The sequence below is a fragment of the Enterococcus sp. DIV0755b genome (assembly GCF_051713765.1).
Classification (GTDB): Bacteria; Bacillota; Bacilli; order Lactobacillales; family Enterococcaceae; genus Enterococcus_C; species Enterococcus_C canintestini.
The window spans coordinates 2,508,947-2,739,632 of sequence record NZ_JBIOQN010000001.1 but is presented as its reverse complement, the minus strand read 5'-3'; the positions used below and the strand labels follow the sequence as shown (position 1 = coordinate 2,739,632).

Here is a 230,686-nt window from a genome sequence, read left to right as displayed (position 1 = left end):
GATATTGAAAGTATCAATATGTATCATGAACGCCTCGCAAAAGGCTATGACCCTAAAGAAATTATTCAATCGATTAATGTCAAAGGTCGGGATAATGCTCGTACGCCGATGCAATGGGATGACAGTGAAAATGCTGGCTTTACCACCGGTACTCCTTGGCTTTTTGTCAATGAAAATTATCAAAAGATAAATGTAGCCCAAGCCTTAGCGGATAAAGATTCGCTATTTTATACGTATCAAAAGTTAATTCAATTGCGCAAAAATAATCCAATCGTTGTTTGGGGAGATTTTCAATTAATTGAAACGGCCCCTGAAGTTTTTGCTTATAAACGCCATTATGAAGGCAAGACTTGGTTAGTGGTAACAAATTTTTCTGGCAATGAAAATAAATTTGATTACGATGGATTGATAAAAGAGATCATTATTACTAATGGCATCTTACCGCAAGATTTGAAAAATCTTACTTTAGCTCCCTGGGATGCTTTTGTTGTGGAAGTTGAAAAATTATGACGAGTTGGTGGCAAAATGCAGTCGGTTATCAAATCTATCCCCGTAGCTTTTTTGATAGTAATGGCGATGGGATTGGGGATATTAAAGGAATTATTGAAAAATTACCTTATTTAAAAGAGTTGGGTGTCGATTTTATTTGGCTCAATCCAATGTATAAATCCCCTAACGTTGATAATGGTTATGATATTTCAGATTACCAAGATATTGCAGCTGAGTTTGGCAATATGGCCGATTTTAAGACGCTTTTACAGGCGACGCATCAAATCGGTTTAAAACTTATTTTGGATTTAGTGGTAAATCATACCAGTGATCAACACCCGTGGTTTGTTGAAGCTAAAAAAGGCAAAGATAATCCTTATCGCAATTATTATCACTGGCAAGAGGCAACAGAAACTAAATTACCAAATAATTGGCAAAGTTTTTTTGGAGGATCTACTTGGACCTTTGATGAAAAAAGTTCACAGGCTTATTTTCATGTTTTTGCCCCAGAACAACCAGATTTAAATTGGAAAAATGAAGCTGTTAGAAATGAAATTTATCAAATGATTCGTTTTTGGCTTGATATGGGAATTGACGGCTTTCGTTTAGATGCGATTAGTCATATTCAAAAAGAACCTTGGGATTTTCAAATCAAAATGAATCCGTGGGCACCATTTATGAATGTTGCAGGAATTGACGATTACATGAAAGATTTACAACAAATTTTTAATGAATATGATGTCATGACTGTTGGTGAAGCTAGCGGTGTTTCTAGTAAAAAAGCAGTGAATTGGACGGATAAAGACGGCTATTTGGATATGATTTTTGAACTTGAACATAATGTGCGGATGGGAAAACCTGGGAAAGAGCGGATTAACTTACTAGGCTTTAAAAAGGTTATCGCTCGTTGGCAAAAAGATTTAGGACCAAAAGGCTGGAATGCGCTTTATATTGAAAATCACGATAATCCTCGTTTTAATTCTATTTTAGGAAATGAAACGAGTAAGTCTGCTAAAGCACTAGCGTTAATGTATTTATTTTTACGGGGAACGCCCTTTATTTATCAGGGACAAGAGCTTGGCATGACCAATTATCCTTTTAAAGCTATTAGTGAGATTAATGCCAAAGATACGTTGTCTTATTATAAACGCTTATTAGCTGAAAAAAGTGAGGACGAAGCACTAAAACTTGCTACCGCTTGGACAAGAGATCATGCACGTACACCGATGCAGTGGGATACTAAAAAAAATAGTGGTTTTACCACGGGGCGCCCTTGGCTTAAAGTGAACCCTAATTATGAAAAGATAAATGTCGCTACTGAAGATAAAGATCCTGAATCGGTTTTAAATTTTTATCGACAGTTGATTGCACTACGCAAAAAAGAACAGACTTTTATAACGGGTACGTTTACTTTATTGGCGGCAAAAGATCCTGATATCTTTGCTTACCTGAGAACAGGGAAAAAACAATTTTTAATTGTCACCAATATTAGTCAAAAGGTGCGCAAATTCACATTGCCTAAAAAAGTTTGGCAAAAAAATTGGCAGCTTGTGATTGCAAATGATCAAAATGCACCGCAAACAGTTTCTCAAAATATGCAATTAAATCCCTATGATGCTTGGCTATTTGAACAAAACTAAGAGCAGATTAACTTGTTATCTTTAGATAATAAGAGTAGCGCAAAACAAACTTATGAATTGATATAGCATAATCATGTGCTTTATTTTGTCTAATATTTATAATTTTGCTAAACTGAAGTCTAATAAGTTGAAATAAAGAGATAGGAGCAAAATAATGGCGACAAAATGGCAAAAAAAAGATTTATGGGCTTTGTTCATCATACCGTTGGAACTTTTAATTGGAAATAATTTGATTCATATTTCTTTTTTTAAGGATAATCCGTTATATCTTTTAATTGGTAGTGTAGGCATTAATTTAGTGGCTTTTTCAATTCTAATTTTTTTCTACAAAAAAGATTTGAAAGAGCAGTGGACGCAGTATCGCCAACGTTTGTGGTTAAACTTATTGTTGGCAGTTGTTTTAGTGGTTGCAAGTCATCTCTTGATTCAATTTGTCAGAGGGGCTATACCGGAAAATTTATTAAAAATTTCAACTGACGCTTCTGATGCAGCAGTATCAGAAAGTAGTTTTAGTGGCAATGTCCAACTTGTGGCGCTGTTTTTAGCGGCGATTCCCTCTTTTATAGCGCCTTTTTCAGAAGAACTCATATTCCGCTATCTATTAGTTGGCAAAGCCCCTAACAATTTGGTGAGAATTGTGATGTTATTTGTTCAAGCTGTTTTATTTGGTTTGATTCATTATGCTAATTTTAACGGTAACATCTATGCAACGATTCCATATATGGCAGTAGGATTTTTCTTTGGTCTTATCTACATGGTTTATCGTAATATTTGGGGATCATTGATTGTCCATTGGATCTTCAATACCGTTAATCAGATGTTGCCAACGTTATTCATTATCATTTTGACGTTACTCGGAATTGCAAAGTAATCAAATGCGCGATTAAACGGATAAAAATTGCAAATTTAGTAGATATTTTATAAGTGGAAAGTTTAGGCAGTGTGACAAAAGTCTTGTCACACTGCCTTTTTTCCGAATAAGCGGTTGATAAAAGCAGCTTCTGTCATAACCTCTTTTTATATCTGGCGTGGTAGCAGCTGTTTTTATTACAATCTCTTTTTTTAATAAAATATTTAAAGATGTATTTTAAGCAATCATGAATTAAATAAGAAGGTAGGCTAATCATTTAACTCCAATAAATGTTTTCTTAAAAGCGGATCAGAAGCATACAGATACAGACCAAATTTTCCCCGTTTTAATAAAATATTAACTGAGTTCATGACGATAGCATCTTTTGCTTTAGCTAGCATAGGAATATCATTTCTATTTTTAAAAGCTTCGTGATCTTCGTAAAGACTACTGTCAACATAGATTTTGTCTTTTTTTTCATCGTATTTAATGCTCGGACCTAAAATAACACCAGCATAATTTAAATCAAATCCTTGTATGGTATAAATGGAGCCGACTTCCTGAATGGTTTCTGGGCGCTCTGCCCAAGGACGATCGGTAAAATTAATTTTATCCCAAGGCAACTTTAATTGCCCAGCTGTCACAAACCACGTCTTTCCATCTAAAACGGTAAAAGGAAAATCAGCGGTGGCTAACAGGCGGGATAGTCCGAAAGCCTTATTTTTTTCCTGTATTTTTTCATACATTGGTAAGCCATCGGCAAAAAATTCTAACTCAAAATTGGCAGTTTGGGGTCTTTTTAACAGTTGCCCTTTTGTAAAAGCATCAATCCAAGCGGTTATCGCTTTATTTTGGACACGATACTGTTTATCCAAGTGATAATATTCGGTGGGGTGACCAGTTAATAACGCTTTTAGCCAATCATTTTGCCAGTAACTTTTGAGTTTCACCACTTGCTGCGGATCAAAAACAAAAATCACCACTTTAGCTAACTGCATAATTTCAGCTAATTGATTTTGTTGTTTAAAATTATTAAAGGGATCCTCTTTAGTTAATAACAAATGACCCTCATCAATCATCACAATATCGGCTTGTTGGTGATTTTTTTTATAACGGTTAATAAAAGGAGTTGGTTTCATAAAATCTTTTTTATAAAGGTGGCTTGTTTTTGTCGCCAGTTCTTTATAAATTTTTAGCATCTCATTGTGATTAACTAATAATTTATTGTCAAAGCCAGAAAAAGGAGTATCTTTTTGACGGGCTAACGTTTGCAATTTTTCAAAAGCACTAGCTAAAACAATACTTTTACCCGCACCAGCGTCGCCACTTAAAACAAAGACGGCGGTCTTTTTGGCCGTCGTATTTTCGGCACTGAACTTTAAAATTGCGTCTATCACTTTTTGTTGTGAGGAATCTAATTGGGCCGTTTTAGGCAGAATAAAACTACTCGTAAATGTTTCCATTGTCTTCACTTCCTAAACATTATTGTAGAAAAAATCTTCTTATTTGTAGAATATTTTGATTTAAGGCGTTATCATTTTCCCTTGTGTCTGGGATTCTTTATAATAAAAGGAGAAATTTCATTTTGATGAAAAGAGGAGATAAAATGGCAGAAGAGAAAAATCATGGAATGATGGCTGTTATCGCCGCTTTAGTTGCCAATATTTTAGTCGCCATTAGTAAATTTATTGGCTATATGTTGAGTGGTAGTGCTGCTATGTTAAACGAAAGTATTCATAGTGTGGTGGATTGTAGTAATCAAGCACTCTTGTTAATCGGTGATAAGCGGTCGACAAGACCGATTAGTGAGTTGCATCAATTTGGTGAAGGTCGGGCCAAATACTTTTTTAGTACGATTGTAGCAACCATGCTCTTTTTTGGTGGTGGTGCGCTTGGTGTAATGGAAGCATTAGAAAAACTTTTTCATCCCGCCCATGAAGTTGGTAATCAGTGGCTTGTAATTGTAATTTTACTTTTTGGTATGGTAGTAGAAGGTAGCTCATTACGCATTGCTTTTAAAGAGATTAAAGAACTAAATACAGAGAAACTCCCACTGTTTCGTTTTTTACGAGAAAGTCGCCACAGTGAAATTTTAATTATTTTTACCGAAGATTTTTGTGCGGTGATTGGTTTATTACTTGCTTTAGCTGGAACGATTTTAACGATGGTGACAGGTAATGCGGTTTTTGATGCCTTGAGTGGATTATTAATTGGACTTTTACTAATGTTTGCGGCCATCTTTTTAGCCCGTGAGTTTTATAGCTTAATTATAGGGGAAAGTGTAACGGCTGGTGATTTAAAAAAAATTAAAGAAGCTTTTAATCGCAAAGAAGTAAAACGGTTGATTGATATTAAAACGGTCCACTTAGGGCCAACTGAAATTATGATTGCGGCTAAAATTGATATTGTCGATGAAGATGAAGCGCACAGTTATACGGTGGTAAACGATATTGAACGCGATATTCGCCATAGTTTACCTGATAAAAAAGCTTATATTTACATTGAAACAGATGAATATGATCCTAACTATGTTAGAAAATAAGGTTGGGTTGGATAAATTTTGGCTAAAACTAGCATAAACGCGTCTTGTTTGCTACAATGAAAAAGAATTTTATAACAAGAAAGAAGGATTTAAACAATGATTGCAGCAAGTGACTTACGGGCAGGAATGACATTTGTCCAAGACGGTAAATTGATTAAAGTTTTAGATGCCAGTCATCATAAACCAGGTAAAGGAAATACAGTAATGCGTATGAAACTTCGTGATGTGAGAAGTGGCGCGACTTATGATACTACTTTACGTCCAGATGAAAAATTTGAAAAAGCGCACATTGATACAAAACCGGTACAATATTTATATACAATGGATGATACAGCCTTTTTCATGGATCTAGAAACGTATGAACAATATGAAATTCCAGTCGAAACAATTGAAGAAGAAATGAAATATTTACTAGAAAATATGGAAGTGAAAATCCAATTCTTCGGTTCAGAAGTTATTGGTGTTCAACTACCAACAACAGTCGTTTTAGTTGTAACTGAAACACAACCTTCAATTAAAGGGGCGACTGTAACGGGCTCTGGTAAACCTGCGACAATGGAAACAGGTTTAGTTGTGAACGTTCCAGATTTCATTGAAGCTGGCGAAAGTTTAGAAATCAATACAGCTGAAGGTACTTACATTAAGCGTGCCAAATAATTAAATTTAAAAACCAAGAGTTGTACCTTTCACTCTTGGTTTTTTTGTGCTACTTTTTTGATAAGAAATTTTTACAGAAGGAGGCGTTGAAATGGACTATTTGATTGTAGCTTTTTTTGCCTTTTTTGGTGGTAATGCCCGCTATTTACTAGGCGTGAATTTACCAGTAGTAAATGGTTTTCCGTTGGGGACGTTAGCTGCTAATTTATTAGGGTGTTTTTTATTTAGTTGGCTGGTTAAACATATTATGGCAGATAAAGATGTAAATGGGCGGCTCATTCTCGGGGTTGGAACCGGTTTTTTTGGCGCTTTTACCACGTTTTCTTCTTTTGCATTAGAGACAGTGAAACTATTTGAAGCCAATATCTTTTTGGCATTTATTTATCTTATTTTATCGATTGGTGGCGGCCTTTTTGCAGCTTATCTAGGAGAAAAATTTTGGCGACCTAAAGCAAACAAGGAGGATTTTAAATGAATCTATTACTTGTTGGTTTTGGTGCAGCTTTAGGTGCAATGGCACGTTTTGCAATTAATCGTTTTTTTGAAAAGCGGCCTCATCCTTATCCTTGGGCTACTCAAATTATAAATTTAACCGGTGCTTTTCTTTTAGGCATATTTTCTGGTTTGAACTTAGGGAATGCTCTTTATTTATTTTTAGGAACTGGAATGATGGGAGGCTATACGACTTTTTCAACGTTTAACTTTGAAATGTTAACGTTATATCAAACAAAACGAAAACTTTTTTATTACTATTTTGCTCTTTCTTATGGTGGCGGCCTCTTGTTAAGTTTTCTTGGCGTAGCACTGGGGAGTTTTTTAGCAAAATAAAAAGAACCAAAGCATACGTCTTTTCGCTTTATGATTTTCAGCGAATTGGTATTCTTTGGTTCCTTTTTTTATTTCATTATTTGATAGACGTCTTTTGAAATTTTGGAGATGACTTCATAACCTGTTCCTTGGGTCATTACGCTAATAACATAAGGCTCTTTGGTGTAAACAATCCCACAGTCATGAGCATAACCGCCTAAATCACCAATTTTATGAGCGACGCGAACGGGTAGATATTTGGGTAAACGTTGTTGGTCATAGGTGGTATGGGATAAATAAGTTAAAACTTTGCCTCCTTCAAAATACATTGCTTTTAACAACTGACTATTTTCTTTAGCATTAATGATACTAAAACGGCTCCATTTTCGCCCAATAATACGACTAATTTCATTTTTCATCTTTTGATCGTATTTATTGGCACCATAATAACCTAAAAAGTTGGCGCCTTGATTATCGGAATACTTACAGGTCCAGTTCATAATCGTATCTATGGAGTAATAATTACCATAGCGTTTGGATTGCAATATTCCCGCGCCACCACGCATATAAGATAGTGACATTTTATTAATGGCATCTGTATATCGATATTTTTTATAAGGATTGATTTTTTTAGCATTGATCTGTTTTTGGGTATAGTATAAAACCGGTAGTTTTCCAGTGCTGGCGGCATGGAAATTTTTATTGCCGTTTATTTGTGCTGTGCTGCCATCAGTTAGACTCATCACATGGATCCCTACATTTTTATTTTTATATTTTTTATTGAGTAATTGTTGGACTTTTTTTAATTTTGCTGCTTTTGAAGTCGCTTGTTTAGTGGCACCGGCGTTAATATAACCTTGCCATTTACCCGCTTTATTATAAAGGGTGAGGTAACGAGAGCCGTTGGCATGTTGATAATAGCCACGAGCTATATACAAATTCCCCATTAAATTTTGGCTTGTATTTTTCTTTTTCCATTGGAAGTTTTGCCAAAGTGGCTGATTTTTATTGGTTAAAATAACGGTTTTACCCCATTTTTGATAAATACCTTGCGCTCCTGGTGCGACTTTTACAGCGGCACTATTTAAATAGCCTTGCCATTTTCCTTTTTGATCGTAAAGGGTGTAGTAAGTAGCACCATTTGCATGGCGATAAAGCCCTCTAGCTCGGTAAGTTTTACCATAAACATTTTTTGTTTTATTGCGATAGCGCCACGCAAAGTTTTGGTGAATTTGATAATTTTTATTTGTAATCGTAAGGTATTTACCAAAGGATTGATAAATACCTTGAGGACCTGGAGCAGCAGTGAAAGCTTTAATATTAGCAAAACCAATCCGAACGTGTTTGCCATTTTTTGTTTGATAAAGACTGTAATAGTCATTGCCGTCGACGTGATGATACAATTCTTTGACTAAAAAAGTTTGCTTATCATATTTTTTTGTCGTTAGTGTTGAATTAGCAGTGAGTGACTGAAATAAGGGGTAATTTGCCTTAGTTACGGTCACGTATTTTTGTTGTTTTTCTGCTAAACCGAAAATTGTTGTGGTAGTAGTATCAACTGACTTTATGTAACCGATAAATTTTCCTTGACCATTATAAAGATCAAGATAGTTTTCTCCGTTGACATGGCGATAGAGGTTGCGACTTTGCCAAGTGCGTTTTTTAAGTGTAGCGCTATTTTGCGCTACTTGTAAGTTACTATCTTGCCAATAAGTGTTACTGGTAGTCTTTACACTAACGTATTGCACCTGGCTAGTAGGAATACCTAAGGGGCTGTCACTTAAACGACCACTCAAAGTGTGAACATAAAAAATTGTTTGCCCTTTTAATTTATAGTATTCTGTTCCATCAGTGGTGAGAATTTTACTTAAAACTTGAAAAGTCTGATTGTAATAAGGCGTTGTTGTTGTAACAGCGGCACTGGCTAAATCTTCCCAAACTGGCTGCTCTTTTTTTGTAATAGTGAAATACGGATGACTAGCATTTGTTTCTTTAGTAACTTGCGAGGATGTAACAGTTTTTCTTTGTGATTGTGGTGCTGTCGTGGTGGTACTTGCTGGCAGTTCTTTGCTTGTTTGTGATGTGCTAGTAGTGGATGATGATATACTACTTTGACTTTGTCCACTATCACTTGTCGCAAAAACAGGTGGAGAAGCTACCAATAACCAACCCAGGCCAACCAAAGCCATTCCCAATTTTTTCATTTTATTCCTCCTTTTGTTTCCGCTTTCGATTTAATGGTATCACAAAAAAGATCTCTTTGGAAAAGAGACCTCATAGCGGCTTTAGCGGATTTGATTTTTTGCTTGTTGCTGTTTTAAATAGCGTTCTTTTTGGGGCCGGCTTAATTTTTTAAAGGCAGCTTCTGCTTTGGTGGCACTACTGCGATCCAAAAAAATTTCCGCATGAATCATTTTAAGTGGTCGTCTTTTTTTTAGGCGCGTATATTTAGCGCCGACACCGTCGTTGTGCTCTTTTAAACGGCGGGCTAAATCAGTTGTATAGCCACCATAAAAGGTATTATCATGACACAAAAGAACATAAAAATAATGTTTACTCGCCATAAAGCATCGCCTTTAAAGTAGGGGTATATTCGTTGTTTTTCGAATAGACTGTTAGTGGTGGTAAAATTTTTAAGCCAGCTTTTTTACCATCTTTTATTCCTTCTACTAGCACAATATTAGCGTCTTTACCTTCTTTAGGATAAACAAATTGCACGCGTTTAGGGGCGATGCGATAATGTTGCATCAACTCCAAAATTTCTAAAAAACGATCAGGGCGATGAACCAGAGCAAGGCGGCCGTTCATTTTTAACATTTGACTTGAAACAGAAATGACGTCTGCTAAAGTTGCATGAATTTCGTGACGGGCAATGGCCAGATGAGGATTGGGATTCTTTTCATTTGTCGGCAAATTTTTAAAGTAAGGCGGGTTACACAAGATTAAGTCTAGGGAATCTTTTTTTATAACCGATAGACTGTCTTTTAAATTGAGTTGGTGAACCTTCATTTGTGCTTCTAAATGATTTAAAGCAATACTTCGTTGTGCCATATCAGCTAACCGAGGCTGAATTTCAATTTGTTCGATCTTGGCTTGGGTTTTTTGACTAATAAAAAGGCCCACAGCACCATTGCCAGCACAAAGATCAAGGATTTTACCACGTTTTGGAATCTTAGGGAAATTAGCCAATAAGACAGCATCGATGGAAAATGAAAAAACGTCACTACTTTGAATTATTTGGATGCCTTCAGCGTATAAAGCATCAATGCGTTCATTTTTATTTAACACGTTTTACACCTACAATTATAAAAAATTGAAAATATCTATCCGTATTATACTCGACTGACCTGTGGGTGCAACTTTTTGTTGAAAATCTTGATTCGGTGGCAGAAAACTTTTTAGTAGGTTTAGCAGGTAGAAAATAAGAATAACTAATAGAAGGAAAATATTAAAATTAAAAGAAAGAATGAAGCTATAGATGATGATAAAATGACGTAGGGTAAAAAAAGCTTGTCAAATGGTCTTTTTTTTTGCATACTTAGACCGTATTGCAATAAAACGATATTATCCCGTTTTAAAAATATTTTTAAAGTAGCTTTTTTTTAAAAGTTAGGTACGGGACTAAGCGCATGATAGAAAGGGAGATCAGATGTTTTTTACCATTATGCGGGGAATTGTCCGCTTTCTTTTATTTGTGTTAAACGGAAATGCTGAATTTCAAAACAAGTCAGCCTTACCGCAAGATGAAAATTATATTTTAGTTGCACCCCACAGAACTTGGTGGGATCCTTTATATATGGCAGTAGGGGCGCGTCCGAAAAAATTTAGTTTTATGGCTAAAGAAGAGCTGTTTAAAAATCCAATTTTACGCTTTATTTTAGTTCATGCCAATGCTTTTCCAGTGGATCGACAAAAGCCAGGGCCTTCTGCAATTAAAACACCAGTGAAACTATTGAAAAATTCTGATTTAAGTTTGATTATGTTTCCAAGTGGGACCAGACATTCAACAGAATTAAAAGGTGGCATGGCACTAATAGCTAAAATGGCCAAAGTGAAAATTGTTCCATGTGTCTACCAGGGGCCTTTAACTTTTAAAGACTTATTAAAGCGAAAAAAAGTTACCATGCGGTTTGGGGAACCAATTGATATAAGTGACATAAAAAAAATTGATAAAGACGGGTTAGCGATTGTAGAATCTCGCATTCAAACTGCTTTTGATCAATTGGACCAAACGATTGATCCTAAATTTAAATATATTGCCCAATAAGTTTTTAACCAGCGTATTTTTACGCTGGTTTTTTTATATGTAAAAAAATTAGTGACTTTCATAACGAATAAGAGATTTGCGCTAGCTTTTTTGTTTTATTGAAGGGGAATTTACAACAATCAAAAGATGAAAATTAGTAAGTGTGAAAGTTGAAAAGAATATCTATCTTATACTTATAACTAAAAAATCCAACGCTTTTTGTAAAGAGGCTGAAAGTGTTATAATAGTCAGAAGATGCTTTTTTAGAAAGGTTGGAATGAAATTGCGCTTTTTACATACCGCAGATTGGCATATCGGCAAAAAATTGAATGGCTTTGATCTACTAACGGACCAACGAGCAGTTATTGATCAAATTTTAGCCTTAGCTGTGACAGAACAAGTAGATGCTGTGGTGGTGGCAGGAGATTTATATGATCGGGCAGTACCAGGTGTTGATGCAGTGAATTTATTTAATGAAAAAATTATTGCGTTTAATTTGGAAAATAAGTTGCCCCTACTGACAATTGCCGGTAATCACGACAGTTGTGAACGTCTAAATTTTGGGACACCTTGGTTTAGTAAAACAAATTTTTATTTACATACAGAATTGGCACAGGCCTTTCAACCAGTAGAAATAGCAGATACGCAGTTTTTTCTGTTGCCATACTTTGAACCTTTTAGTGCTCGCTTGTATTTTAAAGATGACAGTATTAAAACCTTAAACGATGCGATGAAAAAAATAGTAGCTGAGATGGAAAAAAAGTTTGATTCCGCAAAGCGCCAGATACTGGTAGCGCATTTTTTTGCCGCTGGTAGTAGTAAAAGTGAGTCGGAAACAAAAATCATGGTCGGCGGATTAGATAGTGTTGCTGTTGATTTATTAAGTTCCTTTGATTATGTCGCATTAGGACACTTACACAATCATCATGCCTTACATCATCCTAGTATCCAATACAGTGGCGCGCCACTAAAATATGCTATTTCAGAAGAAAACCAAACAAAAGGTGTCTATATTGTCGATACAAGTGATTTTTCCCGCACATTTTATCCTTTAACGCCTAAACATGATGTTAGGACAATAACCGCCAGTTACGAAGAGCTTTTATCACCAGCCTTTTATCAGGCGTTTGATTGCGAAGATTTTTTACAAATTCAATTAACTGATCGCGGTGTGATAGCAAATTTAATGAATCAATTAAGAGCAATTTATCCGCGTCTTTTAGGAATTTCTCGCTTGCATCAGATTCAGCAGGAAAGTCAGTTGCATAAACTGCAAAAAAGAAAAGATACCCCTGCTGAAATTGTTCACGACTTTTTCACGGAAATGACAAGTGAAACATTAACTTTAAGCCAAGAAAAGTGGCTAACAAAAGGTTTGCAAACAGCAGCAAAGTTTGATGAGAATAAGTGAAGGAAAGTCTTTATGCAATCTAACAGCTCGCTTTTGCAATTTTTGACAAGGAGGAAACAACAGTTATGCAGCCACGGACTTTACGCATGAAAAACTTTGGTCCTTATCTTGATGAAACCATCGAATTTGGCGCCTTTTCAGACCAAGGATTATTTTTAGTCAGTGGAAAAACAGGTGCAGGTAAAACAACTATTTTTGATGGTATGACCTATGCTTTATTTGGTCAAACCTCTGGTAAATTACGGAATGGTAAAGAGATGCGTTCACTTTTCTCAAAGCCAACAGAAGAAACTGAGGTGACTTTTTCTTTTAGTTATGGTGGTTTACTTTATGAAGTGATGCGCCGTCCTGAACAAGAAGTTCAAAAAAAACGTGGGACCGGCACCACAAAGCGGGCTGGGAAAACGACATTGACTGTTTATGATGAAGCGGGCAATGAGAAGAAACAATATACAAAAAATGTTGATTCTGAATTATATCAACTGCTTCACTTAACTGCAGAACAGTTTTTCAAAATTATTATGTTGCCGCAAGGGGAATTTCGTAATTTTTTAATTGCCTCAAGTACAGATAAAGAACAAGTTTTGCGTCGGCTATTTGATACTGAAATTTATCAAAATTTGCAAACTTGGTTAAAAGAACAAACAGCCGCTAAAAATGAAAGTATTCAAACAAAACAAATGCAAGCCGAAACGTTAGTTGAAAGTTTCAAATGGTTTGAAGAAGCTACTGTTTTTCCATCATTAACAGCCACAAAAAATGCCTGGCAAGAGGATTTAATGGCATTATCGGCTGCTATTAAATCCCAACAAAATGTAGTGGCACAAGATACAGACAAAAAGAAAAAAGCTGAAACAAACTATTACCGCGCACAAGAAGTTAAACAAAATTTTGATGAGCTTGAAAAAGTCCGCAATAAAGCTACTGTCTTAGCACAAAAACAAACAGCCATCTCAAAATTAACAGAGGAGAAAGATTTGCTTTTGTGGGTGCAAAAGCAAATTCCGGTGTTAAATTCGCTTAAATTGGCGTTGGCAAAAGTCAGTTTGCATGGGGATAAACGAGCCGAAGTTCAAAAGCAAGCAGACAAAAATGCAGTCGCACTCGCACAGTGGCAAAATCAAAGAGAAAATGTCAAGAAACTTGCAGTGAAGCTAGAAGACCAAAAAAAAGCACTTCATACTTTAGAATTAAAGTTACCACAGGCAGAACAATTGGAACAAAAGCAACAAATACTTACCGCTCAAAAAAAAGATACGCTTAAAATACACAAAGAAGTAACCAAGATTGAAGAAGCGATTGCAGTTTTGCAAAAAGATTACCAAGAGCAAGCGCAATTGGTAAAAAGAAATAATCAATGGCAAAAAATAATGACCGAGTTAGTCAAAGTGCAACAAAGCGTTAAAGATTATGAAAAATTGACGACGACTAAGACTGAGCTGACAGATAATCTTAAACAAAGGAATCAGTCTTTAAAAGCCATGGAAGTTGCGATATATACACTGCAAACAGAAATTAACGAAGCTGAAGAAAACTACCGCCTACAAAAAAGTAATCATGCCAAAGCGATGATTGCCAAATTAAGTTTAGATCTCATACCCGGTGAACCTTGTCCTGTTTGTGGCGCAACCGAACATCCTAATGTAGCTATTCATCAGCAAGATTCACCAGCGACAGTTAAAGAAAGTGAAGCAGCATTAGAATTAGCTGAAACAAATAAAACCAGATTAAGTGAACAACTGGCTAGAAGCCAAGCGCAAAAAGAGCAATTAGAAAAAGAACGCGTTCACTTAGAAAAACAGGTAAGTCAAATAAGTGATGAAATAATTACGCTAAAAGAAAAAATCGTGGCAGACTTTACGAACTTGCAGACAGAAAAAGTCACTGGAGATATTTTTAAGGAAATTACTACTTTTGCTAGCGTCCAAGCAGAATTAGGGCAACAAATTGAAACAGCCAGTGAAAAACAAGCTGAATTAACCCAAGTAATAGAAAAGCAAAAAGCAGAACTTGCACTTTGGACAAAACGTTATCAAGAACAGACCAATCTTTTGGCTGGCTTAAATGGTGAAATCGACAGTTTAAAAGAACGTGTAGGAGACAGCGACGCTACGCTTTTAAGGAGCCAAATAACAACAATTACTAAAGAAATTTCTGACTTAAGTGAGCAGTTGCAAAAAGATCAAATCACAGGAGAAAATTTGAAGTCTGCAACAAAGAGTTATGCGGTGCAATTAAAAGAGTTGACTGATTATGAAAACCAAGCACAACTAGAAGCTAACCAGTTAAATCAACAAGTAGAACAACTTTTAAAGCAAGCACCTAAAGAATTTTCAAAAGAGCAATTAATGGAAGCAAAAGTCTCTGAACAGCGGTTAAGTGAACTAACTGAAGAAATCGAAAATTATAAAAATGATGTACTTGTTATAAATCAACAAGAAGAAAAACTACAGCAACTTTTAAAAAATGAAACATTACCTGTGGTGGCGGAGCTTTTAACTATTCATGAAAATTCACAAGCCAAGTTAGCTGAAAGTCAGCAACAGCTTTCTTTATTAAAAGTACAGCAAAAAGATAATCAACAGTTACTAGATAAATTAGTAGAATTGTTAAAATCTCACGAACAAGCATTAAATGATTTGGCGGAAATGGAACAGTTGAGTCAAGTATTAAGTGGCAAAAATATGTACAAAACCAGTTTGGAACGCTATGTATTGCAAGCCTATTTAGCGGAAATTTTAGATTTGGCTAATGGTCGTTTACAGCAGTTAACCAATGGGCGTTATCAATTTAGCTTAGCAGAAAAATCCGGTGGTGGACGTGGTCAAAAGGGGCTAGACATCGATATTTATGATGATAATGCCGGTCAAACAAGACGGGTACAAACCCTTTCAGGCGGAGAAAGTTTTATTGCTGCTTTAGCCTTAGCACTCGCGTTAGCTGATGTGATTCAAAATCGTACCGGTGGTATTGCCTTAGATGCTTTATTTATTGATGAAGGTTTTGGTTCACTTGATGAAGAGGCATTGGAGATGGCATTAGAAGCATTAAGTACATTGGAAACAGAAGGACGTTTAATTGGTATTATCAGCCACGTACCTGCCTTAAAAGAAAAAATCGTGAGACAAATAAATGTGAAAACCAATGGGGCAGGACAAAGTAAAATTGCACTAAAATTAGATTAATAACAGCACTTGGCTGTTTGCAATCATAAGATAGGAGAGATTTGGGTGAAGTGGAGTATTCCTGAAAAAGTGATTGAACGAGGGCGAACATACCTCAATGAAGGAAGAGTACTATCGGTAACGCCGGATCCGGCCAATAAAGTTTGGCATGCTGTGGTATTAGGTAGCGAGGAATATTTAGTCGACTTAGATGCGACGGCAAAAGAAGAAGACTATTGTCAATGCCCGTATTGGGAAGAACATCATTACTGCAAACATACCGTGGCAGTTGAATTATTTTTACGTCAACAAGGAAAAACCCGTTTTATGAGCAGTATGGAACAACCTGTGAAAAGTAAATTTTCAACAGCAGAATTGTTTACCAACGGTTTTGCGAAATTAAAGCTACCGGCAGCAGAAGATAAAGCGATTGCGTTGCGTTTACAATTTAACATCGATGCCATTGAAACAAATCCCTATCATAAAGAACTAGCAGTTTTTGGCATCAGTTTAAAAGTTGGACAAAGAGGGACGACGCGCAATTATATTGTCAAAAATATTTACAAATTTTTACAAGCCTATTCCGAACAAAAGAAAATATTAATTAATAAACAACACAGCTTTTTAATTGAGCCAAAAGCATTTACTCCTGATGTAAATCAGGCTCTGACAGTTTTATGGGGAATGGCCCAAACCCAACAATTAATGGGACAAACTGGGATTTTAGTTAATGGTAAATTAGATAAAAAATATTTATTAGTACCAATTGGCTGGGGCAAACAGCTGTTGGAAATGTTAAGTAAACTAGGTGCGACCTTTGGTTATGATGACAAAAAATTGAATCCGATTCTTTTTTCTGATGTAGCATTACCTTTAGCTTTTTCAGTAAGAAAAGAAAATGAACAGTTTGTTTTAGCTGTTGAAAAAGATTATGACCAAGTGTTCAATTATTATCACTGGGGTGTGATTGATGAAAAAATTCATTCTTTAAGTAGTTGCCAACAAGAAATTTATTTAACGTTAGATCAGTTATTAAAACGAATTGAAAAAAAAGAAATACCTTATGCCAAAAAAGAATTATCGGTCTTGTTTAAACAAGTTCTACCGCTACTGCGTCAAATCGGGGAAGTGCATATTGCTAAAGAGGTATATCAATATATTAGCGATGAAGATTTAAGTATTAATTTTATTTTGCGTAAGAAAAAAGGGCAGGTTGCCGTAGAATTGCAGTTTATTTATGGTGAGGCAGTTTTTTCCACTAACAGTGCCCATAATGTCCAACAAGAAAATCAGCCAGAAGTATTGCGCGATTATCAAAAAGAAGATCGTGCCCGCCATTTGTTACAACAACAAGGTTATAAGGAAAATGAGACAGGCTTTTTTAAAGATCTACCTACTGGAAGTGATTTGTATTATTTCTTTACCCGGGAGTTGCCTACCTTACAACAACTAGGCACAGTAAAACTGGGCAAAAAATTACGCGAATTGTACTTAGATGCGCACAAAATTGAACCAGAAGTTAAAGTAGACAGTGACGGTTCGTGGTTGGATGTGCATTTTGATATTTCTGGCATTGGTGAAAAAGAAATTGATAATATTTTGCAAAGTTTATTAAATCAAGATGCCTTTTATACATTAGCAAATGGTCAAATTTTATCCCTTGAGACGCCTGAATTTCAAGAAACTAGTGCTGTCTTACAAAAATTGCGCCAAACAAAAAGCCAAGCTGGTGTGATTAAGATGCCGCTAAATCAGGGGCTTGTGTTACAAGATCAGTTAAAAGATGCCAATGTTTCTTTTAGTGAATATTTTACGCAGATGGTCAAAGATTTAACTCATCCTGAAAACTATCCAGCCTCATTACCAGCAGGTTTAAATGCCGACTTGCGTCCTTATCAAGTAACGGGATTTCGTTGGCTGAAAATGTTGTCTCACTATCAATTTGGCGGTATTTTGGCAGATGAAATGGGACTAGGAAAGACATTACAGACGATTGCTTATCTCCTGTCAGAAAAGCAAGCAGATGCCAATAAAACGTCTTTAATTGTCGCTCCTGCTAGTTTAACTTTTAACTGGTTAGCTGAATTGAAAAAATTTGCGCCAAGTTTAAAAGCTGCTGTAGTTGGAGGCAACAAACAAGAGCGTATCAATTGTTTAGCCCAGGAAGTGGATATCTATATCACCTCTTATGCTAGTCTAAGACAAGATATTGATTTATATCGCGAATTATCTTTAGATCAGTTGATTTTAGACGAAGCACAAATGGTGAAAAATGCAGCAACTAAGACTGCCAAAGCTTTACGTTCATTAGTAATACCACACCGTTTTGCCTTAAGCGGAACGCCAATTGAGAATAATTTAGAAGAATTGTGGTCTTTATTTGAAATGATTATGCCAGGATTTTTCCCAAGTCAACAGCGTTATCGCCAGTTATCAGCAGAGCAAATTGCGCAAATGATTAAGCCTTTTGTATTAAGACGAGATAAGAAGACCGTCTTAAAAGATTTACCAGAAAAACTAGAAACCAATTATTACAGTGCACTAACCGAAGATCAAAAGAAAATCTACTTGGCCTATTTACGTCAGATGCGAGAAGAAATTAGTCAAATGGATGCTGCTGCCTTTAAGAAAAATCGGATCAGCATTTTAGCAGGTTTAACCCGATTGCGGCAGATTTGTTGTGATCCTAAACTCTTTATTGACGATTATGAAGGAACTTCTGGAAAACTAGAACAAGTCAAAGACTTAATTCAAGCCGCTCAAGAAAATGGCCGTCGCGTTCTTTTATTCTCACAATTTACTGGGATGTTAACAATTATTGAAGAAGAATTAGCTAAATTAGGCTTTGAGAGTTTCTACTTACGTGGTAGCACCCCGCCAAAAGATCGCATTGCGATGGTGGATGCTTTTAACAACGGAGAAAAAGACGTCTTTTTGATTTCTTTAAAAGCCGGCGGAACTGGTTTAAACTTAACCGGTGCTGATACTGTCATCTTATATGATCTGTGGTGGAATCCAGCAGTAGAAGAACAAGCAGCTGGTCGGGCACATCGGATTGGTCAAGAAAAAGTTGTCGAAGTCTGGCGTATGATTGCAGAGGGAACAATTGAAGAACGCATGAACGCACTTCAGCAAGATAAGCGAGAATTGTTCCAAAAAGTTATTCAAGGCAATGAAACCCAATTACAGCAACTTACAGAAGCCGATATTCGGATGATTTTAAGCGCTGGAGAATAATCGCTAACAAAAAAAGCGCATTGTCTTTTCTAAAAGAGGCAATGTGCTTTTTTTATTACATTAAAAAATTGCTTTTATCGTTGGTGTTAGTTGATCAAAAGAAGTCAATTCAATATCTTGAATCGCTTTTTCACCAGCTGGAATTTTTCGGTTACGGTGGTTGAACCATAATGATTTCCAACCGGCACTTTTGGCGCCAACCACGTCATTTTCAAAACTATCGCCGACATATAAAGTATTTTCCGGAACGAGGTTAAATTCTTTTTGTGCCAATTCAAAAATTTGGCGGTCAGGTTTTTGAAAGCCAGTTGCTTGTGAGATAATCACATTATCTTCTTTGACCCAGTTCAAGAGTTTTAATTGCATAATTTTTTTATATTGGTGATCTGTGGGGCCATTTGTAATAATACTAATGGGGATTTTTTTGGCTTTTAAAAAGTTTAGTGTTTCAAAAACTGCTTCATGCATGACGATATTATCTAGCTCTTCTTCATAAACTTTTTGAAATTCCAAGGCTTCAGCTTCGGTAACTGCAGGGTAATCTAAGTCCTTTAACGATGCCATAATGCGGTAATTACGCATATAAGTTAAACTCCACTTTCCTTTGGCAACATTACAAAAAGTTTCATCACTATGAAAACGAAAACGAATATAAAGATCATGCATATCTGTATCCATTACTAAGGGAAGAACACGGTGTACAGCATTACGAAAAGGTTGTTGCTGATCATAAATTGTATCATCGACATCAAAAACAATTGCGTTAATCAAAAAAGGCCATTCCTTTCAAATTTTCTGCAAATTTCATAAGATCCTGATTCATTCTAACGAAAAGCAGTATAAAATTAAAGAGCAAAACGCTGATTTATAAAGGTTTTCTTTACCTAATTAAGAACAAAGCTTTTCAGGAAAGAAAAATTAGATTGCAGTTTTTTTTACTTAAAAAATAATGCTCTCTTTCACAATCTCGGTCATCGTTGTAGCATTCAGATAATTAAAACCGAGGACCCAATATTCAAAAATTAAGAAATATTAAAAGTAATATGACTAAAAAATAGCATCAATATTTAATTTTATTTTATTTCTGAATTTTCTGAACAAATTAACTATCGCCAGAATAATTAAAAAAATATTTTTTTCCAATGATATTTTCACAATCAATTTGCTAATTTTTTGTTAGTAATTTATTACAGATTTGTCTTGAGAAAGCAGAAGAAAATAACGTTAGTCTTATAAATAATTATCATATTTTTTATTATTTGCTAAAAATATTGATTAAAACCGTGATAAAAGCAGTTGGATTTGTCTATACAAATTTATTGTTGTGTATGCAACAAATTTTAAAAAACGAAATTCGATAAATTATATAACATATTTTATTATTGTGTTCTATTATTTTTTACAATTACACGCTGTGCTATATATAAGCAAATAAATGGCAATAAAATTTGATAATTCTAATCTTTCTAACGTGAAAACTAGTGAAAACGTAAGTAGTCTGGGAATGTATCATTAAGATAACTTTAATTTTTTAAAATTTTTTTTGAGAAAAGGGTAGTATTTTTTTTTTGAATTAGGTATAATGAACTCAGATGAAATTATAAGTAATGTCAAAAAGAGATTGCTTATAATAATTAAGAAGGAGTGATACACGTTGTTGACACTTTATACTTCCCCCAGCTGTACATCGTGCAGAAAAGCTCGCGCGTGGTTGCAAGAGCACGAAATTCCCTTTGTTGAACGTAATATTTTTTCAGAACCTTTGAATATTACCGAATTAAAGGCGATTTTACAAATGACTGAAGACGGGACAGAAGAAATCATTTCTACTCGCTCAAAAGTCTTCCAAAAATTGAATATTGACTTAGATGATTTACCATTAAAAGAATTACTAGATTTGGTGCAAAAGAACCCTGGTTTGTTACGTCGACCAATCATGATTGACGAAAAACGTCTGCAAGTAGGCTTCAACGAAGATGAAATTAGACGTTTCTTACCACGTGAAGTGCGTCAATTAGAATTACGACATGCACAGTTAATGGCTGGTTTATAAGATAGTTAAAAGCTCCGACAAGTACTTGTCGGAGCTTTTTTATTGGGTGAAATTCTATCTTTGTCATTTTTGAAAGAATAAGTTAGCTACTATTTGTATTCATAGTTTTTCAGTTTTTACCGGATTTTATCGCTGGATTTTTAAGATTTACTAAATCACGAGGTTTTCCTTTACATTTGATAAGGTTCCGTTACAATGTAGCTATAATGTTAGAAAAGCGAGGTGTAGCTAAGATGGAAATGGAACATATTAACGAAAATACGATTCGTGTTCTCATTAAAAGCGAAGATTTAGCTGCCCGAGGGATTACCTTCTTAGATCTACTAGGTAACCACAATGAAATTGAAAACTTCTTTTATAGTATTTTAGAAGAGGTAGATATCAATGAAGAATTTAAAGGCAGTGAAGCTGTTACTTTCCAAGTATTGCCAAAAGGTGATGGATTGGAACTTTTTATCAGTAAAAATATCCCCAATGAAGAATTTACCAACTTGGAACAAATTGCAGATGGTAGTGCCGAAGAGGTGAGTGATTTCTTGAAAAAACATATCGCAGAACAATTACAAGAAGTCCAAGAAGAAGAAGAGACGACAGAAATTAAACGAAATTATGTCTTTGAAATGATAGATTTTGAACAAATGATTCAATTAGCCCATGAATTTGAAGGTGGGGATGGGGTATTAACCAATCTTTATGAGTTAAATCATTTTTACTTCTTAGAAATTCAGTTTACTGATGAATACTTGTTGCAAAATCAAATTGATGATTACTTAGCTTGTCTAAGTGAGTTCGCTCGCCTAAGTCAAGTGACACCAGAAGTTTTAGCCGAACACGGTAAGCTTTTAATGGAACGCAATGCGCTAGCAACAACGCGCCACTACTTTTAAGCGATAAGACTTGGATTTTTCCAAGTCTTTTTTTGTTAAAAGCGTTATGTTAAATACTAGCAGGTTGCAAAAAGCCAAACAAATTCGTTTGGCTTTTTTATTTGCCGATAGTTTGCCGGCGAACTAGTTAATAGATAGCCTTTATATAGTTTTAATTTTAAAAAAGAGTTTGGCACCATAAGCAAGATTGTGCGTAGATGCTTGTGGGGGATGAAAATGTTAATCGCCAAAAATAAAAAAGGGGAGCTAGTATCGGCACTAAATGCTAAAAGGGAAGAAGAATTTGTTTGTCCAGCCTGTGAGAAAAAATTATGTTTAAAACATGGGCAAAAACAGCAACCGCACTTTGCTCATTGGAAAAAAGACGCCTGTCAAACTTTATCAGAAGGGGAGACTACGGAACATTTAATGGGAAAAGTCTGGCTCAGTCAAAGACTAACCAACAGTAGCTTAGAAGTTTACTTACCTCTTTTAAAGCAGCGACCGGACCTATTACTTGCTCAAACACCCATTGAGTTTCAATGTTCTTCATTGTCGCTGCAACGTTTCAAAGAGCGTACTTATAATTATTTGAACTATCAGTATGAACCTTGGTGGATCGTTGGCAAAAAATTTGTGCCCAGCCAACAGATGAGCCAGTTACAAAAAGGTTTTTGTTATTGGGCTAAGACGGCTTATTTATGACATTTGGATATCACAGCCCAACAGTTGCGTATTTATTATCTGACTAGCTGGGATTATAATCGTGGTTATCATTGGCAATGTCAAAATATAGCGCAAGATAGCTCATTGACACAAAAAAATTCAGCCAGTTTAAATTTAAAGCCAACTACAACTTATTGGCATACGGTCGCTTATAAACGTTTTTTACGCCAACGGCTTTTTCGGCGACAACCACGTTTTTTACGCCTTCAACATTTTTTTTATTTAAAAAGAGAAAATTTACTTGAATTACCGTTTTGGTGTTATGCCAGCAGTCGTTATCACTTTTTCTTTGAACATGAATTATTGGTGTTACGTTGGTTGTTTCTCCAAAGCAAAAATTGGCAGCACTGGTTATGGCAACTGGCTAAACTTGAATGGCAATGGGATTTTCCTCTAGTCTGTCAAAAAAGCATTTTAAGAGAAATTTATTTGGAGTGCCAGGTCTTATCTGGGCAGAAAAAGGGAAGTTTTTCACCACCAAAATAGCGCAATTATGATAGTATAGAAGATAATCGAAGAGAGATTCTTTTCGTTTAAGTACTTATCAGGAGGTTTTAGGATGGCGACAAAACAATTACCAACTAGAGAAAGCTTACCAGTAGAAATGACGTGGGATTTAACGCCAATTTTTGCTGATGACCAAGCTTTTGATACGGCATTTGCTGCTTTAAAAGAAGAATTAAAACAAGCTGATCACTATAAAGGTACCTTACAAGAAGGCGCAACTGCCTTTTTACAGGCATTGGAATTTTGCTTGGATATTTATCGAAAATTGGAAACGCTCTATGTTTATAGTCATTTAAAAAATGATCAAGATACGGGAAATACCGTTTACCAAGGTTTATATGCTCGTGCTAGTAGCCTATTCGCAGAAGCAAGTGCAGCAGTTTCTTGGTTTGAACCAGAAGTTTTAACATTGTCAGATGAACAAATTTGGTCTTATTTTGATCAAGAACCAAAATTAGCCATTTATCGTCACTATATTAAACAAATGGTAGACAATCGCGCCCATGTCCTACCAGCAGAACAAGAGGAATTACTAGCTGGTTCAAGTGAAATCTTTGGTGCCGCTGATGATATTTTTTCAGTTTTAAATAATGCAGATTTAGTTTTTCCTACAATTGAAGGTAGCGATGGTGAAAAAATTCAACTTTCCCATGGTGTATATGGTCAATTAATGGAATCAACGGATCCTGCTGTCCGTAAAGCGGCTTTTGAAGGCCTATATAGTGTTTATAAACAATTTCGTAATACATTTGCTCAAACATTGAGTTCTCATGTAAAAGGACATAATTTTAAAGCAAAAGTGCGAAAATACGCTTCAGCAAGAGAAGCTTCCCTTAGCAATAATCATATTCCAGAGAGCGTTTATGACACATTAGTAGAAGTAGTCAATCAACACTTGCCATTACTCCATCGTTATGTCGCATTGCGTAAAAAATTATTGGCAACTGACACACTGCATATGTATGATATGTATACACCAATTTTAGGTGAAGCACCGATTAAGTATACGTATGAACAAGCGGTAGAAAAAGCTAAAGAAGCATTAAAAATTATGGGACCTGAATATAATGACATTGTGGCAAAAGCTTTTAGTAGCCGCTGGATTGATGTAATTGAAAATAAAGGAAAACGTAGTGGCGCGTATTCTTCTGGGGCCTATGATACCGCACCATATATTTTAATGAATTGGCATGATACACTGGATCAACTATTTACTTTAGTTCATGAAATGGGACATAGTGTTCACAGCTATTTTACGCGTAGTAACCAGCCCTTTGTTTATGGGGATTACTCTATTTTCTTAGCAGAAATCGCCTCAACTACAAATGAAAATATTCTAACAGAATATTTGTTAGAAACAGAAAAAGATCCAAAAGTACGGGCATATATTTTAAATCATTATTTAGACGGTTTTAAAGGAACGATTTTCCGGCAAACACAATTTGCTGAATTTGAACATTTTATTCATACTGAAGATGCTAAAGGTATTCCTTTGACTAGCGAATATTTAAGTGATTATTATGGGGAATTAAATGCAAAATATTATGGTCCTGAAGTAGAAAAAGATGACGAAATAAAACTAGAGTGGTCGCGTATTCCACATTTTTACTATAATTATTATGTCTATCAATACGCGACTGGTTTTTCTGCAGCTTCTTCTTTAGCAAAGAAAATATTAGCCAAAGAAGATGGTGCATTAGATCATTACTTAAATTACTTAAAAGCAGGGAATAGCGACTATCCAATTGAAGTGATGAAAAAAGCTGGCGTTGATATGACAAAAGCGGACTATATTGAAGATGCAATGAAGATGTTTGAACAACGCTTGACTGAATTAGAAGCTTTAGTTGAAAAATTATAAAACATAAGCGTAAAAAAAAGACTTGGATAAAACCAAGTCTTTTTTACATTAATTTCAAATGTTTACTGTCGTGGGAGATACGTCGTTCATTTTTTCGTTGCAAGTAGCCATCGATATGGAAAATTTGGTAATTTTCTTTGTCAACCTGACAAAGGCGAGGAATATCAGCTAAAGCTTCTTCTCCTTCTAATAAAACACCATAATCTCTTTCGCAAGCATAATTGTAAACTACAGCTGAAGGATGGGTGGTAATGCCCATTTCCCGAGCGGTATTTTGATCTTCTTGAAATAATGTTTTGACCAAGTCGCTGCGACGATCTTCTTCAAACATTTCCAAATCACCACCAACTGCCTCAACTAAAGAAAGAACAAGTTCTTGTGTGTATTCTTTTTTCTTACACGCTACTTCTTCTTGCATCTGCATTAAAAATTTCCGTGCTTTTTTCTTGCCTTGTAGTTGGAGAGCTTTGGCATCTAAAGCAGCGGCGTAGGTATTTTCAAAAAGTTTATTGCGGGCTTCAATATCATGTTTTGGGATGTTGTAACGTTTCATCACGTCAGTTATCGTTTGCATATTAACCAAAGGCATCAGCCGAAATTGGATTTTTTGTTCTGATGTTTGTACGAAATTCAACAGGCGCTTTTCTGAGCTTAAACAGATGGCCCCTAAAGGATTGACAAACAAATAAATTTCAATCACCTAAATCTCCTCCAACAATTTGAGTCGTTTCTAGCTACTTCAACTTAGCAGAAACGTAGAAAAAATGAAAATAAACAGTTTTTAGCTTTGCATTTTTTTAAGACTCCGGCTAATTTTATTTTCAGCAGGTAGATAAGGAAGGTTCAATTCTTCTGATAATTGATCAAAAGCTGCCTTACCTGTTTTTATATCTTTTACTTCTAATTCCAATTCAAAATCATGACCACTTTTGCCATAAAAACTTTCATCTAGAGCTAGTAAACCAGCGTTAATTGGAAACTCAGCACGCTTTGTCGTGAGCTGACTAATGATATGTAATTGCGTAATCGCAACATCTAAAGTGGCTAATTTTTTTTCGACAGGTCCATTTTTAGGGACTTGTTGTAGTTTTACGTAATTTTGCGCCTCAGTTGGGGTTAATCTTTCAGTTGTTTCTAAGAGGCCTTCTTTTTGAGGTGTTTTTAATGTTACTTCAGCATATTCAGGCAAGAGGCGGATTCTTAAACCGGCATTTGCCTTTTTTAATTTTTTATCTGGTGTATCAAAATAGCAATTTGTTTGCTGCGTGATATGTTCAGCTGTAACGTGATAGTACGTCATAATACGTTTGAAATCACGAGCACTTACCATTGTTTTAAATTCAATCTCAGTTGATTGACTCATAATAATCCCTCACTAGTTTACGTGTTCAACTGCGAAACTGCAAGTTTAAGCCTGGGAAAAATGACAATCTTTTAATCAGAAAACGGGGAATTGCAAAAAATTGATAAAATTTAGCAAAACATGATAAAAAAGCGGTTTAATTCTAATTTTAAAAGAGGATTCCGAACTTTTAGACTTACAGGGGTTCAATTTGTTCACGTCTATAATTTATCGATTTCCTATTTTGCCATAAAATGACAATATACGCAATTTATACGCTAGAATAGTTGGAATATTTTTTCAATTTGAAGAGATAAAGATTTATGCCGGTTTATGGTAAAATGACAATGGTATGTATTAAAGAAAATTGAGGGATGATTATGGATCGAGATTGGGATAAATTTTTAGCACCTTATGAGCAAACCGTATCAGAGTTAAAAGTAAAATTGCGGGGAATTCGCAAACAATTTCGCGAACAAAATCAACATGTACCCATTGAATTTGTGACTGGACGGGTAAAACCGGTAGAAAGTATTATTACGAAAAGTCAGATACGTCATATTCCGATGGAACGATTGGAAGAAGAAATGTCTGATATTGCGGGATTAAGAATTATGTGTCAATTTGTGGAAGATATTCACCAAGTTGTGCAATTATTACGTAACCGCAAAGATATGAAAGTGATTATTGAAAGAGATTATATTACGAATAAAAAAGCTAGTGGTTATCGTTCTTACCACCTAGTGATTGAATATCCGGTTCAATTAGTAAATGGTGAAAAAATTATTTTAGCAGAAATTCAAATTCGAACGCTCGCAATGAATTTTTGGGCAACGATTGAACATTCTTTAAATTATAAATATCAAGGGGCTTTTCCCGAAGAAATGAAAATTCGCCTGCAGCGTGCAGCAGAAGCGGCGTATCAACTCGATGAAGAAATGTCAACGATCCGGGAAGAAATTCAAGAAGCGCAACGTTTGTTTTCTCATGGCCGGGGCAAATCAGATGACAGCTATTATCAAGCTTCGATTGATCGGGAGGAGACGTAATGCCATTAAAAGTCGCTATCGTTTCAAATCACGGTCTTCAGTCGGAAAAAACCGAGCGCCAGTTGCGCAAGTTGCTGGCTGAAAATGAGATTACAATTGATCAAGGACACCCTGAAATTGTCCTTTCTATTGGTGGCGATGGGACCTTACTTTCAGCGTTTCATCGCTATAATCATTTACTAGACCAAGTGAGTTTTTTAGGGGTTCACACTGGCCACTTGGGTTTTTATACTGATTGGCGTGATTATGAAATACCAGAACTTGTAGCCAGTCTAAAAGAAAATCGTGGTCAAAGTATTAGCTACCCATTACTAGATATTCGAATTGAATATCAAGATGATAAACCAGCAAAGCACTTTTTGGCATTAAATGAATCGACAATTAAACGGGGCAATCGCACGATGGTTGCGGATGTTTATTTAAAAGGAGAACTTTTTGAACGTTTCAGAGGCGATGGGCTATCCATTTCAACGCCAACTGGTTCAACAGCCTATAATAAAAGTGTCGGAGGAGCTGTTTTACATCCCAGCATTAACGCAATTCAATTAGCGGAAATTGCTTCTTTAAATAATCGTGTGTTTAGAACATTAGGTTCACCTTTAGTGATTTCTGCTGATGAATGGATGGAAATACGCCTACAAGATAGTAACGACTATATGATTACTGTCGATCAATTAGATATTCAAAAAGATCATATTAAATCAGTTTATTACAAGATTGCCAGTGAGCGAATTCACTTTGCTTCTTTTCGGCATATGGATTTTTGGCACCGAGTAAAAGATGCTTTTATTGGAGAAGATTAGACCTTTATGAAATTTACGTATCATTATCAAAAAGAGACCATCCAGCAGTTAAAATATTTTTTAAAAGAGCAGGGCATTTCAAAAGGATTGTTGGCAAAAATTAAGTTTCAAGGTGGCTTAATTTTAGTCAATGATAAACGGGAAAATGTCTTGTATTCTTTGCGGCCAAATGATAGGGTTACTATTGTCGTGCCAGATGAAAAAGAACATGAAACAATGCTTGTAGATAAAACACCCATTGCTATTGTTTATGAAGACGAGCATCTTTTAATCGTCAATAAACCAGCGGGAGTTGCTTCAATTCCAGCGCAATATCATCCCAATGGCACGATGGCAAATCGCGTGAAGTATTATTATAAGTCAAAAAATTATAAAGATCAGGTCATACATGTGGTTACTCGTTTAGATCGGGATACTACTGGGTTAATGTTGTTTGCTAAACACGGTTTTGCTCATGCCCAGTTAGATCGCCAGTTGCGCCAAAAGGAAGTCGAAAAAAGATACCAAGCACTCGTTTCCGGCAACATTGACCAGCTAGCAGATCACGGTATGATTACATTGCCGATTACGCGGGATTTAAGTTCTTTATTAAAACGTAAAGTTGCCAAAGATGGGCAAATGGCGCAAACGGAATATTGGTTGTTGAAACATAACGCGAATATAGCGTTAGTGGATATTAAACTTCATACTGGCCGAACCCATCAAATTCGCGTGCATTTTAGTGGTATCGGCTCTCCTTTATTAGGTGATGACTTATATGGCGGTCTAATGACTGCTGGCATTACGCGCCAGGCGTTACATTGTTATAAGTTATCATTTAATCATCCTTTTAGTGGTGAACGGTTAACTTTTACCTTAGCTTTACCTGAAGATATGACACAGGTAGTTCAAAATATTTAAGAATGCGTGGTGAGTGTGAGTGGATGAAAATTTAGAACTGGAAGAACGCTTTGCTGAATTAAAACAGGCTTTACTTAAAGATGACATGCAAAGGTTCAGAGAACCTTTCTTAGAAATGCACATATACGAACAGGGGCAGTTCTATCAGTCCCTCACCAGTGAAGAACGCCATCGTATGTATGGCTATTTGTCGCCAAAAGAGTTGGCGGATATGTTTGATGTAATTGAAGAAGATGACGAACATATGACTGATTATCTGTTTGAAATGCGTCCTGGGTATGCCGCTGCTATGTTAGCGGAAATGTATACCGATAACGCAGTTGACTTATTAAATACGCTTGATAAAAAAGCGGTCAATAAATATTTAAGTCTAATGGATAAAGAAGATGCCAGTGAAATTAAAGAACTACTTCATTATGAAGATGATACCGCTGGTTCGATTATGACGACCGAGTTTGTCTCGATTGTTGCCAATCAAACAGTACGTTCTGCTATGTATGTGTTAAAAAATGAAGCAGATGTAGCAGAAACGATTTATTATATTTATGTGGTCGATCAAGAAAATCATTTAGTGGGTGTTATTTCATTAAGAGATTTAATTGTTAATGAAGATGATACTATGATTCAAGATGTGATGAGTGAACGGGTGATTTCAGTCCACGTAGGCGATGACCAAGAAGACGTGGCCCAAACGTTTCGGGATTATGATTTTTTGGCATTACCTGTTACAGATTATGATGATCATTTATTAGGGATCGTTACTGTCGATGATATTATTGATGTCATTGATGATGAAGCAGCAAGTGATTATTCAGGTTTAGCTGGGGTCAATGTTGAAGAGGTTTCTGAAAACCCTGTGAAGGCTGCTAGTAGACGATTACCGTGGTTAATCACGTTATTATTCTTGGGGATGGCCACAGCCACATTAATTTCTCATTACGAAGAGCTGGTGAGTGAAGCGAGTATTTTAGCGGTTTTTATTTCACTTATTACAGGAACTGCCGGTAATGCTGGTACTCAATCTTTAGCCGTTGCAGTAAGACGCTTAGCGATAAATGATGATAAAGAAAATAGTTTTGTTAAAACCGTTGTCAGTGAAATTTTAACCGGTTTGGTGACCGGATTTATTACGGGGTTAACTATTTTTATCATTGTTGCCATCTGGAAACACAATCCAATTCTTGGTTTTGTCATTGGGATGGCCATGATGTGTGCCATTACGGTCGCTAATTTAGCTGGTAGTTTTATTCCAATGTTAATGGATAAACTAGGTTTTGATCCCGCTGTTGCAAGTGGACCATTTATTACGACTTTAAGTGATTTAACCAGTGTTTTGATTTATTTTAATATTGCTAGTCTTTTTATGCAGTATTTCATTGCTTAAAAAACCCAAACGAAAGTATCGCTTTTATTTTTCCAGTTTACAGTGGGAAAAGTAAAGGATATGATCGTTTGGGTATTTTTTATAGCTATAGTGATTTTGTCTTACAGAGCCAAATGGGCCGTATCGCTTTTTATTACTCTAAAAAGCGTTGTTTATAAGCTTCATATTCTTCTGGTGTAATCAGTCCTTCATCTAGTGCTTTTTTACGTTCCTTTAACTTTTCAAAATTTGTTTCGGTTGTTAATGGGACGCTTTTTGCAGCAGTAGACTCTTGTCGCATTTGACGGGCTCGTTTGGCGCTAGTAATCCCATCCATTACGCCATCTTGCATGTCGCTTTTACTATCTTCTAATAATTTGGCGATGGCAAAAACGGTTTTTTTAGTCCAAAAAATACTAAAAACTTCACGAAAGCTCTCAATTCGAACTGAACCCCAAAAAATGCGTGTATTAGGATTAATAGTATTAATATTGTTCAAAGGGATACTTTTGTAATCGTGGTTAAAAGGTACCCAGCGTGCAAAAATAAGACGACCGGCATCTGTAATCGCATAGGCATGAAATCCTTTGCAATCAAAGTAACGCACTTTTCCTGTTTGTTGGGCTCTAATTCGCTCTTCAAAATCCTGCTGATCTTCGCCAGTTAAGGGTTTAAAATTTTCAAGATCTTCGGGATGATGACGCCCGATAAAACTTGCAATCACTTCCTCATCTTTTCCTAAGGCGGCTTCGATTAGGCTAAAGTGTTTGCGTTGTAACCAACCACCCAAAAATGGCGTAATATTCTGACCTAATTTATGGTTACGGGCATAGGCGTACATGGCATCAGCTTTTTTCATAGACGCTCCTTTCTAGCTTTGAACGATGTTTTATTCTTTATAACGTAGTGTAAAAAATTGTCCTTTAACTAAGACGTACAATTTTTGTTCCGTGCGCTTCATTAACGCTTAAAGTTGTTACAACTTCATCTACATTATCTGCGGTAATACCAGCTCCTGGTAAAATGATAATACGATCATTGGCATACGCAATTAACTCTTGTAAGTAAGAAAGATTTTCTGAAATTGGTGTTCCACTCGGGCCGCCATGGGTTAAGATACGGTCAACACCATGAGCAATTAACCAATCAATTGCTTCAAATTGGCGTTCTTTTACCAGAGCGTCAAAAGCCATGTGAAAGGTAATTTGTAATCCTTCAGCAGTCTCAATCAATAATTCTAAAGCTTCTTCATCAAGCCAACCACTAGGAGTTAAGCAGCCAAATACGACGCCGTCTGTTCCCATTTTTTTTGCCTCGATTAAATCAGTATGCATAATTTTTAATTCAGTGTCATTGTAAATAAAATCGCCACCTCTTGGACGAATCATGGTCATCACCGGAATGTTTTTTTCGCCAGCATAACTAAGTGTTTCTTCGATTACACCAGTACTTGGTGTGGTGCCTCCTACGGCTAAATTGTCACATAATTCAATTCGTTTAGCTCCAGCATGAATAGCAGCAGGAATATTTGTAAAATTTTCGGCACAAAATTCTTTAATCATAATGGTCTCCTTTTATAAATTAATCTGAAACAAGAGCGAATTTGTTTTCATGTAGTATTTTATCACAGCCTTGTGTTAAAGTAGAGTAGCGAAAAACGACAGTAGCTATTAGCTAGAGGAAAGTAAGCGAGGAAATAGTATGTTGAAAAAAATTGACTGGGGTAAACAATTTGTGGCAAAAAATAGTCACTTATTTTTATGCCCCTTATGCCAAAGCCAAATGAGTGCCTCACCGGCAGGACTGGTCTGCCAAACGGGACATCGATTTGATGTTTCAAAAAAAGGTACGTTGTATTTTCTTAAAAAAAATATTCACAGTGGCTATGATCGTAAACTGTTTACCGCCAGACGGCAGTTAATAAAAGCCGGAATGTATGATGGTTTGTTACAAAAGATTAGGGAATATATTCCAACAAATACGACAGTTTTAGATGTGGGGTGTGGTGAAGGTAGTTTTTTTAATAATCTTGCAATGGAAAAAAATCTTACCGGTATTGGATTTGATATCGCGAAAGATGGGGTTTATCTGGCCACAGAGCAACCAGAACCTTTATTTTGGTGTGTTGCAGATTTAACGCGCTTACCTTTTGGACCGCAAGTTTTTGATTGTGTTTTGAATTTATTTACCCCTTCAAATTACAGTGAATTTAAACGTGTTTTAAAATCAGATGGTACCCTTATCAAAGTCGTTCCCCGCAGTGGTTATCTAAAAGAATTACGACAAGCTTTTTATCCCGATGACAAAAAGAAACAACATTATGAAAATAAGGAAGTCATTCAACATTTTAAAGAACAATTTAAGCTTTTAAAACACCATGAAATAACGTATAGCTTTGATGTTTCAGTAGAAAACCAACTTGCATTGTTAGAGATGTCTCCTTTAGAGTGGGGCGTTTCGGTAACGCAAAAAGAGCAAGTTGCCCAGAAACCATTAAATAAAATTACAATTGATTTAGACTTGCTAATTGGAAAAGAAAATTGAAACTTTTGTGACTTTTTTCGGATAAAACTGTTGCATTATTTATATAAGAGTGATATATTACAAACAAGTCATTTTTCATTGGTTTTTATCAGGTTCCTGTTCTGATAAAAGTTAGTGAAAAGAACTTCACTAACGTAGCGACTCGCAGTGATTAACACCGAGCCGATACGTTCTTTTTTTGCACTTTTTTTACAAATATATTTACTGAAAGTGCTATAGTAAGAGAGAATAATTGCCTTTTTATAAAGCATAAATAAATCGGAAACTAAAAGGAGTAATAAAGTTGAATCATATTGTTTTGTTTGAACCTCAAATCCCCGCCAATACTGGCAATATCGCGCGTACTTGCGCTGCCACCAACACACCACTACATTTAATTGAACCTTTAGGCTTTTCTACTGATGACAAGCACTTAAAACGAGCAGGGTTAGATTACTGGCACGATGTGAATATTACTTACCACAAAGATTTGGCATCATTTTTAGATTATTTAGGTGAGCGTCGTCTTTACTTAATCACAAAATTTGCCAATCAAGTTTACAGTGAAGTGGATTATACCGCCGATGAAGAAATTTTCTTAATGTTTGGTAAAGAAACAACCGGATTACCCGAAGAATTCATGCGGGAAAATGCGGAAAAATGTTTACGTATTCCAATGAACGATACCCACGTACGCTCGTTGAATCTGTCTAATACTGCTGCTTTGGTTATTTACGAAGCATTACGGCAGCAAGGATTTCCTGACATGGAATTAAGTCACCACTACGAAAATGATAAATTAGATTAAATTTTACCTACTCACAATTAAAGGAGCTTTTGTCATGGAGTTATATTTTACCCGTCATGGTAAAACTATGTGGAATAATGAACGACGTTTTCAAGGTGCAAAAGGAGATTCGCCATTACTTGCAGAGAGTTTAGCCGAGATAAAATTATTGGGGCAACAGTTAAAGGATATTCCATTTGAAAAAATATATGCCAGTACGGCCCCTAGAGCGATGAAAACTGCACAAGGGATTTTGGAGCAGTTACGCTATAAACCTGAAATTATTTATAATGATGGGTTAAAAGAACTTGGTCTAGGAGAGTTAGAAGGACAGCTGATTGATGAAATGTCTCAGCGTTATCCAGTGGAATTACACAATTTACGTCATCATTTGGATCGTTATGACCCGAGTGTTTTTGGCGGAGAAACAATTGAAGATGCTTTGGCACGCATTGAAACTGTTGTTTGTGATGCTGCGATGCAAAATAAGGGCCCACTTTTATTTGTCGGCCATGGTGCCTCTTTGACTGCCGCTATTCAGTGGTTAGCAGGTAAGCCCCTTGCTGAATTACGAGAAATGGGTGGTTTAGTCAATAATAGTTTAAGCATTTTAACGACGAAAGAACCGGAAAATTTAACACCATTTGAATTAATTAAATGGAATGATGCGAGCTTTTTAGGCGATCAAAGTAGTTTAGACGCTTTATTATAGAAAGGAGCCGGTTTGGCATGGAAGAACGAAATTTTGTCAGCGGAACTGTCGCGGCAATCTTTTTTGAAAATCCCGGCAATTTTTATAAGGTTATGTTAATCGATATCGCAGAAACCAATACTGAATATAAAGAACCTCAAATTGTGGTAACAGGTTCATTTGGTGATATTAGTGAAGATACTTTATATCAATTTTATGGTGACTTAGTGGAACATGCCCGCTATGGTCTGCAATTTCAAGTAGAGAGTTATTCTCAAAATCAACCGACTTCTGAAAATGGGTTGATTAATTATTTTGCCAGTGAAAAATTTCCCGGTGTAGGACCCAAAACGGCAGAAAAAATTGTGACTACATTAGGAGTAGATGCAATCAAAAAAATCGTCGCTGATGCTTCTGTTTTGGAAAGTATTGCCGGCTTAACTGAAAAGAAACAACAACAGATTGCTGAAATCGTTCGTGCCAACCAAGGAATGGATGAAATTGTCGTCGGATTATCTCAATATGGTTTTGGTAGCCAGCTTTCCTTTGCAATTTACCAGATGTATCATAGTCAGGCTTTGAGTATTATTGAAGAAAATCCGTATCAGTTGGTAGAAGACATTGATGGAATTGGCTTTAAAAAGGCGGATCAATTAGCGGAACAATTAGGTATTGCCGCTACGAGCGAAAAACGATTGCGGGCAGCTGTTTTACATCAAGTTTTTCAAAGTTCGCTCCAAAGCGGGGATACGTATATTGAAGCAAATCGGTTATTAGATGAAACGTTGCATCTTTTGGAAAAAAGTCGTCCGGTAGAAATTAATCCAGAACAACTAGCAGATGTGATTATTGCTTTGACCGAAGAAGATAAAATTCAACAAGAAGCAACACGCATTTATGAAAATAGTTTGTATTTTGCTGAAATTGGCATTGCAAGCTCGATTCAGCGCATGTTAAAACGCAAAAAAGAAATTAAGTATCCTGAAAAGACAATTGATAAAAAATTAGCCGCTTTAGAAAAAGACTTAGGCATCCAATATGGGACCTCTCAAACAGAAGCGATTAAGGCTGCTTTAGCTTCACCATTATTTATTTTAACAGGGGGCCCTGGGACAGGGAAAACGACGGTTATTAATGGCATCGTCCAATTATTTGCTGAATTAAATGATTTAAGCTTGGATCCGTTAGACTACACCCAAGAAGTCTTTCCTATTTTATTAGCAGCACCAACTGGACGGGCTGCAAAACGGATGAATGAAACAACCGGGCTTCCTAGTGGGACGATTCATCGTCTTTTAGGCTTAACAGGAAGAGAAAAAGCCGGTGAAATGGAAATCAATGAATTAGCTGGTGGCTTACTAATTGTCGATGAAATGTCAATGTTAGACACTTGGCTGGCCAATTCATTACTAAAAGCGATTCCTAACAATATGCAAGTTATTTTTGTTGGTGATAAAGATCAGCTTCCTTCTGTTGGTCCAGGTCAAGTCTTACATGATTTACTGGCGATTAAAGAAATCCCACAGCGGGAGCTGACGGATATTTATCGTCAAGGAGATGGCTCGACCATTATTTCTTTAGCCCATGAAATAAAAAATGGTCATCTTCCGGCTGATTTTACACAAAACAAAGCAGACCGTTCTTTTTTTCCTTGTCATGCCCAACAAATTGAACCTTTGATTGCTCAAATCGTAACCAAAGCCAAAGCAAAAGGATTTACCGCCCAGGATATTCAACTGTTAGCACCGATGTATCGGGGACCAGCTGGTATTGACGCATTAAATAAAATGATGCAAGAAATTTTTAATCCCAATGATGGCTCAAAAAAAGAAGTTTCGTTTCACGACCAAGTTTATCGCATTGGAGACAAAGTTTTGCAGTTAGTGAATTCGCCAGAAGATAACGTCTTTAACGGTGATATGGGACAAATTGTCGGCATTATTTTAGCCAAAGACAGTGAAGATAAGGTGGATGAACTAGTTATTCAATTTGATGCAAATGAAGTCACGTATAAGCGTAATGATTGGCAAAAAATTACATTATCTTATTGTTGTTCCATTCATAAATCACAAGGTAGTGAATTTGAAATGGTCATCTTACCAATGGTCTATCAATACCAACGCATGTTACAGCGCAATTTACTTTATACCGCTGTTACCCGCAGTAAAGACAAACTAATCTTATTAGGGGAAAGTCAAGCGTTTCAAACTTGTGTGGCAAATCAATCCGCGAATCGTTTAACGACTTTAACACAAAGGATAGAGGTCTTAACTACTTCTAAAGTAGCTGATTTAAGCACAACAGAACCAAGTGAACCAAGTGAAAAAACTAAGGCCGCTGTTTCAGCTGAAAATCAAAAACAACATCAGCCCTTAACTTATGAAACCGAAATTTCTTTAACCGCTGATGCTGTTAGTAAAACTTCAGCGAATAATTTAGTCGAAGAAAATGATTCAACTAAAGAAAATTTAGCAGCAGATTTGCCACTTCGTTTTATTTTAACTAAAAAAATGGTTCGGGAAAACGCCATTGATCCATTGATTGGAATGGAAGGGTTAAGCCCAATGGATTTTATGTAACCGCAAAAATTTTTGCTAGTAAATATAAATCGGTAAGACAGAATACGCAAACTATCTTTATGCCATTAAGGCTAAGGTAGTTTGCGTATTTTTATAGTTAAAATTTTATTCAGGATAATACCAAATCAGTTGAGGTTTAGTAGCAAAGGTAATATCAAAAGGACGAGAACCCATCACTTCGCCATCAGCTTGACCATATTCTGGCACTGTGGAAACGATGCGCAGTTTATGACCACTATAATGATGATAATGTTTTGAAGTCGTTAATTTATTGGTGATGAGGCGCACAATTAAGCCTAAAATTTTAATCATCGAAATTCTTTCCACTACCACCAAATCGAGATTATCTTTACGAGCGTTAGCCATTGGGGCAATTGCCACTCCGCCTCCAAAATATGGATGATTTGTGGTAGTACATAAAAAAGCTTTTTTAAATGTATGTTCTTCACCATTTACTTCTAATAAAATGGGAAATCCCTTTTGAGTAAACAAGACTTTTACAATTGAAGCAATATAGGCAAAAGAGCCAAGATTATATTTGTTTAAAGTCTTTTTGGTCAAAGAATCATTAGTAGCTGCGACAATGGCGGCATCTAAGCCAATCCCGACGTTATTAATGACTAAGCCTTTTTCATTTTGAATTTTTTCATCATAGGTCAAAGTATTAATAATTTGTGGTTCTTTAGCCCGTTGAATCGCCCAAAAAGCTTTTTGCGGATCTTTTGGCAGTTTAATGCCACGGGCAAAATCATTACCAGAGCCCCCAGGAATATAACTCACAGGAAACTCTTTATTCATGCGATAAAATTGATTTAGAACTTGATGTAAGGTCCCGTCGCCACCAATCACAACTAATAAAGGATAAAGTTTATCTTCATAAGCAGCTTTTATCTCATCGTTCCAACCGACTAAACGAGAAAGTGCCAGATCTTCTGCTATTTTGGCTTCGTGACCAGCATATTGGGTATAATGGCTTTCATAACTCATCTGTTGTTCCGCTAATAAATTTTGAATAATCTCACCGGTTTTTTTTCCATTGCCTTCACCAGAGACTTGATTAATCAAGAGTATGTAATGAAATTTCACAATTTTTTGCTCCTCTTTTACACTTAATGTTCCATATTTTAACAGAAAAAACTGAGGAGGGAAAAGAAAAAAGCGCACAAAAAAAGATCTAGTGAGTTTTTTTGTGAAGGTGTTGCTGTCTTTGTTGCTTTTTTGTCTACTTATTAAGGTTCTGATGTCCACTTAATAAATCTTAACTCACTAGACCCTATTCAATTAGTAAGGAGTAACTCAAATTCCCACATCCTTTAGCAATTTTTTAAGTCTCATAACAATTCTCTGTTGTGTAGAACCTACATCGTCTACGTTACTGGGAATTCCTATGACCCCTTACACCTATTTTATACCATATTTCAATAGAATTTGCAAGCGTTTTCTTTTAAGTGACTTCTGGATTGTGCTGTCATTTTTTCTTTTAATAAAAGCTAGTTTTATTGGTGAGTCTTTATTAAAAAAGACTGGTCAAATGTAAGTAATGCAGGTAAAATAGAACAAGTTGCAAATAATCTTAAAAAATTACTTGTAGCTATCGCGGTTCATCAACCATCCCGCGTCATCAAAACTCGGAGAAAGAAGGAAAAATTTGTGCAAATGAGTAAAAGTAACACCAATGTCAAAGTTTTGGCGGTAAATGCGGTTGTGGCGGCTTTATATGTGGCACTTTCTTTAGTTACCCCGTTTTCAGCCGGTCCGATTCAATTTCGGATTTCTGAAAGTTTAAATCACCTAGTCGTTTTTAACCGAAAATATTTATGGGGAATCTTTTTAGGTGTCATCATTTATAATGCATTATTTGGTTATGGCATGATGGATGTCCTTTTTGGTGGGGGACAAACTCTACTGGCATTGACATTAACGAGTCTTTTGCAAAATAAAGTAAAAGATAAAAAGATTTTGTTAGGCTGCAATATTGCCTTTTTCACTTTTAGTATGTTTTTAATTGCTATTATGTTGATGATTACGGCTGATTTGCCATTTTGGCCAACGTATTTGACAACGGCTATAAGTGAGTTAATTATTATGTCTATCTCTGCGCCGATTATGATGTGGTTAGACAATCGTCTGCACTTTACTAAACAACTATAAAAAATGACTTGGGAATCTTCCCAAGCCATTTTTTTATTCTGCGGCTGTTAAATCTTCTAATTCAACAACTTTGAAATTTTTACTTTCGAGATGACTAATAATTTTATCGCAAACAACTTTATCGGTTTTAGCAGGTAATGTGATGAGTGTTCGACGAATAAACTCATCTTTACCAATATCTAATGTGATACAGCTAGCAATGCTACTGTATTTTGCGATAATTTTACTAATTGCGGCTAAATCACCTTGTTTACCGGTTGAAGCAATTGTTAAAACGTAACTGCCTTGATCAACGCTCCAAGATTGCGATAACATATTCAATAGTGAGCTGTGGGTTAAAATACCATAAAATTCATTATTTTCGTTTAACACCGCAATATAAGGTAATTCTTTAATAGTGAAAAAGACTTTGAAAAAAGAAGAATTTACATAAATAAATTTTGTCGCATTTTTAAGTAAATGAGTGACAGGTAAATTCATATCGCCGCCGTTTGCTTTGTGACGATAAATATGCATTTTATAAATGTTTCCCCGGAAAATCTTTTCATTTTCATCTAGTATTGGCACACAACGGTAACCAGAATCTTCCAAAATTTCTAATGCCTCTGCTAATGTTGCTGTTTCTTTGACGGTGGTCAAATCTCTTTTTTTATACACCATGGTTTTTAGTAGCATAACAAACCCTCCATTATCTCCAATTTAACAAATTTATCATATCATATTCTTTCAAAAAAGACATAGCTGGTTAGCTTCATTGACAGTCAGAAAAAAACATGCTAAGTTAAAGTGTACTTTTGTAAACAAATCAGTCTATGAAATAAAAGCTGATATAAAAGTGTGATCAATTTGAAGGAGGCCATAAAGATGGGTGCGAAAAAAGCCGCTTTAGCCTGCTCCGTTTGCGGATCTCGTAACTACACAAAATCTGTGAGTGAAGGGAAAAAAGGCGAACGTTTGGAGATTAATAAATTCTGTAAATATTGCAATCAATATACATTGCATCGAGAAACCAAATAGGAGGCAGCAGGCATGAAATTTTTACGTAGTGTAGTAGATGAAATGAAAAATGTGACGTGGCCGACAAAGGCACAGTTACGCAAAGATACACTGGTTGTTATTGAAACATCTTTGATTTTTGCCGCGATGTTCTTTGTGATGGATACCGCAATCAAGAGTATCTTCGGCTGGATTTTAAAATAAATTAACTAGCTGAACAATGTAAAAAATGCTATAATAGCTAAGAAGAAAAAACTTCGGGCAACTGAGGTTTTTTTATTTTAGACAAAAGGAGCCAAACAAATGGAATCATTTGAAAGAAACTGGTATGTGCTACACACGTATTCGGGTTATGAAAACAAAGTCAAAGCAAATATTGAATCACGGGCACAAAGTATGGGTATGGGCGATTTTATTTTTCGTGTTGTTGTCCCAGAAGAAACTGAAAAAGAATTGAAGAACGGCAAAGAAAAAGAAGTTGTTCATAAAACTTTTCCAGGCTACGTCTTAGTGGAAATGGTTATGACTGATGAATCGTGGTATGTCGTGCGAAATACACCTGGTGTTACCGGTTTTGTCGGCTCCCATGGTGCCGGAAGTAAACCTGCACCTTTACTACAAGAAGAAATCAATCATATTTTGCGTTCAATTGGTATGAGTACACGAACAAGTGATTTGGAAGTTAATGTTGGGGATACTGTTAAGATTATTGAAGGTGCCTTTGCTGGCTTAGAAGGCCAAGTGGCTGAAATCGATGATGAAAAACAAAAATTAAAAGTAAATATCGATATGTTTGGACGAGAAACAAGTACCGAATTAGATTTTGAACAAGTGGATAGTCTATCTTAATATCTTTAAACTTTTGAGGCTGTGACATGGCTATGTCACAGTCTTTTTTTGTAAAAATCTTTTTTTGTGAGAGGATGACGATATAATTAATTCTGGTTTTACTTTTTATATGGTTATAACCAGTTAAAAGTTGAAAAAAATACCTGATAAATTATGAAATTTGTTTTTTATTTTAAAGAGAACAGCTTAAATTTACTTGTTTTATCAGATTTACCGCTGCTATTTTAAAGTTCAAATTTTTTCTTGACAGAAAATGTTAGCGCTTTTATAATTGGTTTGTGGTTACTACCAGATGAGTAACGTTTTAATTTGAAGGAGGCGATAAAATGATTGGTTGTTTATTAACTGGTCATGGTTCATTTGCACCGGGGCTTTATGGGGCTTTAAAGATGATTGCAGGTGAGCCGGATTTTTTTGAAGTCGTAGCTTTTACTGATGGTGAAAATATCGATGATTTTGAAATAAGGATTAAAAATGCAATCCAAACACTAAGCGATACTTGTGAAGGCGTTTTGGTTTTCAGTGATTTACTTGGTGGTTCACCATTTAAAACAGCGATGATTGCAGCGCAAGACTTTGAAAATGTTGAAGTTGTAGCTGGTGCCAATTTGCCGATGTTAATCGAAACAATTGGATTACGTTATGCCAGCACAGATTTAGCACAATTAGTAGAAGATGCTGTAACTGCAGGTCAGACTGGTGTGGTACATCCACAATTAGTTTTTCATGAAGAAGATGATGTAGAAGAAGAAGGGATTTAGCTTATGAATCTTTGGAACAGTATTCTAGGTGCTTCAATTGTGGTGTTAGTTTTTGTAATCGCTTTTGCTATTATTTATTATTTTATTGGTGCTCGCGGTATGAAATCACAAAAAGAGCACTTTAAAACATTGCACCAATCTCTAGCACCTGGTCAAGAAGTAAAATTTGCTAATGGTCTTTACGGTACCGTCAAAGTCATCAATCAAAAAAAAGAAACAGTTGATATTGAAGTGAAATCCGGCACAATCATTGAGGTTTCCCGGTATGCGATCTCAGAAATCGTGAAATAACGCTAAAAAACATACAAACGAAACTATTTTAGGAGGAATTATTATGTCAGAACCAAATATTTTATTAACACGCATCGATAACCGCTTAATTCATGGGCAAGTGGCAACACAATGGAACGGAACGTTAGGAGCTAATTTAATTTTAGTGGCCAATGATAAAGTTGCCGGAGACAAAGTACGCCAAGGTTTAATGGATATGGCAGCGCCAAGTGGTGTTCAAACACGGTATTTCTCGATCCAAAAAACGATCGATATCATCCATAAGGCTTCACCAAAGCAAAAGATTTTCATTATTGCTGAAAATCCAGAAGATGTTTTGAAATTAGTTGAAGGAGGCGTGCCAATTAAAAAATTAAATATTGGAAATATGCACATGGCAGAAGGAAAACGCCAAGTTGCTACCACTGTGGCCGTGGATGATGAAGATGTTGCAGCCTTTAAAAAATTGCAAGATTTAGGGGTGGAACTAGAAATACGTCGCGTACCAACAACAGCAGTAGAAGACAGTAGCAAACTATTCAACTAAGCGAGAGCTTAAGGAGGGAGTTTAAGAATGGATTATAATTTCATTCAGATCTTATTGGTCTTTTTGGTGACATTTATCGCCGCTATTGATCAATTCAGTTTCTTGGAATCATTATATCAACCAATTGTAACAGGTATGGTAATTGGTCTTATTTTAGGGGATTTACAAACAGGTTTAATCGTTGGTGGTACGTATCAGTTGATGACCATCGGGAATATGCCAGTTGGTGGAGCACAGCCACCTAATGCCGTTATCGGCGGAATTATGGCTGCCATTTTATCTATCACATTGAAATTAGAACCAACAGCGGCAGTTGCAACAGCAATTCCATTTTCATTATTAGGTCAATACGCTGTAACTTTGATTTTCTCTGCCATGTCACCTGTAATGTCAGTAGCAGATAATTATGCTCATGATGCCAATACTAAAGGAATTGACCGCATTAACTATTTAGCTATGGCAGCAATTGGTGCCATCTTTGGTTTAATCGTTGTCTTATTCTTTATCGGTGGTGCAACTTTTGGGGAACAAGTTGTTAGTGCAATTCCAGAATGGTTGATGAAAGGTTTATCAGCTGCTGGGGGCATGATGCGTTATGTCGGTTTTGCAATCTTATTAAAAGTAATGGTTTCTCGCGATATGTGGGGCTTTTACTTCATGGGCTTTGGTCTAGCAACAATCGTAATGGCAGCGCCAAGCTTGTCTGGTCCTGCTTTGATTATCTTGGCATTTATCGGTTTTGCGTTAGCTTTCTGGGATTACCAAATCCAATCTAAATTCAAAACTGCCACAGCCAATGCAAATGACTTCGGAGGTGACGAAGATGGCATATAATATTCCAGATACGTATCAAGATCAATCGGTGGGTGAAACACTTGATAAGAAAACATTGAATAAAATGGTTTGGCGTTCATTGTTCTTACAAGCATCTTTTAACTATGAACGGATGCAAGCTGGCGGTTGGTTGTACGGTATTTTACCAGGCTTGAAAAAAATCCATAAAAATAAAGATGACTTAGCCGCTTCTATGAGTCATAACTTGGAGTTCTTTAATACCCATCCATTTTTAGTAACGTTTGTAATGGGGATTGTTTTATCACTAGAACAAAATAAAGCAGATATTCCGACTATTCGGGCCGTTCGTGTGGCTGCAATGGGTCCTTTAGGTGGGATTGGGGATGCACTATTCTGGTTTACTTTGGTACCAATTACAGCTGGTATCACTTCCAATATGGCAATTAGCGGAAATGTAGCTGCACCATTCATTTTCTTGCTTGTTTTCAATATTGCTCAATTTGCATTGCGTTTCTTCTTAATGAATTGGTCATATAAACTTGGGACCGATGCAATTGGCATCTTAACAGAAAATGCCAAAGAGTTTACGCGGGCAGCAAGTATTTTAGGTATCTTCGTTGTTGGATCATTAACTTGTGTTTATGGTGCAACAAAAGTTGATGTTCAAATTCCAAATGGTGAAACAAATACTGTTCATTCGGTTACAACGGTTGTGCCGGCCGGAGAAGAACACAAGTATGATGAATATATTTATAAAAAAGATGAAAATGGTAAATTGACAGAAGATGTTCAAGATGCTGCTGAAGGCGAAAAAGCTTTAGGCGTTGTGAAATTACCTTCAGGCGATTTTGAAGTAACTTTTAATCGCAATGAAACGACTCCTGTAACCATTGATATTCAAAAAATCTTAGATGGTATTTTACCACAAATGATTCCACTAGCTATGACGTTACTTTTATACTTCTTATTATCAAAACGCGGCTGGACACCATTAAAATGTATCTTGTTGTTATTGGTAATCGGCTTAGTCGGATCTGGGTTTGGTATTTGGCCAAATATCTGGCCTTAAAAAACTTTGATAAATTATACCACTTATTCTCACATGATAAGTGGTATTTTTTTTACATGTGGTCTAGATGATTTGAAAAATATAAGCGCTTTATTTGTTGTTTTTATTGACTTGGACTTAAAAAGAAGATAAACTCATATTGTGGTAGTAACCAGTTGTGAGGAGGTATTCTATGACGCGTGCAAAAAAACAGCCTTTGTACGATCAACTTGTTGAATTATTAAAGGAAAAAATTGAAAACGAATACGAAGCCGATACAATGTTACCCTCTGAGCGAGAATTATCTGATCTTTATGGATTGAGTCGGACAACGGTTCGTTTAGCTTTACAAGAATTAGAAAAAATCGGCTATATTTATCGCCAGCACGGTAAGGGGACTTTTGTTTCTGATTTAAAAGACACTAGTGTCAATTTACAAGGAATGTATAGCTTTACCGAACAAATGAAAGCTTTAGGACGGACGCCTCATACCGCTGTCTTAGAATTTGAAAAAATTGAAGCCAATAAATTTTTGGCTAATCAGTTTAACGGCAAGCTAGGGATGAAGCTGATTAAAATGAAACGATTAAGAAGTGCAGATGGTGAACCGTTAATGTTAGAACGGACATATTTACCATTGAATAAATTTTTAAATTTGACCAAAGCAGATTTAGAGCATAAAGCACTTTATGATATTTTCAAAGAAGATTATCACGAGGTGGTCAAAGTGGCAGAAGAAGAACTTTTTGCTAACATTGCCCGACCAAAAGATGCGCCTTTTTTAGAAATTCGAGAAGGGGCTCCAGTATTGTCTTTAATGCGTAAAACATATAATCAAGCCAATGAAATCATTGAATTTACGTACAGTGTTGCCCGTGCAGATCAGTTTCGGTATAAAATTATTCATCAAAATACACAACAATAAAATTAAACGAGATATTCAAATGTTTAAAGGAGGATAAACATGTTTCAGTTTTCAACAGAAGAGCTAACAAAAATGGGAGCAGAAATCACTACTCGTGAAATTAAGCAACAGCCAGAATTATGGCAGGAAGCTTTTTCTTATTATAAAGAAAATATTGAACGGATAAATGCTTTTTTAACAGAAGTAAAAAAAGCGGCGGTGGGGAAAGTACGAATTGTCTTTACCGGTGCCGGAACTTCTCAATATGTTGGGGATACGATAAAACCTTATTTAAATAAAGTTGGAGATAGCCGTCATTTCATTTTTGAAAGTATTGGCACAACCGATATTGTCGCTTCTCCTGCGGAATACTTACACCCAGATGACTGGACGATTCTAGTTTCTTTTGCCCGTAGTGGAAACTCGCCTGAAAGTGTTGCGGCAGTGGATGTGGCTAATAAATATGTGAAAAACTTAAGACATATTACCATTACTTGTGCCCCCGAAGGACAATTAGCAAAAGCAGCCAGTGGCGATGAACATAATTTATTGTTAATGATGCCAGCTCACGCCAATGATCAAGGCTTTGCAATGACAGGCAGCTTTTCTTGCATGGCACTTACCGCGTTACTTTTATTTGATGAAAAAAATGATCTTGCGATAAAAGAAACGTATGTGAAGTCAATGGCAACACTAGGAAATGAGGCCATTGCTAGAGAAGATGAAGTACAAAAAATTGTTGATTTGGATTTTGATCGTATTGTTTATCTTGGTTCAGGCAGTTTGGCTGGTTTAACTAGAGAAGCTTCCTTAAAAGTCTTAGAACTTACGGCTGGTAAAATGGCGACCGTTTTTGATTCTTCAATGGGCTTTCGTCATGGTCCGAAATCTTTTATTAATGAAAAGACGATTGTGTTTGTGTTCGTTAATAACGATGACTATACGCGCCAATACGATGTCGATATTTTAGAAGAAGTTTATGCAGATAAAATTGCGCCTTCTGTTTTAGGGATTAGCCAAAAAAATAGCGAAAATAATTTTAGCGGTGCTAATTTTGTGTTTAACTCAAGTGAGGAGAAGTTACCTGATGGCTATGCTGCTTTGCCATTTTTAATGGTCGCACAAACAGTCTCACTTCTTTCTTCAATTAAAGTTGGCAATACGCCAGATACACCATCACCAACAGGAACAGTGAACCGTGTGGTAAAAGGTGTAACGATTCATCCTTTTGAAGCGTAAATCACTATGAATAAGTTTAAAAAGTTGTGACAAGGACCTTGTCACAGCTTTTTTATATACGTAAATTTAATGATTATTATAAGAGATAACACTAAGAGATTAAGGTAATTGGATAAGCTAGTACGCTAGGACATTAAGCTATAATCATATAAAATTCAAAGAGCGATTGATTGAAATTTTGATTTCTTGCCTGCAAGCTGAAGAACTGTAAACGTGCGGGGATGATAAAAATTCAATAAAAAAATAAGAATTTATTCTTTGTTTAAAAGACTGGCGTATAATGCAAGAAGAGGATGTGAGACGATGAAAAAATTGTTTATAATAGGGCTTTTTTTATTGGTTTTAGCTGGATGTGGGAATACTGCACAAACCTCTTCTAATTCTGCTCAAGCTAAGCCTGAAAAAAAGGAAGAGACAACCGTAGTAAAAAAAACAAAATCAGCTGTTCCCACTTTATTTATTCATGGCTACAGTGGCACTGAAAATTCTTTTGGCGGTATGTTAAAACGATTGGAAAAATCGGATATTGCTAAAAAAGAGGTGCTGATGAAAGTTTCACCAGCCGGAGAAGTTACGCTGATAGGACAGCTAAGTGGTAAAAAAGACAATCCCTTAATTCAGGTGTTGTTTGAAGATAACAAAAATAATGAATGGTCACAAACGGAGTGGTTGTATAATTGTTTAGCAACTTTAAAAAAAGCTGGCATTAATCAAGTGAATTTAGTTGGACATTCAATGGGTGGTGTTTCAGGGCTACGTTATTTGATGACTTATCCTAATGATGAAACGCAACCACAGATTTTAAAATTTGTGGCAATAGGCGCACCATTTAACGATTTTTTAGATGCCAGCGAGAGTCAATCTGTTGCAGACTTACTAAAAAATGGTCCCAATGAAGTTTCTAGCCGTTATCAAGATTATCAAAATTTAGTCGGCAATCTGGACCAAAAAATTCAAATATTGCTTTTGGCAGGACAACTGGATCAAAATAATTTTAGTGATGGTACCGTCCCCTTAACAAGCGCATTAAGTGTCAATGCCTTATTAAGTCAAACCAATAAAGTGACAAGTAAAATATTTTATGGTGCCAATGCCCAACATAGTCAGTTGCATGAAAATAAAGCGGTCGATCAGGCTGTGGCGAATTTTTTATGGCCGCAATAATAGAAGTTAAAAATAAGTTGTAATAGTAGTTGCTAGCTGCAACAATAAAAGAAATTTTACGAAAATTGTGGGTTAACTTTTTTAATCTCAGCTTACTAAGAAATGCTTTGAGCGAGTTGTTTATTTGAAAAAAATGAGGTATGACAAGATTTTTGTCATACCTCATTTTTGCTTTCATAAGTGGAAGGATAGCTTTTGTTTAGTAACATACCTTTTTAAATATATAAACTATCACAACTTGAAGTCAGTTCAAATTAATTTTCTTATTGTGGTGCCAAGCCTTTTAATAAGACTTCGCTCCATTCTTCAATATAAGGTAATGCGCGGCTGTAAATTGAAGCATCTGAAACGCCAGCGATGAGGGATTCGATATAGATAAAGAGAAATTCATCTGTATACTTAGGATCGACAGCACCTTCAACACGGCCCTTTTGAAACAAGTTTAGTAAAACCTGATTGCTTTCTTTGGCATAGTTTGCCATAAAGGTAGCGAGTTCTTGATCTTCTGTTTGGGTATAGCAAGCCATTAAGTCTAAATAAAATTGTTTGGTGACGCAGTTGAGATGATCGATTTTTAATTGTGTTAATGCCGCAAAAGTTTCAGCAAACGATTTGTTTTGTTTTACTACTGCTTTGGCGTCATTTGCCATTTGAGTCATAAAATTTTTAAATACTACTTTAATTAAATTGTCTTTGGATTGAAAGTATTTGAAAATGGTCGCTTTTGAAATTTTGGTTAATTGCGTAATTTTATCAATTGTTAACGCATTACTGCCTTCATCACTATTCATAATATCAAATGCAGTTTGTAATACTATTTGCTTTTTTTGTTCTGTTCGCTTTTCAAAGCCGTTCACTGCCACACCTCCTAACTAGAATCGCTATCTCTATTATAATTAAATGATTTTAAACTGCAAATGAAAAAATAGTTCAAAAACTGGTGGATTTTAATTGACATTTTTTAGTCGAAAACATAATATTGAACTCGTAATAAAGAATTAGTTCAAAAAATTCCGCTAGCAAATAATGGAAAAAGGAGTCTTAAAAATGATGCAGTTAATTGAAATTAATAACTTGCAAAAAAGTTTTGGCAAGTTCCAAGCCTTAAAAGATGTTAGTTTTACAGTTGCTCCAGGGGAAGTAGTTGGATTTATTGGCCCAAATGGTGCGGGAAAATCAACTACTATTCGAACTATTTTAGGAATTTTGCAAAAAGATGCGGGTAGTGTAAAAGTTTTTGGCAAAGATGCTTGGCAAGATAGTATTGAAATTCATAAGCGTCTATCGTATGTACCAGGGGATGTGGCTTTATGGGGCAATCTTACTGGTGGTGAAATTATTGATTTATTTATGAAATTACATGGTGGTGCTGACTTTAAAAAAAGAGATGACTTGATTAAAAAATTTGAGTTGGATCCACGTAAAAAAGCGAAAAGTTATTCAAAAGGAAATCGCCAAAAAGTTGGTCTCATTGCCGCTTTATCAGTGGATTCTGATCTTTATATTTTAGATGAGCCTACTTCTGGTTTAGATCCTTTAATGGAAGCTGTTTTTCAAGATGAAGTTGAGAAGATAAAAAATGCCGGCAAGTCAATTTTACTTTCTTCACATATTTTAAGTGAAGTAGAGCGTTTAGCTGATAAAGTCGTGATCATTCGTGAAGGAAAAATAGTTGAAACAGGTACACTACAAGAGCTCCGCCATTTAACGCGTTCGACCCTTACGCTTGTTGCCAAAGGAAATGTTGGTGAATTAGCTAAGTTAAACGGTGTCTATGATTTTCAGCAAAAAGGGCAAGAAGTTAGATTTGCGATTGATAACAAATCTTTGAACACTATTTTGGCAGCTGTAGCTAAATTAAACGTTGAAAAGTTTGAAGTTGTACCGCCGACACTAGAAGATTTATTTATTAGACACTACGAAGGGTGATGGCGAAAATGGCAGAAAAATTTTCACAATGGAACTTGTTATTCCTCCAATTTTTAAAACGTGATTGGAAAAAGATTTGTGTATGGCTTTTAGGGTTAGGGTTATTTAGCGGTGGCTTTGTTTCCGCTTTTGAAGAAATTTCAAAAGGGCAAGGGTTAGTCGGTATGTACCATACAATGCAAAATCCGGCGATGATTGCGATGATTGGGACAACACCGATTGCAAATGCTAATGATTATACGATTGGTGCGATGTATGCCAATGAAATGCTGCTGTTTTGTGGACTATTTTCTTTGATTTTAAGTGCGCTTCATGTGATTAATCATACCCGTAAGGAAGAAGAACAAGGATTAACAGAATTAATTCGTTCTTTTCGGGTAGGGCGACAAGCAAATTCTTTAGCCGTTTTAGTGGAAGTTTTATTGATTAATTTGGGTTTAGGTATGCTTATAGGCGGTTTAATGACTTCTTTTCAGACTGATAGTATTAATTTTAATGGCAGCATGTTGTTTGGTTTTTCCATCGCCTTAGCGGGTATTTTAGGTGCTGTTTTTGGGTTACTATTTGCTCAAATTATGCCCACTGCAAGTGGCGCAATTGGTACTAGTCTTGGTTTTATTGGATTGTTGTATCTTCTTAGAGCAGCAACAGATATTAATAATGCAGATCTATCAAAATTAAATCCATTAGGCTGGACTTATCTAACTTATCCTTTTACACAGAATAATTGGTTTTATTTAGCGATTGGCTTCATCTTTAGTCTGTTTGTCCTCTGGTTTAGTTTCTTTTTAGAAGGGAAACGTGATTATAATGCAGGCTTCTTGCCAGAAAAAGAAGGGCGGAAAAACGCGCGGAAATCACTACTTTCTGTACCGGGTTGGTATGTCCGAATTAATTTTACTGTTGTGATGAGTTGGTTAATTGGCTTTGCCGTAATTGGAGCAGCCTATGGTTCTGTCTATCAAGACATGCAAACCTTTATGGAAGGTAACGAATTAATTAAACAAATGTTTGTTCATAGTGGTGGGAGCTTAGCGGAATCTTTTACTGGGACGATTATGATGGTAATGATTGCCTTAGTTGCTATTTTACCAATTGCTGTAGTAAATAAGTTGTTTAATGAAGAAAGTCACGGCCGGATGAGTCAAATTTTTGCAACGAAAGTATCTCGCTTTAAACTCTATGCTACTGCGCTTTTCGTTGCTATCATTAGTGGTGTGTTAGGTGTATTTATTAGTTCTTATAGTTTAGGTGCTACGGCGGTAAGTGTTATGAAAAAAGCTGATAGCATGCCTTTACAAGAATTTTTTGAAGCAGGTTTCAATTTATTACCTGTCGTTTTATTCTTTATTGGTTTAACTGCGTTTTGTCTTGGCTTCGCGCCAAAACTTAGTAAAGTTGTCTATGCTTATCTATGCTACTCTTTTGCTTTAAGCTATTTTGGTGGTATTTTGGATTTGCCTGATTGGTTTAATAATACTTCTGCATTAAAATGGTTACCCCAACTACCAGTAGCTGATTTTGATTTGACACGCTTTTTATTGATTACAGCAATCAGTTGTGTTTTAATCGTCTTCGGGTTTATTGGTTATAATAGACGTGATTTACAAGAAACGGCTTAAGTAATAAAAAACGCATCCTTTCCTTTTACTAGGAGGATGCGTTTTTTTATTTTGTTCATTTTACTCTTGTTTGGCAAAAATTTCTTTTTGTAGTCGTTGGGCAGTAGGCGTTGTGGCTAAGCCACCTTCAGCTGTTTCTTTAAAAATAGATGGCATTTGACGTCCTACTTGATACATTGCTGCTACCACTTCATCAGGCGGAATAACACTTTCAATTCCGGCTAATGCCATATCCGCGGAAATAAAAGCTTGTGATGATCCCAATGCGTTACGTTTTACACAGGGAACTTCCACTAATCCTGCAACTGGATCACAAATTAAACCCATCATATTTTTTAAAGTAATGGCAACTGCTTGGGCAGCTTGATGAGCAGTACCACCGTTAGCGCAGACTAAAGCCGCAGCGGCCATGGCACTAGCAGAACCGACTTCTGCTTGACAACCACCCTCAGCACCAGAAATAGAAGCATTATTGGCAATAACTAAACCAAAAGCGCCCGCTGTAAATAAAAAGTTGACTTGCTCTTCGTGACTTAAGTTTAAGCGTTCTCGGACTGCTAATAAAGCACCTGCAACTACACCAGCACTACCTGCAGTAGGCGTGGCACAGATTAGGCCCATTTTGGCATTTACCTCATTCACCGCAATCCCATTGCGGACAGCGGTTAAAATCGTTTCGCCACTTAAAAAATTGCCATTATTTAAGTACTCATCCATTTTTTTAGCATCACCACCGGTAAGTCCGGTAACAGACTTTACTCCAGCTACGCCTTCTGCTACAGAATTTTCCATAACCGTTAAATTGCGTTCCATTAAAGCAATAATTTGTTCTTTTTTACGTCCTGTAACTTCCATTTCAGTTGCAATCATTAAATCCGCAACGGAATCATAAGCTTGTGCTTGTTCCACTAAATCCGCAATCGTATAAAACATGCGCGTTTACTCCTTAATCAAAATAATTAACCGTGTACATGTAATCTAACGCTTTTAGTTGTTCACAAATACCTGGTTGTGGTTCATCTACTTCAATAATCATAATGGCTTTTTCACCCTTTGACTCGCGGGTGACAGTCATTGTTCCGATATTTGCTCCGCGTTCAGAGAGAATATTTGTCACTTTGGCGATCATACCAGGGACATCTTGATGAACGGTAATAAAAGTTGGCGTACCCATTGAAAGGGAGATTTTAAAGCCGTTTAGTTCAGAAATCTGAATATTACCACCACCAATGGATTTACCCGTTACAGATAATGTGCGTCCATCTTTATGCAGAACCATTTTTACTGAATTAGGGTGTTCTGCTTTTTCACTTTTAGGAATAAAGTAAACTTCCATGCCGCGTTCATAGGCGATTTTTAAAGAGTCAGCGAGATGTTCATCATCTGGTTCCATCCCCAATAATCCACCTACTAGAGCAATATCAGTTCCATGGCCACGATACGTTTTTGCAAAAGATTCATATAAATAAATATCTACGCTGTCTGGTTGCTCACCAAAAATACTGCGAATGACCTTACCAATTCTAGCTGCACCAGCAGTATGAGAACTACTAGGTCCCACCATTACAGGTCCAATAATGTCAAAAACACTACGATATTTCAGCTGTTCCATTATGACACCTCGTTTTTATTTTCTGCATTTGTAGTCTAACATAAAAATAACGATTTTTAAGCCAGAAATTCTTATAAAAAAGATAAGTTTTTTAAAATTTAGAATGAGTTGAACTGGCGCAATAATAGCAAAAAAAATCAAAAACCACAATAAGTTAACACGAGGCAATCATTTTACGATATACTTATTAAGTAAAGCGTTTTCATTACAAGAAAGTGAGGAATAGCGATGAAATTGATTATTGAAAAAGACTATGAAGCTATGAGTCAAGTTGCAGCCAATATTTTATTAGGTCTCATGAATGAAGACCGTAGAGTAAATTTGGCAATTACAGCAGGCAATACCCCCAAACGGTTATATGAAATTATGGTACCGCAAGTAAAAGGACGTCCGCATTACGAAAATGTTCATTATTACAATTTTGATGAAATACCTATTGCCAATAGTAACGGTTACGGGGTTACTATGCGTAATTTAGATAATCTATTTTTTTCACCAGCAGAAATAAAAGAAGAGCAAATTCACCCTTTAGATGCTTCAAACTGGCAAACACAAGATGAACGAATCAAAAAGGCTGGTGGCTTAGATTTAATCCTCATGGGAATCGGAAGTGACGGCCATTTTTGCGGAAATTTACCTGGTTGGACAAAATTCGGAGCAAACACATATGCTGTTGATATTTCAAAAGACAAAGCGCTTCGTGAAGCTTTAGCAGCAGAAGTAGACGGGGATATAAATAAAGTGCCAAATGAGTTTTATACGATGGGGCCAAAAAGTGTGATGGCAGCCAAACATTTAGTTATGTTTGCCAATGGGAAGAAAAAAGCGGCAATTGTCAAAAAAGCTTTCTTTGGCGCAGTGACAGAAGCGGTTCCCTCTTCCATTTTACAGTTACATCCTAATTTGACGCTTTTATTAGATGAAGAAGCTGCAAGTGAATTGAAGGATTAGTAAATAAATACTTTCCTATTTCTCAGATGTTTTTTAAATGAAAATAGGAAAGTTTTTTTTAAAATGAAAATAGGAAAGTTTTTTTGTAAATAAAAATTAGGATTTGCTTTTAAACTATTCATTAAAATTAGCGTTTCTTTGTGAATTTTAGCAATAATTGAGTAAAATTTCGTTGCAATTTCTAAAATTCTTGCTATAATATTTCAGTGTGCGTAAACTTACGCTTATTTTGAGGCACGCATTTTTTATTGGTCTTTTATTTCGTATTTTTATTTGCTTGCGATTAAAAGAACCAAGTACGTGGGAGGGGAAATATGCATCTCCAATTAACCACATCACGGACTCAAGGAGGTATGTCTCGTGGCAAAGAAAGTAGAAAAAATCGTTAAATTGCAAATTCCTGCAGGTAAAGCAACACCAGCTCCACCAGTAGGTCCTGCGCTAGGTCAAGCGGGTATCAACATCATGGGCTTCACCAAAGAATTTAACGCCCGTACTGCTGATCAAGCAGGTTTAATCATTCCAGTTGTGATCTCTGTATATGAAGACCGTTCATTTACATTTATCACAAAAACACCACCAGCTGCAGTCTTATTGAAAAAAGCTGCCGGTGTTGAAAAAGGTTCAGGCGAACCAAACAAAACAAAAGTTGCAAAAGTTACGCGTGATCAAGTTAAAGAAATCGCTGAAACTAAAATGGCTGACCTAAACGCTGCTGACTTAGAAGCTGCTATGCGCATGGTCGAAGGTACTGCACGAAGCATGGGGATCACTGTAGAATAATTCTACACCCTGAGGAAGTAGCTTCTCAGTTCGCTCGCTATTGAAAAATACGAGACACGTGGGAGGTTCTACCGTTATAACCACATCAAGGAGGAAACAAAATGGCTAAAAAGAGCAAAAAAATGCAAGAAGCATTGAAAAAAGTTGATACAACTAAAGCTTATTCAGTTGAAGAAGCTGTTGCATTGGCAAAAGAAACAAATATCGCAAAATTCGACGCAACGGTTGAAGTTGCTTACAAATTAAATGTTGATCCTAAAAAAGCAGATCAACAAATCCGTGGTGCTGTTGTATTACCAAACGGTACTGGTAAAACACAAACTGTTTTAGTTTTCGCTAAAGGTGAAAAAGCAAAAGAAGCAGAAGCTGCTGGCGCTGACTTTGTAGGCGACGACGACATGGTTCAAAAAATCCAAGGTGGATGGTTTGACTTTGACGTTGTAGTTGCAACACCAGATATGATGGCGACTGTTGGTAAATTAGGTCGTGTCTTAGGTCCTAAAGGTTTAATGCCTAACCCTAAAACTGGTACTGTTACAATGGACGTTACAAAAGCTGTTAACGAAGTAAAAGCTGGTAAAGTTACTTACCGCGTTGATAAAGCTGGTAACGTACATGTGCCAATCGGTAAAGTTTCATTTGAAGATGACAAATTAGTTGAAAACTTCAAAACAATTAACGATGTGTTAGTGAAAGCTAAACCATCAGCTGCTAAAGGTCAATACATTAAAAACATTTCAGTGACAACAACATTTGGTCCTGGTGTTCACGTTGACCAAGCTTCATTTTAATTAATTGTAATTTAAACATTGACTTGACTATCTTATCTATGGTAAGGTAGTCAAGGTTAATAATTAACTGTACCGAAGACAGTAGGTGACGTACGTCTTAATTTCCTACCGAGGACATTTATTGGAAAACATTCAATAGTCCCTCTATGTCTACGGTGACAAGGAGAGGCTTTTTTCTTTGCCTTAAATCCTTGTTCATCAAAATCAGGAGGTGAAATACAAGTGAGTGAAGCAGCAATCGCTAAAAAAGCGCAAATCGTGGACGAAGTTGCTGAAAAATTCAGTGCAGCCGCATCTGTAGTAATCGCTGATTACCGTGGCTTAACAGTTGAAGAAGTAACAAACTTACGTAAACAATTGCGTGAAGCAGGCGTTGAAATGAAAGTTATCAAAAACTCTATCCTTTCTCGCGCTGCCAAACAAGCCGGCTTAGAAGGTTTGGACGAAGTTTTCACAGGTCCTACTGCCGTTGCATTTAGTAACGAAGATGTAGTTGCACCAGCGAAAATCATGGACGAATTTGCTAAAGACGCAAAAGCACTAGAACTAAAAGGCGGTATCATCGAAGGTAAAGTGGCTTCTCTAGAAGAAATCACAGCTTTGGCAAAATTACCAAACCGCGAAGGTCTATTATCTATGTTGCTATCTGTACTACAAGCGCCAGTCCGCAACGTGGCTTACGCTGTCAATGCAGTTGCAGAAAGCAAAGATGGAGATGCAGCCTAAGCGCCGCATAATCTAAATAAAAATTACAAAACCTAAATTGGAGGAAAATCAATCATGGCATTGAATATCGAAAACATTGTCGAAGAGCTAAAAGGCGCGACAATCTTAGAATTAAACGACTTAGTTAAAGCTATCGAAGAAGAATTTGGCGTATCTGCAGCAGCTCCTGTAGCTGTAGCAGCAGCTGGTGCAGCTGGTGGCGCTGCTGAAGAACAAACAGAATTTACTGTTGAATTAACTGCAGCTGGCGACCAAAAAGTTAAAGTTATCAAAGCAGTTCGTGAAGCAACTGGCTTAGGCTTGAAAGAAGCTAAAGCATTAGTTGATGGCGCTCCTGCACCAATCAAAGAAGCAGTTTCTAAAGAAGAAGCTGAAGAATTGAAAGGCAAACTTGAAGAAGTTGGCGCATCTGTAACAGTTAAATAATCTTTGATTATTTCAAAAACCGAGATCCTTATAGGGTCTCGGTTTTTTTGTGTTTTTTTGAAGTTCAACAATTCTTTTAAAAAAAGTCTACTTATTTACATAACTAATAAAAATAATCCAAAAGCTAGGTAAAAACTGATTTATTGGAAGAGGTGAAGAAATAGTATTTATTATAATAATAGAGCTATTTTTTGAATTATGATGATTTATCAAATTAATTCAAAATAATTGCGTTATTAGGAATTGTATTATTCTTAATTTTAGAAAAATAAGCATAACGTCTATTTTTTTATCAATATAGTCCAAGAGTATCTATATCAATTTAATCTGACAGATTGTAATTATTAAAATAACGTTTATTTTTAATGGAAAAATTTAAAACGGTTTATTTGTCAAAAAAAGTAAAAATAATGTTCTTTTTGGAATTTGTAGATAATAGATATCCTCCATACAATGGGAACATGCACTAAATGAAGGAGTAGAAATAATGAAGGAGAAAGTTTGGAGGAGTAAGGGAGCTGTTTTTTTTAGTATCCTTATCGTTCTATTACCGTTTGCTCAATTTTTCATTAATGGACTTACCGCTATTGCGTTAACGAATGATAGTGGGAGTAATGTCCGACAATTGTTTGACAATGAGTATGGAAAAGCAAGTCTTTCCTATCAGACAAATGAAAATGAAATTATATGGCAACTGAATATTGACAAAGAATCAGCTACAAAGGCAACTCAATTTTTATTTTCATTAAAAGACAAAAAAAACAAGAGTATTTTACCCACTCTTAGCGAAGAAAATCAAGCAACTGATCATTTAACGGTCATTTCAAAAGAAACAGAAAAAGATTACGCTACAGTATTTGAAAGAAAACCTTCAAATACAGAAAAAAATTATAAAATTGAATTTTCTACGCCAGTAGTAAGTGCATTAACTTTCAAAGTGGCGTTTAATGCAGCTTCTGATCAAATGGATGAGCAAACAACGCTTTTTACAAAAGAATATCCTATTAATATCAAAGAAAATGATGAAACTCAAACTTCAACTGAAGAGACCATGACTTCAGCTACGAAAGAATCAAATGATGGAAGTTCAACAGAGAGTTCTGCTACCGGTGAAGAAACTACTAGTGAAGTTAAAGATCTAGGTGACGCTGACGAAGCAACTGTGGATTCAGCTAAAAAAGATGCTGAAAAGAAATATGAAGAAACAGGAGTACCGCAAAAAATTACACGGAGTGCGGCTGTGACTCTAGGTGGAACTGTAACACCTGGTGGAGAGATTCCTAAAGCAAATGAATTGGTAATTAGCAACACTGTTGATAATCCACTTAATCAAGTAAAGATTGTGGTGGATGGTACAACAGATTATACACTGCAATCAAAAAATGGTGCAAAAGCAAACTACGGTAATCTAGATGACTACAAAACAAAAGTATTTACAGATTATGGTAATGTAAATGGTGCAAAATCAGTTGTTTTCAAAAGTACTACCGCAGCAAAAAACGCTACCATAACCATTACCTACCCGAACATTGGTACGTATAATAAAGAACCAGTGGGGGCGAAGTTAACAATAAAAAATATTATTCCAGCTGATAAAGTTAGCTGGACTGAATTAAAAAATCCAGTTATTGATGTCGCCACCTCATTGTATTCCGGTATGGTTTATGACTATATCAAAGGTATGGATATCTCTTTCCAATTTATAAAAGATTCAAATCCTATTGAGATTAATAAGGCGGATACATTTCTTACCTTTGCTTCCTTGAACTATAATGATGGACAAGGTCCAGAATTTGTCTTTCCAAATTATGATACGAAATCTTATTTAACTAAAGATACAGCATTGGCCTATGGGAAAGTTCCCAAGGGCACTAGGAGTAGTTATCCATATGATTCCCAAAAAGCATATTACGGTAGAGATTGGTTTGACGATAATCTAGCGGCCCCTGGTTACGTAAACGGAGCGGTAAGCTTTAATATAGACAATAATAAAGTTGGAAATGGAAGTACTTATACCATTGGTTCATTAGCAAGTCGTTCTTGGACTTCATTTATGAGTAGTGTACTAGTTCCCATTGATCCAGGTAAACCAAATAAAACTGTGACCGAGAATACAAACTGGAAAAATCGAACTAAGGATGAACTTGATAATCAAATTTTGAATGATATATTAACCACTTCTCCAAAGAAACATTCATACTTCATTAATCAACCATTGTATAGTTCAGATGAATCAATCGGGCGTCCAGATACTATTCAATTAATAGATGAACTACCTGAGTATGTAAAACCCGTAGGACTTTATGTTTTACAAGAAAATGGCGAAAAGCTTAATTTAACAAATTCACTACCCATAACTCGTAATGCCAATAATCGTTATGACCTTCGTATAAATATTACTGGTGAAGATTTAAAAAAAAATTGATTTTGATGGAGTAGGCTTAAGTTTTAGAGTAGACGTTGAAGTTGACGATGCTTTTACAGCAGCTGATACTCAAAATAAGCAAATTGATATGCCGAATACAGCAACAGTTAATTTTTTACTCAATGAAGAAATTTTATTTAAGCACTCAACCAACGAGGTAGTGACATATGTTAAACCAAAATCAATCGATATCCCAATTGAAAAACGTTGGACCAATGAAAATGGAAATACTAGTTTACGTAAAGATATTAAGTTACAACTACAAAAGAAAACAGATAGCGATGAAAATTGGCAAAATGTAGAAGATAAGAGCTATTTTATTAGCTCTACTGCGACTGATGAAAAATTGAAGTCAACATTTACTTCTTTACCTACTTATGAAGATAACAAAGCCATTGAGTATCGTGTGGTAGAAGTTTTTGATAGGGATGAAACTTCAGTGCCTGGCTATAAAGCGCCAGTTTGTAGTGATGAAAATGGTACTAAAATTGTAACTAATGAACTGTTAACGACAAATTTGAATTTCACTAAAGTCAATGAAAAGAAACAACCATTATCTAATGTTATCTTTAAACTTACAAAAAACGATCAAAATCCACAGACAGTAACGACTGGTGAAGACGGGAAAGTAAGTTTTGAATCCCTAACCTTAGGACATTATACATTAGAAGAAACTAAAACTGCTAATGGTTACGAATTGGGTCAAAATGGGAAAATATCTTGGGAGTTTGAAGTAAAACAAAATGGAGATACACTTTTTATTAGTTGGGAAAATGGATCGCCTCTTGACGAAAATGCTAATTTCATAAATAAACACAAGTTATATAATTTAAACTTTACCAAAATTGATGATCAGCAAAATCCTTTAAAAGGCGCAGAATTTGAGTTGAAAGATATAAACAATAATGTGATTCCACTAGAAAATTCAAATAATGACTCTAAATTTATAGCTAAAAATCTTCTTCCAGGGGAATACACGTTAACTGAGATAAGAGCTCCTCAGGGGTATTATAAACTGGAAAAATCAGTTTCATTTAAAATTGATGATAGTGGAGAGTTAAGCTCTGATAGCAAGATATTAACGAACATTGAAATTTCTGACAATACAATTTCTTTCAACGTTCCTAACAAACCTAAAGTACCACTTCCTGCTACAGGTGGTATTGGCGTTTGGTTAATTTATGGTGCGGGAATCACAGCACTTATTGTAGGTGTAGGATATTACTTCTTGCGCAATAAAAGTAAGGGGGAAGCGTAAATGAAAAAAATTTTACTAGCCCTTACAAGTATGCTTTTGTTTTTGCCGCTATTAATGGGGATGGCACCTGCACAGCAAGAACAGGCAACGCAAGTCCAATTTATTTTGCATAAAATTGTTTTTCCAGAAGGTCAACAACCGCAAGATACCCCGAATACTGGTCGCGTTGATGATCAACATGCCAATTTGTTAAAAGAATATCATGGTTTAAATGACGTGACATTTACAGTTTTTGATGTTTCGAAAGAGTTCTATGAACTGCGAGAACAGGGAGCAACAGTTGAACAAGCACAAGAAAAACTAGCCGAAATAGGAACAAATAATCAAAAAGTGGCAAGTGGAATTACTGCTACTGTTAATGGCGAAGATGGCATGCTCATTTTTTCATTACCAGGAAAATCTGATAATGTAGCTGGAAAAGATGCAGTCTATCTTTTCCACGAAGCAAAAACACCAGATTATATTAAAGAAAAAAGCAAAGATTTGGTTGTCGTCTTACCAGTCTATGACGGTAGTCAAATGTTAAATGAAATTCATCTTTACCCAAAAAATGAAAGAAAAACTGCGGATCATCCTACGTTTACAAAAACGATTGGAAATGAAAAAGCAGACTATAGTTATGGTGATACCATTCCTTTTTCTGTTGAAGCGACGATTCCTCATGATTTGACAGATTACACATTTTTTAAAGTATTGGATAAGGCTGATGAAGCACTCCAATTTAACCCAGAAAGTTTATCAGTCACAATTGATGGTGAGGATATATCTTCACTTTATGAAAAAAGCATAAATGATCATGGCTTTGAATTACTTTTTAATGACGTAAAAAAATTAGTTCCTTATGAAGGCAAAACAATTGCCATTACCTATAAAGATACTTTGATTAGTCAAAATAAAGTAGACAGTGAAATTTTGAACAGAGCTTTTCTTACCACAGACAGCGATAAAATTGTTAAAGATGTCTTTGTTAAAACTAGTGGCAAACGATTTGTAAAAGTCGATGCCTATGATAATACTAAAAAATTATCAGGCGCAGAATTTCTTATCACCAATAATAAAGGTGAATATTTAACCCAAGCTAAACATGGCTTTACTTGGGACAAAAATGCTACGAATAAAAATGTCATCAAACTAGTTTCGGATAAACATGGTGAATTTGAAATTCGAGGCTTGGCTTATGGTACTTATCAGTTAGAGGAAATAAAAGCTCCGAGTGGTTATGTGAAAAGTAATGAAAAAATTTCTTTTAAAGTAACTGCCTCCAGTTATAAACAAAAAGAAGGAATTTTGAAAGTTGTGAATACCGCGCAACGTAACGAAATTCCTAAGACTAAAAAACCGAATACAGGTCTTTTGCCAAAAACAAATGATATGGCAAATAGTAAATTAGTTTGGTTCGGCGCATTCATAATTTTGGTTGTTGTGATTGTGTTTGTTCGCAATAAAAAAGGAAAAGAATAAGAAGGGGTTAAAGAAGATGAAAATCAAGAAAAAATTATTTGGTGCACTAGCTACACTAGCACTATTATTGCCATTAGGACTAGGTATGGGACAAGTGGCGAAAGCGGCGGGAGGGACAACAGAAACACCAGCTGAAACACAAAACGTCACCATTCACAAAAGACAGTTTAGTGATGATCAATATCCACAAGATTCAAAAGATCTGAAAAAAAATACCGGTAAAGAAATGACAGATTTTGGTGGAACAGCTTTAGAAGGTGCGGGCTTTACAGCATATGATATGACGAGTACCTATTGGGCAGCTTATGAAGCTGCTAATGGAGACCATGAAGCTAAAGAAAAAGCAGCGATTGAGGCAACCATTAAAGCAGATTTACCAACAGAATCTACAAAAGCAACCGTTTTTGCTTTGACTGATAAAGATGGTGATTCAACACAGGCGTTACCTGTTGTCTCAAATGGCGAAAAGGCTATTTATCGTTTTGTTGAAACGACAAAACCTGCGGGAGTTGTAAGTGAAAAGAGTCAAGATTTCATTTTAGGACTACCAGTTTATGATGAAGCTACAGCTAAAAAATTAGATACTGTTCATGTTTATCCTAAAAATGAAGTGAAAACGTTGAACTTAGGATTCACGAAATATGGTGTTGATGAAAAAGGTGCAGCGACAACTTTACCAGGAGCAAAATTTAAGTTAAGAAATGACTCTGGATACTATTACAAAGATGGTGCCTTTACTGCAGGTGAAGAAGAGGCAGAAATTATTACATCAGATAAGGATGGCTTAGTTTCTGTACCTAGTTTAACTTTAAAACCTGGGAAATATATTTTCTCAGAAATTGATAGTGGTGTTTCGACTTCAGAAAAACAAAAAGATGAAGCAGCTGAAATTTACCATTACGGAAAAAAAGACGTTGTTACAGCTATAGTTGATGACAATATGAAAATTACGTATCACTATTTTAATGCTAATCAAGGGGAAGAAGAAGGTAATAAAGCCAAAGCCTACAACTACAAAGTTCCAGCACCAACTAAAAAAGCGAATGATAATGATTTAGATATTGGTCAAACAGTGACCTTCACTATTACCCAACTAATTCCTAATGATATTAGTGATTATACAGAATTTAAATTAGTGGATAACTATAATGCAAACCTAGAATTAATTTCAGATGAATTGGCTATTTTAAAATCTGTCAAAATTAACGATGCACCTGTTAATGATGTTAATCCAACATACAAAAGTGATACAGAAAATAATACTTTTACTGTAGGTTTTGATCCTAAAGAGTTAGTTAATTATGCTGGTCAAAAAATCACATTTACAGTTGATATGAAGTTAAAACCGAAAACTGAACTTGGTGAAGGTATTGATAATACGATTACTTTTAATAATAACTTTACTCCTAAAACGGATAAAGATACTGTTAAAACGTACGGCCATTCATTTGTTAAAAAAGATTTAGTTTCTGGTAAAACCTTACAAGGTGCTGAGTTTGTAGTTAAATCGGGCGATAAATTCATGTTAAATACAGACGGTGAAATCTCATGGGTAGATACCCAAGAGAAAGCAACTGTTTTAAGCTCTGATGACAAAGGCGAATTTAGAGTTGACGGTTTAGCTAAAACGGACAAAGGAGGTGATGAAATCAAATATGAATTAGTTGAAACAAAGTCGCCTGAAGGTTATGTTTTACCAACAAGTAGTTTTGGATTTGTTGCAGATAACGGTAAGACAGCGATGGAAGTTGATAATAAATCCAAAGGTACTCTCCCTTCAACCGGTAGTATTGGAATTTACTTCATTATTGCGGCTGGTGTAGTTGCGGCTGGTATCGCAGTCTTCTACTTTACTAAAGGGCGCAAACAAACTGAAGCGTAAATAATTTTTGTTTATGTTGCACTAAGACAATTAAGACAGGGCAGAGATTTTTCTCTGTCCTGATTTTTAAGTAAGGATGCGTGTCATGAAAAAAGCCAGAAAATGGAAATGGACTGTTTTGGATATTTTGATGGGTCTCTTATTGCTTTTTGGCATTGGGGCGCTTTGTTATCCTTTTGTTAGTGATACAGTGAATACATTTTTAGATCAGCAAATTATTGATTACTACCAAGCAAAAGCAAATCATGAAAATGAAGAAGCAATGCAAGCTGCACAAGCAAAAATGGAAAGTCAAAATAAAAAATTAGCTAAAGAAGGCAGTAATCCTGGTGCAGATCCTTGGTCTGAAAAGATCAAAGAGAAAAAAGTACCAGCAAAGCCAGCGAAAACATATTTTGAACAACACACCATTGGTATTGTAAACATTCCGAAAATCAAAATAAAACTACCAATTTTTGATACCACAAATGATTTATTTCTAGCCAAAGGTACTTCTTTATTAGAAGGAACCTCCTATCCGACTGGTGGCAAAAGCACCCATGCAGTCATTTCTGGCCACCGCGGCTTACCTTCGGCTAAATTATTTACCGATTTGCCGGATTTGAAAAAAGGTGACGTCTTCTTTATTGAAATTAATAAGCGCACGTTAACTTATGAAATCGATCAACTAAAAGTAGTGGAGCCAACAGAGACTGAAGACTTGTTAATTGAAAAGGATAAAGATTTAGTTACTTTATTGACATGTACGCCTTATATGATTAATAGTCACCGTTTATTAGTGCGAGGACATCGCATCCCTTATACACCGAAGATGGCAAAGAACTTACAACGTGCAGATGATTATCAATTATTACGAGTTATCTTAATTATTGTCGGCACGCTTTTGTTCCTTGGATTATTAGTGACCGCGATTATAAAACATGCCAAAACATTATCAATTGCTAAAAAGCGCTATTTGTTATTATTCACTGCTACAAAAGATGGTACCCCGCTTTCTGACTTAACCTTTACGGTCTATGATCGTAAAGGAAAACGCCAAATTACCCGTCAAGGTGAGCCTTTAAAAGCCGTTACTAATGAAGCAGGCGAACTCCAGATTGAAGCGATGAAAGGTGGCAAATATGTCTTAAAATCTAAGGCAGGTAATCTAAAGATTCGCATTCAAAAAGTGACAGATGAACGTTTTTCATTGTCAACTGCAAAGAGTAACTGGGAAAAGCAATCTGATTTTGTCATAGAAAATAAATCATAATTCCGTTAATTTGTTTAATTTTTTGATTGTTTTAAGCTGTTTTATTGGGCAGTTACTTATATTTTTGCTACACTTAATTTGTAGTAAAGAATAAGGGGGATACAATGATGGATAAAGATCAAGTTAAAGGTAAAGTAAATGAAACAGCAGGTAAAGCAACAGGTGATGATTCACAAGAATTAAAAGGTAAAGTGCAACAAGAAGCTGGCAAATTAAAAGAAAAAGCTGAAGATTTAAAAGACAACGTTGCCGGTGAAATTAACAAATTATTCGATAAAAAAGATAAAGACGATAAAAAATAATTAATTTGGAGGTAGGACAAGATTTTGTCCTACCTCCTTTTTTTAATAAACGATACGACAGAAGCGGCTTTTACCACAACCTTTTTTCGATAGTGAACTTTAGCGTAAGTACGCATGTATGCAATAAAACTTAAGCAGTGTAATTTTATGGGGAATAGGGGAAAAGTAATTTTCGTATTCGATTAAGAAATAGGTTTAATTTGTACGCATGTTGAAGGGATTTACTCGTAAAGATTTGAATTTAATATTAGATAAAAATAAAATTTAGAAATTTTTAAAAATAGATAGATTTGGTCTAGACAATTCTTGATTAAATGAAAAACTGGTGCTATAATTGGGCTATACCAAACAAGCGTAGAAAGAGGTTATCGAAATGGAAATTATCCGCGTAAAAGATGCCGCTGCTGGCGGAAAAAAAGCCTTTGAAATTATTCAACAAGCCATGAAAGATGGTATTCATACATTAGGTTTAGCAACAGGAAGTACGCCAATTACATTGTATCAAGAAATGACAAATAGTGACCTTGATTTTTCAAATATGACATCAATCAACTTAGATGAATATGTTGGTTTAGGTGGCGAAGATAAACAAAGTTATCGCTACTTTATGAACGAAAATTTATTTAATCAAAAACCATTTAAAGAAACTTTTGTACCAAATGGTAAAGCTGAAGATTTACAAGCAGAATGCCAACGTTATGATGATGTGATTGCCACACATCCAATTGATATCCAAATTTTAGGTATTGGGCGTAATGGTCATATTGGATTTAACGAGCCTGGTACACCACTAGACAGTAAAACTTCTGTTGTTAATTTAACAGAATCAACAATTGAAGCTAATAAACGTTTCTTTGATAAAGTAGAAGATGTTCCAACAAAAGCTGTTTCAATGGGGATTGGTTCAATTTTACAAGGTAAAAAAATGGTCTTAATGGCTTATGGTGCAGATAAAGCCGATGCGATTAAAGGTATGGTTGATGGACCAGTAACAACAGATTTACCTGCTTCAGCACTTCAAAATCATCCAGATGTTGTCGTAATTGTCGATGATGCCGCAGCAAGTAAATTATAAAAATTAAAATTGTAACAAAAAGACAGATTCCAAATGTACCGCTCCTAATAAGTTAGATTTTTTGGTCTAACTTTTAGGGGCGGTTTAAAATTGGGAGTCTGTCTTTTTTAAATAATCTGTAAAATAATAGCTAAAAGTAAAATGACATAACCACTCATTAAATTCACTACGTCGTTATCAATGAAGCGGTATCCAGAAATTAAGCGACAAGGTTTTTGATGATGATTTTCTTGTTCGGTGATTTTACCGCAGACTTGGCATTGATACTTACTTTGTAATGTCGCCCCTAATAAACTATCAATTAACATACCGCCAACACCTAAAAGTAATGGGATCAAAAGAAGGGCACCGGTGAATAATTGGGGCGTAAATAACCAAGTACCAAGAGCATAGGTAGCTGAAATAAGTAAGCTTCCACCTACTGCTGCTAAACTTCCTAAAAGCGAGACACCGCCTGATAAGCCGGGGGCAACTTTTTTGAAATTAACGAGATTGTAAGGTCTACTTTTTGAAAGCAGACCTATTTCAGATGCCCAGGTATCGGCTGTAGTAGCTGCGATAATTGTTGACATAAGTAGAGTCCAATTGAGATTTAAGACGTTAAAATAAGCTAATAAAGCGCAGCTAGCTAATGGTAAACTATTGGCTAAAAGTTGTTTGGCATCTCGTGTGGCGCCTTTTTTACCAATGGTATCTTCTTTTTTTGACAGGTATTTTTTTAAGGCGTGGATTAAAATAGCACTGCCAAAAAATAATCCCAGTAAAAACCAGATAACAGGTGGGGAGAATGCAGCTAGAAATGTCCCCAATAAAATGAAAGTAAAATATCCTGAACGGGTTAAATAGTTGGCAATATAAAGGAAGAAACCAATTACGGCTGTAAAAAGTAGACCGCCTGCGGCAAGATAAAAAGTAATCATGATAGACTCCTTAATTTTAAGAATAATTCTAGTGTTAGTGTAACACGAAAAAACACTGTTAGAGTGACTTGCCTTTATTCGTTTGGAGCCCAATCGAAATAAAGACAAGAATCTAACAGTGCTTTTTAAATTTTACAGACCAATTGTATAATCGTCGTCTTCCATCGCTTCAACTTGACCTAATAAATACCCATTACCCACTTGTGAGAAAAAGTCATGATTACTAGTACCAGTTGAGATACCGTTCATAACAATTGGATTCACATCGTCAGCGGTATCGGGAAATAGTGGATCTTGACCCAAGTTCATCAAAGCTTTGTTGGCATTGTATCGTAAGAAAGTTTTAACTTCTTCTGTCCAACCAATTTCATCATATAATTCTTCTGTATAACGTTCTTCATTTTCATATAATTCATACAATAAATCATACATCCAATTTTTTAACGCCTCTTGTTCTGCCTCTGGTAGTTCATTAAACCCAAGTTGGAATTTATAACCAATGTAAGTACCATGGACGGATTCGTCACGAATGATTAATTTAATGATTTCCGCTACATTGGCTAATTTATTGTTGCCTAAATAATAAAGGGGCGTATAAAAGCCAGAATAAAATAGGAATGTTTCCAAAAAGACACTGGCAATTTTCTTTTCTAGCGGTGTGCCGTTCTTATAAATTTCATTAATTCGTTCTGCTTTTTTTTGTAAATAAGGATTGGTATTGGTCCATTCAAAGATTTCGTCTATTTCTGATTTTGTGTTTAAGGTTGAAAAAATAGAGGAATAACTTTTTGCGTGAACAGATTCCATAAATTGAATATTATTTAGTACTGCTTCTTCATGGGGGGTACGGACATCGTTACGTAATTGTTCCATTCCGCTTTCAGATTGCACGGTATCTAATAAGGTTAAACCACCAAAAACGTGACCCACGGTTTGCTTTTCTAAATCAGATAAAGTCCGCCAGTCATCTAAATCATTTGATAGTGGAATACGTGTATCTAACCAAAATTGTTCTGTTAGTTTTTCCCACGTTGATTTATCGATAATATCTTCAATTTCATTCCAATTAATGGCTTCGTAATAAGTTGCCATGATTTGCCTCCTAATCTAAGTTGTTGTATCGTCTACAGCTAATCGCCGCAAGTAGAACTTTAATATCTCAAATTCTACTATTGCAACTAGTTGAAAAATACAACTTAAATGACACAGCTTTCACATTGATTGCTACCGATTTCTTCGGCATCGTCTGTAAAGGTACGAATATAATAAATCGATTTAATTCCTTTATGAAAGGCGTAATGACGTAAAATATTTAAGTCCCGTGTTGTTTGTTTGGTTGTTGCAGTTTTCCATTCATAAAGACCTTTTGGAATATCAGACCGCATAAACAAGGTTAAACTCATACCTTGGTCAATGTGTTGTTGGGCTGCCGCGTAAACATCAATGACTTTGCGCATATCCATATCATAAGCAGATGTGTAGTAAGGCAATGTATCATTTGATAAGTAAGGTGCTGGGTAGTAAATTTTCCCGATTTTCTTTTCTTGTCGCTCTTCAATCATCCGCGTGATCGGATGCAAGCTTGCACTGGTATCATTAATATAAGAAATCGAGCCGTTTGGTGCTACTGCCAAGCGGTTTTGATGATACAAGCCATCTTTTTGGACAGCTTCTTTTAGTTTTGCCCAATCTTCACCAGTTGGAATAAAAATTCCTTCAAATAATGCTTTAACTTTATCTGATTGTGGCAAGTGATTTTCAGCAATATATTTATCAAAATAGCTGCCATCGGCGTAAGCTGATTTTTCAAAGTTGTAAAAAGATTGCTGGCGTTCTTTAGCGATTTTGTTACTTTCCACTAGGGTCCAATAGTTTAATAACATAAAATAAATATCGGTAAATTCAACAGACTCTTTGGAACCATACACCAAATGATTTTTGGCAAAGAAAGTGTGTAAACCCATACCGCCAAGTCCAATCGTATGAGCCTGCTGGTTCCCATTGGCAATAGAGGGAACCACATCAATATGCGAGTTATCCGTTACAAAAGTCAATGCGCGAGTCATCGCTCTAACTGATTTACCAAAATCAGGACTATCCATTAAGTTGACAATATTTGTGGAACCTAAATTACATGAAATATCAGTTCCTAAAACTTCATATTCTTGACGACCATTTAAAACAGAAGGGGTTTGGACTTGTAAAACTTCTGAACATAAATTACTCATAATAATTTTGCCGTCAATCGGATTTTCACGGTTGGCGGTGTCGATATTGACAATATAAGGATAACCAGATTCTTGTTGCAATTTAGAAATTTCATTTTCTAATTCCCGCGCTTTGATTTTTTGTTTCCGGATATTAGGGTTTTTGACCAAATTATCATATTCTTTGGTGATGTCAACATAAGAAAAAGGTACACCGTATTCTTTTTCAACACTATAAGGACTAAACAAGTACATATCTTCATTCTTGCGAGTTAATTCATAAAATTTATCCGGCACTAAAACACCTAGAGATAATGTTTTAACCCGAATCTTTTCATCCGCATTTTCTTTTTTGGCAGATAAGAAAGCCATGATGTCAGGATGAAAGACGTTTAAATAAACCACGCCGGCACCTTGGCGTTGGCCGAGTTGATTGGAGTAACTAAAAGAATCTTCAAACAGCTTCATAACGGGCATAACACCACTAGCTGCACCTTCGTATCCTTTAATTGGTGCGCCAGCTTCCCGTAAGTTTGATAACGTAATACCAACACCGCCACCAATGCGGGAAAGTTGTAATGCAGAATTAATACCGCGCCCGATCGAGTTCATATCATCAGTAATTTGAATAAGGAAACAAGAAACTAATTCTCCCCGACGCTTACGACCAGCATTTAAAAATGAAGGGGTAGCCGGCTGGTAGCGTTGGTGAATCATTTCATCGGCTAAAGTCATTGCCAATTCTTCATCACCATCGGCAAAATACAAGGCGTTAATGGCAACACGATCTTCATAATTTTCTAGATAAAAAGCACCATCGTTAGTTTTTAAGGCGTATTGGGAATAAAATTTATAAGCTGCCATAAATGATTTAAAAGTGAAATTTTGGGCTAATAAAAAGTCATAAAGTTTCGTGATAAATGCTTGAGAATATTTCGTCAAAAATTCTGTTTCTAAATAATCCTCAGCGACTAAATAATCCAATTTGTCATTAAAAGTAGCAAATTGCTTTGTATTAGGAAGAACATTTTCGCTAAAAAATGCTGCCAATGCTTCTTGATCTTTATTTAAAGGGATTTGACCGTCAACAGGTCGGTTAATTTCGTTATTCAGCTTATAGTAGCTGACATCTTTAAGCTCTTTTAAACTCATGGAAGGACCAACTTTCTTTTTCAGACTCTTAAGATAAAAAAATGCGAAAAAAAGAAGGTGTCCCGCAGATTTTGAAATAATAAAAAAAGCAACTGGTAAAATATGCAACACGTGTTTAAAAAACACTAGTGTAACTGTCCAGTACTATCTTAACTGCGGTACAACCTTAATTAATTGTGTTTAAGAAGCAAGACTGCGTAATTGATCAGGTCTAAAGCCGATAATTGTAGTCTCGCCTGCAGTCGTTACCGGTACACTTTGGAAACCTTGTTCTTTTAGAAAGTTCAATGCGGTAGGTTCTTCATCTATATTAACTTCTTTAAAGTTGACGTGATTTTCAGTTAAAAAGCGTTTAGTCATTTTACATTGCATACAGTTGTTTTTAGAAAATAAAGTGATAGTCATAATAGTTGCCTCCTTAAAATTCTTTATATACTCAGTATAGAGAAGTGGTAGTAAATGTCAATCAAAAAACACTAGATATTGTGTTTTGTAATATTAAACATACTATACATTGTGGTTTTGTGTTGATTAAGTGTTTCCAATAGCACAAGGACAAGTTTTCTTTCTCGTTTTCATGAGACGAAAATGAAGTGGTCTAGCTCGAAACAAGAATAATTATTACTATGTGAAAAATATTACAATTTTGTCGATTTTATTGACTTTAAGCGTGACAAACCTTATTCTAAATGAGAATAATTATCAGTCGCAATTGGGTTTTTCTTTATAAAGGAGTAATAATGCAAAAGTTAGCAGAAGTCGCACCAAATCAAACGTTTATTGTGAAAAAAGTAGCAGCGCCTACTGAAGTTCAAAAACATTTGCAAAACTTAGGTTTGTTGCCTGGAAGTCAGGTAGTCTTATTAAAAAGTAAGGGACAAGATGGAATCGTATTAGTGCAAAATACTCGGTTGGCTCTAGATCAAAGCATACTAGCAGCTATTTGTGTGGAACCAGCGATTGAAAAAAGTGAAATCTTATCGTTGGATCAATTAGCGGTCGGCGATAAAGGAAAAGTAATTAAAATATTTGGTGAAGGGGCAGTTAAGCGCCGTCTGATGGATATGGGCTTAACTAAAAACGTGCTTTTAACAGTACGAAAATTAGCGCCTTTAGGTGATCCGATTGAAATTAATTTACGAGGTTACGAATTGTCGTTGCGTAAAAGTGAAGCAGAATATATTTTAGTAGCTTTAATTAAGGAGGGATAGGATGAATCAGCTGCAATTTGCTTTAGCAGGTAATCCCAACAGTGGTAAAACGAGTACGTTTAATCAATTAACAGGATCCATGCAGTCGGTGGGAAACTGGCCAGGGGTAACAGTTGAACGTAAATCAGGTAGTTTAAAAAAGCAAAAAAATATTACTATCCAAGATTTACCTGGAATTTATTCATTATCCCCTTATACCCCAGAAGAAATTGTCGCAAGAGATTACCTTTTAACCGGTATGCCCAATACGATTATTAATATCGTTGATGCGACGAATCTAGAGCGCAATCTCTACTTAACGACACAACTCATGGAAACTGGTATTCCAATCGTTTTAGGTTTGAATATGATGGATTTAGTCAAAAAAAGCGGTAAAACTATTAATATTGCTAAGTTAGCTTATGGTTTAGGTATTCCAGTTGTCAGTATGAGTGCGTTAAAAAAACAAGGCTTAGAAGAATTAATTCACCAGAGTACTTTAGTGGCTGAAAAATTTCCGCCAGAAACAACCTATCCAACTTATGATGATCGCCTAGAAGCGGCATTATCAGAAATTATTGATGTTTTAGGAAATACGGTGCCACAAAAACAAGCGCGTTTTTATGCAGCTAAATTATTTGAAAAAGATGAACTAGCTACCGCGGCTTTAAATTTAAGTAAAATCCAGCAAAAAGAAATTAATGAAATTATTGCGATCACCGAAAAAATTTTTGATGATACAAGTGATGCAATCTTAGTCAATGAGCGTTACGAGTTTATCGCTCGCTTAATGGTGTTATGTACTGTCAATGACGGTGAATTACGCTTTACCATCAGCGACAAAATTGATCAAATTGTTACCAATCGCTTTTTAGCCATTCCGATTTTTGCTTTTGTAATGTGGGGCATTTATTATTTGTCAATTCAAACAATTGGAGTCATGGGGACTGACTGGGTCAATGATGTATTGTTTGGTACGCTTGTGCCGGATTTTATCGCTAAAAATCTCCAGGTCTGGCAGGTTGCACCTTGGATGCAAGATTTAATCTTAAATGGCATTATCGCAGGTGTGGGAGCTGTTTTAGGTTTTGTACCACAATTGTTAGTTCTCTTTTTATGTTTATCGCTCTTAGAAGACTGTGGTTATATGGCTCGAATTGCTTTTGTGATGGACCGCTTATTTCGTAAATTTGGCTTATCTGGAAAATCATTTATTCCCATGTTGATTGCAACAGGTTGTGGTGTTCCAGGTGTTATGGCCAGCCGTACAATTGAAAATGAAAAAGATCGACGTATGACAGTAATGGTAACAACCTTCATGCCGTGTTCGGCTAAATTACCAATTATTGCCTTGGTTGCGGGGGCCTTTTTCCCACAAGCGAGCTGGGTAGCACCTTCTGCTTATTTTATCGGAGTAACTGCGATTGTTTTATCTGGGATTGCATTAAAGAAGACGCGCATATTTGCAGGCGATCCTGCACCATTCATCATGGAATTACCTGCATATCACTTGCCGCAAGTCAAAAATGTTATGCGCCAAACATTTGACCGAGGTTTTTCTTTTATAAAAAAAGCCGGCACAATCATCTTTGTTTCAAGTATTATTTTATGGTTTATGTCAAATTACAATTTTGCCTTTCAAGCAGTTGCAGGCGATAAAAGTATCTTGGCAAATTTAGGCCGAGTAGTGGCACCGTTATTTGCACCATTGGGTTGGGGAAATTGGCAAGGCGCGGTGGCGACTATAACTGGACTAATCGCCAAAGAAAATGTCATAAATACTTTTGGCATTTTATTTAGTCATTTAGATGAAGTTTCGGAAAATGGCGCTGAAATTTGGGGACCACTTCAAGCAGCCTTTACACCAGTAGCAGCCTACTCCTTTTTAGTGTTTAACTTATTATGTGCTCCTTGTTTTGCAGCAATGGGTGCGATTCATCGGGAGATGGGGAATGCCAAATGGACTTTTATTGTTGTTGGTTATCAATGTGGTCTGGCTTATGCTGTAAGTTTTGTTATATATCAATTTGGCCATGTCATCTTTGAAGGTGGCGCAGTTAATCTAGCAACGATTCTTGCTGTTGGTGTGCTAGCATATATTGTTTATGTTTTAATGCGCAAAACACCTGCACCAAAAGATGACGTTATCTCCTTTCAGCAATTAAAAGAGGAAGTGAAATAAATGGTAGCTACGATAATTTTAAGTATTTTAATATTTGGTGCAGCGGGCTTTGTTATCTATCGCCAAGTAAAAAAAGGTAGTAGTTGTGAAGATTGCAAAACCAGTTGCCCGGTGAAAAAACCAGATTAAAATAAACTGCTTTTAACTGAAAATAAAAAAAGAGAAGTGTTGCGGGTTGTTTTTCCGTCACACTTCTCTTTTTTGAAATGAAATTTAATTGTCGAAGCAAATTTTAGTCGCTATTTGTTAATACGTTTATATAAATAATATTTTGTTACGCCACGCATTGGGGTATCTGGTAATTGGCCAAAGATAATAAAGCCACTTTTTTGATAAAATTCTACCGCCTGATAACTTTTTGTCGTTAAAGTCAGATTGATAACTCCTTCTTCTTGAGCCCAATCTTCTAGTGCTTGTAAAAGTCTTGAACCAATACCTTGATTTTGAAATTCCGGTTTAACGGCTAGCAGACTGACGTGAAGATTTTCAAAATCTTCCTTAGCAATGAGGCCACCCACTAATTCTTCGTCTAAAATTGCCGCGATTGCAAGTTTTTCATGTTTTTTTGGCAGTTCTTCGTGAAATTGCTTTTGGTATTGAGCAGTAAAGACATCTCTTAATAAGGGTTCAATAGTCTCTGTTTGACTGGTTTCAATTCGTATCATGAAAATTCCTCCTGTCTATGCCCTTTTAGTATAGCAGTTTCGCTATTAAGAATGTAGTGTCATATTTTTGACTTAAGAAATAAACTATAAGGAAAAATGTCATTTATGTTTGAATTTGTTTGTTATTCTCCTTTTTAGCACGAATAACAAAAAAATATGTTAGAAAGGGTTTACAAGTGTTTGTTTTCGTGATAAGATACTTTTGAAGTTAATACTTAGTGGATTGTTACTATTCGATTAGGCAAAAACCGCGAATGAGAGGTCAATACCAGTGTCTTTACATGGTATGATAAACCTGTCATTTGCGGTTTTTTTATTGGTTTATAAGAGGAGGGAAGTTATGTACCGCATTATTCAAGTCTTAAATAATAATGTTGCCATTATTCGAATAGAAAACGATGAGCAGGCTATCGCAATGGGAAAAGGAATTGTCTTTCAAAAGAAAAAGGGTGATTTATTAAAGAAAGAGGAAATTAGTAAGCTTTTTATGTTGCGTAATAAGGAGTCTCAACAAAATTTCTCATCTTTACTAAAAGACTTGCCCTTAAATTTTATTACAACTGGCTATGAGGTGATTGATACAGCCGTTCGTAAATTCAATTATCCAGTTCAAGAATATATATATGTTACTTTAACGGATCATATTTATTGGAGTTATCAAAATCAACAAAAAGGTAATTATGAAATTAGTCGCTTGCCTGATATGAGTAAAGAGTATCCTACCGAGTATGCGATAGGTAAAATGGCTGTTGCAATCATTAATAACCGGTTGAATACCTATTTTCCAGATGATGAAATTAAAAGAATTGCGCTTCATTTTATTAATGCTAAACGTGAAGGCGAAGTAACAGAGGAAGTGGCTGATCCTCGGCAAGATATTGTTAAATTAGTAGAGAAGGTATTAAAGCAAAAAAATATTCATCGAACAGAAGAAAATAAAAATTTTTATGATCGTTTGATGATACATCTGAATTATTTTGCTGACAGACTTAATCAACCAGAAGAACAGGTCATCTTTTCTAAAAATCTTGAGACAAATATTAAAACGGATTATCCAAATGCCTACGAAATAGGTAATGAAATCTATCAATTAATCAGTGATTACGCTGGGCGAAAACTTAGTGATAGTGAACGAGTATATCTGGCAATTCATATCCAACGACTACTACGAAAGAAGGTTTAACAATGAAAGAAATGAGAACGTTACCAAAAGATTTTATTATGGGTGGTGCAACCGCCGCATACCAAGCAGAAGGGGCAACAAAATTAGATGGTAAAGGATTAGTCGCATGGGATACGTGGTTAGAAGAAAAAGGACGATACACGGCTGAACCTGCTAGTGACTTTTATCATCAATATCCAGTTGACTTAAAACTGTGTCGTGATTTTAAAATTGATAGTTTACGTATGTCCATCGCTTGGAGTCGAATTTTTCCTAATGGTTTCGGTGAGATTAATCAAGCCGGTGTAGATTATTATCATCGTGTTTTTTCTGAATGTAAAAAGCAAGGAGTAATTCCTTTTGTGACGATTCATCATTTTGATACACCTAAAACCTTATTTGATAATGGTGATTTTTTGAATCGAGAAAATGTTGAGCATTTTGTAAACTATGCAAAATTTTGTTTTGAGGAATTTAAAGAAGTACATTATTGGAGTACATTTAATGAAATTTATCCTGTTGCCACGAATCAATATTTAACAGGTATCTTTCCACCAGAAATAAAATTTGATTTAAAGAAAGTTGTAACTTGTTTGCATAATATGATGTGGGCGCATGCAAGAGCCGTAAATATTTTTAAAGATGGTAATTACAAAGGTGAAATTGGTGTTGTTCATTCTTTAGAACCAAAATATCCTTATTCTGAAGATGAAAAAGATGTTCATGCTGCGGCTAAAGATGATGCCTTGTCGATAGCATTTTTATTAGATGCCACCTATAAAGGGCGCTATTCAGAAAAAACAATGACACTAGTTAATGAAATATTAGCAGCGAATAATACGAGTATTGAATTTGAAGAATCAGATTTTGTTGCAATGGAAAAAGCAGCGACGCAAACTGATTTTCTAGGAATTAATAATTACCAAAGCCACTGGGTGCAAAATTATAATGGAGAAAGTGAGATTGGCTTCAACGGTACTGGTGAAAAAGGAACGAGCTATTATCGTATTAAGGGAATTGGAGAACGAGTTCAAAGAGAAGATATTCCCAAAAATGATTGGGATTGGGCAATTTATCCAGAAGGGTTATTTGACTTACTAGTTCGTATTAAAGAAGACTATCCTAATTATGGAAAAATTTATATCACTGAAAATGGCTTGGGCTTTAAAGATGATTTCAATGACGGTGTAATTATAGATGATGCACGGATTGAATATTTACGAGGTAATTTTAATTCAATCTCAAAAGCAGTGGATGCTGGCGTGATGGTTAAGGGATATTTCATTTGGTCTTTAATGGACGTGTTCTCTTGGGCGAATGGCTACAATAAGCGGTATGGCTTATTTTATGTAGATTTCAAGACGCAAAAACGTTACCCCAAAGAATCTGCCTATTGGTATAAGTTTGTTAGTGAAACGAAGGTAATTATTTAAGTAAATAATACAATAAGAAAAGTGAGTATAGCAGTATGAAAAATAAAGTCAGAATATTGAAAAAACGGGGCGTAAGAGATGAATAAAGAAGAGTTACAAATGCTAGGATTTGAAATTGTTGCTTATGCCGGAGATGCACGCAGCAGCTTGTTAACCATTATTAAACAAGCGCGGATTGGAAACTTTGAAAATATAGCAAAACTTATGGCTGAAGCAGAAGAAAATTTAAATTTAGCTCACAATGCTCAAACAAAATGTCTAGCTGCAGAAGCGCAAGGTGAGGACCTAGATATTGGTTTTATTTTTATTCATGGTCAAGATCACCTAATGACGACAATACTTTTAAAAGAGCTCACAGAAAATTTTGTCGATTTATATAAAGAAAAATACAATAAGTAAAAGTTAGGGAGGAAATAAAATGAATGCCATTATTAAACAAATCGAAAAGCACCAGGCAACTTTCCAAAAGATCTCAAGAAATATTTATTTGTCTGCTATTAAAGATGGTTTTTTGGCCGCGATGCCTGTCATCTTATTTTCAAGTATTTTTATTCTAATCGCTGCGATTCCGCCAATTTTTGGTGTTGCTTTACCAGCAAGTTTTGAGACATGGTTATGGAAAATTTACGATTTTACTATGGGATTAGTGGGGATGTTGGTAGCTGGTACGACAGCGCGTTGTTTAGCTGGATCGATGAATCGTAAAATGCCAGATGGAAAAGTAATTAACGAAACTTCTGTTATGCTAGCTTCTATTTGCGGGATGTTATTACTTGCAGTAAATAAAACGGACGGTGCTTTTGTTGCCGACTACATGGGAACTAAAGGATTATTATCCGCTTTTGTTGCTGCTTTTATTACAGTTAATATGTATAAGTTCTGTATTAAGCGTGATATTACAATTAAAATGCCACCGGAAGTGCCTGGAAGTATTTCACAAAATTTTCGGGATGTTTTTCCTTTTTCTTTTTCAGTAGTAGCGTGTGCAATTATCGATTTGATTTCTCGTTATTTCATTAATGCTCCTTTTGGGGAGATGTTTTCTAAATTATTATCTCCACTTTTTTCTGCTGCAGAATCTTATCCAGGAATGGCACTAATCTGGTTTTTAGTTCCAATGTTTTGGTTTGTTGGGGTTCACGGTCCATCTGTAGTTAAACCTGGATTATCATCTGCTCTGTATGGAAATACAGAAGAAAACTTACGATTGTTTCAAAATGGTGAGCATCCTTTTCATTCACTAACAGAGAATTTTGGGAATTTTATTGGTGAGTTAGGTGGTACAGGTGCAACATTTATAGTACCAATTATCTTTATTTTACTAATGCGGTCAAAACAGTTAAAAGCGGTAGGAAAGGCATCAATTATTCCGGTAATGTTTGCAGTGAACGAACCTTTACTATTTGCAGCACCGATTATTTTAAATCCATACTTTTTAGTACCGTTTTGTTTGGCCCCAGTCGCAAATGTGCTCATTGGTAAGTTATTTATCGATGTTTTTGGCATGAATGGATTCATGTATGTTTTGCCGTGGGCGACACCTGGACCAATTGGGACAGTGCTTTCAACCAATTTTCAACCTATTTCATTTGTGCTAGCAGCAACATTATTGATAGTAGATTTCTTTATCTACATGCCGTTTTGTAAAGCTTATGATAAGGTTTTAGTTGAGCAAGAAGCGCAACGAGCCGAAGAAATCGATGAAATAGAGACGATTGTACCAGAATTATCAGCAAACACTGCAGCGGCTGTTGTGGATGGAAACGAAACTGTTGTTGTAGAAAATAGCTCGGCTGTTAGTACAAATGCTAGCGGGAAAGGGATTGATGAAGATTTAAATGTTTTAGTTTTGTGTGCTGGTGCGGGAACGAGTGCAATGTTAGCAAATGCTTTGAAAAAAGGTGCCAACGAAACAGGAAAACATATAAATGCAGCAGCGGGATCTTATGGATCTCACTATGATATTATGAATAACTATGATGTTATAGTTTTAGCACCACAAGTAAATAGTTATTACGAGGATATCAAGACGGATACTGATAAACTAGGTATCAAACTAATTGCAACTAAAGGGGCACAGTATATTAATTTAACCCGTGATCCAAAAGGTGCAGTTGACTTTGTCTTGGGGGAATTAAATAAATAAATTTGCTAAGTTTTCTGCTTAGTTAAGGTAGAACAACATGTAGGTTCTACCTTTTTCTTATAGTGTCTATAACAGATTTTGGAAAAAGATAGCAAGTTAAGTTGATAAACGCTATTTTTGTGAACCAGTTTAAGTGAAAGAATTTTTAAGTGAGGTTCAGCAATGGAGGAAAATGCAAATGGAAAAATATCTAATTAAAGATTGGTGTTTTTATTTAGGTGATAATGATATTGCTTGGCAAAAAGACTTTAATGACAAAGATTGGCAGAAAATAACAGTTCCTCATGATTGGAGTATTACTCAAGATTTTACCAAAGATGCTTCTAGCGGTACAGGATATTTACCAGGAGGGATTGGATGGTATCGGGCTCATATCATGACAAAAGAAATCGGGAAACTTACTGATAAAATTACACAATTACGTTTTGAAGGTGTTTATAAAAACTGTCAAGTTTGGGTGAATGGGTATCATTTAGGCGGATGGGTCTCTGGCTACAGTTCATTTCAATTCAATTTGACTGAAATTTTAAGTTATAACACTAATGAAGAAATTGTAATTGCCGTTAGAGTAGATCATACAGATATTGCGGATTCTCGATGGTACAACGGTAGTGGTATTTTTCGTCCTGTCTCAATTGTGACTAATTATCCTGTTATGATAGATCGTTATGGAATCACTTTTAACACGGCGGCATTAAGAGGTGATGAAGCTGTCATTCAAACAAAAATAGCTGTCACAAATTTTAATGAAGAAAAAAAAGAAGCACATCTTAAGCAAAGTTTGACAGATTCCGCGGGCACAGTCATAACTATTGGAGAAAAAGAAGTCACATTATTTGCAGGGGAAATTAGTGAAATTCAATTTGAAATGAATTTGCCTGATCCAAAATTATGGCGACCAGAAACACCAAATTTATATACCTTGACAACGGTTCTTTCAAGTAATGGCAAAGTGAATACTTATCAAGAAAAAGTGGGAATTCGCACCTTTGTATTTACTGCTGACAATGGCTTTATTTTAAATGAAACAGATAAAATGAATTTAAAAGGTGTTTGTCTTCATGAAGATGCAGGTTGTTTTGGTACTGCGGTTCCCAAAGAAGTCTGGCTTCGACGTTTGTTAAAATTAAAAGAAGTGGGTTGTAACGCTATTCGAATGGCTCATAATCCCCATGCACAAACTTTGTATGATTTATGTGATGAATTAGGCTTCTTTGTTTTTGATGAAGCCTTTGATGAATGGGAAAATCCTAAAAATAAATGGTGGCAAGGGCACAATGTTTATCCGCCTAAATATGAAGGATACGCTAAAGATTTTCCTGTTTGGCACAAGCATGATCTAATTGATATGGTTCAACGAAATAAAAATCATCCGTCAATTATTGCTTGGAGTATCGGTAATGAGATTGACTACCCTAATGATCCGTATGCCAATGAATTGTTCAATGAAATGGAAGGAAATAATGATGCGAATAAACCAGTAGAAGAACGAATATATAATCCCAATCGCCCTGATACCCGTCGTTTAACAACAATTGCTAAGCAGTTAAGTCAGATTGTTCATAGAGAAGATAAAACTAGGCCAACAACTTTGGCTGCGGCATTTCCAGAATTATCTTATCAAACTGGCTTAGTGGATAGTGTAGATTTGATTGGTTATAACTACAAAGAACATTTATACGAAGAACATCATCGCTTGTTTCCCGATAAACCATTTATTGGTAGTGAAAATCGACACAGTTATCAAAACTGGTTAGCGGTTAGAGATAATGATTATATCGCGGGTCAATTTTTATGGACAGGAATTGATTATCTAGGAGAATCACGTGGTGTTTGGCCAAAACATGGAACTTATCGTGGATTACTTGATATGTGTGGCTATGAGACGATGATGTTTTATAAACGTAAAAGCTGGTGGTCTGAAGAACTAACAGCCCAACTTTTTACCCGCCCAGCTAAAGCAAAGTCTGCTGAACCATGGGAAGCAGTTTATCGTAAATGGAATTACATTGCTGGTGAACAAGTGGAAATCCGATTGTATACTAATGCGGATAAGTTTGAATTAGTGTTAAATAATGACATGATTTCATTAGTTTTCGACGAAGTAGAAGGATACTATTCGGGTATTATGCGCTATGTAGCAGGTGAATTAACAGTAAGGGCAGAAAAAAATGGAGAAAAAGTTACAGATACGCTTAAAGCTGTAGGGCAAGCCCAACGATTGCAAGCAAATGTATGGACCACGCCTAAAGACTATAAGGATTTTCTATCAGAAGATGAAATTATTAAACAAATTGAATTGTCACTAGTAGATAAAGATGGCAATTTAACATCGGAAAATCAGATTATCACTTTTACTGGCGAAAACTGTGAATTTTTAGGTTTTGAGAATGGAAACATGGCTGATACAACAAATTATAGTGAACGGTATCGTTATAGTTATAACGGTCGCGCTATTTGCTACGTGAAAGTACTACCGACCACTATTAATGCTAAAGCCGTGTTTTCGATTTCGGGGTACCATGATTTAGTAGTTGAATTATAAAGATTAATTACAGTAGTTTTTTCAGGTTTATTATTAATTTTTATTTAGAAGAAATGCGCTGGGGAAGAACTAATTTAAAAAAAATACCACCGCATACAATCTCTTCGAAACGTCTAAAAGACGCCGAGATCATACCGATGGCGTGGGTTTGGCACCCAATGGGCCGTGAGGGGCTCGAACCCGCGACCCGATGATTAAGAGTCATCTGCTCTACCAACTGAGCTAACGGCCCAAAATACTTTAAGAAAAGTACTTTTTTATGTTAGCACTCCAATTTTGAAATTGCAAGAAAAAACCAAGAAAAAAGTTTTTACTTCTTAATTTGTCGTAAGAAAAAATTTACAGAGGTACAAAATTTCATTCATACTTTTTTCACACTTTGTCGGTACTATACAAGAGTACCAACAATAACCTGTCTTTTTAAGACAAACCCTAACACTTTTTCATTTTTACTCCTGCCTGTCGGTTCCCCGCCGACAGGTCTTTTTTTATTCTTTATCCTGTTAGGTGTTGGCCTGTACCATAAAGCAATTCTAAAAATTTCCTTTAGCAAACTAGTTTTGCTAAGAAAAATATGTTATATTCTATCTAGTTTTTAAAACTACTTTATATAATTATCGTAAAATTTATGTGAGGTAATAGCAAATGAATGATACTTATCCAAATGAAACTTTAAAAAAATGGGGAGAAGCGTTGAGTGAATTCCATTTGCCACGATGGGATCAATTACCGGATTTAGAACTATATATGGATCAAGTGATCCAGTTAGTAGATCAATATCTATCTCCTGTCACTACTGGAGATAAGCATCCGCTTTTGACCAAATCGATGGTGAATAATTACGTGAAATTGGGCTTAGTTCCACCGCCGGTAAAAAAGCGCTATACAAGGACACATGTGGCTTTTTTACTAGCGATTACAACTTTAAAACAAGTATTAACGATTCCAGAAATTAAAGAGGCAATCGTTTTTCAAGGTCGTACTGACGGTATTCGTGAAGCGTATAACTTTTTTTGTCGGGAACAAGAAAGTGCCATCCATTTAATTGCGCGCCAAGCTAAAGGCGAAGGTGTTAGTTATCCGACAGAACCAATTCCATTTTCTTATTTAGCAGCACGTACAGCCACGATTGCATTTGCCAATAAAATTTTAGCCGAAAAAGTGATTCGTTGTGAAATTGATTATTTACGACAAGGAGAAAATAATGACTAAAGAAAAAATTGCATTACTAGTAGACTCAGGAACAGATGTGCCAGAAGAAATAAGTACTGCGCATCATATGTATACAATTCCTTTAAAAATCATTTACAAAAATCGAGAATATACTGATAAAGTGGATATTACTCCAGAAGAAATTTATAGTAAGTTACACCAAGAAATTCCTTCAACATCGCTACCAGATGGAGATACAATTAACAAAATTTTCGACCAAATTAAAGCAGATGGTTTTACTCATGTCTTAGCAATTACAATTTCAAGTGGTTTAAGTGGTACGAATAATGCTGTCCGTCTTTTAGGTGAGCACTATGAAGGTTTGACTACGTATGCTTTTGATACCAAAAATATCGGAATTGGCGCGGGACTACAGGCGATTCGGGCAGCTGAATTATTACAAAAAGGACTATCTTTTGAAGAATTAATTACGCAATTGGAAAAAGAAGTATTACAAAATAAAGTTTATTTTAACGTGGCAACATTAGAGTATTTGCAAAAAGGTGGCCGAATTGGCTTAGTGGCGTCCATTTTAGGCAATGCTTTAAAACTAAATCCAATTATTTCTTGTAATGACGAAGGTATTTATTACACCGTCGCCAAGGCCCGAGGACGCAAGAAAAGTTTAGAAAAATCAGTGAGTTTGATTCGCGAAGCTATTGGTAATCATCAGAATGTGTGCTTAGCAGTTGCCCATGGTGATGCGCTAGCAGAAGCAAAAATGATGAAAGAAGTGTTGGAAAGGGAATTTCCACAAGTTAAAGAATTTTTCTTTGGCCAAATTTCACCAGCACTGGTTGTGCATACTGGCCCGGGGCTACTCGGTTTTGGTATTCAAGCTTTAGATTAATGAAAAGTAAGGTTATAGCTTAATGAAAGAAAAGAATTAAACAACAAAAGTAGCATGTTTTTGTTGCCTAATTCTTGCTCTTTTGTTAAGCTTTTTGCTTTTAAAAGGTTGGTCGGACTGGAAATTTTCGATTTAATGAAATGCCTGCCAAAATGAGTTATAATAGTAGAGACAAATTTAAGAAGCATAAAGAGGTGTCTTCTAATGAAGAAAATATTAGTAGTTGACGATGAAAAACCAATTTCAGATATCGTCAAATTCAATTTAACCAAAGAAGGTTATGAAGTCTATACTGCTTTTGATGGCGAAGAAGCGATTGAAAAAGTAAAAGAGGTCGAACCGGATTTGATTTTATTGGATTTAATGTTGCCAAAAATTGACGGCCTAGAAGTAGCCCGTGAAGTACGAAAAAATTATGATATGCCGATTATCATGGTGACAGCCAAAGATTCTGAGATTGACAAAGTTTTAGGCTTGGAGTTAGGTGCAGATGATTATGTCACAAAACCTTTTTCAAATCGTGAGTTAGTGGCGCGAGTTAAGGCCAACTTACGCCGAGGATCCACTGCAGCAAAAGAAGCAGAAGAAGCACCAAATTCTGAACTTTCAATTGGCGATTTAATCATTCAGCCAGAAGCTTATATGGTGATGAAAAATGGTGAAGCAATTGAGTTGACCCACCGCGAATTTGAACTGTTACATTACCTAGCTAAACACTTAGGTCAAGTTATGACTAGAGAACACTTATTACAAACCGTTTGGGGTTATGATTATTTTGGTGATGTTCGGACTGTTGACGTGACAGTGCGGCGCTTGCGGGAAAAAATCGAAGACAACCCAAGCCATCCCAATTATTTAGTGACAAGAAGAGGCGTGGGGTATTACTTACGCAATCCGGAACAGGAGTAATGGAATGAATAAAAAAGTTCGCTTTTTTCAATCAGTGAACTTTAAAATCGCCCTGGCATTTATCTTGATCTTAATTATTTCGATCGAGATTATCGGGGCGTATTTTATTCGCGGATTGGAAAATAAAACGGTGGAAAGTTTTACCACCGGTATGAATCGACAAGCTGCTAGTTTAGCAGGTACTTTAGGTTCTGAATTAAGTAAAGACGATGGTAAAGATAGTGAGGAAGCAGATGCTTCAATTCAAAGAATTATCGATACCAACAAAAGTGGCGACATTATCGAAATTCGTGTGGTCGATGAAAAAGGGATTGTTCGTGCTACTACCAATGTTTCTGACCGAAGCGCAAGAGGAAAGAAAAATGATTATCGCGATATCGACGATTTAGCTGTTAAGTCTGAAATGGCCATTGATGATTCAACCGGAAATCGCGTGTATATCAATGTTCAACCGATTCAATCGCCCACCGGTGATACTATTATCGGAGCTGTTTATATTAAAAGTGACATTGAAAAACAATACTTAGAAATTCAAAATACAGCTTTAATTTTTGTCACAGCTTCGATTATTGCCGCTGCTATTTCAATCGTCGTTGCTGTTTTGGTTTCTCGCTCAATTACCCAACCGATTGGTGAGATGCGCGAACAAGCTAGGCGAATTGCCAGAGGAGACTACAGTCGCAAAGTAGCTGTTCATGGAAAAGATGAATTGGGCCAATTAGCAGAAACATTTAACCAATTAGGCGATCGTATCGAAGAAACACAAGAAGCGATGGAAGCGGAACGAAATCGGTTGGATAGTGTGCTTTCCCACATGACTGACGGTGTTGTGGCAACAGATCGACGAGGTAAAGTCATTACGATTAATGAAATGGCGATTAATCTTTTAAATGTTACTAGTGAAGAAGCAGTTGGCCATTCTATTTTAGAATTACTGGATATTGAAGAAGATTACACGCTGCGAAAATTACTGGAAAATCCTGATGAAATGTTAATATCACGGCAAGCTCAAGATGGCAGTGAACTGATTTTACGAACAGACTTTTCGATGATTCGGCGAGAATCAGGCTTTATTAGTGGCTTGGTTGCGGTTATGCACGATGTAACTGAGCAAGAAAAAACAGAGCAAGAACGCCGAGAATTTGTGTCCAATGTCTCTCATGAGCTGCGCACGCCTTTAACCAGTATGAGAAGTTACATTGAAGCGTTAAGTGAAGGAGCTTGGGAAGATCCTGAAATTGCGCCTAATTTTTTAAAAGTTACACTTGATGAGACAGACCGTATGATTCGTATGATTAATGACCTTTTGAATTTATCACGGATGGATAATGGCAAAAACAGCATGCAATTGGAATACATCAATTTTAATGAGCTTGTTAATTTTGTTTTAGATCGTTTTGATATGATGATGAATTCACAAGATCAAAAGAAAAAATATACGATTCGGCGTGAATTTACCAAACGGGAGTTATGGGTGGAAGTCGATACAGATAAAATGATGCAAGTAATTGATAACATCATGAATAATGCGATTAAATATTCTCCTGACGGTGGTACGATTACAGTGCGATTGATGGAAACACATAATAATATTGCCTTGAGTATTCAAGATCAAGGCCTTGGCATTCCTAAAAAAGATTTGCAAAAAGTTTTCGATCGTTTTTATCGGGTGGATAAAGCACGGGCTAGAAAACAAGGTGGTACAGGGTTAGGACTTGCTATTTCAAAAGAAGTTATTAAAGCACATGGCGGCAGTATCTGGGCTGAAAGTAAAGAAGGGCGCGGTTCAACGTTCTTTATTACATTGCCTTATGAACCATATGAGGGGGATTGGTGGGAATGAAAATATCAGAACGCATTATTAGAATTGGTTTAATTGCGTTGATTATATTGAGTTTTTATCTTTCTTACATGATTTGGTTAAGTCCGACTGCCCGCAGCAGTCTACAAACTGCTAAACATACAGACCGTGTCGTGAATACAACACAAAATATTCGTAAAGCGACAGATATTTTTTTGCCATTGCGTTTAGTATGGGTGAACGGCGAAGACGATATAAAGCAGACGTCCTCAGATACGCTCATTACTGAGGTGCAAGATTTGGTGAATAAGGCTAGTTTTGGCACGCCAGAGAAAAAAAACTACGATAATGATGAAAATTTTTTAGCTGATGTGGATATAAAACATGGCGTGGAACTTTCTTATTTTGGGCCTTTTTTGGTAAAAGAATACGCAGAGATGTTCAATTTGAATTTAGCGTTGGATAAATTACAAGATGTCTATTTTACAAAGGCGCAAATTAATTTTGATAATCATCAAATCCGCTTTATTAATATGCGGCGCCATCAAATTGTGGAAGTTCCAATCACAATCGATGAGATGAAAATATCCGAACTTATGACCGATTCGGCTGAAAAAAATTGGTTAGTCATGAATGAAGAAAACCGGATTGCAAGTATGAAATATAATACGCAAGAACCAGTTAAGTTAAAACGCTATAGTTATATCGCCTCCAATTTATCTTATACAACTTTTCGGGATGCTTTTTTTACCAATCCTCAAGATGTAAAAATGAATGAGGAAACCAGTAATTTGGTACTATATGATGGCACGGAAAATATGAGTATCCAAGAAGAAAAGCAGTTAATTGATTTTAAAGGTGAGATTGATTTAAGCGGTGGCGAAGGTGATATTTATTCGCAAAGTTTCAGCTACATTGCGCGCTTAGGAGCTAATTTAGGGAATTTACGTTATTTTGATCGTGACAAAGATGAAATTAGTTATCGGATATTTGTTGAAGGTTACCCAGTTTTTGGTGATGCTTACCAGGGGCAAGTAAATTTGAAAGTTAATAATGAAAATAAGACAGACACCGGAACCTTACCTGTTCAAATTTTAGCGAGTATGAATGCCATCCAAGTGCCGATTCCTTCTGATGAAACAGTGGAATTACCACCAAGTCATACAATTATTGAAAATTTAACTTATCTTGGTGTCAATCAAAGCCTCGTGCAATCGCTGGTTATTGCCTACGAACGACAAGATCTCGCTGCGACAAATGGTGTCGTTGATTTAGTTCCAATGTGGTACATTCGGTATGATGGTCAGTGGTATTCCTATGATGATCTAGTTGCAAAACTGCAACAGGGAATGGGGGCGGAATAGTTGGATTTTAAAAAAATCGAATGGATTTTCTTTTTGGCTTTTCTAGGATTAAATATCTTTTTATTCAGTATCTACCATGCTGCCAGAAATGAAGAAGGTAATGTCTCGAGTACAAATCAAAAAATTGATATTGAACAACGCTTGGAAGCAGATGAAATTAGTATAAAAGGGAAACTTTCCGCACAAATCAAAGAAGGTTATTATCTAGCAGCAGTACCAACTGATATGAACGAAGCCGTAAATACTGAAAAAAGTAAGAATAGTACTGCTTTTAGTAATGGGGCAACTTTTGCAGGTGACGGCCATAGTCAGATTATCTATACCCCAAGTACCAATTTTTACATTAAAGATGGAAAAGAAACCAAAGATAACGTCGATGCATTTTTAAAAGATTCAAAGGAAGTTTTATTTGGTGAAGAATATCAATACTTACCTCACGAGTCATTGACTGATAAAGAATATCCGGAAATTATTTGTGCCCAAAGTTTTGAAGGCATTCCTTTTTATGATAATACAAGTAAAATGGAAATTGTTTTAGAAGAAAATGACGGTCTACTACGGGTATCACGTTACATGCAAACGCATTTATCTGCGATTGAAAAATTGCGAGAAAAAATGGCGCTTTACAGTGAAAAGGATGCAGTCAATACACTATATATTAATAATAAGTTGCCTGCTAAATCAAAAATTTTATGGCGTCAGCTTTCTTATGTAATGATCTTACAAGTTAGAGGGAAAAACGTGTATGTACCTGCTTGGCTTGTTGCTGTAGAAACTGGGAACAATAATGTCCAAATTGAAACAGTTAATGCCTTTACCAATCGAATTATTACGAATAATACGTTACAAAAGGTGGAAAATACTAATTAAGGTATGTATAATAGAAACGTTTAGAAGGTGTTGGAAATATGTGATGCCTTAGTTTAAGTGAAGGGAAGTCTAGCAGATGGCAGAAGCTGCTTTAAAGATTAGTGTGTTAGCCAGTGGCAGTTCTGGCAATTCTTTATATATTGAAAGCGGGAAAAAAAAGCTGCTAGTGGATGCCGGTCTTTCTGGTAAAAAAATTACTTCATTGCTGGCAGAAGTTGGAAAAAATCCAGCTGATTTAGATGCCATTTTAGTAACCCACGAACACAGAGATCATATTCATGGAGTCGGTGTATTGGCTAGAAAGTATGGACTAGATGTCTATGCCAATGAAGGCACTTGGCAGGCAATGGAGGGCATGTTAGGGAAAATCGATGTCGCTCAAAAACATATTTTTGAAATGGGCAAAGTATTGACGTTTGGGGATATGGATGTTGAAAGCTTTGGTGTTTCCCATGATGCGGCTGCTCCGCAATTTTATCGTTTCCATAAAGACGGTAAATCATTTGTTATGTTGACGGATACAGGGTATTGCAGTGACCATGTCAGAGGAATTATTCGCGATGCGGATGCTTATTTAGTAGAAAGCAATCATGATTTGGAAATGTTACGCATGGGACCTTATCCATGGAGTTTGAAACAACGAATTTTAGGGGACCGTGGCCATTTATCTAATGAAGATGGTGCTTTGGTTATGACCGATATTATTGGAGACAATACCAAACGCATTTACTTAGGCCACTTAAGTAAAGAAAATAATATGAAAGAACTTGCCCATCTCACGATGAAAAATATTTTGAAAGAACATGATTTGGGTGTGGATTATGATTTTAAAATTTATGACACCGATCCGGATCAAGCCAGCGAGTTATTTGCAATTTGAGTAAATAAATTTATAAAAAAAGCCACTTAAAAGTTATTTTAAGTGGCTTTTTTCTTTGCGCAAAAATCTTCATTTATCTTGGATACAACAAAATAGGAGTGAATAGTTGATTTTTTAGTAAGGCGTTTTGTAAGTAAATTGCAAGTTGCGACAGGCTGTTTTTTTCTGAAATAAAGATAAGTAATTTTCAATTGCTGACAAAAAATGATACAAAATGAGGTTATTACTTGTAAAAATATTATGTTCATAAGAAAATAAAGAAAAGTGAGAAATTGACTTTTTTATGGGAGTAAAAGGAGTGAGGAAATATGAAGCGTTGGGTAAGTATTGTGATGCTAATGAGCTTACTTGGTAATTTTTGTACACCATTAGTAGCTGTAGCTGAAGAAATTGGTACAAAGGAAACTGCTATAACCACAGAAGAATCAACAACGACGAGTAAGAATTCAGAACAGGTACAAACAACAGAAGAAACAAACAAAAAAGAAACTATCCCCCTGATTGCTTTTGATCAGGAAAGTAAATTCAAGTCAAAAGATGAAACAAAAGGTAACTATGAACTGAATTTATTGGGAAGTATTACAAGTGAAGAACAAGGTGAAGTAACGGCTACATTTGAGACAACGAAATCATTTGTTTTAGAGAAAGAAGCTGAAAAAGGGAATATTTTAAATCAAAAAGCAGAAAAAATTGGGGAGTATAAAGTAGAAACAACTGCTCAGCGAATTAAATATATCTTGAATTTTAATAAACTTGTTAAGGGCGAAAATCGTTTTCGATTAATTTTGCTTGGTAGTATTAATCGAGGTCCGGACATGTCACTTGATTTTTATCAAGAGGATAAAAAAATCTTTCAATTAGATTTACCGCAAATAACAGAATCAAGTAGTGAAAATGATACTGATAAGACATCAGATTCTACTACAAATAGTACAACAACGCCTGCAACTGAAAGCAGTAAAGAGGAAACATCAACAACTGAAAGTTCAACTTCAAAAACAGAGGATACACAGGCAACAAAAAATGAAATAAAACCCCAAGTACAATCACAAAGAGAACCAGAATCATTAGATGATTTATTTAATCAATATGCACCTGGCGATAATTTTGTTAAAAATATCCAATTGAATTTTGATTCTAATCCACCAACAATTCAATCGGCTGTCGATTTTCGCTTAGATTTTACAATTCCGGATACTGTGCGGACACAAATGATTCCTGGAGACTATTATGAAATGGACTTTCCAGAAGGTTTAGCCATTAGTAATCCATCACCAACAGGAACCTTAAAAGATGATGATGGCGTTGTTTATGGTACATATATTTTTGATGCGAGTACGCAGAAATTGCGGATAACATTCACGCAAGCGGATGGTCAAGATTTTTCACCGGCAGATAGTGGGTATGTAACAGCAACTGTCCAATTGGATCAGCAAAAAATTACCACGCCGGGGAAAACGACGATTATTTATCCTAGTAAAACAAATATTCCACCTTTAACAATTACCGTTAAGCCAACTACAGGGACTTCCATAAGCAAAGAAGGACACACTGATACTCCGAATAATCCGAATAAAGTTATTTGGGAAGTAGATTTTAATAAAGACTACGCAGAATTAAATCAACCTTTAATTACCGAGAATTTCCCATCAGAAGTAACTTTTAATAAAGATGAGACGGGTGCTGTTTCAATTTATCCCCTGTATCTAGATTTGAATGGAAAAGTAACAGGAATGGGACAAACGCCAGTAGACTCTAGTTTGTATACAGTTGCAGCTGATGGCTCAGTTCAATTTAAAGATAAAATTGATAGTCCTTATCGTATTGTGTATGCCACTACTATTAAAGATTCTGCCAAGCCTGCGGATGGGGGAAAAGTAAGCATAACAAATAATGTTACTTTAACCGCTGATGACAAGACTTTAGATGCTTCTGCTTCAGTTGCTTTAAACTATAAAGAATCACTAAAAAAAGAGGAAACAGGATATAATGCGGCAAATCAAACTTACAATTGGATTATTCGCTACAATTATGGGCAAAAAGAACTTGCTGATGATACGGTAATTTCAGATACTTATTCTTCTAATATGGAGGTTTTACCAACAAGTTTTAAAGTCAATACGGTTCACTTTGACAGTAATGGCAATCCAGTTCAGGGATCACCATTAGATCCTAATGATTATACAATTAATACTGATACCAATCCATTTACGATTACCTTTAAAAATGATGTACAAGTCGGGACGGCCATTAATATTGAATATCAGACCAAAGTAAAAGAAATTGTCACGAATACAGCGGCAGAACCTGTAAAAGTAACTAATAATGCTACTACGAAAAATATACCTACAACCCCAACAATTTCCAAAACTCCTGCACAACAAATTGTAATAAAAAATAAACCTACAATTGACGTTGGGGCAAAATCGGCTTTTTATAGTATTGATATTAATAAAAATGGTTACGAAATGGATAATGCGAAATTTACCGATAGCATGTCTTATACAGAGCAGGGCTATACTAGTGTTCCTTTAAAAGTGAACGATCCGACTAGTGGTGAAGGCGGCGGGGTCGAAATTCAGGAGATTTCTGAAGGTGAAAATAATGGCAAAATTTTAACAGGTGCTTTTCATATTGTAAATTCTAATGGTGACGAGCTTATTCCGTGGATTGGGAATCCTGATACAGCTGATTACACCGTCACTGTCAATGCGACTGAAGATGGTAGAGGTTATAATGATTTTACTGTAGAATTCAAAAATGCTTATGCCAAAACCAGCAGTCAATTTAAAATGTCTTATTACATTATTTACAATCAATTTAGTGAGGGGAACCCAAGTCCTGGGGGAAGTATTGATTATAAGAATACTATTACTGCCAATTTTCAAAATAATGGGACAGATTATAGTTCTTCTAGTAGTACAGATTTTAAAACAAGTACGCGAGAAGTCAATCAAGGAATGAAATCTGGTAGTTACAATCCAGTGACCAAAGAAATCACGTGGACGATTGTGACAAATTACAATAATATGAAGATTTCAGGTTTTGATTTTAAAGATCCAATCACGGGTAATCAAGTGTATTTGCCTGATTCATTAGAAATTACACGGGGTACCATTACTGCAAATGGTAGTTTTAAAGCAACTACTGATTCCAATTACAGTGGCAATCAAAAAGGACAAGGATATGTGCAAGTAACCAATCCAACTCCAAGTGATCAATCACAAGGTACTTTGGCTATTCAACTGGGAACAAGCGGCACACGTATTCCAGGCTGGGATGTTGATAATGCGCCAATGGTTTATCGAATTCAATTTAAAACCTCTCTCAAGGGGCAAATTGTATACGATCAATCAACTTATCGCAATACTGCCACTACACTTATTGATGGTGAAGAAGAGGAGCTGTCTGCCTCAGTTTCAATCGCATTTGGGGGTAAATCTGCACTAAAAACTGCAAGCTATGATGAAAAGACAGGTCTGATTGACTGGAACCTAATTATTAATCCTAATCAATCCCTCCTTGCCAATGTAAAAGTGGAAGATAATCCAAGCTCCAATCAGATAATCAAAGAAGATTTCACGTTATATACAGGAAAGTATTCCGGTTCTGGAAGTTCCACTACAGTTCAACCAGATCAAGAGGTACCAAAAGATCAATATGAGGTGAAAGTCATAACGGATCCAGCTACAGGACAACAGCAATTTACTGTTGATATGTCCGGAATTAAAGAAATAGCTGATCCAAATAACAGTGGTGAATATTTAACGGGTGTAATTGAAAAACCGTATGTCTTGGTTTATCAAACAGAGCCTAGTTTAACCTCCAAAACAGAAACTGTGACCAATAGTGCCTCTATTTCCAGTGAGGGAAAAGAATTACCGGGTAAAGATACAGAAAAAGAAATTTCAGTAACCATTCAAGAGTCCAGTGGAGCGGCTTATGGTAAAAAAGGAAAAGTCGTTTTACAAAAAACAGATGGTAAAGGCGGCATTGTTGCAGGTGCGGTTTTACAATTAATACGAGAAAATACAAATACAAATGTAAAAGATGTTCTTTATCAAACTACAACTGATAACCAAGGGAAAGTAACCTTTGGCAATCTAATTGCCACAAGCTCGGTTTATAAATATTATGTAAAAGAAATTGAAGCCCCAGATGGCTATACAATTCCACAAGATCTTCTTACAGGCAAGGAAGTAGAGGTTAATACTAATAACGATCCTGCAGTGATTTCTATTAAGAATGAGCCAATTTACATTCACTTTGAAAAAACAGACGGAGCGGGAAAAGCATTGGCTGGTGGCGTCTTCAATTTATTTGAAATTACGGGGACACCGGAGGAGCCAAATTATCGATTAGTAAAAATACTACAGCCCACCCTTCAAGGAGAAGATTTATCTGGTTTAGGGGATGGCCATTATCGTATTCAAGAAATGATTGCCCCAGATGGCTATCAAATCAACCATACTCTCATTGATTTTGAAGTTAAGAAAAATGAAGATAATACGCGAAGTGTATTTATTGATAATCAGAAGATTTCAAGCGGTGAGCTTCAACTAAAAGATTTCCAAGGTTCGGCTGTTTTACAAAAAACCAATGAGGGTGGGGATAATTTAGCTGGTGCACAATTCCATGTACAACGAGCGGAATTGAATTCAGATGATTATAGTGATTACGGAGTACAAAATCGCTATGTGACAGATGCTAGTGGTCGACTACTTTTAGAAAATCTATCTCCTGGGAAATATAAAGTTAAGGAAAGTAAAGCACCAGATGGCTATTACTTGAATGGTCAAGAATTTGATTTTGCCATTAGTCCTATTACAACGGGAAATGAAGCCCCGGCTACGATTGAATTAAATGAAGGCAAGCCGCTAATTAACTATAAAGGGACTGCCCGTTTCTTAAAAGTAGATGGGCATGATTATGCGTTAGATCAAACTATTACACCATTAGCAGGTGCACAGTTCCAGTTATATGATGCATCTGGAACAACAAAAATTGGTTCGGTAGTGACCTCTGGAACCGATGGTTACTTTGAGTTTCCAAATTTAGAGCCAGGCACAACTTATGCTTTTAAAGAAGTGAAGGCTCCTGATGATTATATTCTAAACCAACAGATTGCTCGTTTTACGACACCTTTGACGAATAATCAAGACAGTAGTGCCATAACTATTGATACAGAAGAAGGAAAAAGAGTTGTTGATTTTGAAACACCTTATAAAAATTATAAAGAAGGCGTATATTTTCAAAAAGTCAACATCCATGATCAAGGTTTAGGAAATGCAAAATATCAATTGTTGAAACAAGAAAGCAATAATCAGTGGCAACAAGTAATAGATCCTAAAAATGGCGCAGAAAGCGATGGAATGTATGTTTCAAATCCACTCGATGGGGTGGTTGCAGCCTTCTTCTTAGCTCCAGGAAAATATAAATTTGTTGAACAATCTGCACCAGCTGGCTATCTATTAAATACTTTAGAAATACCATTTGAAGTAGCCGATGAAGTGGAAAGCAATCCTGGAATGGTAGAGATTCCAATTTCAAACCAGGCAAATGTAAACTACCAAGGCTCTGCCCAACTTTATAAAGAAGCACAAGGAGAGGATAGCTTTAATAAACTGGAAGGTGCGACTTTTGATGTCTTTACAGATGAGAATTCGCCTCAAAAGGTAACATCTACACCAATTTCATCAGATAAAGATGGTAATGTTACTGTTGAAGGTTTGGCACCAGGAAAATATTATTTCCAAGAAGTTTCCAATGGTGGAAATTATTTAGTTAATACGCAAAGAATTGCGTTTACTATTCCTGATAGAGCTCAAGGAAAGCCTACGGTTGTGACCACTAATGATCAAACTGCTTTAGGGGATAAAATGACTTTGCGAAATTATCTTGGTAGTGTGGAGTTAACTAAAGTTGATAAGGATAATAATCCTTTAGGTGATGCGGAGTTTACTGTTTACAATCAAGAAAATAAAGACGTAGGTAAAGGTGTCACGGATCACGTCAGTGGAATTGCCACCATTGGCAAGTTAGCGCCAGGGAAATATACCGTTAAAGAAACCAAGGCACCGACGGGGTATTTGCTAAACGATACTGCTTTCAATTTTGAAATTCCTGAATCTGCATCTGGTAAGCCAAACTCTGTCAAACTTGAACAAGCTATTGTGAACTATCAAGGTTCGGTTAAATTAATTAAAACTGATTTGAATAATCAACGGCTAAAAGGAGCTAAGTTCCAGTTATTAGATGATGAAGGTCATCCTGTGGGGACTTCAACCTCTAATGAAGCTGGTGAAGTGGTCTTTCGTAATTTAGCACCTGGTCAATACAATTTCAAAGAAGTTGAAGCACCAGAAGGTTATATTTTAAATACTGCAACGATTCCAGTAGAAGTACCAAAAAGTGCAGGAAATGAGCCAACGGAAATAACAGTAAAAGATTCTTTTATTAATTATCAAGGTGCTGCGCAGTTAATGAAAACAGATGGTGAAGGCAACCCGTTACAAGGAGCTACATTTAAGGTAACAGATGACCAAGGTAAAGATATTGCTGGTAAGGTAGCAACTTCTGATCAAAATGGTCTTGTAGAAGTTACTGGCTTAGCCCCAGGAGATTATCGTTTTGTTGAGACTTCTGCTCCGAATAAAGGAGATAAAGGCAAATATATTATGACCAACGAAGACTTAGCTTTCCAGGTGCCTGTCGAAAGTAAAGGCAAGCCTGACATCATTAAAATTACTGATAGTGTCAAAAATTATCGTGGGACTATTCGAATTCATAAAGTAGGAAATCCAATTGATGATGATACAAAAATTATTAGTCTTTCAGGTGCCGAGTTCACACTTTATACAAAATCTGATTTTAGTGACGATAATCCGTTACAAGTAACTTCTAATGAAAAAGGTTTAGTGGAATTTTCTGATTTGGCGCCAGGCACGTATTATGTGAAAGAAACCAAGGCACCAAATGGTTACTTGTTAAATACATTTCCTTTAACATTTGTTATTCCTGAACGCGTGCCAACTACAATGCCAATGACAGATTCACAAAACCATACCAATAAAATTGAAGATGGCACATATGTTATTGATAGCGGAGATTTTCATAATGCTCATAAGGAAATCCAGTTGAAAAAAGCAGATGGTGAAAGTTCAGGGAATTTAGATTTATCAGATGTACGTTTTGCATTGTATTTTGATGATGGCACTCCTAATGGAATCTTGATCAAAGAGGATTTGAAACCAGAATCTGATGGTATGGTGAATTTAAGTAATTTAGCGTTAGAGGAAGGTAGCTATAAATTAGTCGAAACTACGACTTCTTCTGATTACGTAATAAGTAGCCAACCTATATACTTTGTTGTAGACGGAACCCAAGTGAATGGAATGAAGCTTAATTTAGTTAACTATCAGGCCGCAATTACTGGTAAAAAAACAAGTGGAGATAAAAAATTAGCAGGTGCAGAGTATCAAATTTTCAGAGCTAATGATATGAGTACACCGTTGACTACAACTGATAAAGACGGTAATAGTCAGACGATTCTTAAGACGGATAATGAGGGAGAATTTTATGCAAAAGGTCTGAGTGCGGATGATTATATTCTGAAAGAAGTAAAAGCTCCAACAGGATACATCTTAGACGAAACAACGCATAAATTTACAATCCATCCTCAAAAAGACAAACCCGAAACTTTGAATTTGGGGAATTTTGAAAATTATCAAGGTACTGCAAAATTAATCAAAAAGGCCATGTCAGGCAAATTACTAGCACAGGCTACTTTTGATTTACAAGATGCGGCTGGAAATATTGTTCAAAAAGAACTCATAACAGATGAAAGTGGTGTATTAACTGCAAGTAATCTAGCCCCTGGTGACTATCAATTTGTCGAAACCAAAGCGCCAGCCGGTTACATTTTAAATACAACACCAGTGAAATTTAATATTGCAGATACGGCAACAGGTAGTCCTGAAACTGTAGTTGTTACTGATAATTTTATCAATTATCAAGGTGAATCCCAGTTGATAAAACATGACGTAACTGGTAAAGCACTTGCCGGAGCACTCTTTGAAGTTCAAGATACGACAGGAAAAATAATTCAAAGTGATTTAATATCCAATCGTGATGGTAAAGTTACTGCAAGTAATCTAGCCCCTGGTGATTATCAATTTGTGGAAACAAAAGCGCCAGCAGGTTACATTTTGAATACAACACCGGTGGAATTTAGTATTACAGATAAAAAAGCCGGTAAACCAGAAATGGTAGTCGCAACAGATAACTTCGTCAATTATCAAGGTGAAGCGCAGTTAATTAAAAAAGATGCAAACGGTAAAGCGTTAGCCGATGCGATCTTTGAATTACAAGACTTAGATGGTGAGACGATTCAAAAAGATTTGAAATCAGATGATGAAGGAAAAGTTACCGCAAGTAATCTAGCTCCTGGAGATTATCAATTTGTGGAAACCAAAGCGCCAGCCGGTTATATTTTAAATACAACACCGGTGAAATTTAGTGTTGCAGATAAAGAAGCTGGTAAACCTGAAACGGTAGTTGCGACAGATAACTTTGTCAATTACCAAGGAAAAGCACAACTGATTAAAAAAGATGCAAACGGCAAAGCGTTAGCCGATGCGATCTTTGAATTACAAAACTCAGATGGTAAGACGATTCAAAAAGATTTGAAATCAGATGATGAAGGAAAAATTACCGCAAGTAACCTAGCTCCTGGGAATTATCAGTTTGTGGAAACCAAAGCGCCAGAAAATTATTTGTTAAATACTAGAATTATAAGCTTTACGATTCAAAATTACGCCGCTGGTAAACCAGACACAGTAATTGCAACAGATAACTTCATCAATTATCAAGGTGAAGCGCAATTAATTAAAAAAGATGCAAACGGTAAAGTATTAGCCGATGCAATATTTGAATTACAAGACTCAGATGGTGAGACGATTCAAAAAGATCTGAAATCAGATGATGAAGGAAAAGTTACCGCAAGTAACCTAGCTCCTGGAGATTATCAATTTGTGGAAACTAAAGCCCCTGCTGGTTATGTTCTGAATACAACACCGGTGGAATTTAGTATTACCAATCAGGCAAATGACGAACCAATGGTAGTTAAAGCGACAGATAACTTCATCAATTACCAAGGTGAAGCGCAATTAATTAAAAAAGATGCAAACGGTAAAGCGTTAGCCGATGCGATCTTTGAATTACAAGACTCAGATGGTAAGACGATTCAAAAAGATCTGAAATCAGATGATGAAGGAAAAGTTATTGCAAGTAACCTAGCACCTGGTGATTATCAATTTGTGGAAACAAAAGCGCCAGCCGGTTACATTTTGAATACAACACCGGTGGAATTTAGTATTACAGATAAAGAAGCCGGCAAACCAGCAATGGTGGTCGCAACAGACAACTTCATCAACTACCAAGGTGAAGCGCAACTACTAAAAGTAGATGCAGCGGACACTAATAAAAAATTGGAAAATGCAGAGTTTGAATTACTCAGTGAAGATAAAAAAGTGTTGCAAAAATCACTGAAAACAAATAGCAAAGGGATTCTAATTGTCTCAAACCTTGCACCGGGCAAGTATTATTTCAAAGAAGTCAAAGCACCGACGAATTACCAATTAACAGATAAATTGACTGAATTTACTATTGAAAAAGATCATCAAGGTGCACCACAAAGAGTGCAATTAGTTGTAAAAAACCAAGCTGTATCTAAACCAACTCATCCTCATAAACCAAAAGAGGAGCATTATCCAAAAACTGGTGATCAGTTTAATACTGGTGGTATTTTATTAGGCCTAGCAGTAATAATTAGCGTAACAGGAATTTATCTTTTGGCGTATTTGCGTAAAAAAGATAACAAGTAAAAAATTCCCCATTAAGAAAGCCGTCTTAAAAATTAGTTTTAAAAACTAACTATTAAGATGGGCGTACTTAATGGGGTTTTTATTTGAAAATTTAGCCTAATTTTCCATAATTGCAAAATAAAAAATCCATCTAAGTTTCAGCTTAAATGGATTTAAACAATAAATTCTACTTAGGAAGATAAAAAATTCAAAGTTTAATAGACTTATATTTAGTAGTTTTCACTGTTGCCAGCGATACTGATGTGAATATTTTTTTGTGGATTTTCAATTAGATCCATCACGCCTTGTGCGTAATCCGCCATACTAACTTCACTTTTACCTGCTTCATCTTTCACTAAAACATCTTCATTGATTTGATATTTGCCAGTATAAGGTGCATCGTAAATAAAGTTGGCAGCAGGCGATACATAGGTCCAAGTGACATCGGGTACTTCTTTTAAGGCAGCAAGCGACTGCGCCATATTAGAAGCAGTTGGATGAATAGGAGAGGTTTCAGGAATAGTATCTAGTAAACGCTTTGTCTTTTCTTGATTTAAGTATAGTGAAGAGGCGCCACCAACTACAATTAACCAAACAGGCGTGCCACTTAAAATAGTAGCAAGGTGAATCAAACTACTTTTATGCATCTCTTCTTTGCCCCGGGGAGCATTAAAAGCATCAATTACTACATCAAAAGGTGATAAGTCAGCGGTGGTTAAATCAAAAAGATCTTTTTTTAGAACGGGAACAGCGACAGTTAGTTTTTCAGGGCTACGAACAATGGCGGTAACATCATGATTTTCTGCTAATGCAGCTTTTAAAAGATGACTACCAACGTGACCGGTCGCACCAATAATTCCAATTTTCATTAAATTGCCTCCTCTTAAGCTAAAAATTATTACCTTCTTTATTTTAACGGGAAGTTCTCTTTTTTACTAAAAAAACGCCTCTTGCAAAAAGAGACGTAAAGTTACGTTTTAAAGCGTAAAACTTGAATAATTAAGACTACAATGTTGGCACCACAATGGCTAATAATCGCAGTCTTAATTGAACTACTTTTCACGTACAACAAAGATAAGAAACAGCCTAAAATGAAATAAACTAAAATATCACTCTCGGTATGAACAAGGGCAAAGGCTAAAGAACTAAGTAAAATTGCCAGTGGTAAAGAAAAATATTCACTAAAAAAGCCAATACAGGCCCGTCTAAAGACGAGTTCTTCCATGATTGGGCCACAAATTGTTGCGATAAAGGCAAAAATTGGTCGTTGCCACATCACTTCCATCATATTTAAACTACGATTAAAGTTAGTTTGAACACTAAAAAAATTTTCAACATATCCTGCTATGCCAATCAGTAAAACCGTTAAAATAATACCCATAACGCCGATGAGAATAATTTTCTTTAGGGAAAGGAAATGAGTTTCAAAGGGTAGGGGTTGTCTTTTTTGATATAAAAAAACTAAAACAGCCGTGCCAATCAAATAAGATAAGCTAGCGGTTATTGTTTCACCGTTACTTATTCCAGGAATTAAAAAGACTAAAGCATAACACAAAATAGAGATAAAACTGTATTTAATTTGCGACATCACACGTCTCCTCTAAGTATCTAATAAAAGTATACCTGAATCATTTCTTTAGAACAATCGCTTCAGAAAATAGACAAAGTTTCTTCAATAAAAAAACAAGGGAAAAAACTTGCATTGTGCAGGTAAAATGAGTAATATAGTTCTTGTAGGTTAGCACTCTATCTATGAGAGTGCTAATACATGAAAATTGATGGAGGGATTTATCGTGTTAAAACCATTAGGTGATCGCGTGATCATTGAAGTCGCAAAAGAAGAAGAAAAATCTGTAGGCGGAATCGTTCTAGCTTCTGCAGCTCAAGAAAAACCACAAACTGGTACTGTCGTGGCTGTTGGTGAAGGCCACGTTTTAGAAAATGGTGAAAAAGCCGCAATCCCAGTTGCTGTGGGCGACCAAGTTATGTTTGAAAAATATGCTGGCTCTGAAGTGAAATATAACGGCCAAGAATATTTAATTGTTAATGGTAAAGATATCATCGCAATCGTAGAATAATCACGACTATATTTAAAAAAATTTGAATGAGGTGTTTAAGATGGCAAAAGATATTAAATTTGCAGAAGACGCTCGTGCCGCTATGGTACGTGGTGTAGATAAATTAGCTGATACAGTAAAAGTAACCTTAGGCCCTAAAGGTCGTAACGTTGTTTTAGAAAAATCTTATGGCTCACCATTAATTACAAATGATGGTGTTACGATTGCTAAAGAAATCGAGTTAGAAGATCATTTTGAAAATATGGGGGCAAAACTTGTTTCTGAAGTGGCTTCAAAAACAAATGATATTGCCGGTGACGGTACGACAACTGCTACAGTTTTAACTCAAGCAATTGTGCGCGAAGGAATTAAAAATGTGACAGCAGGTGCTAATCCTTTAGGTATTCGTCGCGGGATTGAATTAGCAACAAAAACAGCCGTGGCTGAATTACACAATATCTCTACAATTGTAGATTCAAAAGAAGCGATTGCCCAAGTTGGTGCGGTTTCTTCTGGTAGTGAACAAGTTGGGAACTACATCGCTGACGCTATGGAAAAAGTAGGTAACGACGGTGTAATCACAATTGAAGAATCAAAAGGGATTGAAACAGAACTAGACGTTGTTGAAGGTATGCAATTTGACCGTGGTTACTTATCACAATACATGGTCACAGACAACGATAAAATGGAAGCTGTTTTAGATAATCCATATATTTTAATTACCGATAAGAAAATCTCTAACATTCAAGATATCTTGCCATTGTTAGAACAAATTTTACAACAATCAAAACCATTATTAATTATCGCAGACGATGTGGACGGCGAAGCATTGCCAACACTTGTTTTGAATAAAATTCGCGGTACATTTAATGTGGTTGCAGTTAAAGCACCAGGTTTTGGTGACCGTCGTAAAGCGATGTTAGAAGATATTGCTGTTTTAACAGGTGGTACTGTCATCACTGACGATTTAGGTCTTGAATTAAAAGATGCAACAATTGAAAGCTTAGGTCAAGCAAGTAAAGTTGTAGTTGATAAAGACAATACTACAATCGTTGAAGGTGCAGGCGAAACTGACGCGATTGCAGCTCGGGTACAATTAATTAAAAATCAAATTGCTGAAACAACTTCTGATTTTGATCGTGAAAAATTACAAGAACGTCTTGCAAAATTAGCTGGCGGTGTAGCAGTAATTAAAGTTGGTGCGCCAACTGAAACAGAATTAAAAGAAATGAAATTGCGCATTGAAGATGCTTTAAATGCGACTCGTGCTGCGGTTGAAGAAGGTATGGTTTCTGGTGGTGGTACAGCACTAGTAAATGTTATTGCCAAAGTTACTGCGATTGAAGCAGAAGGCGACATTGCAACTGGTGTGAAAATCGTTGAACGTGCTTTAGAAGAACCAGTGCGTCAAATCGCTGAAAATGCTGGTTACGAAGGTTCAGTTATCATCGATAAATTAAAACATGCTGAAATTGGTATGGGCTTTAATGCAGCAAATGGTCAATGGGTAAACATGGTAGAAGCTGGTATCGTAGACCCTACTAAAGTAACCCGTTCTGCATTACAAAATGCGGCATCTGTCGCTGCTTTATTATTAACAACAGAAGCTGTTGTTGCAGATAAACCAGAACCTCAAGCAGCTCCAGCAGCTCCTGGTATGGATCCAGCAGCAATGGGCGGCATGATGTAATTTAATTAATTAAAAAGCAGTAGTACTAAAAGTGACTAGCTTTCTAAAATAAGAAGAACTTTTAAAAAATTGTTTTACGAATTTTTGCGAAATTTCGACTTATTTAAGTAGAAGTTGCTTTTGTAATACTGATGATTCAAAAACAGAGTGTGACAAAATTTTTGTCACACTCTGTTTTTTTATTTTTATCAAGTAGTGCCATCATTAAATTGTCTTCCAATATTTTTTACTCTTTTGTGTAGTGATAAATAATATCATGCAGAATATCTACTACATCCGCTTCTACCCGATCATTATAGTAGGCTGCAAAGCGTTCATCTGCTACGTACATATCCGCTAGACCACGATGATACTTTTGATTATAAAAAGGAGCAGCAACTTGTAACCAAGCTTTGTGAGCGTCAAAAACTTGGTGAGCTATCATACTATCTAAGTCAATTTGGTCAGATTGCGCCAAAATTTTTAAATTAGCAAATAAAGCGATTTCTGCTTCTTGTAATTGTTCATACTGACTAGGTGTTAAATGGGACCATTTATCATTGGCGGCACGAACGGCTTTTTCACCATATTTTTCGCGAATTTCTTTCCCAAATAGCGCTTCATTTTCAGCAATTTTATCCGCTTTAAAAGCAGCAAATTTTTCACTATCGTTCATTTTAGTTCCTCCTTGGTAATAGACTAATGTTTGAGAAAGTGTTTGAATTGTTTTAGTTAGTTGCGCTTGTTGTTGTAACAATAACTGATATTGTTCTTCTAAAAGCGTCAGTCGTTTTGATTGTGATAAGTTCATTGCCGTTTTGATTTTAGTCAAACTAAAACCAAAGCTTTTAAAAAACAAGATTTGTTGTAACGCATCGACGGCATCATTATCATAAAATCGATAGTCAGAGTCTGGTTTGCGCTTGGCTTTTAACAAGCCAATTTGGTCATAATAACGTAATGTTCGACTCGAAACATTGGCTAACTTTGCTAATTCATTAATCGTATACATACAAGAGGCCTCCTCGTATAGTCGTTTCGTTTTCTTTCTCACAGATAGCATAAGCTTTGACGTTACGTCAAAGTCAAGTATTAAAAAGAAAAAAATTTTCAGTTAGGTTGCATTTTTTATAGCACTTTTATTTGAAAGGATGTAAACAGAATCGATTGCAAAATTATTGGTTATTTAAACTAATTTAAAGCATAATTTTCTCGTTTTAGTCAAACTTTCTTTTTAAAAGTTAAAAACCGTTTATGTTATACTATTTTTGTGGCAACGTACAAAACCATAGGAATATGTAATAAAAATTATTTGAAAGGAACGATGTTATGAAAATAATTGAAACGCCAGTTAATAGAAATTTAAATTTAGAAAATTTTTATCCTAACATTACCAAATTTATTTTTGGTAAGACTGCTTTGAAATATTATAAACTTTACGCAGTGGATCGCACCCAAGTGATTTATGCGGATACGTATGACAAAATTCGCCTCATTTTAATTAATGATCGCAAAAAAATCCGAAAAGAAGAGGTGGATACTATTATTCACCGCCTTTTAAAAGTTGACCGTCGGGCTGTCCATGTTGATGTCAACATTAAACACAAAATGCAAGAAGCTGGCAGCACTTTTTCTAAACCGCACAAAGATATTATTTTAGTGGAATATACCCCCAAAAAAGATTAGTGCAAATTTCTTGTAATTTTGTTTTAACGTAAAAAATTGGTTAGGACACTAGGACAAAGAAAAGTTGCTGAAAGTTAACTCTTACGAAAACTCTATCATCTCTTTAATTATAAAAGTAAGTCAGCGAAGTTTGGCTTACTTTTTTTGTCGCATAAAGAAAAAGTGCGATTTTTCTATCTTTTACTATTTTTTTGATATAATGAAAGGCATAAAATATCTTGAGGAGTTTAAAAAATGCCAAATTTATATCCTGACGACAGCTTAACGCTGCATACAGATTTATATCAACTGAATATGATGAAAACATATTGGGAATTAGGGCGTGCGGATCGACATGCTGTTTTTGAATGTTATTTTCGGGAGATGCCTTTTAAGACAGGCTATGCAATTTTTGCAGGCTTGGAGCGTTTTGTTCGCTATTTAGAAAATTTACGTTTTACAGACAGCGATATTGCGTATTTACGTGACGTAACTGGCTACCCGGAAGAATTCTTAGATTATTTAGCCGAGTTAAAATTTAGTTGTACGGTGCGTTCTGCTTTAGAAGGCGATTTGGTTTTTAGTAATGAACCAATTGTTCAAATTGAGGGCCCACTAGCACAAGCACAATTAATTGAAACAGCTTTATTAAACATGGTTAATTTCCAGACTCTAATTGCAACTAAGGCTGCCCGAATTAAATCAGTTATTGGCGATGATCCGTTGTTGGAATTTGGTTCCAGACGTGCCCAAGAAGTCGATGCTGCCTTTTGGGGCACTAGAGCAGCTTTTATTGGGGGGGCGGATGCGACTAGTAATGTTCGAGCGGGTAAAATCTTTGGTATTCCGGCCAGTGGTACCCATGCTCATTCATTAGTCCAATCTTATGGGAATGATTATGATGCATTTATGGCCTATGCTAAAACCCATCGAGACTGTGTCTTTTTAGTTGATACTTATGATACGTTAAAATTAGGTGTTCCCGCAGCGATTAAGGTCGCCAAAGAAATGGGCGATAAAATTAATTTCTTGGGTGTTCGGATTGATTCAGGGGATATGGCTTATATCTCTAAAAAAGTTCGCGAACAATTAGATGAAGCCAGCTTTACCAATGCAAAAGTTTATGCTTCAAATGATTTGGATGAAAATACTATCTTAAGTCTAAAAATGCAAAAAGCTAAAATTGATGTTTGGGGTGTAGGAACCAAATTGATTACCGCCTATGATCAACCAGCATTAGGCGCTGTTTATAAATTAGTATCGATTGAAGATGATAATGGTGAAATGGTGGATACGATAAAACTTTCATCGAATGCCGAAAAAGTTACAACGCCAGGTAAAAAACAAGTGTGGCGCATTAATCGTAACAAAGATGGTAAGTCTGAAGGGGATTACATCACTTTGTGGGATGAGGACCCAAGAGAAGAAGAGGAAATCTTTATGTTTCATCCGGTTCACACCTTTATTAATAAAACTGTCCGTGATTTTAGTGCCCGTCCGGTTTTACAAGAAATTTTTCATGAAGGTAAGTTAGTATATGACTTACCAGATTTAGCACATATTAAAGCTTATGCTCATGAATGCCTAGATTCCTTATGGGATGAATACAAACGAGATTTAAATCCCCAACAATATCCGGTCGATCTTTCTACTGACTGCTGGAATCACAAAATGGCAATCATGGAAAAAGTGCGTAAATCAGTCGCAGCAGTAACCAAAGAGGAGGGACGTTTTTAATGTCTTTACAAACAGAAATTATTAACGAATTAGGAGTAAAACCAGTTATTGATCCGAAAGCAGAAATTAGAGTTAGTGTGGATTTTTTAAAAGCATATCTTAAACGAAATTCATTTTTGAAATCCCTCGTACTGGGAATTAGTGGGGGTCAAGATTCTAGTTTGGCTGGACGCTTGGCTCAACTAGCTATTTCTGAATTGCGAGCAGAAACAGGTGAGAATTACCAGTTTATTGCAGTGCGTTTACCATATGGCACCCAAGCAGATGAAGCAGATGCTCAAAAAGCATTAGCTTTTATCAAGCCAGATGTTTCTTTAGTAGTGAATATTAAGGAGGCTGTGGATGGACAAGTTGCTGCTTTAGAGGAAGCTAGTGTTGCCATTTCAGATTTCAATAAAGGAAATATCAAGGCGCGTCAACGCATGATAACCCAGTATGCTATTGCTGGGGCTAATAATGGAGCGGTCATTGGAACAGATCATGCCGCTGAGAATATTACGGGTTTTTTCACAAAATTTGGTGATGGTGGCGCAGATATTTTACCGCTATTTCGCTTAAATAAACGCCAAGGAAAACAGCTTTTAAAAGAACTAGGTGCACCTGAATCTTTGTATCTAAAAACACCAACGGCAGATTTAGAAGATGACAAGCCCCTAGTTGCAGATGAAGTGGCATTGGGAGTTAGCTATGATGAAATTGATGACTATTTAGAAGGAAAGGCTGTTTCTGAAAAAGCACAGCAAACAATTGAATCATGGTGGGCCAAAGGACAACATAAACGTCACTTACCAATTACCGTTTTTGATGACTTTTGGAAGTAAAATAAAATTATGATGGCGCAAATTAATTTTTAATTAAAATATTTCCGTCACTTTTGCTATATAACTTAGTTTATTTTATACTAAAAGTGGAGTTTTGGGGAAGACTCCGTCAACAACGGCTAGAGGATACCAGTATGGATCCTCTTTTTTTTGCCCTTTTTTAAATTTTTTGGAGATTCTTTACACTTACAAATCAAACCGCTACAATAAAAGCTATTGAGAAAATAATAACAAAAATAAGGAATAGAAGGTTTCTTCATGAAAAAATTAAAATATGTTTTTGCTGCGATAGCAGTTTTTTTACTGATTATAATGAGTAACTTATATTTGCAGTGGTGTCAAAATGATTTATCGCTTGATTTAGCATTGAAGTTTGCATTTTCCTGGCATACAGCTAAATTTTTCTTAGGTAGTTTGGTTTTATTGGCCGTTTATGGTGTTTTTGCAGCTATTGCCGGATCGCTTTTATTTGGGGGCTTATTTTATAGCGTGGCCATTGGTTTATTAGGTTTTGCTGACTATCAAAAAATGACTGCCCGCCAAGAACCTATCTATCCTGATGATTTGAAAATGCTAGGACAACTTGGTGTTTTAAAAGATATGGTAGGTTGGCCACTTTTCATTTTTGCCCTTTTTGTCCTTTTATTAGCGCTATTAGCATTGGGATATAGTATTTATCGCAGTCGTAAATTAGCGCCCAAAAAGCAAATCTTTCGAGGAATTATTTTTTTACTGAGTGTCTTCTTTTTACTTTATGCCAGCCATTTTAATTCTAATGATAACTTATTGCGTAAAGCGTATAACAAAACAGCGCTTTGGATTCCATACTCTCAGAAGATGAACTATTATAACGTTGGTTTTGTCGGTGGTTTTTTGTACAATTTAAGAGTTGAAGCGATGACAAAACCACAAGATTATTCGGCAGAAAAAGTTGCCTCAGTTGTCAAAAAATATCAAGGAGATGCTGAAACAGATAGTAAAGAAAAGCCTAACATCATTTATGTCATGTCAGAAAGTTTTTCTGATCCCGCTCATTTAAAAGGAATTCAGTATACTGGGCAACCGTTGGCAGATTATTATGCGGTCGCAAACAATACTTATAGTGGCAAAATGTTGTCGCAAAATTATGGGGGCGGGACAGCTAATATTGAATTTGAAGCGTTGACGAGTTTTAGTATGGAGCTATTAAACGCCCAGATGACAACGCCTTATACGCTTTTAGTTCCAAAATTAAAGAGCTTACCATCACTTGTTTCCCTAACAAAAGAACAAGGCTATGATACTACTGCCATTCATCCTTATGATACTTCGATGTATAAGCGAAAAGACGTTTATAATATTTTAGGATTTGATCGTTTTCTTGATCAAGATACAATGAAATATCGTGATAAAATTGAAAATAATCCTTATATCTCTGATGAGTCTGCTTATGATGAGATTTTAGATCTTTTAAAAGCCAATAAGAAACCGCAATTTGTACATTTAGTGACGATGCAAACACATATGCCTTATGGTGATAAGTACAATAATATTTCTTATAACGTAACTGCTGATGGCAATGCGAATACGAATGCGATTGCGAATTATTTGCAAGATGTAGCTTATAGTTCAGCTGCATTACAGCACTTTACCGAGGCAGTTAAGCAGTTACCTCGCCGGACATTGATTGTTTTTTGGGGCGATCATTTACCGGGGATTTATTCTGACACCATTCAAAAAGCCAATAGTGGCACAACCCTCCATGAAACACAGTTTTTAATGTTTGATTCAGCGGGAAAATTGGCGAATAGTCAGCAACATGACGCGATTACAAGTCCGTTTTATTTTGCGCCTAATCTATTCTCTCAAGCAGGACTTAAACTTAGCCCTTATTATGAGATGCTTCTACAGTTAGCGCATACTTTGCCAGCTTTTGAAAAAAATATGTATTTAAATCAAGGAACATGGCAAAAGAATTTGACATTAACAGGAGCAGCTAAAACGACTTATGAAGATTATCGTCTGATTCAATATGACATCTTAGCAGGCAAGCAGTATAGCTTAAAAACGGATTTTTTTAAATAATTATTTTTATGATAAGGAGTTACTATGAGCTTTAAGAAAAAAGACAACCAACTTTATTATAATCCCATTCGTCGGGCTATTTTAAATCATAATTTGATCGAACCAGGTGATAAAGTTGCGATTGGTTTAAGTGGGGGAAAAGATAGTAGTAGTTTACTTTATTTTTTAGATACCATTGCCAAGCAAGAACGGCTGGGCTTTTCTTTTGAAATAGTACCAATCAGTTTAGATATGGGCTTTGAAGGAGTTGATTTACAACCGCTCCACAATTTATGTCAAAATCTAGGTTACAAGTTGGAGGTTGTGCCTACAAATATTGCCGAAGTGGTATTTGATATTAGAAAAGAGCAGTCCCCATGTTCTTTATGTGCCAAGTTACGGCAGGGAATTTTGTACAATAAAGCGAGAGAACTTGGATGTAATAAAGTTGCTTTAGGACATCATTTAGATGACGCTATTGAAACTTATTTTATGAACTTTTTATTCCATGGTAAGTTAAATAGTTTTGAACCGAAAAGTTATTTGACAAAAACAGAAGTGACCTTGATTCGTCCGTTGCTATATATACCAGAACAAGAGATTATTCGCTTTGTGAAAAGAGAAGAACTTCCAATTGTTTTTAATCCTTGTCCTGCTGATAAGAAAACAAAACGAGAAGAAATCAAGGGTTTTGTTGAAAATATTGCCAAAAGCTATCCTGATGTGCGCCAGAAGTTTTTAATGGGGATGGAACAAGGAACTGCTGCGGATTTTTGGCCTTTAACAAAATAGCTAATTTTATCGAATACGAAGAAAAGAGTTAGTACCTTTTCTTCGTATTTTTTTATAGCTAGAGAAGGCTTGTTGCAGTCAAACCATTAAATTTTTGCTTTAATCGGTTCTTTTTTCTACAATTAAATAAAACGAGCAGTAAAAGTTTTAATTTGAGGAGGTGGCGAGGATGAAAGTTTGTGTGGCAATTGATTCATATAAAGGGAGTGCAACTTCAGAGGAATTAAACGGTGCAGTTTGCCAGGCGTTGAAAAAATTAGGAATTAGCAGTTGTAATGTCCCCATTGCTGATGGTGGTGAAGGGACTTTAGCGATTTTATCAAAAGCGTTTACTGGTCAAAAAAGAGAAGTGGATACGATTGATTTATTAGGTCGCCCAATAAAAGGACACTACTGGCTAACAGAAATTAATCAAGTCAAAACAGCAATTATTGAATCTGCGCAAATACTTGGTCTTACCCGCATCACTCCAAATGAAAAAACAATCCAAGCTGCTCATTCCTATGGATTAGGATTAGTGATTTTAGCGGCTATAAAAGAAGCAACCCAAGTATTTGTTTCTTTAGGCGGCAGTGGAGTAAATGATGGTGGACTGGGCCTACTTGCAGCACTTTGTGGGCAGGCTATTCCGCAAAAAAATCCATTGCTGTTAGGGGAAAAATATTTAGCTGAGCTTGTATTTCCTAAATTAGCCGGTAAAAAATTGATTGGACTAACAGATGTAATGAATCCTTATACTGGCGTGAATGGCTTTTCTTATGGCTTTGGCGCGCAAAAAGGTGGCACTGAAAAAATCTTGGCCCAGTTTGATGATGCTGCTGAAGCTGTGCGGAAAAAATTCCAATCACAAATTGATCTGAATAAATTTTCAGGTAGTGGCGCAGCAGGTGGAATTGGTGGCGGTATTTTATTAGCTGGTGGGCAATTACAACCGGGTTTTGCGACAATTGCGCAATTACTTGATTTAGATCATAAATTAGCGAGTTGTGATTTTGTGATAACTGGCGAAGGGCGCTTTGATGAGCAAACAGCCCAAGGCAAAGTTCCTTTAGGCGTCGCGCGCTTAGCTCGCAAACATCAACTTCCTGTCGTAGCTTTTTGTGGCGCACGTCCGGAAAATATCACTGGAATTGAATATCATTTTGATGGTGTTTTCTCAATTCAAACGCGACCAATAACGTTAAAAGATGCGATGGTGAAAAAAGTTGCGCTGGAAAATATTGCATTATTAACTGAAAATGTAGTGAAAGTCTATTTATCAGGACAGAGATAATAAAAGTTAGGCGGTGTGACAAGCGTATTGTCACACCGCCTTTTTGCAAATAAATATTGTGATAAAAGCAGCTTTTGCCACAATCACTAACTTTTTAAAATATTTTTTGTTCCTGTAAGTGAGGCACCAAGATTTCAATAAAAGCCGCAATTTCCCGTAAAACATCCTTAAATACGGCTTTATGCGTTAAAAGGTAAAAATGGCGTAGGTGATGCTCGTGAATTTCTTGATAAGGAATATCAGAGTTAATCGCTAATTTTGAAATGATAGAGCGACCAAAACCTTCTTTTAACAAGGCTAAAATTGCTTCATTATTGTCGACAAAAATAACGTTTGGCAACAAATTATTTTCGCGTAAATAAATTTCATTATAAAAGCGTAAGCCCGATTCGTTTTCTCTTAACAGCCAGTATTGCGATTTTTCATCACCAGCTAAGACTAATTCATCTTCATAAATAGGTGTTTGGTTAATTGCTTCGTTTCGTTCTGGTTTTTCGATAAAACCAATACTTACCTTATTTTGTGCCATTTGTTGACCTACTTCTTCGGAATTCATTAGTTTAATGGAAAAATCAACATTTGGAAATTGTTTGACCAAATGGGGAAGCAGTTTGGGCACAAAATAGACCGCACAAGTGTGTGAGCATCCGACAATACATTGTAAACGAAAATTTTCTTGGTTTTTGAGCCGCTGACTCGTATCTTCCCATTCTTCAATGATTTGCAAAGCGCGGGGATATAAAAAGACGGCTTCTTTTGTCGGAATGATTTCTTGTTTGCCGTTTCGAATGAACAATTCTACTTGTAAATGTTCTTCTAATTTTTTGATCTGAGCGGAAATCGTTGGTTGGGATAAAAATAAATCTTCTGCTGTATGGGTAAAATTTCTAGTCTCGTAGACAGAAACAAAGGTGTGTAGTAGATGTAACATCAGAGAACCTCCGTTTTAATAAAAAAAACTAATAATAAGTATTTATACTATTTATTTTTCTTTTAGTCAAAAAATCACTATACTAACTACGTACTCACTAGTGAGAAAGTAAACAAATTTTTAAAACGATAAGGAGGACAAAAGTGCGAGACTTTTTAAAAACAATCCCCATTCCCATTTGTGGTTTGATTTTAGGTCTAGCTACAATTGGAAATGTATTAAAAAACTATCAATTCATTCTACTTGGTAATAGCTTTGGGGTGATAGCTGGACTGTTATTTAGTGCTGTTTTGCTCAAAGTTTGTTTAACTTTTCACCATGTGCATGCAAGTTTGACCGATCCGATTATTGCATCGGTGGCCCCCACCTTTACGATGGGGACAATGGTTTTATGTACCTATTTACTTCAAATACAAATAATTGCACCAGTAATCAAATATTTATGGCTACTTGCCATTATCGTTCATTATTATTTGATGGCGTATTTTACGTATCATTTTTTAATTAAGCCCAGTGTTACAATTGAACATCTTTATCCTAGCTGGTTTATTGTGTATGTTGGAATCGGGGTCATCTCGGTTACAAGTGGGAATTTCTTCCCCCTAATTGGCCAAGTAAACTTTTGGGTAGGTCTATTTTTCTACTTACTTTTATTGCCGTTAATTATTAAACGGGTTTTCTTATTTAAAAAGATGGCAGAGGCGACCTTACCTTTAGTTACAATTATCGCAGCCCCGGGGTCGCTTGAGTTAACGGGATATTTAAAAGCATTTTCTGATCCGCAGTTGTTTTTAGTAATTAGCTTACTAATTTTATCACAAATATTATATTGGTTCATTATTTTCCAAGTAGTAAAAATGATTCGTTTGCCTTTTTATCCTAGTTACGCGGCCTTTACTTTCCCCTTAGCGATTTCTGCTTTTGCCGCTAAAAGTGCGAGTGATTTTTTTAAAGAAATAGGACAATCTTTTCTTTTGATGGATCTTTTAGCCGTAGTTGAAACGTCTTTAGCCGTTATTATGATAATTTATGTAGGTGGACATTACTTGCATTTTTTAATAAAGCAAGTTAAAAGATTAGCTGTTATACGCCAAAGCTAAATTAAGCCTGCTAAAATAAAAATGAACACAATCTTTTGAACCGTTCCCAGTTTACTTGTAGGAGAACGGTTCAAAAGATTGTGGTCTAGTGCTAACAAATTTAATTAATTCTAATTTTCTGAATAAAAAACTATGTTAGCGGCAGTTGAGTCAGCTTAGATTCAATCTTTTCTAAACGTTTTTGTAGTTCTTGTAATTTTAATTGTAATTCTTCTTCTTGTTTACGTTTATTGTAGAGATTAGGTTTACCACTGTTTAAATAGGCAGTAATTAAGTCAGCGACTTTGCTTTTTGAGACAGTAACTTGCGTAACATTGCGTACTTTACCTGTGTCATCAATTTTTTTAGTTGTTAAAAGCGCCATTTCCTCCCAGGCCATTGGACCGGGAATATAGCCTGCCGGACCTTTTTCAATTAGCCCAGTTTCTTTTAACCAACCATAAAATGTGTGTTGATTAAAACCATTTTCTTTTCGAATGTGATAAAGTTTCATAACAAAACTCCTTTCTTTTTCTACTAACAAGTACGCTAAAAGAAAGGAGTTTTACTTAAATATATTGTCAAAAGCTAATTATTCTATTCACGGTATTAATTAAAAGTATGATGGTGACAAAAATTTTTATAATGCCGCTAATAAAATTTGATAGATTCGCTCGACATCTTTTGGTGTGCCGCGTAGCTCATAGTCAGCTAAAAAAGGACAATTAAATTGAGCGGCATATTGTTTAGCCGTTAAACAGTATTGTCGATTAAAATTCTTATTCCCGCTTCCAACAATTCCTAAACAATTTTTCTGGTTATCTTCATAAGCAATATATTCTCTTAAGGCTTCAGTTAAAATTTCCTGATCGCCATTATCCACCCCATTGCCACCTTCTAAATAAGTGGGAACAAAAACAAAAAAAGGTGCTGTGATAGGCTCTGGTAATGTATTGTCATCTACTGCGTAAAGGGTGATAGGAGGATTTGCGTTATTTTTCTCATGTTGGCTTTGTGCATATTTTTGTAAATTTGTCACAAATGCGCGCGTGTTGCCAGAAATTGACATATAGTAAATGTTCATTTAAGTTACTCCTTTTTATTAGTACTTCGCTTTGAATTATAACATGCTTTTTTTAGAAATTTATAGTAGACCCACTTGGTAAAATACATGGGACATGGTAAGCTTACTGGTGGAGGTTGATAACATGATACGTTATGCAAAAAAGTCTGATGCAGCTGCTATTGCGCCACTTGTATTAGTCATTTTAGAAGATATGGAGTTACCTTTTGTTAAAAAATATGGCGCCAAAAAAACTTTGGCCTTGTTAGAAGAAAGTGTCGCTATTGGCGATTATCGTTATGGTTATAAACGTGCATTGGTTAAAGAAATTGATGGCAAAGTTGCCGGTGTGGCTTATGGCTATCCAGCTAGTGCAGAAAAAACGATTGATGAGCCTTTAATTCCATTACTAGAAAAATTTGATATCCCTAAAGATACTCGTCTTTTTACCGATCCTGAAACGATTGAACCCGAATGGTACTTAGATTCTATTTCTGTTTCAAAAGAATTTCGCGGGCAGGGGATTGGCGGCGAATTATTAGCGGCACTACCGCAAATTGCTAAACGAGATGGAGAAAGCGTCATCGGATTGAGTGTAGATGAACAAAATCCTGGTGCAAAGCGATTATATGAGCGCAATGGCTTTAATACTGTTGCCAAAACCATGATTGCTGGCCATCAATATGAACATATGCAAAAACCAATAGCTTAAAAAAAGACCGCTGTTTTTAGCGGTCTTTTTTTATATGCCGATACTTTCTTTAAGTGTGATAGAAATTGTTATCTGGAAAATAGCGTAGCAAATTTTTTCTTTAATTTCCTAAGGTAAAAATCTAAGTGACTAGAGAAAAAGTGCGATTTGGAAGTTCTTTAATAGCAAAAACAGGTAAAAAGCCAGCGCATAGAGGCTGGCAAATAAAATGCAATTAATGAATTTAGTAGTTATTTAGCAATTGGGAGTAAGGCGGTAATCCAATTTTTGTGATTTGCTGCGATTATAAAGCCAATAGTCCATAATGGCTGCAATACAAATACAAACCGGCGCATCATCGTCATTTGTCACATCTAAAACGTAGTAGTCGCCAGAAAATAAAGTGGCTTTATCCATTTTCATAATAAGATGATTGAAATGGCGAATACTATATTGATGTTGGTAAATATTACCTTGGACTGTCCAATGAAGTTGTTGAATATAATAAAAATCACCAGGCCAGCGAAAAATCTTTTGTAAAGTACCGACTTTTTCAAAATTTTTGTAAATTTCAAAACGTGTCCCAAAAGTAAAACTAATCTGCTTGATACTGGCTACCATTTCCCCGTTCATTTTATAAAGAGAGAGCGCATCACCTTTTGTTCCCCAACGTCCCACGAGTAAAAACAAAGATTTTCCTTTTTCGTCTTTGACAATGGTACGGGTGATGGAACTCAACTGTTTGTCTTGAATAAAAAATTCAGACATCCTAGCGCCTCCTTATTCATTCGCTAAAGCTTCTACTCGTCTTTTAGTTTACGCCAAATTTTCGTCAATTGCTCGCATAATGGCTTTACCAACACCTGAATCAATGTTAGTCGCGGTTAAATACTTGGCGTTTTCTTTCAATTCAATTTTAGCATTTCCCATCGCAAAACTCACCCCAGCTAGTTGAATCATACTTAAATCGTTCATATTGTCGCCAATTGTCATCACTTCAGACAATGCGATATTCCGTTCTTTGGCAACATGGGCGACTGCAATTCCTTTTTGGGCATCACGATGATTGATTTCAATATTATTTTGTCCAGAAGAAGTCACATGTAATGTTTCATTTTGATCTAATTGTTTTGCCACTGGTCCTAATACGGCTGGACCATCTTTATGAAAACAAATAATTTTTAAAACTTCAAAATGAGGTTTCGTTAAAAGTGTTTTAATATCGGCGACATAATTTACCGGTAAAAATTCTAATTGTGCCGAGGTCATCGCAATCGCCATTTTATGCGTTAAATGGGGCATTAATTCTGCCATGTGTTCCGAAAAATTTTCAATTCTTTTTGCTTGGCTTTCTGAATAAAGTCCTTCGTTTGTTGCTACTTCATAATAAATATCAGCAGCACGTAAAGTATCTAAAATTTCTGAAACCACATCTAGTTCAATTGGAACGGTAAATAATGAATTTCCGTCCTCGTCAAAAACTTGAGCACCATTTAAGTTAATCATGGCGCATTTAATGCCTGCTTGTTCTAAAGCAGGTAAGGCTTCTTCTCGGTTACGCCCAGTAGCCACCATAAATTCAATCCCATGTTCTTTTGCATATTTAATCGCGGCAATATTTTCGACAGAAATCTGCATGCGGGAATTTAATAACGTTCCATCCATGTCAGAGGCAATTAATTTAATCATAAATAGGTGACACCATCCTTAAAATCTAATGTAAAAAGCTGAGGGAGTTCATTTTACGAACTTTCATACGCTTTCAGTTTAACATAGATTTGGACAAATTTGTGGCGGTTTCAAAGACAATCCTAGACATTTAGGCTACAATAACTTGGGAAGATAAAACCGATTTAAGCTGGCAGTACGAAAAAAATTGTCCATTTTATCAATAGTTATTATAGGGGGTAGCCATGAAAACAATTATTCATAACAGTTGGCAAGAAATCTTAGCACCTGAATTTAATAAACCTTACTACTTAGAGTTGCGGGAGTTTTTAAAACAAGAATATCAGACCCAAAAAATTTATCCAGATATGTATCATATTTTTGAAGCGCTAGAACTAACGCCTTATGAAGCGGTCAAAGTCGTTATTTTAGGTCAAGATCCTTATCACGGAGCTAACCAAGCTCATGGGTTATCTTTTTCCGTTCAACCTGGTGTCAAAATTCCGCCTTCTTTGCAAAATATTTATAAAGAATTACAAAGTGATTTAGGGATAGCACCGGTTAATCATGGCTATTTAACGAGCTGGGCAAAACAAGGTGTTTTACTTTTAAATACAGTGTTAACAGTGCGAGAAGGACAAGCTTATTCGCATCGCGGTAAAGGCTGGGAGCAACTAACAGATAAAATTATAGAGAAGTTAAACGAAAGACAAAAGCCGATTGTTTTCATTTTATGGGGCAAAGGCGCGCAAGACAAAATCAAAATGATTGATCAAAAGCACCATGTCGTTATAGCTTCACCGCATCCAAGTCCATTATCGGCACATCGCGGTTTTTTTGGTTCACGTCCTTTTTCAAAAGCTAATGCTGCTTTAGTTTCTTTTGGTGAAAAGCCAATTAATTGGGAACTACCACACGATCCAACAACTGTATAACACAGTGTAATAATAAAGCGTTTACTGTTATATAATAAAAACGGAACTATGTGAAATTAAGAACAAAAAACCGGTGCTTTTTACTATAACAGCAAAAATAACTGTTCTTTTTTTTGTGAATAGTGTATGATGAGGGAGAGAAAAAATACAGGAGGTAATTCCGGTGGAATTATTTGATAGTTTAAAATTTAAAATTGTACGTCGAGGCATCAAAATTGCTTTTCCAGAAGCAACTGATTCACGTATTTTAGGTGCAGCTGCACGTTTGAAGGCAGAAGAATTAATTACACCAGTTTTGATTGGAAATAAAGACGAAGTTTCAAAAGCTGCTGCAGCTCGTGGTATTACCATTGATCAATTTGAAATTCTTGATCCTGATAACTACGCAGATTGGGATAAAATGGTTGAAGCATTTGTGGAACGCCGTAAAGGTAAAGCCACTAAAGAACAAGCAGAAGAAATTTTAAAAGATGTGAACTACTTTGGTACCATGTTAACTTACATGGGTGTAACAGATGGAATGGTTTCTGGTGCGATTCACTCAACCGGCGATACTGTTCGTCCTGCGCTTCAAATTATTAAAACAAAACCAGGTGTTAGCCGTACCAGTGGTGCATTCTTAATGGTTCGTGGCCGCGATCAAGAAAAATATTTATTCTCTGATTGTGCGATTAATGTCAACCCCTCTGCTCAAGAGTTAGCAGAAATTGCGGTAGCTTCAGCTGAAACTGCTGAATTATTTGATATCGATCCTAAAGTGGCATTATTAAGTTTTTCTACAAAAGGTTCTGCTAAAGCACCAGAAGTAGATAAAGTTGTTGAAGCGACAAAAATTGCAAAAGAAATGGCACCAGATATTATTTTAGATGGTGAATTACAATTTGATGCAGCTTACGTTTCAGCTGTTGGGCAACTAAAAGCGCCAGAGTCAGCTGTTGCTGGTAAAGCGACTGTCTTTGTTTTCCCTGAATTACAATCTGGTAACATCGGCTATAAAATTGCACAACGCTTCGGTAACTTTGAAGCGATTGGACCAATCTTACAAGGTTTAAACAAACCTGTTTCTGATTTATCTCGTGGTGCAAATGAAGAAGATGTTTACAAATTATCTATTATTACAGCAGCACAAACTTTAAACATTGCTAAATAAAGTAGTCAAGTAGAGGCGTGACAATATTTTTGTCACGCCTTTTTTAATAGTCTAAGTTGTTAAATTTGTAGTGTTTGTTTTTGCATTCTGCTATTGTCCCAGTTATACTTAGCAAAGCTTTTACTAAAAGTAGATATATTTATTGGTGAGGAGGAGCGAGCATGATCGCTTTAACAGATCTTTTGGCAACAGAAAAACTAGGCCAGATTATTGGTGAATGTGCCACTGCTGGTGATGTCATTATTTTGACAGGTGAACTGGGGGCAGGAAAGACGACAATTACAAAAGGCATCGCCCAAGGACTTGGTGTAAAAAGAATGGTAAAAAGTCCGACGTATACGATTATTCGCGAATATGAAGAAGGCCGCCTACCCCTTTATCACATGGATGTTTATCGGATTGGAGCCGATGCTGAGGAATTGGGATTAGAAGAATATTTTGAAGGTGAAGGATTATCTGTAGTAGAGTGGGGACAACTACTAGCTGATGGAATGCCAGTCGATTATTTAGAATTAACCTTAAGAAAAGTTGAGCACGACGATAATGCCCGTACGGCGGAATTTACAGCTTTTGGTAGCCAAAGTGCAGCCTTTTTGAAACGGATTTTAAATACTTGGGAGAATAAAGCATGACAGATGTAGCCGTAACCATTCGACCTACCCAACCAACTGACGCTCCGCAACTTTTACAAGTGATGAAAAAAATCGGCAGTGAAACGGATTTTCTAATTATGGATGAGCACGGCCTTTCATTGACTGAAGAACAATTAGCCATGCAATTAGGCGCTTTTTTGGAAAGTAAAAATAATTTATCATTAGTAGCTTTAGCAGGAGAAAAAATTATCGGCATGGCTTCTGTTTTAGCCGAAGATAACCCCCGCGTCGCGCATATTGGCGAAGTTGGTATCTCCATTTTAAAAGAGTACTGGGGCATGGGACTAGGCGCTGCCATGATGGAAGAAATTATCTGGTGGGCAGAAAACTCCGGTGTTATTCGTCGATTAGAGTTGACAGTTCAAGCGCGTAACAAAAGAGCAATTCATCTTTATCAAAAATTTGGTTTTATTAAAGAAGGTAAAATGCAAAGAAGCTTTTTAACTAGGCAAAATGAGTTTATTGACGCTTATTTAATGGCACTTTTGATTGATTGAGTTCCTTTTTAAAACAGTAAAGAGTCCCAAGAGTTTTTGTAAATAAAAAAATAGACGTAACGTCTGTTAGCTATTAAGCTATACAAACGTTACGTCTATTTGATTGTCACTAATTTTTTTAACGGATCAGTACCAAATTCTGCTTCTTGCCGTAATAAAATTTCAGCACAAGCACGGCTATCTTCTAAAGCATCGTGGTGATTATTTAATGTAATATCTAGCATATCACACATTGTATTTAAACGGTGATTAGGAAATTCAGGGTATAGTTTGCGGCTAGAACGCGCGGTGCAAAGGGATAGATAGGGTTGTTTTTCCAAGCCATAATACTCAAGGCAACCAGCTAAAACTCCGTTATCAAATGGCGCGTTATGGGCGACAATTAAACTGTTTTGATTATAATATTGCGAAATTTGTTCCCAAACAGCAGGAAATTTAGGCGCGTTTACAACATCTTCCGGATGAATACCGTGAATTTGAATATTACGCCAGAAAAAAGGAGTTTCCGGTTTAATTAAAGAGTAGTATTCACCGACAATTTTACTATTGCGTACCATCACTAAAGCCAGTGAACAAGCACTATGTTTTTCGTGATTAGCTGTTTCAAAATCCATTGCAATAAAATTCATTTTAATCGTCCTTTCTTCGTGTAATTTAGCACAAAAAAGACGATAGATGCAATTATTCCATCGTCTTTTTAACACAAATTAAAAATTTAAATCCAGTTCAACCGGACAATGATCGCTGCCAAAAATTTCTGTATGAATTTTTGCATCCACTAGTTTGTCTTTTAAGTCTTCTGAAACCACAAAGTAGTCAATTCGCCAACCCGCATTATTCTTTCGGGCGTTAAAGCGATAACTCCACCAAGAATAAACTCCTTCAAGTTCGGGATAAAAATAGCGGAAGCTATCAATAAAGCCAGCATTTAATAATGCAGTGAACTTACTTCTTTCTTCATCCGTGAAACCGGCATTTTTGCGATTGGTTTTCCAATTTTTTAAATCAATATTTTCATGGGCAACATTTAAATCACCACACAGAATAACTGGTTTTGTCTGGTTCAGTGTAACTAAATAATTACGAAAATCATCTTCCCAAGTCATACGGTAATCCAGCCGTTTTAGTTCATTTTGTGAGTTTGGGGTATAGCAGTCGACTAAGTAAAATTCCGGATATTCTAAAGTAATCACTCGGCCTTCTAAATCATGGTGATCAATACCAATTCCATAAGTCACATTAAGCGCTTCTTTTTTTGCGAAAATAGCTGTTCCAGAATAGCCTTTTTTCTCAGCATAATTCCAGTATTCATAGTAATTAGGTAAGTCCATTTCAATTTGACCGGCTTGTAATTTCGTTTCTTGTAAACAGAAAAAGTCAGCATCTAATTCGTTAAAGACCTCCATAAAATTCTTTTTCATCACTGCCCGTAAGCCGTTGACGTTCCAAGAGATTAATTTCAAAATTTTTCCTCCTTTATCCCTATTAACATTCTTATTTATTTTAGCGAAAAATGGTGTAAGATGAAAGAAAAGGCAACTAAAGGAAGTGTTTTAATGAAAATCGGTGTCCTAGGAATTGGCAATATTGCCCAAAAGGCTTATTTACCGACGTATTTAAAAAAACAAGATGAAGCCCACTTTTACTTTGCGACGCGTAATAAAGAAGTTCAAGACTTACTCAAAAAACGTTATGGCTTTTTACATGTATATGAAAATATCACCGAATTATTCGAGCAAAATATTACTGCTTGTTTCATTCATAGCGCAACTAAAAGTCATTATGAGCTGGTAAAAGCATGTTTAAAAAAAGGAATTCATGTTTTTGTCGATAAGCCGCTGACAGAAAGTTTATCGGAAACTAAAGAATTATATCAACTTGCGGCTGCCAAAAATTTAATTTTAATGTTAGGTTTTAATAGACGTTATGCACCTTATATGAAACATTTAAAAGATTTACCTGACAAAAGACAACTGCACCTGCAAAAAAATCGGATTGCGGGTCGGGGTACGCCTGAGTTTTTAGTTTATGATTTATTTTTACATTTAGTCGATACAGCAGTCTATTTAATGCCTGGTACGCCAAAACTAGCTTACGGTGATTTGCAAGTGACAGACAATAACTTGGAATATGCGACGATGTTACTTACCAGTGAAAAGATGAGTGCGACGATTACAATGGATTTAAGAAGTGGCGCCAATTATGAGCGTTACGAGGTGACAAGTCCCGCTAAAACGTTAATTCTTGAAAATCTAACAAATTTAACGGAATTAAATTCTAAAGGCAGTCTGCAATTAAGTGGTGACGATTGGCAGACAACTTTAGCAAAGCGTGGATTTGAAGACATGGTCACTCAATTTTTAGCTGCGGTGGAAAAAAATGAACAACCCTTACAAGAAAATGTTATCGTTAGCCATCAGTTATGTGCGGAACTGCTTGCCAAAAGTCAAGCCTAGGTGGCAAGATTTTCCTTGACGTGCTAAAATGAGTGGGATGTTTTTAAAAGAGAGGAAAATTTTTCATGAAAGATGCATTTAAACAAGCTTTTCCTGAGATTAGTATTTTATTAGATGAACCGTTAATGAATTATACATTTACCAAAACTGGTGGCCCAGCCGATGTTTTAGCTTTTCCTAAAAGTGAAACTGAAACGAAAGCTTTAGTGGATTACTGTCGGGAAAATGATATTCCATGGTTAGTTTTAGGCAATGCGAGTAATTTAATTGTTCGGGATGGTGGTATTCGCGGACTCGTTATTATGTTAAGTCAAATGACAAAAGTGAGTGTCAAAGATACGATTGTAGAAGCACAAGCGGGGGCAAAATTAATTGATACCACTTATGCTGCTTTAAAAGAAAATTTAGCTGGCTTTGAATTTGCTAGTGGTATCCCTGGAAGTATCGGCGGTGCTGTCTTTATGAATGCAGGTGCTTATGATGGCGAGATTAAAGATGTTTTTGCCAGTTGTGAGGTATTATTTGCTGATGGTACAATCAAGACATTAAATCATGATGAAATGAATTTTTCATATCGTCACAGCGCAGTTCAAGATTTGGGGGCGATTATTTTATCAGCTCGTTTCCAATTAAAAAAAGGAAATCACGAAATGATTAAAGCACGGATGGATGAACTAACTGCTTTACGTCAATTAAAGCAACCTTTAGAATATCCTTCTTGCGGGAGTGTCTTTAAACGCCCAGTCGGACATTTTACAGGCAAACTTATTCAAGATGCTGGTTTACAAGGAATGAAATGGGGCGGCGCCCAAATATCTGAAAAACATGCAGGCTTTATTGTGAACGTTGATAATGCGACAGCGACAGATTATGTCGAACTAATCGCCTACATTCAAAAAACGATTAAAGAAAAATTTGATGTGGCATTGGAAACAGAAGTCCGGATTATTGGTGAAGAATAAAAATAAGCGGTGTGACAAAAGTTTGTCACACCGCTTATTTTATTCTTTTTAATACATTTCTGTGCGATTCTTTTTAGTAAGTCGTAATAAAATGCTACAAACAGCAGCCGTTACAACCCCGGCTACAATGGCTTCTGGAATACCTTGCGTGAAAATAACCGTTAAAATAGCGCCATATAAGAAATCGTGACTTTGTCCACTTTGACTAACATAAGTGGCATAACTATTTTGAAAGAGAAAATAAATTAGATTCATTACTAATAGCGTATTGGTTAAACCACCACTAATTCCGGCGATAAATAAAGTGATGCTATTGGCTTTATTTTTTAGTAAACGCCGCCCATATTTATAGACAAAAAATGGAACTACACCAATCAAAATACGGGGGAGAATAGCGACAATTAATGCTTTCCAATCGCCATGATTTGTCCCAATAACGTTAATAAAAGGTGAGAAGACAAAAGATAGCGGATTGGGTCTGGTGGTGGAATTGTATACGCTCATAATCCCCATTGAAAAACCGAGAAAGGCACCTAAACGAGGACCTAAAATAATGGAACCGATAATTACAGGGACATGTAAAATTGTCGCATTTAACGGTCCAATTGGGATAAAACCTAAAAAAGGTACAAGACTCATTAAAATCATGATACCTAAAAAGAGTGCAGTTAACACAAGATCAAATGTTTTGCTGTTTTTCATCATAAACTCCTTTTACTTAGCGTCGCTTCTACTGCTTTAATGATAGTTTCATTCGTTGCTAGTGCGCCGCGACCAAAATCACCACAAGCAAGCAGCGCTTCACGTGGTTCTATTTCTTTATACCCGAAGTCTTTTAAAGTGGCAAGATTTTTTTCCATGACTGGGTTTTGATACATGTAGGTATTCATGGCAGGAGCAATTAATTTAGGTACTTTGGTTTCTAACGCCATTGCCACAGTCGTCACCATATCATCAGCAATACCATTTGCAAGTTTGCCGATAATATTTGCAGTAGCAGGAGCAATTAAAAGTAAATCTGCATGTTTGGCTAACTCAATGTGATTGACTAAATCAGCTCTTCGTTCAGTCATTACATCGGTATGGACTGGTCGTTTGGATAATGTTTGCAAGGTAAGTGGGGTAATGAATTGGGTGCTGTTTTTTGTCATTAAAACATCCACTGCATAGCCGCGTTTGGTTAATTCATTTGTTAAATCTGCTGCTTTATAAGCTGAAATACTAGCCGAGACACCTAGTAAAATATGTTGTTGGCGCATAATTTTTCTCCTTTATACAATTATTTTTTTGAAGCCGTCACAATTGCTGCTTTAATCAGTTCGGCAATTTCTTGTTTGGTAGTGCCAGTGGTGTAACTGCCATCTTGTGCAATTAAATAGCCCAGATGCTGTTTTTCACCGACTTTCGTTAAATCATTGGCTAAAATAAAGTCAGCCTGATTTTTTTTAATACTATTCATAGCTACGGTATAGAGTTCATTAAAGGAAACATCCACTAACAGTTTGAAGCCAACTAAAATCGTTTCTGGTTGTAATTGCTTAATTAACTGAATAATTTTTGGATTTTTCTTTAAAATTAGAAATAGATGATCCGTTTCAGATGAGATTTTTTTCTCTGTTACTGGTAATTTTTCCAATTCACGAATTTCATTTGTTAAATCGGTCATGTTTAAAGAATTACCTTGATAATTTTTCAACAAACGATTTAAAGCGGTCAATAATTGTTCTTCTGATAAACTTGTAGCCGGCGTAAAGTCACTGACAGCCATACTGTGAATAACGGCATCGTAGTGATTTTGTGATAATAGTGACTCTAGGGTAGTACTTAAATTTTTTGTATCACTAATCAAGTGTAAGTTAATATTAGTGTTACTGGGTTTTTGTGCACTGGTTGTTGTCACATAGTCGATTGTAGTCGTCTCCTCATAAAAGGCATTAGCGATGGCTACACCTAAACGACCACTAGAATGATTGGTAATAGAGCGGACATCGTCAATTTTTTCTGACGTCCCGCCAGCGGTGATTAAAATTCGCATACAAATCTTCCTTTACATTTTAATAACACTACGTCCTTCATGGGTACCATTAAGTAAAGCAGCTGTTACTTCTTTAACAGCATTTAAAGGCACTTCATCATACTTTAATTGATCAGTTACTTTCCAATCGGTTGCTAAAAGTCGCCACATTTCTTGGCGCGTAGTCATCGGCTGATTAACAGAATCAATGCCAAAAACTTTTATGCCACGTAAAATAAAGGGTAAAACAGTAGTGTTTAATTGGATACCACCAGCGTTACCACAAAGAGCGGCTACTCCTTCATAGTGAAGTTGGGGCAATAAAGCCGTTAAAAGTTCGCCTCCGACAGTATCGATGATGCCAGCAAATTGTTGTTTGGCTAATGGTCGAATTTTAGCTGGAATTAATATTTCAGGGGCAATAAACTCAGTTGCTCCTAAATTTTCTAGCCAAGATTTTACCGCAGTTTTTCGGCTTGTGGCAATAATCTTTTGATAGCCTAGTTGATGCAATAAGGCAATTGCGATACTTCCAACACCACCAGATGCCCCGGTCACTAAGACAGCTTCATCTTTTGCTATATTTTCGTTAATTTTTGCTACTGCTAAGGCAGCGGTAAATCCAGCTGTTCCGTAAATCATACTTTCTTTTAAACTTAAATTTTGTGGTAATTTTACTAACCAATCAGCGGGTACACTTTGATATTCACTTAAACCACCAGCATGAGTAACGCCTAGACCATAACCTGTTGCAAGCACTTCATCACCTGCTAGAAAGCGTGGATCTGAACTTTTTATAACCGTACCGGCTAAGTCAATTCCTAAAGTTAAAGGATAGTTACGCACAACACCTGTTTTTGCCTGAGTTGCTAATGCATCTTTAAAGTTTAAAGATGAATACGCAATTTTCACAATAACGCCATTAGAATCAAGGGAGCTGAAATCTTGTTCTAATAAAGTAGCACTTACGTTTTCATCTTGGTTGTTAACGACAAATGAATAAAATTGATCGGCCATGATACCCCTCCATAAAAAAACAATTTAATTTTCTTCATCATACCATAAGATAAAAAAATACTTAGGGAAGTTTTCTCGTGTCTAAGGGAAAAGTTTAGAAGTGAAAAAAATAGTCAAATTTTTTAAATATCCTTTTTTAAAGCGATAAAATAAAAGAATGGGTAATGTAAAAAATAGTTATTGTAATACAATTTAGTAAGTTTTTGCTATGATTGAATTAGGACTTGTTTTTTGTTCATTTATCAGTATTCTTAATGAGTATGACAAAAAATATTGAAATGAAAAAGGGGGAGAAAAAGTGGCTAAATCCATCATCTCATTTAAAAATGTGACCAAACGTTACGACGATGAAGATACGGTATTAAAAAATGTCAGTTTTGAGATCGAGGAGGGCAAGTTTTATACCCTTTTAGGACCTTCTGGTTGTGGGAAAACGACAATTTTACGGATTATTGCCGGCTTTTTAGATGCTACAGAAGGAGATATCTTCTTTGACGGGCAAAAAATAAATGATGTTCCAGCAAACCAACGCCAAGTCAATACAGTTTTTCAAGACTATGCGTTATTTCCGCATATGAATGTTTTTGATAATGTGGCTTTTGGCATGAAAATAAAAAAAGTTCCCAAAGATCAGATTGAAAAACGCGTAATGGAAGCTTTACGTTTAGTTCAATTAAAAGGTTATGAAAAACGTGAAATCAGTGAAATGTCAGGGGGGCAAAGACAACGAGTAGCGATTGCTAGAGCGATTGTCAACGAACCTAAAGTTTTACTATTAGATGAACCACTATCAGCCTTGGATTTAAAATTGCGAACCGACATGCAATATGAATTACGAGAACTACAACAACGATTAGGCATTACCTTTATTTTTGTTACCCATGACCAAGAAGAGGCTTTGGCAATGAGTGATGAAATTTTTGTTATGAACCACGGTAAAATTGTTCAAAGTGGGACACCAGTTGATATTTATGATGAGCCGATCAATCATTTTGTAGCAGATTTTGTCGGGGAAAGTAATATTGTGGCAGGTACTATGATTGAAGACAATCTGGTGGAATTTGTCGGTAAAAAATTTGAATGTGTCGATAGCGGGATGCGACCAAATGAACCGGTGGAAGTAGTTTTACGCCCAGAAGATTTGTCTTTAACTTCTGTTGAAAAAGGAAAATTAATTGTAAAAGTTGATACCCAACTCTTTCGCGGTGTGCATTATGAAATTATTTGCTACGATGAGCAGCAAAATGAATGGATGGTTCATTCAACGAAAAAAGCTGTTGAAGGTAGCCAAATTGGCTTGTATTTTGAACCAGAAGATATCCATGTTATGCGCTTTAACGAATCAGAAGCTGATTTTGATGCTCGTTTAGAAAGCTATGATGAATAGGGGGAGAGACTATGACTAAATTAAGACGTTTTTATTCCGTACCCTATTATATTTGGCTGCTTCTATTTGTGATTGCTCCGGTCTTACTAATTATTTATCAATCTTTTTTTGATATGAATGGTAATTTTTCTTTATCAAATTATGAAACTTATCTTGGTTCGGGTAAGTATTTAATGATGACCTTAAATTCGGTTTGGTACGCATTTTTGATTACACTGTTTACCTTAGTGATTAGCTATCCTACTGCGTACTTTTTAACTAAGTTACAGCATAAAGATTTATGGTTGTTGTTAATTATTTTACCGACGTGGATTAATTTGTTGCTAAAAGCTTATGCCTTTATTGGTATCTTTGGTGTTCATGGCGGGATTAATAACTTTTTAGGATTATTTGGTATCGCGCCAAAACAGATTTTATTTACCGACTTTAGTTTCTTAGTAGTAGCGACTTATATTGAATTACCGTTTATGATTTTACCCATTTTCAATGCTTTAGAGGAAATTAATCCTTCGTTAGTTTTTGCTAGTCGTGATTTAGGAGCTAATAGTTTAGAAACATTTCGGCGCGTGATTTTTCCTCTTTCTTTAAATGGGGTAAAAAGCGGTGTGCAAGCAGTCTTTATCCCGTCCCTTTCTTTATTCATGTTGACGCGTCTAATTGGCGGTAATCGGGTGATTACCTTAGGGACGGCCATCGAACAACATTTCCTCGTGACCCAAAACTGGGGGATGGGTTCTACGATTGGTGTGATTTTAATTATCGCGATGTTTATCGTGATGAGCTTAACTGGGGAAAAACGTAAAGGGGGCGTCAAAAAATGAAGAAATTTCGTTGGTCGAACCTTTACCTTGTATTTGTTTTTATCATTTTGTATATTCCGATTTTTTATTTAATTTTTTATTCTTTTAACGCTGGGGAAAATATGAATAGCTTTACAGGTTTTAGTTTGCAACACTACAAAGCTGTTTTTGAAGACACACGTTTGATTATTATCGTGTTAAATACCTTTATGTTGGCTTTTTTATCAGCATTATTAGCCACCATAATTGGTACGTTTGGTGCAATGGGAATCTATTATACGAAAAAAAGACGTTGGCGTAATGCGTTTTTAAGTGCGAATAATATTTTATTAGTATCACCAGATGTCATTATTGGCGCGAGCTTTTTGATCTTATTTACACTTTTAGGTAATATTTTCAAAAACTTCAGCTTAGGCTTTTTTAGTGTTTTATTATCACATATTGCGTTTTCAATCCCGATTGTCGTTTTAATGGTTTTACCAAGATTAAAAGAAATGAATGATTCCATGATTGATGCGGCTCGCGATTTAGGGGCAAACAATTTGCAAGTATTGCAAAATATCATTTTGCCTTATTTGGCACCAGGAGTTATTGCAGGTTATTTCATGGCCTTTACGTATTCCCTTGATGATTTTGCTGTAACTTTCTTTGTGACAGGTAATGGCTTTACGACGTTATCTGTTGAAATTTATTCCCGGGCAAGACAAGGAATTAGCCTAGAGATTAATGCGTTAAGTACATTAGTGTTTATCTTTTCAATGGTCCTTGTGATTGGGTATTATTTCATCAGTAAAGATAATCGCAGTAAAAAGCAAAAGAACCGCCGCAAGAAAGTGGAGGTGCCAGAATTACGATGAAAAAATTACAATCTCTTTTTATTGGTATTATCGCTGTGATTTTAGTTTTAGTTTTTGCCGTTAATCGCTTAGAACATACTAGTGGTATGGCTGGCGCAAAAGTATTAAATATATATAACTGGGGCGATTATATTGACCCAGATCTTTTAAAGAAATTTGAAAAGGAAACTGGCTATAAAGTCAATTATGAAACTTTTGATTCAAATGAAGCGATGTTTACTAAGATACAACAAGGTGGGACTGCTTATGATATCACCATTCCAAGTGAGTATATGATTCAAAAAATGATTCAAGAAAAACTAGTTTTACCTTTAGATCATAGTAAAATCAAAGGTTTAAATAACATTCATGAAGATTTTTTGAATCAAAGTTTTGATCCTGAAAATAAATACTCTGTTCCTTATTTCTGGGGAACTTTAGGAATTGTCTACAATGACAAATTTGCCAAAGCAGATGAGTTAAAATATTGGCGAGACTTATGGAATGAGAAGTTTCGTGACAATATCATGTTAATTGATGGTGCGCGTGAAGTGATTGGCTTGGGGTTAAACAGCCTTGGTTATTCATTAAATAGTAAAAATGATGCCCAGTTAAATGCTGCGGTGAATAAATTAAAAGGATTAACGCCTAATATTAAAGCCATTGTCGCTGATGAAATCAAAATCTATATGGCCAATGAAGAAAGCATGGTTGCTGTGACTTTTTCTGGTGAAGCTGCTGATATGATAGCTGAAAATCCACATCTACATTATGTTATCCCAGCGGAAGGCTCAAATTTATGGTTTGATAATATAGTCATCCCTAAAACTGCTCAAAATAAAGCTGGAGCATATGATTTTATCAATTTTATGTTGCGTCCTGAAAATGCCGCTCAAAACGCAGAATATATCGGTTACTCCACGCCTAATAAAGCAGCTATGAAACTTCTACCTAAAGAAATTATTGAAGATAAACAGTTTTATCCTACTGATGAAATGCTTAAACATTTAGAAGTTTATCAAGATTTAGGGAAAAAATACTTGGGGATATACAATGATTTATTCTTAGAGCTTAAGATGTATCGGAAATAGGGAGAATCTACAATGGAAACGGCGTATTATCAATAATTTTTGGACATCTCCATCTACCGTTTTCGCTATTGGTTTCTCAAATTTCTCTCAAAAATTAGCTTTTTCGATGTTATTTTATTTTTTCTCTCAAAAATTTCTCTCACGTAATGTACTAGTAAGTATTTATTGTATTTAAAAATTGAAAGAATTAAAGAAGTTTTTTTGATTGTAAGACGAACCATAAAATCAATTTAATCTAGTATAACCATGGTAATAAGTATATCGTTTTTACCCAACAATTAAAAATGTTTAAACAAACAGAGTATTTTATTTTGACTGAAAACATTTAATTACTAATTAAAAGACTTTTAGTGCAGAAATGCTAGAAGTCTTTTATTCTGTTTTAATAGAAAGGAGATGCTATATCAGTTAAAAAAATAAAGCTACTAATATCTACAGTGAGTTGTACTACTAGTATCCAAAAGTATTCGTAGAAAGTCCTTCATATCGCTTAATGTTTGAAAAAGCAAAAATTGCTTACTTACTTCTAAAGTCAAGAATGGATTTTGCGTTATCGAAAAATCAAATTGACAAAGAAGGATTCGTTTATTTTGAATTTACTGGACAGAAATTTGCTTATATGATGAATTGTAGTGAACGGAAAGTAAATCGAATCAAAAAACAGTTAGGGGAAAAAGAATTATTGATATAAGTTCATACAGGATTTAATAAAATAGAAAGAAATAAAAAACGTTTATATATTTGTGAATTAGAAGCAATGGAAAGGGAAATCTATGTGTTTCGACAAAGAGATCGTGTGGCTCAAAATCTCGCTACAAGTGAATATGATAAACGATTTACTTCATCTAAAATGGCTAAAACTCTTGAAAATAGTGGACTAGACAAATGTCTAAAAAACTATAGAATCCTATTTTTGATCCTAAATTAGATACAAAGAAAAATAATCAATGAAATATGTCAATCAATTGGATAATGAAGAAGATTGTACGTGGCGTGAACAATTGGGAAAACAATATGCTCATACTTTTTGTAGAGAACAATTACTCAATTATATTGGACGTACAACAAGTAGTGTAGAAAAAGCTGCCAAAGCAATCGATATTTTCTATCAGATAAAACGAAAAGGAAAAGAGAGAAGAAGTATTACAGAAAATCCAATCGATGCACAACATTGCGGTAAATCGAAAAAGAAAGCAAGGGGAGGGGAAAGTGGCTGTAACACCCATTCACGTTTTCTTTGTAATGATTGGTGCAGTGGCAAGCATGGTGTTTATCATTAATAGGTAGGGTATGAAGTCCCCACGTCAGAAATGAAAGGCGTTTGGACTCCTCGGACCGTCACTAAAAAACGGTTCAACCACAAAACAAGAACGAAGCCAACAAACCTGTCGGCAAACAAGCAGACACGTCAACATCAGAGAAGTCGACAACCACAGAATTAGCGAACGGAAAAGATGCAAGCAATAAAATGGCGGTATGAACTCAAACAACCTAGGGTAAACGAAGATCGAGCTGGGACGAGCGACACAAATGAAGCAACAGATACTTCTGGTGGGGAGGGAAAAATCCGACTTAATCAATAGATTTGTCCAATCCAATAGAAGAGCATACTAAACCAACCACTCCAAGTCAATCGGCTGACAGCAAGCCTGTAGAAAAACCAAGCGCACCAAATTAACCCACAAAGCCAGCAACTGATACTAAAAATACGAATATAAGTGAAACGTGTCATTATGCGTTATCAACACGTCCTTATCAGAGAATCTTACCCAGACTTTGCAACAATCGGTAATAGTGGTATGTTTTTGTAAGTGTCTAGTATTTAGTTAGGATTGCAAAATAAGAATTTAGAAGTAAGAGGATAGAGAAATCTGTCCTCTTTTTTGTTGTCTAGGCGGAGCGGGAGACCAATGAAACAAGTATCCGAAATGGTCGGTTTAAAGGTTCGATTCCTTGTATTTGTATAGGAGCTAGAAATGGATTCGAAGGTAAGTTAATTGATTCTCCTTTCAACTTATCAGTATAGTTTCCGCCAAATCTTTATTGATGACTATACTGAGCCGCAGGTATTCAGATGTTCCGACATTGGCGAGTACGGGTTCGACTCCCGTTGCCTGCGTACAAAATTTTATAGGAGATTTTCCTATTTCTCTTGGCGGAAAAGATAAAAATCTGAAAGGAGACCATGACATGGCAGATATTACAGTGAATCAATTAGCTACTCAAACTTTTTATCAAATTCCCCAAATCTTTATGACACGGACAGAACGAATCAAAGATCAAACAGGAAAAGTCATCAAAAAGATTCGATATACGAGCGATTACGCCCAATTATCCAATGACGCAAAATTGGCGTACGGCGCATTGTACAATCGGTGTCAGTTATCGATTCGTTCTTACGAATCTGGAAAACATGATTTTGTTGATGAATGTGGTTCAGTTTTCTTGATTTATACTGTCGAAGAATTAATGGAGTTGTTAGATAAGTCGAATAAGACGATCACTAAGATCAAAAAAGAATTAAGACAGAAAAAACTTTTACGAGAAGAAAAGCAAGGATTAAACAAACCCAATCGACTTTATCTTCAGTTAGTTGAAGCTGATCATCAAATTATTGAAGAATACGATTCGAATAATTGCTTAATAAAACGACTTGATTATTTTGGTAATGAACTTTCTCTTCCAAATAAAAATCATTATAGAGAAACAGAAAAAACGGTTGAAACCATTGTGGGACAAGGACGTGTAAATTTTACACGTGTAGAAAATACACGTCTTGACGTGAAAAATTTACACACTAGTAATACTGAAAATAATAACGATACAAATCGATACGAGAAACCAACAAAGACTCCTCTTTCAGAAATCTCAGAAAAAGAAGCAATAAAAATGGGGGATTTTCCATTTTTTACGGAACGAACAATTGACTTACTTTCTTTTTTTGGAACAGATGCAAAAAAATGATTAATAAAATTTATGTTGCGAAACGAAAAGTAGAAAAAAAGTATGCGGATATACTAACCATTCATTTTCGTCTTTTGTCACGATTGAATGGAGAACTTTGGGCACAAGATTTAGAACACGAAGTAGAGAAATTTATTTTTAAATATCGTACCAGTTGCCATGAAGGAAAACCGATTCATGATATATTTGCTTATTTTTATCGGATGATGACTCAGTTCTGGAAATTAGTGTTGTTGGCAGAAACGGTTGTTTCTTTTTCTGAAATTGAATCTTTGAGACAAAAACTTTTAGCAAATGAATTGACAGAACGAAGTGTGATTCAAGCTATTTTTCCTGATAAATATACACTGCCACAATTGGATCAAGAGTTGATTAATTTACGTAAAATAGCGCTGGAGCGTGTGAAGGAGGAAAATAATGTTTCGAAACACGAATCGACGATGTTATAACGGGTACCATATACCACTTGAAACGATGAGATATGCCAGTTGGCCACCTACTTATGTTGAATGTGATTGCGGAAATCTAGCGAAACATATCGTGCATTATAGACGCTTGCCTTGCGGGACACCACATTTCGCTCAGACATGGATTTGGGAATGTCCAATATGTGGACAGAAATATCGTTTACCTAAAGGCTCTTTCGAGTTTGAATCGATTAAGTAGAAAGAGAATATCCAAAATGGTATAGATCAGAAATAAGCAGAGTATAACCATTTTACGGTATTAAAGCAATTGTCGAAAAAGGAGATAAAAAGTATGAGGAGAGAACAAGAGAAAATTGAAAAACCAGTTACACGAGCAAAAAATCAAAGAATTTTTCGTATGACAGACATTCAACATTTTGGTGCAGAGTGTTATTATTTCCCTGTATTTGAAACAGTTTCTATTCCGGAAGAAAAGACGCGTATCCTTCGGCGTTTACGAAAATTTCGTGTTGATGGCAAAAACGTTGTAGAATTTGAAGTATACATGGAAGGATTAGAGCGCAAACAGTATGAGAAACAAACCTTCCCGTTGAAAGCTATTTATTCAAATATCAAATGTGTAACCAATATCTATGGGAAAACAATCGCACGTCGGGTGAAACTAGGGCAACCGTTACGTTGGCTGCTTCTAAAAGGGAATCAGAGTGAAGATTAAAAAACTGAATAGACAAACAAAATACTTAATGTTCTCTTTTTCGATGTACCTTAACATCTAATCAAAGGAAACAAGGAAAGCCATTGGACACTTGGAAAATCCATGGAGAACTTAGTGATCATAGTAGACTTGGAGAGTCCGCGGCTAAAGTTAGGGCATACTCGCTAGACCTTTTTTGAACTCAACGTCGGTTCTCTTTTACGTAAGTACAACAACGAATTGGCGCGTATGAGTCCATGCTATAGGAGCTAGGAACGGAAATGAACGAAAACGATGAGGGTTTTCGGTAAACCATGGATGGCACAAGAATGAAGATTGTGGGAATTGGGACTAATGATCGGCTATAGCGCCTTATCTAATCAGAACCGCTACTAAGGGGATAAGGTTACGTACATTTGTGAAATAGAAAATCAGATCTTCAGTAATGAGGAGATCACTTAGGAAAAGTTTTTTAAAAGACTTGTTTCTAAGCGTGTGCGGTAGTACATGTAGACACTTGCCAGGATAGCAAATGATTTGCAGGAGCATTTACCGTTGTCTACTAGGGTTCTGGATCCGGACGCCATAATCCAGTCGAATACCCGTTAGGGTAGATCGAAGAAGAGAACAGAGAAAATTAATGGTTTCCATAGGACGGAAAATAGATGGATTAAAGAAGCAAGGGAGTGTTTTAATTTTTTACTGGAAGAAATTAGACTCTTCCCGATATTCGTAGGAGCCAGCATATTAGATGAATGAAAAGATAGAGTGGGAGAAAGAACATGGATATTGTAGAAAGAAGAGCGGATACGATATCAAAATAATCAGAGAAAACACGGATACCATCAGTGATAAAGAAATGCTTTTAGCAGAGCTGATAAATGATGAACTGTTGAGGGAAGACATAACTTTTAATCAAAAATTACAAATTATAAAACGAGTGATGGAATTAGTTGAAATCCAAGAGCCTCTTACGAAAGAAGAACGATTTGAAATTGTTTGGGAATATAAAAACTTGTTTTCAATCTGGACAATTAACTTAGATACAGGCAAATCAGAAATTACTTGGAAAAAAGATGAATTAGAGCGCTACTGCAACATGTATGGAGTAACGCTAAAAGAGTTCATTAATTGGAAACTTGAAGATAATTAGTCAACGAATGATAGAAATTTCAGAAAAGGTGAAGTAATGTTAAAAGCCATGAAGTTAGAAAAAATAGGTTTTAATCACTCAATAAAACAAAATAATTTCTTTGATCATGAAGGTACTTCGTGGATTGTACGGGCTATCTCTGGAAATCGAATCAAAGCCCGGTATGTGAATGTTGGTGGTATAAAAGGATTTCAACATAACTTAATTGAGGCAACAGTAGTCGCACAAAAAACTGATACGTTTTTAAATGAGACTTAAAAAATGCAGAAACGGAATACATTGGTTTGCTCTGGAGTTAAACAAACGGCCTAGCGAACAAAAATTTCTATGACACCTTGAAAACTGAATAACCAAAGAAAGTAGGCGGTAGCATGAAACGAAAATGTCGATCACCTGATGTTATTGGTAAGCGTAAAGTTTTGCGTTGGCCCGAATCAATGAAACGGTGTCGCTCACCTTAAGACCCTTGATGGGTGGTTCAATATTTTTTAACGTAAACGTTAAGTCTGTTTCATTATCAAGAGAAAGGGACGATTGAACCTGTATACCTTGTTTATTTTCCATTGTTGCTTGATTTTTATCTTTGTAAAAGACAGTGATAATTTGGCAGCTGCTTAAGTCTTCATAAGCTACGCCGAGTTGTTTTTTTAGGTCAGCACGTGTCGGCAAAGTCGTGTCTGTCTTAGATTCTTCTTTTGATTCTACTAAAACAGAAGGACTGCTGCTCGTTTTACTTTCTTTGGTTATCGTTGATTTTCCTTGAAGGGAGAAGGCGATTGCAACTAAAAGAAATACAACAACACTTCCTAAAATACCGCCTATCACTTTTTTTCTAGTTGTCATGAGATGTCTCCTTTTCATTTATCTTATCTAAATATAACAAAAAATTTTTTGGAAATAGTTGTAAAATAGTTGTAATGCAACTATTTTACGTGAAAACTATGTTTGTAAGATGAAAGAAGGGAGCATTTATGCAAAGAAAAAAATGCGGACAATAACCGTCAATCCCGAAGCAATAGATGATTTGAAGGAAATTGTCGAGTTATGGAAGCAAAAAAAGACATATGTTGGAAAATTGACACAAGGGCTTGTTACTGAGGAATTGTTCAAAGAAGAATTAAAAAGACTAAAAACTGAAAGCGAGGAAGAAAAAAATGAAAAGTAGCATTGTAAAAGGGTTAATCGTATCAAGTATTGCATTAGGTGGGTTAGTAGTCGCTGGACATGAAGCAAACGCAGCAGAATGGAAAGCCAACACGCCTGACCAAATTCAAATTGTCAACGGTCAAAAAGAATACACGATGAAACTTGGAGATACGTTATGGGCGATTGGGCAAAAAATTAATGTAAACCATGTCAAATTAGCTGAAATCAATGGTATTAACTTAAATGCTGGGGAACAGTACCGCTTACCAGTTGGACGTGTCATTAGTTTTGAAGGCAATGTAGCAACCGTTAAAGAAAGCAATGGTCAAGTAGTCAGTCAGGCAGTTATTCAAGATAAGGATAAAGTAGACGCTTCTAAACCAGCAGGAGAACCTGTTAACGGAAACCAAGCGCAAACGCCACAAAATAATGGACAAACAACTACACCAGCACAACCACAAACTGGCAACCAAGATGGTACACAAGCAACAACACCTTCTGAAAATGGAGGTACAGGTCAAACTGAAACGCCTGTGGCACCAACAGAACCAACAACGCCAGTGGAACCTACTGAACCAAGCAAACCAACGGAACCTGAAACGCCAGTAGAACCAACAGAACCTGAAAAACCTGTTACACCTGAAAAAGACACAACACCTATCAATTTAGGAAATAGTGGAATGACGTTCAATAGTCAAGCCGAAGCAATTTCCTACGGAGAATCACAAATTCGTGATGAAAAAAGCAAATGGTTTGGGTATGGATTTTCTGGAATTGAATTAGTAAATAAAGAGTATGAACAATTGGGACAATGGACGGTAGATTTCTATAACCCAGATAAAAATTAATGTGAGTTTAAAATAAGAAATAGTTAAAAAAGAAGACATTTGCTTCATGTCTTCTTTTTTGTGTATCAAATAATTTAGAAAAGGGGACATTAGATATGAATAGTAAAATTAGAAAGCATTCCTTTCTAAAAGGCATGCTTTTTGTGTTATTTGCGAATATGTTCTTGTTTGGCGGGAACACATTAGTGAATGCTGTCGAAACAAGTGATTCAGCACAGCAAACTACCCAGATAAGTAAGGAACATGTAGTTGTTCAACAGGAACAGTCTCTAGGAGATAAAACTGAGAAGCAAGTAAGCACACAAACTAATCAAGAAAATCAAATAACTGGAAATGAAAAACAAAATATTGATGCAACAATTGGTAAAGAACAAAACTCAGCAGACAGTCCAATAATTCCAAGCTGAACCGACTGTAGATGGCAAGGAAGCTGAAAAACCAGCTGAACCGACTGTAGATAGTAAGGAAGCTGAAAAACCAGCTGAACCGACTGTAGACAGTAAGGAAGCTGAAAAACCAGCTGAACCGACTGTTGTAGGCAGTAAAGAAGCTGAAAAACCAGCTGAACCGACTGTAGATAGTAAAGAAGCTGAAAAAACAGTAAAAACTACTACAGATAAAAAAGAAGTCGTTAAGTCAAGAGCAAAAAGACAAGCCTTGCCACAACAAAAATTAGATGTAAAGTGGATTGATAAAGGGATTAACTGGATTGTCTATTCCGCGAAAGACCGTGAAAACTTTACAATGGATAGATGGGCAAAATTCTATGTTAACGGAGAGGTTGCTTTCTGTCTTGAACCGAATAAAGAAGCTGCGATAGGAGCTGTTCATACTGGAGCAAATCTTGATACTTTATTTAAAGACCAAGCTTTACGGAATAAATTAACTATGATTTCTCATTTTGGTTATATTGCAAATAAAGACCAATCTGACAAGCAATATATTGCTACACAAATGCTCATTTGGGAACTGCTAGGTGCGAAGTACCATACTATTTACAATGGTTTAAATTACGAAGCTAGAAAAGCTGATATTTTGAAATCAGTAAAAGAAGCTGAACAACGAGCGTCTTTCCACAAACAAAAGAAACCAATTAAAGTTGGTGAAAAAGGTGTTTTTGTAGATACGAATAACACGTTAAGCAATGTTAAAGGTATTCGTACCCCTTCGGGTGTAAATGCAAAAATTGAAGGTAATAAATTAATTGTTACAGCTGACAAAAATGCACCAGATAATGCGACAATTCATTTAGATAGAATTACAATTGTTGGTACACCTTTAGTTTATACAAGCGGTAATGCCCAAAAAATTGGTGTGCTAAAACCTTTTGACCCGTTAGATAGCTGGTTAACTTTACAAGTAATCAAAAATGGAAATGTCAAAATCATTAAAGAAGATACTGAAACAGGAAATAAAGCCCAAGGAAAAGCAACTTTAGAAGGCGCTAAATATGGTTTGTACAAAGAAGATGAAACAAAAGTTGCAGAAGTTACCTTAAAAAATGTGAATGGTAAAGTCCAAGCCGAAGTAAAAGACTTAGACCCAATCAAGTACTATTTCCAAGAAATTCAAGCGCCTAAAGGTTACACACTATCAACTGAAAAGTTATTTGTTTCTGTACCTGCTGGAGAAACAGCGGTAATTACTGCTAAAGACCGTGTTATCAAAGGAAATATTAATGGTTACAAAGTTGGAAACAAAGAATTAGTCGCAACAACAAATTCTGATATTAAACCAAAATTAGCTGGTGTTGAATTACAAGCAAAGTCAAAAACAACAGGTAAAGTCGTGAAAACAACAACAGATAAAAATGGCTACTTTGAGTTTAAAGGTCTTGCTTATGATGACTACGAAATTTCTGAAACAAAAGGAATGGAAGGGTACAAATTAATTCAACCGTTTACTGTCACAATTGAAAAAGACGGTCAAACAATCAACTATGTTTTAGAAGATAAAATCATTGAACAAAAATTAAAAGTGGTTAAAGTAGACCAAGAAACAGGTAAAACCATTGCATTAGCTGGTACTCAATTCAAAATTTGGGATAAATTAGCAAACAATGGTCAAGGTGGCTATGTATCAATGGCATTACCGAACGATACAGAGCTTTCAGACGTATTCACAACGAATGAGAAAGGGTACTTTGTTACAACGGATACCTTAAAATACGGAAAAGACCGTTACGAGTTGCGAGAAATTAAAGCACCTGAAAAATATGTCTTAAACCCTATACCTTATGTCTTTTCGGTGACAAGCGATACAGATACGATTCAAGTAATCAATTTTGCGAACCGATTGGCCAAAGCGAATGTGGAAGTGTTTAAATACGACACCACAACCAATTTTGACCAAAAAACAGCGATTGCTGGTGTTGAATTTGACTTGTACAAAAAAGATGAAACAGGAAAGACAACGTTTGTCGGCACATTCAAAACGGATGTAGATGGCAAGATCAAGGTCAATGATTTATTAGTCGGTGATTACTTGTTTAAAGAAGTCAAACCATTGGCAGGTTACCAAGCATTAGATAAAGACGTACCATTTACTGTAACCGTTGAGAAAGATGGTACCGTGATTGCTTTAGAAGTGGAAAACAAACGAATTCCACCTGAAATTGGCACCACTGCAATGGGGAAATACACTAACCAACAAAAAGTGAACCCACTAAGCAAAGTAACCATTACTGACGCTGTCAAATACAGCAACCTGATTGTAGGGAAAACTTACACAGTTAATGGTGTTCTGATGGATAAAGAAGCGTCTATTCAAGCAGGAAAAGACGTGCCTTTGTTGGTTAATGGAAAAGAAGTTACCGCAACTAAAGTGTTTGTTGCGGAAAACCCTGACGGAACGATTTCTTTAGATTTTGTCTTTGACGCAAGCGCATTAGCTAGAAAAGAGACAGTCGTATTTGAAAATGTTTATCGTGACGGACGTTTAGTCGCTTCTCACACTGACATTCACGACAAAGGGCAAACTATTCGTGTTGTTAATCCTACGATTCATACAAAAGCAACAGGTCAAAACGGCGAAAAACAATTACAAGCTCTACCAAATCAGAAAGTGAAGGAATGGGTACAATTGAACGACTTAATTGTTGGGCAAATGTACAAATTGTTGGTACAAGGCTATATCACACCTGATGGCGTGAAATTAGATGGCACTAGTGCTGAAAAAATCTTCAAAGCCGACAAGGAAACCTTAGAATTTTTATTTGAATTTTTGGTTGACGGAAGCAAACTTGAAGGAAAAGGGTTAAGCTTTGCGGAATGGTTAGAAGCTCAAGTTGAACCTGACGAAGAAAAACCAAGTAACGAAATCGAATTTGAAGAAGTGGCGAAACACAACGTTGACTTAACAAGTGAAGAACAAACCGTGAATTTTGTTAAAGTGCCAACACCTGAAAAACCACATGTACCGAATACACCTGAAACACCAAAAGAAGTGAAAACCAGTGCAATGTTACCTAAAACGGGCGAACAAACAACATTGTCAATCGTGATGACAATGTTAGGCGTATTTGTACTTGTTACTCTAGGAGTTATCGTTTACAAGAAACGCAAAGCATAAGAACTAAAAAGAACGCTGACTAATAATAAGTTGGCGTTCTTTTTTTATTCTAGGAAAAGGACGGAAAAATATGGAAGCAACTCTACTAAGACAAGAAAGGTTTGACGTTATGAGAGAAATCGCAATCCAAGAGAAAGACCTTGCTTTGCAATGGCGTGGCGGCAAAGGACAATTATTGTACGTCAAACTGAAAAAAGCCAAAACACTAGAAGCAAGAGTAAACAACATTATTACACCAAAGAATATTCATGAAGTCGATACAATCAAAATTATACGAAATAATCGGACGTTCAATGTCAAAGTAGCTACAGAAAAAACAACCTATCGTCGTTCGTTTAGTGGAAAATATGACGCACCTGTTTTTTACATTGAAACGCCAATTACAAAAGCAGAGTACGAACGTATTTTCAATTCAAAATAAACGAATATAAAGGAGGAAATCGAATGATTATTTTATCAGGAATCTTTCTACTTGTTGTAGGTGGCGTTGGGGGTTACCAGCTTGCCGGTTTTCCTAAGTGGGTAGAAATGCAGCAAAATAGAGCCATTCAAAATCATTTTCATGTGAAAGCCAATGAGTATACGTACTTTGTAGAAGGGATAGAAGACGGCTTTATTTTATCACTACAAGACACCGAGTATCGTATTAAATTTTCGAGCAATAAACCGTTAAAAGTGGTTTATGTTGAAGAACTTGCACCTGTGGAAGGGTGATAAACATGTGGATTGAATTTTCAACGGAGGAACAAAATCGGTCAGTCGTTGATTTACCAATGAAACAACGGCTTCCTTTGGTACAAGGAATTCCGTTATTAGAAGAGACCAGTCGAGAGCTTTTGGCAATCCATCAACAAGTAGTGATTGATTATTGTATTTATAACGAGAAAAACCAAGATTTAGCGACGCTTGAAGCGACATTAACATTGCCTGTAGAGGGTCAAACGATTGTCGAAGCCATTCAAGCACCTGTACGGGATAATGAGGAGGTTGATTCTGAAGACGCAAGAGCATTTCTTGCATTATTTGAAAAAAGTTTACCTAAAGATAAGCGAACACAAGGAACAAAAAAAAGGAAAACGGAAACGAACACAGAAAAAAACGCAGCTAGTAAGGAAAAAATCATTCAAGTTCCTTACACAGAGGGAAGAATGACTGTCAAATTTGCGACGTTTCTTAAAGTTATGTTTCTATTTTTCTTACTGCTAGCAGGATTTTATCTTGGAAAATCTGTTCAATCAGAACCCAAGATTCCAAGTGAAGTGAGCGAACAATTGAACAACTTGGAAAAACAAGTCCAGCAACAAACAAAAATTGATACATTCAGCCGTTTCTTTTTATCTAATTATTACACTGGAACAAAAGAAGATGACAAAGTACAAGAGAAAATCAAGCGTTTTGTTGACAAAGAAGCATTGAAAGAATTTCAAGGAACAGAGGAACAAATCAAAAGTATTTTGCCTTGGGAAGTCAAGCGTGATGGTTCGACTTGGCTAGTTTCTTACGTAATTAATCTACAAGATAGCCAAGAAAAAACAACTACTCAGCAAGTGACATTTTCCATTAAGGAACAAGAGAAACAATACAGAGTAATGACAGTACCCAAAGAAGAATCTTTTGAAATCAATCAATAAACCCAAAATTTTAGGAGGAATTTTCATGAAAAAAATGATTTTAACCAGTTTATTTAGTGCAACCCTTTTATTCGGTTCAGTTGGAACCACAGTATTTGCAGACGAATTAGTCCCTACTGATTCAAGTACGCCACCAATTGAAGTGCCGACAGACCCTAGTACGCCCGTTGACCCGACGGAACCAACAACGCCTGTCGACCCACCTGTTGATCCCGTTGAACCACCTGTCACACCAACAGACCCAACAGACCCAGTGGAACCAACAGACCCTACAGAGCCAACAGAGCCGAGCGAACCCGAAAAACCAACGGAACCAAGTAAACCTGTTGAACCTGAAAAGCCAGTCACACCAAGTAAACCAACGGAGCCTGAAAAACCAGCGAAACCTACACAATCTGACAAACCAGTAGATGTCGTTGTGACACCAAACGGAGAAATTAGTCACGGTGGGAATACTAGTCAACAGCCAACCGTACCCATTGAAACGAGTAATGTCAATGAAATCACCCATGTACCAACACCCAACACACCTATTACAACGTCAAACGGTGAATCAATTGTTGCCGTTCTTGATGGTACACCATTAAAACAAACAGAAGAAGGATTGAAACCCATTCAATCTGATTTTAAAGTGCTGCCTAGTGGAAACGTTGAAGTAAAAGGAAATGATGGGAAATTAAAAGTATTGCCAAAAACAGGGGAAGAAATGAATGTCTTTTTATCTGCCGCAGGCGGTATCTTATCTCTAGTATCTGGTTTTATCTTCTTTAAAAAACGTCAATCAATGAACAATGGATAATTCATAAGGAAGGAGCAGCGAGCCATGGGAAAGAAAAAACTCGTCTTTGGCTGTTTCCTTTTTTTACTCCCTTTTTTCTTGTTAATAGGGAGTGTCTTTTTGACCATATTAATGATTAGTGGGGGGTCAATGAGTAATAACTCAGACTGTATTACACCTAGTATGGACAACCCAGCTGACGGAACCACTATTCCCCAATCAATTGATGAATTTGTAAAAAGTCATAAAGACGCCTACATTCTTTCGTGGAAGGCAGGCGGCTTTTTACCGTCTGCCAGCATTGCGCAAACCATGGTAGAAAATGGCTTTAACTTTACGAATCCTTCGGGAACGTCATTTTGGCAAGCACACAACATGGGCGGAGTAAAAACGTCTAAAATTGATGATTTCCCACTTACTTTGGCAACGTTTGGACGTGATTCTGTTGACATTACAGGAACAAAAGCGGGAACAAATGTCGGTGATAACACAGGCGGTGCTTACACGTGGTTTAAAGATTATAATGCAGGCATTGTCGGCAAAGCGGAATTCATGGCACACCAAAGTCTTTACACAGGTGCTATCAATAATACTGATGGCTTAGGAACGCTCACGGCTATTTATCATGGTGGTTGGGCGACTGACCCAACCTATCTTATGAAACTAACAACAACCTACAACAATTTAGGTAGAAAGTTTCAATGGTTAGACCAAGAAGCGATTCAAAAACACGGGGCTGCACCTTACAAGAAAAAGGACGAAATACCTGGTATTGTTGATAACCTACCTAAGAACAACGGAGAACAAGCAGACGGTCAATCTAGCAACTGTGTTGTGGTTTCTGAACCGTCGGAACAGGTCACGGGAGAAAATTCCGCACCAACATTAGATGTTCCAGCGGAATACAAAGGGAAATTAACTCTGCCACCCCCCGATAATAAAAATTATGCAGGGAACAGTTATCCATTTGGACAATGTACGTGGGGGGCTTTTAATCGAATGGCACAAATTGGACGCCCAATTGAGTGGTTTTCAGGTGACGGTGGGAATGGTGGCTCTTGGGGCGCTTCTGCACGCGCAAAAGGATACACCGTGGTGAAAGGGAAGCCTACTGTTGGTTGGGCTGCTAGTTTCTATGGCGGTTTAGCGGGGTCTACGCCCCCTTATGGACATGTCGCCGTCGTGGAATATGTCAATCCAGACGGTAGTATGTTGGTTAGTGAAACCAATGTCGTAAGTAGTGGTTCTGGGACACGTTCTTGGCGAGTGATTAACAAAGAAACGGTCGCACAAACGGCATTCATTCAAGGAAAAGGAGGATAGTGTCTATGGGCAACTATGATTTTATTAGCAAAATTCTATGTCCCGTATTGCTGGTCATACTTGTTTTAGGTGGCTTTTGGGTGGTGTCTGAAAGGCAAGAACAGGGAAGGGAAATTCAACGGTACCAACAAGAGTTAGCTAAGCAAAAAGAAACGCTTGTTGAGAATGAACAACGCTTAGAAAAATTTTCTAAGCAAACAGAAACCGCACCAAAAGAAACAAACAACGAAGGACTGATTACTGCCACGAGTCAGCTGTTTTCAGCTGTTTTTGACTATCATTCAGACCGTGAAAAAGAAAGCGTCAAAGCAAGAAAGGAACAAGCAAGCGCCTATGCGAACCAACAAGCATTAAATGGGCTTTTTCCAAAAGACGCAGAGACTATTCCCCCTTCGGTCACAACGGTTTCACGTTTAGAAAGAGAGCCAGAAGTCTATGTCATGGCGTCTGAAAAGCAGGAGATTAAAGCGTTAGTCATGGTTGAATATTCCGTAACGATTGCTGGTAGCAACGCGCAAAAAGGCACCTTTATGTATAAAGTATCGTTTGACCCTACAGCCAAACAATTTACTTCTGTTAAGAATTTAGGTGAAATCCATGTCCCTTAGAGGTAGAAGGGGTTATCTTCTTTTAGGAATAAGCACTTGTTTTCTGCTAGGAATTTTTTGGCTTGTGGTTTCTACAATACAGACAAATCAAGCCATTCAGCAACAAGAACTTGACCGAAGGGTTGTAACGATTGCCACAAATGAAGAACGGGCGCTTGTGTTCTACAAAGATGATTGTTCCGATTGTCAAAAGATTTTTCCCGAATTGTACAAGGAAAATTTAGCCCATGATAATCTGCTGTTTATTAATTTAAATCAACCAAAAAATAAAGGGTACATTGCCAAGTATCAGTTAGAAACTGTTCCGACCATTGTAACGCCAAAAGGCAGATACGCAGGGACAGACACGAAGAAGATACAACAATTACTAGAATAATAATCTATACGAAGGAGTGAGTTCTATTGCACGAAGAAATCAATCCGTCAGAACGACGAGAACAACCGAAAGAAACAATCGCAACGACGTATGCGTACCAACGTCCAGCGATTCAAGCAGCGCTTTTTGTTTTGTGGCGGATTCATAACAAAGCGTATCAAGCAGGCGCTCGGTTGTTTTATGAAGAAATTCACCAACACATTCACACGACAAAAGGGGCATACAAAGAAGCCTTAGCTTTTTTAGAAGGGGCAAGCGTCGTGGTGAATGAAGTCGTGGTGGAAAATAAAGTCCCAACGGTACTAATTCAACGCTACGGAATTCTTGAACATGACTGAACGAAAACCCGTATTCAATCCGCAAACAGTGACCAGTAAAAAAAGGTTGCAAAAAAAAGGGCAGTCAAAAAATAAAGGGTTGGCATTGTTTCAACGAAAAAAAAAGCCAGACCCAAGTACACGAACGATACGCTTTGCGCCACGAACCGCACAAAGTGTCGTATCGTTCATGTTTTTTAGCTTCTTTTTGGTGATGTGCGTGGTTGTTTTAATGACCTTTGGTCGAGTAGATACCTTGTCAAGAATTGCTATGAGTAAGCAAGTGAATAAAGAAGAGTTGGTCACAAACGTCAATAATGCCTTAAAGGACACCGAACAATTACGCTATGAGGGCATGAAGTTAGCGGACCGATTATTTACGATTTCTCACAAAGACAATGGGAAAAAGTATTGGGAAGAACAGCTGGCACCTTTTTTGGCAACAGGTTTGAATCCTAATGATTTAGGCTTTAGCACGACAAGTGTTGACCGAATCGCTCGGAACGTTCGTTTTATTAAGATGGACACGATTGACGAAAAAGAAGCCCTGTATCGTTTATATTATGATGTTCGTTTTACAGAAGGTGATACGTGGCAGCAAGTACAGGTGATTCTTCCAGTGAGCTATGAAGGGCAAGAAATGAAACTGATTGACTGCCCCGCATTTACGAATCTTGCGACAACAGAAGAAAAAAACACAAGTATCTACCAAGAAAATCGCTTTATGCCAAAAGGAAAAGACGTTACAGAGGAAGAAAAAGAGAAACTGACAGAATTTGTCCAACGATTTTTTGAATTGTATGTGACCAATGATGAAAAACTCGCGTTAATTGCCAATGTTCAAGGGTTAGGAAAGGCAAAACTAGTGACAGTCGAACCAAAAAAAGTGCTAAAAACAGACAATGGGCATTACTATGTTCAAGGCGTTTACACGTTCGCTTTTGATGAAAGGAACCCATTCACGTCTAATTTTACGTTAGAAATTCAATCCACCAAAGAAAGTTATTATGTAACGAAAATGAATGGAGAGTGACATGATGTTTGATTTAAAACCCATTTGGGATAATTTATCCCAACAAGTGATTATTTTATTGGCGATTGTTGCCTTGTTTTTGATTGTGGTAGGACTTGTGACACAAGGATTCGCCCGCACCATTGCGCTAGTATTAGGCGTATTGGTGTTAATCGCTTTGATTTTAATGTTGTCTGACGCAGAAAAAATAGGAAATTGGATTAAGGATAAGGTGTTTAACCCTAGTGCAGGTGTTATTCTACCACTGAAAGGAAGGATCGATGTATGGAGTACAACTATACAAGAGAATTTAAACAGCCTATCAAGATTTATTCCATAAAGGGCCATGCCATTCCACTGGCCCCGAATGGCGTACGGTTGGAACATCTCGTTGTCGGTGGTGTGTTTCTCTTTCTAACCTTGCTGATTTGGTTATTAGGCTTTATTGCTAAAGTGTCCTTTATCCAATCCCTTTTTACAAATTATTGGTTAATCGTGATTGCAAGCGTGGGCGTCCTTGTTTGGACGCTCTTTTCATTGAAGTGGGACAACAAGAATTTTATTGATTACATTCTAGGACGAGGAAGCTACGTTCTACAGAAAAAAAAGCGGTACGAGCATGAGTTGTTCGTACCGTTTTTCCATGAAAAAGTCACCTACCAAGTCAAAAAGAAATGAGGTGATGGGGTGGCACTAAAAAAGAAGGAACCTCGATTAGCTTTTCCAGTGGAAGCAATGACAGAGAACTTTGTTTTTACAGAAACACAAGAAGTTTGGGTAGGCTACAAAATCGCCCACCAAGTTTTTCCTTTAAATGATTTAGATTTTTTTAAGGAGTACATTGAAGATGGGGAGGGAATCTTTGAACATGACAATTACGAATATCATTTAATGAATATTCCTGAATACTTTGACTTAGAAGACCATGTAGAAGAAACCATTGACAAACTCGTACGAGGAAGTTTTTCAGACCTTGGGGAAACTTATTTTCGACAAGCAGGAGAAATTTTGCAGGACGAAGTACAAATGAACCAGTACAACACGTATTTATTTGTCCGTTTTACTACACCTATTCAAGTAGCCAACCCTTTAGAATACGTTGAATTGTTTAAAGATATGTGTGGACGATTGATTCACCGTTTGACAGGGCAAAAAGTGCCAAGAAGTGTCCTGTTATCAACGTTTCGCAAAGCAGAAAAACAATTGTACAATGACTTAGCGAATTACAAACAAATCGAACGTTTAGATACAAAAACAATGGGGCGTCTTTTTTATTATTTCTTCCACCGTGCAAATACACGCTTACCACAACGTGAATTACTTGTAGAAGAAATGACCGAAGGGGTGATTGAAAATCATAGTGGTTATCTAACCGTCGAACAGTTAGGGAAGACCCATTATCTCTCTTTTCTAACATTAACGGACGTTCCTACGAGTATGTTTGGCAGCGCATTTGTTCAAAATTTACAGGATAGCTTGTCTTCGCCTATTGAAACACATGTACGAGTGACATTTGACCATGAGGATAAAGACCGTCGACACGTGCATAAAATGAGGAAGCGGATTTTTGAACAGGACAAAGACCAAGAAACCGTTGACGGCATTTTAGATGATGATGAGGTCGTATTGTTCGGGGAAGAACGGTTGAGAGACCTTAATGAGCGATTAAAAAGCAAAGAACGTCGCTTGTGTCGCATGACAATTACGTTTGTATTAGCGGCAGAAAGCAAAAAAGAGCTAGAAGAACGAATCAAAGAAGTAGAATTTGTTCTTGATGGTACAGCTTACAAGGTCTATCGCCCACTTGTTGACCAACTAACCCTTTTCAATCAATGCTTAATCGGCAGTGTCAGCAAATTTAAGAGCTATGAACAAGTGGTTACCACAGGATATGTGGCTGATTTTGGACTTGACCTTGAAAAAGAGGTGGGGAATCGCTATGGTATGCCACTTGGTCGAGTGATTACAGCGAAGAAGTTTAAATCCGTTCAACATGCGTTATCGTTATCTAGTAAAATCATTTGGTTTTTCCCGAATTTAACGAAACGAGCCATTGAAGGCGCCCAACATACTAACGGAAATACGTTGATTATTGGTCCGCCGGGTCAGGGAAAATCCGTATTGGTGAAATACATTTTCTTGTGGCTCACTTTTTTAGGGCAAAAAATCCTTTACGTTGACCCCAAAAATGAAACAGAAAAATTTTTCCGAAAAGCATTAGAAAAATTTGGATATATTCCTGAATTTAAAGCGTTGTTTGAGCGAATTAATTTTATTTCACTATCAAAAGAAGAAAAATATCGAGGAATGCTTGACCCATTATTGTTTTTACCAAGGGAAGAAGCAATCGAAACTGCACGAACCGTTTTAGAAAACTTTGGACAAGTGGACAAAGATAGCCATACGTCAAACGATAAGAAAACGTTGATTTTAGAATCAGTGGAGGCGGTCATGAATGGCAGAGGAAAGAAGCACTTGAGCAAAGTGATTGAGGTCATTCGAGAAAAAGACGAGAAACTGGCTAAATTAATTTCAGGTCACAATGTCGGGTTAGGAAAAATACTTTTAGGGAACGATTACAGCGAGCCAATTCGCTTTGAAAATCAAATCAATGTATTAGGTACCCAAGGGCTACAAATCCCCACACAGGACGAAATAGCTGCCAATAAGTTAAAAAACGAGCAAATTGCAGGTATGTCGATTATGGAAGTCATAATGAAAATGACCTACATTTTCTCTACGGATAAAGACGAGGACGCAGCCATTATCTTTGATGAAGCCAAAGGATTTGAAGATACTTCCCAAGGACGATTCTTAATTGAAGACAGCTTGCGTAAGGGACGTGCGAACATGACGGATATATACCTTGTCACTCAAGCGTTTATGGATTATGATAGAGAAGACAAGAAGGAATTGTTATCGTATAAGTTCGCCTTTCGTCCCAATCAAAAAGAAGCACAAGAAAAAGTGTTACACTTCTTTGGTATGGAACCTAATAGCGCCAACGTTCAGCTAATGAATGAACTAAAATCAGGGACGTGTCTTTTCCAAGACCACAGAGGACGGAATCAACCGATTGCCATTGATGTGTTATTTGATAGCTGGCTACTTGCGATTTCTTCTACCAATAAAGAAGACGAAGCGACCCAAGTGGCGCTGGCATTAGAACAAAGTTCCTAGAACTATTTAAAGAAATATGATATACTAGGGGTGCAAAGATGGGTCATTTTGTACACGAAGCCCCTAGAGAGGTCGGAGTCTCTAGGGGCTTTTTTGTGGGCTGATGTCGCCTTCAATGGTTTTACTTCTTGTTTCGTTTATTCAGCCAATACTCGAATAAGGCAATGAGTATGCCGACAAGAAGGGGGCAAAGAAAATCTTGGGTCATTTTGTACACCTCCTTCCAGTCGCAAGACTGTCGGATAGGCGACAGCTTATTATACCGTAAAAATAGTTGAAAAAGGAGTGAACGAAGTGAAAAAAATACTTCCTTGGATTATTGGATTTTTAGGTATCTTAATTTTAACTGGTTGTGGAGGAAACTCTATTAAAGATACATTGACTGCTGATGGTGGAAAATGGAAATTAAAATACAATGATTTTGAAAGTGATAAGATGAAATTTTACGAAGATGGAAACATTGAGTTTTTAGTAGCAGGGCAGGTCGCTAAGACTGGCACCTATGAAGTCAAAGAAAAAGAAAAGCGAATCGTAATTTCATTACCCCAAAAGAAAAAAATTTTTAATGATATTGAGATTAAAAACGGGGATATATCTCTTGAATATGGAGATAAGAAACTCACAATGAAAAAAGAAGAATAAGAGGTGATACTTTGAAAAAGAAATCACTACTATTAACAGTCCTACTTTTTGTAGGCTGTTTTTTTATGTTTACACAATCTACTCTCGTGTTTGCAGCACCTGAACCTGACGAAAATAAAGTGATTGTAAGGGAACCTACCACAGACGTAGATACCATTTACGAAAATTACAAGGATAATTCATTTGAATTAATGACCAAAGAAATGGAAAAAGATAGTGTTTTTGGTGTGAAAGAAGCTATTACCAATGCGTCAGCGACACTGAAAAATTTTACATGGGCTGGTGTTAAAGGGCTTGGTCAATTCAATGCTGAAATGGTCAAGTTCCTTTTTAGTATGGACGTTGTTACACCAATTAAGCAGCCTATCCAACAATTGACCTCCAATATCGCAGGAAACATGTTAAGCATTGCTGGAACGATAGGGATTGGTTTTGTTACGTTAATTATGGGAATTAAATTCATTGGTGAGCAGCGATTTCGCCAAGCGCTACGAGTCTTTCTAATGACCATACTTATCTTTACAGGACTTTCCGTTTGTAAAGACGCAAACACGTCCGATTCGTTGTTCAACCAAATGTTTGACGCAGACAAACAAATCGAAGCAGCATTTGTAAAAGTCAATCCTGTATTAAATGGTGAAAGTGTTCCAGAAAGTAAAGATGGGAACGTAAATGAGCGCATGAAAAGCGCAGGAGAACTAATTGCTTCTCGTGTGTTTTACACCAATGTGTATGAACCTTATTTACTCATGAATTATGGTACGTCTAATTCTGAAACCATTCGTAAAAAACAAGTCGAATACAAAGATTCAGAATACGACCGTATCAACATTTTACTAGATAATGATGTGACCAATGATGATAATGTTACACTTCATGAGGACGTCACAAAATATGAAGCAGACGAATTGAAAAACCGAAACATTATGTATTTCAAAAATTTGGATAATACTTTCTACGGTGTGTTTTACATTGTCGTGAATTTGATTCAAACGATTGTTTATTTTATCCTTTGCTTTGTCCGTCTAGTCATTGCAGTTATGCAGATATTTTTATTACCACTCTTACCAATTCTTCTTTTAGTCGGTTTATTCATGATAGGAATCAACGTTTTTGTGAATTATTTCAAAGCCTTTGGCATGACCATTTTCATGAAGGCTATGACGGGCTTCGCCTGTATCTTCTTTGCCACGTTTCTGTCTTTAGGGTTTCAATTAAGTAACGCTGTTGATAATCCATGGCAAAAAATCTTAACGATTTTAATTTACTTGTTGACGCCATTAGGTCTGTATATCTTCCGTAAATTCTTAGGTAGTCTGTTTACTGGAAGGGTCTCTTTAGCTGACGCTATGGCGTTTGCAACCCACCCATTTAGTACCGAAAAGAAAATGCGTGAAGCCGCAAAAGAACAGAAGGCAGCCAACAAAGAACACCGCAAACAAGCCAAAGAAGAACGAAAAGCCGCACTGAGAAAACGCCAAGAAGAAGCACAAAAACGAGGAAAACAAGAGCTTGGATTGAAACAAAAACCCGTGAAAGAACGAGAAGCCAAGCGCAGTGCCTTACGACGTGAGTTAAAACCAAAAGCACAGCACAAAGCCCCAAGCAGTGTGGAAAAAGCGCAACAGAACCTACAAAATTTACACGAAAAAGGACGCCAGCAAGAATCGAAGGAACAACAACAGCTTGCTCGTCAACGTCAACGCAAAGCCTACGACAAGGAGAACCTGCAAACAGCAGCGGCACTTGTGGCAGCCAATCAAAACTTGAGGAAAGGAACCCCGTTAGCAGACGGAAAATCCGACCCAAGAGAGAAACAACAAGGGACACAAATCCGTCAAAACAACCGACGGATAGGACAATCACGAAAAGGAAGCGTCGACGGGCAACGTTCAGCGGCACGCCGTCAAGGGCAAAAACAAGCGCTGGCTAAGACAGAAGCTGCACAGACGGGAACCAAACAGCGGCAAGCGACAAACAATCGGTCGGTCGCCCGTAGCCAACACCGAACGATTGGGCAAAAACCTGCCAATACAACGATTACACCTAAAACCAACAGCCAATCAAGAGGACGCTCCTTAAACGGAACGGGGGGCAGTCCATTGCGACATAAAGCACCTGTTCGTCAAAAAATGCAAGCTGTTCAACAAGTCATTGACCAACCATCACCGAAGGTTCAAGCAACAGAAAGTCGTCCGACGACAACCGTTGTGCCACCGATCACACGCATGGCAAAACGAAATGCACCACCTGTAAAAATAAAAAAAGCACCGAAAGGGTCCGCTGTTCGTCGAACCATTAAAGCGAAGACAGCCCCACCTTCTGCAAAAAATCCAATGAAAGGAATGAGACGACCTCGTGCAAGAAAATAATTTTTTTAATGGACTGTTTCAGTCAAAAAATCCTTCAAAAGGAACCAACCAACCCCCACAACGGACAAAATATCAGCAACTTCTCCTTGCCTTTTGTTTTGTAGGTGTGTTGCTTTATCCTTTTTCATTTACGGGCGTTATTCCTTTATTAGTGGTACAACTAATTGATAAGAAAGAGAAAGCAGCACATGTCTATGACATGGACTATGAGAGCTTCCTAAAGCGTGGAAGCTCTCTTTTTTTTAGCCTAGCTTTTCTCTTTTCAATTCTTAACCTACTCAGTTTTACTTTATGGATTCCACGTGGCTACTTTTCCGCCTATCTCTTCTTTCCACTTAACTTGTTACACACCAGCCTACAATTTAGCTGGCAAACAATCGTCGCATTAGTGCTTGGTGGGTGTGGCATGGGCAGTATCTTTGTTTCATTTTCAGCATTTATCGCCAAGCGGAAAGTCGTGTCAAAAGAAGAGGAGCGCAAGCAAATTCTACAATCCAAAGACTACAAGAAACGAAAGAAAGAGAAGTTCAAAGAATCGCAACGATATACAGAAGAACATGAACGTGCGTATGAAACTGCCATTGAAACCATGGACTTTGCGTTGTATGAACAACTAAAAAAACAATTTCTGCTAGGGACAAGTGAGTTTGGGCTGCCTTATATCATGGACTTTGACGAGTTTAATCAACATGCGTTAATCCCAGCCACGACTGGTTCAGGGAAGACCGTTTTGCTTCAATTATTCGTTCAATATGCTGCTAAATTCAATATGCCAGCGATACTGATTGATGGTAAAGGCGCACGAGATACATTGGAAGCCATGCAAGCGATTGCTGGGTACTACGATAAAGAAGTACGAGCGTTTACAGATGATGGGGATATGCGATACAACCCAGTAGAACATGGGAATGATATATCGATTCGAGATAAGCTGGTTACCTTAGCAGAGACAGAGAGCGTCTTTTATTCAGGCGCCGCAAAAGCTCTTTTGCAAGTCACTATTCAATTATTAGACGAGTTCAAAGGTGCTGATGTCCACCTATCAGGTGACACCGAAACAACCACAGGTATCGAAAGAAGTTTGCCTTTTGTGCAAAAATTCTTGCTTCCTAGAAACGTTCTGCACTTGTTTGCGGACGCTATCTTACCCAATAATCCCAAGTTATTTGAGATTGAGGTAGAGAAAAAAATAGAGCGTCCAAAGAAAAAAGCAGCAAAAGAAGTAACACAAATACTTGATGATTCAGACATTCAAACGGAGAATGAGAACCAAGAAGAAGTGAAAAAATCGCAAGTAAAAGACAGTAAATTTAGAAACATTTTCCAACAAGGAGACACACAACCAGAGACAGAAACGATTGTTCTTAATCGTGAAACATTGGATTTAGATTCGTATTATATATTACTCAAAAGGAACCTTAAGTACCTACCAAAAAATGCAGAAACAGGGGAGAACGTCAAGCGGAAATTGTTTGAACGATTGTTTATTCGCTATGAACACAAAGACTCTCCGTTTTATTTGTACGAGACTTCCGAAGCATTACAGACCAATTTAAACATGTTACTTGATAGCAAATTGGGGGAGTTGTTTGATACAAAAGGTGCAGAAAACAAACTAGATAAACTAGATATTCAAGAAATCGCTCGTCAAAATGAGATTGTGTATGTCTCATTAAATGGATTGATTTACAAAGAATACATTCGTACATTAGCACAAATGCTTGTGGGGGACGTCAATTATTTTGCGTCAGAAATGTATCGAAAAAACCAAAGTAAAGGCATACTGGTACTCTTTGATGAGCCTGCTTCTTACTTAAACGAAGCGTTTATCGACATGGTAAACAAAGGTCGTGGTGCAGGTGTCCACGCCATTTTCTCCCCACAAACAATGGCAGATATTGCAAAACTAGGCGATAAATTGCAAGAACAACTCGTCGGAAATGTAAATACATTGATTATTGGGAAGACGAATGAGACTGGCGAAGCAGAGTATTGGAGTAACACAATGGGTACCTATGAAGACATTGAGGTAACGAGCATGATTGAACAAGAAGACGGGTATTCTGATGTCGGAAAAGCCGATTGGACAGGCGAACGTGGGACAAAACGAAACGTCGATCGCTTCAAAATCAACCCAAATGCGATTAAAGCGTTACGTACAGGTGAGTTCATTGTGTCACGTACTGCCAAGAATGTAGACGAGCCACCACAAACCGTTTATGTGCGAAACGCACTCGATTGGCTTAAAAATAATAAGCGAAATTAATGAAAGTCGTCTGCAAATATCGGCAGTAAGTATGCAGTATATATGCAGATAGTATGCAGTAAGTATGCAAAAACAAAATACTAGTAGCACGTCCTCGGCGCTTGGTATCAAAGGCTTTCTCCGCCTGTAAAATTCCTGACCATTTTCGCTCAACGTGGGTTAAAACCCTCTTATAAGCGAAAATGGTCAGGAATTTTACAACTACGAAAAAAATACCAAGCGCCGAGGACAAACAGAATAGAGAAAAATATATAAGATAGAAGTAAGATAATAATAATTAAGTTCAAGAGATGAATTCAAAAGATTAAGTTCAAAAGATTAACAACTACCCCTTGCGATAGACGCCCCTTCACCAAACCTTGAAGGGGCTATCGCTAAGAGCAACAACTCCCTAAATCCCTCACAAAAACTTGAGGGACTTCAACCTCGAAAAAGACTTTCTACACGATGTTTAAGAAATTCTTTTTCAATGAAACAAATAGGCAATGCCTATTTGTACCTTTTTAGAAATGCGGTGATAAATTGGAACCTTTACTTTACAACTACTACATTGATTACTCAAAGCAAGATAAAACACGTTTACTTATATTGTGTCTGCTTCATGAACTGAGAGTGATTTCCCCTCAACAATTAATTGCCTTTTTTCAAATTGGGCAACTATCCGCAGAAAGAACGGTATACAAACATTTAAGTTTATTAAAGACAGAGAAACTTATTGCTAGGTCACAAAATGGAATGAACACTTTTTACTATCTTACAAAAGAAGGACATAATTACATTGGCGGATACTACACTCTACCAAAAGTTCCCGAATACAATTTGCAGCACCATTTACAAATCAATGATTATCTAATTAAAATGTTGCAGCTTTGCCACCGCCACACTCATTTAAAAGCTGTGGTTTCAGAACGACGGAAAGTCTATGAAGTCAAAGACCAAAAGAAAAATAAAAAAGGCGTAAAATACTTTGTCCCTGATTTTATTTTCGTTTTTACTGGTGAGGACGGACGAGAAGTGGAGTGGCAATTTGAAATCGAATTGACTTTAAAAACAAGGAATCGTTACCGTGAGGGGGTCTTTCCAAAATATATTAAAAGTTTAACGACTTACGAAGACGCCCGTTTAATTTATGTCACACCTAGTCCAATCATAAAGGAAGAATTAGAACTATTTAAAGAATATTTCATTTATCAACAAGGCGAAAATTTAGAAGAAGTGTTTGAACGATTGCATGTTTTTTCTGCCGAAGAATTTGAATATGAAATGAAACAATTACTAGAAGAAGATAAATTTATCAATTGGAGTGAGAAAAAAGGAAAGAACTAGCCGCTTTGCGACTAGTTCTTTTAAGTGCATTGAATTTCGCTTCTTTGGCTCATGCTTTGACGGACTTGTTCCCACCTACTCGTTTTTATGATGGTGCATTGCCGTATGTAACGGTCTGCTGCTGTTTGTTACAGTATCACAGCCAGTCGAAAACACAAGGGTATATAAACGAGCAAGCTCGCCCTTGTGTTTTCTTGATGTCTATGAAACTTTTACGGCACAGCAACCGACCGAAACATACTGGCGAAAATGAACAATCAAATCTAAAAACGAAAAGGGGGAGAGTGCAACAAGTCCTAGCATGAGCCAAAGAAGCGAACAGCTTCCCTCACTCACGCCAGACAAAAATGGTTGTTGAAAAAACACAAATATTTTTGAAAGAGGGAAAAGAAAATGTTTAACGATAACGAATTTGTAAAAGGATTAAAAAACCAAGCAAACGAACAATTGGCAAAACGACATTTAAAAATTGATGGTTGTTTTGAAGGAAATTTTACCACTTGGATAGGCTGTTATGCCATTCCAGAAGACAAACCAACCGCTCTTGACCCTATGAACGAAGAAGAAGCCAAAGAACAAGATAAACATAGAATAAATGGAATGGTACAAGACTTTAGCGAGTGGTACGAATGGGAAATAAACAACGGTAAACTAGAAAATTTCAACTAGAATGGAAGAGGAGGAACGTTACAATGAATAGTACAAAATTACCTGAAAATTATTTAATCGTAGAATTCAACGAACGAAGCAACGACATGCGGACATATAAAGGCGAAATAGTAACACTTCATTTAATTTCACAACTACAGATACTTGATGAAGCAGTGAAAAATGAACAAGGATACTACAAATTTTATTTTGACGAAATCGTCAATGGCGAAATAATCAATCATTATCGTATAGATATAGGCGATGGATTTTATAAAAACAAGAAAATGTTTGCGTTTTTAGCTGAAAAAGCAGTTGACCTAAAACAGCTCTATTCTTCCAAACCAAACAAAAGCATAAAAAAAGAAACCTTTTGCTAACGACAAAAGATTTCTACACGTTATACGAGTTAATAATGTAAAACTAGTATAACGTACCTTAACTTATTTGACAATAAAAAGATTCCGCAAGCCCTAGAGCTTGCGGAATCTAAAGGGGACGTTCTCAAATGAAAGTGAGAAACTATAAAAACTACACAGCTGTTTATCTTGAAGAAATTACAAGCAAAGAATTTAAGGAAAGTATGAAAAAATACACTGAATTAAAGGAATGTGAAAAATATGTTGTTATCAGACCAACAAAAAAAGCGGCAGAAGCATTTGCTCAACTTCATTCCTTGCCATTATCAGAATGTAAAAAAGGCGCTAGCTACCGCATTTTAAACCTGCAATTTACAGTGCTGAACGTTGAACAAGGACTTGTTACATTTTCCTACTTTAACAGACATGGAAAAAAAGAAACAATCACACCTTTTGTACAGAACACCGCTCCAATAGGTGGCGTGCTGATAGAGACGCTATTTACATTTGATACAGGTAAATTACTTTATTTTTAGAAAATGATATTAATTTCCACGGGTGGATAACCACCCGTGGGCTAATATAAAAAAATAGGAAAGAAGGAAAAACAATGATTAATGTACACGCAGTAGGACGCTTAACGAAAGGGGCAGAGTTGCGCACCACAAACAATGGAAAGAGTGTCGCAAATTTCACGCTTGCCTGCAAACGTAAGAGACCCGATAAAGATGGCAATATACCGACAACTTTTGTTCAATGTGTTTTGTGGGGAAAACCAGCCCAAGCCTTTGCCAAATTTACTCAAAAAGAAGCGTTGATTGGGGCAAATGGTGAACTACAAACCCGTTCTTATGATGACCAACAAGGAATTACGCATTATGTGACCGAGCTAGTGGTGGAAGACTTTGAATTTTTAGAGTCCAAAGAAACGGTACAGAATCGGGAGCAAAAGCAACAAGGAATCCCACAATCAAATCCGACGCCACCTACTATTGAACCAGCCTATATGAACCAAGAACCACCGTATGAACAACCGCCATTGAATGGCATGTCTGAATATGGCTACAATCAATAAGGGCTGTTTTTTCATGCGCTCCACACTCCCACCGCCACCACCGTTTAGGAGCGCATGAAAAAAGAAAGGCTTCCGCCTTTCTTCTCGCTCAAAATGTGGTATAATGACTATGTAAAGAGGACGTACGATAAATACGCCCTCAAGTAGACCGTTTAAGACGGTAGCTAAGATTATTCGTCAAAAATAGACCAGTCACCTAGCCAAAGGTTATGACGGGTCTATTTTTTCTTGTTGTTACTGATTTTCAGAATCAATGTTGCGAATGCTAATGCAAACATTAACGCTTCAAAAACAGTCAAAGCTATTCCTTTCTAGGGAAAAAGCAAACAATGAAAAACATAGGCATTCCCCCTTTATGAGAGATTGCCACCGCCATAAACTTTCTACTCTATTATTATACCATAAAAAGCCTTGTATCGTTGCAGATACAAGGCTTTTTTGCTGGTAAAAATCAAAAAAAAGAGCTGTTTCTTCCTTACTCCAACCGACACCGCCGTTCGGAAGAAAGCCTTGTTGCACAAGGCAAAGGTCAAAACCATTCCGCTCAAATTCTCCTTTTCTGATGTCAAAACGGTGTCACGCAGCCCTTTGCGTTTTTCGCTTGCCCCTTTTCGTGTGTCCGTGCCATTCACTGCTTGCTACAGTACCACAGCCAGTCGAAAACACAAGGGTAAAATGCACGAGCAAGCTCGCCCTTGTGTTTTCTTGGTGTCTATGGTTCTTTCACTACACAGCAAACGACACGAACACACTGGTGAAAATGAACAATCGAAAACAAAACGCAAAGGGGGATAGTCTACACCGTTTGACGAAAAGGACAATTTAACCGTCCAGCTTCACTTCCTCAAACGCCTAACAAAAATGGTTGTTCAAAAACCAAAAAAGAAAGGAAAATCAAAAATGACGGTATTAATTAGTAAGGAATTTCAAACAAAATCAGAAATGGTAACAGCGAAAAAGCAGTTAAAAGCGGAGATTTACGGCACATTTGATTTAGAACGGCAAGAGGTTAGAATTCCCAACGGCTTAATTATTTTACAAAGAAAGACTTCTGCCAACCAGTGGTTAAGCTTGACGAACCGAATCAGTGATTTTTCGGCATACATGACAACTAAGGACGCAGATTATCGTCTAAAAACGCCTGATTTAATTTTAAAAGTGACGCAAAACCGAAAAGAGGGACGGTAAAATGTCTTATATGATTGAGAAAATAGTCATTCGGAATTTTTTAGACAACAACGGTATCTATTATAAAGTGCGAAAAAAAAAGGAAACTAGCTTCTGACTTTGGTATTTTCAGAGACTATGAGAATGCTTACAGAAGAATGGAACAACTAAGAAAGAAAGGCGCTGATAAAAAATGACCTACATTCAACAGGTATCAACCCTTGAAGAATTAAAGAAAGCCTATAAAAAACTAGCATTGAAATTACACCCCGATTGTGGCGGCAGCAATGAAGAAATGGCGCAACTGAACAATGAATATGATGAATTGTTTAGCAAGTTGAAAAACACTCACAAGAACAAATATGGCGAAACCTACACCAAAGAAACGACTGAAACGCCCGAACAATTCAAGGACATTATAAACCAACTTTTCAATCTAAAAATGGACGGTGTAGCAATTGAAATCGTGGGAACGTTTATCTGGCTAACGAGAAATACCAAACCATATAAGGACGATATAAAAGCCCTAGCATTTCGTTATTCACCTAAAAAATACGCATGGTATAAAGCGCCAAGTGACTACAAAAAATGTAGTCGGAAACATTACGATATGAACACCCTTCGTGAAATGTACGGCTCCCAAAAAGTGGACACAAAAAAAGAAGCCCTCACTACAGGACTTCAAAACTGAAAAAAATTAATTTACACGTTGAGTATAGACTAAAAAACAAGAAAATACAAGAAAACCCCTCGTAAGAACAGCCCACCTGCTGTCCTTACGAGAGAAGGGAGTGTATCACATGATTGGAAAAAATATAAAAGCCGTTGCTTCTGAAACCTTATCCAAGCGCTATGACCCTCGATTTGTGATTGTTCAAATGGACACAGGGGAAATTTTAGACGACGCCCAAGGCTATGGCTATAAATCAAAGCCCAATGCGTACAGAGGGTATGCGTATAAAGAGAAACAAGCAGTAAAAAGAAGACGACAACAGGAGGGATTCAAAAATGAAAAATGATTTATTGGCATTGCTTTTTCCGCTTTTTTATTCTACGTTTGGCGCTGGTTTACTCCGTTCCTTCTTTTTTGGTCGCTTGCGTCGATTGGTTAAAAAAGGGATACGCATACTTTTGTCTGGTGTGATTCTTGTGGTTGGCTGGCTCTTATTTCGCTACTTTTGGTTTTAAAGAAGGAACAGGACAATAACTATAAAAAAAGAAAATAAACGAGCAGTCGCTACGTTAACCCCAAAACAGCAAGTGGCATTAACTGCACTAGCCAAAAAGTACGACCTTTCAGAGAGCAAAATTCTTGCTCATGGTTTGGACTTATTGATTGCGCACGAACAAGCCCATTTTGATGTGGGATTAAAAAAGTGTCGGCACTCATAAATAAAGTGTCTACACTTTTCATGATGAAGGAGGAAACGAATATGACGAAGAAACAAAAACAGTGGCTAAGCTGCTTCCTTACGATTTTGCTTGTGGGGCTAGGACTAGGAAATAAGCAAGAAATTAATGCTTGGTTCGCACATTTACAATCAGATAAAACCGTTCAAACGGTACGCAATCAGTTAGATAGTAAAAACGAACAAAAACAGCGAGAAAACCATGGAACAGCTACCACAAGCATTGACCAGCAACAATACGACCAATTAGCTGCTTTAGACTTTCATAGTGGCGATAATGCTGTTTTAAACGTAAATAATGGGCAGTCTACACTGGATATTTCCCAGTGGCAAGAAAACAAGGTGATTTATGGCGATTTAGACCCATTGAACCGCACCACTGTTGTTACTGCTTACCTTGATAAACAAAATTTAGGACGTTCCGAAGGGCGAGAACGGCAAGTATGGCAACCGACAGGCTGGCACCAAAAAAAGGTTGATGGAAAAGAAATTGTCAACCGAGGACATTTGCTTGCCTATACGTCTAGTTTTAACTTTGATACAGAGGGGAACTTTAAAAAAGGAGAACTAGGGAGCCAAGACAACCCGAAAAATCTTGCCACATAGACCGCTTTTTCGAATCAAAACGTTCAGACAACCTACGAGAAGTTGGTTCGAGAAGCGCAAAAAATCAACGGAAATAAAGTCGTGTTTCAAATAGTGACCGTTTTTAGAGGAAATGAACGAATGCCACGGGGCTATTGGTTGCAAGCGATTGACAGTGCAGGTACACTTAATTTTAATGTCTACGAGTACAACGTGCAGCCAAACGTCGTGTTTCACTATGAAGATGGCACAAGTAAAATCGATAGAACAATGAAAGTGAGTTGGGAATCATGACCAAAGAAGAAAAAATAAGTTTGATTGTACGAAACAGTGACTTTACTTATGAAGAACTAGAAAAACTATCAATGTCGAGTATTGATAGCCTGTATGTGGCGCATGTTCTTGAAAAGAACGGGGGATAAATATCCCAACGTGTTGCCGTTGTGATTATAATGTGGTATACTTTATTTATAGGAAGGAAGTGATTTCATGACTGTATCACGACTTAATATTCGGATTGATGGAGATTTAAAAGAGCAAGCAAAAGAAGTTTACAAAGATATGGGAATGGATTTAACCACAGCCGTTACAATATTTCTAAAGCAAAGTGTGCGAGAACAACGTTTACCTTTCCAACCAAGTAGAGAACCCATTGAAAATGTTATTGCTCGCTATGAAGTAGAAAATGGCTTGACAACAAAGGTTGATTCAGTAGCAGACCTGATGGAGAATTTAAATGCTGACGATTGAGTACACTTCTATATTCAAAAGAGATTATAAAAGAATGATGAAAAAACACTACGATATGGAAAAGCTAGAAAAAGTAGTTAAGTTGCTTGTCACAAACAACCAAGATGAATTGGTAAGAAAATATAGAGACCACGCTTTAAAAGGAAACTGGAAAGGTTACAGAGAACTTCATTTAGATAAAGACTGGTTACTCATTTACAAGATTGACGATAAAAATTTAATCTTAACAATGACACGTACAGGCAGTCATGATGAACTTTTGTAATCTCACAAACGATAGGTTTGAACGTCTAAAAATAATTTTTTCTTACAGAAAATCATAAAAGGCTTTCAAATCAGCGAAATTAACTAGCAATTCGGGTGATTTCTATATCTCATATCAAGTATGAATTTGAGATATAGAAATTAGTAGCTTGTTTTAAATAACGTTTTTTGAAATATATTTGATATTTTTATTAAATTGTTAGGAAAACGGATACAAACAGTGCATAATTAAATTAAAATCATACAAATTAATTATTTAACTATTTCAAAAAAGGAGAGGCTTAAAATGTTGATTAAAAGTTTGCCGCTCATTATAGTTATTGGAATTTTTATTTTTATAGTTTTACAAATTAACAAGATGGATAACATTAGTAACACAACAAAATGGTTGTTCTACTTTATAATACTATTTGGGGGAGGAATGCTTCTGTATCTTATGTTTATATTTCTTTTTTTGGGAATGAATGTTTAATTATAAACAGGAGGTAAATTCAATGAAAAAATTTTTTGGTCTGTAGGTATGTTTTTTATGGCAATGTTATTTTTGGTTCCTTCAACCGTTTCAGCTAGTGAAAATAATGTAAGTGGTGGTGAAATTCCTGAGTTTGCTAGTGAGTTAATGAGCAAAATGGATTTGTATATCACCCAAGATGAGTCAGGCGACAGATATTTTGATGTAGATAGTGCAATAGCAAATAACGAAGGGGAAATTGTTATACAAGCTGGGAAAGCTTTTAATAGTATCAAAGCAGAAGATGAAACTTCTCCGTACCTTAGACTTAGAATACCAAGTGTCTCATATGGTAATTATTGTGGACCGGGAAATAATGGTAAAAAACCTATTGATGATTTAGATAGAGCTTGTAAAGCACATGATGGTTGTTATAAATGGGGAGGGAACAATACAAATTGTAATAGAAACCTATGTAAAGCCCTTGTTCCTGTTATCCAATTAGCTCAACAAAATCCAGCAAAATTAATATATGCAACAGCTGCATATAAATATTTTAGTTGCGGGAAATTGCTGAGGTAGAATTTTTTATTTACATGAAGGAGAACAAAATTATATATATTTGTTCTCCTATTTATTTTTTATTAAGAGAAGAATAATGAATAAAAAAAGGACACGCATTCTTATTATGCTACTTTCAACCGTTTGCCTAATCTTAGTTGGTGTAATAATTTTTCAGTCTTTTTCTATTCATAAGAATAGTAATCCAAAAAATGAAAAAATCGAACAGAAAGATAACTATGATAAGATAGTTAGCAACTTTAAGGAAATTAGTAACGATGAATTGTGGAGAATTAGGGAGTCAAGACAACCCGAAAAATCTTGCCACACAGACCGCTTTTTCGAATCAAAAAGTTCAGACGACCTACGAGAAGTTGGTTCGAGAAGCGCAAAAAATCAACGGAAATAAAGTCGTGTATCAAATAGTGACCGAAATGAACGCATGCCACGGGGCTACTGGTTGCAAGCGATTGACAGTGCAGGTACACTTAATTTTAATGTCTACGAGTACAACGTGCAGCCAAACATCATGTTTCACTATGAAGATGGCACAAGTAAAATCGATCGAACAATGAAAGTGAGTTGGGAATCATGACCAAAGAAGAAAAAATAAGTTTGATTGTACGAAACAGTGACTTCACTTACGAAGAACTAGAAAAACTACCCATGGCTAGTATTGATAGCCTGTATATGGCACATGTTCTTGAAAAGAATGGTGGTTAACGTATTTTCCGTAAAGCGAACACTTCACAACGATATACAATTGTGCTATACTTATAATATGAAAGGTGTGAGAAAAATGGCTCAAATTAACTTTAGAATTGACGATGAATTAAAAGAAGAATCTAAAGAAATCTTTGATTCTCTAGGAATTGATTTGACAACAGGTATTAAAATATTTTTAACTAAAGTTGTTCGTGAAAAAGGAATTCCTTTTGAAATGACTGTACGAAAAGATAATCTTGCTCAAGCATTAGAAGAAATGAAAAGTGAAGACTATAAATCATTTGATAGTGTGGCTGAATTAATGAAGGACTTAAACGATGAAGATTAAGCGTACTCCCACTTTTAAAAGAAATTACAAGTCCCTAAAGAAAAAACATTATGACATGCAAAAACTAGAAATTGTCTTAGAATTACTTGTCCAGCAACAAACAGATATACTTTATCAAAAGTATAGAGACCATGCGTTAAAAGGAAACAAACAAGGACTTAGAGAATTGCATATTGAAAAAGACTGGCTTCTTGTATACGAAATAAAAAACGAGATTTTAGAATTATGGTTACTAGCCACTGGAAAGCATGACGATGTTCTTTGAAGTCTTACAAGCGGGCAGATTGAGAGGTGATTTTCATGAGAGTAATGGTTAAAAATGAAAAAATAGATATGCTATATTCGATTATTTTAGTGTTGTTAGGTTTATTCGCACTGTTTGTATGTAAAGTTTATAATTTCTACTGGGAATGGACTTCGTTTTTCTTGTTTATGGAGATAATTTCTTCAATTAATTTACCAGCTGCGATTAGAAGAAAAAAACAATACAAAAAAATTGAAGATTTGAGAAAAGTATTAAACTTATCCATTGAAGAAGTACGAGAAATTGCGGATATTGGTAGATATGATTTAATAGATTGGAAATGGGATAAGGCATATATCCCACAAAAAAAGTTGTACAAATTAGAGGATACATTAGAGAAAATGTACTTCAAAAAGTTTGATAAAGAATTTGTGTTAGATAACAAAGGATATGTTCAATCAACTAGTCTCACAAACGGTGAGAATTAACAACAAACACAGGGTTGTTTACACAACAGAAAAAGAAAAACATTTGGTAAAAGTTTGGAGTGCATGGTCACATTATGAAAAAGGAATGCCAAGGTAGACGTATCAAAAACTCAATTGGTCATAGAAGCACCATTTACAAAAATTGACACTCCTGCGACTTAAGTCGTGGGAGTGTCAATTTGAAGGTACAAACAATATTTTCTAGGTATAGAATATCAGAAAGTTACGTAAAAAACGTGACGAAATTGTAAGTTGTATTATTACTGTCAAGACGTTATTTTTTTATTATGTAGATGGGGTTAAAAATCTACAAATAAAGAAATGAAAGAGGATGAATTATGAATATTAAGTTTAAGATTGGTGTAATAACTTTGGTAGCAATTTTAGGTATAAGCGCAACAATACCTAGTGTAACTGCTTTAGCAACAGAAATAGAACAAGATAATCAAACCTCTTTGTATGATATTGAAGAAGATAATAATACTACTTATGATACTAAAACAGAAGAAGTAGCAGCAGTTCAGTTGACAGATAACGATTTAATTATTAATGGAGAAGTTTATAATCAAGAAAAACTAGAAGCACTTTTAGAAACAGCGCAGGAAGTTGAACAGCCTAGTAATGGTGGACGACAAAAGAGATTTGCTGCCGCTGCAGGAGTTTACTTTATTCCAGGTATTGGACAAGTTGCTTTAGCGGCAACTGGGGCTATTGTTTTAGGTGGAATTACGATTGGAGCTGGACACTGGGCATATAACACAATTAAGAATTGGCTAAATAATCCACAAAATAGTGCTTCTAGAGCCTATGGTATTCCTAAAGGTTTGTTAGATTCAAATGGTAATGTCAAATTAGGTAATTTTAACCAAAAAGTAAAAGGGAAAAATGCTTGGAAAGACCCTAAAACAGGCTATGTTAAAGAAAAAGATACCGCAGGACATGGCGGAAGAAAGTGGAAAATAAAAGATAAACAAGGAAATAGAAAAGCTTCAACAGATGGAAATGGAAAAATTTTATCAAAATAAAATTAGGTATGTATTAAATGAAAAAAAAACTTAGAGGATTAAAACGTAAATGGAAACTAATGATAACTAATTTGGATAAATTAGCTATAGATGCCAACTATGCTGATGATGAAATTTTCATTAAAGAATCATTTGAATATTTCAATAGGAAAATATCTGCACCTTATAAAATTGAGCTGTTTGACAAATTGTTACACATACTTAATACTAAGCAAAAACAAGATGGTAAGCGTTGTTATCTGTTATGGTATCTTCCAAACGATATATTTGAATCAAGTATTCTAATTTTTGATGGATTTATTGAATTAGAGAACTTTTTAAAAGAAAGGAACTATAAAGTTGTCGATAATGACAATTACCGATTGTTTTTAAATAAAAATAAAATGCCCGAAAATTATATAAGTGCTAGAGTTAAAAGTGAAGAAAGGGTATCAGTAACAGCGACAATTGAAAATGAAGAATATATAAATAAAATATCCGTGATATTAATAGCTAATGAAAAAATTATTTCTATGGTAAAAAAAGAATTGAATTAATATAGTGCTGGGAACAATCAGAGTCACACTAGAATAACAGTCTAGGTGTCTTACAAACCGCTCTCAAAAACGATGGTTTGTGAGACTATAAAAATAAGCGATAACTAAAAAAGAGGAATCCTTTAAATTAAGGGTTCCTCTTTTCTCATAACCCGTCTCAATTTCAACGTCTCATATACTCCTGTTTGTGTTATAGATTTGTTCAATAAGGTATACTCTATTGAACTTTTTTGTGTGGTTATTAAATCAGTCTTTCTTAGTGTTCATTAGACTTGTTCAAAACGGAGGTGATTTTCAAGTGCGAAAAGGAGAATTTGTCGTTTTTACAGGAAGTCTGAGTTCAATGACGAGAAAGCAAGCACAGGCTCTTGTGACTGGTGTGGGGTGGAAAGTACAACATATGGTCACAAAACAGACAACAATACTAGTTGTTGGCTATCATCAAACAAAATTGACAGATCCTTTTTCGGAATCCGAGAGGCGAACAGGAGAAACGTCCGTCGAAAATTCGTGTCAGTTGTATCGAAAAATGGTATAAATAAGCAAAAAAGGGGGATAAAACAAGGAAAATTCTATTGAAAATCCGAATAAGATTATATTAAACTTAATTTGTAAAAAAACAGCATGTTAAGTCTATTTTGCGTACCAATTACCTCAACAAAAATTTCTTATTCTCATCAAAAATCTTCTAATTAACTTATTAAAAACACACTAACTAAAATTCAGACACATACAAATTACATGGAAGATATACAGAAAGGTGGTTAGCATTATGATGCAAATATCTGTTGGGAAATGGGGAAACTCAAACGCGATTAGAATTCCCGCTGAACTATTGAAAGCAATCGGTGCGAAACAAGGGGATAAATTGGATGTTGAAATTGAAAATGGAAAACTAGTTTTAGGTATCGATTCTAAAGATGAGTTAACATTTGAACAATTATTTAAAGATTATAGTGGAGAATCCTTAAAAAGTTTATTGGTAGAGTTTGAACCAGTAGGAAATGAACTATGGTAAAACAAGGTGATATTGTAAAATTTAATTTGAATCCGAAACAAAGTCATGAGCAGCAAGGTTACAGACCTTATATTGGTTTAAACTATAAGGGTGTTGCGCAATATTCTAATATCGCGATATTCTCTTCAATTCCTAATGCAAAACGAAACTATCCTCTTTATGTTCCAGTACCAAAATCAAATTAAACCACCGGAAAAGTATTACTAGATTAACTAGTTGCAATTGATTACAGTGCTGGAAAATATGATTTTATAGAAACTGTCTCTAACGATTTTGTCGAAGAACTGTTAAGAAAAGTAAAAGTGATTTTTCAAAAAGATTGAGCTGCGAGAAAATCTAACAGCTCTCAGGCTGTAGAGAAATCGAAATGTTCAACCGTTTTTTTAGGGGCACTTTGTCAAATGAGGTTGTAAAGAAAAATCCAAAAGATAATGGCTCTTTGTCAAATAGGACTGATAGAGTGATATAAGAACATCTAAGGTAGAATTTATTTTCTGCTTTAGATGTTTTTTATGTTTAATAAGTGATCAGATGATTGATTAAGAAAACTCTGGTTCTCATCCTACGAAAGCTTCTAAACACGTAAGCTATTCGTTTCAATGCTTTGATGTGGGTATGCAGATTCTCTATTTTAGCATTTGAGTAAGGCAACTCTAAGGCTAAACGAATGCCTGATTCATAGTTTATAAACGCTTTTTTTATATGATGCAGTTCTCTTGGAACCGACTTGGGCATTGTTTTTACAAGCTGAAAGAAGATGTCCGCTTCTTTGTCATGAAAAGCTTGAAGAATTTCTTAATAGTAAGCATAAGCTATTCGTAGTTCATCAGAAGTAGAAAGCAGACGTTCTACGACTTCACTTTCGGTTAGATAGGCCCAACCAAAATTACGCCATTTTGTCCATTTATCATAAACAAGCATGTCCTGTCGTGTAATCAGAAGTCGAGATAAAGCCTTCACTTGTTGATAGTGTTTGGCTTGTATTGGATCGTTTCGGTCGAAGCTTTTCATGACTCGTAGTCGAATATCCTCAAAACTGCGAATGAGGTGCTTGACGATGTGAAAGCGATCCACAACGAGTTTGGCATGAGGAAAGCACTCTTTTATCAACGAAGCATAAGAAGCATTCATATCCGTTAGAGTATTTTTACGTTTAAACGTGCACGTCGTTCAAATTGTATAAAATAAGAAACCAAGTCTTTCTTCTTACGTGAAGGAAGAATATCCAGTAATTTCCCGGTATCGCCATCCATACAAGAAAAAGAATAGGGACCAACTTGATTTTTCAATGAACGAAATTCATCCACCAATAAACAACGATGCAACCAATTTCTTTTCACTTTTGTCATGGGGAGCAGAGAAGCGAGTGTTCGCGAAACGGTTGACCAAGAAACGCCGCAATGTTTAGAAATCGTCGTCATTGCTTGCTTTTCAGTCAATTCCTCCAATATTTTATAATGTGCTTGTTTGGCGATAAAACAGTTTTTTTCAACAATGTAGGTATTCGCCGTAAAATAGGTGTGACAGCCATGACAGAGGTATCGTTGCCTTGCCAAAGCAAGATAAGTCCGTTGATTCGCACACTTATTGAGAAGGACCAGCGATTTTTTCTTTCCGTTCTTAACGATCAGCCCATGTTGATTCACCTAGGACAGCGATGAATCGTTTTAATGAGCGTAGCAGAAACAACGATACTGTTGATTGAATGTATTTTTTCTTCTCGACATGAGTGATTTGAATGTTTTTATCTTTGATTCCTAGTAATAGTTTGATAGGATGAAGATCAGACATACAGAACGCTCCTTTGATTGAGTAGGAGGTAGCCTTTTTGTTTTTTTAGAGTTTGAGTTTTCGTATAAAATAATTATCGATTCTATAAATATTAAAACTTTTTAATGAAAATTCGAGAAATATTATATATAGTTATATTGATTAATGCTTTTTCAAACCGAATTTATTATATAGTCAAGTTTTTATTTTTCAGTAACTTTGGGTAAAAACAAAAGTTTTCAATATACTTACCTTTATTATTGGGTTGTAATTTAAGTGAAAAAGAAAGATAGTTTGTTGTTATAAGCTATAGACGAATTAAGTGCTTTTTTTCGTTCACTTACAGTTTAGAAAGTAGGTATAGCGAAACAAATTCTGTGGGATATGTGTTATTTTACTGTAATTTATAAACTAGAAATACTTAGATAAAAGTCATTAATAAAAATACTATACTTGGAGTGAAGATGATGAGAAAAAGAGGTTTGTTCTTCTTGGTTTGGATAGTCGTGTTATTGTTCTCTGCTCAATCTTTCATTAATGGCATGACAGCAATTGCGTTAACGGAAGACAAAGAAAAAAACGAACAACAATTATTTGATAACGAATACGGTAAGGCTTCAATTCAATATCAAATTAAGGAAAATCATGTTGATTGGCAAATCAATATACATAAAAATGACAACAAAGAACCAACACGCTTGACCTATTCGCTACAAGATGTAAAAGATAAAGCTGTTATCTTGCCAACAATGGTCAAAGATGATCAGTCATCAGAAAATTTATTTGAGGTAAAAACAGATAAGAGTATTGCAGACTACGGTCAAGTAGTGGAAAAAGAAGTATCCACTGCTATTAAAAACGATCAAATTAAATTTACGACACCGGTGGTAAGTGAAGTCAATTTAAAAATTAGTTTGAATACAAAAACGGACGATAAGGCTGAAGAAGTAGGATTCTCAAAAGAATATCCGATTACACTTGTGAAAGCTAACGTAACAGAATCGACAACAATACAAAGTAGCTTGGGTTCAAGCACTGTTGAATCGACTGCGACTTCTTCTAGTGAGGCTACAAAAGAATCAACAAGTGGTGATGTAACGAATCTAGGCGATGCTGACGAAGCAACAGTTGATTCCGCTAAAAAAGAAGCTGAAAAGAAATATGAAGAAACAGGCAGACCACAAGTAATTACGCGGAGCGCGGCAGATAGCTTGGGTTTTGCTGGAAGAACATACGCAAATATCGAGCCTCAATATATTACTGATAACAGTGGGACTTATCCGGAATACTCTTGGATTCCCGATGGAAATACGAATGTTATAAATCATCAAGGGAAGGTTGGCGGAGGATCTTCATGGGATGGGATAACATCTTGGGACGGAAATCAAAACAATAAGAAAAATTCTTATATAGAATATGGCGGAACCAGAGCAGATGCTGATTTTGCAATTAGAAAGTATGCCAAGGAATCTACACGATCACAAGGATTGTATGATGTCTTCCTGAATATTCGTGGAAATGTTCAAAAGGAAATTACACCAATTGATATTATGTTAGTTGTCGATTGGTCAGGTAGTATGAATGATAATGACCGAATTGGCGAAGTGAAAAAAGGGATAGATCAATTCGTCAATACATTAGCTGCTAGTGGAATCTCCGATAAGATTAATATTGGCTATGTTGGGTACTCTAGTCCAGGATATCTTAACAATACAATTAATTTAATGCCTTTCAAGGACGCTCAGCAACGAATAAAGACTTTTACACCAAATAAAGCCTCGGGAGGAACATTTACAGAAAAAGCTTTGCGAGATGCCCAGAATCAACTTTCCAATGGTGCTAAAGACCATAAGAAGGTTATTGTTCTGCTAACCGATGGGGTTCCAACTTTCAGTTATAAGCCATCAAGTGTTAAGAGCATAGCTAATGCACCCAAAACACTGACAGAAGGGGAAAAATATTATGCTGATGATAGTGAAAACACTATTATTGGACAGGGAAATTCTTCTTCATTAAATGGATACTATACGTACTCTCCTGAAAACGGAAATAGAGGTAACTATGTTAAAAATTATCCAACAGCAAAATATAGTGAAAATTCTACGTACGTTAGAGTTCCAAATGCTTTTGTTGCTACTATTGGTCAGGCAGTTAAAATTAAAGAAGCAGGAACTGAAATTCATTCATTGGGTATACAGCTAAATAGTGACGTAAATGCAGGATTAACGTCGGAGCAAGTTCAAAATAGAATGAAACAAATTGCTACTAAAAGTGATAGCGGAGTCCTTTATTATGAAACAGCAAATAAGGCTTCGGGAATTGCAAATTACTTTTCTAATAAGGCAGTTCAGATTATTGGTACCGTAAGTGGTGGTAAAGTAATTGATCCTATTGGGAAACAATTCAATTATGTAACTAATTCATTAGAGATAACTTCAGTTGCTGGATCAGCTCTAATACCAAATTACACCGAACCAGAAAAAAATGGTGAGATAGACATCAACAATCTTAACTTGGGAAAAGGTCAAGAAATTCAAATTCATTATCAAGTTAGGATAAATACAGAAGACGAAAATTTTGTGCCTGATAAGTGGTATCAAATAAATGGGAGAACAACCTTTACACCTAATCAAGAGCTCCCCGATAATATGGTAGATTTCGGTGTTCCTTCTGCAAAAGCACCAGGTACAACAATAGATTTAACTAAAAAATGGGATGAGTTTGATAATAATATACTAGGAAGATCAGATTTATTGTTCCAGGTTAGTAGGAATGAAGTCCCTATAGGTGTTTTGAAAATAACTAGTCAAAATGAAAAATCAGATGATAAAAACATCTGGAGTAGAGAACACGTTCAGAAGATTTCTGCTGCGCAGTTACCTTATAATGAAACAATTTGGTTACCAAAATTTGATAATCAAGGTAATGATTTTAAATATGCAATTAGTAAAGAACTAACAGAACTTACAAATTATGAATCAACTAAAATTGATGATAATACTTGGAAAAATACTAAGATATTTACCCCTTTGTCTTTAAAGATTACTAAGAAAGATAGTATTACCGGAAGTTTACTGAAGGGTGCTGAGTTTGCTATTTCCGGTGGTGATTTAAGCGAACCAGCTGTGCTCGAACCAAAAAGTGATGGAATTTATGTGTTACCCGAAAAAATTACTTTAAATAAGGGGAAAGTTTACGAGGTAAGCGAAACAAAAAGTCCAGAAGGTTATCGAATGTTGAATGATCCAATTCGAATAGAAATTGATGCAACTGGAAAAGTAAGTATATCTAACAAAGAACTATCTAATGCTAATTTAACTGTGTCTGACAATGTCATAACTTTCGATGTCCCCAACAAAGCCAAAGTACCGCTTCCTTCCACTGGTGGTTCGGGTACGTGGATGTACTATCTAGCTGGCTCGCTAGCATTGGTTGTGGTGGGTGGTTATCTCTTTTACCGTTCCCGTAATAGTAAGGGGGTGGCGTAGATGAAGAAGATGCTGTTGGCATTTACTAGTTTACTGCTGTTTGTACCTCTAATGATGGGGATGTCGGCCAGTGATACGTTGAAGGATAATCGTGTGGATATTGTGTTACACAAGATTGCTTTTCCGGATGGAGAGATGCCGGCTGATAGTGAAAACACAGGCCGTGCGGATGACGATCATGCCTCCTTATTAAAGGAATATCACGGTTTGAATAATGTGAAATTTGAAGTTTTCGATGTTTCTCGGAAATTTTATGAGTTGAGAAATTCTGGAATGTCGGCGGAACAAGCGCAACAAGAGCTTACGAAACTTGGTCCCAATAAAGTTCGGGTTGCGGAAGGAACCACCCACCGCGCCAGTGAAGGGGAAGAACGCTACACGATAGCTGATGTGCAAGATGGTTTGCTGGTTTTCAATCTTGCTGCGAAGTCTGCACAAGCGAAAGGGCAGGATGCAGTGTACTTGATTCATGAAGCTAGTGCCCCAAAATACATTAATACTGTTTCGAAAGATTTGGTTGTAGTGTTGCCGGTTTACGATGGCGATGCAGTTTTAAATCCGATTCATCTTTATCCGAAGAATGAACGGAAACAAACGATTCCACCTCGGTTTAATAAGGTCGTGACGGACGGTAAAGCCAATTATAACTTTGGTGATAAGGTTCCTTTCACGGTAACAAGCACGGTACCAGATGATTTGACCGACTATAAATACTTTAAAATTACGGACCAAGCGGATGATGTTCTACATTTTAATCCAGAATCGTTAAAGGTCACGATTGATGGTAAAGAGGTCAGCTTCCTGTATGAAAAAAACGTTCGCGAGCATGGCTTTGAATTGAATTTTAAGGATATTGACAAGTTATCCGATTATGAAGGAAAAACCATCGTAATCACTTATACCGATACCTTGATGAGTCATGAAAAAGTCGATGCAAAGATTGTGAATACGGCTTCGCTAGATACGGACTTCGATAAAATCACCAAGGAAGTGGACGTTAAGACTGGCGGCAAAAAATTTGTGAAGGTGGACATGGCGGATAATACTAAGCTATTAGCTGGTGCCGAGTTTGTCGTCTTAAATGAGCAAAAGCAATATCTCGTGCAAAGTAAAGATGGTTTTGCTTGGGAAGATTCTAGGGATGCTGCGAATCTTGTGAAGCTGGTTTCCAATAAAGAAGGAGCATTTGAGATTACTGGTTTAGCCTATGGTAAGTATCAGCTACAAGAAATTACCGCGCCAGATGGGTACCAATTAAATCAATCTCCGGTTGAATTTGTTATTAGCGAAACGAGCTATGATATGGCAGATGGTGTACTGAAAGTTGTCAACAAGTCGACCGAAACGCCACCTAATAAGCCCGATAAACCAAACAAACCGAATGTACCGGATACAAACAAACCAAATACCAAACACCATTTTCCAAAAACCAATGAAATCTTGAACAATAAGATGGTTTGGTTAGGTGCCGTCATGATTCTCATCGTGATCATTGTGTTTGTTCGCAATAAAAAGGAAAAAAATGAAGAATAAAAAGGGGTTAAAGAAAATGAAAACAAGAAAACAGAAGATTTGGGGCGTTATTGCAACATTAATTATGGTATTTCCTTTCGTATTAGGACTTGGTAATGCTAAAAATGTATTTGCTGATGATAATACAGATATGGCTAATATCATCATCCATAAAAAGAAAATGACAGGTGAGAATGTACCTAATCCACTGATTCAAAATAGTGGTAATGAGATGACAGAGTTTGATAACTATCAAGGGCTAGCAGGTGTTACTTTTAGTGTCTATGATGTTACGACTGAATTTTATAACAGTCGCGCTGCTGATACTTCGGTGGATGATGCTAAAGCTGAAGTAAAAAATTTGACTCCAAATACTCCAATTGCTCAAGGAACCACAGATGCAGGTGGAAATCTTACTTTGAATTTACCTAAAAAACAAAATGGCAAAGATGCGGTCTATACAATTAAGGAAGAAGAAAAAGATGGGGTTGTAGCTGCTGACAATATGGTAGTTGCCTTTCCAGTTTATGAAATGATTAAACAGGCAGATGGTTCTTATAAATATGGAACAGAAGAATTAAGCACAATTCATATCTACCCTAAAAACGTAGTCTCTAATAACGGAAGTTTACAGGTGAAAAAAGAAGGTACCGCTGAAAATGAAGGCTTGAATGGTGCGGAATTTATCATTTCAAAATCTGAAGGCGAATCAAACACAGTCAAATACATCCAAGGAGTTAAGGATGGCTTATATACTTGGACTACGAATAAAGAGGACGCAAAACATTTTATTACTGGCTATAGTTACAGTATCGGAGACAATCAATTTACAGAAGCGAAAAATGCGGATAGTGTAAAAGGTGAACTGACCGTTAAAAATCTTGAAGTTGGCGCCTATACGTTAGAAGAAGTAAAAGCTCCTAATAACGCAGCATTAATTGACAGTCAAACAAATACACCCTTTACGATTAGTGCCAATAGTACCGAAAAAACACCAGTTGAATTAACCATTAAAAATGATACATCAAAGGTTGAAAAAACAACACCGCAATTAAACGGCAAAGATGTAGCAATTGGAGAAAAAATTCAATATCAAATTTCTGTTAACATTCCTTTAGGGATTGCAGATAAGGATAGTAATGTAAATAAATACGTGAGATTCAACTTAGTCGATACGCATGATGCGGCTTTAACCTTTGATAACCAAACTTCTGGAGACTATGGGTATGTATTATATGATGGAGAAAAAGTGATTTCTTCAAAAAACTACCAAGTTACTGAACAAGATAATGGATTTACGGTTGCTGTTAATCCAGATTTTATTCCTTCATTAACGCCTGGTGGCACCTTAAAATTTGTTTACTTTATGCATTTAAATGATAAGGCAGATCCAACGAAAGGGTTTAAAAATGAAGCCAACGTTGACAATGGTCACACGAATGATCCAAACACACCAAGTGTTGAAGTTGTAACGGGTGGCAAACGCTTCGTCAAAGTTGATGCCGATGTAACATCAGATAAAACACTAGCGGGTGCATCATTTGTTGTTCGTAACGAAAACAGTGATACAGCGAAATATTTGAAGATCGATGACACAAAGACAGTAAGTTGGGTGGATACTAAAGAAAATGCAACAACTTTTACTACTACTACCAAAGATGACGGCTTGATTGCGATTACTGGTCTTAAATACGGTACCTACTTCTTAGAAGAAACAGTGGCACCAAACGATTATGTTTTATTATCGAATCGTATTGAGTTTACAGTTAACGACGCTTCTTACGGAACAACAGAAAAGTTAGTTGATCCACAAAAAGTACCAAACAAACACAAAGGTACTCTCCCTTCCACTGGTGGTAAAGGGATCTATGCTTTCATCGCAATTGGTACGATTGCGGTAGCAGGTGCGGTATTCTACTTTACACGTGGACGCAAACAAACTGAAGCGTAAACGAACTGAACTGGGACAGAAGTCGGGAATGGCTTCTGTCCTGATTTTGCTATAAGGAGCGTCTCATGAAAAAAGCAGCGAAGAAGAAAACAACGAAAAAAAGAACATTTGTGGATATTTTGATGGCTTTGTTGCTGATTTTTGGCATTGGGGCGCTGTCTTATCCTTTTATCAGTGACACGCTGAATACTTTTTTAGATCAGCAAATCATCAATTATTATCAAGCCAAAGCAAATGCCGAAAATGAAGAGGCGATGCAGGCGGCACAAGAAAAGATGGAGCAAAAAAATAAGGAATTGGCAGAAAAAGGTAGTAATCCAGGCGCTGATCCTTGGTCTGATGCGACAAAGAAGAAAAAGGTGCCGAAAAATCCACCCAAAGATTATTATCAAACCCATACGATTGGTGTCATTAATATTCCTAAGATAAAAATTAAACTGCCAATTTTTGACACCACCAATGATTTATTTTTAGCAAAGGGAACTTCGCTATTGGAAGGGACTTCTTATCCAACGGGCGGCGAAAGCACCCACGCCGTCATTTCAGGACATCGGGGGTTGCCAGAAGCGAAACTGTTTACGGATTTACCAGAGCTAAAAAATGGGGATCAGTTCTACATTGAGATTAGTAAAGAAATCCATGCTTACGAAGTGGATCAAATAAAAGTAGTAGAACCGACGAATACGGATTATCTGCAGATTGAAAAGGGCAAGGATTACGTCACGCTCTTGACCTGTACGCCTTACATGATTAACAGTCACCGACTGTTGGTGCGAGGCCATCGCATTGCCTATGTACCTAAAATGGCAGCCGAGCTGAAAAAAGCCGACCGCTATCAATTGTTGCGAATTATTGGAATTGTGGTAGGGGGAGTATTACTTATCGCACTTTTAGTCGCCGCAGTTATTAAGCATGCCAAAACATTAGCCATTGCCAAAAAGCGATATTTGTTGGAATTCAACATATTGCAGAATCAAAAGCCCTTAACCGGGGTGACTTTTGCGGTTTATGATCGTAAAGGAAAGCATCAAATCAATCGTGATGGCAAACCGCTAAAAGCAACAAGTGATGAAGCAGGAATCATTCAAATTGAAGCGATGGAAGGTGGAAAATACGTTCTGAAATCGACTACGGGCAATTTGAAAATTCAAATTAAAAAAGTGACAGATGAGCGATTTACCCTGGTTACCAAAAAGAGTCCTTGGCAAAAGACAAATAATTATACTGTTGAAAATAATCCAAATTTAAAATAATTTAATTTATAATCTGACACATTTGAAGCTCTTTCATTGGGCAGTTGACCATATTTTTGCTACACTTGAAGAGTAGTAAAGAATAAGGAGGCTATATCAATGGATAAAGATCAAGTTAAAGGTAAAGTAAATGAAACAGCAGGTAAGGCAACAGGTGATGATTCAAAAGAATTAAAAGGTAAGCTACAACAAGAAGCTGGCAAAATCAAAGAAAAAGCTGAAGATTTAAAAGATGATGTAGCTGGTGAAATCAACAAATTGTTTGATAAAAAAGATAAAGAAAAATAAATTTTTGCTGGCTCTTTGTCAATGGTGTTGTTTTGATTAAATCATACTTTAGGAAATGCTGAAGCATTTCCTTTTTTGTGTTATTAATTATTTCACAATATTTTTCTGGATTAGAGCATGCATCCGGAGGTGACGAAAAGTGTGAAATTCAATTGCTATTCTTTTGATTATTTTGATAAGATTATTCTTTCCTTTCAATTTCCCGTTTGAATAAGGATATTCTAAAGAATTTTTGCTGTTTTTTTGTGCTTTGTTAGGTATCAAATCGCTTTTTTAAATTCATCGTTCAAAGAATGCGGTAATCCGTCAATCAAATTGAAAAAATCGACCGAATTTTTTGTATCAAAAAGCCAACAATTCTTGATAGACCTCGTAGTTTTGGTGTAGTTGGTCATCTATAGAAACTAGATAATCTGTCACCTTAGATTCTGTTAAATATTTTCTTTGACAGAGGGGAAATTGATTGAAGGAGGTATAATTTAACTTCATATTCTTCTTCAAAATTGTTCGCCAATACTTTTTTCAACTTTCGATAATCTTTTTGATCCTGCGGATCATTTTTATTTAGTTGATTCATTGCCTGAACTCGTTGCTTATTAAAGGCACTCGTAATTTGTTGGATGACGTGGAAGTGATCGATAGAGATTCGTTCATTTGGAAAAACTTCTTTGGTCACTGTATCGTAAGAGATATTCATATCCATAACATGTGCGTAACTCGTCTTCTAGCTTTTAAGGTAAATAGATGGAAATACGCCTGCAACTTGAAGTTGTGCCGGTCATCTAGGATATCAAAATTTTACCAGTATCCGCATCGCAGATGATAAAGCACATAGCGCCCTCGCAATCACTTGTCCCCTTGAATTCATCAAGGAGGAGATGTTTGGGAAGATAGTTGTTTTTTACATACTTCTTCAAAAAACTATCTAAGACACGTTCAACGGTTTTTGTGGAGACAAAGTAGCGTTCCGCAATATCTTTCATGAAATCTTTTTCTTCAAATCAACAGTGATTGCGAATTTTAAGTTTTGCGAAATGTAAAAATTTCTGCTACATGATAGGTTTTTACAGAAAAAGTATGATGGCATTGCGTGCAATAAAAACGCTGTTTATACAGGTGTAGATCACTCGGTACCTCCTGATACGGAAATAACGGAATAAAGCTCTCTTGATAGGCGTGACGAATAATAGAATCATGTCCACAATATTTTGGAAAGGGAATATAGGAATCTTTGATATTTAGAATTTGCTTGCTAGAATGACTTGTCATTCCATCCGTACATTTGATTATCTTCCTATGATTGGGTTTGACGATTTAATAAATTTGTAAAGTTAGAAAATTTGTAGTAAGTTAGTAGAAAAAGTAGATAATTAGTAACAGTTTTTGAATATAGTAAGTGTTTGATAATGATGTTTTTTAGATTGAGTATTATTAGTAACATAAACAACAGTGATTTTTTAGAATTAGAGGTGGTGACTGAATCATGTTATGTTTATAGTGCAATTATTCATTACGTATAATACTTTGACTCTTCAAAAAATTTTATAGTAAGTATAAGGTTAGGGACATATGAATAATGATGACTTATCCTGTATTGTGTAGAGTATCTTAACTGAGATAACTTTATTAGAATATAAAAGCAGTGCGTATAAATAAATATAAGTTGTGGTTGAAGATAGTGGCTAGTCAATTAGTATAGATTTTGGTTCGTATTATTAAAATAAGGAGTGCTTTTATACGTACCTGTACGAATTTTAATGTATGATTGATATGAACAAAACTTTGCGTAGTAACGTTCAATTAAAGTACCTATTAAATTTTTTTCATAGGGGTGAATATTTTGGGAAAGGTTTATTTAGAGAAAAATGTCTATACCGCTGCACTTGAAAGATTAGAAAAAATTTTTTCGCAAGACTTTGCTGTATACTTTTCGTTTTCTGGCGGTAAAGACAGTTCCGTAATGTTACAACTGGCAAATATAGTTGCAAAAGAGAAAAATAAGAAATTTGATGTTTTGTTCATTGATCTAGAAGGTAATTATCAATATACCATTGATCATGTAAACGATCTTAAAAATCTAAGTCAAATCAATAAATTTTATTGGGTTTGCCTACCCTTAGTTTTAAGAAATGCAGTAAGCCAATTAAGTACCCATTGGGTTTGTTGGGATAAAAGGCAGAAAGAGTTCTGGATAAGAGATATGCCTGAAAATTGCATTAACGAAGATAATTATCTTTCAAAATATGGGTGGGATTTTTTTATTAATGATATGCAATTTGAAACTTTCATTGTAGCTTTTGCAAAATGGTATCAAAAAAAGCATAGTAAACCAGTGATGTGTGGTGTTGGTATTAGGACAAATGAAAGTTTTAATCGTTTTAGAACGATTGTGTCTCTTAGAAAAGAGAAATGGCAAGATTATAATTGGACAACTCTTGTCCAAAATGACTTACACCTTCCAATTTACAATTTTTATCCAATTTATGATTGGCAAACAAGAGACATTTGGATTGCTGTTTCTCAACTTGATTTAAAATATAATCAACTTTATGAGCTTTTTTACAAATCTGGACTTTCCATTCATGAAGCAAGAATTTGTCAACCGTATGGTGATGACCAAAGAAAAGGTCTAAGTCAATTTAAAGCTATTGAACCGGAAACTTGGTCTAAACTTTTAATAAGAGTTGGTGGAGTAAATTTTGGCAATATTTATGCTAAAAGTTTAGCCCTTGGGTATATGAAGTTGGAAAAACCCAAGTATTTAACATGGCAAGAGTACACAATCTTTTTATTGGAGAGTATAGGGATTAAAAATTATGACTTAATGATTCACTATGCGAGAAAAATAGAAAGGTTTATTGAATGGTATGAAGTGAAAAAAGGGATCCCAATGCAGGATTTTGCACCGAAATACTTAGAATCTAAAAAGAAAGTAGCTTCATGGAGAAGATGTGCAAAAATGATTTTAAAAAATGATTACTATGGTAGAGGATTATCGTTTTCACAAACCAAAAGAGATGACGCAGAATTAAAGGCGATGTTAGAAAAAGATGAAACAGAGAATAAGATAATATATTTTGATGAGAGGTTAAAGGAAAATGGCAGAAGAGATTAAAATGTTAGCGTTAGAAGCAAAATTAGTTCCAATAGATGAAGTTTATGCTAACGATTATAACCCTAATATAGTTGCAGCACCTGAAATGAAATTATTGGAAACATCAATTATAGAAAATGGATTTTGTTATCCAATAGCAGTCATAAAGGATGAAAATAACATGTACTGTATTGTAGACGGCTTTCATCGTTATACAGTTGCAAAGAAGTTAAATTTAAAGGAAATACCAGTAGTTGTACTAAAACATGATATTGTTAAAAGGATAGCTGCAACTGTTCAATTTAATCGTGCGAGAGGTACCCATCAAGTGTTAGACATGTCGAAGATAGTTATAAGATTAGTTGGAGAAGGGAAGACAGATTCCGAGATTGCAGAGATGCTAGGAATGGATGGAGATGAAGTCTTTCGTTTGAAGCAACTTTCTGGTCTTAAAGAAGCTTTTAAAAATAAGGAATTTTCAAAGTCATGGGAAGAGTTTGAAAAGAAATATAAGTGGAACTAGTTAGATGTTTTTATTACTTTTTTCAATATTAAAGACACTTCAAAGGTAGAATTAGTATTTTGATGTAACGATTGGTCGAGATTAAGTATACTAGCAAGTAGTTGTCTATCAGGTGGGGAATTTTATGAACGATTAATGTTTGAGAAAGTTTGTGTAACTATATATTTGACCATAAAAGTAAAGGTTATGTTCATATGACGTCCACTAATTACTTTAAAATCAATCAATTAATTCGATCAAAAAAGTATGGAAGTATCTAACAAAGAAGTGTTTAAAGAGTGTTTAATTAAAATATGATATAAGTCTAAGTCGTGTAATAACCATCAATCTTGGACAGGTGGTTATTTCGCGGCTTTTTCATTTTCTGTTACTATAATAATTATTATTAATACTCTTGCTTACAATACTATCATTTTATGATTAAACATGTAGGTTTTCTCGTTCAGAAGTTCTGTTAGGCAATATTCTAGTGGGAAATTACCTTAGGTACATTTTGAAACTGTTTATTTGATTAGTAATACATAATTTGTTCTTGATTGATTGAATAGAGTAGTTTTAAGTAATCACATAAAACTGTAAAACTCATTTACAAGAAGGGGTAAAATTTAATAAAAAAGAAGCAGTATCAACTAATTCATTTTCAATAACTTTTCTATAAAAATTTAAATAAATCAATAGGTTTATGATACCAGTTACCGTACTGCTCAATAGCATAAGCTTTTATATTTTGAAAAATTTCAATGGTAAGGGAATTTATTTTCTCTTGTTTCAATTATTTAGGATAATAGTGTGATTTTAGTTTCTCTTAGTTATTTAAATAGTGATCTAATAGAGGATTTAAGTTACCAAGACGACTACGGCTAATAGGCTTGGATTAGCTTGTTTGTTCTCAAAGAATGGATAGCAAGACTCCTCAATGGTTTACCAGTCATTCTGGCAGTATAAAACTATACTCCGCCACAGAAAAGAGAAGATTATCCGACAATAAGGAAGTAGCTATCAGTGTAGTGGTTAGTGGGAATCATCAAAAGTGACATAAAAATAATCGTGAAGTGGTAGGGAAATCAAAAGCGACATTTTTATATCTAACTGGGGATGAATTAAGAAAACGTCTCAAAAACAATTGGCGTTTATTCTTTTGTCGAACAATTTCGTTATTTGTTGAAAAAATAACGGAGAGTAAATGAAAATCTTATTTTTTGACGATAAAACGCTTTCTTTGTAAAATGATTTTGTAAAGAAAATAAGAGATAGAAAGACAAACTATATTAAGTCAATCACAATATGAAAAGTTTGAATAACGTAATTTGGATATGGTTTGAAGGTATGACAAAGAAACCTTAGGCAGAGGAAGTTTTTGAAAAGATCAGTTAACGGTCATTTTCTGTTCCCCATAAGGTGTATTATCTTTCAGTAATTGGTAAATGATCCGCACCAGTTTTCTTACGACATGACTAATTGCGACACTGTAGTGTTTTCCTTCCGCTAGTTTTTTCTGGAAATAGACACGCATAGACGGCGACCAAATAGACATGAGCCTGGCGAACTCATGCAATGCACAGCGTAATTGTGAAGATCCTCGTTTGACCATTCGGTCAGTTTCTGTTTAATTCATTCCAGAAGTGGAGACGGATGATTCTGCACCTGCATAAGCAAGCAGCTGATTCGGTGAACGAAAATTCTTAATATCCCGAATTTCGGTAAGAATGACACTCCCTAATTTAAAACTAATGCCAGGAATCGTTAAAATAGGCGAATCAATTTCACTCATTAATCGAGCGACTTCCTTCTCTGTTTCGTCTCGCATAGTCGTAAGTTACTGAATGGTATTAATGGTTTGAAGGAGTTCAAATTCTAGCGCAGGGGAATCTTGACTAATGGTGGTTTGTGCGAGGACTTTAATCTTGATTGCCTAATCTTTTCCGAAGCGACCTTTTGAGTGTATTGAAATGAAATTCGTCAACTTCGTTAAGTGTCCATTTCCTAGCTTTCTAGTAGAAAGGTATTCTTCCAAAATCGCGTACACATGGGATTGGTGCTTTGCAGAAAAGAAGAACCCAAAGAAGAGGCTGATTTCAGAAAGCGAATATTTAAGGTGTGTATAGCTTACTTTTTTCGAGTATAATCCTCTTTTAATCTGGTTGTATGTCGAGTTAAATATTTCAATTCAATCATTTAAGAGGAAGCACTAAATGATTATTTATCAAGATTTGTTCGTAGTTTTCGAGCAATCATCATGGCGTTTTTTTATCGGTTTTGGGTTTTACGCAAGCTTTGATTCTTGGCATATTCTTTAATTAAGTACGGATTATAGCTGTAGGTTGGGGAGGTTTGCGTCCGAAGAAAGCGTAAGATATTAAAGCAATAATGATCGGTATCTTATAAGGCGCTTTGATGTCTTCACCGGTAGATTTCTTCAAATTAGCAAGTGCCATTTGAAGCTTCGTAAAGCCTTCACGGTTATTTTCGATTTGAAAGTGGTGGACAAAAATCGGTCCTTCAGGATCAACGACCGCTAAGTCATGTTTATGCTTGGCAACAGCTATTCCAACAGACAACATAAGGACCACTCCTGATCAGATAAAATTTACACTGTGCTCCACGTACTATTTGCCTATGTAACCTTGTGCTCAATCAAGCGTCACGAACAGATATCCTGCGCTAACAAAATTATTAACAATTTGACAAAGAGCTATGGCTAGAGCCCTTCACTAACAGTATTCCAAGGGAATCTAGTGGAAGTAGTACTAGTCCACAGTGCCTAACTCAATTATAGATAAAATAACAGCTAATTAAAACGGAATAGCTGATTAATTGAGTAATCTAAATATACAAGGAAGTGAGGATATTATTTTTAATGTGAGTTTATTTTTTATTAATATTAATAAGAGAGGTAGGTTTATTTTGAAGTTGATAAATGTTAGAAGGAGTGAAATTTAATGAAAAAAGTTGCCTTAGTTACTGGCGCAGGTCAAGGTATAGGTTTTGCTATAGCTAAGCGTTTATATAGAGATGGCTTTGATGTGGCATTGGTGGATTACAATGAAAATTCTGCACGAGCGGCAGCAATAGAGTTTGGTGAACATGCAATGGCTATCGAAGCGGATGTTTCGAAGCGTGACGAGATTTTCTCAGCAGTTAATAAAACGATAGAATCCTATGGAGACTTGTCAGTGATTGTAAATAATGCTGGGATAGCACCAACTACACCGATAGATTCTATTACTCCAGAACAGTTTGAAAAAGTTTATTCTGTTAATGTGGGAGGCGTCTTATGGGGAACACAAGCAGCTTCCGAAGCATTCCAAAAATTGAATCATGGTGGAAAGATCATCAACGCTTGTTCACAAGCGGGTGTTGTGGGTAATCCTAACCTGATGTTATATAGTAGTTCAAAATTTGCTGTTCGTGGTATGACCCAGATTGCTGCACGAGATTTAGCTGAATATGGTATTACTTGCAATGCTTATGCACCAGGTATTGTTAAAACACCTATGATGATGGATATTGCTCATCAAGTAGGTGTTAATGCTGGTAAAGACGATGAATGGGGAATGCGAACTTTCAGTAAAGATATCGCATTAAAACGTTTATCTGAACCTGAAGATGTTTCGGCAGTTGTTTCATTTTTAGCCAGTGATGACGCCAACTATATAACTGGACAAACGATCATAGTGGATGGCGGAATGCAGTTCCAATAAACAAAGTGGTAATAATTCAGTATGGAGCGGGAAGGCTCGAAAGTTTTTTAGGTTGGCTCTTCGTCAAATTGTTTTGATGGTGCAATTGACGAAGAGCCTATTTGTAGTTTATTTTATTGATGAATAACAGACATTAATCTATATAACTTATTAGTCAATAGCTAGAAATAATAGCGTTAAAAAACACTTTATAATTTCCCTCTAATTTTAGGATCTAACATATTTATTACAAAAGCATTTTTAGCAATTACTAGACACTGAAATATTTATTGAAGTGATCCTGTGCCACCCACACCAATAGGTTCACTCCCCTGAAACTAGTGTTTTATATACGGAAGAGTTAATTTTGTATTATTGCTCTGCAGGGCGGGGCACCTCCTGTGGTCCCAGTTTCCCGTATGCTTTTCCATGGTTATTCCGTCATGGTTTGCCCTGAAACGCGAGTTGAGACGACGTTTGTTTTAGGACTCTTTCTTTTCATAAGCTTTGTGCTATACTAATCTCGGCAATTTGCCCCAAAGAGGACGAGAAGTAGCCTACAAAATTGCTCATAAGGAGCTATTACTTCCACTTGTAATATTCTTACCGGTACATGGCTGAAGAAGAATAGGATTTTTAAAAGGCCTGTTTGTTATGCTCATCATGACCGAGATATGAGATATCAATGCTAGTATCAATATTCTGACCGAAGGTCTAAGATTACATTCTATGGGATTGGTTTAGATCCAATCATCAAGAACCGTAGGAACTACGGGGATCGCTTGGTAAACAAGAGAGACCGCTGTTAGTGAAGAAATACGCTTGCAAGTATGCTCTATCCCCAAGAAGCTCCCACTTCAAGCGTTAAGAACCGTTAGGTTTAGCTAAGTGGTGAGTAATTCATTTACGTATGAAAAATGGTACTAGAAGTGGATAGATGGACGAATTAGAACTAGGCTGGGTTCAATCAGTTGATGATCAAAGACACATTCTCTTCTAGGAGAAAGTAAGGAATTACCTTTTATAATAACGATAGGGTTAATCTTACGTTTCCATTAGAATATCTGATATTAAAAATAGTTAAAGAATGGCTGTAAAAACTCTTGAATATTATTCCACAATTAGTTAGCAAACTTGGTTATAAGTTTACTTTTTCATCTAAATAAGGTTTTGATTTTGAACAATCTTTTTTGGGGGAAACCTGACTATACAACGGGCTTTCCTGTATTAGAAATAAATGCTTCAAGCTGTTAATTGTGGCAATTGTTTTATCAATTGTTAAGGGAGTTCCACCTAGCTTGGGAATCCTCCCATGGTTCTTTTTTCCAAATTCTACCATAAAATCTATTCCACATGATATTCTAGTAGGGAGCGTGATCATCTACCTACTCCTGTTTATAATAATTGATAGCCGTTATAAAGATTGATGACTAGCACGAGGAGAATCACCATCTGGAAAATAATAGTCACTTTTTGTGGGGAAAGAATGGTGCTGGCCCATGCCCCTAGCAAACCGCCAACAATAGCGGCCGGAATCACAAACCATAAAATTTTTAAGTCATAGAGCCCAAATCCGGTGATCCCAGCGATTGTAACAATTTTCGCTAATTGTGAGAAAAAAATCGTACAAATCGAATAGACGGTTGCTTCTTTGATTGGTAAAGCGAACATTAACATTAGCAAGGAAACATTGATTGGTCCACCGCCGATTCCTAGCAGGCTTGCTAGAAAACCAAGGACTAGGCCACAGAAGCAATACCAGAAGTCTTTTTTCAGTTGGAATCCGGGCCAGTCATATTTGGTATAAAAGAAAGCAAACAACAACATCACGACAGTCAAAAAAATCTGTACCATCTGTACTTGATCTTCATTCTGGAAAAGCAACAGTAGCTGATCAAAAACGACATTGCCCAATATACCGCCTAAGATAGCTCCTCCTGAAACCCAAAGGACGATTTGCCAATTGATTTTACGTCCGCTAGCCAACTGTCTTGCGGTAGAAACTAACGACATGGTAAAAACGGCTACGGTAGAATAAAAAGAGATGGCCGCAACAGAATGGGCACCGATAAAATCAAAAATGGGCTTGATTAGGACCCCGCCTCCCATTCCTGAGACGGAACCGATCGTATTCGCTAACACAATTACAATAAAATAAATGACCCCAATCATACATTCACCTCCTCGTAAAATATTATTTGTCTAATGATCTTTCTACAGGATACTTCTAACTTGTAAAATTTATTGAATAACCTATTCCTTGCGGAATTTGTTTCGATATTGTGTGATTTCTCAGAGTACAATGGATGTATGGAAAAGATCCAACGGGAATTTGCTACTCCCTCCTGTAGCTTTGTCTACCTAGAGAAGTCTGTTACCCGAACCACTGTTATCACTACCAACTCATTAGCTGTTTCGATAATGGACTAGACTTTCAAATAGTAGTTTGGAAGGCAGCTTCTAGCTCTGTTATCACCGTATTCTATTAGGCGAGGTTGTGGCTACACAGTGAGATTCTGGGAAATCCCACAGTATCGAAGCATTTTCCAAAATTTAAAACGAAAGGAGGTCCTTCTTCCATGAAATTATTTGTCGGTATTGACGTTAGCTCTGAAAAATTAGATGTTTGTTTCCTGACGGATGACGATCAATTATCTATCTTGTCTGAAATCTCTGTTGCTAATGACATTGAAGGAGCTACATTAACTCGAGAAATGATTTTTGAGTTCAACGAGAAATATCACTTTACTCAAATTGTGATTGGCATGGCATCAACGTCCATGTACAGCTTCCATCCTTCGATGTTTTTTCACGAAGATAAGGAGCTGAAAAAACTCAATGCACTTGTAACGATTGAAAATCCTTTTCGGATTAAACAATTCAGTCGCATGTTTGATGAGGATAAGACCGACCGAAACGATGCATTAAGAATTGCTGATTTCTTACGTATACAGCGGTTCACAACTTCTCCTATCAAAGAAGAGAAGTACATGTCCTTGCAGCGTTTAACACGCACTCGCTATCAACTCATTAAGCAATTGACTCGTACAAAACAACACTTTCTGAAAAATCTAACGTATAAATGTAATACACTTGCTCGAGAAATGCGCGACGAATCAACCAGCCTTTTTAGTGCTACAGTCATTTCCCTCATGACAGATGACTATACATTAGATGAATTAGCTGAGCTTCCTTTGGAAGCGTTCTGTGACTTACTCCAAGAAAAAGGTAGAGGACGCTTTAAAGAACCAGAGAAAATTGCTAAAGCGATTCAACGTGCAATTACCATGAGTTATCGTTTAGGTGACCTTGCACAAGAGTCTATCAATGTTGTCTTAAGTGTTCTTGTACGCGAAATACGTGCGCTTGAAAAGAACATCAAAGACTTAGATAAAGCAATTGAACAGCTCGTTGTCGTCATTCCAGAATATCAATGCTTAACTAGTATTCTAGGCATTGGGAAAGTTTATGCTGCCGGTTTGATTGCTGAAATTGGAAAAATCGAAAGATTTGAAGATCAGACAAAATTAGCGAAGTACGCTGGATTAAGTTGGAAAGTGAAACAATCTAGAAATTATCAATCACAAAACACACTTCTGACAAAGCAAAGGAATCGATATTTTAGATACTACTTAGTTGAAGTTGCCAACTCAGTAAAAAACTAATCTTTCCGAATATAAAGCTTTTTATCAAAGTAAATATAAAGAGGTTCCCAAGCATCAACACAAACGAGCACTCGTCTTAACCGCAAGAAAATTTACGCGTCTGGTGGATACGATACCACGTAACCATCAACTCTATACGCCACCAAGGAGCGTGATAGATAAATAACATCTTGTTATTGACGCAAACCCTTGAAACAACCCGAAAAAAATTTGATTTTTGTCGGGTCTAGTTAAGTGTGCTTCAAATAGGTTACTCAATAAAAAATGCTCAATTTTCATTTTTACTTATTACCATTAGACTGTAACAATCCTAAAATCCGATTAATCTGTGGCATAAACTCTTGCAGAAGCTGCTGATAGCCACAACGTCCTTTACTATCTACATAGATGGCATCTTTCATCCGTTTGCAGCCACCACGACACATCGTTTGAAACGGACAATTTAGACATTTTTTAGATATTTTGGGTCGTTCACACATAAACGCTTTTGTAACATCTTGTTCAAATAACTGTCGTAAGGTCTGCTCTTGAATATACCCCATTCGATGCTCATCCAACACGTAAAAATCACAGGGATAAACACTGCCGTCTGCTTCAATCACATACTGCACTTGACAGTTTCCTAAGATTCCACATGCGGTTACTTGTTGCTTGACAAATAGATTCAAAAGGTCATCAAAAAGTCTGATACTCACATAATGTCCTGCTGCTAATTCTTGCATCCATAACTGCAAAAGCTGGTGGTAAAAACCAGCAAAACGTTTTGGTGTAAGGACATAGCTATTTTTTTCTTTTGCATCTAAATCATCCAAACAAGGGATAAATTGAACAAACTTGATTTGTTGTTCTTTTAGAAAGCGAAAGACTTTCTTGGCCTCTTTAGCCAACGGGTTCGTTAAAACACAAAGCACATTGTAATCAATCTCATATTGATCAAATAGCTGTTTTGTTTGTAGCACCCGATGAAAAGAGCCCTTTCCTTTTGGATCAACTCGATGTAGATCATGGTAAAGTGGATGGCCATCAATTGAGAGACCAACTAAAAAATCATGTTCTTTTAAAAAAGCACACCATTTCTCATTAATCATAGTCCCATTTGTTTGAATAGCGTAATGGACCTGTACCCGCTTTTGCTGTTGATCTACTAGCTGGGTTACTTTCCTAAAATAATTGAGGCCCGCTATCGTTGGTTCTCCGCCTTGAAACGCTAATGTCAACTGATCTCCATCTTCTAAGTCTACATAAATATTTTTAATCATTTTCTCTGTCACTTCATCTTTCATTTTGCCAAAAGAGCGGACTTCCCGCAAGGAACTGACATTAGCATAAAAGCAGTAGCTACAGCGAAGATTGCAGAGGGAAGATGCTGGTTTAATCAATACTGAAATATGTTTCATAATGAAGACCTCGATTCCTGAAAAATTAGTAATTAGCTGCTACTTTTTTATTCGCAACATCAAGACGGTTAACAAGATAAAGAGAAGTGATTATTTAATTAGACATTAATTGAATTTTAAAAAAGTCCCATTTTTTATAACTTTCGACATATTCTATAGGTTTATTGCTGTCGGATAATGTAGATAGTCTTTTTTGAAAAACAACTGGTTCAGACTTATCCATTTCTAAACGCTCAGATATACTATTAGGAGTAGGAAATAAAATTTCATTTGTTTCTACAAAATACTCTTCGCTTAAATCGATACCATAATCCAACTTCAAACGTCGATAGATAGAACTGTAATAATCCATTTCCGGATAATTTGGGTTTATATATTGCTCTGGTAAATATGATTTTTGATAAATGTAAGGTGTTTCATCAACTTCCCTAATTCGTTCGATTTGGTAGTAATATGAATTAGTGGGTAATTGTAACGTATCTAATATTTGTTTTTTATTTTTCCGCATAATGGAAAATACGTGTACTTTGTCGCAATCGAATGAAAATATTTCTATATCAGAAAACTTTACTAATTTTTCTTTTCTTGCACGAGAAATAAAAGTTCCCTTCCCTTGATAACGTACTATATAGCCCTCATTAACTAATTCTTTTAGTGCGCGAATTGCTGTTATAGAGCTTACGTTATATTTTTTAATGATTTCAGCTTCTGAATAGAATCGATCGCCATTATGAAATTCACCGTTGACAATTTGTTGTTTTAAGTCATTTTTAATTTCTAAATACATTGGTTTTATCATGAATATCTCCTTATGTTTGTATTAACGAGCAGCTCTTGCGAGATTTCTCTTACTATGCAATTAGAATACGTATTGTGAATTGATATTCCTTCTTACCGTACTGATGTCATGAGGTAATAGTCACAACTTTATTGATTGATAATTCATTTGATAGCTCAATAGACGCTTCACTTCAGTAAGGACGACACACAGAAAAAGAATCAAGTAGAGCTTACCGCAAATATAATTATACAATGAAATTGTATTATAACAATTGAGCAAGCGCCAATATGTTAAGGCATTTAAACATACTAAATGATAGGCCATAAAAAAACAACTATTAACTAATTACTGGGGGCTAAAATTTAGTATTTTATTTATAGTAACATATTTTATAAAAAATGTTGACTTTTAATAGGCATATTAATATACTTAGTATATTAATGAAATTGAGGTGAAGGTGAATGGGAACTTTTGAAATAAAAAAAGAATTTCTTTTAAATGGGCAACCTTTTAAAATTTTATCTGGGGCAATTCATTATTTTCGAATTCATCCATATGATTGGGAGCACTCTCTGTATAATTTAAAAGCACTAGGGTTTAACACAGTAGAAACGTATGTTCCTTGGAATTTACACGAGCCCCAAAAAGGAGAGTTTCATTTTGAGGATAGATTAGATTTAGAGAAATTTTTGACGTTAGCTCAAAATTTAGGGTTGTACGCAATTGTGCGACCTTCCCCATATATTTGTGCCGAATGGGAGTTTGGGGGATTTCCTGCTTGGCTACTCCGTGAACCAATTTCTATCCGAAGGAATGAAAACGCTTATTTGAGACATGTGGCGGATTACTATGATATTTTGATGAAAAAGATTGTTCCTCATCAACTAGATAACGGTGGCAATATTTTAATGATTCAAATTGAAAATGAATATGGTTCTTTTGGGGAGGAAAAAGCATATTTGCGCGCGATACGAGATTTGATGATTGATCGCGGAGTGACAGTTCCTTTTTTTACGTCAGATGGTCCGTGGCGAGCTACTTTACGCGCTGGAAGTATGATTGAGGAAGATATTTTAGTCACTGGTAATTTTGGTTCTAAGGCGAGAGAAAACTTTGGTTCTATGAAGCAGTTTTTTGAAGAGCATAATAAGAACTGGCCGTTGATGTGTATGGAATTTTGGGATGGTTGGTTCAACCGTTGGAAAGAACCAATTATTCAACGAGATCCACAAGAATTAGCTGAAGCGGTAAAAGAAGTATTGGAACAAGGGAGTATTAATTTATACATGTTTCATGGAGGAACAAATTTTGGGTTTATGAATGGTTGTTCCGCGCGAGGAGTTATTGATTTGCCACAAATCACTTCTTATGATTATGGAGCACCGTTAGATGAACAGGGAAATCCAACGGAAAAATATTTTGCGTTGCGCAAAATGATTCACGAAAATTATCCTGAGATCAAGCAATTGGACCCCTTAATTAAACCAACAATTGAAAAGAGAAATATCCCTTTGGCAAACAAGGTAAGCCTTTTCGCAACTTTGGCTACGATAAGTCAACCTGTGGAATCAAAATATCCAAAGACGATGGAATCGTTGGGGCAAAATACTGGTTATTTACTCTATCGAACAATGATTGAAAGAGATGCGAATAAAGAACGATTACGTGTAATTGATGGACGAGATCGTTGTCAATTGTTTCTTAACCAAAATTTACAAGCTACTCAGTATCAAACAGAAATAGGTGAGGATATACAAGTTAGTATGACCGAACATGTCAATCAACTTGATATATTGATTGAAAATATGGGACGTGTCAATTATGGACATAAGCTCTTTGCAGAAACTCAAAAAAAGGGTATTAGAAGAGGTGTAATGGCAGATTTACATTTTATTACAGATTGGCAACAATATTCTCTGCCGTTGGAAGATTGTAAAACTGTTGATTATTCAAAAGACTGGCAACCAATGCAACCAAGTTTCTATCGGTATGAATTTAATCTGGATGAAGTAGGGGATTGTTTTATTGATTTAAGTAAATTTGGTAAAGGGGTGGTATTTGTTAATCAGACCAATATTGGTCGTTTTTGGGAAGTAGGACCAACGCTTTCTCTGTACATTCCTAGTGGGTTTCTAAACGTCGGTAGGAATGAAATTGTTATTTTCGAGACAGAAGGGACCTATCAACCAGAAATAAACTTAGTAAAAGCACCAGTATATAAAGAAATAAGAGAGGGATAGATCATGAGTATTATCGGGGTAAGAATTGACGGACGTTTAATTCACGGACAAGTAGCTAATTTGTGGGCAACAAAATTGAATATTTCTCGAATTATGGTTGTGGATGATGAAGTGGCTCAAAATGATATTGAAAAAAGCGGGTTGAAATTGGCAACCCCGGCCGGGGTAAAACTAAGCGTTTTACCTATTGAAAAAGCTGCGCAAAATATTTTGGCTGGTAAATATGACTCTCAGCGTTTACTGATTGTTGCGCGGAAACCAGACAGATTATTAAAATTGATAGAGTTAGGAGTTCCAATAAAAGAGATTAATGTAGGGAACATGTCTCAAACTTCTGAGACGCGATCGATTACGAAGTCGATTAATGTTGTGGACCAGGATGTAGAAGTTTTTAAACAATTGAATGACAGAGGCGTTCATTTAATTGCACAAATGGTCCCAAGTGATAAAGCAGACGACTTTATGTCGTTGTTAATTAAATAAAAAAGATATAGGAGGAGAAAAAATGGATATTCTATGGTGGCAGGTCTTATTATTATCTTTATACGCAGGATATCAAATTTTAGATGAACTGCAAATTTACTCTTCAATGAGTGCTCCTGTTTTTGCGGGCCTTTTTTCTGGTTTGGTAATGGGAGATGTTGTAACAGGTTTATACATTGGTGGTAGTTTGCAGTTAATGGTATTAGGTGTAGGGACTTTTGGTGGAGCTTCTAAAATTGATGCTAACTCTGGAGCGATTTTAGCAACAGCATTTTCTGTAGCTCTTGGAATGGATCCGAAGCAAGCTGTAGCTGCGATAGCGGTTCCAGTAGCTAGTTTAATGATTCAATTAGATGTTTTGGCACGTTTTGCTAATACGTTTTTTGCGCATCGCATTGATAAAAATGTAGAAGATATGGATTATAAAGCAATCGGTCGAAATTTCTTATTAGGGGCGCTACCTTGGAGCTTATCTAGATTAGTGCCGGTGTTCTTAGCTCTAGCATTCGGCGGAGGAGTTGTAGAGAAGGTAGTAACTATTTTAAATGGAGATTTAAAATGGTTGGGAGATGGATTATCTGTAGCAGGGGCTGTTTTACCAGCTGTAGGTTTTGCAATTTTATTAAGATATTTGCCAGTTAAAAAACATTTTCCTTATTTAATTTTAGGATTTACTATAACGGCACTGCTAACCACAGTGTTTAGCAATATTCAGTTGTTAGGAACTAGTGTAGCTACTGTTGTAAAAGATTTTCAGGGTGTGTTTAATGGCTTACCAATGTTAGGGGTTGCTTTGATTGGTTTTGCTTTTGCTGCAATTAGCTATAAGAATAGTTCAAATAACACGAGTACTCAGAGCCAAAATATTACTAAATCTGAAAGCGGAACTTTAGAGGAAGGAGAAATTGACGATGACGAAATCTAACTATAAGTTAACTAAAAAGGATTTTAAACAAATTAATAGAAGAAATTTATTTAATTTTCAATTAGGTTGGAATTATGAACGAATGCAGGGATCGGGATATTTATACACAATTCTTCCACAGTTACGGAAAATTTATGGGGACAATACACCAGAATTAAAGCAAGCGATGAAGACCCATACACAGTTCTTTAATACATCTAATTTCTTTAACACAATAATTACAGGAATTGACTTGGCTATTGAGGAAAGGGAGGGAATTAAAGCAATTGATACAGTTTCGGGGTTAAAAGCTGGATTAATGGGACCATTCGCTTCTATTGGAGATTCTATTTTTGGAGCATTGATCCCTACTATATTTGGTGCCTTAGCTGCGAATATGGCAATCAATGGCAACCCAACTGGAATCTTTATCTGGATTGTTGCGCAAATGGCGGTGAATGTTTTTCGTTGGAAACAGTTGGAATTTGCATACAAAGAAGGCATATCGTTGGTTACAACAATGCAACACCGACTAACAGCGCTAACTGATGCTGCAACATTGATGGGGGTATTTATGGTGGGAGCTTTAGCTGCTACTATGGTCAATGTAAAATTTGCTTGGGTACCTAATTTTGGGGATGTTACTGTAGATATGCAAAATAATTTGGATATGATTTTACCAAGATTATTACCAGCTGGAATTGTAGGAGCAATTTATTGGATGTTAGGGAAAAAGAATATGACTTCTACAAAAGCAATTCTAATTGTATTGGTAGTTTGTGTTGCTTTATCTGCCTTAGGAATTATATCTAAATAAACGGGAGTAATAGTATAATGAAACATAATTTAGTATTAATAAGTCATGGAAAATTTTGTGAAGAATTAAAAAATAGCGCTGAGATGATTATGGGACAACAGGATAATATTTTTACAGTCTCTTTATTACCTTCAGAAGGGCCAGAAGATTTTCGAAAAAAATTTTTTGATACTATCGAAGGGTTAAGTGAATATGTCGTTTTTGCAGATTTAATGGGCGGAACACCATGTAATATTATTTCAAAAGAGATAATTTCTGGCAAGGATATTCCGCTATATGCAGGAATGAATCTGCCAATGGTTATTAGTTTCATTAATGGGGAGCTAATTAATGCGGAAAGTGATTTCGTAGTTGATGGAAAGAACGGTATTTGTGATGTAGGAAAGGTAATTATTGAAGATTTGGAAAATGAAGATGACTAGAAAAGTCACCTAGAATTCTTATCTTTTGATTTTTGTAATTTACTTTCTCATAAAAGATAAGGTTATCGTCAATTGTATTGTGTGACGTTGATCTTATCTTTTTAGCTCTTTGTTAATAGGGACTGATAAGTTGCGCAAAACGAAGCTGGAAGTTAAGGATCAATTCTGATTCATCTACCTCATAATTATAGACCCGATAAGTGTTTCGTCTTATGAGTGAATGAACAAAGCTAACTAAAGATAAGTTTATCTATGTGATATATCAAAAATGGGAGAGGGATAGAATGATAAGGAAACGTTTTAAAATGCATAAAAAGGGTAAATTGGGGGCTATAGCTCCTATTTTTTTAATAGGTTGTACAGCGACAGTTTTCTCAGTAAATAATCAAGTTGCTAGAGCATCAGAACAACTAGCAACGAATCAAACAGTAATAGAAAATTCCAATGAGGATAGCACTATTTCAGACGATGAAAAGACTAAAACATCAACAGTAGATGAATCATCTGGTATAACAGAAGGTAGCCCAGTGGCAGATGCTGTAGTAATAGAAAGCTCCGATGGGGACCATATATCAACTAATGAATCTAAAGATATACCTTCGTCAATGGATGAAATATCAGGACAGCCAGCAACGAACCAAACAGCAATAGAAAATTCCAATGAGGATAGCACTATTTCAGACGATGAAAAGACTAAAACATCAACAGTAGATGAATCATCTGGTATAACAGAAGGTAGCCCAGTGGCAGATGCTGTAGTAATAGAAAATTCCAATGGGGATAGCACTATTTCAGATAGTGAAAGCACGGAAAAGAAAGAATGGGTTTCTTTTTCAGAAATTCCTGGCACAGTAGTAGTTAATGAAGTGGGAGGAATTCGTTATAATACATTATCATCTACTTTTGAAAATGATAATGGGGAAAAGATGGCTTTATTTGAAAAAGAGGGGTTACAGGTTGATGATACAGGGAATGCTACAGTAAATTTGTCTTTTGTAGAGTTATCTGAACCAGGAGAAGGTCGGTTTGGGGTTTTATTGAAATATGGACAACCAAATTATATAATGGTTGGGTATGATAGAGAAGGATGGTTCTGGCAATACAAATCTGCAGTTGATTCTGCTTGGATGACAACTAAACGTTCTGTGTCAGCACCAACGAAGGGCTCAAAAAATGAATTAATGATTAGTCTAAAAAAAGATGGCCAGCTAAACGCGAGTGTTAACGGCGAAAATCTTTTTGATACTTATAATATACCTAAAAATGTGATGGACACTTTAAAAGAAAATAAAATAATTGCTTTAAAGTTGGGCACATTTGGGAACGAAATAACGAAAGTGGATATAAAAACGGATAATCAATCAAATGTTGCCACTTCGAACATATCTAAGGAAAAGGAATTGGGAATTACTGTAGATGATTCTAAAATCACTTATAACACGATAAAAACGGATCAGATAGAAGCAGTGATTGATGTTCAATTCCCTAGAGTAAAAGAGTATCATGTTGGGAAGGATATTCTTCCAGGGCAAGTCTACCCTCTTGATATTGTCAAAATCAATGGAATTGATGTGGCTCCTATAACTTCTTTTGAAAAAATCAATGATTCTACAGCAGTATATAAGATGAAATTGAAAAATTTGGAACATTTAATTAATGCAGAAATAGAAGTTCAACTTCAAGTTGTAAATAATGAACTGCATTTTGAGGTTGTTAAAGTTATCAATTACAATAAAATTGTTATGGGGGAAATAATAGATGATACAAGAAAATTAATTGAAACAATTGAGTTTCCGGGTAATTATTTAGTTTCTGTGTCTAGTAAAGATGACAAAGCTGCTTTTGATGGTGCCAGAATGTCTACTAATACTCATAAAAGAGGGGATGTTCATATTAATGTTACAAATCCAATGGAGGACATTCCGCCGATAGGATTCATGTATGGATTTGTATCTAATAATAAATTAGCAGCGGGTGTTTGGTCTAATTCTCAGTGGAGTTATGGTGGTGGAGCAAATGATTATACTCGACTAACAATTGATAAGGTAACAATTAACGGTGAGAATTATCTTGGAATATCAAGTGCCCCATTTATTTATCAAAGGCATTATAAGGGTCAAGTTTATGATGAGCGTACAATTGAGCTACCTAATGCTAAAGTGATCATTACAAGAGATTTAAATGAGGATGAAGTAGTAGACTGGCAAGATGGTGCTATTGCTTACAGACAAATCATGCATTCTGCCAAGGGTTCGGAGGACGTTCCTGACTTGGTTGCGTATCGTATTGCTATGAACTTTGGCTCACAAGCTCAGAATCCCTTTTTAACTACCCTCGATGGTATTAAAAAGATTAGCTTGCATACTGATGGGCTTGGACAGTCAATTTTGTTAAAAGGATATGGGAGTGAAGGACATGATTCTGGACATTTAAATTATGCTGATATTGGAAAAAGGATAGGTGGTGCAGAAGACTTTAAAAAACTTATAGAATTATCTGAAAAATATGGGGCACGGTTAGGAATTCACGTTAATGCCTCCGAAACATATCCAGAATCCAAGTATTTTAATCCAGAACGTTTAAAAAAGAATTCTGATGGAGCATATAGCTATGGTTGGAATTGGTTGGACCAAGGGATTAATATTGATGCTTCGTATGATTTGGGACATGGTAGATTCAAGCGATTCCAAGATTTAAAAGAAGTTCTTGGAGAAGGTCTTGATTTTGTATATGTAGACGTATGGGGAAATGGTCAATCAGGAGATAATAGTGCGTGGGCTACTCATCAATTGGCAAGGGAATTAAACGATAATGGATGGAGAGCAGCTTTTGAATGGGGATATGCTGGAGAGTATGATTCTACATTTCAGCATTGGGCAGCCGATTTAACTTATGGCGGCTATTCATTAAAGGGAATTAACTCTAATATTGTACGTTTTATTCGTAATCACGAAAAAGATTCATGGATTGGAGATTATCCTTCTTATGGTGGGGCAGCAAATAATCCACTTCTTGGTGGATATGATATGAAAGATTTTGAAGGATGGCAAGGGCGTAGTGATTATGCTGGGTATATAAAAACGTTGTTTAAGAGTAATCTTCCAACAAAATTTATTCAACATTTTCAAGTGACAAATTGGGAAAATGGAACGCCTGTGTTTATGGAGGATAATGGTGAAAGTTACGAATGGATTCCTGAATTGGAAATAAAACTAAAAGATGAAGAAGATAGAAGGTTAGTTATTTCTAGAAAGTCTAATGATGTGCGCGATGTTGGTTATAGAGAACGTATAATGACGCTAGATGGTCGCAAAATCTATGATGGCTCTGCATATCTTATTCCGTGGGATTGGGCGAGTGATGGCAGTAAATTATCTAAGAATGACCAAAAACTTTATTATTATAATACCACAACAGGTAGTACTACATGGGAGTTACCAAGTGACTGGTTGGTAAATAAAGTCTATCTGTATAAATTGACAGATCTTGGGAAAACAGATGAAACTATTGTAGAGGTTGTGGATGGTAAGATTACGATTGATGTAAGTATAGAGACTCCGTATGTAATTTATCGTACACCGCATAGTAATGAAAAAGTAGTTTGGTCAGAAGGTATGCATATAGTTGACCAAGGATTTAACAGTGGCACATTGAGAGATTGGAATATAAAAGGCGAAAGGGATAAAGCTGAGATTGTTCGTTCGCAAGGAGATAATCCGATGTTGAGGATTATGAATAATAATAAAAAAGTGAGTTTGACTCAAAAATTAAGTGGGCTGAAGCCAAATACTAATTATGCTGTATACGTTGGAGTAGACAATCGTAGCGATTCAATTGCAGAAATTTCTGTGGATACAGGAGAAAAGACGTTTAGTAATGCAACGGGTCGTTCTATTGCTTTAAACTTTGTTAAAGCTTATGCTCATAATACTTTAAAAAATAATGCAACGATTAATGACCTTAGTTTTTTCCAAAATATGTATATTTATTTTACAACTGGAGAAAATGTAGAGAATGTAATGTTGATTCTCTCAAGAGATGCAGGAGAAGAAGCAACTTATTTTGATGATATTCGAATTTTTGAAAATAATTCTATAATGTTTAATGGCTCACACGACAGTGAGAAGGGAATATTTAAACAGGATTTTGAAAATGTTCCACAAGGAATCTATCCTTTTGTAATAGGTGGAGTTGAAGGTGTAAGTGATAATCGAACCCATCTTTCAGAAAAAAATCCTCCTTATACCCAACGAGGATGGAATGGGAAAAAAATATCTGATGTTATTGAGGGCAATTGGTCACTTAAGACAAATGGATTGGTAGCTCGTAATAAACTTCTTTATCAAACTGTTCCACATAATTTCCGATTTGAACCGGGAAAAGTTTATCGAGTAAGTTTTGATTATGAAACTGGTTCAGATGATACGTATGCATTTGTTATAGGGAATGGTCAATATCAAAATGATCCTTCTGAATTAACAATGTATCCTTTGAAAAATACTTGGACCAATAGTGAAAAACCGGGAAAAGCAAGTTATTATGTAACGGGTAGTGAAAATGGAAATACATGGATTGGTGTATTTTCTACAGCAGCAGCAGCCAATACACATGGGGTTAAGGGGAATGCAGCTAATTTTGGCGGATATCTTGATTTTGTGATGGATAATTTGGTTGTGGAAGAAGTTAAGGTGACACCGGCTACTAAACTGGAATTTGCTGTTGAAGAATTCCTGCCATTTGATGATTCTTTATTCACGAAGGAAACTTCAGATAGATATAAAGAAGCATTGGGTAGAATTTTAACGGCTGACCCACGCGTGTTAACCTTAGATGAAGTAAATAAACTAATAGAGGACATAAGAAAGAAAAAAGAAGAACTGGTTCTTAAAAAACTCTATATAGATAAAAGTGATATTGACAGTATGGGAGCGAATGAACAACCTGGGAAGGGAATAGAATTGGCTTTTGATGGCGATACCAATACAAATTGGCACAGTAAATATGACGATATAGCAATTGATAAACCTGTAAAAATTGACTTAAAAGTTCCCACAAGTATTAAGGGATTTGTATATGTTCCTCGTCTATCTGGAAAAAATGGGCGTGTTAAATCAGGTGTATTAGAAGTAACAGATATATCAGGAGAATTCATTACGTTTGAATTTTCTGAATGGGGAAATGATAGTAACGAAAAAAGTATACTATTTGAACAGCCGATTGAGGTTACGTCAATTAACTTTATAGCAAAAGAGTCTTATGGGGATATTCCAAATAAATTTGTTTCTGCTGCAGAATTGAAATTCATGTTACAGACAGAAGAAAGTGTAGAACCTGATAGAACGATTTTGATAGATAATATATTATCAGTTGGAAAGAAAATGGGAGAAAACAATAATGAGGTCAAGTCTATTATTTCAGAGTTCAATCTTTATGACAAATATAATTTAATAACGAAAAATATATTAATAACCTTAGTAAATAGGTTGAATAGCTTGATTGATGATCCCAAAACACCGATAGAGAAAAAGATAAACGATTTTGAAGGCGATCCTAAAAAAGTTAGAAAATTATCGCAGGACGTTCAGCGATTCAATAATAAATATCAATCTATGCCCATAATCACAAAATCCGACAAAAAGAAAGTAAGTAAGGGCGAGACACTACATGATGATTTCGAAGATGATTTTTCTGAAAAAGTTAGAAAATTATCGAGGGATAATCAGCAATCCAACAATAGGTACCAATTACTTCCAAAAACAGGAGAAGTTTCTAATAAGGGATGGCTTGGTGGTCTTCTATTATTTTTTTCCTTAATAATTACAATGATTGGTTGTAAGGGTTGGAGTAAGAGGGGAAATAAATTCTAGCTTATAAATTTTATTGAGTAAGTTCCAATTTTGCCTATAGCAAACCGCTCATAGGGACAATAAAGGCTTCTTTGAATCTAAACTTTGTAAAGGGAGATAGTGAACATAGCGAGAACGTCCATTTGGCTCTAGGTTAATAGTTTATTGTTGAAAATCAAATTGAATGGCTCTTCGTTAATGAGTGTTGGTGAAGAATTTCAACAGAATAAAGGCTCTTTGTCAAATAGGACGGATAGAGTGATATACGAACATCTAAGGTAGAATTGATTTTCTGCTTTAGATGTTTTTTTATTAATGACTTTAGTCAGTTGAAATCTCTAAAGAGATTTCAACAAAAAAACACTCGTACTGCGCGTGGAGGTCAGAGCTTTAGCGATAAAAACTCCTTTCGATATAATAGATAAAGGCTACCAACCGTTATCAAGTCGAAAGGAGTTTTTGAATGGCGAACGACGATAAAAGTTTAGCACATACTCGTTGGAATTGTAAGTATCATCTTGTGTCCACACTAAAATATAGAAGAAAAGTAATATATGGTCAATTGAGGCGAGATATAGGGAAATACTAAGAAAATGGTGTGAGATGAAAGAAGTCGAAATCATTGAAGCGCATGCAATGCCCGACCATATCCATATGTTGGTAAGAATTCCACCAAAGTTGAGTGTATCAGGTTTTATGGGTTTCTTAAAAGGAAGAAGTGCAGTAATCATTCATGAATGTCATGCGAATTTAAAATACAATTATGGAAATCGATCCTTTTGGTCAAAAGGCTATTATGTGAGCACTGTAGGACTGAACCAAAAAACGATAGCTAAGTATATACGAGAACAAGAAGCAGAAGATCGAGTAAGGGATAGTATAAACAAAAGAGAGTATAAAGATCCATTTAGGAAGTAACAACTAGATAAGAATAGAAAGGTAGCGGTTGGCGGTCTCTAAAAAAGCTCTCTTAAAGGGAGCAGCAGGTAACGAGCCCTTCTAGGGCTATTTACTTGGGAATCCGCCCAAATGTATTGCTTGAGCGGATTCTTTTTTATGTCTTTGGCTCTAGTGGTGGAGTATGCGAACCAAAAACACCTGATATGAGAGTAGAATAATAAAAAGTCCTACTAAAAAACTCCTTAATCGCGTTAAAATGTAGTTAGTTAGGCCATATAATAACGGAAAGAAGAGATTCAAATGGTTCATAAGTAGTAGCTCTGCTTATACAAAGCAGGGACGTAAATATCCTATTACATTCACTCCAAAGTATAGAAGAAAGATCATTTATAATCAATATAGAGCTGATTTGCAAGAAATAATCAAGCGCCTATGTAGAGCTACAAAGGAGTGAAATAATTGAAGACAATGTAATGCCAGATCATATATATATTGCTAAGTATTCCGCCCAAAATAAGTGTTTCGAGTCTCATGAGAGATCTAAAAGGGGAAAGCATCATGATGATATTCGACAAACATGCAAATTTGAAAGATAGGTTTAGAAACCGCCATTTTGAGGCACAGGGACATTGTGTAAGCACATGTGGTCTTAAGAAGCGACAATAAAGGAATATAATCAAAGGGTGATGTGGTTTTAATAAACTGAGTGTTCCAAAATACAGTGACCCTTTTAATTTAAGGGTTAAAAAGTAGGATAATTTCCTCTTAAAAGGAAGTGAAAGTGATAAAACCAGCACCTTGAGGTACTGACTAGTAGTAGAGGCTTATAGCCTCAGTGCAAACTACCCTCCAAAAGGTGTTTATGATTTATGATAAAAGTCTTGGAAACACTAGACGATAAACAAAAAGGAATCCTGTTAAAAGCTAATGAACTCTATAAAAATCATTTGGAAAACACCGTTCATTTTATTGATGATGAAATAAGCGAAATACAGTTTACTCGTTCAGAATTTATACAGTGATGAACGCAGTAAAACAGAGAGGTATCGATTGTGCCAGCGTAAAGGATATGTCAAGAATAGGCAGAGATTACCTCAGAGTCAGTCAATGTATGAAATATTAAGGCAAAAAAGGAATAAGACGGATTGCCAACAACGTAGATAGTTTTTACAAAGCCAATGATTTTACTCTCTTTAGAGACATTATGAACGAGTGATGTGTAAGAGACATCTCAAGGGAAATCAATTCTTTATTCAACTAAAAGGAGAGAGCGAAAGTCACATAGGGAGAACTCCACCTTATGTAACATATTAAAGATAGTCCGACACTCTGTACAGAAAAAGAAGTTTTTTGTAGTTCTAACCCTATTTTAAAAGATTTAACAGGTAACATTCGGATCTTTATCTTGTGAGTGTCATTATTGACAATCTAGCCGTCCGTTAATTATATGAAGATACCTTTCCTTTTTCCAGAGAGTTATTTTTTGAAAAAGTTAAGTTTTTAGCTGCTAAGCCAAGTAGTTTTCTAGTAGGAAGTACAGGGAACTATCTTTTTTGAAATAAATAATAAAAGTGAACAAACTTTAAAATTAGGGTTGACTAAAAATCACTTTTTGTATACCATATAACTGTGAGAATCATTATCATTTAGAAGGAGAAAACTATGTTAAAAGCAGAAAAGCTTAGTGTTAGTTATAATAATTTTTTGGCATTAAAAGAGATTTCTATAGAAATACAAGAAGGCACTTTAACGGGAATTATTGGTCCAAATGGAGCTGGGAAGTCTACGTTGCTTAAAGCAATGCTAAATATTGTCCCTCATCAGGGGAAGGTGTACGTTAATAATGAAGATATCAGTAAAAATTTAGCAAAGATTGCGTATGTAGAGCAAAAAGCAGATATTGATTTTACCTTTCCAATAAAAGTAAAAGAATGTGTATCCATGGGAACCTATGCTGAATTGAAAGTTTTCCAACGAATTAAAAATTCAGAATGGGAAAGAGTTTTTAAGGCTTTGGAAAAGGTCAATATGGAAGAATACTCTAATCATCAAATAGGAGAATTGTCTGGGGGGCAATTTCAACGTGTACTTTTAGCAAGATGCCTTGCTCAAAATGCAGATTTCATATTTTTAGATGAACCATTTGTAGGGATAGACTTAATTAGTGAGAGAATTATTATGGACACTTTAAAAGAATTGAAACATCAGGGGAAAACAGTGTTAATTGTGCATCATGATTTGAGTAAGGTGAAGAAATATTTTGATAATATTGTACTTTTAAATCAAAAATTAATTGCTCATGGGAGTGTAGAATCTGTATTTAATGAAGTGAATTTAAAAGAGGCCTATGGGGATACTATATTTATTGGAGAGGGGATATAATATGCTTCAGAATTTTATTGATGGTCTGTATGATTTTCACTTTTTACAGAACGCATTAATTACATCCATAGTTATAGGAATTGTTTCTGGAACAGTAGGTTGTTTTATTATTTTAAGAGGAATGTCTCTTATGGGGGATGCTATTTCTCATGCTGTTTTGCCAGGAGTAGCAATTTCTTATATTTTAGGTATTAATTTTTTTATTGGTGCGATTGTATTTGGTCTATTAGCTTCTATCATTATTACTTTTATAAAAAGCAATAGTGTAATAAAAGGAGATACAGCAATTGGTATTACTTTCAGTTCTTTTTTAGCACTAGGAGTTATCCTTATAGGAGTTGCAAATAGCTCAACGGATTTATTTCATATTTTATTTGGAAATATTTTAGCTGTACAAGATATTGATAAGTGGATTACAATTGGCGTTTCGGTTTTAGTGTTGGTTATAGTATTTCTATTTTTTAAAGAATTATTAATCACTTCTTTTGATCCATTAATGGCAAAAGCAATAGGGATGAATGTCAGTTTTTATCATTATCTATTGATGGTTCTATTAACTTTAGTAGCAGTAACAGCTATGCAAAGTGTGGGAACTATATTAATTGTTGCAATGTTAATTACACCAGCAGCTACGGCATATTTATATGCAAATAGCTTGAAAACTATGATATTTATTTCTGCAACAGTCGGAGCAAGTTCATCATTGCTTGGATTGTTTATTGGTTATAGTTTTAACATAGCAGCAGGATCAAGTATTGTTTTAACAGCGGCATTCTTATTTGTAATTAGTTTTCTAATCTCACCAAAACAAAAATTTTTAAGAAAGAAGGAGAGATCGTTATGATGAGAAAATGGAAAGCAGTACTGGGAAGTCTGGGGATTTTGATTGCTCTTTTTATATTCGGGGCATGTTCAATAAATAGTAAAGACAAAGATAAAGTGGCTTCGAACGAAAAATTAAAAGTAGTAGTTACTAATTCGATTTTAGCAGATATTACCGAAAATATAGCAAAAGATAAAATTGATTTACACAGTATCGTACCTATTGGGAAAGATCCCCACGAATATGAACCTTTGCCTGAAGATGTTCAAAAAACTTCAAAAGCAGATTTGATTTTTTATAACGGTGTTAACTTGGAAACTGGAGGAAATGCTTGGTTTACAAAATTAGTTAAAAATGCGAACAAAGAGGAAAACAAAGACTATTTTGCAGCAAGTGATGGCATAGATGTTATTTACTTAGAGGGTCAGAGTGAGAAAGGGAAGGAAGATCCTCATGCTTGGTTAAATTTAGAAAACGGTATAATTTACGCTAAAAATATTGAAAAACAGTTAGCGGAAAAAGATCCTGATAATAAAAAATTCTATAAAGAAAATCTAGATAAGTATATTGAAAAATTGGATTCTCTAGACAAAGAAGCTAAATCTAAATTTGCTTCAATTCCGAATGATAAAAAAATGATTGTTACAAGTGAAGGATGCTTTAAATATTTCTCGAAAGCGTATAATGTGCCTTCTGCTTACATTTGGGAAATCAACACTGAAGAAGAAGGAACACCAGATCAAATAAAACACTTAGTTGAAAAATTACGCACAACAAAAGTTCCCTCCTTATTCGTAGAAAGCAGTGTGGATGATAGACCAATGAAAACAGTATCAAAAGATACCAATATTCCTATCTATTCAACGATTTTTACTGATTCAATTGCAGAAAAAGGACAAGATGGTGATAGTTACTATGCGATGATGAAATGGAACCTGGATAAAATTGCTGAAGGCCTTTCGAAATAATTTGGAGGGTAGGTATGGTACAAATTAAAACGACTACTATACTAATTTATTTACTAGCAATTCAGGAATTATCAAAAAGAAAAAAGAAATTAAAAAATAATGATTTAGCAAAAGTTCTAAGTGTTAGTCCAGCATCTGTAAGTGAGATGCTGGCTAAACTTAGATATGAGGACTATTTAGATATAGGATTTCAATTAACTGATAAAGGGAAAAAATTTATTGACGATTACAAAAAAGGTTTTAAGTAAAAGACTTTATTTTTAGGGAGGATAAGAAAATGGCTATTGGAGTGATTATGATAGGACTTATCCTAATAGCTGGATATAATTTTTTTAAATCTTTCTCGGTTTATTTTAGAAAAGGTGAATGATTTAGATGAGTCTATTAATTCTTGTAGGATTGCTTTTTGTATCAGTTATTTTGCTCTTTCTCATTAGTTTAGCTCTAAGGAATGAGTTCAGTAATAGACGTTAACGATTGAAACTTCAAGTCCTGTGTAAGATAATATAGTTAATTCATCTTATTAGGAGGAAGTACCCATAGAAACCAGAGATTATATTACAACTCACCAAAAATTAATAGAAAGTGGACTAAGCCATTTTGAAAAAGAAGGATTTCAGCAAACTAAGATAAGGCAACTGTGCTTGACCGCAGGCGTAACTACGGGTGCTTTTTATAAACATTTTACTTCTAAGGAAGCGTTATTTGAAGAAATTATTCAGCCGCATATTAATGCGCTTATTAATATGTATAATGAAGAGTTTACCAAATACCTCTTAAACTTAGAAAATATAGATATAGAGAAAAGTTGGAGAGAGAACTTCAATGAATTAGATCCATTTATTAATTATATTTTTGAGAATAAACGTATATTCGATTTGGTTTTATTCCAATCAGCTGGAACCAAATATCAAGATATTGTTGAAAAAATTACATCATTTGTGACAAAAAAGACAGTCTGTTGTCTAGATAAGTTAAAGACTATCGGAATGATCAATCAAAATTTAGTCTTTAATGAAGAAGAAATCCACTTCTACATTTACTCATTCTACGCTACATTCTATGATATATTGAAGCATAGCTATTCAAAAGAAAAGACTATGCTATTAACCAGAAGATTGTATCAATTTTCTGTTCCTGGGTGGATTGAATTACTGAGTTAATTAAAAAAAGCTTGCATTGAGAATTGTTCTCAGTTATGCTTTTTGATAAGATCGCACTGTTATCTGAATAACGGTGCATTTTTATCAGCTTAAGATAACAGTGCGATCTTATTTTTTGGAGGTGAAAGAGTGTCAAAAATCAATCCGTTAACCTTGATTACTTTAAATATTTTTTTTCCGGTCATTATTTTTTTAGGAAAGGGAAATATATTTCAAGTGGGGTGTTTCATTATTGCTACAGTTTTAGTATTGATGTTTCGTAAAATAAAGACATGTATTTATTTCATCTTGATTTATTCAGTTCTGTTTTTAGTAATGAAAATTATTGATGCTATCAAGATAGAGTTTTTTACTATATTTTTTGGGACATCCTTATATATTGTATTTCGAATGTTGCCGGTCGTAATGATCTCATGGTTGTTGGTTAGTGTCTATACTAGCAATGAATTATTATCCTCTTTAGAAAAAATACATTTACCGAAAAAAATAATGTTAAGTATTACAGTAGTGATCAGATTCTTTCCGACTTATCGTTCTGAAATAAGAATGATTAAAGAATCTTTAAAAATGAGAAACATTCGCTTATCTTTTTTTCAGCCTCTGCAATATTTGGAATTTCTGTTAGTTCCCGTTCTTATACGTGCAACTATGATTGCTGAAGAAATGACCGCTAATGCAATAACAAAGGGGATAGAATCTCCTGTGAAAAGAAGTTCTTACTATAAAACAAACATGAGCTTATTAGACTATATCATCCTGTTTTCCGTTACTATTTTTTTCTTAAGTATTTTGATTTGAGGTGAAAGAATTGTTTGAATTTAACAATGTTTCTTTTTCATATAAGGATGTTAAGGAACAAGCGCTTGTTGACCTTAATTTTTCAATAAAAAAAGGCAGTCTTACATTGATTACTGGTTCTTCTGGGAGTGGGAAATCCACACTATTAAAGTTAATGAATGGACTTATTCCAAGACTTTATGACGGAAAATTGGTTGGGGAAATTTTATTTGAAAATAACTCGCTACAATCCTTAACACAAGAAAGTATATCAAAAAATATTGGCTACGTAAGTCAAGATCCTAGAGGACAATTCTTTACAACAAATACAACGAGTGAGTTAGTATTTTCGATGGAAAACTTTGGATTTACAAAAGAGCATATGGATAAAAGAATCAATGAATTAGCTGAATTATTAGATCTTTCAAATATATTAGATAAAAACATTTTTTCGCTATCAAGTGGTGAACGGCAGAAAATTTCTATTGGATGTAGTTTATCGCTAAACTCTAAATTAATTATATTGGATGAACCGTCTTCAAATTTGGACTTCAAAGCGACTAAGAAACTTGCTGACTTACTTTGTGATTTAAAAAATAAAGGATTTACTATTGTTATAGCTGAACATCGTTTTTACTATTTGAAAGAATTAATTGATCAAGTTCTATTTGTTAAAAATAGAACTGTAAAAACTACAACTATTCAGTTGTTAAAAACTGAAAACAATAACGCATTAAGGAAATTTGACATTTTTAATAGTTCGATTGAAGTTCCCTATATCGAAAAGGTAAGTGCAGATGTATTAAAAGTTGAAGAAATTACTTATGAAAATATTCTAAAAGACATAAATTTTGATGTCAAAGTTGGAGATGTTATTGGTTTGGTAGGGAAAAACGGTGTGGGGAAAACAACCTTACTAAGAATACTCATGAAGATTATTCGCCCTACCAAAGGAAAGATAATCGAAAATAAAAAAAATTTGTCATCGCCGTTTTTAGTAATGCAAGAAATGGATTACCAATTTTTCACAGAATCAGTGAGGAGCGAGTTAGCCCTGGGGAATGAAATAGTTAGTAAAGATCAGCAAGAAAAAATTTTAAAAAAAATGGAACTTTATAAAATGAAAGATCAATTACCGTTTGATTTATCCGGTGGAGAAAAACAAAGATTATTGGTTTCTATAGCTTCATTGTCAAAAACTAATTTATTTCTATTTGATGAACCTACAAGTGGGTTGGATTATATTAATATGGAAAGGATTGCTGACCTTATTAAAGACTTAAAAGAAAAGGGTGCAGTAGTTATAGCCACTCATGATCCGGAATTTCTTTATAAAACATGCAATAGAATTATTTATTTAAAAAATGGTGGAATAAAAAAAGATATAAAACTTAGAGTAGAAGATTCAACTTTGATAGAACAGATTTTTAATGACATAACGAAATAGAATTGAGGAGAATATATATGAAAACAAAAGATTATATTTTTATTGGTTTAGCTACAGTTATTTCCCTAGTAATTTACTTTTTTTCAATAATGGTTAGTAGTATTGGTGGGGCGTTTGGTCACAGCATATCCCCAGGGATTTTTGGATTATTATCTGGAATCATATTTGTTTATATTAGCTATAACTACCCTAGAAAAGGAATTTTTACTATTTACACAATTGTTTTATTGTTATTTTTTACGTTAATGGGCGGGGCGTACTTACCTTGGTTTATCAGTTCGATTAGTATGGCGATCTTAGCTGATATTATTCTATCTGTATTTGGATATGATCGAGCAATTCCTCAAGTTGCGTCTTGGGCTCTAATGCAATTAGGCAGTGCTGCCGGACAGTGGATTCCTATATGGTTCTTTACAGATCGTTTTCGTCAAGATTGGATAGATAAAGGACAATCTGCTGCAACAATGGATGCAATGATCCACTATGCGGTAGGTATATGGGGAATCATTTCAGTGTTAGTTGTAGCAAGTTTATCTATGATTGGTGTATTGATTGGAAGAAAAGTCTTAAAAAAATACAAAAAATAGAACGTAGTTTACCTTTTATCTGTTTGTACATCTCTAATTTACGCTATTACGGAAAGCATTAACAGTTGTAAACGAATAAGAGAAGAAATTGAATGCGGGGGAGGAAAAAATGAAAGTATACAAAAAATTATTTAGTTATGTCCCTAAAATGAAATACTACGGATGGTTAGCCACTTTATTTTCTGATTTTTCTGTCGTATTAACAGTCTATGGATATTACAGTATTTACAAATTTCTTCAGTCTCTAATTATTGTAGGAGATGAATATTTAGCTAAGAGTTATGCGGTTCAAACTGTTGCTTGGTTAACTTTAGGAGCTTTATTTTATATTTTTTCTGGCTTATTTTCTCATATCCTTGGGTTTCGCTTAGAGACTAATTTGAGAAAAAAGGGAATTAGCGGTTTAACAGAAGCAAGTTTTCGTTTTTTTGATTTAAATTCTTCGGGATATATTCGAAAGACAATTGATGACAACGCGGCTAAAACACATATGGCAATTGCTCACTTGATTCCAGATAGTGCTCAAGCCATAGTAACACCTGTTTTATCAGTTGCCTTAGGCTTTTTCATTAACTTTAAAATTGGATTGGTTCTAATCGCCATGTTAGTAATTGGTGTATTCTTGTTAAAGAAAATGACAGAGAATACAAATTTTATTCAAAAATATCAAGAATCGTTAGATGTGTTAAGCTCTGAAACGGTAGAATATATCCGCGGAATTCAAGTTATAAAGATATTTGGTGCTAAAGTAACATCATTTAAAGCCTTGAATAAAGCAATTAACGATTATGCTAAGTTTGCATATAAGTATTCTTTGAGTGGGAAAACACCTTTTGTTCTTTTTCAATGGCTATTTTTTGGCATAGTTTGCATTTTGATAGTTCCTATAACCTTTTTTATAACTTCTCTTACCACTCCCAAGATATTAGCTGTTGACTTGTTGATGTTGTTTTTTTTAAGTGGAATTATTTTTGTTTCTTTCATGAGAATAATGTATGTAAGTATGCACTTGTTTGAAGCAAGATATGCAGTCGAAACACTAGACTCCCTTTATTTAGAAATGAAGCAAGACCAACTAAAATATGGGAACGAGACACAGATTAAAAATTGTGACATTGCATTTGAAAATGTCAGCTTTTCATACAAAGAAGAGTGTGTTTTAGAAAATTTCAACTTAGTTTTAGAACAAAAAAGAATTTATGCATTAGTAGGAAAATCAGGAAGCGGAAAGAGTACGATAGCTAAACTAATTTCAGGTTTCTACAATGTGGATAAGGGACAGATTAAAATTGGTGGTAAGCCTTTAAATCACTATTCAAAAGACACAATTATTAACACAATTGCTTTTGTCTTTCAAGATACGAAACTATTCAATCAGAGTATTTACGATAACGTTTCTATAGCAAATCCTCAAGCGCCAGCAAGTAAAGTATTTGACGCGCTAAGATTAGCCGGTTGCGAATCGATTTTAGAAAAATTTCCCGAAAGAGAGCATACCTTAATTGGTAGTAAAGGAGTTTATCTGTCAGGAGGAGAAAAACAACGTATAGCTATTGCCAGAGCAATTTTAAAAGATGCAAAGATTGTTATTATGGATGAAGCCAGTGCATCTATTGATCCAGATAATGAGTATGAACTACAAAAGGCTTTTCAACATCTGATGAAAGAAAAAACAGTTATTATGATAGCTCATCGATTATCCAGCATTAAATCTGTAGATGAAATTCTTGTCTTGTCAGAAGGGAAAATAGTAGAACGTGGAAATCATAATGAATTAATGGCTAAACATCAAGTGTATAAACAATTGGTCACTAATTATGAGAATGCAAATGATTGGAGGCTTGACAATGAAAAGTTTTTATAAAAACAAATTCGCTTTAACTAATCAGGGCGCAGAAGATTTAGTTAAAGCATCTATTTCTAGCTTTTTTGTATACTGCATTAATATGGTACCAGCATTCATTATAATGATGCTGATAGACGAATTAGTTTTAGAAAATGTAAAGCCGCCTTGGCTTTATTTTACAGTATCGTTCGTTACTTTGCTTTTCATGTATTGGTTGTTAGATAGGGAGTATGAAAACTTATATAATAGTACTTATAAAGAAAGTGCGCATTTAAGAATGCAAATTGCAGACGATTTGTCAAATTTACCATTATCCTATTTTTCAAAACATAATTTATCAGATTTATCTCAAACTATCATGTCTGACGTTGAAGGTATTGAGCATGCGATGAGTCATGCAATACCTAAAGCCGGCGGTATGGCTCTGTTTTTCCCTTTTATTTCAGTGATGCTTTTGGTTGGTAATGTCAAAATGGGATTAGCTGTTATTTTGCCAACGTTATTTAGTTTTGTCTTAATCTTGTTATCAAAGAAATCCCAAACGAAAGCCAATACTAAATATTACGATACTTTGAGAGAAAACTCGGAAGAATTTCAAGAAACTATAGAATTGCAGCAAGAGATTAATAGCTTTAATCTATCTAAAAAAGTTCAAGACAGACTTTTCAAAAAAATGGAAGAGAGTGAAAGGATTCATTTAAAGGTAGAATTAAGTACTTTTTCAGTCATGGCCTTATCCTCTATTTTCTCATATGTTAGTTTAGCAGTAGTCATTCTAGTAGGTGTTCACTTACTGTTAACGGGTGAAGTGACTATACTCTACGTCGTTGGTTACTTACTAGCCGCAATAAAAATAAAGGATTCCTTCGATTCTATGAAAGAAGCAGTGCTTGAAATATTTTATTTAGCTCCTAAAATACAGCGAATTAGAGCTATGAAGGAAACCAGTATCCAAGAGGGATCAGATAGTCCTCTGAAATCTTTTGACATTGAGTTGCGAGATGTCTCTTTCTCATATGATAACAATACCCCAATTTTAGATCATATCTCTTTTACGGCTAAACAAGGAGAAGTGACTGCGTTAGTAGGTGCTAGTGGTTCCGGGAAAACTAGTATCTTGAAATTAGTGTCTAGACTGTATGATTATGATGAAGGCTGTATTTTAATTGATGGGTATGATATTAAACGTGTATCTCCAGCTTCTTTGTTTAGCAAAATCGCTATTGTTTTTCAAGAGGTAACTTTGTTTAATACAAGTATTTTGGAAAATATACGTATTGGAAATAGTCAAGCGTCAGATGAGGAAGTGAAAAAAGCAGCTCGTTTAGCTAACTGCGAAGACTTTATTGAAAAACTACCTGACGGTTATCATACATTGGTCGGAGAAAACGGAAGTTCACTTTCTGGAGGAGAGCGACAACGCCTATCCATAGCACGGGCTTTTTTGAAAAATGCGCCAATTTTAATTTTAGATGAAATTACTGCCAGTTTAGATGCGGAAAATGAAAAACGTATTCAGGAAAGTTTAAATCGTTTAATACAAGATAAGACAGTACTAATTATATCGCATCGCTTGAAGTCTATTGAAAAGGTAAATAAAATTGTAGTGATGGATCAAGGAAAAATAGTTGATCAAGGTACTCATAGTGAGTTGTATCGAAGGTCAGAAATATACAAAAATCTCATAAAGAAAACTAAACTATCTGAGAAATTCGTCTATGAAAAAGAAGCTCAATCACGATGATGAAATAGGCTTTAAATTAACCTACAATTTTTGGGATATAGTTATAATTCTTTTTCAAAAAGAATAATTTTATTAAACAGCATCTAATTTTGAATACACGAAAGAATCAGTATGATTGAATTAGTTCACTTAATGTCTATTCTTATAATATAAGGAATAATCAAAGTTTTAAAAAATTGGCGATAAACCAGTTAAACATAAAAGATTGAATAAAAAGTTATAGTTTCTTTCATATTGCCGTTTTAAGTAGAGGAAAAGCTACTTAAAACGGTATTTGTGTTTGATTGGACTAATAAAAGTGAATTCTTATTTTTCAGAGCTTAAACTGCATATTCTTTTAAATGATTTGATTATCTCTATGTACCGATAAATTCGTTTTCAAATAGTTATCTATTCATATGAGTTTTATTTCATGTTATTTATTGTTGACAAGAGCAACTCTTGTTGGTAAAGTATCAGTGTCAAAACGTAACGATTACGATTTGAGATGTCTAAATCAAAATAAAAGGAGTATAAAGGTATATGGCAAAAAAGTCGAAAATTGCTAAAGCAAAGAAACAAATGGCGATGATTGAAAAGTACGCAGATAAACGTCAGGAATTAAAAGCCGCAGGAGATCGCACCGCTCTCGCTAAATTGCCAAGAGATTCAAATCCGAATCGTCTGAGGCTTCGTGATCAGACGGATGGTCGTCCAAGAGGGTATATGCGAAAGTTCGGTATGTCCCGTATTAAGTTTAGAGAACTTGCCCATCAAGGGTTGATTCCTGGAGTAAAAAAAGCAAGTTGGTAAAAGGAGGAAATATCATGGCAGTACCAGCAAGAAAAACATCTAAGGCGAAGAAACGGTTAAGAAGAACTCATCAAACTGTAGTAAAACCAGAAATTTCATTTGACGAAGCGAATGGTGATTATAGACGTAGCCATCATGTATCTTTAAAAGGGTACTATAATGGAAAGAAAGTAATTAAAGGAGCTTCAAAATAGTTTAATATATAACTTTTAGGAGGGAATCAAAATGGAAATTATTTACCCACCTTTAGTTGAAGAAGGATTAAAGTATTATCTTGAAACGACCCAGCAATCGCTAGATAAATGCACTTTTTATCGTTCGATGGTAGAGAGAGGAATTATTACTGAAACGGGTTTACCGACCCAACAGGCAATTGAAAATGGATTAGTCAAAGATTACTATGAGGACCAAGGCTTATCATTTGATGATTTTTTAAGAATCTATCCAATTTTTGAAGAGTATGACGAGGAGTTATTTCAATGTATTGATGGTTATTGGGAGATACCTGTTGATATGAAAGAAAATTTAGTTTCACAATTGGAATCTGGCGAGTTAACTTTTGAAGATGCACAACAAATTCAAGCATATCTTGAAGATCGATAAGTATTGAAGGAGGAAGATTTATGCGTCAAAATATTATTTTGGAATGTGTCGAAACTGGAGAACGTCTGTATCTCACCAGCAAAAATAAACGGAATAACCCTGAACGGTTAGAATTAAAAAAGTATTCACCAAAATTGCGCAGACGGGCAATTTTCAAAGAAGTGAAATAGCTAAGTGATAAAAAGGTGACAAAATGGGCATACCAGTTACAATCGTTTCTGGATTTTTAGGGGCTGGAAAAACAACGCTAATCAATCAAGCCTTGCAAGTCTCACCCTACCCCAGGGAAGAAATTATTATAATTGAAAATGAGTTTGGTGAAGTTGGGATTGATCACAAATTATTAGTTCATAGCGAGGAACGGGTGTTACAACTAAATAATGGATGTATGTGTTGCAGTCTTCGCAGTGATTTATTAGCAATATTGATTTCTTTACTGGAAACAATAGAAGAACATCAACAACCAATTTCACAAATCATCATTGAAACTACAGGTATAGCAGATCCCCAACCAATCATTCAAACACTTTTAACAGCGCCTCAACTAAGAGGAAGAGTATATATCGATAGTTTATTGACTGTTATTGATAGTGACAGTTTTGAACTTATTGAAAGAGAACCACAAGCCCTTAAGCAACTTGTCATGGCAGATCGCATTTTTGTGTCTAGAAAACAAAACTTGAATTTATCCGCACTAAAAAAATTACAGAGAGAAATCAAAAGTATTAACCCTTTATCCGATATTCGAATGTTCACACATAGTGAAACGATTCAAAAAAAGGATTTTTATAATTTGGAAAAATTCAATCATCCCTTAGTTTTTGAAAGTGATTCATCAGAAAATCACTATAATGGCAAACACTATCATCAACATCATCAAGAACATGAGTTTAAATCAATTCTCTTAACTTCAGATCAAGACATAAAAAAAGATTTTTTATTCCAATGGATTGACCGGCTGATTTTAACCAACCAAGGGAGCCTGTATCGTTTTAAAGGATTGATTGCTTTGCAAGATCAAGATTTTATAGTTGCCATACAAGGGGTAAACGAACAGGTTAATTTTCAATACACCACTCGACAAAAAGACCAAACCACTATTATTCTAATTGGAAAAATGTTGGATGAAGAAAGGATCAAACAGAGTTTTGATAAATTACTGGCGGAAAGCAAATAATGATAAGTATTGATTAGGGGTAATTTCTAATGGAGAAAACGGATATATCTAGTGCATATCGACGACTTAAAAGCCCGAATATCAAAACTAGAAAAAGGGCATTAAAAATTATCAAAGAACATAAACAAAATAAAATGAAGAAATTAGCATAATTAAGGAAGGAAAAAGAATGAAGAAAATCAGTGTAGGACTTATTGGGATAGCAGCTCTAGGATTATTGGGAGCTTGCTCCAGCACTAATGATGCAAAAGTATCGAATGATAAAGATGGAAAATTAGAAATTGTAACAACGTTCTATCCAATGTATGATTTCACCAAAAACATCGTCGGCGATGAAGCGAACGTGGATTTAATGGTTCCAGCGGGATCAGAACCTCATGACTATGAGCCCTCAGCTAAGGATATGGCAAAAGCTCATGATGCTGATGTTTTTGTATATCATAACGAAAACATGGAATCATGGGTACCAAAAGCTAAAGAAAGTTGGAAGAAAGCTGGGCCTAATGTAGTAGAAGGAACAAAAGACATGATTTTATTGCCAGGTAGTGAAGAAGAAGATCATGATCACGGAGAAGAAGATCACCATCATGAACTAGATCCTCATACGTGGGTTTCACCCAAAATGGCAATTAAGGAAGTTTCAAATATCAAGGATCAGTTAGTTAAATTGTATCCGAAAAAAGCAAAAGTATTTGAGACAAATGCTGAAAAGTATTTGACTAAACTGAAACGGTTGGATGCTGACTATACCACTAGTCTTAAAGAAGCGAAACAAAAAAGTTTTGTGACACAACATGCAGCCTTTGGATATTTAGCTTTGGATTATAGATTGATACAAGTTCCTATTGCTGGACTAAGTCCTGAAGAAGAGCCATCTTCTGGTCGATTAGCTGAATTAAAAGAGTATGTTAAAAAAAATAAGATCAATTATATTTACTTTGAAAAGAATGCTAATGATAAAATCGCAAAAACTTTGGCCAATGAAGCTGGGATAAAATTGGAAGTATTGAATCCTCTTGAAAGTCTTACAAAAGAACAAATGGATAATGGTGAAGATTATGTTTCAGTAATGGAAGACAATCTAAAAGCGTTAGAGAAAACAACTATGGTTGCTGGTGAAGAGGTAGTTCCAGAAAAAGAAGCGAAGGATGAAAAGACAGTTGCTAATGGGTACTTTAAAGATGCCGATGTGAAGGATCGCGAATTGAGTGATTATACAGGTGAATGGCAATCTGTTTATCCGTTGTTAAAAGATGGAATTTTGGATGAAGTTTTCGATTACAAAGCAAAACTCAATAAAGACATGACAGCTGCCGAGTACAAAGATTATTATACTACTGGCTATAAGACAGATATTGATACTATCAACATTAAAGACAACACCATTGATTTTGTAGTCAACGGTGAACATCATCAATACACATACAAATATGTTGGATACAAAATTTTGAATTATGAAAAAGGAAACCGTGGTGTTCGTTTTAATTTTGAAACTGATGATGCAGGTGCTGGTCGTTTTAAATATATTCAATTTAGCGATCATGGAATTGCACCAAGTAAGGCAGAGCATTTTCATATTTTCTTTGGTGGAGAAAGTCAAGAAAAACTTTATAATGAAATGCATAATTGGCCTACTTTCTATCCAGCTTCATTATCTGAGCATGAGATTGCTCAAGAAATGATGGCCCATTAAAATCCAATCTTTGGAGGAAATACATGGTAAGAAAAGTATTATTGTCTATGGATTCCAAGAATATTGATGCTTATCGGCGTTATCGATTTGCAAAGCAAATGAGATTAAATGGGAGTACATTAGCTGATATTGCTGCAACTTTACATGTTAGTATTGACACAGTTCATAGAGTATTAAAACGGGATCCTGATTGTTGTTTTATCAAGGTCAATACTGGAAGAAGTAGACGTTTAGCAAAACGGCATAATAGCTTGGCCAATTAATTGATAATACCAGAGTAGATCATTTTTCCCTTATTTGGATTTGATCTGCTTTTTATTATTTCTTGAATTGTCAAATCAAGCGCAACACTTTATCAAAGAAGACTTCATAAGGTGTTCTCCAATCTAAACACTTTCTAGGTCTTTTATTCAGTTTTTCAATCATCTGATTTATCGTTGAGTTATCTACCGTAGCTATCTCTTTCGATTTTGGCAAGTATTCTCGAATGAGTCTATTCGTATTTTAATTTGTTCATTGTTGCCAAGGGCATGAGGATCTGGAAAATAAAAGGGCATATTATTCAATACTTCTGTAACTGCGAAATGATTGGAGAATTCTTTTCCTCTATCTGGAGTGATCGTTTTGACCGCCTCATTTGGAATACTGCTTAAAAGTTCAATCATTTTCTCGCTCACATAAGCGGCTTTCTTTCTGGGGACCTTCTTTCCTGCTAAAAGGAAGCATGATTTTCTGTCTGTCAAAGTCACTAAACAAGTACCACCAGTTTTGCCAGCTACAATATCGGCTTTCCAATGACCAAAATCACTTCTATCATCTGCGGATTTTGGATGGCCATGGATCGAATGAGTAAGGCAAATCTTCCCACGAGACTCGACATGATTTTTTGTATGTCTTGTTTTTCCTCGATGGTGCAATGAACGGATCAGGCCTTTATTGCCGTGTGAGAGGGGTTCTGTATCGAAAAGATCATTGCAAATTGCACGGTAGATCGTGATAAAACTAATTGAAAAGTCCATATGTTCATGCTTCAAACGATTCGAGATTTTCTCTGGCGACCACTGAAAATCGACAAATAAATGACGAACAATTGACCAAACTCACGGATCATTTAGAATGTGATAACGTCCGCATTTTTTCTTCGATAAGCATAATTTTTTTCCGCTTTGGAAGGTGATTAGTTTTTTTCTTGTTTCTTCTCAGTTCATGTAAAATAGTAAACGGGCTATGCTGAATGTCGTTGCCAATTATACTAATAGAAAATCCTTCTTCGTGAAGCAGAAAGATTCTTTCTCGTTCGAGTATAGTAAGATGACAATACTGGCTCATAATTATTTTCCTTCTAGGAGTGTTCTCGACAAACTTATACTAGTTGGATATCGATTATGACTCATTTTTATGTGTTGCACTTAAAGTGTAAATTCAAGGTATAGAAAGAGGTTCCCTATGAAAAAAATACCTATTACAATCTTAACTGGCTATCTTGGTTCAGGAAAAACGTTACTTCTAAATCATATTCTGTACGGTGATCACGGAAAGGAAATTGCTGTCATTGTAAATGACATAGGGGAAGTAAATGTTGATGGGGTATTAGTCGACAAGAAAGGTTTTAAAAGAACTGGAGAAAAACTTGTTTCGATGCCGAATGGATGCATTTGTTGTACATTACGCGAAGATTTGATTGTTGAACTAGATCAATTAGTGCAATTTTCTGACTTGAATCAAATTGTTATTGAAGCTTCAGGAATCAGCAAACCAATTCCAATTATTCAAGCAATTATATTAGCTAAAAACCCTTTAGACATTGATTTGACCCAACGATTAGAGATTGGTGCCATTATTATAGTAGTGGATGTAAAACGTTTTTGGGATAATTTCGAAACAGGTGAAAAGATTCAGGAAAGAAAAGCTGAAGGTAATGTAGTTGAAGAAGAACAGGATATTCGTGGCTTGTTAATTGATCAATTCGAGTGTTGTAACATATTACTTTTAAATAATAGTGACTTAGTGTCAACCAAGACGATTTACAAAATTAACGGTCTAATTGCTAAGTTACAGTCCAATGCCAAAATAATTAGGACAATTAAAGGTGAAGTAGACTTATCGAAAATTCTAAATACAAATCTTTTTAATATAGATGAGACTTCCTATTCAATGGGCTGGTTCAAAGAGTTAGAGCTTGGCTATCAAAATCATATTCCTGAAACAGAAGAATATGGTATCTCAAGTTTTATCTATCGAAATCGGTTACTCCTTGACGCACAAAAATTTGCCCATCTTACGGATAAAAATTTTCCTGGCAATATTACAAGAGCAATTGGTATGAAGATGGATCAACAATGTATTAAGGAACAACTTGAGGGTTGTTTAACTGATTCTCTTAATGCAGATAATTTCCGAAAAATTTCACCATTTCCATGGAAAAATTCTAATATGTTTAGCCAGATATCGTTAATGAAATTTTTAAGAAAAGCTGGTGTCAAGATAGGCGATGTCATAATTATTGGCATTTTGATTATTACCTCTTTTATTCCCTTATTTGTATTCTCTATAGAAAAGGAGAATGAAACAACTGAAGATGCTATCAAATATGCCATCGTTCGAATTGATGGCAAGGAAATGGATCGCTTCGATTTGGATAAGATCAATCATAAACTCGTGAATTATCATCCTGCGAAGGGACAATATAATATTGTTGAGATTAAAGATGGAAGAATTCGAGTTAAAGAAGATAATAGTCCTGATCAAATCGCGGTTAGAACTGGATGGATCTCAAAACCCGGTCAAACGAGTATTTGTTTACCCCATAAGTTAGTTATTAGTATTGAGAAAAAAGAAAGCACAGATTACTACATTTACTAATCTGGAAATAGATGAGGAGGTTTTTAATAAGAAAAAGATATTATTATTAATAATAGCAGGGGCTTTATTAAGTGTGTTAAGCGCTTGTGGACAAGAAAAAGAAGCGGTGACAACAGGCACAAGTATCTTTAACGGGACCTGCAATGGTTTAGTTAACAGTCGGTTAGATTACTTATTTTGGCTCTTCGTCAATGAGTGTTGGTGAAGAAATTCAATAGAATAATCGAGATACTCACACGGCTAGACAGCTATCTTGTCTAGCCGTGTTGTTGTTCTGGCTTTAGTCAGTTGGGTAGTGTTCTTAGTTTTCTTGAAATATTTTCCTCGATATAAAAAGATTCGTTCTCGGTAGTTTTGAAAATTTCTAAAGCCATAGGCAATTCGTTTTAGTACTTTGATATGGTTGTTCAAACATTCTATAGGGCCGTTGGAATAGGGAACGCGCAACGCTCGTTTGATTTCTGTTCGATATTTCTTGAAGGTCGTGAACACTGGTTGGTAGTGCTCTGGCAACTCCTTGTAGTCTTCTTTTAGGAGCGCGACGAATTTGGGAACAGCTTGTCTTCTGATAGCGGAAAGAAAATCCTGGTAGACTTCGTAGCCTCGCTTTAAGGAGTCATCATAAGATAATAGCCGATCGACTATCTCCGCTTCTGTCAGATGATCTCGAAATGACGGACGCCAGTAGCGATTCTGGCCCTTCAATTCCCACGCATTCTTTTGAAGTAGTCTCCAGTATTTCTTTAAGTGCTTCGACCGACGATCCCCTTTTTTAAAGGTCTTCATTACTTGAATTCGGTGGTTGGTAAAGGCCCGACCGATGTGTTGGCTAATATGAAAGCGATCGGCGACGATTCGGGCATTCGGAAAACACTCTTTCACCAATGTGCGATAGGGTGTATAGAAATCTGAAACCACTAGACGTACTTGTTCACGGACTTTTCTAGGGTAGCGCAAGAAATAGTCGCGTAAAGGATTGAGTTGCCGATTTTCCACAATATCAATCAGTTGATGGGTCTTGCCGTCCATCATGACAAAGCTCATGGCTCCCGAGACATTTTTCACTGATTTGAATTCATCGAAACACACCACTTCTGGTAACAGCTGGTTCAAAGAAACGGTTTTAGGCTGAAGGCTGCGAAGTATTCGAATGACAGTGGTCGGAGAAATGTGCTTCATACGTGCGATCAAAGACATAGAAAGAGGTTCGCTTAATAGCTCAAGAATGGCTTGTTTGACTCTGCGAGCAATGGAGCAGCGACGATCACTAACTGAATCTTCTGCTAAAAAAGTCTTTCCACAGTGTTTACATTTGAAGCGCTGTTTGTTAATCCGCAGAATGGTCTTGTAGTTACTGACATCATTCAATAAGATGGATACTTTTTTCCAGCCCCATTTAATGATCGTTTGCTCATTTTGATAGTGGCGATGAAAGCATTCCTCCGGTTGATAGGTCAATGTGACATCAAAAGCAAAACATGTTTCGTCATTGATTCGCTCTTTGCGAAAGGCATCCTCATGAAAAGTAAGATTTAGGTCTAGAATATCTAGTAACTCTTTGGTAAACTCTGAATAGGACATCTTGAAACACTCCTTTGAATGGTTTTTGTCGACTTTATTCTAAAGGATTTTAAGGTGTCTGTTTGCGTTTATTAAAAAAAAGAAAAAGTATTGGCAACAGAAGGCGTCACCAACACTAGATATTATAGATCCCTTATTTTCTTCGCTTCAAATTGTCAAGGAGTCATCATAAATTTTGTATGGATTCTTTTGTTTGGGTAGTAGTCTTCTAAATAATCTTGGATTAACACCTTCATCTCTATTTTACTTTTATATTTGTTGGAGTCGATTAATTCTCATTTGATTGATCGATGAAATGCTTCAATTACTGCATTGTCAACAGGAGTCCCAGTTTGGCTCATTGAATGTGTGATGTGGTGGTCGGTCAACAGCTCTTGATAAATAAAAGACCGATGCTGGCTACCTCTATCGGAATGAATTACCGTAGGCAATTCTCCTTAATAAATTTGTAATGGACGGACGACAATCTCTTTTTTCATGTGTGAATCCACCATATAGTAACGTAGAATACGAGTTGCTAAGTCAATATAGGTGGACAAATAGAGGCGACCGTCATTACATGGAATGTAAGTAATATCCGTCACCCAAACAGCATCAATTTGGTTCTGTTCAAATTATCGATTCAACATTTTTTTACCATTTCTTTGATTGTTTTTTCTCTACCATGAGAAGATTTGCGTCGATGAAATCCTCTTGTGCATAAATTCATTTCACGCATAAGAACAGCTACAACACGTTTATTGATTTCGATTCCTTCATCGTAAAGTTTTTGAGTGATCCCTGGAGATCCGTATCGATCTTTGTGTTCGTAGAACACTCGTCTTCCTCTTTTAGTCGTTTATTTTCCTGTTCAAGAATGTAGAAATCTGCTTTATCAGGTAATCTTTTTCCTTGTCCAGCAAAAGCATTTTTCCCGTATCGACGATATTCTGAAACCCATCGGGAAATTGTTGGACGAAAGATATTGTATTCTTCAGCAATTTTCTTGGTAGTTACTTTTTTCTCAAGAATATCCTGTGAAATCTTTAGTTTAAATTTACGATCATACGTTTTTCTCAATAGAGTTCATTCCTTCCGGTAACGTAACTGATAGTCAAGAAAAGTGTATCATAGCCCAACTTAGTATCAGGGTTTGTCAACTAAACTGTGGAAGTTGATAGATAAGAGTTTTTAACAACCAAAATTCTCTTGACTATTTTTGAAATCAGACAAATTTTGATTGGACACATAGTTGAATAAATCTACCGTCGTTACGGAAGGTAAATCGCATGCTTTTCAATTCTAGAGGAGAAGTCCTCGTTGAAGTACCATAGCCCAGTTCTGGATTCGACCTCCTGCCCACTTCGTACATAAATAAAGTAATTTTAGGAGTGAGACTGTGACAAAAGTTATTTTTAAGCTAAAAACGAATTAAAAAACGTTGATAATTAAAATCATTCGTTTTGGATTCTATGAATCATTATAGAACGCTGTAAAATCGATACTTTATAATTATAAAGAAGATGGCTTCAAATTTATTGTTCGAAATTTGAAACTATCTTTTTACTTATGTCACAGACTCCCTTAGTTGAGTTATTCTTTAATTTCGAATTTCGAGATAGCTAGATATATTGCAAGCATACATTCTTGATAACAATCTTGATCATATTTTCCAGTTCTCCAGGATTGCTTATGGACCAAAGCGCTAAATCTTTTGAGAATGGCCACAACTGCTTCTTCATTTCCATTCTTTGCTAAAATGAAATCTTCTTTTAAAGTATTCATAAATTTACCTTCTTCCCATGAACTTATAATCTATTTATTTTTTTGGGAAGGAGGAGGACGAGCAAAGAAGCATACAAAATTAGTTATTATGCAGATATTAAACCAGCATTTTTTGAATTTTTTTGTAAAGTCGATGTTTTAAATTTGTCGCACCCTGTCTTGTAATATCCAGAACCTTTCCAATTTCTTTATCAGTTTTATTAAAGATAAATTTTTCGATAAGAAAAATTTGTTCAGGTTCTTTCAACAAGGGAAGGATTTTTGCTAATTTTATATCTTCAACAAGGAGAGTCACATTTAAAACATTAATCGGCTGTTTAAATTTTATAGTATCTTTAGTAAACAAATATGGTGGGAGTTGATCAAGTTGTTCATATTTTTGAATTTCTTCTTGTTTTTTATAATAAGTATTAGCGGTGTTCAAAATGACCTTTTCAAAGAATCGAATCAACTGGGCATTTACGCGTTCGTCGTTATCTGACATATTGCACACCTCCTCCATTAAGATTTAAAGGGAAAAGAGGCAAAAAACACGAAAAGAAGCTAATGCAATTATGCTGCGCTGCGAATAACTTCTATAAGCTCACATGCATTGATAGGACTGCTGATGTTTATTTTCAAAAATGTTTTTTTAGTTGATAATGGATAGTTATCTTTATACTTAGAAAAGAAAATTCATATATCTTCTTAAATATCAAACATGTCCTTATGGCTAAGAAAATGTCTTGAGCTTTTTACGTATAATAAATCTTTTCTAAAACCTCCTTTTGGATAATATTCTTATTCGTGTATAGATTGTATTTTTTATTTCTTCCCCCTTCATAATTAACAACTAGAAAAGAGTTCGAATAGACACGTATTTGAACGAAAATTTTTATTGGATTCCCAAATTGGAATATTTAGAAACGAAAAATTCCTATTATCTGTATAGTGCTTAGATAATAACGGATCATAATAATTATTGTCTTTGAACTAGATATATGTAAATAGTATTCATCATGATGAAAAATGATGAGTTCTCGGTGATAAAATGTACTTTTTACGGTGGAATATACATGAAAGCGATAAGTGGATATTTTATAATGAAGTAAGTTAGCTTATTTTGACAGAGGAATAGTATTTTAGATAACGTATAAAATACTATTTAATGATGTAGAAAGGAAAGAGAGAAACAAAAGTGTTTTCAGATAAAGAAGTCTTATTAAAGTCTCTTCATGTTTGTTTAAAGTTACCTATCGTGGTTTTTAATTCCGAATTCAGTATTATAAAAGAGTATCGCTCAGATAGAACTACTTATTTTTTTTATGATTATAAAAAGTTACTAACTGATAATATTAAAAAAACTAAAGATTTCCATTTCTTTACTGGTGATTTTAATGAGATGTTTCTTCTATACATGTTTAAAACCAGATATTACTTATTTGGTCCATTTAGAGCAAATAATATTGATAAAGTTTTTTTTAAACTAAAAATGAACAATTTGAATGTTGCAATGGCTGATAGAGAACGACTCTATAATTCATTGCAAAATTTGACTTTGTATTCTTTAGGAGACATTCGAGATATTCTGATTTTAGTTCATTATTTTTTTACTGGAAAAATAGAAGATCTATTCCATGAACCGTTAATTGAATATACAGAAAATCTAAGTAAAACTATCGAGCAAATCAAAATAGATAATCTGTTATCACAAAATTACGATCCAGAAATATATCTGTTTCTTTATGAAAATAAAATACTGGAATATGTTAAAAATGGAGATATTCGAAATTTAGAAAACATGGTTTTTAATCTGAGTAATGGAATAATTCCAAGTGTTAGTGGAGATACGATTCGGTCTGAAAAAAATTATTCTATCATTGTTTTTGAAAAGTTAGCACAAACGTCTATAACATTAGGAATGGATATAATAGAAGCGTATCAAAGTAGAGATGCTTTGATACAAGAAAACGAATTAGCTGTATCGTTACCTGAGGTCTTAAAAGTGAGGGATTCTGGGATTGTTTATTATACTAAGGAAATCGGAAAAACTAAGATAGAGCATCTTTCTCCCTTAATTTCTTCTGTCGTTCAATTCATCGGCTTAAATATCTATAAAAGAATTACTGTAAAGGAAATAGCTAATTATTTTTCTGTAAGTGAAACTAAATTAAGAGAAAGCTTTAAGAATGAAATGCATATTACGATTTATAATTATATCTCTAAGCGAAAAATTTCTACGGCTAAAATAATGTTGAAATCAAACCATACTATCAGTGAAGTTTCTTTAGGTTTAGGATTTTCAGATTCTTCACACTTTTCGAGAGTATTCAAAAAGTACGCAGGTGTATCTCCTAAGCAATATCAATTAGGTTTAGTGGACAATTTCAACAACATTAGCTGAGAGGTTTTATTTTATTATGAGACTATATCATTTACGTAGTTTGGAGGAGTTGAGGAAATTGGATTTTAACAAAAAATTTTTTTGGGAAATTTCTGATTTGAGTTGTTTCGTAGAATCTGAGCGTCTAAGTAATGGTAATAATAGTGTGTTAAATGAATATGACAAAGTAGTAATTAATAAAGTAAAAAGTTTATGTGAAGAAGCTAGAGAATCTATCAGTCATATTAATGGTAGCAATTTTAAACAAACATTATTTAATCTGATTAAGCTAGATGCTAAAATATCAAGTTATTTATTCTTTTTGATACATGATGAATTTATGGATTATCAAAAATTGGATCAGTTAATTGAAAGAGAAAGCTGGGAAGATTATTACGTGGGTCTAACTTTTTCAGAAAAGTTAAACAACTACAAGTTAATAGATTATAAGTATTTGAGTGAAAGCAATTAATTATTCATGTAGAGTACTAGACACTTTAAATATGGACAATTCAATTATAAAGAAAAAGAATCAATAATTTAATGAGGCTGTGACAAATGTCATTTTTTGTTTCGCTAAAAACGAGTGAAAAAATGTTGATAACTCCAATCATTCGTTTAAGATTCTAGGAATCATTCAGAAATGCTGTGAAACCGATACTTTATAATTATAAAGAAGGTGATTTCAAATTCCGAAGAAGGAATTTGAAGTCACCTTTTTACTTATGTCACAGTCTCATTCAGTAATGCGGGATAAGGCTCCTTATTCCGTTATTTGAATACTCTGAAGTTTAATCTAAGAAAGGGTAATATTTTGAAAACATGCTTCATCGCATAGAAATGAACTTAATTTCAGAAAGAATACATACATATCTTTTTATATGTTTTCAGCTGCTGAATGGTTAAAAAGCACAAATATCCGAAAAAAACATGAAGAAATGTACTTTTTTGTTGTAATGTGCATGAAATTCTCTAAGTAAATTAGTTAACATAAGGTTAGTAAGATTCCTATTCTGTGAATAATACGTATCAGATTTATCTTTTATTCTTACTAGGAAAGTAATTATTAAGGGAGTTGATTTGAATAATGGTTAGCAAGAATAATAAGAGAGTATTTCTAGAAAAAACAAAGAAACGAGTATTGAAGTACAGTATCAAAAAATTAAGTGTTGGGGTTGCATCTGTTTTGATTGGTGTTGGTCTTGTCTTGGGAACAACTGAACTAGTTCAAGCACAAGATGAAATTTCTCCAAGCAGCCCACTTGAAACAGCGATAAGCTCCGTACAAGTAGGTGACAAAGTAGCTTCGGGGAATACTTTTCAGGAGAATCCTGGTTATACGAAAAATTATAACTTTTCGGATTTACAATTTAATCCTCAAGAACTAACTGGAGACACACTAAAAGGCAATACAATTGGATTTGAAGTTTACGGAAAACATGATATTGCAGCATCAACTAAAAACTGGGAAATCCGTCTTCAATTAGATGAACGATTAGCTAAATATGTAGAAAAAATTCAGGTCGATCCAAAGAAAGGAATTGGATCTTCTAGACGGACCTTTGTAAGAATTAATGATTCGCTGGGTAGACCTACAAATATTTGGAAGGTCAATTATATTCGTGCAAGTGATGGATTATTTGCTGGGGCAGAAACAACCGATACGCAAACCGCTCCTAATGGGGTAATTACGTTTGAAAAGAGCCTAGATGAAATTTTTAAAGAGATAGGCATAGACAATCCCAAGACCGATCGTTTAATGTATCAAATCTACTTGGTAAGTCATCAAGACGATGATAAAATTGTACCGGGTATTGATAGTACGGGCTACTTTTTAACAGATTCAGATGATTTCTATAATAGCTTAGATGTATCTGAAAATA

217 protein-coding genes, 1 tRNA gene, 9 pseudogenes and 1 other annotated feature (2 of these 228 cut by a window edge) are annotated in these 230,686 nt (G+C 35.7%); of the genes and pseudogenes, 174 read left to right on the top strand and 53 right to left on the bottom strand.

What is annotated here, in order from left to right; all coding sequences use genetic code 11:
• The 3 genes from IGI65_RS13215 to IGI65_RS13205 form a co-directional block, all read left to right on the top strand.
• A protein-coding gene (locus tag IGI65_RS13215; protein ID WP_438774327.1) for a glycoside hydrolase family 13 protein crosses the window boundary here: on the top strand, window positions 1–510 show its final stretch. 1,116 nt of this gene lie to the left of the window's left edge; the window shows 510 of its 1,626 coding nt (coding positions 1,117–1,626); its start codon lies off the left edge, out of view; its stop codon occupies window positions 508–510.
• A complete protein-coding gene (locus IGI65_RS13210; protein ID WP_438774326.1) occupies window positions 507–2,129 on the top strand; it encodes a glycoside hydrolase family 13 protein in 1,623 nt (540 codons plus the stop codon). The genes IGI65_RS13215 and IGI65_RS13210 overlap by 4 nt, the downstream gene beginning before the upstream one ends.
• A gap of 154 nt (window positions 2,130–2,283) precedes the next feature.
• Window positions 2,284–3,000 (top strand): lysostaphin resistance A-like protein, encoded by a 717-nt coding sequence (locus IGI65_RS13205; protein ID WP_438774325.1) that lies wholly within the window; start codon window positions 2,284–2,286, stop codon window positions 2,998–3,000.
• Window positions 3,001–3,248: 248 nt separating this feature from the next.
• Here IGI65_RS13205 and IGI65_RS13200 read toward each other — a convergent pair whose 3' ends face one another.
• Window positions 3,249–4,442 (bottom strand): DUF2075 domain-containing protein, encoded by a 1,194-nt coding sequence (locus IGI65_RS13200; protein WP_438774324.1) that lies wholly within the window; start codon window positions 4,440–4,442, stop codon window positions 3,249–3,251.
• Window positions 4,443–4,585: 143 nt separating this feature from the next.
• On the opposite strand from IGI65_RS13200, the gene IGI65_RS13195 reads away from it, so the two are divergent.
• From IGI65_RS13195 to IGI65_RS13180, 4 genes are all read left to right on the top strand, one after another.
• Window positions 4,586–5,521: a cation diffusion facilitator family transporter gene (locus IGI65_RS13195; protein WP_438774323.1), complete on the top strand. Its 936-nt coding sequence runs from the start codon at window positions 4,586–4,588 to the stop codon at window positions 5,519–5,521.
• A 96-nt stretch (window positions 5,522–5,617) separates the two neighbouring features.
• Complete coding sequence (gene efp / locus IGI65_RS13190) at window positions 5,618–6,178, top strand: elongation factor P (protein ID WP_071864491.1); 561 nt, start codon at window positions 5,618–5,620, stop codon at window positions 6,176–6,178.
• Window positions 6,179–6,269: 91 nt separating this feature from the next.
• Entirely contained in the window at window positions 6,270–6,653 is a 384-nt protein-coding gene (locus IGI65_RS13185; protein ID WP_095007017.1) for a fluoride efflux transporter FluC, read from the top strand.
• Window positions 6,650–7,006: a fluoride efflux transporter FluC gene (locus IGI65_RS13180; protein ID WP_071864493.1), complete on the top strand. Its 357-nt coding sequence runs from the start codon at window positions 6,650–6,652 to the stop codon at window positions 7,004–7,006. Before IGI65_RS13185 ends, IGI65_RS13180 begins: the two co-directional genes overlap by 4 nt.
• 68 nt (window positions 7,007–7,074) lie before the next feature.
• Here the strand turns inward: IGI65_RS13180 and IGI65_RS13175 are convergent, their stop codons facing one another.
• The 3 genes from IGI65_RS13175 to IGI65_RS13165 all read right to left on the bottom strand — a co-directional run bounded on the left by IGI65_RS13175 (window position 7,075) and on the right by IGI65_RS13165 (window position 10,273).
• Window positions 7,075–9,189: a serine hydrolase gene (locus IGI65_RS13175; RefSeq protein WP_438774322.1), complete on the bottom strand. Its 2,115-nt coding sequence runs from the start codon at window positions 9,187–9,189 to the stop codon at window positions 7,075–7,077.
• Between the two features lie 81 nt (window positions 9,190–9,270).
• Window positions 9,271–9,549: a GIY-YIG nuclease family protein gene (locus IGI65_RS13170; protein ID WP_438774321.1), complete on the bottom strand. Its 279-nt coding sequence runs from the start codon at window positions 9,547–9,549 to the stop codon at window positions 9,271–9,273.
• The gene (locus IGI65_RS13165; RefSeq protein ID WP_438774320.1) at window positions 9,539–10,273 is read right to left on the bottom strand and encodes a tRNA1(Val) (adenine(37)-N6)-methyltransferase; all 735 of its coding nucleotides are present in this window, start codon (window positions 10,271–10,273) and stop codon (window positions 9,539–9,541) included. The genes IGI65_RS13170 and IGI65_RS13165 overlap by 11 nt, the downstream gene beginning before the upstream one ends.
• Window positions 10,274–10,634: 361 nt before the next feature.
• On the opposite strand from IGI65_RS13165, the gene IGI65_RS13160 reads away from it, so the two are divergent.
• The 4 genes from IGI65_RS13160 (at window position 10,635) to IGI65_RS13145 (ending at window position 19,043) form a co-directional block, all read left to right on the top strand.
• A complete protein-coding gene (locus IGI65_RS13160; RefSeq protein WP_071864497.1) occupies window positions 10,635–11,252 on the top strand; it encodes a lysophospholipid acyltransferase family protein in 618 nt (205 codons plus the stop codon).
• Window positions 11,253–11,514: 262 nt separating this feature from the next.
• A complete protein-coding gene (locus tag IGI65_RS13155) occupies window positions 11,515–12,642 on the top strand; it encodes an exonuclease SbcCD subunit D (RefSeq protein WP_438774440.1) in 1,128 nt (375 codons plus the stop codon).
• Window positions 12,643–12,707: 65 nt separating this feature from the next.
• Window positions 12,708–15,827 carry an AAA family ATPase gene (locus tag IGI65_RS13150; protein ID WP_438774319.1) on the top strand — a complete coding sequence of 1,040 codons (3,120 nt, stop codon included), beginning with the start codon at window positions 12,708–12,710 and terminating at the stop codon, window positions 15,825–15,827.
• Window positions 15,828–15,872: 45 nt separating this feature from the next.
• Window positions 15,873–19,043 (top strand): SNF2 helicase associated domain-containing protein, encoded by a 3,171-nt coding sequence (locus tag IGI65_RS13145; protein WP_438774318.1) that lies wholly within the window; start codon window positions 15,873–15,875, stop codon window positions 19,041–19,043.
• 60 nt (window positions 19,044–19,103) lie between these two features.
• On the opposite strand, the gene IGI65_RS13140 is transcribed toward IGI65_RS13145, so the two are convergent.
• Window positions 19,104–19,814, bottom strand: coding sequence for an HAD family hydrolase (locus tag IGI65_RS13140; RefSeq protein ID WP_438774317.1), 711 nt, complete (start codon window positions 19,812–19,814; stop codon window positions 19,104–19,106).
• An 883-nt stretch (window positions 19,815–20,697) separates the two neighbouring features.
• Here IGI65_RS13140 and spxA point away from each other — a divergent pair.
• The 5 genes from spxA to pepF all read left to right on the top strand — a co-directional run bounded on the left by spxA (window position 20,698) and on the right by pepF (window position 25,056).
• Window positions 20,698–21,096 (top strand): transcriptional regulator SpxA, encoded by a 399-nt coding sequence (spxA, locus tag IGI65_RS13135; protein ID WP_016171276.1) that lies wholly within the window; start codon window positions 20,698–20,700, stop codon window positions 21,094–21,096.
• Between the two features lie 233 nt (window positions 21,097–21,329).
• Window positions 21,330–21,983 carry an adaptor protein MecA gene (locus IGI65_RS13130; RefSeq protein ID WP_071864501.1) on the top strand — a complete coding sequence of 218 codons (654 nt, stop codon included), beginning with the start codon at window positions 21,330–21,332 and terminating at the stop codon, window positions 21,981–21,983.
• Window positions 21,984–22,199: 216 nt separating this feature from the next.
• A complete protein-coding gene (locus IGI65_RS13125; RefSeq protein ID WP_438774316.1) occupies window positions 22,200–22,667 on the top strand; it encodes a competence protein CoiA in 468 nt (155 codons plus the stop codon).
• 3 nt (window positions 22,668–22,670) lie between these two features.
• Window positions 22,671–23,174 carry a hypothetical protein gene (locus tag IGI65_RS13120; RefSeq protein WP_438774315.1) on the top strand — a complete coding sequence of 168 codons (504 nt, stop codon included), beginning with the start codon at window positions 22,671–22,673 and terminating at the stop codon, window positions 23,172–23,174.
• A 73-nt stretch (window positions 23,175–23,247) separates the two neighbouring features.
• Complete coding sequence (gene pepF / locus IGI65_RS13115; protein WP_438774314.1) at window positions 23,248–25,056, top strand: oligoendopeptidase F; 1,809 nt, start codon at window positions 23,248–23,250, stop codon at window positions 25,054–25,056.
• A gap of 43 nt (window positions 25,057–25,099) precedes the next feature.
• Here the strand turns inward: pepF and IGI65_RS13110 are convergent, their stop codons facing one another.
• Together IGI65_RS13110 and IGI65_RS13105 are read right to left on the bottom strand one after the other, a co-directional pair.
• Window positions 25,100–25,756 (bottom strand): DsbA family protein, encoded by a 657-nt coding sequence (locus tag IGI65_RS13110; RefSeq protein WP_438774313.1) that lies wholly within the window; start codon window positions 25,754–25,756, stop codon window positions 25,100–25,102.
• An 81-nt stretch (window positions 25,757–25,837) separates the two neighbouring features.
• Window positions 25,838–26,419 (bottom strand): CYTH domain-containing protein, encoded by a 582-nt coding sequence (locus tag IGI65_RS13105; RefSeq protein ID WP_438774312.1) that lies wholly within the window; start codon window positions 26,417–26,419, stop codon window positions 25,838–25,840.
• Window positions 26,420–26,778: 359 nt separating this feature from the next.
• Between IGI65_RS13105 and IGI65_RS13100 the strand changes: the two genes are divergently transcribed.
• From IGI65_RS13100 to mgtE, 4 genes are read left to right on the top strand one after another with little or no spacing between them, the layout of a single operon-like run.
• Window positions 26,779–27,447: a GTP pyrophosphokinase gene (locus IGI65_RS13100; protein WP_071864506.1), complete on the top strand. Its 669-nt coding sequence runs from the start codon at window positions 26,779–26,781 to the stop codon at window positions 27,445–27,447.
• Complete coding sequence (locus IGI65_RS13095; protein ID WP_438774311.1) at window positions 27,447–28,250, top strand: NAD kinase; 804 nt, start codon at window positions 27,447–27,449, stop codon at window positions 28,248–28,250. The genes IGI65_RS13100 and IGI65_RS13095 overlap by 1 nt, the downstream gene beginning before the upstream one ends.
• Window positions 28,251–28,256: 6 nt before the next feature.
• On the top strand, window positions 28,257–29,150 hold the full coding sequence (locus tag IGI65_RS13090; protein WP_438774310.1) for an RluA family pseudouridine synthase: 894 nt from the start codon (window positions 28,257–28,259) through the stop codon (window positions 29,148–29,150).
• 19 nt (window positions 29,151–29,169) lie between these two features.
• Complete coding sequence (gene mgtE, locus IGI65_RS13085; protein ID WP_438774309.1) at window positions 29,170–30,534, top strand: magnesium transporter; 1,365 nt, start codon at window positions 29,170–29,172, stop codon at window positions 30,532–30,534.
• Between the two features lie 133 nt (window positions 30,535–30,667).
• On the opposite strand, the gene IGI65_RS13080 is transcribed toward mgtE, so the two are convergent.
• Window positions 30,668–31,372: a hypothetical protein gene (locus IGI65_RS13080; protein WP_438774308.1), complete on the bottom strand. Its 705-nt coding sequence runs from the start codon at window positions 31,370–31,372 to the stop codon at window positions 30,668–30,670.
• Between the two features lie 64 nt (window positions 31,373–31,436).
• Window positions 31,437–32,075, bottom strand: coding sequence for a copper homeostasis protein CutC (locus tag IGI65_RS13075; RefSeq protein WP_438774307.1), 639 nt, complete (start codon window positions 32,073–32,075; stop codon window positions 31,437–31,439).
• 139 nt (window positions 32,076–32,214) lie between these two features.
• On the opposite strand from IGI65_RS13075, the gene IGI65_RS13070 reads away from it, so the two are divergent.
• The 4 genes from IGI65_RS13070 (at window position 32,215) to recD2 (ending at window position 37,093) form a co-directional block, all read left to right on the top strand.
• Window positions 32,215–33,057: a methyltransferase domain-containing protein gene (locus tag IGI65_RS13070; protein WP_438774306.1), complete on the top strand. Its 843-nt coding sequence runs from the start codon at window positions 32,215–32,217 to the stop codon at window positions 33,055–33,057.
• A 283-nt stretch (window positions 33,058–33,340) separates the two neighbouring features.
• On the top strand, window positions 33,341–33,844 hold the full coding sequence (gene trmL, locus IGI65_RS13065; RefSeq protein WP_071864513.1) for a tRNA (uridine(34)/cytosine(34)/5-carboxymethylaminomethyluridine(34)-2'-O)-methyltransferase TrmL: 504 nt from the start codon (window positions 33,341–33,343) through the stop codon (window positions 33,842–33,844).
• A gap of 34 nt (window positions 33,845–33,878) precedes the next feature.
• The gene (locus IGI65_RS13060) at window positions 33,879–34,535 is read left to right on the top strand and encodes a histidine phosphatase family protein (RefSeq protein ID WP_438774305.1); all 657 of its coding nucleotides are present in this window, start codon (window positions 33,879–33,881) and stop codon (window positions 34,533–34,535) included.
• A 17-nt stretch (window positions 34,536–34,552) separates the two neighbouring features.
• Window positions 34,553–37,093: an SF1B family DNA helicase RecD2 gene (gene recD2 / locus IGI65_RS13055; protein WP_438774304.1), complete on the top strand. Its 2,541-nt coding sequence runs from the start codon at window positions 34,553–34,555 to the stop codon at window positions 37,091–37,093.
• Window positions 37,094–37,198: 105 nt separating this feature from the next.
• Here recD2 and IGI65_RS13050 read toward each other — a convergent pair whose 3' ends face one another.
• Entirely contained in the window at window positions 37,199–38,179 is a 981-nt protein-coding gene (locus IGI65_RS13050) for a diacylglycerol/lipid kinase family protein (protein WP_071864516.1), read from the bottom strand.
• A gap of 570 nt (window positions 38,180–38,749) precedes the next feature.
• On the opposite strand from IGI65_RS13050, the gene IGI65_RS13045 reads away from it, so the two are divergent.
• The gene (locus tag IGI65_RS13045; protein WP_438774439.1) at window positions 38,750–39,244 is read left to right on the top strand and encodes a QueT transporter family protein; all 495 of its coding nucleotides are present in this window, start codon (window positions 38,750–38,752) and stop codon (window positions 39,242–39,244) included.
• Window positions 39,245–39,277: 33 nt separating this feature from the next.
• On the opposite strand, the gene cbpA is transcribed toward IGI65_RS13045, so the two are convergent.
• A complete protein-coding gene (cbpA, locus tag IGI65_RS13040) occupies window positions 39,278–39,919 on the bottom strand; it encodes a cyclic di-AMP binding protein CbpA (protein WP_071864517.1) in 642 nt (213 codons plus the stop codon).
• A 189-nt stretch (window positions 39,920–40,108) separates the two neighbouring features.
• On the opposite strand from cbpA, the gene rpmG (IGI65_RS13035) reads away from it, so the two are divergent.
• From rpmG (IGI65_RS13035) to IGI65_RS12985, 11 genes are all read left to right on the top strand, one after another.
• A complete protein-coding gene (rpmG, locus tag IGI65_RS13035) occupies window positions 40,109–40,261 on the top strand; it encodes a 50S ribosomal protein L33 (RefSeq protein ID WP_016171295.1) in 153 nt (50 codons plus the stop codon).
• 12 nt (window positions 40,262–40,273) lie between these two features.
• On the top strand, window positions 40,274–40,444 hold the full coding sequence (secE, locus tag IGI65_RS13030; RefSeq protein WP_071864518.1) for a preprotein translocase subunit SecE: 171 nt from the start codon (window positions 40,274–40,276) through the stop codon (window positions 40,442–40,444).
• 99 nt (window positions 40,445–40,543) lie between these two features.
• Window positions 40,544–41,089, top strand: a complete 546-nt coding sequence (nusG, locus tag IGI65_RS13025) for a transcription termination/antitermination protein NusG (protein WP_071864519.1) — start codon at window positions 40,544–40,546, stop codon at window positions 41,087–41,089.
• A gap of 326 nt (window positions 41,090–41,415) precedes the next feature.
• Window positions 41,416–41,850, top strand: coding sequence for a PTS sugar transporter subunit IIA (locus IGI65_RS13020; protein ID WP_438774303.1), 435 nt, complete (start codon window positions 41,416–41,418; stop codon window positions 41,848–41,850).
• Window positions 41,851–41,853: 3 nt separating this feature from the next.
• Window positions 41,854–42,141 (top strand): preprotein translocase subunit YajC, encoded by a 288-nt coding sequence (gene yajC, locus IGI65_RS13015; protein ID WP_071864521.1) that lies wholly within the window; start codon window positions 41,854–41,856, stop codon window positions 42,139–42,141.
• 43 nt (window positions 42,142–42,184) lie between these two features.
• The gene (gene agaV, locus IGI65_RS13010; RefSeq protein ID WP_071864522.1) at window positions 42,185–42,667 is read left to right on the top strand and encodes a PTS N-acetylgalactosamine transporter subunit IIB; all 483 of its coding nucleotides are present in this window, start codon (window positions 42,185–42,187) and stop codon (window positions 42,665–42,667) included.
• 27 nt (window positions 42,668–42,694) lie between these two features.
• Entirely contained in the window at window positions 42,695–43,501 is an 807-nt protein-coding gene (locus IGI65_RS13005) for a PTS mannose/fructose/sorbose/N-acetylgalactosamine transporter subunit IIC (RefSeq protein ID WP_016171301.1), read from the top strand.
• Window positions 43,491–44,531 carry a PTS system mannose/fructose/sorbose family transporter subunit IID gene (locus IGI65_RS13000; RefSeq protein ID WP_071864523.1) on the top strand — a complete coding sequence of 347 codons (1,041 nt, stop codon included), beginning with the start codon at window positions 43,491–43,493 and terminating at the stop codon, window positions 44,529–44,531. Before IGI65_RS13005 ends, IGI65_RS13000 begins: the two co-directional genes overlap by 11 nt.
• A 172-nt stretch (window positions 44,532–44,703) precedes the next feature.
• Entirely contained in the window at window positions 44,704–45,435 is a 732-nt protein-coding gene (locus IGI65_RS12995) for a GntR family transcriptional regulator (RefSeq protein ID WP_438774302.1), read from the top strand.
• A 39-nt stretch (window positions 45,436–45,474) separates the two neighbouring features.
• Complete coding sequence (locus IGI65_RS12990) at window positions 45,475–46,653, top strand: SIS domain-containing protein (protein WP_438774301.1); 1,179 nt, start codon at window positions 45,475–45,477, stop codon at window positions 46,651–46,653.
• A 303-nt stretch (window positions 46,654–46,956) separates the two neighbouring features.
• On the top strand, window positions 46,957–47,817 hold the full coding sequence (locus tag IGI65_RS12985; protein WP_438774300.1) for an alpha/beta fold hydrolase: 861 nt from the start codon (window positions 46,957–46,959) through the stop codon (window positions 47,815–47,817).
• A 263-nt stretch (window positions 47,818–48,080) separates the two neighbouring features.
• Here the strand turns inward: IGI65_RS12985 and IGI65_RS12980 are convergent, their stop codons facing one another.
• Window positions 48,081–48,674: a TetR/AcrR family transcriptional regulator gene (locus tag IGI65_RS12980; protein ID WP_438774299.1), complete on the bottom strand. Its 594-nt coding sequence runs from the start codon at window positions 48,672–48,674 to the stop codon at window positions 48,081–48,083.
• A 190-nt stretch (window positions 48,675–48,864) separates the two neighbouring features.
• On the opposite strand from IGI65_RS12980, the gene IGI65_RS12975 reads away from it, so the two are divergent.
• Together IGI65_RS12975 and IGI65_RS12970 are read left to right on the top strand one after the other, a co-directional pair.
• Window positions 48,865–49,746, top strand: coding sequence for an ABC transporter ATP-binding protein (locus IGI65_RS12975; protein ID WP_412256879.1), 882 nt, complete (start codon window positions 48,865–48,867; stop codon window positions 49,744–49,746).
• A gap of 8 nt (window positions 49,747–49,754) precedes the next feature.
• On the top strand, window positions 49,755–51,368 hold the full coding sequence (locus tag IGI65_RS12970) for an ABC transporter permease (protein WP_438774298.1): 1,614 nt from the start codon (window positions 49,755–49,757) through the stop codon (window positions 51,366–51,368).
• A 60-nt stretch (window positions 51,369–51,428) separates the two neighbouring features.
• Here IGI65_RS12970 and sdaAA read toward each other — a convergent pair whose 3' ends face one another.
• Entirely contained in the window at window positions 51,429–52,301 is an 873-nt protein-coding gene (gene sdaAA / locus IGI65_RS12965; protein ID WP_438774297.1) for an L-serine ammonia-lyase, iron-sulfur-dependent, subunit alpha, read from the bottom strand.
• 13 nt (window positions 52,302–52,314) lie between these two features.
• Window positions 52,315–52,980: an L-serine ammonia-lyase, iron-sulfur-dependent subunit beta gene (sdaAB, locus tag IGI65_RS12960; protein WP_071864530.1), complete on the bottom strand. Its 666-nt coding sequence runs from the start codon at window positions 52,978–52,980 to the stop codon at window positions 52,315–52,317.
• 228 nt (window positions 52,981–53,208) lie between these two features.
• Between sdaAB and IGI65_RS12955 the strand changes: the two genes are divergently transcribed.
• The 12 genes from IGI65_RS12955 (at window position 53,209) to nagB (ending at window position 66,312) form a co-directional block, all read left to right on the top strand.
• Entirely contained in the window at window positions 53,209–53,931 is a 723-nt protein-coding gene (locus tag IGI65_RS12955) for a glucosamine-6-phosphate deaminase (RefSeq protein WP_438774296.1), read from the top strand.
• 360 nt (window positions 53,932–54,291) lie between these two features.
• Window positions 54,292–54,714 (top strand): 50S ribosomal protein L11, encoded by a 423-nt coding sequence (gene rplK / locus IGI65_RS12950; RefSeq protein ID WP_071864532.1) that lies wholly within the window; start codon window positions 54,292–54,294, stop codon window positions 54,712–54,714.
• Between the two features lie 101 nt (window positions 54,715–54,815).
• The gene (gene rplA / locus IGI65_RS12945; RefSeq protein ID WP_071864533.1) at window positions 54,816–55,505 is read left to right on the top strand and encodes a 50S ribosomal protein L1; all 690 of its coding nucleotides are present in this window, start codon (window positions 54,816–54,818) and stop codon (window positions 55,503–55,505) included.
• Between the two features lie 54 nt (window positions 55,506–55,559).
• Window positions 55,560–55,691 (top strand) — a sequence feature (ribosomal protein L10 leader region).
• Window positions 55,692–55,727: 36 nt separating this feature from the next.
• Window positions 55,728–56,231 (top strand): 50S ribosomal protein L10, encoded by a 504-nt coding sequence (rplJ, locus tag IGI65_RS12940; protein WP_071864534.1) that lies wholly within the window; start codon window positions 55,728–55,730, stop codon window positions 56,229–56,231.
• Between the two features lie 54 nt (window positions 56,232–56,285).
• Entirely contained in the window at window positions 56,286–56,657 is a 372-nt protein-coding gene (gene rplL, locus IGI65_RS12935; protein WP_095007038.1) for a 50S ribosomal protein L7/L12, read from the top strand.
• A 487-nt stretch (window positions 56,658–57,144) separates the two neighbouring features.
• Window positions 57,145–59,082 (top strand): hypothetical protein, encoded by a 1,938-nt coding sequence (locus tag IGI65_RS12930; protein WP_438774295.1) that lies wholly within the window; start codon window positions 57,145–57,147, stop codon window positions 59,080–59,082.
• Between the two features lie 88 nt (window positions 59,083–59,170).
• Window positions 59,171–60,340, top strand: coding sequence for an MSCRAMM family protein (locus IGI65_RS12925; protein ID WP_438774294.1), 1,170 nt, complete (start codon window positions 59,171–59,173; stop codon window positions 60,338–60,340).
• On the top strand, window positions 60,341–61,801 hold the full coding sequence (locus tag IGI65_RS12920; RefSeq protein WP_438774293.1) for a SpaH/EbpB family LPXTG-anchored major pilin: 1,461 nt from the start codon (window positions 60,341–60,343) through the stop codon (window positions 61,799–61,801).
• Between the two features lie 16 nt (window positions 61,802–61,817).
• A complete protein-coding gene (locus IGI65_RS12915; RefSeq protein ID WP_438774292.1) occupies window positions 61,818–63,683 on the top strand; it encodes a pilin N-terminal domain-containing protein in 1,866 nt (621 codons plus the stop codon).
• An 85-nt stretch (window positions 63,684–63,768) separates the two neighbouring features.
• Complete coding sequence (locus tag IGI65_RS12910) at window positions 63,769–64,935, top strand: class C sortase (protein WP_438774291.1); 1,167 nt, start codon at window positions 63,769–63,771, stop codon at window positions 64,933–64,935.
• 107 nt (window positions 64,936–65,042) lie between these two features.
• Complete coding sequence (locus IGI65_RS12905) at window positions 65,043–65,237, top strand: CsbD family protein (protein WP_084035468.1); 195 nt, start codon at window positions 65,043–65,045, stop codon at window positions 65,235–65,237.
• Between the two features lie 373 nt (window positions 65,238–65,610).
• A complete protein-coding gene (gene nagB, locus IGI65_RS12900; RefSeq protein ID WP_071864541.1) occupies window positions 65,611–66,312 on the top strand; it encodes a glucosamine-6-phosphate deaminase in 702 nt (233 codons plus the stop codon).
• A 107-nt stretch (window positions 66,313–66,419) separates the two neighbouring features.
• Here the strand turns inward: nagB and IGI65_RS12895 are convergent, their stop codons facing one another.
• From IGI65_RS12895 to nrdH, 4 genes are all read right to left on the bottom strand, one after another.
• Window positions 66,420–67,232 (bottom strand): DUF92 domain-containing protein, encoded by an 813-nt coding sequence (locus tag IGI65_RS12895; protein WP_438774290.1) that lies wholly within the window; start codon window positions 67,230–67,232, stop codon window positions 66,420–66,422.
• Between the two features lie 132 nt (window positions 67,233–67,364).
• Window positions 67,365–68,327: a class 1b ribonucleoside-diphosphate reductase subunit beta gene (gene nrdF / locus IGI65_RS12890; protein WP_412257028.1), complete on the bottom strand. Its 963-nt coding sequence runs from the start codon at window positions 68,325–68,327 to the stop codon at window positions 67,365–67,367.
• 101 nt (window positions 68,328–68,428) lie between these two features.
• Entirely contained in the window at window positions 68,429–70,591 is a 2,163-nt protein-coding gene (gene nrdE / locus IGI65_RS12885; protein WP_438774289.1) for a class 1b ribonucleoside-diphosphate reductase subunit alpha, read from the bottom strand.
• A gap of 180 nt (window positions 70,592–70,771) precedes the next feature.
• Window positions 70,772–70,996, bottom strand: coding sequence for a glutaredoxin-like protein NrdH (gene nrdH, locus IGI65_RS12880; RefSeq protein ID WP_071864545.1), 225 nt, complete (start codon window positions 70,994–70,996; stop codon window positions 70,772–70,774).
• A gap of 335 nt (window positions 70,997–71,331) precedes the next feature.
• On the opposite strand from nrdH, the gene IGI65_RS12875 reads away from it, so the two are divergent.
• Genes IGI65_RS12875 through IGI65_RS12865 form a run of 3 tightly spaced genes read left to right on the top strand, consistent with a single transcriptional unit; the run spans window position 71,332 to window position 74,092 of the window.
• The gene (locus tag IGI65_RS12875) at window positions 71,332–71,802 is read left to right on the top strand and encodes a FeoA family protein (RefSeq protein WP_412256900.1); all 471 of its coding nucleotides are present in this window, start codon (window positions 71,332–71,334) and stop codon (window positions 71,800–71,802) included.
• Between the two features lies 1 nt (window position 71,803).
• A complete protein-coding gene (gene feoB, locus IGI65_RS12870; protein ID WP_438774288.1) occupies window positions 71,804–73,963 on the top strand; it encodes a ferrous iron transport protein B in 2,160 nt (719 codons plus the stop codon).
• Window positions 73,964–74,092, top strand: coding sequence for a FeoB-associated Cys-rich membrane protein (locus tag IGI65_RS12865; RefSeq protein WP_095007047.1), 129 nt, complete (start codon window positions 73,964–73,966; stop codon window positions 74,090–74,092).
• Between the two features lie 110 nt (window positions 74,093–74,202).
• Here IGI65_RS12865 and IGI65_RS12860 read toward each other — a convergent pair whose 3' ends face one another.
• A complete protein-coding gene (locus IGI65_RS12860) occupies window positions 74,203–74,628 on the bottom strand; it encodes a GNAT family N-acetyltransferase (RefSeq protein ID WP_095007048.1) in 426 nt (141 codons plus the stop codon).
• 340 nt (window positions 74,629–74,968) lie between these two features.
• On the opposite strand from IGI65_RS12860, the gene IGI65_RS12855 reads away from it, so the two are divergent.
• The 5 genes from IGI65_RS12855 (at window position 74,969) to IGI65_RS12835 (ending at window position 81,914) form a co-directional block, all read left to right on the top strand.
• Window positions 74,969–75,811, top strand: a complete 843-nt coding sequence (locus tag IGI65_RS12855; RefSeq protein ID WP_438774287.1) for a PRD domain-containing protein — start codon at window positions 74,969–74,971, stop codon at window positions 75,809–75,811.
• An 11-nt stretch (window positions 75,812–75,822) separates the two neighbouring features.
• Entirely contained in the window at window positions 75,823–77,223 is a 1,401-nt protein-coding gene (gene lacG / locus IGI65_RS12850) for a 6-phospho-beta-galactosidase (protein WP_438774438.1), read from the top strand.
• Window positions 77,224–77,301: 78 nt separating this feature from the next.
• The gene (locus IGI65_RS12845; protein ID WP_438774286.1) at window positions 77,302–77,622 is read left to right on the top strand and encodes a PTS lactose/cellobiose transporter subunit IIA; all 321 of its coding nucleotides are present in this window, start codon (window positions 77,302–77,304) and stop codon (window positions 77,620–77,622) included.
• A gap of 19 nt (window positions 77,623–77,641) precedes the next feature.
• Entirely contained in the window at window positions 77,642–79,369 is a 1,728-nt protein-coding gene (locus IGI65_RS12840; RefSeq protein WP_438774285.1) for a PTS lactose transporter subunit IIBC, read from the top strand.
• Between the two features lie 178 nt (window positions 79,370–79,547).
• Complete coding sequence (locus tag IGI65_RS12835; RefSeq protein WP_438774284.1) at window positions 79,548–81,914, top strand: glycoside hydrolase family 2 TIM barrel-domain containing protein; 2,367 nt, start codon at window positions 79,548–79,550, stop codon at window positions 81,912–81,914.
• A gap of 159 nt (window positions 81,915–82,073) precedes the next feature.
• On the opposite strand, the gene IGI65_RS12830 is transcribed toward IGI65_RS12835, so the two are convergent.
• A tRNA-Lys gene (locus IGI65_RS12830) sits at window positions 82,074–82,146 on the bottom strand.
• A gap of 413 nt (window positions 82,147–82,559) precedes the next feature.
• On the opposite strand from IGI65_RS12830, the gene IGI65_RS12825 reads away from it, so the two are divergent.
• The 8 genes from IGI65_RS12825 (at window position 82,560) to IGI65_RS12790 (ending at window position 99,684) form a co-directional block, all read left to right on the top strand.
• Window positions 82,560–83,126: a DUF1836 domain-containing protein gene (locus IGI65_RS12825; RefSeq protein ID WP_438774283.1), complete on the top strand. Its 567-nt coding sequence runs from the start codon at window positions 82,560–82,562 to the stop codon at window positions 83,124–83,126.
• Window positions 83,119–83,976, top strand: a complete 858-nt coding sequence (locus IGI65_RS12820) for a DegV family protein (protein WP_438774282.1) — start codon at window positions 83,119–83,121, stop codon at window positions 83,974–83,976. The genes IGI65_RS12825 and IGI65_RS12820 overlap by 8 nt, the downstream gene beginning before the upstream one ends.
• A 204-nt stretch (window positions 83,977–84,180) precedes the next feature.
• The gene (yycF, locus tag IGI65_RS12815) at window positions 84,181–84,885 is read left to right on the top strand and encodes a response regulator YycF (protein ID WP_438774281.1); all 705 of its coding nucleotides are present in this window, start codon (window positions 84,181–84,183) and stop codon (window positions 84,883–84,885) included.
• 4 nt (window positions 84,886–84,889) lie between these two features.
• Window positions 84,890–86,728: a cell wall metabolism sensor histidine kinase WalK gene (gene walK, locus IGI65_RS12810; protein ID WP_071864552.1), complete on the top strand. Its 1,839-nt coding sequence runs from the start codon at window positions 84,890–84,892 to the stop codon at window positions 86,726–86,728.
• A complete protein-coding gene (locus IGI65_RS12805) occupies window positions 86,725–88,050 on the top strand; it encodes a YycH family regulatory protein (protein ID WP_438774280.1) in 1,326 nt (441 codons plus the stop codon). The genes walK and IGI65_RS12805 overlap by 4 nt, the downstream gene beginning before the upstream one ends.
• Complete coding sequence (locus IGI65_RS12800; protein WP_095007057.1) at window positions 88,051–88,920, top strand: two-component system regulatory protein YycI; 870 nt, start codon at window positions 88,051–88,053, stop codon at window positions 88,918–88,920.
• Window positions 88,921–88,996: 76 nt separating this feature from the next.
• Window positions 88,997–89,800: an MBL fold metallo-hydrolase gene (locus tag IGI65_RS12795; RefSeq protein ID WP_071864555.1), complete on the top strand. Its 804-nt coding sequence runs from the start codon at window positions 88,997–88,999 to the stop codon at window positions 89,798–89,800.
• Window positions 89,801–90,108: 308 nt separating this feature from the next.
• Complete coding sequence (locus tag IGI65_RS12790; protein WP_438774279.1) at window positions 90,109–99,684, top strand: SpaA isopeptide-forming pilin-related protein; 9,576 nt, start codon at window positions 90,109–90,111, stop codon at window positions 99,682–99,684.
• Between the two features lie 209 nt (window positions 99,685–99,893).
• Here IGI65_RS12790 and IGI65_RS12785 read toward each other — a convergent pair whose 3' ends face one another.
• The gene (locus IGI65_RS12785) at window positions 99,894–100,532 is read right to left on the bottom strand and encodes an NAD(P)-dependent oxidoreductase (protein ID WP_438774278.1); all 639 of its coding nucleotides are present in this window, start codon (window positions 100,530–100,532) and stop codon (window positions 99,894–99,896) included.
• 101 nt (window positions 100,533–100,633) lie between these two features.
• Window positions 100,634–101,251, bottom strand: coding sequence for a lysostaphin resistance A-like protein (locus IGI65_RS12780; protein WP_438774277.1), 618 nt, complete (start codon window positions 101,249–101,251; stop codon window positions 100,634–100,636).
• Between the two features lie 205 nt (window positions 101,252–101,456).
• Between IGI65_RS12780 and groES the strand changes: the two genes are divergently transcribed.
• Both groES and groL read left to right on the top strand, forming a co-directional pair.
• The gene (groES, locus tag IGI65_RS12775; RefSeq protein ID WP_438774275.1) at window positions 101,457–101,741 is read left to right on the top strand and encodes a co-chaperone GroES; all 285 of its coding nucleotides are present in this window, start codon (window positions 101,457–101,459) and stop codon (window positions 101,739–101,741) included.
• Between the two features lie 40 nt (window positions 101,742–101,781).
• Window positions 101,782–103,410: a chaperonin GroEL gene (gene groL, locus IGI65_RS12770; protein WP_071864559.1), complete on the top strand. Its 1,629-nt coding sequence runs from the start codon at window positions 101,782–101,784 to the stop codon at window positions 103,408–103,410.
• A 226-nt stretch (window positions 103,411–103,636) separates the two neighbouring features.
• Here the strand turns inward: groL and IGI65_RS12765 are convergent, their stop codons facing one another.
• The gene (locus IGI65_RS12765) at window positions 103,637–104,401 is read right to left on the bottom strand and encodes a MerR family transcriptional regulator (RefSeq protein WP_438774274.1); all 765 of its coding nucleotides are present in this window, start codon (window positions 104,399–104,401) and stop codon (window positions 103,637–103,639) included.
• 317 nt (window positions 104,402–104,718) lie between these two features.
• Here IGI65_RS12765 and IGI65_RS12760 point away from each other — a divergent pair, with 317 nt between their 5' ends.
• The 6 genes from IGI65_RS12760 to IGI65_RS12735 all read left to right on the top strand — a co-directional run bounded on the left by IGI65_RS12760 (window position 104,719) and on the right by IGI65_RS12735 (window position 111,720).
• Window positions 104,719–105,075 carry a DUF1827 family protein gene (locus IGI65_RS12760; protein ID WP_438774273.1) on the top strand — a complete coding sequence of 119 codons (357 nt, stop codon included), beginning with the start codon at window positions 104,719–104,721 and terminating at the stop codon, window positions 105,073–105,075.
• 234 nt (window positions 105,076–105,309) lie between these two features.
• Window positions 105,310–106,791, top strand: coding sequence for a nicotinate phosphoribosyltransferase (locus tag IGI65_RS12755; protein ID WP_438774272.1), 1,482 nt, complete (start codon window positions 105,310–105,312; stop codon window positions 106,789–106,791).
• Window positions 106,791–107,612, top strand: a complete 822-nt coding sequence (gene nadE, locus IGI65_RS12750; RefSeq protein WP_438774271.1) for an ammonia-dependent NAD(+) synthetase — start codon at window positions 106,791–106,793, stop codon at window positions 107,610–107,612. Before IGI65_RS12755 ends, nadE begins: the two co-directional genes overlap by 1 nt.
• 258 nt (window positions 107,613–107,870) lie before the next feature.
• A complete protein-coding gene (locus IGI65_RS12745; RefSeq protein ID WP_438774270.1) occupies window positions 107,871–109,676 on the top strand; it encodes an LTA synthase family protein in 1,806 nt (601 codons plus the stop codon).
• A 24-nt stretch (window positions 109,677–109,700) separates the two neighbouring features.
• A complete protein-coding gene (locus IGI65_RS12740; RefSeq protein ID WP_438774269.1) occupies window positions 109,701–110,447 on the top strand; it encodes a tRNA 2-thiocytidine biosynthesis TtcA family protein in 747 nt (248 codons plus the stop codon).
• Between the two features lie 169 nt (window positions 110,448–110,616).
• The gene (locus tag IGI65_RS12735) at window positions 110,617–111,720 is read left to right on the top strand and encodes a glycerate kinase family protein (protein ID WP_438774268.1); all 1,104 of its coding nucleotides are present in this window, start codon (window positions 110,617–110,619) and stop codon (window positions 111,718–111,720) included.
• A 94-nt stretch (window positions 111,721–111,814) separates the two neighbouring features.
• Here IGI65_RS12735 and IGI65_RS12730 read toward each other — a convergent pair whose 3' ends face one another.
• A complete protein-coding gene (locus IGI65_RS12730) occupies window positions 111,815–112,651 on the bottom strand; it encodes a LysR substrate-binding domain-containing protein (RefSeq protein ID WP_438774267.1) in 837 nt (278 codons plus the stop codon).
• A 143-nt stretch (window positions 112,652–112,794) separates the two neighbouring features.
• Between IGI65_RS12730 and IGI65_RS12725 the strand changes: the two genes are divergently transcribed.
• Window positions 112,795–113,751: a TDT family transporter gene (locus tag IGI65_RS12725; protein ID WP_438774266.1), complete on the top strand. Its 957-nt coding sequence runs from the start codon at window positions 112,795–112,797 to the stop codon at window positions 113,749–113,751.
• A 130-nt stretch (window positions 113,752–113,881) separates the two neighbouring features.
• On the opposite strand, the gene IGI65_RS12720 is transcribed toward IGI65_RS12725, so the two are convergent.
• Window positions 113,882–114,244 (bottom strand): hypothetical protein, encoded by a 363-nt coding sequence (locus tag IGI65_RS12720; protein WP_071865405.1) that lies wholly within the window; start codon window positions 114,242–114,244, stop codon window positions 113,882–113,884.
• Window positions 114,245–114,370: 126 nt separating this feature from the next.
• Window positions 114,371–114,814: a class Ib ribonucleoside-diphosphate reductase assembly flavoprotein NrdI gene (gene nrdI, locus IGI65_RS12715; RefSeq protein ID WP_438774265.1), complete on the bottom strand. Its 444-nt coding sequence runs from the start codon at window positions 114,812–114,814 to the stop codon at window positions 114,371–114,373.
• Between the two features lie 124 nt (window positions 114,815–114,938).
• On the opposite strand from nrdI, the gene IGI65_RS12710 reads away from it, so the two are divergent.
• Entirely contained in the window at window positions 114,939–115,505 is a 567-nt protein-coding gene (locus IGI65_RS12710) for a GNAT family N-acetyltransferase (protein ID WP_438774264.1), read from the top strand.
• A gap of 234 nt (window positions 115,506–115,739) precedes the next feature.
• Here IGI65_RS12710 and IGI65_RS12705 read toward each other — a convergent pair whose 3' ends face one another.
• Both IGI65_RS12705 and IGI65_RS12700 read right to left on the bottom strand, forming a co-directional pair.
• On the bottom strand, window positions 115,740–116,252 hold the full coding sequence (locus IGI65_RS12705; RefSeq protein ID WP_071865402.1) for an LURP-one-related/scramblase family protein: 513 nt from the start codon (window positions 116,250–116,252) through the stop codon (window positions 115,740–115,742).
• Window positions 116,253–116,300: 48 nt separating this feature from the next.
• Entirely contained in the window at window positions 116,301–117,173 is an 873-nt protein-coding gene (locus tag IGI65_RS12700) for a Cof-type HAD-IIB family hydrolase (protein WP_438774263.1), read from the bottom strand.
• 224 nt (window positions 117,174–117,397) lie between these two features.
• Between IGI65_RS12700 and IGI65_RS12695 the strand changes: the two genes are divergently transcribed.
• From IGI65_RS12695 to IGI65_RS12680, 4 genes are all read left to right on the top strand, one after another.
• Window positions 117,398–118,087, top strand: coding sequence for a uracil-DNA glycosylase (locus IGI65_RS12695; RefSeq protein ID WP_438774262.1), 690 nt, complete (start codon window positions 117,398–117,400; stop codon window positions 118,085–118,087).
• Window positions 118,088–118,250: 163 nt separating this feature from the next.
• Window positions 118,251–119,237, top strand: a complete 987-nt coding sequence (gene pta, locus IGI65_RS12690) for a phosphate acetyltransferase (RefSeq protein ID WP_438774261.1) — start codon at window positions 118,251–118,253, stop codon at window positions 119,235–119,237.
• Window positions 119,238–119,398: 161 nt separating this feature from the next.
• Window positions 119,399–119,869, top strand: a complete 471-nt coding sequence (gene tsaE, locus IGI65_RS12685) for a tRNA (adenosine(37)-N6)-threonylcarbamoyltransferase complex ATPase subunit type 1 TsaE (protein ID WP_412256941.1) — start codon at window positions 119,399–119,401, stop codon at window positions 119,867–119,869.
• Complete coding sequence (locus IGI65_RS12680; protein ID WP_071865397.1) at window positions 119,866–120,387, top strand: GNAT family N-acetyltransferase; 522 nt, start codon at window positions 119,866–119,868, stop codon at window positions 120,385–120,387. Before tsaE ends, IGI65_RS12680 begins: the two co-directional genes overlap by 4 nt.
• Before the next feature lie 95 nt (window positions 120,388–120,482).
• Here IGI65_RS12680 and IGI65_RS12675 read toward each other — a convergent pair whose 3' ends face one another.
• Together IGI65_RS12675 and IGI65_RS12670 are read right to left on the bottom strand one after the other, a co-directional pair.
• Window positions 120,483–121,016 (bottom strand): 3'-5' exonuclease, encoded by a 534-nt coding sequence (locus IGI65_RS12675; RefSeq protein WP_071865396.1) that lies wholly within the window; start codon window positions 121,014–121,016, stop codon window positions 120,483–120,485.
• 78 nt (window positions 121,017–121,094) lie between these two features.
• Entirely contained in the window at window positions 121,095–121,850 is a 756-nt protein-coding gene (locus tag IGI65_RS12670) for an exodeoxyribonuclease III (RefSeq protein WP_438774260.1), read from the bottom strand.
• A gap of 93 nt (window positions 121,851–121,943) precedes the next feature.
• Here IGI65_RS12670 and IGI65_RS12665 point away from each other — a divergent pair, with 93 nt between their 5' ends.
• Window positions 121,944–122,843 (top strand): Gfo/Idh/MocA family protein, encoded by a 900-nt coding sequence (locus tag IGI65_RS12665; protein WP_438774259.1) that lies wholly within the window; start codon window positions 121,944–121,946, stop codon window positions 122,841–122,843.
• A gap of 65 nt (window positions 122,844–122,908) precedes the next feature.
• Window positions 122,909–123,805, top strand: coding sequence for a UDP-N-acetylmuramate dehydrogenase (gene murB / locus IGI65_RS12660; protein WP_438774258.1), 897 nt, complete (start codon window positions 122,909–122,911; stop codon window positions 123,803–123,805).
• Between the two features lie 48 nt (window positions 123,806–123,853).
• Here murB and IGI65_RS12655 read toward each other — a convergent pair whose 3' ends face one another.
• The 4 genes from IGI65_RS12655 to IGI65_RS12640 are packed head-to-tail and all read right to left on the bottom strand — an operon-like array spanning window position 123,854 to window position 126,836.
• Window positions 123,854–124,507 (bottom strand): ECF transporter S component, encoded by a 654-nt coding sequence (locus IGI65_RS12655; protein ID WP_071865392.1) that lies wholly within the window; start codon window positions 124,505–124,507, stop codon window positions 123,854–123,856.
• The gene (coaC, locus tag IGI65_RS12650; RefSeq protein ID WP_071865391.1) at window positions 124,507–125,064 is read right to left on the bottom strand and encodes a phosphopantothenoylcysteine decarboxylase; all 558 of its coding nucleotides are present in this window, start codon (window positions 125,062–125,064) and stop codon (window positions 124,507–124,509) included. Before coaC ends, IGI65_RS12655 begins: the two co-directional genes overlap by 1 nt.
• Window positions 125,065–125,084: 20 nt before the next feature.
• On the bottom strand, window positions 125,085–125,840 hold the full coding sequence (gene coaB / locus IGI65_RS12645) for a phosphopantothenate--cysteine ligase (RefSeq protein WP_438774257.1): 756 nt from the start codon (window positions 125,838–125,840) through the stop codon (window positions 125,085–125,087).
• Between the two features lie 12 nt (window positions 125,841–125,852).
• Window positions 125,853–126,836: a YhdH/YhfP family quinone oxidoreductase gene (locus tag IGI65_RS12640; RefSeq protein ID WP_438774256.1), complete on the bottom strand. Its 984-nt coding sequence runs from the start codon at window positions 126,834–126,836 to the stop codon at window positions 125,853–125,855.
• Window positions 126,837–127,134: 298 nt separating this feature from the next.
• Here IGI65_RS12640 and IGI65_RS12635 point away from each other — a divergent pair, with 298 nt between their 5' ends.
• From IGI65_RS12635 to IGI65_RS12585, 11 genes and pseudogenes are all read left to right on the top strand, one after another.
• Window positions 127,135–128,223: an ABC transporter ATP-binding protein gene (locus IGI65_RS12635; RefSeq protein ID WP_071865388.1), complete on the top strand. Its 1,089-nt coding sequence runs from the start codon at window positions 127,135–127,137 to the stop codon at window positions 128,221–128,223.
• A gap of 11 nt (window positions 128,224–128,234) precedes the next feature.
• Complete coding sequence (locus tag IGI65_RS12630; protein ID WP_071865387.1) at window positions 128,235–129,044, top strand: ABC transporter permease; 810 nt, start codon at window positions 128,235–128,237, stop codon at window positions 129,042–129,044.
• Entirely contained in the window at window positions 129,041–129,880 is an 840-nt protein-coding gene (locus tag IGI65_RS12625) for an ABC transporter permease (protein WP_412256952.1), read from the top strand. The genes IGI65_RS12630 and IGI65_RS12625 overlap by 4 nt, the downstream gene beginning before the upstream one ends.
• Entirely contained in the window at window positions 129,877–130,950 is a 1,074-nt protein-coding gene (locus IGI65_RS12620; RefSeq protein WP_438774255.1) for an ABC transporter substrate-binding protein, read from the top strand. The genes IGI65_RS12625 and IGI65_RS12620 overlap by 4 nt, the downstream gene beginning before the upstream one ends.
• 469 nt (window positions 130,951–131,419) lie before the next feature.
• Window positions 131,420–131,641 (top strand): annotated as a pseudogene (locus tag IGI65_RS12615) (replication initiator protein A); the annotation flags it as partial.
• A 256-nt stretch (window positions 131,642–131,897) separates the two neighbouring features.
• On the top strand, window positions 131,898–132,230 hold the full coding sequence (locus tag IGI65_RS12610; RefSeq protein ID WP_412256956.1) for a hypothetical protein: 333 nt from the start codon (window positions 131,898–131,900) through the stop codon (window positions 132,228–132,230).
• A 910-nt stretch (window positions 132,231–133,140) separates the two neighbouring features.
• A complete protein-coding gene (locus IGI65_RS12605) occupies window positions 133,141–133,914 on the top strand; it encodes a replication initiator protein A (RefSeq protein ID WP_412256959.1) in 774 nt (257 codons plus the stop codon).
• Window positions 133,911–134,363 carry a hypothetical protein gene (locus tag IGI65_RS12600; RefSeq protein WP_412256960.1) on the top strand — a complete coding sequence of 151 codons (453 nt, stop codon included), beginning with the start codon at window positions 133,911–133,913 and terminating at the stop codon, window positions 134,361–134,363. The genes IGI65_RS12605 and IGI65_RS12600 overlap by 4 nt, the downstream gene beginning before the upstream one ends.
• 310 nt (window positions 134,364–134,673) lie before the next feature.
• Window positions 134,674–135,057 (top strand): hypothetical protein, encoded by a 384-nt coding sequence (locus IGI65_RS12595; RefSeq protein ID WP_438774254.1) that lies wholly within the window; start codon window positions 134,674–134,676, stop codon window positions 135,055–135,057.
• A 730-nt stretch (window positions 135,058–135,787) separates the two neighbouring features.
• Entirely contained in the window at window positions 135,788–136,189 is a 402-nt protein-coding gene (locus tag IGI65_RS12590; RefSeq protein ID WP_412256963.1) for a hypothetical protein, read from the top strand.
• A 36-nt stretch (window positions 136,190–136,225) separates the two neighbouring features.
• Window positions 136,226–136,447: a hypothetical protein gene (locus tag IGI65_RS12585; RefSeq protein WP_010746403.1), complete on the top strand. Its 222-nt coding sequence runs from the start codon at window positions 136,226–136,228 to the stop codon at window positions 136,445–136,447.
• Between the two features lie 141 nt (window positions 136,448–136,588).
• Here IGI65_RS12585 and IGI65_RS12580 read toward each other — a convergent pair whose 3' ends face one another.
• Window positions 136,589–137,032, bottom strand: a complete 444-nt coding sequence (locus IGI65_RS12580; protein ID WP_412256965.1) for a hypothetical protein — start codon at window positions 137,030–137,032, stop codon at window positions 136,589–136,591.
• Window positions 137,033–137,343: 311 nt separating this feature from the next.
• On the opposite strand from IGI65_RS12580, the gene IGI65_RS12575 reads away from it, so the two are divergent.
• From IGI65_RS12575 to IGI65_RS12505, 15 genes are all read left to right on the top strand, one after another.
• The gene (locus tag IGI65_RS12575) at window positions 137,344–138,183 is read left to right on the top strand and encodes a LysM peptidoglycan-binding domain-containing protein (RefSeq protein ID WP_412256968.1); all 840 of its coding nucleotides are present in this window, start codon (window positions 137,344–137,346) and stop codon (window positions 138,181–138,183) included.
• Window positions 138,184–138,278: 95 nt separating this feature from the next.
• On the top strand, window positions 138,279–138,590 hold the full coding sequence (locus IGI65_RS12570) for a hypothetical protein (RefSeq protein WP_438774253.1): 312 nt from the start codon (window positions 138,279–138,281) through the stop codon (window positions 138,588–138,590).
• Between the two features lie 250 nt (window positions 138,591–138,840).
• Entirely contained in the window at window positions 138,841–141,753 is a 2,913-nt protein-coding gene (locus tag IGI65_RS12565) for a SpaA isopeptide-forming pilin-related protein (RefSeq protein ID WP_438774252.1), read from the top strand.
• A gap of 70 nt (window positions 141,754–141,823) precedes the next feature.
• A complete protein-coding gene (locus IGI65_RS12560; protein ID WP_010746399.1) occupies window positions 141,824–142,174 on the top strand; it encodes a PrgU family protein in 351 nt (116 codons plus the stop codon).
• A 23-nt stretch (window positions 142,175–142,197) separates the two neighbouring features.
• Window positions 142,198–142,467 carry a hypothetical protein gene (locus IGI65_RS12555; RefSeq protein ID WP_067396283.1) on the top strand — a complete coding sequence of 90 codons (270 nt, stop codon included), beginning with the start codon at window positions 142,198–142,200 and terminating at the stop codon, window positions 142,465–142,467.
• Window positions 142,468–142,472: 5 nt separating this feature from the next.
• Window positions 142,473–143,384, top strand: coding sequence for a hypothetical protein (locus tag IGI65_RS12550; RefSeq protein WP_438774251.1), 912 nt, complete (start codon window positions 142,473–142,475; stop codon window positions 143,382–143,384).
• A gap of 25 nt (window positions 143,385–143,409) precedes the next feature.
• The gene (locus IGI65_RS12545) at window positions 143,410–144,183 is read left to right on the top strand and encodes an LPXTG cell wall anchor domain-containing protein (RefSeq protein WP_438774250.1); all 774 of its coding nucleotides are present in this window, start codon (window positions 143,410–143,412) and stop codon (window positions 144,181–144,183) included.
• A 24-nt stretch (window positions 144,184–144,207) separates the two neighbouring features.
• Window positions 144,208–145,485, top strand: a complete 1,278-nt coding sequence (locus IGI65_RS12540; RefSeq protein ID WP_438774249.1) for a CHAP domain-containing protein — start codon at window positions 144,208–144,210, stop codon at window positions 145,483–145,485.
• A 5-nt stretch (window positions 145,486–145,490) separates the two neighbouring features.
• Window positions 145,491–146,093, top strand: a complete 603-nt coding sequence (locus tag IGI65_RS12535; protein WP_438774248.1) for a hypothetical protein — start codon at window positions 145,491–145,493, stop codon at window positions 146,091–146,093.
• Between the two features lie 64 nt (window positions 146,094–146,157).
• Window positions 146,158–146,469, top strand: a complete 312-nt coding sequence (locus IGI65_RS12530; RefSeq protein ID WP_082703304.1) for a thioredoxin family protein — start codon at window positions 146,158–146,160, stop codon at window positions 146,467–146,469.
• Window positions 146,470–146,495: 26 nt separating this feature from the next.
• The gene (locus IGI65_RS12525) at window positions 146,496–146,807 is read left to right on the top strand and encodes a hypothetical protein (RefSeq protein WP_067395700.1); all 312 of its coding nucleotides are present in this window, start codon (window positions 146,496–146,498) and stop codon (window positions 146,805–146,807) included.
• Window positions 146,800–147,819 carry a conjugal transfer protein gene (locus IGI65_RS12520; RefSeq protein ID WP_438774247.1) on the top strand — a complete coding sequence of 340 codons (1,020 nt, stop codon included), beginning with the start codon at window positions 146,800–146,802 and terminating at the stop codon, window positions 147,817–147,819. The genes IGI65_RS12525 and IGI65_RS12520 overlap by 8 nt, the downstream gene beginning before the upstream one ends.
• A 1-nt stretch (window position 147,820) precedes the next feature.
• The gene (locus IGI65_RS12515; RefSeq protein ID WP_245631223.1) at window positions 147,821–148,138 is read left to right on the top strand and encodes a hypothetical protein; all 318 of its coding nucleotides are present in this window, start codon (window positions 147,821–147,823) and stop codon (window positions 148,136–148,138) included.
• Window positions 148,084–148,476: a TcpE family conjugal transfer membrane protein gene (locus tag IGI65_RS12510; RefSeq protein WP_033646611.1), complete on the top strand. Its 393-nt coding sequence runs from the start codon at window positions 148,084–148,086 to the stop codon at window positions 148,474–148,476. Before IGI65_RS12515 ends, IGI65_RS12510 begins: the two co-directional genes overlap by 55 nt.
• 9 nt (window positions 148,477–148,485) lie before the next feature.
• Window positions 148,486–150,978, top strand: a complete 2,493-nt coding sequence (locus IGI65_RS12505) for an ATP-binding protein (RefSeq protein ID WP_010746387.1) — start codon at window positions 148,486–148,488, stop codon at window positions 150,976–150,978.
• Between the two features lie 121 nt (window positions 150,979–151,099).
• On the opposite strand, the gene IGI65_RS12500 is transcribed toward IGI65_RS12505, so the two are convergent.
• Entirely contained in the window at window positions 151,100–151,186 is an 87-nt protein-coding gene (locus IGI65_RS12500; RefSeq protein WP_412257029.1) for a type I toxin-antitoxin system Fst family toxin, read from the bottom strand.
• A gap of 86 nt (window positions 151,187–151,272) precedes the next feature.
• On the opposite strand from IGI65_RS12500, the gene IGI65_RS12495 reads away from it, so the two are divergent.
• From IGI65_RS12495 to IGI65_RS12365, 27 genes and pseudogenes are all read left to right on the top strand, one after another.
• Entirely contained in the window at window positions 151,273–151,620 is a 348-nt protein-coding gene (locus tag IGI65_RS12495) for a hypothetical protein (protein WP_412256985.1), read from the top strand.
• Between the two features lie 11 nt (window positions 151,621–151,631).
• Window positions 151,632–153,992 (top strand): CD3337/EF1877 family mobilome membrane protein, encoded by a 2,361-nt coding sequence (locus IGI65_RS12490; protein ID WP_438774246.1) that lies wholly within the window; start codon window positions 151,632–151,634, stop codon window positions 153,990–153,992.
• A complete protein-coding gene (locus IGI65_RS12485) occupies window positions 153,979–156,258 on the top strand; it encodes a TraM recognition domain-containing protein (protein ID WP_438774245.1) in 2,280 nt (759 codons plus the stop codon). The genes IGI65_RS12490 and IGI65_RS12485 overlap by 14 nt, the downstream gene beginning before the upstream one ends.
• A 522-nt stretch (window positions 156,259–156,780) precedes the next feature.
• Window positions 156,781–157,584, top strand: a complete 804-nt coding sequence (locus tag IGI65_RS12480) for an ArsR family transcriptional regulator (RefSeq protein WP_438774244.1) — start codon at window positions 156,781–156,783, stop codon at window positions 157,582–157,584.
• 393 nt (window positions 157,585–157,977) lie between these two features.
• Window positions 157,978–158,253 carry a hypothetical protein gene (locus IGI65_RS12475; RefSeq protein WP_438774243.1) on the top strand — a complete coding sequence of 92 codons (276 nt, stop codon included), beginning with the start codon at window positions 157,978–157,980 and terminating at the stop codon, window positions 158,251–158,253.
• A gap of 23 nt (window positions 158,254–158,276) precedes the next feature.
• Entirely contained in the window at window positions 158,277–158,612 is a 336-nt protein-coding gene (locus IGI65_RS12470; RefSeq protein WP_438774242.1) for a hypothetical protein, read from the top strand.
• 128 nt (window positions 158,613–158,740) lie between these two features.
• Window positions 158,741–159,127: a hypothetical protein gene (locus IGI65_RS12465; protein WP_438774241.1), complete on the top strand. Its 387-nt coding sequence runs from the start codon at window positions 158,741–158,743 to the stop codon at window positions 159,125–159,127.
• A gap of 74 nt (window positions 159,128–159,201) precedes the next feature.
• Window positions 159,202–159,666 carry a single-stranded DNA-binding protein gene (locus IGI65_RS12460; protein WP_438774240.1) on the top strand — a complete coding sequence of 155 codons (465 nt, stop codon included), beginning with the start codon at window positions 159,202–159,204 and terminating at the stop codon, window positions 159,664–159,666.
• A gap of 900 nt (window positions 159,667–160,566) precedes the next feature.
• The gene (locus tag IGI65_RS12455; RefSeq protein ID WP_438774239.1) at window positions 160,567–160,854 is read left to right on the top strand and encodes a hypothetical protein; all 288 of its coding nucleotides are present in this window, start codon (window positions 160,567–160,569) and stop codon (window positions 160,852–160,854) included.
• Window positions 160,855–161,026: 172 nt separating this feature from the next.
• Window positions 161,027–161,524, top strand: coding sequence for a DnaJ domain-containing protein (locus IGI65_RS12450; protein WP_438774238.1), 498 nt, complete (start codon window positions 161,027–161,029; stop codon window positions 161,522–161,524).
• A 109-nt stretch (window positions 161,525–161,633) separates the two neighbouring features.
• A complete protein-coding gene (locus IGI65_RS12445; RefSeq protein WP_033646597.1) occupies window positions 161,634–161,852 on the top strand; it encodes a hypothetical protein in 219 nt (72 codons plus the stop codon).
• Window positions 161,842–162,021 carry a hypothetical protein gene (locus IGI65_RS12440; RefSeq protein ID WP_438774237.1) on the top strand — a complete coding sequence of 60 codons (180 nt, stop codon included), beginning with the start codon at window positions 161,842–161,844 and terminating at the stop codon, window positions 162,019–162,021. The genes IGI65_RS12445 and IGI65_RS12440 overlap by 11 nt, the downstream gene beginning before the upstream one ends.
• A 245-nt stretch (window positions 162,022–162,266) precedes the next feature.
• Window positions 162,267–163,121: pseudogene (locus IGI65_RS12435) on the top strand (DNA/RNA non-specific endonuclease).
• Complete coding sequence (locus tag IGI65_RS12430) at window positions 163,118–163,249, top strand: hypothetical protein (RefSeq protein ID WP_379923978.1); 132 nt, start codon at window positions 163,118–163,120, stop codon at window positions 163,247–163,249. The pseudogene IGI65_RS12435 and the gene IGI65_RS12430 overlap by 4 nt, the downstream one beginning before the upstream one ends.
• A gap of 67 nt (window positions 163,250–163,316) precedes the next feature.
• Window positions 163,317–163,577, top strand: coding sequence for a type II toxin-antitoxin system RelB/DinJ family antitoxin (locus tag IGI65_RS12425; RefSeq protein WP_071865807.1), 261 nt, complete (start codon window positions 163,317–163,319; stop codon window positions 163,575–163,577).
• A complete protein-coding gene (locus IGI65_RS12420; protein WP_071865806.1) occupies window positions 163,564–163,842 on the top strand; it encodes a type II toxin-antitoxin system RelE/ParE family toxin in 279 nt (92 codons plus the stop codon). The genes IGI65_RS12425 and IGI65_RS12420 overlap by 14 nt, the downstream gene beginning before the upstream one ends.
• Before the next feature lie 528 nt (window positions 163,843–164,370).
• Entirely contained in the window at window positions 164,371–164,874 is a 504-nt protein-coding gene (locus tag IGI65_RS12415) for a phospholipase A2 family protein (protein ID WP_249024210.1), read from the top strand.
• Between the two features lie 266 nt (window positions 164,875–165,140).
• Window positions 165,141–165,448 (top strand): annotated as a pseudogene (locus IGI65_RS12410) (DNA/RNA non-specific endonuclease); the annotation flags it as partial.
• Complete coding sequence (locus IGI65_RS12405; RefSeq protein WP_379924364.1) at window positions 165,445–165,576, top strand: hypothetical protein; 132 nt, start codon at window positions 165,445–165,447, stop codon at window positions 165,574–165,576. The pseudogene IGI65_RS12410 and the gene IGI65_RS12405, both read left to right, overlap by 4 nt.
• Before the next feature lie 76 nt (window positions 165,577–165,652).
• A complete protein-coding gene (locus tag IGI65_RS12400) occupies window positions 165,653–165,907 on the top strand; it encodes a type II toxin-antitoxin system RelB/DinJ family antitoxin (RefSeq protein WP_071865569.1) in 255 nt (84 codons plus the stop codon).
• Window positions 165,897–166,172, top strand: coding sequence for a type II toxin-antitoxin system YafQ family toxin (locus IGI65_RS12395; RefSeq protein ID WP_071865570.1), 276 nt, complete (start codon window positions 165,897–165,899; stop codon window positions 166,170–166,172). Before IGI65_RS12400 ends, IGI65_RS12395 begins: the two co-directional genes overlap by 11 nt.
• Window positions 166,173–166,207: 35 nt before the next feature.
• Entirely contained in the window at window positions 166,208–166,639 is a 432-nt protein-coding gene (locus IGI65_RS12390; protein ID WP_071865571.1) for a hypothetical protein, read from the top strand.
• A gap of 338 nt (window positions 166,640–166,977) precedes the next feature.
• Window positions 166,978–167,664: a hypothetical protein gene (locus tag IGI65_RS12385; RefSeq protein WP_412257000.1), complete on the top strand. Its 687-nt coding sequence runs from the start codon at window positions 166,978–166,980 to the stop codon at window positions 167,662–167,664.
• A 17-nt stretch (window positions 167,665–167,681) separates the two neighbouring features.
• Window positions 167,682–168,200: a hypothetical protein gene (locus IGI65_RS12380; RefSeq protein ID WP_412257002.1), complete on the top strand. Its 519-nt coding sequence runs from the start codon at window positions 167,682–167,684 to the stop codon at window positions 168,198–168,200.
• Window positions 168,201–168,432: 232 nt separating this feature from the next.
• A complete protein-coding gene (locus IGI65_RS12375; protein WP_379924366.1) occupies window positions 168,433–168,738 on the top strand; it encodes a BRCT domain-containing protein in 306 nt (101 codons plus the stop codon).
• Between the two features lie 234 nt (window positions 168,739–168,972).
• Window positions 168,973–169,218 carry an AbrB/MazE/SpoVT family DNA-binding domain-containing protein gene (locus IGI65_RS12370; protein ID WP_010746367.1) on the top strand — a complete coding sequence of 82 codons (246 nt, stop codon included), beginning with the start codon at window positions 168,973–168,975 and terminating at the stop codon, window positions 169,216–169,218.
• Window positions 169,212–169,403: a type II toxin-antitoxin system PemK/MazF family toxin gene (locus tag IGI65_RS12365; protein WP_379924360.1), complete on the top strand. Its 192-nt coding sequence runs from the start codon at window positions 169,212–169,214 to the stop codon at window positions 169,401–169,403. The genes IGI65_RS12370 and IGI65_RS12365 overlap by 7 nt, the downstream gene beginning before the upstream one ends.
• A 312-nt stretch (window positions 169,404–169,715) precedes the next feature.
• Here IGI65_RS12365 and IGI65_RS12360 read toward each other — a convergent pair.
• A pseudogene (locus tag IGI65_RS12360) lies at window positions 169,716–171,009 on the bottom strand (ISL3 family transposase); the annotation flags it as partial.
• 443 nt (window positions 171,010–171,452) lie between these two features.
• Between IGI65_RS12360 and IGI65_RS12355 the strand changes: the two are divergent.
• The 5 genes from IGI65_RS12355 to IGI65_RS12335 all read left to right on the top strand — a co-directional run bounded on the left by IGI65_RS12355 (window position 171,453) and on the right by IGI65_RS12335 (window position 179,480).
• Window positions 171,453–174,476, top strand: coding sequence for a VWA domain-containing protein (locus IGI65_RS12355; protein ID WP_438774236.1), 3,024 nt, complete (start codon window positions 171,453–171,455; stop codon window positions 174,474–174,476).
• Window positions 174,477–176,009, top strand: coding sequence for a SpaH/EbpB family LPXTG-anchored major pilin (locus IGI65_RS12350; RefSeq protein WP_438774235.1), 1,533 nt, complete (start codon window positions 174,477–174,479; stop codon window positions 176,007–176,009). It abuts the gene before it with no gap.
• Window positions 176,010–176,025: 16 nt separating this feature from the next.
• Window positions 176,026–177,939, top strand: a complete 1,914-nt coding sequence (locus IGI65_RS12345) for a SpaH/EbpB family LPXTG-anchored major pilin (protein WP_438774234.1) — start codon at window positions 176,026–176,028, stop codon at window positions 177,937–177,939.
• Window positions 177,940–178,004: 65 nt separating this feature from the next.
• Window positions 178,005–179,192: a class C sortase gene (locus IGI65_RS12340; RefSeq protein WP_438774233.1), complete on the top strand. Its 1,188-nt coding sequence runs from the start codon at window positions 178,005–178,007 to the stop codon at window positions 179,190–179,192.
• A 99-nt stretch (window positions 179,193–179,291) separates the two neighbouring features.
• Window positions 179,292–179,480 carry a CsbD family protein gene (locus tag IGI65_RS12335; RefSeq protein WP_071865579.1) on the top strand — a complete coding sequence of 63 codons (189 nt, stop codon included), beginning with the start codon at window positions 179,292–179,294 and terminating at the stop codon, window positions 179,478–179,480.
• Window positions 179,481–179,901: 421 nt separating this feature from the next.
• Here IGI65_RS12335 and IGI65_RS12330 read toward each other — a convergent pair whose 3' ends face one another.
• Together IGI65_RS12330 and IGI65_RS12325 are read right to left on the bottom strand one after the other, a co-directional pair.
• On the bottom strand, window positions 179,902–180,183 hold the full coding sequence (locus IGI65_RS12330; protein ID WP_249024185.1) for a transposase: 282 nt from the start codon (window positions 180,181–180,183) through the stop codon (window positions 179,902–179,904).
• Between the two features lie 79 nt (window positions 180,184–180,262).
• Entirely contained in the window at window positions 180,263–180,463 is a 201-nt protein-coding gene (locus IGI65_RS12325) for a hypothetical protein (RefSeq protein ID WP_267559056.1), read from the bottom strand.
• An 857-nt stretch (window positions 180,464–181,320) separates the two neighbouring features.
• Between IGI65_RS12325 and IGI65_RS12320 the strand changes: the two genes are divergently transcribed.
• Both IGI65_RS12320 and IGI65_RS12315 read left to right on the top strand, forming a co-directional pair.
• Window positions 181,321–182,595 (top strand): DUF3440 domain-containing protein, encoded by a 1,275-nt coding sequence (locus IGI65_RS12320; protein WP_071865580.1) that lies wholly within the window; start codon window positions 181,321–181,323, stop codon window positions 182,593–182,595.
• Window positions 182,579–183,097: a ParB N-terminal domain-containing protein gene (locus IGI65_RS12315; RefSeq protein WP_438774232.1), complete on the top strand. Its 519-nt coding sequence runs from the start codon at window positions 182,579–182,581 to the stop codon at window positions 183,095–183,097. Before IGI65_RS12320 ends, IGI65_RS12315 begins: the two co-directional genes overlap by 17 nt.
• Window positions 183,098–184,703: 1,606 nt before the next feature.
• Here IGI65_RS12315 and IGI65_RS12310 read toward each other — a convergent pair.
• Window positions 184,704–184,868: a transposase gene (locus IGI65_RS12310; RefSeq protein ID WP_412257015.1), complete on the bottom strand. Its 165-nt coding sequence runs from the start codon at window positions 184,866–184,868 to the stop codon at window positions 184,704–184,706.
• Between the two features lie 526 nt (window positions 184,869–185,394).
• Window positions 185,395–185,658 (bottom strand): IS110 family transposase, encoded by a 264-nt coding sequence (locus IGI65_RS12305; protein ID WP_249024189.1) that lies wholly within the window; start codon window positions 185,656–185,658, stop codon window positions 185,395–185,397.
• Window positions 185,659–186,036: 378 nt separating this feature from the next.
• Between IGI65_RS12305 and IGI65_RS12300 the strand changes: the two genes are divergently transcribed.
• The gene (locus tag IGI65_RS12300; RefSeq protein ID WP_010746352.1) at window positions 186,037–186,798 is read left to right on the top strand and encodes a (S)-acetoin forming diacetyl reductase; all 762 of its coding nucleotides are present in this window, start codon (window positions 186,037–186,039) and stop codon (window positions 186,796–186,798) included.
• A 1,117-nt stretch (window positions 186,799–187,915) separates the two neighbouring features.
• Here the strand turns inward: IGI65_RS12300 and IGI65_RS12295 are convergent.
• Together IGI65_RS12295 and IGI65_RS12290 are read right to left on the bottom strand one after the other, a co-directional pair.
• Complete coding sequence (locus tag IGI65_RS12295; RefSeq protein ID WP_071865582.1) at window positions 187,916–188,158, bottom strand: hypothetical protein; 243 nt, start codon at window positions 188,156–188,158, stop codon at window positions 187,916–187,918.
• Window positions 188,159–188,172: 14 nt separating this feature from the next.
• Window positions 188,173–188,949 (bottom strand): sulfite exporter TauE/SafE family protein, encoded by a 777-nt coding sequence (locus tag IGI65_RS12290; RefSeq protein WP_010746350.1) that lies wholly within the window; start codon window positions 188,947–188,949, stop codon window positions 188,173–188,175.
• A 407-nt stretch (window positions 188,950–189,356) separates the two neighbouring features.
• Here IGI65_RS12290 and IGI65_RS12285 point away from each other — a divergent pair.
• Window positions 189,357–190,608, top strand: a pseudogene (locus IGI65_RS12285) (IS110 family transposase).
• Between the two features lie 115 nt (window positions 190,609–190,723).
• Here the strand turns inward: IGI65_RS12285 and IGI65_RS12280 are convergent.
• Both IGI65_RS12280 and IGI65_RS12275 read right to left on the bottom strand, forming a co-directional pair.
• A complete protein-coding gene (locus IGI65_RS12280; protein WP_438774231.1) occupies window positions 190,724–191,839 on the bottom strand; it encodes an SPASM domain-containing protein in 1,116 nt (371 codons plus the stop codon).
• A gap of 94 nt (window positions 191,840–191,933) precedes the next feature.
• Window positions 191,934–192,638, bottom strand: a complete 705-nt coding sequence (locus IGI65_RS12275) for a GntR family transcriptional regulator (RefSeq protein ID WP_071865584.1) — start codon at window positions 192,636–192,638, stop codon at window positions 191,934–191,936.
• Between the two features lie 443 nt (window positions 192,639–193,081).
• On the opposite strand from IGI65_RS12275, the gene IGI65_RS12270 reads away from it, so the two are divergent.
• The 26 genes and pseudogenes from IGI65_RS12270 to IGI65_RS12145 all read left to right on the top strand — a co-directional run bounded on the left by IGI65_RS12270 (window position 193,082) and on the right by IGI65_RS12145 (window position 220,497).
• Entirely contained in the window at window positions 193,082–194,860 is a 1,779-nt protein-coding gene (locus tag IGI65_RS12270; RefSeq protein ID WP_438774230.1) for a glycoside hydrolase family 35 protein, read from the top strand.
• Window positions 194,861–194,863: 3 nt separating this feature from the next.
• A complete protein-coding gene (locus tag IGI65_RS12265) occupies window positions 194,864–195,343 on the top strand; it encodes a PTS system mannose/fructose/N-acetylgalactosamine-transporter subunit IIB (protein ID WP_438774229.1) in 480 nt (159 codons plus the stop codon).
• A 22-nt stretch (window positions 195,344–195,365) separates the two neighbouring features.
• Window positions 195,366–196,268, top strand: coding sequence for a PTS mannose/fructose/sorbose/N-acetylgalactosamine transporter subunit IIC (locus IGI65_RS12260; RefSeq protein WP_438774228.1), 903 nt, complete (start codon window positions 195,366–195,368; stop codon window positions 196,266–196,268).
• Complete coding sequence (locus IGI65_RS12255; protein WP_071865802.1) at window positions 196,255–197,064, top strand: PTS system mannose/fructose/sorbose family transporter subunit IID; 810 nt, start codon at window positions 196,255–196,257, stop codon at window positions 197,062–197,064. The genes IGI65_RS12260 and IGI65_RS12255 overlap by 14 nt, the downstream gene beginning before the upstream one ends.
• A 17-nt stretch (window positions 197,065–197,081) precedes the next feature.
• Window positions 197,082–197,486 (top strand): PTS sugar transporter subunit IIA, encoded by a 405-nt coding sequence (locus IGI65_RS12250; RefSeq protein ID WP_010746313.1) that lies wholly within the window; start codon window positions 197,082–197,084, stop codon window positions 197,484–197,486.
• 284 nt (window positions 197,487–197,770) lie between these two features.
• Complete coding sequence (locus tag IGI65_RS12245; RefSeq protein WP_438774227.1) at window positions 197,771–203,353, top strand: endo-alpha-N-acetylgalactosaminidase family protein; 5,583 nt, start codon at window positions 197,771–197,773, stop codon at window positions 203,351–203,353.
• A gap of 442 nt (window positions 203,354–203,795) precedes the next feature.
• Window positions 203,796–204,250: pseudogene (tnpA, locus tag IGI65_RS12240) on the top strand (IS200/IS605 family transposase).
• Between the two features lie 289 nt (window positions 204,251–204,539).
• A pseudogene (tnpA, locus tag IGI65_RS12235) lies at window positions 204,540–204,985 on the top strand (IS200/IS605 family transposase).
• 909 nt (window positions 204,986–205,894) lie between these two features.
• A complete protein-coding gene (locus IGI65_RS12230; protein WP_071865676.1) occupies window positions 205,895–206,614 on the top strand; it encodes a metal ABC transporter ATP-binding protein in 720 nt (239 codons plus the stop codon).
• Window position 206,615: 1 nt separating this feature from the next.
• Window positions 206,616–207,458: a metal ABC transporter permease gene (locus tag IGI65_RS12225; RefSeq protein WP_071865675.1), complete on the top strand. Its 843-nt coding sequence runs from the start codon at window positions 206,616–206,618 to the stop codon at window positions 207,456–207,458.
• Window positions 207,455–208,405: a metal ABC transporter substrate-binding protein gene (locus tag IGI65_RS12220; RefSeq protein ID WP_010729812.1), complete on the top strand. Its 951-nt coding sequence runs from the start codon at window positions 207,455–207,457 to the stop codon at window positions 208,403–208,405. Before IGI65_RS12225 ends, IGI65_RS12220 begins: the two co-directional genes overlap by 4 nt.
• A 14-nt stretch (window positions 208,406–208,419) precedes the next feature.
• Complete coding sequence (locus IGI65_RS12215; protein WP_002297302.1) at window positions 208,420–208,653, top strand: metal-dependent transcriptional regulator; 234 nt, start codon at window positions 208,420–208,422, stop codon at window positions 208,651–208,653.
• A gap of 330 nt (window positions 208,654–208,983) precedes the next feature.
• Window positions 208,984–209,568 carry a TetR/AcrR family transcriptional regulator gene (locus IGI65_RS12210; protein ID WP_071858995.1) on the top strand — a complete coding sequence of 195 codons (585 nt, stop codon included), beginning with the start codon at window positions 208,984–208,986 and terminating at the stop codon, window positions 209,566–209,568.
• A gap of 129 nt (window positions 209,569–209,697) precedes the next feature.
• Window positions 209,698–210,366: an energy-coupling factor transporter transmembrane component T gene (locus IGI65_RS12205; RefSeq protein WP_002297304.1), complete on the top strand. Its 669-nt coding sequence runs from the start codon at window positions 209,698–209,700 to the stop codon at window positions 210,364–210,366.
• Window positions 210,367–210,376: 10 nt separating this feature from the next.
• The gene (locus IGI65_RS12200; RefSeq protein WP_002303655.1) at window positions 210,377–211,792 is read left to right on the top strand and encodes an ABC transporter ATP-binding protein; all 1,416 of its coding nucleotides are present in this window, start codon (window positions 210,377–210,379) and stop codon (window positions 211,790–211,792) included.
• Window positions 211,793–211,809: 17 nt separating this feature from the next.
• Window positions 211,810–212,379: an MptD family putative ECF transporter S component gene (locus tag IGI65_RS12195; RefSeq protein WP_002302405.1), complete on the top strand. Its 570-nt coding sequence runs from the start codon at window positions 211,810–211,812 to the stop codon at window positions 212,377–212,379.
• Between the two features lie 109 nt (window positions 212,380–212,488).
• Window positions 212,489–214,243, top strand: a complete 1,755-nt coding sequence (locus tag IGI65_RS12190) for an ABC transporter ATP-binding protein (RefSeq protein ID WP_002302406.1) — start codon at window positions 212,489–212,491, stop codon at window positions 214,241–214,243.
• The gene (locus IGI65_RS12185) at window positions 214,227–215,969 is read left to right on the top strand and encodes an ABC transporter ATP-binding protein (protein WP_002303659.1); all 1,743 of its coding nucleotides are present in this window, start codon (window positions 214,227–214,229) and stop codon (window positions 215,967–215,969) included. Before IGI65_RS12190 ends, IGI65_RS12185 begins: the two co-directional genes overlap by 17 nt.
• 522 nt (window positions 215,970–216,491) lie before the next feature.
• Entirely contained in the window at window positions 216,492–216,761 is a 270-nt protein-coding gene (gene rpsN, locus IGI65_RS12180; RefSeq protein ID WP_002297316.1) for a 30S ribosomal protein S14, read from the top strand.
• A gap of 14 nt (window positions 216,762–216,775) precedes the next feature.
• Window positions 216,776–216,955, top strand: coding sequence for a 50S ribosomal protein L32 (gene rpmF, locus IGI65_RS12175; RefSeq protein ID WP_002297318.1), 180 nt, complete (start codon window positions 216,776–216,778; stop codon window positions 216,953–216,955).
• Window positions 216,956–216,986: 31 nt separating this feature from the next.
• Window positions 216,987–217,364 (top strand): hypothetical protein, encoded by a 378-nt coding sequence (locus IGI65_RS12170; RefSeq protein ID WP_002297319.1) that lies wholly within the window; start codon window positions 216,987–216,989, stop codon window positions 217,362–217,364.
• Between the two features lie 20 nt (window positions 217,365–217,384).
• Window positions 217,385–217,534: a 50S ribosomal protein L33 gene (rpmG, locus tag IGI65_RS12165; RefSeq protein WP_002297320.1), complete on the top strand. Its 150-nt coding sequence runs from the start codon at window positions 217,385–217,387 to the stop codon at window positions 217,532–217,534.
• Between the two features lie 23 nt (window positions 217,535–217,557).
• Window positions 217,558–218,541 (top strand): CobW family GTP-binding protein, encoded by a 984-nt coding sequence (locus IGI65_RS12160; protein ID WP_070509367.1) that lies wholly within the window; start codon window positions 217,558–217,560, stop codon window positions 218,539–218,541.
• 29 nt (window positions 218,542–218,570) lie between these two features.
• On the top strand, window positions 218,571–218,693 hold the full coding sequence (locus tag IGI65_RS12155; protein WP_002302412.1) for a putative metal homeostasis protein: 123 nt from the start codon (window positions 218,571–218,573) through the stop codon (window positions 218,691–218,693).
• 17 nt (window positions 218,694–218,710) lie between these two features.
• On the top strand, window positions 218,711–220,234 hold the full coding sequence (locus IGI65_RS12150) for a zinc ABC transporter substrate-binding protein AdcA (RefSeq protein WP_412259338.1): 1,524 nt from the start codon (window positions 218,711–218,713) through the stop codon (window positions 220,232–220,234).
• Between the two features lie 23 nt (window positions 220,235–220,257).
• Window positions 220,258–220,497 (top strand): helix-turn-helix domain-containing protein, encoded by a 240-nt coding sequence (locus IGI65_RS12145; protein WP_002304820.1) that lies wholly within the window; start codon window positions 220,258–220,260, stop codon window positions 220,495–220,497.
• A 192-nt stretch (window positions 220,498–220,689) separates the two neighbouring features.
• Here IGI65_RS12145 and IGI65_RS12140 read toward each other — a convergent pair whose 3' ends face one another.
• Both IGI65_RS12140 and IGI65_RS12135 read right to left on the bottom strand, forming a co-directional pair.
• Window positions 220,690–221,253, bottom strand: coding sequence for an IS30 family transposase (locus tag IGI65_RS12140; protein ID WP_438774226.1), 564 nt, complete (start codon window positions 221,251–221,253; stop codon window positions 220,690–220,692).
• 92 nt (window positions 221,254–221,345) lie between these two features.
• Window positions 221,346–221,563: pseudogene (locus IGI65_RS12135) on the bottom strand (helix-turn-helix domain-containing protein).
• A gap of 117 nt (window positions 221,564–221,680) precedes the next feature.
• Between IGI65_RS12135 and IGI65_RS12130 the strand changes: the two are divergent.
• Window positions 221,681–223,096 (top strand): GTP-binding protein, encoded by a 1,416-nt coding sequence (locus tag IGI65_RS12130; RefSeq protein ID WP_071865669.1) that lies wholly within the window; start codon window positions 221,681–221,683, stop codon window positions 223,094–223,096.
• Window positions 223,097–223,336: 240 nt separating this feature from the next.
• Here IGI65_RS12130 and IGI65_RS12125 read toward each other — a convergent pair whose 3' ends face one another.
• The 6 genes from IGI65_RS12125 to IGI65_RS12100 form a co-directional block, all read right to left on the bottom strand.
• A complete protein-coding gene (locus tag IGI65_RS12125; RefSeq protein WP_438774225.1) occupies window positions 223,337–224,677 on the bottom strand; it encodes an ISL3 family transposase in 1,341 nt (446 codons plus the stop codon).
• A 437-nt stretch (window positions 224,678–225,114) separates the two neighbouring features.
• Window positions 225,115–225,261: a hypothetical protein gene (locus IGI65_RS12120; RefSeq protein WP_002348989.1), complete on the bottom strand. Its 147-nt coding sequence runs from the start codon at window positions 225,259–225,261 to the stop codon at window positions 225,115–225,117.
• Between the two features lie 38 nt (window positions 225,262–225,299).
• Window positions 225,300–225,494 carry an IS3 family transposase gene (locus tag IGI65_RS12115; protein ID WP_002297332.1) on the bottom strand — a complete coding sequence of 65 codons (195 nt, stop codon included), beginning with the start codon at window positions 225,492–225,494 and terminating at the stop codon, window positions 225,300–225,302.
• Complete coding sequence (locus IGI65_RS12110; protein ID WP_412259345.1) at window positions 225,404–225,736, bottom strand: transposase; 333 nt, start codon at window positions 225,734–225,736, stop codon at window positions 225,404–225,406. Before IGI65_RS12110 ends, IGI65_RS12115 begins: the two co-directional genes overlap by 91 nt.
• Before the next feature lie 513 nt (window positions 225,737–226,249).
• Window positions 226,250–226,441: a helix-turn-helix domain-containing protein gene (locus tag IGI65_RS12105; protein WP_002302418.1), complete on the bottom strand. Its 192-nt coding sequence runs from the start codon at window positions 226,439–226,441 to the stop codon at window positions 226,250–226,252.
• Between the two features lie 97 nt (window positions 226,442–226,538).
• Complete coding sequence (locus IGI65_RS12100) at window positions 226,539–226,925, bottom strand: sigma-70 family RNA polymerase sigma factor (protein ID WP_412259348.1); 387 nt, start codon at window positions 226,923–226,925, stop codon at window positions 226,539–226,541.
• Window positions 226,926–227,618: 693 nt separating this feature from the next.
• Between IGI65_RS12100 and IGI65_RS12095 the strand changes: the two genes are divergently transcribed.
• The 3 genes and pseudogenes from IGI65_RS12095 to IGI65_RS12085 all read left to right on the top strand — a co-directional run.
• Entirely contained in the window at window positions 227,619–228,824 is a 1,206-nt protein-coding gene (locus IGI65_RS12095) for a YSIRK-targeted surface antigen transcriptional regulator (RefSeq protein WP_002297334.1), read from the top strand.
• A 16-nt stretch (window positions 228,825–228,840) separates the two neighbouring features.
• A complete protein-coding gene (locus tag IGI65_RS12090; protein ID WP_002332818.1) occupies window positions 228,841–229,275 on the top strand; it encodes a DUF7006 family protein in 435 nt (144 codons plus the stop codon).
• Between the two features lie 615 nt (window positions 229,276–229,890).
• A pseudogene (locus IGI65_RS12085) lies at window positions 229,891–230,686 on the top strand (YSIRK-type signal peptide-containing protein); its annotated part runs 749 nt beyond the window's last position; the annotation flags it as partial.

Coding starts and splice junctions, on each gene's coding strand:
- IGI65_RS13210 (WP_438774326.1), top strand. CDS start 507: ATGACGAGTTGGTGGCAAAATGCAGTCGGTTATCAAATCTATCCCCGT.
- IGI65_RS13205 (WP_438774325.1), top strand. CDS start 2,284: ATGGCGACAAAATGGCAAAAAAAAGATTTATGGGCTTTGTTCATCATA.
- IGI65_RS13200 (WP_438774324.1), bottom strand. CDS start 4,442: ATGGAAACATTTACGAGTAGTTTTATTCTGCCTAAAACGGCCCAATTA.
- IGI65_RS13195 (WP_438774323.1), top strand. CDS start 4,586: ATGGCAGAAGAGAAAAATCATGGAATGATGGCTGTTATCGCCGCTTTA.
- efp (WP_071864491.1), top strand. CDS start 5,618: ATGATTGCAGCAAGTGACTTACGGGCAGGAATGACATTTGTCCAAGAC.
- IGI65_RS13185 (WP_095007017.1), top strand. CDS start 6,270: ATGGACTATTTGATTGTAGCTTTTTTTGCCTTTTTTGGTGGTAATGCC.
- IGI65_RS13180 (WP_071864493.1), top strand. CDS start 6,650: ATGAATCTATTACTTGTTGGTTTTGGTGCAGCTTTAGGTGCAATGGCA.
- IGI65_RS13175 (WP_438774322.1), bottom strand. CDS start 9,189: ATGAAAAAATTGGGAATGGCTTTGGTTGGCCTGGGTTGGTTATTGGTA.
- IGI65_RS13170 (WP_438774321.1), bottom strand. CDS start 9,549: ATGGCGAGTAAACATTATTTTTATGTTCTTTTGTGTCATGATAATACC.
- IGI65_RS13160 (WP_071864497.1), top strand. CDS start 10,635: ATGTTTTTTACCATTATGCGGGGAATTGTCCGCTTTCTTTTATTTGTG.
- IGI65_RS13150 (WP_438774319.1), top strand. CDS start 12,708: ATGCAGCCACGGACTTTACGCATGAAAAACTTTGGTCCTTATCTTGAT.
- IGI65_RS13130 (WP_071864501.1), top strand. CDS start 21,330: ATGGAAATGGAACATATTAACGAAAATACGATTCGTGTTCTCATTAAA.
- IGI65_RS13125 (WP_438774316.1), top strand. CDS start 22,200: ATGTTAATCGCCAAAAATAAAAAAGGGGAGCTAGTATCGGCACTAAAT.
- pepF (WP_438774314.1), top strand. CDS start 23,248: ATGGCGACAAAACAATTACCAACTAGAGAAAGCTTACCAGTAGAAATG.
- IGI65_RS13105 (WP_438774312.1), bottom strand. CDS start 26,419: ATGAGTCAATCAACTGAGATTGAATTTAAAACAATGGTAAGTGCTCGT.
- IGI65_RS13100 (WP_071864506.1), top strand. CDS start 26,779: ATGGATCGAGATTGGGATAAATTTTTAGCACCTTATGAGCAAACCGTA.
- IGI65_RS13095 (WP_438774311.1), top strand. CDS start 27,447: ATGCCATTAAAAGTCGCTATCGTTTCAAATCACGGTCTTCAGTCGGAA.
- IGI65_RS13090 (WP_438774310.1), top strand. CDS start 28,257: ATGAAATTTACGTATCATTATCAAAAAGAGACCATCCAGCAGTTAAAA.
- IGI65_RS13080 (WP_438774308.1), bottom strand. CDS start 31,372: ATGAAAAAAGCTGATGCCATGTACGCCTATGCCCGTAACCATAAATTA.
- IGI65_RS13075 (WP_438774307.1), bottom strand. CDS start 32,075: ATGATTAAAGAATTTTGTGCCGAAAATTTTACAAATATTCCTGCTGCT.
- IGI65_RS13070 (WP_438774306.1), top strand. CDS start 32,215: ATGTTGAAAAAAATTGACTGGGGTAAACAATTTGTGGCAAAAAATAGT.
- IGI65_RS13060 (WP_438774305.1), top strand. CDS start 33,879: ATGGAGTTATATTTTACCCGTCATGGTAAAACTATGTGGAATAATGAA.
- recD2 (WP_438774304.1), top strand. CDS start 34,553: ATGGAAGAACGAAATTTTGTCAGCGGAACTGTCGCGGCAATCTTTTTT.
- IGI65_RS13045 (WP_438774439.1), top strand. CDS start 38,750: ATGAGTAAAAGTAACACCAATGTCAAAGTTTTGGCGGTAAATGCGGTT.
- cbpA (WP_071864517.1), bottom strand. CDS start 39,919: ATGCTACTAAAAACCATGGTGTATAAAAAAAGAGATTTGACCACCGTC.
- rpmG (WP_016171295.1), top strand. CDS start 40,109: ATGGGTGCGAAAAAAGCCGCTTTAGCCTGCTCCGTTTGCGGATCTCGT.
- secE (WP_071864518.1), top strand. CDS start 40,274: ATGAAATTTTTACGTAGTGTAGTAGATGAAATGAAAAATGTGACGTGG.
- nusG (WP_071864519.1), top strand. CDS start 40,544: ATGGAATCATTTGAAAGAAACTGGTATGTGCTACACACGTATTCGGGT.
- IGI65_RS13020 (WP_438774303.1), top strand. CDS start 41,416: ATGATTGGTTGTTTATTAACTGGTCATGGTTCATTTGCACCGGGGCTT.
- yajC (WP_071864521.1), top strand. CDS start 41,854: ATGAATCTTTGGAACAGTATTCTAGGTGCTTCAATTGTGGTGTTAGTT.
- agaV (WP_071864522.1), top strand. CDS start 42,185: ATGTCAGAACCAAATATTTTATTAACACGCATCGATAACCGCTTAATT.
- IGI65_RS13005 (WP_016171301.1), top strand. CDS start 42,695: ATGGATTATAATTTCATTCAGATCTTATTGGTCTTTTTGGTGACATTT.
- IGI65_RS13000 (WP_071864523.1), top strand. CDS start 43,491: ATGGCATATAATATTCCAGATACGTATCAAGATCAATCGGTGGGTGAA.
- IGI65_RS12995 (WP_438774302.1), top strand. CDS start 44,704: ATGACGCGTGCAAAAAAACAGCCTTTGTACGATCAACTTGTTGAATTA.
- IGI65_RS12990 (WP_438774301.1), top strand. CDS start 45,475: ATGTTTCAGTTTTCAACAGAAGAGCTAACAAAAATGGGAGCAGAAATC.
- IGI65_RS12985 (WP_438774300.1), top strand. CDS start 46,957: ATGAAAAAATTGTTTATAATAGGGCTTTTTTTATTGGTTTTAGCTGGA.
- IGI65_RS12975 (WP_412256879.1), top strand. CDS start 48,865: ATGATGCAGTTAATTGAAATTAATAACTTGCAAAAAAGTTTTGGCAAG.
- IGI65_RS12970 (WP_438774298.1), top strand. CDS start 49,755: ATGGCAGAAAAATTTTCACAATGGAACTTGTTATTCCTCCAATTTTTA.
- sdaAA (WP_438774297.1), bottom strand. CDS start 52,301: ATGTTTTATACGATTGCGGATTTAGTGGAACAAGCACAAGCTTATGAT.
- sdaAB (WP_071864530.1), bottom strand. CDS start 52,980: ATGGAACAGCTGAAATATCGTAGTGTTTTTGACATTATTGGACCTGTA.
- IGI65_RS12955 (WP_438774296.1), top strand. CDS start 53,209: ATGAAATTGATTATTGAAAAAGACTATGAAGCTATGAGTCAAGTTGCA.
- rplA (WP_071864533.1), top strand. CDS start 54,816: ATGGCTAAAAAGAGCAAAAAAATGCAAGAAGCATTGAAAAAAGTTGAT.
- rplL (WP_095007038.1), top strand. CDS start 56,286: ATGGCATTGAATATCGAAAACATTGTCGAAGAGCTAAAAGGCGCGACA.
- IGI65_RS12930 (WP_438774295.1), top strand. CDS start 57,145: ATGAAGGAGAAAGTTTGGAGGAGTAAGGGAGCTGTTTTTTTTAGTATC.
- IGI65_RS12925 (WP_438774294.1), top strand. CDS start 59,171: ATGCCGAATACAGCAACAGTTAATTTTTTACTCAATGAAGAAATTTTA.
- IGI65_RS12920 (WP_438774293.1), top strand. CDS start 60,341: ATGAAAAAAATTTTACTAGCCCTTACAAGTATGCTTTTGTTTTTGCCG.
- IGI65_RS12915 (WP_438774292.1), top strand. CDS start 61,818: ATGAAAATCAAGAAAAAATTATTTGGTGCACTAGCTACACTAGCACTA.
- IGI65_RS12910 (WP_438774291.1), top strand. CDS start 63,769: ATGAAAAAAGCCAGAAAATGGAAATGGACTGTTTTGGATATTTTGATG.
- IGI65_RS12905 (WP_084035468.1), top strand. CDS start 65,043: ATGGATAAAGATCAAGTTAAAGGTAAAGTAAATGAAACAGCAGGTAAA.
- nagB (WP_071864541.1), top strand. CDS start 65,611: ATGGAAATTATCCGCGTAAAAGATGCCGCTGCTGGCGGAAAAAAAGCC.
- IGI65_RS12895 (WP_438774290.1), bottom strand. CDS start 67,232: ATGATTACTTTTTATCTTGCCGCAGGCGGTCTACTTTTTACAGCCGTA.
- nrdE (WP_438774289.1), bottom strand. CDS start 70,591: ATGAGTTTAAAAGAGCTTAAAGATGTCAGCTACTATAAGCTGAATAAC.
- nrdH (WP_071864545.1), bottom strand. CDS start 70,996: ATGACTATCACTTTATTTTCTAAAAACAACTGTATGCAATGTAAAATG.
- IGI65_RS12875 (WP_412256900.1), top strand. CDS start 71,332: ATGCAAAAGTTAGCAGAAGTCGCACCAAATCAAACGTTTATTGTGAAA.
- feoB (WP_438774288.1), top strand. CDS start 71,804: ATGAATCAGCTGCAATTTGCTTTAGCAGGTAATCCCAACAGTGGTAAA.
- IGI65_RS12865 (WP_095007047.1), top strand. CDS start 73,964: ATGGTAGCTACGATAATTTTAAGTATTTTAATATTTGGTGCAGCGGGC.
- IGI65_RS12860 (WP_095007048.1), bottom strand. CDS start 74,628: ATGATACGAATTGAAACCAGTCAAACAGAGACTATTGAACCCTTATTA.
- IGI65_RS12855 (WP_438774287.1), top strand. CDS start 74,969: ATGTACCGCATTATTCAAGTCTTAAATAATAATGTTGCCATTATTCGA.
- lacG (WP_438774438.1), top strand. CDS start 75,823: ATGAGAACGTTACCAAAAGATTTTATTATGGGTGGTGCAACCGCCGCA.
- IGI65_RS12845 (WP_438774286.1), top strand. CDS start 77,302: ATGAATAAAGAAGAGTTACAAATGCTAGGATTTGAAATTGTTGCTTAT.
- IGI65_RS12840 (WP_438774285.1), top strand. CDS start 77,642: ATGAATGCCATTATTAAACAAATCGAAAAGCACCAGGCAACTTTCCAA.
- IGI65_RS12835 (WP_438774284.1), top strand. CDS start 79,548: ATGGAAAAATATCTAATTAAAGATTGGTGTTTTTATTTAGGTGATAAT.
- IGI65_RS12825 (WP_438774283.1), top strand. CDS start 82,560: ATGAATGATACTTATCCAAATGAAACTTTAAAAAAATGGGGAGAAGCG.
- IGI65_RS12820 (WP_438774282.1), top strand. CDS start 83,119: ATGACTAAAGAAAAAATTGCATTACTAGTAGACTCAGGAACAGATGTG.
- yycF (WP_438774281.1), top strand. CDS start 84,181: ATGAAGAAAATATTAGTAGTTGACGATGAAAAACCAATTTCAGATATC.
- walK (WP_071864552.1), top strand. CDS start 84,890: ATGAATAAAAAAGTTCGCTTTTTTCAATCAGTGAACTTTAAAATCGCC.
- IGI65_RS12805 (WP_438774280.1), top strand. CDS start 86,725: ATGAAAATATCAGAACGCATTATTAGAATTGGTTTAATTGCGTTGATT.
- IGI65_RS12795 (WP_071864555.1), top strand. CDS start 88,997: ATGGCAGAAGCTGCTTTAAAGATTAGTGTGTTAGCCAGTGGCAGTTCT.
- IGI65_RS12790 (WP_438774279.1), top strand. CDS start 90,109: ATGAAGCGTTGGGTAAGTATTGTGATGCTAATGAGCTTACTTGGTAAT.
- IGI65_RS12785 (WP_438774278.1), bottom strand. CDS start 100,532: ATGAAAATTGGAATTATTGGTGCGACCGGTCACGTTGGTAGTCATCTT.
- IGI65_RS12780 (WP_438774277.1), bottom strand. CDS start 101,251: ATGTCGCAAATTAAATACAGTTTTATCTCTATTTTGTGTTATGCTTTA.
- groL (WP_071864559.1), top strand. CDS start 101,782: ATGGCAAAAGATATTAAATTTGCAGAAGACGCTCGTGCCGCTATGGTA.
- IGI65_RS12765 (WP_438774274.1), bottom strand. CDS start 104,401: ATGTATACGATTAATGAATTAGCAAAGTTAGCCAATGTTTCGAGTCGA.
- IGI65_RS12760 (WP_438774273.1), top strand. CDS start 104,719: ATGAAAATAATTGAAACGCCAGTTAATAGAAATTTAAATTTAGAAAAT.
- IGI65_RS12755 (WP_438774272.1), top strand. CDS start 105,310: ATGCCAAATTTATATCCTGACGACAGCTTAACGCTGCATACAGATTTA.
- nadE (WP_438774271.1), top strand. CDS start 106,791: ATGTCTTTACAAACAGAAATTATTAACGAATTAGGAGTAAAACCAGTT.
- IGI65_RS12745 (WP_438774270.1), top strand. CDS start 107,871: ATGAAAAAATTAAAATATGTTTTTGCTGCGATAGCAGTTTTTTTACTG.
- IGI65_RS12740 (WP_438774269.1), top strand. CDS start 109,701: ATGAGCTTTAAGAAAAAAGACAACCAACTTTATTATAATCCCATTCGT.
- IGI65_RS12735 (WP_438774268.1), top strand. CDS start 110,617: ATGAAAGTTTGTGTGGCAATTGATTCATATAAAGGGAGTGCAACTTCA.
- IGI65_RS12730 (WP_438774267.1), bottom strand. CDS start 112,651: ATGTTACATCTACTACACACCTTTGTTTCTGTCTACGAGACTAGAAAT.
- IGI65_RS12720 (WP_071865405.1), bottom strand. CDS start 114,244: ATGAAACTTTATCACATTCGAAAAGAAAATGGTTTTAATCAACACACA.
- nrdI (WP_438774265.1), bottom strand. CDS start 114,814: ATGAACATTTACTATATGTCAATTTCTGGCAACACGCGCGCATTTGTG.
- IGI65_RS12710 (WP_438774264.1), top strand. CDS start 114,939: ATGATACGTTATGCAAAAAAGTCTGATGCAGCTGCTATTGCGCCACTT.
- IGI65_RS12705 (WP_071865402.1), bottom strand. CDS start 116,252: ATGTCTGAATTTTTTATTCAAGACAAACAGTTGAGTTCCATCACCCGT.
- IGI65_RS12700 (WP_438774263.1), bottom strand. CDS start 117,173: ATGATTAAATTAATTGCCTCTGACATGGATGGAACGTTATTAAATTCC.
- IGI65_RS12695 (WP_438774262.1), top strand. CDS start 117,398: ATGAAAACAATTATTCATAACAGTTGGCAAGAAATCTTAGCACCTGAA.
- tsaE (WP_412256941.1), top strand. CDS start 119,399: ATGATCGCTTTAACAGATCTTTTGGCAACAGAAAAACTAGGCCAGATT.
- IGI65_RS12680 (WP_071865397.1), top strand. CDS start 119,866: ATGACAGATGTAGCCGTAACCATTCGACCTACCCAACCAACTGACGCT.
- IGI65_RS12675 (WP_071865396.1), bottom strand. CDS start 121,016: ATGAATTTTATTGCAATGGATTTTGAAACAGCTAATCACGAAAAACAT.
- IGI65_RS12665 (WP_438774259.1), top strand. CDS start 121,944: ATGAAAATCGGTGTCCTAGGAATTGGCAATATTGCCCAAAAGGCTTAT.
- murB (WP_438774258.1), top strand. CDS start 122,909: ATGAAAGATGCATTTAAACAAGCTTTTCCTGAGATTAGTATTTTATTA.
- IGI65_RS12655 (WP_071865392.1), bottom strand. CDS start 124,507: ATGAAAAACAGCAAAACATTTGATCTTGTGTTAACTGCACTCTTTTTA.
- coaC (WP_071865391.1), bottom strand. CDS start 125,064: ATGCGCCAACAACATATTTTACTAGGTGTCTCGGCTAGTATTTCAGCT.
- coaB (WP_438774257.1), bottom strand. CDS start 125,840: ATGCGAATTTTAATCACCGCTGGCGGGACGTCAGAAAAAATTGACGAT.
- IGI65_RS12640 (WP_438774256.1), bottom strand. CDS start 126,836: ATGGCCGATCAATTTTATTCATTTGTCGTTAACAACCAAGATGAAAAC.
- IGI65_RS12630 (WP_071865387.1), top strand. CDS start 128,235: ATGACTAAATTAAGACGTTTTTATTCCGTACCCTATTATATTTGGCTG.
- IGI65_RS12625 (WP_412256952.1), top strand. CDS start 129,041: ATGAAGAAATTTCGTTGGTCGAACCTTTACCTTGTATTTGTTTTTATC.
- IGI65_RS12620 (WP_438774255.1), top strand. CDS start 129,877: ATGAAAAAATTACAATCTCTTTTTATTGGTATTATCGCTGTGATTTTA.
- IGI65_RS12610 (WP_412256956.1), top strand. CDS start 131,898: ATGAAATATGTCAATCAATTGGATAATGAAGAAGATTGTACGTGGCGT.
- IGI65_RS12605 (WP_412256959.1), top strand. CDS start 133,141: ATGGCAGATATTACAGTGAATCAATTAGCTACTCAAACTTTTTATCAA.
- IGI65_RS12600 (WP_412256960.1), top strand. CDS start 133,911: ATGATTAATAAAATTTATGTTGCGAAACGAAAAGTAGAAAAAAAGTAT.
- IGI65_RS12595 (WP_438774254.1), top strand. CDS start 134,674: ATGAGGAGAGAACAAGAGAAAATTGAAAAACCAGTTACACGAGCAAAA.
- IGI65_RS12590 (WP_412256963.1), top strand. CDS start 135,788: ATGAATGAAAAGATAGAGTGGGAGAAAGAACATGGATATTGTAGAAAG.
- IGI65_RS12585 (WP_010746403.1), top strand. CDS start 136,226: ATGTTAAAAGCCATGAAGTTAGAAAAAATAGGTTTTAATCACTCAATA.
- IGI65_RS12580 (WP_412256965.1), bottom strand. CDS start 137,032: ATGACAACTAGAAAAAAAGTGATAGGCGGTATTTTAGGAAGTGTTGTT.
- IGI65_RS12575 (WP_412256968.1), top strand. CDS start 137,344: ATGAAAAGTAGCATTGTAAAAGGGTTAATCGTATCAAGTATTGCATTA.
- IGI65_RS12570 (WP_438774253.1), top strand. CDS start 138,279: ATGAATAGTAAAATTAGAAAGCATTCCTTTCTAAAAGGCATGCTTTTT.
- IGI65_RS12560 (WP_010746399.1), top strand. CDS start 141,824: ATGGAAGCAACTCTACTAAGACAAGAAAGGTTTGACGTTATGAGAGAA.
- IGI65_RS12555 (WP_067396283.1), top strand. CDS start 142,198: ATGATTATTTTATCAGGAATCTTTCTACTTGTTGTAGGTGGCGTTGGG.
- IGI65_RS12550 (WP_438774251.1), top strand. CDS start 142,473: ATGTGGATTGAATTTTCAACGGAGGAACAAAATCGGTCAGTCGTTGAT.
- IGI65_RS12545 (WP_438774250.1), top strand. CDS start 143,410: ATGAAAAAAATGATTTTAACCAGTTTATTTAGTGCAACCCTTTTATTC.
- IGI65_RS12540 (WP_438774249.1), top strand. CDS start 144,208: ATGGGAAAGAAAAAACTCGTCTTTGGCTGTTTCCTTTTTTTACTCCCT.
- IGI65_RS12535 (WP_438774248.1), top strand. CDS start 145,491: ATGGGCAACTATGATTTTATTAGCAAAATTCTATGTCCCGTATTGCTG.
- IGI65_RS12520 (WP_438774247.1), top strand. CDS start 146,800: ATGACTGAACGAAAACCCGTATTCAATCCGCAAACAGTGACCAGTAAA.
- IGI65_RS12515 (WP_245631223.1), top strand. CDS start 147,821: ATGATGTTTGATTTAAAACCCATTTGGGATAATTTATCCCAACAAGTG.
- IGI65_RS12510 (WP_033646611.1), top strand. CDS start 148,084: ATGGAGTACAACTATACAAGAGAATTTAAACAGCCTATCAAGATTTAT.
- IGI65_RS12500 (WP_412257029.1), bottom strand. CDS start 151,186: ATGACCCAAGATTTTCTTTGCCCCCTTCTTGTCGGCATACTCATTGCC.
- IGI65_RS12475 (WP_438774243.1), top strand. CDS start 157,978: ATGTTTAACGATAACGAATTTGTAAAAGGATTAAAAAACCAAGCAAAC.
- IGI65_RS12470 (WP_438774242.1), top strand. CDS start 158,277: ATGAATAGTACAAAATTACCTGAAAATTATTTAATCGTAGAATTCAAC.
- IGI65_RS12465 (WP_438774241.1), top strand. CDS start 158,741: ATGAAAGTGAGAAACTATAAAAACTACACAGCTGTTTATCTTGAAGAA.
- IGI65_RS12460 (WP_438774240.1), top strand. CDS start 159,202: ATGATTAATGTACACGCAGTAGGACGCTTAACGAAAGGGGCAGAGTTG.
- IGI65_RS12455 (WP_438774239.1), top strand. CDS start 160,567: ATGACGGTATTAATTAGTAAGGAATTTCAAACAAAATCAGAAATGGTA.
- IGI65_RS12450 (WP_438774238.1), top strand. CDS start 161,027: ATGACCTACATTCAACAGGTATCAACCCTTGAAGAATTAAAGAAAGCC.
- IGI65_RS12445 (WP_033646597.1), top strand. CDS start 161,634: ATGATTGGAAAAAATATAAAAGCCGTTGCTTCTGAAACCTTATCCAAG.
- IGI65_RS12440 (WP_438774237.1), top strand. CDS start 161,842: ATGAAAAATGATTTATTGGCATTGCTTTTTCCGCTTTTTTATTCTACG.
- IGI65_RS12430 (WP_379923978.1), top strand. CDS start 163,118: ATGACCAAAGAAGAAAAAATAAGTTTGATTGTACGAAACAGTGACTTT.
- IGI65_RS12425 (WP_071865807.1), top strand. CDS start 163,317: ATGACTGTATCACGACTTAATATTCGGATTGATGGAGATTTAAAAGAG.
- IGI65_RS12420 (WP_071865806.1), top strand. CDS start 163,564: ATGCTGACGATTGAGTACACTTCTATATTCAAAAGAGATTATAAAAGA.
- IGI65_RS12415 (WP_249024210.1), top strand. CDS start 164,371: ATGGCAATGTTATTTTTGGTTCCTTCAACCGTTTCAGCTAGTGAAAAT.
- IGI65_RS12405 (WP_379924364.1), top strand. CDS start 165,445: ATGACCAAAGAAGAAAAAATAAGTTTGATTGTACGAAACAGTGACTTC.
- IGI65_RS12400 (WP_071865569.1), top strand. CDS start 165,653: ATGGCTCAAATTAACTTTAGAATTGACGATGAATTAAAAGAAGAATCT.
- IGI65_RS12395 (WP_071865570.1), top strand. CDS start 165,897: ATGAAGATTAAGCGTACTCCCACTTTTAAAAGAAATTACAAGTCCCTA.
- IGI65_RS12390 (WP_071865571.1), top strand. CDS start 166,208: ATGAGAGTAATGGTTAAAAATGAAAAAATAGATATGCTATATTCGATT.
- IGI65_RS12385 (WP_412257000.1), top strand. CDS start 166,978: ATGAATATTAAGTTTAAGATTGGTGTAATAACTTTGGTAGCAATTTTA.
- IGI65_RS12380 (WP_412257002.1), top strand. CDS start 167,682: ATGAAAAAAAAACTTAGAGGATTAAAACGTAAATGGAAACTAATGATA.
- IGI65_RS12370 (WP_010746367.1), top strand. CDS start 168,973: ATGATGCAAATATCTGTTGGGAAATGGGGAAACTCAAACGCGATTAGA.
- IGI65_RS12365 (WP_379924360.1), top strand. CDS start 169,212: ATGGTAAAACAAGGTGATATTGTAAAATTTAATTTGAATCCGAAACAA.
- IGI65_RS12355 (WP_438774236.1), top strand. CDS start 171,453: ATGATGAGAAAAAGAGGTTTGTTCTTCTTGGTTTGGATAGTCGTGTTA.
- IGI65_RS12350 (WP_438774235.1), top strand. CDS start 174,477: ATGAAGAAGATGCTGTTGGCATTTACTAGTTTACTGCTGTTTGTACCT.
- IGI65_RS12345 (WP_438774234.1), top strand. CDS start 176,026: ATGAAAACAAGAAAACAGAAGATTTGGGGCGTTATTGCAACATTAATT.
- IGI65_RS12340 (WP_438774233.1), top strand. CDS start 178,005: ATGAAAAAAGCAGCGAAGAAGAAAACAACGAAAAAAAGAACATTTGTG.
- IGI65_RS12335 (WP_071865579.1), top strand. CDS start 179,292: ATGGATAAAGATCAAGTTAAAGGTAAAGTAAATGAAACAGCAGGTAAG.
- IGI65_RS12330 (WP_249024185.1), bottom strand. CDS start 180,183: ATGGATATGAATATCTCTTACGATACAGTGACCAAAGAAGTTTTTCCA.
- IGI65_RS12325 (WP_267559056.1), bottom strand. CDS start 180,463: ATGAAAGATATTGCGGAACGCTACTTTGTCTCCACAAAAACCGTTGAA.
- IGI65_RS12315 (WP_438774232.1), top strand. CDS start 182,579: ATGGCAGAAGAGATTAAAATGTTAGCGTTAGAAGCAAAATTAGTTCCA.
- IGI65_RS12310 (WP_412257015.1), bottom strand. CDS start 184,868: ATGAGTGAAATTGATTCGCCTATTTTAACGATTCCTGGCATTAGTTTT.
- IGI65_RS12305 (WP_249024189.1), bottom strand. CDS start 185,658: ATGTTGTCTGTTGGAATAGCTGTTGCCAAGCATAAACATGACTTAGCG.
- IGI65_RS12300 (WP_010746352.1), top strand. CDS start 186,037: ATGAAAAAAGTTGCCTTAGTTACTGGCGCAGGTCAAGGTATAGGTTTT.
- IGI65_RS12295 (WP_071865582.1), bottom strand. CDS start 188,158: ATGATCACGCTCCCTACTAGAATATCATGTGGAATAGATTTTATGGTA.
- IGI65_RS12290 (WP_010746350.1), bottom strand. CDS start 188,949: ATGATTGGGGTCATTTATTTTATTGTAATTGTGTTAGCGAATACGATC.
- IGI65_RS12280 (WP_438774231.1), bottom strand. CDS start 191,839: ATGAAACATATTTCAGTATTGATTAAACCAGCATCTTCCCTCTGCAAT.
- IGI65_RS12275 (WP_071865584.1), bottom strand. CDS start 192,638: ATGATAAAACCAATGTATTTAGAAATTAAAAATGACTTAAAACAACAA.
- IGI65_RS12270 (WP_438774230.1), top strand. CDS start 193,082: ATGGGAACTTTTGAAATAAAAAAAGAATTTCTTTTAAATGGGCAACCT.
- IGI65_RS12265 (WP_438774229.1), top strand. CDS start 194,864: ATGAGTATTATCGGGGTAAGAATTGACGGACGTTTAATTCACGGACAA.
- IGI65_RS12260 (WP_438774228.1), top strand. CDS start 195,366: ATGGATATTCTATGGTGGCAGGTCTTATTATTATCTTTATACGCAGGA.
- IGI65_RS12255 (WP_071865802.1), top strand. CDS start 196,255: ATGACGAAATCTAACTATAAGTTAACTAAAAAGGATTTTAAACAAATT.
- IGI65_RS12250 (WP_010746313.1), top strand. CDS start 197,082: ATGAAACATAATTTAGTATTAATAAGTCATGGAAAATTTTGTGAAGAA.
- IGI65_RS12245 (WP_438774227.1), top strand. CDS start 197,771: ATGATAAGGAAACGTTTTAAAATGCATAAAAAGGGTAAATTGGGGGCT.
- IGI65_RS12230 (WP_071865676.1), top strand. CDS start 205,895: ATGTTAAAAGCAGAAAAGCTTAGTGTTAGTTATAATAATTTTTTGGCA.
- IGI65_RS12225 (WP_071865675.1), top strand. CDS start 206,616: ATGCTTCAGAATTTTATTGATGGTCTGTATGATTTTCACTTTTTACAG.
- IGI65_RS12220 (WP_010729812.1), top strand. CDS start 207,455: ATGATGAGAAAATGGAAAGCAGTACTGGGAAGTCTGGGGATTTTGATT.
- IGI65_RS12215 (WP_002297302.1), top strand. CDS start 208,420: ATGGTACAAATTAAAACGACTACTATACTAATTTATTTACTAGCAATT.
- IGI65_RS12195 (WP_002302405.1), top strand. CDS start 211,810: ATGAAAACAAAAGATTATATTTTTATTGGTTTAGCTACAGTTATTTCC.
- IGI65_RS12190 (WP_002302406.1), top strand. CDS start 212,489: ATGAAAGTATACAAAAAATTATTTAGTTATGTCCCTAAAATGAAATAC.
- IGI65_RS12185 (WP_002303659.1), top strand. CDS start 214,227: ATGAAAAGTTTTTATAAAAACAAATTCGCTTTAACTAATCAGGGCGCA.
- rpsN (WP_002297316.1), top strand. CDS start 216,492: ATGGCAAAAAAGTCGAAAATTGCTAAAGCAAAGAAACAAATGGCGATG.
- rpmF (WP_002297318.1), top strand. CDS start 216,776: ATGGCAGTACCAGCAAGAAAAACATCTAAGGCGAAGAAACGGTTAAGA.
- IGI65_RS12170 (WP_002297319.1), top strand. CDS start 216,987: ATGGAAATTATTTACCCACCTTTAGTTGAAGAAGGATTAAAGTATTAT.
- rpmG (WP_002297320.1), top strand. CDS start 217,385: ATGCGTCAAAATATTATTTTGGAATGTGTCGAAACTGGAGAACGTCTG.
- IGI65_RS12160 (WP_070509367.1), top strand. CDS start 217,558: ATGGGCATACCAGTTACAATCGTTTCTGGATTTTTAGGGGCTGGAAAA.
- IGI65_RS12155 (WP_002302412.1), top strand. CDS start 218,571: ATGGAGAAAACGGATATATCTAGTGCATATCGACGACTTAAAAGCCCG.
- IGI65_RS12150 (WP_412259338.1), top strand. CDS start 218,711: ATGAAGAAAATCAGTGTAGGACTTATTGGGATAGCAGCTCTAGGATTA.
- IGI65_RS12145 (WP_002304820.1), top strand. CDS start 220,258: ATGGTAAGAAAAGTATTATTGTCTATGGATTCCAAGAATATTGATGCT.
- IGI65_RS12140 (WP_438774226.1), bottom strand. CDS start 221,253: ATGGACTTTTCAATTAGTTTTATCACGATCTACCGTGCAATTTGCAAT.
- IGI65_RS12130 (WP_071865669.1), top strand. CDS start 221,681: ATGAAAAAAATACCTATTACAATCTTAACTGGCTATCTTGGTTCAGGA.
- IGI65_RS12125 (WP_438774225.1), bottom strand. CDS start 224,677: ATGTCCTATTCAGAGTTTACCAAAGAGTTACTAGATATTCTAGACCTA.
- IGI65_RS12105 (WP_002302418.1), bottom strand. CDS start 226,441: ATGAATACTTTAAAAGAAGATTTCATTTTAGCAAAGAATGGAAATGAA.
- IGI65_RS12100 (WP_412259348.1), bottom strand. CDS start 226,925: ATGTCAGATAACGACGAACGCGTAAATGCCCAGTTGATTCGATTCTTT.
- IGI65_RS12090 (WP_002332818.1), top strand. CDS start 228,841: ATGAGACTATATCATTTACGTAGTTTGGAGGAGTTGAGGAAATTGGAT.